This window comes from Krasilnikovia cinnamomea, from assembly GCF_004217545.1.
Lineage (GTDB): Bacteria > Actinomycetota > Actinomycetes > Mycobacteriales > Micromonosporaceae > Actinoplanes > Actinoplanes cinnamomeus.
This window is the reverse complement of sequence record NZ_SHKY01000001.1, coordinates 4,880,415-5,109,578: the sequence shown is the minus strand read 5'-3', so window position 1 is coordinate 5,109,578 and position 229,164 is coordinate 4,880,415. Positions and strand designations below refer to the sequence as shown.

Genomic DNA, 229,164 nt, shown 5'->3' with positions numbered 1-229,164 from the left:
TGCCGGGCCGGCCGTGGCAGGGCCCGGCCGCCGTCGCCGCCGCGAGCCTGGCCGCGCTGCTGCTGGTTCGCCACGCGGTACGCCGCTTCGGCGGGGTGACCGGCGACGTCATCGGCGCGGCGGTGGAGACCGCGGCGAGTGTCGCCCTGATCGGCCTAGTGCTGGCCTGACTCGTACTCCTTGACCAGCCGCTTCGGTGCGGTACGCCGCCACGCCTCCACGACGACCTGGTGCAGTTCCTCGGGATCGGCGCTGGCCAGGTCGACCCGTACCCAGCCGTAGCGCCCGACGTAGTCGGCGACCGCGTACGTCTGCGGCGCGCCCGCGATCAGCTCGGCCTGCTCCTCCCGCGTCGCCTTGACCGACATCGTGGGTGAGTCCGGCGCGCCCCCGGCGATCATCTTGTCGCCGACCCGCAGGGTCGGGTGCCCCCACTGCTCGACCATGACCTCGCGGGTGCCCGGCAGCGCCAGCACCCACTCGCGCACCTGCGCGTAGGTGACCGCCATCAGCGCACCGACGTCTGCACGAACGGTGGTTTCACGACCCGGGCCTGCGTCCGGCGGCCCCGGATGTCCACCTCGACGACGTCGCCGTCGCTCAGCCCGGCGGCCGTGTCGAGCAGGGCCAGCGCGACGCCGACCTTCTTCGTGGGCGAGAACGTGCCGCTGGTGGTCTCGCCGATCAGCTGGTCACCGGCGTACACCTGCATGTGGCCGCGGGGGATGCCGCGGCCGACCAGTTCCAGGCCGCGCAGGCTCCGGCGCGGCCCACCGGACTTCTCCGCCAGCAGCGCGTCGCGGCCCCAGAAGGCGGGCTTGGACCAGCCGACCGCCCATCCGGCGCGGGCCTGCACCGGGCTGATCTCCAGGGACAGGTCCTGGCCGTGCAGCGGGTAGCCCATCTCGGTACGCAGTGTGTCGCGCGCGCCCAGCCCGCAGGGCTGCACCCCCGCGTCGATCAGCGCGTCCCAGGTCGCGCCCGCCTTGTCCCACGGGATGACCAGCTCATAGCCGTGTTCGCCGGTGTAGCCGGTGCGGCACACCACGATCTCCGGCGACGCCTGGAACGACATGTACTCCAGGTCGGTGGGCAGGCCGAGCTTGGTCAGCACGTCGACCGATCCCGGTCCCTGGACGGCGAGGATCGCGTACTTGCGGTGCTCGTCGGTGACCGTGATCCCGGCCGGGGCCGCCGCCGCGAGGCGGCGCACCACCTCGGCGGTGTTGGCGGCATTCGGCACCAGGAAGACGTCGTCCGGGCCGTACAGGTAAGCGATCAGGTCGTCGACCACGCCGCCGTTGTCGTCGCAGCACATCGTGTACTGCGCCTTGCCCGCGGCGATGCGGTCGAGGTCGTTGGTGAGGCAGGAGTTGACGAAGTCCGCTGCGCCCGGGCCCAGCACCGCGGCCTTGCCCAGGTGTGAGACGTCGAAGACGCCGACCCCGGTACGCACCGCGGTGTGCTCCTTGATCACCCCACCGCCCGCGTACTCCAACGGCATTTCCCAGCCGCCGAAGGCGGCGAACTTGGCGCCGAGCGCGACGTGGCGCTCGTGCAGGGGCGAACGCGACAGCGTGCCAGCGACCTCGGTGGACATAGGGGTCAACTTACCGCGCGCCGCGCCGCCCCGATCGACGTGATCCCGCCCGTTCGCACGACGGGGCCGCCAGTGTCGTTAGAGTCGGCGAGACACCACCGCCGAGCGGCGCGACCCGCGCCGGTCGGGCCATGCCGCCGGAGGCACCCAGGAGGTGCGCTCCGGCCCCGGACCTCCGCGGAGATCTCGAGTGACGCAGTCCGCCCCCTCTCTCAGCCTGGTCGATACCGACCCCGCCGAGCTGGCCGTCGATGCGATCGTCATCGGCCTGCACAGTCAGCCCGACGAGGGCGGTGCCGTGCTGCCCGCCGCCGGCGCCGAGAGCATCGCCGCGGCGTTCGACGGCAAGCTGACCGCCACCCTGGCGCTGCTCGGCGCGACCGGTGCGCCGGGTGAGGTCACCAAGCTGGCCACCCTGGGCACGGTGTCCGCGCCGCTGCTGGTGGCGGTCGGCCTCGGCGACGAGCCGTCCGGCGCGGCGCCCGACCCCGAGACGCTGCGCCGGGGCACCGGCGCCGCGGTGCGCGCCCTCGCGGGCAGCGCCACGGTCGCGCTGGCGCTGCCCCTGCCGGACAACGCCGAGGCGCCGGGCGTGCTGCGGGCCATCCTGGAGGGTGCGCTGCTGGGCGGGTACCGGTTCGCGGGCTACAAGACCAAGCCGCAGCCGGGCCGCCGCGAGCCGGTGGCGGCCCTGCAGGTGTACGTGCCGGACGCCGCCGACGCGGCCGCCCAGGCCGAGGTGGAGCGCGCCGCGATCGTGGCCCGCGCGGTGCGCCAGACCCGCGACTGGGTGAACCAGGCCCCGAACGAGCTGCGCCCGCCGCAGTTCGCCGACGCCGTCGCGGCGGCCGCGCAGGGCACCGGCCTGTCGGTGGAGGTGCTGGACTTCGAGGCGCTCAAGGCCGGCGGCTACGGCGGCATCGTGGCGGTCGGCCAGGGTTCGGAGGCGCCGCCGCGGCTGGTGAAGCTGAGCTACACCCCCGAGGGCGTGACCGACCCGAAGCGGGTGGCGCTGGTCGGCAAGGGCATCACGTTCGACACGGGCGGCATCAGCATCAAGCCCGCCGCGGGCATGTGGGAGATGAAGTCCGACATGGCGGGCGCCGCCGCGGTCGGCGCGGTCCTGCTGGCGGTGGCCGCGCTCAAGCCGAACGTCGCGGTCACCGGCTACCTGGCCATCGCGGAGAACATGCCTTCGGGTACGGCGTACCGGCCCGGTGACGTCATCACGATGTTCAACGGCAAGCGGGTGGAGGTGCTCAACACCGACGCCGAGGGCCGGATGGTGCTGGCCGACGCGATCGCCCGGGCCTGCGCCGACGGCACCGACTACCTGTTCGAGACGTCCACCCTCACCGGCGGCCAGGTGGTGTCGCTGGGCAAGAAGATCTCGGGCGTGATGGGCGACGCGGACACCTGCGAACGGGTCAGGGCCGCCGGTACTGCGGTCGGCGAGCCGGCGTGGCCGATGCCGCTGCCGGACGACGTCCGCAAGGGCATGGAGTCGGACGTGGCAGACATCTGCCAGACGAACGCGAGCATGGACCGCGCCGGGCACATGCTGCAGGGCGGGGTGTTCCTGCGGGAGTTCGTGGCCGACGGGGTGGCGTGGGCGCACCTCGACATCGCGGGCCCGTCGTTCCACACGGGCGAGGCCACCGGCTACTGGACGAAGGGCGGCACCGGCGTCCCGGTCCGCACCCTGCTGGCCCTCGTCGACGACATCGCCGCCAACGGCTGAGCTGGCTGGCTCCGCTTCGCTCCGCGGGCGATCGCCTGATACACCGCTGACTCGGGGGTTCTGCCGACTGCACACACCGCAGTCGGCAGAACCCCCGAGTCACCGGCGGCGATCGCCGGTCTGGCTCAGCTCAGGCGGGGCGGCGCTTTTGGCGCGCGTTGTAGTCGCGCATTCGCTGGGGGTACCCCAACAGCCTCACGTCGTAGATCGGCAGGGAGAGCTGGTGCGCGAAGCGGCGGGCGACCTCGGGTGAGTCGATGCGCCGCCGGGTCCATTCGCCGTCGTGTGCCACGAGCAACACCGTGGTCTCGGTCACCGTGGTGCGGGGCTCGATGAACGCCTCGACGCCCCGACGGGATCGGACAAACTCCGCGAGATGCTCCAGATCGGCACGATCCACCGGTCGACCGAAGCGTCGCTGCGGCTCTCTGCGCCGCCGAAACCAGGCCACCGGGCACTCCTCACGGTCGATTGCGGAAAGGGTACGTCGCCACCGGGTGTCGTTGGGCACCTGACTGCATCGATCGGCGTAGCAAGTGACAAGATGACCTGGACGACTTGTGACCGTTTCCATAGTGAGATCCACGTGGTGACGACGCGACCTTGGAGTTGACGTGAGCCAGCCGAACACCTTCGACATCGTGATTCTCGGCGCCGGCAGCGGTGGCTATGCGTGCGCGCTGCGCGCCGCCCAGCTCGGCCTGACGGTCGCCCTCATCGAGAAGGCCGAGGTCGGCGGCACCTGCCTGCACCGCGGCTGCATCCCGACGAAGGCGCTGCTGCACGCGGGCGAGGTCGCGGACCAGACCCGCGAGAGCGAGCAGTTCGGGGTCAAGGCCGACCTGGTCGGCATCGACATGGCCGGGGTGAACGCGTACAAGGACGGCGTCGTCTCCCGGCTGTACAAGGGCCTGCAGGGCCTGCTCAAGCAGCCGAGCATCACGCACGTGGCGGGCGCCGGCAAGCTGGTCGCCACGGACACCGTCGAGGTCGACGGGAAGCGCTACACCGGCCGCAACATCGTGCTCGCCACGGGGTCGTACTCGCGCAGCCTGCCCGGCCTGGAGATCGACGGCCGCCGGGTGATCGCCAGCGAGCACGCGCTGCGCCTCGACCACGTGCCCGCCTCGGCGATCGTGCTGGGCGGCGGCGTCATCGGCTGCGAGTTCGCCAGCGCCTGGAAGTCCTTCGGCGTGGACGTGACCATTGTGGAGGCCCTGCCCCGCCTGGTCGCCGCCGAGGACGAGGAGATCTCCAAGGCGGTCGAGCGCGCGTTCCGCAAGCGCGGCATCGCCTTCAAGACCGGCAAGCCGTTCGAGAAGGTCGAGCACACCGAGAACGGCGTGCGCGCCACGATCGCGGGCGGCGAGACCATCGAGGCCGAGCTGCTGCTGGTCGCGGTCGGCCGTGGCCCGACGACCCAGGACCTCGGGTACGAGCAGCAGGGCATCACGCTGGACCGCGGCTTCGTCATCACCAACGAGCGGCTGCACACCGGCGTCGGCAACATCTACGCGGTCGGCGACATCGTCCCCGGCCTGCAGCTGGCACACCGCGGCTTCCAGCAGGGCATCTTCGTCGCCGAGGAGATCGCGGGCAAGAACCCGGCGGTCATCGACGAGAACGGCATCCCCCGCGTCACGTACTCCGACCCGGAGGTCGCGTCGGTCGGCATCACCGAGGCCAAGGCCAAGGAGCAGTACGGCGCGGACAAGGTGTCGACGTACAACTACAACCTCGGCGGCAACGGCAAGAGCCAGATCCTCAAGACCGCGGGCTTCATCAAGCTGGTCCGGGTCAACGACGGCCCCGTCGTGGGCGTCCACATGGTCGGTGCACGGGTCGGCGAACTCATCGGCGAGGCGCAGCTGATCTTCAACTGGGAGGCGTACCCGGACGAGGTGGCCCAGCTCGTGCACGCCCACCCCACGCAGAACGAGGCGCTCGGCGAGGCGCACCTCGCGCTGGCGGGCAAGCCGCTGCACGCGCACGCCTGAGCCCCGCCCATCCACTACCGCAGGCCCTAAGGAGTTCGAAGAGATGCCGGTATCGGTCACCATGCCGCGGCTGGGTGAGAGTGTCACCGAGGGCACCGTCACCCGCTGGCTCAAGCAGGAGGGTGAGCGGGTCGAGGCGGACGAGCCGCTGCTGGAGGTCTCCACCGACAAGGTCGACACCGAGATCCCGTCGCCCGCCGCGGGGGTCCTGTCGCGCATCGTCGTCGGCGAGGACGAGACCGCCGAGGTGGGCAGCGAGCTCGCGGTGATCGCGGGCGACGGCGAGACCCCCGCCCAGCAGGCCCCCGCCCAGCAGGCCCCCGCCCAGCAGGCCCCGGCCCAGCAGGCGCCCGCCCAGCCGGCTCCGCAGGCCGAGCCCGAGCCCGCCGCGCCGACCACCCCGTCCACCGAGACGCCGGTGGGTCAGGAGGCCCCGGCGCCGCAGACCGCGGCGCCGACCAGCGGCGACGGCACGGCCGTGAAGATGCCCGCCCTGGGCGAGAGCGTCACCGAGGGTACGGTCACCCGCTGGCTCAAGCAGGTCGGCGACGCCGTCGAGGTCGACGAGCCGCTGCTGGAGGTCTCCACGGACAAGGTGGACACCGAGATCCCGTCGCCGGTCGCCGGCACCCTGCTGGAGATCAAGGTGCCCGAGGACGAGACCGCCGACGTCGGCGCGGTGCTGGCCGTGGTGGGCACCCCGGGCAGCGCCCCGGCGGCCCCACCCGCACCCGACCCGGCCCCGTCCGCTCCGGCGCCCCAGGCCGCCGCCCCGGCCCCGGCCCGCCCGGCGGCTCCGGCGCAGCCCGAGCCGCCGTTGGTCGAGTCCGCCCCGGCGCCGGCCGCCCGGCCCGCCGAGCAGGCGGCCCCGGCGGCCGCAGCCCCGGCCCCCGCAGCCGCCCCGGCCCCCGCAGCCCCGGCCACCGAGACGGTCAAGGCGAACGGCGCCGGCGACGCCGGTTACGTGACCCCGCTGGTCCGCAAGCTGGCCGCCGACAAGGGTGTCGACCTCGCCACCCTCACCGGCACCGGGGTCGGCGGCCGCATCCGCAAGCAGGACGTCCTGGAGGCGGCCGAGAAGAAGGCGGTCCCCGCCCCGGCCCAGCCGTCGCGTCCGGCGGCCGCTGCCACGCCGAAGCCGGCCCCGAGCCCGCTGCGCGGCCGTACCGAGAAGCTGACCCGCATCCGCGCCACCATCGCCCGGCGCATGGTGGAGTCCCTGCAGGTCTCGGCGCAGCTCACCACGGTCGTCGAGGTCGACGTCACGAAGATCGCCCAGCTGCGCTCCCGCGCCAAGAACGACTTCTTCGCCAAGCACGGGGTGAAGCTGTCGTTCATGCCGTTCTTCGCCTTGGCGGCGGTCGAGGCGCTGCGCGCCCACCCGGTCGTCAACGCGTCGATCGACCAGGAGGCCGGGACGGTCACCTACCACGACGGCGAGCACCTGGCCATCGCGGTGGACACGGAGAAGGGCCTGGTCGTGCCGGTCATCCGCGACGCGGGCGACCTCAACCTCGCCGGGCTCGCCAAGCGGATCGCCGACGTGGCCGAGCGCACCCGGGCCAACCGGATCAGCCCCGACGAGCTGTCCGGCGGGACCTTCACGCTGACCAACACCGGCAGCCGGGGCGCCCTGTTCGACACCCCGATCATCAACCAGCCGCAGGTCGGCATCCTGGGCACGGGCGCGGTCGTCAAGCGGGCCGTGGTCCTCGACGACCCGGACCTCGGCGAGGTGATCGTGCCCCGGTCGATGGTGTACCTGGCCCTGTCGTACGACCACCGGCTCGTCGACGGCGCCGACGCCGCCCGGTTCCTGGTCACCCTCAAGGACCGGCTGGAGGCCGGGCAGTTCGAGGGCGATCTCGGGCTGAGCTGACCCGTACGCCTCGTGGGCGCGCCGGCACCCGCCGGCGCGCCCACGTGCGTTCACCGGTCGCCCACGGGGGGACACCTGTGCACCCGAACGGCACAGCGGGCAATGATGGGGCCATGCGGATCCTCATGGCCGGCGCGTCCGGCTTTCTCGGCACCGCCCTTGCCGAACGGCTACGCGCCGCCGGCCACGACATCACCCGACTGGTCCGCCGCGAGCCCCAGCGGCCCGGCGAGGCGTTCTGGCAGCCGTCCACGGGGCAGCTCGATCCGGTCCGCGTCGCCGGCACCGACGCGGTGATCAACCTGGCCGGGGCCGGTGTCGCCGACAAACGCTGGACCGCGGCCTACCGGAACCTGATCCGGTCCAGCCGGGTGGACAGCGCCGGCACCCTGGCCCGGGTGATCAGCCAGCTGCCCGCCGCCGACCGCCCCCGCGTCCTGCTGCAGGGTTCCGCGGTCGGCTGGTACGGCGACACCGGCGACCAGGAGGTCACCGAGGAGGCACCCGCGGGCACCGGGTTCCTCGCCGACGTGTGCCGGGTATGGGAGGCCGCCGCCCGCCCGGCCGAGGACGCCGGCACCCGGGTGGTGCTGCTGCGCACCGGCATGCCGCTGGACGCCAGTGGCGGCCTGCTCAAGCCGCAGCTGTTGCCGTTCCGGCTGGGCATCGGCGGCCGGCTCGGCGGCGGCCGGCAGTGGGTGCCGTGGATGTCCCTGGCCGACTGGCTGGACGCGATCGAGGTGCTGCTGGAGCGCAGCGACCTCGCCGGTCCGGTCAACGTCGTCGGCCCCGAGCCGGTGACCAACGCCGCCTTCACCGCCGCGTTCGGCCGGGTGCTGCACCGGCCGACGATCATGCAGGTCCCCGGCGTGGCGCTGCGGGTGGCGCTCGGTGGGCTCGCCGACGAGGCGCTGCGCAGCCAGCGGGTCCTGCCCGGGGTGCTGCGCCGGGCCGGCTTCACCTGGCAGCACCCGACCGTCGACTCCGCCCTGCAGGCCGCGCTGACCCCGGCCCCGGCCACGGCCCGCTGACGGGCCGCGACCGAGACCGCCGAGGGGCGCCGAGGGGCACCGATCCAGGCCGGCTGGCGGCCGCGAGCCACAGGGGCTGCCAGCCGCGACCCAGGGGCTGCCAGCCGCGACCCAGGCCGGCGGCCGGCCCCGATGCGGGCCGGCGGCCGGCCGCGATTCGCGCTGGCTGCGGGCTCTGACGGCTTCCGCTTGCTACCGTGCGGCTCGTGACCGTCGCCACCGCCCCCGCCGACCCGCCGGTCGCGCGGGCCGACGCGTCCCGGGGCCGCCGGGCCTGGGCCGCTCACCTGCTGGTGGCCTCGACCGCCCTGCTGCTCGCCCTCTGGGTGACCGGGGGCCTGTGGGCCTCCCCCACCACCCGGACCATCGCCGCGAACCCCGGCGACCAGGCCTTCTTCGAAGGACTTCTCGGGTACGGGGTGCACCTGCTGCGGCACGGCGGCGACCCGTTCTTCACCGACCTGCTGAACGCCCCGCTCGGGGTGAACCTCGCGGCGAACACCTCCATCACCGCGTACATCCTGCTGTTCGCGCCGCTCACGATGCTGGCCGGGCCGCAGGTCAGCTACGTGACCATCCTGACCCTCAACCTCGCGTGCTCCGCCTTCGCGTGGTACCTGTTCCTGCACCGCCACCTCGTGCGGCACCGGGCCGCCGCCGCCCTGGGCGGGCTGTTCTGCGGCTTCGCGCCGGGCTTGGTCTCGCACGCCAACGGCCATCTGAACTGGACCGCCGGGTGGATCGCCCCGCTGCTGCTGTGGCGGGTGCTCACGCTGCGCGAGCCGGGCCGGTGGCTGCGCAACGGCGCCATCCTCGGCGCGGTGGTCGCGCTCTGCTTCTCGATCGCCGCGGAGGGACTGTTCTTCACCGCCCTCGCCAGCGGGGTGTTCATCGGAGCCTGGGCCGCCGCGCCGGCCACCCGGGCGCAGGCGCGGGCCGCCGCCCCCACCGTGCTGGCCGCCCTCGGCGTAACCGCCGCGGTGGCGGGCGCCCTGCTGGCTTACCCGCTGTACATGCACTTCGCCGGACCGCAGACGTTCTCCGGTACGGGCTTCGACCAGCGCGAGTTCTCCGAGGACGCCGCCGCGTACCTGGCCTACCCCAGCCGGTCGGTGGCGGGCTGGGCCGGGCTGGACCGCGCGGATCTGGCGTCGAATCCGACCGAGCAGGCGTCGTTCTTCGGGCTGCCGCTGATCGTGCTGGCCGGTTTCGCGACCGTCACCCTGTGGCGGCACGCGGACGCCGGCCGCCGGGCCACCCTGCGTGCCCTGCTGATCGTGGGCGCGGTGTTCACGGTGTTGTCGTGGGGGCCCCGGCTGCGGGTGCTCGACGACGAGACGCACCTCCCGCTGCCGTACGCGACGCTGGCCCGCCTGCCGCTGTTCGACTCGGCACTGCCCACCCGGTACGCGCTGGTCGTCGCGGGGGTCCTGGGCATCCTGCTGGCCCTGGCCGCGGAGTGGGTGCTCAGCACGGCCGGGCCGCGCAGCCGCGCCGCCTGGGCCGCCGCGTTCACCTTCGCGCTGCTGCCCCTGCTGCCCCTGCCGGTGCTCACCGCCGAACGGGCGCCGGAGCCCCGGTTCATCGCCGACGGCACCTGGCGGGAGTACGTGCCCGACGGCGGGGTGCTCAGCGCGCTGCCGTTCGCCACGAACCCGGGCCCGGACGCGCAGCGCTGGCAGGCGTACACGCTGGCGCGCGGCGGGCCGGTGTTCCGGATCCCGGGCGGCTACTTCCTGGGGCCCGGCGGCCCGGACGGCAAGGGCCAGATCGGCACCCCGCTGCTGCCCACGGACGTGCTGCTGCAGCAGGCCGCCCACTACGGCTACCTGCCGCCGATCACCGACGCGGAACGCGAGCAGGCCCGGCGCGACTTCGCGTACTGGAACCTCCAGGCGGTGTTCCTCGCCGACCGGGTCATCGGCTCTCAGGGGCTGCTGTTCCACACGACGCTGGAGCAGACCACGACCGCCCTGCTGGGGCCGCCGGAACGAGTCGACGACGTGCTGGTGTGGCGCATCCGTCCCGGGGTGGATCCGGTCACGCCCGGCGGCTGACGCGGCCCCCGAGCGCGCCGGACTACGCTGCAACGGTGACGACTTCTACGCTCGCGGTGCTGCGCCCCGGCCTGGTCGACTACCAGGTGGCGTGGGACGAGCAGCGCCGCCTGCACGACGACGTGGTGGCCGGTGCCCGCCCGGACACCATCCTGCTGCTGGAACACCCGAGCGTGTTCACGGCCGGCAAGCGCACGGAGCCGCAGGACCGGCCGCTGGACGGCACCCCGGTGGTGGACGTCGACCGGGGCGGCCGGATCACCTGGCACGGCCCGGGCCAGCTGGTCGGCTACCCGATCGTCAAGCTGCCCGACCCGGTCGACGTGGTGGCGTACGTGCGGCGCACCGAGCAGCTGCTCATCGACGTGTGCGCCGACTTCGGCGTCGTCGTGGAGCGGATCGAGGGGCGCAGCGGCGCGTGGGTGCGCGCCGACGAGCGTGGCCCGGACCGCAAGGTCGCGGCGATCGGCATCCGGGTCTCGCGCGGCGTCACCCAGCACGGTTTCGCCCTCAACTGCGACTGCGACCTGTCGAACTTCGACCGTTTCGTGCCGTGCGGCATCCGCGACGCCGGGGTCACGTCGCTCAGCGTCGAACTCGGCCGTCCGGTGCCGGTCGCCGAAGTTCTCCCGGTCGTCGAACGCCACCTCCCGACGCTGCTGGCCTGAGCGCGCACCGCCCGCTGGTGTGCCGCCCGAGCGAATCCGGCGGCACACCAAACGACGCGTCATGGCGCCAGGCCGCCACGCGGTCTGGCGGGCGCGCGATCAGGGCGGGCGCGCGATCAGGGCGGGCGCGCGATCAGGGCGGGCGCGCGATCAGGGCGGGCGCGCGATCAAGGCGTGAGGCGGTGCAGGTCTCGCGGGAACGCTGTGACCTCGCGGACGTTCGCGGCGCCGAGCAGCCGGGCGACGAAGCGTTCCAGCCCGATCGCGAAGCCCCCGTGCGCGGGCATCCCGTACCGGAAGCCGTCCAGATATCCCTCGTAGGCCGTGACCGCCTCGCCCCGCGCCGCCAAAGCCGCCGTGTAGTCGTCGTACCGGTGCAGCCGCTGCCCGCCGGTGACCAGCTCGACCCCGCGAAACAGCAGGTCGAAGCTGTTCGACCAGGTCGGGTCCGACGGCTGCGGATGGGTGTAGAACGGCCGCTTGCGCATCGGGTAGCCGGTGACGAAGACGAAGTCGCTGCCGTGCTCGCGGGCCGCCCACTCCCCCAGCGCCCGCTCGTGGGCCGGGGCCAGGTCGGGCTCGTCGGCGGGCGCCCCGGCGATCCGCAGCGCCTCGCTGAAGTGCACCGCCGGGATCTGTTCCGGCACGCCCGGCCCGGGGGTGCCCGTCCGGTCCGCCACCGTGTCGACCATGGTTGCCACGACGTCGCGCAGCACCGCCATCACGTCGCGGTGGTCGGTAATGAAGCCCAGCTCGGCGTCGAGCGAGGTGTACTGGGCCAGGTGCCGGGCGGTGTCGTGCGGCTCGGCCCGGAACACCGGACCGACCTCGTACACCCGCTCGAAGACACCGACCATGAGCTGCTTGTAGAACTGCGGCGACTGGGCCAGGTAGCCGGGGCGGCCGAAGTAGTCGAGCCGGAACACGTTCGCCCCGGACTCGGTCGCCGACGCGACGATCTTCGGCGTGTGGATCTCGACGAACCGGCGGGCCTCCAGCGCCGCCCGGAACCCCGCGGTGGCCGCGGCGGCCACCCGCAGCGCGGCGGCCCGGGCCGGGTGCCGCAGGGCCAGCGCGGCATGGTCGAGCTGGGTGGGCAGGGTCCCGGTCGGGGCGGGCCGGTGCAGTTCGACCGGCAACGGTACGGCGACCGCGCTGAGCACCCGTACCGTCGGCGCGGTGAGCTCGACCCCGGCGGGCGCCGCGGCGTTCGCGGTGACCGTGCCGGTGACCTCGACGACGCTCTCCTCGGTCAGCGCCTCGAGCACCGCGCGGTCCTCGGCCGAGGTCGCGACGATCTGGGCGAGCCCGGCGGCGTCGCGCAGGATCAGGAAGGCCACCGACTTGAGCAGCCGGCGGCGGTGCACCCAGCCGGCGACCGTGACGGTCCGGCCCGCGTGGGCGGCCAGTTCGGTGGAGAGGATGCGTTGCATGGCGGGTACCTCCTCTGGTGTCTGCAACGCGGCCCCAGGGAGGTGTGGGCGAGCGGGATCCTCGCGGTGCCACCACACCTTCACGCCGCACAGCGGCGCCTCTTGTCGTGCCCGGCTCGGGAGTGTCTTCACGCCCCGGCGCCGGGCCACCTTCACAGCTGCCGGTGGCTCTCTGAGCCGGCGGGGTCGGGGCGTTACTCGGTTCCGTCGTCGCCGTGGCCGGACGCTAACAGCGCGGTGACGCGAAGTGAAAGCGTTTTCCCGGTACGGCGTGAGGGCGGTCACAGAACCGGGGACGTGAGCCTCGTCGCCCACCGCCCGCATGATCTTGTCTCGGGCGTAACCTCGTCGTCGTGACAGTTGCTCCCGAGGGCCGCCGCATGCTGCGCATCGAGGCGCGCAACGCCGAGACTCCCATCGAGCGCAAGCCGCCGTGGATCAAGGTCAAGGCGAAGATGGGCCCCGAGTACACGCAACTGCGCGGGCTGGTGCAGAAGGAAGGCCTGCACACGGTCTGCCAGGAGGCCGGCTGCCCCAACATCTACGAATGTTGGGAGGACCGGGAGGCGACGTTCCTCATCGGCGGTGACCAGTGCACCCGCCGCTGCGACTTCTGTCAGATCGACACGGGCAAGCCCGCCGAGTTCGACGCCGACGAGCCGCGCCGCGTCGGCGAGTCCGTCGCCACAATGGGCCTGAAGTACGCGACCGTCACCGGTGTCGCCCGCGACGACCTGCCCGACGGCGGCGCCTGGCTGTACGCCGAGACGGTGCGCCAGATCCACAAGCTGCAGCCCAACTGCGGCGTCGAGCTGCTGATCCCCGACTTCAACGCCGAGCCCGAGCAACTCGCCGAGGTGTTCGGGGCGGCCCCCGAGGTGCTGGCCCACAACGTCGAGACCGTGCCCCGGATCTTCAAGCGGATCCGCCCCGCGTTCCGGTACGAGCGCTCGCTCGAGGTCATCACCCGCGCCCGCTCCGCCGGGTTGGTCACCAAGAGCAACCTGATCCTCGGCATGGGCGAGGAACGGGCCGAGGTGTCGCAGGCCCTGCGCGACCTGCACGGCGCGGGCTGCGAGCTGATCACCATCACGCAGTACCTGCGGCCCACCCCGCGGCACCACCCGGTCGAGCGCTGGGTGAAGCCGGAGGAGTTCGTGGAGCTTGGCCAGGAGGCCGAGCAGATCGGCTTCGCCGGGGTGATGAGCGGCCCGCTGGTGCGCTCCTCGTACCGCGCGGGCCGGCTCTACCAGCAGGCCCTCGCCGCCCGCGGCTGACACCAAGCCGGTCCGGGCTCTACCGCTCGTCCAGCAGGCCGAGGCGGTGGGCCACCGCCGCCGCTTCGACGCGGTTGGCGACGTCGAGCTTCGCGATGATCCGGGAGACGTGCACGCTGGCGGTCTTGGGTGAGATGTAGAGCCGCTCGGCGATGCGCCCGTTGCTGTGCCCCTCGGCTACCAGGCGCAGTACCTCACGTTCGCGCGAGGTGAGCACCTCGGTGCCGGCCGGGGTCGGCTGCCCGGGGGCCCGCAGCCCGATGCGGCGGGAAAGGGTGTCGGCGGCCTCGCACAGCGGCCGGGCGCCCAGGGCGGCGGCCACCGCGACGGCCTCCTCGACGGAGGCGGCCGCGACCGCCCGGTCACCCGCCCGCGCCGCGGCACCGGCCAGTCCGAGCAGTGCCACCGCCAGCGGGTGACGCCGGCCGTCCGCCCGCCACGCCTCGACGGCCGCCTCCCACCGCTGCGGGCCACCGTCGAGCAGCGCCGCGACCTGCGCCGCGTACGCCCGGTCGGCACCGTGCCGCTGCGGCGTGGCGGCGGCCAGCGCCCGGATCCGCTCCCGCAGATCGTCCACGCCCGCCCGCTCGATCACGTCCCCGGCGGCGGCCCGCTCGACGGCGGTTGCCGCGGAGGCCAGCAGCGGCCAGCTGTAGCGGGGGCGCTCCACGATCGCCGGCTCGGCCACCGCGGAGCCGGCGGCGGTCAGCGCCGCCGTGGTGTCGCCCGCGTGCAGGGCGTCCTCGATGCGCAGATCCAGCAGGGACAGCCGGTTGTCGGCGTGCAGGAACGGGCGGGTGAGGAAACCGACCGCGCGGGTCACCAGCGGCTCGGCGCCCTCGTGGCCCCGGGCCAGCCGCAGCCGGGCGCGCAGCAGCAGCCACGGCAGCGCGAGGGTGCCGGGCGGATCGAGGCGGGCCGCCTGCGCGAGGCGGGCGTCGGCCTCGTCCCACCGGCCCAGGGCCAGCAGCGCCTCCGCGTGGTTGGCCAGCAGGAACACCCCCATGGTGCGGCTCACGCCGACCCGGTCCGCGTACGGCATGCCCTCGTCGGCGGCCGCCGCCGACTCCTCGTAGCGGCCCAGCGCGAAGAGGGTGTCGGAGATGTTGACCAGGGCGCGGGCCAGGGTGGGCAGGTGCCCGGTGGCGCGGGCCTGCTTGGCGGCCGTCCGCATCGTGGCGAGGCCCTCCTCGGGCGACACGGAACCCGCGCACAGCTGCCCGAAGATGATCGTGGCGGACACCTCGGCCGTGAGGTCGTCCAGCTCACCGGCGGCGGCCATCGCCTCCCGCGCGATCCGGCCGCCCTCGTCGTGGTCGACCGGGGCCAGCGCGTACGCGACGTCGGCCAGCAGCATCGCCCGTTCCTCCGAATGCGGCGCCGCGGTCAGCAGCCGGTAGGCCTCCCGGGACTCGGCGGCGCCGTCGCTGGTGCCCGCGTTGTGCAGCAGCTTGCCGCGGCGCACCAGCAGCCGGGCGGCGCGCACCGGCTCGGCGGCGGCGTCGAGGTCACCGAGCGCGGCCCGGGTGAGCTTGAGCGCGCGCATGAGCTCACCCGCCTCGATGGCGACCAGGGCCGCCTCCTCCAGCAGGTCGAGGTGGCTCTCGCCGAGCAGGTGCGCGGGGTCGCCGACCTGCTCCCACAGCTCCAGCACCCGGTCCAGCAGGCGGGCCTGCTCCGCGTACGCGAAGCGGCGCCCGGCCTCGTCGGCGGCCTGCTTGGCGCTGACCAGGGCGCGCGGGTGGTCGTGCGCCGCGTGCCAGTGGTGGGCGATCTCGGCCGGGGCGCGGCCCATGCCGACCAGCTCCGGCTCCGCCTCGAGGGCCTGCGCGTAGCGGGCGTGCAGCCGGGCGTGCTCGCCGGGCAGGAGGTCGTCGTGCACCGCCTCGCGGACCAGCGCGTGCCGGAACTCGTAGCCGCCGGTGCCGTCCACGACGATGAGCTGGGCCACGACGACGGCCCGCAGCGCCGACTCCAGCTCGGCCTCGGAGCCGCCCACGACGCGGCTGAGCAGCTCGTGGCCGAACCGGGTGCCGCCCACGGCGGCGATCCGCAGCACCCGCTGGGCCGCCTCGGGGAGCTGGTCGACCCGGGCCAGCAGCAGGTCGCGCAGGGTGTCCGGGATGTCGCCGCAGCCCTGCGCGGCCGAGGCGGCCAGCTGCTCGACGAAGAACGGGTTGCCCTGGGCCCGGGCGTGGATGTTGTCCACCGTTCGCGGCTCGGGCTCCGCGCCGGCCAGCTCCGCCAGCAGGCGGGCGGTGCCGTCGCGGTCGAGCCGGTCCAGCTCCAGCCGGCGCACCCCGCGCACCCGCTCGAACTCGCCCAGGAACGGCCGCAGCGGATGCCCGCGGTGCAACTCGTCCGTCCGGTAGGTCGCGACGATCAGCACCCGGGGCAGCCGGGCCGAGCGGACCAGGAACGCGATCAGGTCGCGGGTCGAGCGGTCGGCCCAGTGCAGGTCCTCGATGATCAGCACCAGCGGGCGCGTCTCGGCCAGGCGCGCGAACAGCGTCCCCACCAGCTCGAACAGGTGCCCGCGCCGGTCGGCGCCGGGGACACCGAGCTCGGGCAGCAGGCGGGCGAAATCCGCTTCGCGGCCCTCGAACACCGTGGGCCCGTCGCGGTGCACGAGCTGGCGCAGCGCGGCCGCGAACGGGGCGTACGGCAGGCCCTCCTCGCCCAGCTCCAGGCACTGCCCGGTGAGCAGTTGCGCGCCGTCGGACTCGGCGGTGCGGCAGAACTCCTCGACGAGGCGGGTCTTGCCGATCCCGGCCTCGCCGCCGAGCAGGACGGCCGACGGCTCGCCGCTGCGGGCGGCCTTCAGCGCGTCGCGCAGCGCGGCCAGGTCGGCCTCCCGGCCGACCATGACCGCGCTGCTGCACGTACGGGGATGTGCCGCCACGAAATCGAGCATGCCATGGCGGTACGACAGGACCGCGTCGTGCGTGACCGTCACGACGCCACCGGCGCGCGTACGGTGCGCAGCGTGCGGCCGTGGCGCGGCCACCGCAACCACGACCGGCGGGGGGCTTCGGCCCGCGCCTGGGCGGCCAGCCGCTGTGCGTCGGCGGCCCGGTGCAGTTCCTCGGCGCGCCGGTGGTAGATGTCGAGTCGCAGGCCGGGGTCGGTGTACAGGAACATCGCTTCTCCTTCGCGATCGGTGCTGACGTCGACTCTTCGCGCGAAGGGGGTACCGGCACATGGGGACGCTGCCTCATCTCGGCCGCCTCAGGTGCCTTACCCGGCCCGGCCGGGGGCGCTGCGCGGGGTAAGGCACTCAGTCGATCCACCGCGCGGCGGCCCGGAGCGCCACCACTAGACTCCGGGGTATGGCAAAACCCCAGGAGAAGGTGTCGTTCGGCACGCGCCTGAAGCAGATCGGTCAGGTCGTCGGGTTCACGGCGAAGCAGGACAAGTGGTTCGTCCCGCTGGTCGCCGCCGCCGTGCTGATCCCGCTGGCGCTGACCGTGCTGGTCGTACTCCTGGATGGCGGCCTGGTGTGGATCCCGATCGGGATCATGATCGCCCTGCTGGGCGCGCTGATCGTGCTCAACCTGCGGTCCAACGCCGCGATGATGAACGCGGCCGAGGGTCAGCCCGGCGCGGCCGCCTCGATTCTGGAGAACATGCGCGGCGACTGGCGGGTGCGCCCCGCGGCCAGCTCGACCACCCAGTTCGACATGGTGCATGTGGTCATCGGCCGTCCCGGGGTGATCCTGCTGGGTGAGGGCCAGCCGCAGCGGGTGCGCAACCTGATGAGCCAGGAGAAGCGCCGCCTGGCCAAGGTGATCGGCAACGCCCCGCTGTACGACTACGTGATCGGCACGGAGGAGGGCCAGCTGTCGATCCGCAAGCTGCGCACCACCGTGATGAAGCTGCCGCGCAACCTCAGCGGCAAGGACGTCAACGCGCTGGACAAGCGGCTCGGCGCGCTGATGGCCCGGCCGCAGATGCCCAAGGGCGCCATCCCGAAGAACATGCGGCCCAGCAAGGGCGCCTTCCGCCAGCAGCGTCCCCGCTGATCCCGAGCTCGGGGCAGGTCAACGCGGCTTGCGGATCACGACCGATCCGACGGCGCGGTCGTGCAGGCCGCGCCGGTCGCCGTCCATGATGACCGCTGGGACGAGCAGGGCCAGCAGGACCGCCCGCGCCAGCCCAACGGTCACGCCGATCGCTCCGCCGTCACGGACGGCGACGCACCGCAGACCGGCGAGGGCCATGCCCGGCGTCTGTCCGAACAGGCCGATCCCGACGGCGTTCATCACGATCAGGACGAGTACGGGCGGCCACGCGACGATCCGAGGGTCGGCGTAGAACGCGGCCGCCATCAGGCAGATCGCCCAATCGATCATCAGCGCGCCGAGGCGGCGACCGAGGGGCGCGAGCTCGACCGTCGTCAGGTCGTAGGCGCCGGTGGGCGGGGTGTCGTTCGCGCGTGTGGCCACGATCGGTGAGCGTAACGGGTGTACCTGGGTGGGGTGATCCCGCGGCGATCCGAACCGCCACGCCGACCCGCCACGCTAACCTCCAGGGGTCGCGACCAGGCCCCACGCGTCCGTAACATGAAGGAAACAATAGGGACACGCGCGGGCAACTGTGTGCCCATAACGTCGCGACGAGTCTAGCGACGTGGCGGTGACGCCGCCCCGGTTTGAGATAAGACGTGCCAGGAGGACGTGTGTTCGCCAATCCCGAGGAACTCCTGCGATACCTCAAGGACGAGGACGTTAAGTTCGTCGACGTACGGTTCTGTGACCTGCCCGGTGTGATGCAGCACTTCAACATGCCGGTGGAATCGTTCGACGACAGTGTCGTCACCGACGGCCTCGCCTTCGACGGATCGTCGATCCGCGGGTTCCAGGCCATCCACGAGTCCGACATGATGCTGCTGCCGGACGTCACCACCGCCTTCATCGACCCGTTCCGGGCACAGAAGACGCTGGCGCTGAACTTCTTCATCCACGACCCGTTCACTCGCGAGGCCTACTCGCGTGACCCGCGCAACGTCGCCAAGAAGGCCGAGACCTACCTGGCCTCCAGCGGCATCGCCGACACCGCGTACTTCGGCGCCGAGGCGGAGTTCTACATCTTCGACTCGATCCGCCACGAGACCTCCGCGCACCAGGCGTTCTACTACATCGACTCGATCGAGGGCGCCTGGAACTCGGGCCGGGAAGAGGCGGGCGGCAACCGCGGCTACAAGACCGCGTACAAGGGCGGCTACTTCCCCGTCTCGCCGGTGGACCACTACTCCGACCTGCGCGACTCCATGGTGCGCCGGCTGATCGACGTGGGCTTCACGGTCGAGCGTTCGCACCACGAGGTGGGCACCGCCGGCCAGGGGGAGATCAACTACAAGTTCTCCACGCTGCTGCACGCCGGCGACCAGATGCAGCTGTTCAAGTACATCATCAAGAACACCGCCTGGGAGCACGGCAAGACCGTGACCTTCATGCCCAAGCCGCTGTTCGGTGACAACGGCTCCGGCATGCACACCCACCAGAGCCTCTGGCTCGGCGGTGAGCCGCTGTTCTACGACGAGACCGGCTACGCGGGCCTGTCCGACACCGCCCGCTGGTACATCGGCGGTCTGCTGCAGCACGCGCCGTCGCTGCTGGCCTTCACCAACCCGACCGTCAACTCGTACCGGCGGCTCGTGCCCGGCTACGAGGCCCCGGTCAACCTGGTGTACTCGCAGCGCAACCGCTCCGCCTGCACCCGGATCCCGGTGACCGGCAGCAACCCGAAGGCCAAGCGCGTCGAGTTCCGCGTGCCGGACCCGTCGGGCAACCCGTACCTGTCCTTCGCGGCCCAGATGATGGCCGGCCTGGACGGCATCAAGAACAAGATCGAGCCGCCGGCCCCGATCGACAAGGACCTGTACGACCTGCCGCCGGAGGAGTGGGGCAGCGTCAAGCAGGTGCCGGGTTCGCTGGACGCGGTGCTCGACTCGCTCGAGGGTGACCACGAGTTCCTGACCGCCGGTGGCGTGTTCACCGAGGACCTGATCTCGACCTGGATCGACTGGAAGCGGGCCAACGAGATTGACCCGGTGCGCCTGCGCCCGACCCCGCACGAGTTCGAGATGTACTACAACGTCTGACCGATTCTGAGCCGCTGACCAAGGCGTTGTACGACGACCCTGGTCGCGGGTGAAAGCCCGGTACAAGCGTCGAAGCGGCGGTCACGATCGGCTCCCCAGCCGGCGTGGCCGCCGTTTCTCGCGGCTGCGCACCCCGCCGCCTCCAGCCGTTACACCTTCCGCCCCGCAGCGGCCGCCGCAGAGATCAATGCCCTGGTCGTCCGAAATCACCGGGCAGGTGCGTGGCGCGATTCGATGGTCACGGACGTCTCCTCGCTCGACTCGCCGTAATCGAGAAGCGCTCGCGTTACGTCGCTCAGTTCTAGACAAAAAGTTGACACGATAGGGGTCGACTATGGAACGGCGATGTGAAGTCGCGCAAGAATCACCCAATGTTCGGGAGTAGCCTCAGGAACCGTCTCCTGGTTGGTCCTCTGCTGGCGCTCGGCATCGTGACCGGCGGTGCCGCTGCGCTGGAGGCGCTGGACGTATCCGGCTGGTGGGCGGTTGCCGTCGCCGTGCCCGTAGCCGTCCTCCCCGTGCTTGCGGAGAATCTGGTCCAGCCGTGGCTCGAGCGGCGCCGCATTCAAACCAAGCAGGAGCAAGAGGCAATAGAGGCATTACGGCCATCACTGAACCGCCAGGGGAAACTCCGGGTGGTGGACGATTTCAGCGCATTTGAGCTTGGCGTGCACGACTCTGTCCCAATCCCGTCGGCCGCGCAGCCTTCGGAAAGGGCCCCGGCACCGGCCGGGCGAGCAAGCCTCAGAAAAAAGAAGCGGGTGCCTAGCGAAGTACCTGACCCTCGCCTGCCTACCTGGGTCAGGAGACGCAAGGAGAAAGACATCGAGGAGTGGCTGCCAGGCGCCCAGGAGCAGGGCGGCTTCTTGCTCATAGTTGGCCGCTCATCGGTGGGCAAGACCCGGATGGCGTACGAGGTCGTCCGTACCCATTTCAGGAACTGGGCACTGCTGCAACCAGACTCCGCAGACGTTGTTGCCGGCGTTGCGAAATCGGCTCTCCGCTTGCCGAAACTGGTGATCTGGCTCGACGAAATTCAAGGATATCTGGAAGGGCCCAGCCTGAAGCCCGGTTCGACACCGCTTTCCGTCGCGAATATCAAACAGCTGCTGCAGAGACCCACGCCGGTCGTGATTATCGGCACCATCTGGCCGGATCGGGCAAGAGAGCTACGGGCGGTTGAGAAGGACTCCAACGGGGTCAACGAGCGACAGAAATACCCCGGAGCCAAAGAGGTTCTGACCTACTTCAACCGACTTGAAGTCCTGTTGGGAGAGTTTGACGACGACGAGAAGGAGACCGCCAGAGAGATCGCCGTCCAGGACGCACGGATCGCGGATGCCTTGAAGGAGCCGAACTACAGTGTCACCCAGGTTCTTGCCGGCGCTCCGTGGTTGATTCGTCGATGGAAGGAGGCGAATCAGCGTGAAGAGTCGGTCATCAATTCCGCAATCGACGCCCGCCGCGTTGGGATTGTCAGCCCACTTGCCGAGCCGTTACTCACTCAGGCCGCACGGGCATACCTACCGGTGGTCGAGAGTGACGACCAGTGGTTCGGAGGCGCCCTCACATATGCTACGGAAGAGCGGCAAGATCAGGGCAGCATCAGCCTTCTGATTCCGGTTCGAGACGAGGAAAACCGCACGGTCCTTGGTTACGATGTTGCCGAGTACCTGCTCCAACAGGGATTCAGAGAGCGTCACAATGCCCGCGTCCCGGAGCTCGCCTGGCAGGCGTTCTTGAACAATGTCGTCCATTCAGAAGACCTCTTGTTCCTTGCGTTCAATGCCTTTGATCGTGGCCTGCTACGGCACGCGGACGCACTCTACCGTCGCGCGACCGAGGCGGGTCATCCCGATGCGCCGTTGCACTTCGCTCAAATGCTGGCGTGGCAAGGACGCAAGGCCCATGCCGAGGCGATCCTGCGTGAAGCAATCACTGCCGGAAACTTGAGAGCTTGGATAGCCCTGCTGGAGCATGTCCGTTCCGATGGCCGGATCGACGACTTCAGGCGGCTCCGGTTGGAGGCGAATGTCGTCGCGCGGATTGAGGAGAATACGTCAGAGGAGCTGCGCAATTACTTGGATAGCGAGGCGTGGGAGCGTGACCTGGCCTTTGAGAATACCCGGTCCGCTCGGCCAGCCGCCCTCGTCGCGACGCCGAAGTCGGACGGTGAGGTAGGAGTTTCCGGCGATGGCGGCCGAGGCCAGACCGCGGTGCAGGCGCCCGTAGACGAACCAGCGGCACCGGCGAGTCGAGACGGTAACCAAGCGGGCCACGTGGACCAGCGAAGCGCCGACGCGGGCAAGGCCGATGTGGGGATCCCGCTGCCGCGCCAGTTCACGGCGGTCGGTGAGCCGGGCAAGGACGGGTACGCGCCGGACCATGCCATCGGCAACGGCGAGGTGCATCTCAGTGAAGCGAAGCAGGCACTCCCGGAGGACGGCACCGCGGATCAGAACGCCACGGTCAGTTTGGCGGTCATGTTCGAGCAGCGCGGCGAGCCCGACAAGGCGGAACAGGTACTGCGCGAGGGCATGGCGGCGGGCGAGCCGAACGCCCGGGTCGGCCTGGCCGTCCTGTTCGAGCAGCGCGGCGAGCCCGACAAGGCGGAACAGGTGCTGCGGGAAGGCATCGCCGCAGGCGAACCAGATGCCCGAGCCGGTCTGGCCGGCTGGTTCGAGTACCGGCAGATGCCCGAGAAGGTGGAAGAGGTGTACCGCGAAGGCATCGCCGCGGGTGAGCCGGACGCCCGGGTCGGCCTGGCGTACTCGTTCGAGCAGCGCGGCGAGCTGGACAAGGCGGAACAGGTGCTGCGGGAGGGCATCGCGGCGGGCGAGCCGAACGCCAGGGTCAGTTTGGCGGACATGTTCGAGCAGCAGGGTGAGCTGGACAAGGCGGAGCAGGTACTGCGCGAGGCTATCGCCGCGGGCGAACCGGACGCCCGCGTCGGCCTGGCGGTCCTGTTCGAGCAGCAGGGCGAGCCGGACGAAGCGGAGCAGGTACTGCGCGAGGGCATCGCCGCAGGCGAACCAGAAGCCAGGGTTGGCATGGCGGGCCTGTTCGAGCAGCGCGGCGAGCCGGACAAGGCGGAACAGGTGCTGCGCGAGGGCATCGCGGCAGGTGAGCCCAACGCCAGGAGCCGGTTGGCGGGCTGGTTCGATCGCCAAGGTGAACCGGACAAGGCGGAACAGGTACTGCGCGAAGGCATCGCCGCGGGCGAACTGAACGCGCGGGCCGGTCTGGCGGTCCTGTTCGAACAGCGCGGCCAGCCCGACAGGGCGGAACAAGTGCACCGCGACGGCATCGCCGCAGGCGAACCAGACGCCCGAGCCGGCCTGGCCGGCTGGTTCGAATACCGCCAGATGCCCGAGAAGGTGGAAGAGGTGTACCGCGAAGGCATCGCCGCGGGCGAGCCGAACGCCTGGGCGAACCTGGCGGACCTGTTCGAACAGCGCGGCGAGCCGGACAAGGCGGAACAGGCACTGCGCGAAGGCATCGCCGCGGGCGAGTCGCACGCTTGGGTCAGTTTGGCGGACCTGTTCGAGCAGCGCGGCGACCCGGACGAAGCGGAGCGGGCACTGCGGGAAGGCATCGCCGCAGGTGAACCCGACGCCCGCGTCGGCCTGGCGGTCCTGTTCGAACAGCGGGGTGAGCCCGATCAGGCGGAGCAGGTGTACCAGGACGGCGTCGCCGCAGGCGAACCGAACGCCCGAAGCCGGTTGGCGGGCTGGTTCGACCACCGAGGTGAACCGGACAAGGCGGAGCAGGCACTGCGCGAAGGCATCGCGGCGGGCGAACCAGACGCCCGCATCGGCCTGGCCGTCCTGTTCGAACAGCGCGGCGAACCCGACAAGGCGGAACAGGTGTACCAGGACGGCGTCGCCGCAGGCGAACCGAACGCCCGAAGCCGGTTGGCAGGCTGGTACGACCACCAAGGTGAACCGGACAAGGCAGAGAAGGCACTGCGCGAAGGCATCGCCGCAGGCGAACCAGACGCCCGCATCGGTCTCGCGGTCCTGTTCGAACAGCGCGGCCAGCCGGACAAGGCGGAACAGGTGTACCAGGAGGGCATCGCCGCAGGGGAACCAGACGCCCGGGCCGGCCTGGCGGTCCTGTTCGAACAGCGCGGCCAGCTCGACAAGGCGGAACAGGTGCACCGCGACGGCATCGCCGCAGGCGAACCAGACGCCCGAGCCGGCCTGGCCGGCTGGTTCGAATACCGCCGGATGCCCGAGAAGGTGGAAGAGGTGTACCGCGAAGGCATCGCCGCGGGCGAGCCGAACGCCTGGGCGAATCTGGCGGACCTGTTCGAACAGCGCGGCGAGCCGGACAAGGCGGAACAGGCACTGCGCGAAGGCATCGCCGCGGGCGAGCCGAGCGCCTGGGTTGGCCTGGCAGACCTGTTCGAACAGCGCGGCGAGCCGGACAAGGCGGAACAGGCACTGCGCGAAGGCATCGCCGGAGGGGAACCGAACGCCCGCGTCGGCCTCGCGGTCCTGTTCGAACAGCGCGGCCGGCCGGACAAGGCAGAGCAGGTGTACCGGGAGGGGGTCGACGCAGGCGAGCCGAACGCCAGGAGCCGGTTGGCGGGCTGGTTCGATCGCCAAGGTGAACCGGACAAGGCGGAGCAGGTACTGCGCGAGGGCATCGCCGCGGGCGAACCGAACGCCCGGGCCGGCCTGGCCGTCCTGTTCGAACAGCGCGGCGAGCCCGACAAGGCGGAACAGGTGCACCGCGAAGGCATCGCCGCAGGCGAACCAGACGCCCGAACCGGCCTGGCCGGCTGGTTCGAATACCGCCGGATGCCCGAGAAGGTGGAAGAGGTGTACCGCGAAGGCATCGCCGCGGGCGAGCCGGACGCCTGGGCGAACCTGGCAAACCTGTTCGAGAACCGCAACGAGCCGGAGAAGGCCGAGAAGGTCTTTCGCGGAGCCATCGCGGCGGGTGAATCGGGCGCCCGGGCCGACCTGGCGGTCCTGTTCGAGCAGCGGGGCGAGCCGGACAGGGCCGAGCAGGTACTGCGGGAGGGCATCAACGCAGGCGAACCAGAAGCCAGAGTCTCCTTGGCAGCTCTGCTCGATGGCCGGGGACAGCGCGACCGAGCCGAACAGATACTGCGGGAAGGCATCGTCGCCGGCGAATTGGGCGCTCGAGCCAGCTTGGCGTACGTACTTGAGCGTTGGGGGCAAGCGGATCGCGCCGAGCAGGTGTTCCGGGACGGGATCGCGGCGGGCGGAGCGAATGCCTGGGCCGGATTGGCCGACCTGTACGAGTTTCGGGGACAGCAGGATAACGCCGAGCAGGTGTACAGAGAGGGTATCGCCGCCGGTGATCCCGGCGCTCGTGCCGGTCTCGCGGAATTGCTCCGCAAGCGGGGGCAGGAGGACAAAGCCGAGGAGGTCTACCGCCAAGGCATCGGCGCCGGGGACTTCTACTGCCTAGCCAGCCTGGTCTCGTTGCTGGAGGACCAGAAGCGTCCGGAGGCGCGCCACATGCGGCGCTTCGGGCTCACCGTGGACGGATCGTTGGCATCACCTTGGTGGCAGGAGTCCGGCGACGAAGTGTGACGCGCCGACCGGCTAGGGCCGGTAGAGGCTCAACGCACCGGACTGCCTGAGGTAGAGGCGTCCGTTGACGATCACGGGATGATCCACCGCGCCGCGGTAGGCGGTGCCCTTGACCGCGGGCGCACCGGAGGCGGCCTGCAGGATGGCCAGCGAGGAGCCGGTGTCGGCGCTCACCACCGTGTAGACCAGGCCACCGGCGCGGATCGGCTGGCCCACCCCGCCGTTGAGGGTCCTGGTCCAGCTGACGGCTCCGGTATCGGCCCGGTAGGCGGTCAAGGTCAGGCCGACGGCGACGAACAGCCGACGCCCGTCGGTCGCCACCGTGTCGTTTCCGAAATGGATGTCCACCCCGGGACGGCTCCACAGGGTCGCGCCGGTGCCGGCGTTCACCGCGCGCAGGACGCGGTCGAAGTCGACGACGAAGAACCGGTCACCGGCGGGACTGGCGGCCAGCACCCCCTCGTAGGGCTGCGCGCGTTCCCAGAGCACCGCGCCGGTGCTGGTCGCGACGCACACCGTGCCGCCCGCGTACCGGGACAACAGCAGCCGGCCCTTGGCGGACACGTTGCTGCGGTTCGCGACGCCCTCCCGGGACCACACCTGAACACCGTCGGTGACCCGGTATGCCCGTACGATTCCTTCCGGGTGCTCGGACGCGCTGGTGTCCGAGACGACGACCAGACCCTGGTCGGTGACCAGGGAGCCCACCGGGAGAGACCTGCTCCACCGTACGGTTCCGGTGCCCACGTCGAAGGCGCTCAGGCTGCCGGTCGGGTCGCTGACACTTCCACAGTGGGCGACGCCGACCACGAGCGCGCCGCCCACCACCGCGAGGTGGACGCGACCCGGGGGCTCGGCGACCGGGCGGTTCCACCGCCACAGCAGGCGCCCGTCGCCGACCCGGAACGCGGCCACCCCGCCGTCGTCGACGAGAAACACCCGGCCACCCGCGACGACCGGCGCCTGGGCGGTGGGACAGTCCGACGGGAAGGCCGGCACCGTGATTCGCCAGCGGCGGGTGACCTTCCTGATCGTCGCCGCGTTGATGATCGACTCATTGGCGTTGTAGCTGGTGTTCGCCGCATTAAAGCCGTCCTGAGCCCACGCGGTCGCGTTCGCGAGCTGGTGGCCGGCACCGGGGCGCTGACCGGCACCCATCGCGGGCGGCGACGTGATCAGTGCGGCGACGGCCACCGCGACGACGGCGGCGCTCCAGCGGGGACGAGCTCCTGACCTCTTCACAAAGCGCCAGGGTAGGTACACGTCGTCCCCTTTCCGGGACGTATTGCTGTCGCGTCACGGTGAACGGGGTGTCGGACCCCCGTGCCATCCTCACTGTCATGACCGGATGGGATCCGAAGGCGGACCTTCGCCACTATCTCCAGGCCGCCCGCGACGCACTGCTGTGGAAACTGGACGACCTCTCTGAGTACGACGTACGCCGCCCCCTGGTGCCGACCGGCACCAACCTGCTCGGCCTGATCAAGCACCTGGCCGGCGTCGAAGCGGGGTACTTCGGTGAGACGTTCGGCCGCCCGTTCGGCCAGCCGCTGCCCTGGATGGACGCCGGCGCCGAGCCGAACGCCGACATGTGGGCCACCGCCGACGAGAGCCGGGCGGAGATCACCGACCTGTACCGCCGCGTCCGGGCGCACGCGGACGCCACGATCGACGCCCTCGCGCTGGACGCCGTCGGCCGCGTGCCGTGGTGGCCGCCCGAGCACAACGAGGTGACGCTGCACCGGATCCTGACCCATGTGATCGCCGAGACGCACCGGCATGCCGGTCACGCCGACATCGTCCGGGAGCTCATCGACGGAGCCGCCGGGATGCGCAAGGGCAACGACAACATGCCGCCCGGTGACCGGGCCTGGTGGCAGGAGCACCGCGAGCGCCTGGAGAGCGTCGCCCGCGACGCCGGTCGTCAGGCCCCGACGGCCGCCGCGCCTACCCGGTGAAGATCAGCGACAGGTGATCGTCGAGGGCGGACACCGCCGTCTGCGCGTCGTACTGACCGCCGAGGAGGTAGACCCCGAGTCCTTCCATGGCGGCCAGCAGGCCGGCCGCCGCGTGTTCGGGGTTCAGGGCGGCCGGGGCGCTCGCGGTCGCCTGCGCGGCGCGGATCTGGTCGGCGATGAAGGTGACCATCTGGTCGGTGTCCTCCCGCATCCGAGCCGCCGCGGCGGGGCGCACCGCGGTGTAGGCGAGGAACGCCAGCGCGACGCGGCCGTCGGCCCGCCGCTGCTCGTCGAGCGGCAGCAGCTCGACCAGGATCGTGCGGACCAGCGCGTGCGGGGTCAGCGGCTGGCTGAGCGCGCCGACCGCCCGGGTCACCCGGGCCTCGTTGCGTTCGCGGATCACCGCCAGGGCGAAGCTCATCATCTCGTCCTTGGTGGCGAAGTAGTGCTGCACCATGCCCGACGTGACACCCGCCTCGGCGGCCACATGGCGCAGGCTGACCGCCTCCAGCCCGCTGGCGGCGGCGACCCGCATGAGCGCGTCGGCGATCAAGGTCCGGCGCGCCTGGTGGTCGACCTTCTTCGGCATACGCCCATGCTTTCACATTGCAGTCGCATTGACTCCGGCCAGGGGCCCGTTTAAGATTGCGACTGCAACGCAAAGGGAGGACGCCTCATGTCGTACGCCGTACGGATGCTGCGCAGGCTGGTCGCGTACGAGCTGGCCATGTGGCACAGCCTCTACCGCTGGGTCTTCCGCCGCCCGCTGCGGCTCGAACCGGGCGCCCGGGAGTTCAGCTACATCGGCGTGGTCAAGCCCATCCTGTGGGCGTTCATCGTGCTGTCCGCCGTGGAGATCCCCATCTTCGACCTCATCCTGCGGCACGTGCTGCCCTGGGAGGGCCTGCGCCGTACCGTTCTCGTGCTCGGCGTCTACGGCCTGCTGTGGATGATCGGTCTGATGGCGATGCTGCGCATGCATCCCCACGTCGCCGAGAAGGCGGGACTGCGAGTCCGCAACGGCGCCACCCTCGAGTTCCAGGTGCCGTGGGACGCGGTCGAATCCGTCCGGGCACGGTACCGGTCACTGCCCTCCAGCCGCGCGGTCCACCTGGAGCAGGCGGACTCCGGCACGGTGCTCAGCATCGGCACCGGCCGCCAGACCAGCGTCGATCTCGTACTGCGGGAGCCGCTGGCCATCGACCTGCCCGCCGGGCGCACCGAGAACGTCAGCGAGATCCGGCTCTACGCCGACGAGCCGGACGCCCTGGCCGAGCTGACCCGCCGGCACGCCGGCACCCCGGACCCGGCCGGGCAACACTGAGCCGGTCGCCATCGCGGCGCGGGCGTCATCCGTGACGACCAGCGCCTCAGTGCAGGTCGGCGCGCTCCGGCGCGAGGTACGTGGCCTCCCCGGCGGCACGGCGCTGGGCACGACTGCGGCGGATCAGCCACACCGCCAGCGCGACCAGCGCCGCCGTCATCAGCCATGAGCCCTGCGTCTTGGTGGCCAGCGCCCAGTTGTACCCGTCGGGGATCGTCAGGGTCGCCGCGACCGCGCACGGCACCAGCACCCACCGGGTGAAGATCGCCTCGTTCCGCGTCCAGGTCGCGGCGAGCACCGCCAGCGGCCACAGCGCGTACCACGGGTGGAAGACCGGGGCCAGCACCACGGTCAGCGCCAGCGCCAGCCCCGCCCCGAGCAGCGCCTCGCCCCGCCGCGCCCACCACCACAGCGCCACCAGCGCCGGAACGAGCAGCACCGTGGCGATCAGCCGGGTGGCGGGCAGCGCGTCGACATGGACGCCGAAGACCGCCAGGAACCTGCCCACGGTCATCCCGACCGCGGTCGAGGGCGACGTCCACTCGATGGTGTCTCCGCTGCGGAGCAGGCCGTACGCCCAGCCCACGCCGCGGCCCGAGAGCAGCGACAGGACGGCCAGGGCTCCGACGGCACCGCCGCCGATCGCCACCCCCGGACGCCACAGCGCCCGCAGCGACGCGCCCTTCGGCACCGCCGCCAGCACCGCGAACGGCAACACCACGACCGCCGTCGCCTTGACCCCGACCGCGAGGCCGAGCAGCGCGCCGCCCAGCAGCAACGCCGCCGTCCGGGGCAGCAACGGCGCCGTCCGGGGCAGCGACGGCGCACCGGACTGCGGTGAGTCGGGGGCAGACCGCCGACCGGCCACCAGGGCCAGACCAGCCACCAGCAGGCCGATCATCACCGCGTCGTTGTGGCCGCCGGAGACCAGGTGGATCAGCACGAGCGGGCAGGCCAGCACGGTCCAGGTGGCCTTCGCGGGCGCCACCCCGGCCCGGCGGGCCAGCGCGGGCACCCCGGCCGCGATCATCGCCACCCCGACCACGGCGATCAGGCGGAACACGGCAACCGTCCCGATCAGGGTGCCCCCGGCATGCACCGCGGCCGCCGACAACAGCAGGAACAGCGGACCGTACGGGGCGGGGGAATCGCGCCAGGCCTCCGACACCGAGCCGAGCCAGGGACAACCGAACGCCTGCGCATTGGTCGCGTACGGGTCACCGCCGGCCAGTTGGACGTAGCCCTGGCAGGCGTACGAATACACGTCCTCGCTGCCCAGCGGCAGGAACGGCAGCAGCGGCAGCGCCCACAACCCGGCCGTCACCAGCGCCCACCGGGTGGACGGGACCACCCGGCGCCCGTGCCACCAGGCGGTGATCAGCAGCGCGGTGCCCGCCACCCAGGACACCGGGAGCAGCACACCGAGGTCGCCGCGCAGCAGGTCCACCACGTTGTAGGCGTTGCCCCGCAGAAGTTCCGCACCCCCCAGGTAGGCGCAGAGCGCGGTCAGCACGCTGCCGACCAGGCCGAGGTAGCGAACGGAGCGGGGGGTGAACATGGGCGTCAGGATACGAGACGGCCCACACCGCATGTCGCGGACAGTGATTAAGATCCGGTCCGCACCGGCACCCGCCGCCGCGCCCGCACCAGCGGTACCACCAGCATCACGACCAGTAGCGCGGTCACCGCGAACGCGCCCTGCACCCGGGTCGCCAGCGCGAGGTTGTAGCCGTCGGGCAGACACAACGCCGCGGCCACCGCGCAGGCAGCCGCCAGCCACCTGTGCCCACCCGCGGCCGTCGCCGCCAGCACCGCCAGCGGCCAGACCAGATACCAGGGGTGGAACACCGGGGCCAACCCGACCGTGGCCGCGAGGGCCAGCCCCGCGCCGAGCAGCGCCCCACCGCCCCGGGCCCGCCACCACAGCACGGCCAACACGGCGGCGAGCGCCGCGACGCCGAGCAGCCGGGCCACCGGCACCGCGTCGACATCGGCGCCGAACACCCTGGCGAGGGCGGAAACGCTGAGGCCGACCGCCGTGGGCGGGGACGTCCACTGTACGGAGACTCCACTGTCCGCGAGGTTGCGTACCCAGCCGAAGCCGAGGCCGGCGACCAGCGACACCGCGGCGAGCGCCCCCGCCGCACCGGCGGCCAGCACGGCGCCGGGGCGCAGCAGCGCCCGCAGCGCGGCGCGATCCGCCATGCCACCGCCCAGACCGGACTCGACCGCGTCGGAGCCCGCCCGGCGACCACCCAGACCGGAGTCGACCACGTCGCGGCCCGCCCGGCGACCACCCAGACCGGAGTCGACCGCGTCGCGGCCCGCCCGGCGACCACCCGGACGGGACTCGACCGCGGCCAGCACCGCGAACGGCAGCACCACGACCGCGGTGACCTTGACCCCGACCGCCAGCCCGAGCAGGACCCCCGCACTCGCCAGCAGCCCGATCCGCGCGGCCGGGCGGTCCAGCCGTGAACCCGGAAGCGTCGTACCCACGGCGGCGGCGACGGCCAGGCCCGCGACCAGCAGGCCCACCATCACGGCGTCGTTGTGCGCCCCCGCCACCAGGTGCACGGCGACCAGCGGGCAGGCCAGCACGAGCCACACCGCCCGCTCCGGCGGCACCCCGTGGCGCCGGGCCAGCACCGGCAGACACAAGCCAACGAGCACGACACCCAGCACGGCCAGCACGCGCAGCACCGCAACCGTCCCGGCCAGACCGCCGCCCACCTTCGCCGCCCCCGCCGCCAGCAGCAGAAACACCGGACCGTACGGGGCAGGCGCGGCGCGCCACGTCGGTGCGACCGCGTCCGCCCACGGACAGCCCAGCACACTGACCCCCGCCGCGTACGGGTCGTGCCCGGCTGCCAGCGCATACCCCTGGCATGCGTACGAGTAGACGTCGTAACTGCCCAGCGGCAGCACCGGCAGCAGTGGCGCGGCCCACAGCGCGGCGGTCACGTACGCCCAGCGCAGCGACGGCACCGACGTGCGGCCCAGCCACCACGCCCCGATCAGCAAGCCGGTGCCGAGCAGCCAGCTCAGCGGCAGGAGCACACCGTCGGTGCCGGCGAACACGGTGCGGGGCGTCATCGTGGGCTGCCACGGCCAGGTGGCCCCACCCAACTGGGCGGCCAGCGCCAGCAGCAAGCTGCCCGCCAGGCCCGTGTAGCGGACGAGGCGGGCGCGGGGCATGGCGGCCACCCTACCGTGACTCACCGCAACCGACGGTTTCCTGACGGCGCTCCATACAGCCCGCCGGGTATGGTCGGTGCCCGTGTGGGCCCGGTGGCGAACCGAAGTGGTCACCGCCGGGCTGGCGGCGGCCCTCGGTGTCGCGTACCTGCTGCTTCCGCGGCCGGGCTCGGATCTGTCCGCCCAGGTGGCCCGCGCCGACTTCTTCGCGGAGCACGGCTGGGCGGTCGTCGACCTGCGCTGGTACGCCGGGGTGAACCAGCTCGGCTACAGCCTGGTGTCACAGCCCGTGATGGCCTTGCTGGGCGTCCGGGTGACCGGGGTGCTGGCGCTGCTGGTGTCCGCGGTGACGTTCGCCGCGCTGCTGCGCCGTACCCGGGTGGCCCGGCCACTGCCGGGCGCCCTGGTCGGCGCGGTGTGCCTGGCCGGGAATCTGCTGTCCGGCCGGGTCACGTACGCGCTCGGCGTGGCGCTCGGGCTGGCGGCGCTGCTGGCTCTCACGTACCCGAGGCTGCGCCCGGCCGTCGTGGTCGCCGCGCTGCTGGCGTCCGCGACCAGCCCGGTGGCCGGGTTGTTCCTCGGGCTGGCCGGAGTCGCCCTGCTGGCGGCGCGCCGGTGGGGCGACGGGCTGCTGGTGGCCGTCCCGGCGGCGGTGCCGCTCGCGGTGAGCGCCGGGCTCTTCGGCGACGGCGGGTGGATGAACATCAGCCAGGCGGACGCGGTACGGGCTGTCGGGATGAGCCTGCTCGTGGCCGTCCTGGTGCCGCACCGCCCGGTCCGGTACGGGGCGCTGTTGTCCGCGGCCGGGGTGGTCGCGGCCACCCTCGTGCACACCCCGGTCGGTCTGAACGCGACGCGGCTGGCGGTCATGTTCGGGCTGCCCCTGCTGGCCGCCTGCGCCCGCCCGCCCGGGTGGCCACCCGCCCGGCTGAGCCGAATCCTGCCCGCCCGCCCGCCCGTGCGGCCACCGGCCCGGCTGAGCCCAATCCTGCCCGCAGGCCCACGCGGCCGGCCGCCCGCCCAGCCGGACAGCGCACCGCCCGCCCAGCCCAGCGAGCACCCCTCGAGGCCCGGCGTGGGGCGTCCCGCGCGGCTGTGGGCCGGGATTGCCGTCCGTTGGCGGCCGTGGGCACTGGTCGCGGTGCTGGTGGCGGTGTGCTGGTGGCAGCCGCCGGTTGTCGTCGCCGACCTGCGTGACATCGGCAACCCGACGGCCGATCCGGGATTCTTCGCGCCGCTGCGCGACCGGCTGGCGGGCGGGTCCCTGACCGGGCGGGTGGAGATCCCGCCGACCCGCGACTACTGGGAGGCGGCCTATATGGGCGACGTGCCGCTGGCCCGGGGCTGGCTGCGGCAGGCCGACATCGACCGTAACCCGCTGTTCTTCACCAGCGTGCCGGGGGCGGCCGGCACCGGTGTGCCCCTGACCGCCGAGAGCTACCGGGACTGGCTGTCCCGCGAGGCGGTGCAGTACGTGGCCGTTCCGAAAGCACCGCTGTCCTGGGTGGGACGGGCGGAGGCGCAGCTGATCGGGGGCGGGTTGCCCTACCTGACGCCGGTCTGGTCGGACGCGCGCTGGCAGTTGTACGCGGTGACCGACCCGACGCCGATCGTCGCGGCCCCGGGGCGGCAGGTGTCGCACACCGCCTCGACGGTCACGTTCGACGCGCCCGCCGCGGGGGACGTGCGGGTGCGCGTGCGGTACTCCCCGTGGCTGCGCGTGGACGGTGGCGCGACCGTTGCGGCGGACGGGGAGTGGACCGTGGTCCGGGTCCCCGCCGCAGGCCGGTACAACCTGCGCTCATAGGAGGCAGCTCCGCCCGGGTCAGCGGCGATAGTTGGGGACTTCCGGTCAGCACCGCGCCCAAACACACCAAGATCTACAAGACCACACTCGCAGGACACAGCTCCCATCCAGTGCAGCGGCAATCGTTGGGGACTTCGGGTCAGCACCGCACCGAAACACACCAAGATCCGTAAGACCGCCGGGAGTGCGGCAAGCCGAGACGCGCGGCGGGAGCGCGGCAAAGGCCGGGACGCGCGGCGGGAGCGCGGCGAAGGCCGGGACGCGCGGCGGGAGCGCGGCGAAGGCCGGGACGCGCGGCGGGAGCGCGGCGAAGGCCGGGACGCGAACCACGACATCGAGCGCCCAGCAGCCGCAGCCGGCCGGGATGTCCAGCACCCCCCTGCCAGCAGCACCCGGGGCGCACGACATCCCGGACGGCTCTACCTGCCACCCAGGCGCGTACCGGTCAGGACTCCAGGACACGCTCCATGGCGGCTCGGGAGTGGCGGGTCACGCGAAGGTACCGGTCCACGAACTCTCCCGGATCTCCCCCGCCGAGCACCTGCACCGCGCCCGCCAGCTCGACCCCGTGCTGCGGCAGCTGGTCGGTCGGGCGGCCCCGCACCAGCGTGAGCGCGTTGCGGACCCGCGCCGCCAGCGTCCACCCCGCCGCCATCGCGGCCGCGTCCGCCCCGTCGACGAGCCCGGCGTCGCGGGCGGCGGCCAGGGCCTCCAGGGTCCGGGTGAGCCGCAGCTCCGGCACGTCGTACGCGTGTCGCAGCTGCAGCAGCTGGACCGCCCACTCGACGTCGGCGAGCCCGCCACGGCCCAGTTTCGTGTGCATGTGGGGGTCGGCGTTGCGGGGCATTCGCTCACGTTCGACGCGGGCCTTGATCCGGCGGATCTCCACGACCTGTTCGCGGGTGAGCCCGCCGCCGGGATACCGCATGCCGTCGGCGAGCCGCTCGAATTCGCGGCCCAGTCCGGCGTCGCCGCAGACGAAGCGGGCACGCAGCAGCGCCTGCGACTCCCACACCCGCGACCAGCGGGCGTAGTACTGCGCGTACGCGGCGAGGCTGCGCACTAGCGGGCCCTGGCGTCCCTCGGGGCGCAGGTCGGCGTCGATGCCCAGCGGCGGGTCGGGGGCGGGCGCGGACAGCAGGCGGCGCAGTTCCTCGGCGATCGCGTGCGCGGCGGCGGACGCCTCGCTCTCCGGGGTGGCGGCCGGGGCGTCGTACACGAACAGCACGTCGGCGTCGGAGGGGTAGCTCATCTCGTACCCGCCGAGGCGACCCATCCCGATCACCGCGAAGCGCAGGCCGTCGGGGCCGGGGCGGGCCCGCCGGGCGGCGGCCAGCGCGGCGCCCAGGGTGGCGTCCGTGACGTCGGAGAGCGCGATGCCGATCGCGTCGACGTCGAGCGGATGCTCGGGGGCCAGGTCCCCGGCGCGGCTGAGGATGTCGGCGCAGGCGATGCGGAACAGCTCGCGGCGGCGCAGGGCGCGCACCGAGTCGATCGCCTTCTGCGGGTCGGCGTACCGTTCGGCGGCGGCGAGGAAGCCGTCGCGCAGCACGTCGGCCGGGCGGGGCTGCAGCTCGGCGTCGTCGGCCAGCAGCCGTAGCGCTTCGGGATCGCGGGTGAGCAGGTCCGTGGCGTACCGGGAGAGGCTGAGCACCCGGGCCAGGCGGCGGGCCACCGGGCCGCCGTCGCGCAGCAGCCGCAGATACCAGGGGGTGCTGCCCAGCTTGTCGGAGACGTGCCGGTAGTTGAGCAGGCCGCGGTCCGGCTCGGGCGCGTCCGCGAACTCCTGCAGCAGCATCGGCAGCAGTGTGCGCTGGATCGCCGACGTACGGGTGACCCCGCCGGTCAGCGCCTGCAGGTGCCGCAGTGCCGCGCCCGGGTCGGCGAAGCCCAGGATCTCCAGCCGGCGCCCGGCCGACTCGGGTGTCATCCGTAGCGCCTCGGCGGGTACCCGGGCCACGGCCTCCAGCAGCGGCCGGTACAGCAGTTTGACGTGCAGGCGCCGGACCTGCGCGGCGTGGCCCACCCAGTCGGCGCGGAACTCCTCGACCGCGTCGCGGCCGGGCACCGCGGTGTACCCGAGGGCGGCAGCCAGCCAGCGCAGCGCCGCGGGATCGTCGGGCACGGTGTGGGTGCGGCGCAGGTGTTGCAGTTGCAGGCGGTGTTCGACGGAACGCAGGAATCGGTAGCCGCGCAGCAGCGTCTCGCCGTCGTCGCGGCCCACGTAGCCGCCGGCGACCAGCGCGCGCAGCGCGGGCAGGGTGCCGGGCTCGTGCAGCGTCTCGTCGACGCGGCCGTGCACGAGCTGCAGCAGCTGCACCGCGAACTCGATGTCGCGCAGCCCGCCGGGCCCTCGCTTGATCTCGCGGGCCAGCTCCTTGGGCGGGACGTTCTCGATGATTTTGCGGCGCATGTCGCGGACGTCGGCGACCGCCTCGGGCCGTTCCGCGGCGTGCCACAACAGCGGCGCCAGGTTGTCGATCCACTCCTGCGCCAACGCCAGATCCCCCGCCGCGGGCCGGGCCTTGAGCAGCGCCTGGAACTCCCAGGTCCGCGCCCAGCGCCGGTAGTAGGCGTCGTGGCTGGCCAGGGTGCGCACCAGCGGGCCCCGGCTGCCCTCGGGCCGCAGCGCCGCGTCGACCGGCCAGGCCACCTGCCCGCAGATCTCGATCAGCCGCGCCGCCACGGTGGTTCCGGCGGCCAGGTCCTCGTCGCCGCGAGCGACGAAGATGACGTCCACGTCGGACACGTAGTTGAGCTCGTTGCCGCCGCATTTGCCCATCGCCACGACCGCCAGCCGGGGCGCGGTCGCGGTCAGCTCGCCCACGGCGATCGCGTACGCCGCGGCGAGCGTCTCGTCGGCCAGGCGGGACAGGGCGGCCATCGTCGGCTCCAGGCCGCGGCCCCCGGTCAGGTCGGCGGCCGCGATCCGCAACAGCGCGATCCGGTACGCCCGGCGCAGGGCGGGCACGGTCGGCGGGCCCTCCCCCGCCGATTCGCCGAACTCCAGACGCCCCTCGGCGTTGGGCGGCAGCCCGGTCTTGCCCGTGGCCAGCACCCGCCACTCGTCGGGGTTGGCGACGAGGTGGTCGCCCAGCGCGGCCGACGATCCGAGTACGGCCAGCAGTCGGCGGCGCAGCCCGGCATCGCCGCACAGGGCGGTCAGGACGGCTTCGGCGGCGGGGTTGTCGGCGATCGGGCCCCGGGACGCGGCGACCGAGCCGCCGTTGCCGCGGATCGCGGCCCGCCCCGCGGACTCGACCATGCGGTGCAGCTGGAGCAGCGCCAGGTTGGGGTCGGCGGTGCGGGACAGGGCGTGCAGCAGTTCACCGCCGGCGTCGTCCAGCGGTTCCTGCGCGGCGGGGTCCCACAGCCGCAGCCCGGACTCGCCGAGCAGCTCGGCGGCGCGGGCCGCGTCGTCGAAGCCGTAGCGGGCGAGCCGGCTGAGCCGGGTCATCGGCCCAGCAGCGGCAGGGTGGGGCCCGTTCCCGGGTTGGCGATGTCGGCGTCCGGCAGGGTGCCCTGGGCCAGCGCGGCGAACCGGGCCGCGAACGGCTGCCACACCTCCTCCACGTCGGGCAGCACCTCGGCGGTGGCCGCGACCACCACCTCGGGGTCGTAGCCCAGCTCCGCCAGCAGGGTCGAGTCGGTCGCCCAGTCGGCGATCATCGCGGCGTCGCACTCGATGTGGAACTGCACCCCCCAGGCCCGGTCGCCGAGCCGGAACGCCTGGTGCGGGTACCGCGTCGACGCGGCCAGCAGCACCGCACCCCTGGGCAGCTCGGTGATCTCGTCGGTGTGCCACTGGATCACGTCGGGCAGCAGCGGCACGTACCGGAAAAGGGGGTCGGTGTCCGCGGCGTCGCGGCGCCCGACCAGGGCGGGCCCGATCTCCGGCCCGGCCGTGCTGCGCTCCACCACGCCGCCGTGCGCGGCGGCCAGCAGCTGGCCGCCGAGGCAGACGCCCAGCGTCGGCACCCGGTGCCGCACGGCCTTGCGCAGCAGCGCCTCCACCGCCGGGAACCAGGGCGCGCCGGGCTGCCCCGCGGCGTTCGGGTACGCGTCCTGCTCGCCGCCCAGCACCACGAAGGCCACGTAGTCGTCGAGGCTTTCCGGCAGCGGCTCGCCCAGGTGCGGGCGGACCACGCTCACCGCCAGTCCCGCCTCGGCGAACCAGTCGCCGAGCCGGCGCAGATCGTCCGTCGGGTCGTTCTCGACCACCAGCGCAGTCCCCACCCCCCGAGGCTAACGAATGGCGCGCCGCCCGCCGTGGCCGGATCGCGGCGGGTCGCCGGGCGGGCGGCGGGCGGGTCCGGAATTGGCCTCAGCGGCGCGGCGCCCATGCCGCGCCGCCCCTGGTCCAGCTCGCCGAAAATCGGCGGCCATCACCCACGACAGCCCGGTACGGTCAGGCCACCTACGCGAGAACGGGATCTGACACCCCATGTCGATGCTGCGTGAACGGTTGCAGGCCGCCCTGGTCCCGGCGATGAAGGCGCGCGACACCGCCGCGGTGGCGGCGCTGCGGTCGGCGCTGGCCGCGATCGAGAACGCGGCCGCGGTCGCGCCGGCCGGGGACCAGGACGCGGCCGCACCGGGCATTGGCGAGGCCGCGAGCGCGCCACCGAGCGACGCGGCGGCTTCGGGCGGCGGCTCGTTCGCGAAGTCCGCTGCCGGGCTGGGAGTCAGCGAGGTGGCCCGGCGAGCGCAGGACGACGCCGAGGTGGAACGGATCGTCCGGGCGGAGATCACCGACCGCCTGGCGGCCGCCGACGAGTACGACCACCTGCAGCGGCCCGAGCAGGCGCAGCGGCTGCGCGCGGAGGCCCGGGCCCTCGCCTCCCACCTGGACGGGGCCTGAGCGTTCCGGCAGGCGCCGGTCAGGCGATGCAGGCGCAGACGATGAGGGCAGCGCCGAAGTGGGACGCGGCGCTGACCAGCGCGCCCGGGTGCCGGTCCGGCGTGCAGATCACCTCGCCCAGCTTGCCCGGGGTCAGCCAGTCCAGGACGAGGAAGGCGAAGCCCATGACGCCGATGCCGATCAGCCCGAAGATCAGCGTGGAGGCGAGCCCCTTGCCGAACTCGTCATAGCTGGTGAAGATCGCGGTGAAGACGATCAGCGCGATGCCGAGCTGGTTGGCGACCAGCAGGATGCCGGCGTTGGCGTTGCGCTCGACGAAGATGAGATCCTTCAGCTTGCCCGGGGTCAGCACGTCGACGAGCAGATAGCCGAGCGCCATCAGCCCGATGCCGACCAGTCCGAACACGACGCTGCGTCCGGCGCCCTCAAGCAAGTCTTGCAGCACGGTGTCTCCTCAGTACGTGACCTGACGCAGGCACCGTAGCGGACCGCGGCCCGACAGTGATCCACCGCCGGGCCTATTTTCGCGTGTCACAGCGCGAGGTACCGCTGCCGCTCGTACGGGGTGACCTCGCGGCGGTACTGCTCCCACTCGGTGCGCTTGTTGCGCAGGAAGAAGTCGAAGACGTGTTCGCCGAGCACCTCGGGCACGAGTTCCGACTTCTCCATGACGTCGATCGCCTCGGACAGGTTCTCCGGCAGGGCGTCGTACCCCATCGCCTTGCGCTCGGCCGCCGACAGCGACCAGACGTCGTCCTCGGCGCCCGGGGGCAGCTCGTACCCCTCCTCGATGCCCTTGAGCCCGGCGCCGAGCATGACCGCGAAGGCCAGGTAGGGGTTGGTGGCCGAGTCGATCGAACGGACCTCGACCCGCGCCGAGTTCGGCTTGCCGAACGCGGGCACCCGGACCAGCGCGGAGCGGTTGAGGTGACCCCAGCTCACGAACGCGGGCGACTCGGTGATCCGGTCCGGCAGCTGCATCGGGAACAGCCGCTTGTACGAGTTGACCCACTGGTTGGTGACCGCGGTGTACTCGCGGGCGTGCACGAGCAGCCCGGCGATGAACGCCCGCGCGGTCTTGGACAGCTTCTGCGGGTCGTCGCCGTCGAAGAACGCGTTGCGCTCGCCCTCGAACAGCGACAGGTGGGTGTGCATGCCGCTGCCGGGCTGGTCGGTGAACGGCTTGGGCATGAACGAGGCGCGCACCCCCTGGGTCAGCGCCACTTCCTTCACGACGTGCCGGAACGTCATGATGTTGTCGGCCGTGGTGAGCGCGTCGGCGTAGCGCAGGTCGATCTCCTGCTGGCCGGGCGCGACCTCGTGGTGGCTGAACTCCACCGAGATGCCGATGCGTTCCAGGGCGAGCACGGCCTGGCGGCGGAAGTCGCGGGCGACCACGTGGTTGGTGTGGTCGAAGTAGCCGCCGTTGTCGACCGGCACGGGCACCGAGCCGTCCAGCGGGTCGTCCTGGACGAGGAAGAACTCGATTTCCGGGTGGGTGTAGTAGGTGAAGCCCTTCTCCGCGGCCTTGGAGAGCATGCGGCGCAGCACGTGCCGCGGGTCGGCCCACGCGGCGCTGCCGTCGGGCAGCAGGATGTCGCAGAACATCCGGGCGCTCTCCCCGCTGGCGCCGCCCTCGAACGGGAAGACCTGGAACGTGGTCGGGTCCGGCATGGCGACCATGTCGGACTCGTAGACCCGGGCGAAGCCCTCGATCGCCGACCCGTCGATCCCGATGCCCTCTTCGAAGGCGCTCTCCAGCTCGGCGGGCGCGACGGACACGCTCTTCAGGGTGCCGAGCACATCGGTGAACCAGAGCCGGACAAAACGGATGTCGCGCTCTTCGAGCGTGCGAAGCACGAACTCCTGCTGTCGGTCCACGTCAACCCCTCGTACGCCAGCGGCTGGGACCGGCCCGCCCGCTCGGCGGTCAGTGTCCCCCGGCTCCGTTACGCAGAGATTACGCTGACCGTGCCGCACGCGGATGTCCCGGGTGAGGTCCCATGGTGATCAGCAAACGGTAGAGCAGGCGTCCCCGGACGGTGCGACGGGCCACACACCGGCGACGTCGCCGCGCTGGGGAACAATGAGGCCATGCCCTCGATGCGCATCGCTCTGGCCCAGGTGAACTCGACGGTCGGCGACATCGCCGGGAACGCGGCCGCGATCCGGCGCTGGTGCCGCGTGGCCGCCGACGCCGGAGCCCAGCTGGTCGCCTTCCCGGAGATGATGCTGACCGGCTACCCCATCGAGGACCTGGTGTTCCGGGACTCGTTCGTGCGGGCCTCGCAGTCGGCGCTGCGTACCCTCGCCGCCGATCTCGCCGCGGACGGACTGGGCGAGCTGGCCGTCGTGGTGGGCTACGTGGACGCCGACGGACCCGCCCCGACCAGCGCCGACGCGGCCCCCGGCAGCGGCCGCCGGGACGGCTCCGCCCTGCTGCACGGCGGCGCGGTCGCGGCCACGTACTTCAAGCACCACCTGCCCAACTACGGAGTGTTCGACGAGGACCGCTACTTCGAGCCCGGGTCCGCCCTGACCGTGGTGCGCTTCGGCGGGGTCGACGTCGCGCTCACGGTCTGCGAGGACGTGTGGCAGGCGGGCGGCCCGTTCGCGGCGGCGCGCCGCGCGGGCGTCGGCCTGGTCGTCAACATCAACGCCTCACCGTACGAGCTGAACAAGGACGACGTACGGCTCCCGCTGGTGCAGCGCCGCGCCGCCGAGGCGGGCGCCACCGTCGCGTACGTGAACATGGTCGGCGGCCAGGACGAGCTGGTCTTCGACGGCGACTCGATCATCGTCGGCGCGACCGGCGAGCTGCTGGCCCGCTCCCCGCAGTTCGTCGAGGACCTGCTCGTGCACGACCTGGAACTGCCCGCCGCCGACGAGACCCCCAACGTGGCGGGCTCCGGCCCGGAGCTGACCCGCCGCTCGGGCGAGTCGCTGCACGGCGAGCAGGCCCGCGACGACGACATGGCGATCGAGCGGGTCACGCTGACCGGCGCGCCGCGACCGGTCACCGGCGACCGGGTGGTCGGTGGCGTCGCCGAGCGCGTCAGCGACGAGGCGGAGATCTGGTCCGCGCTGGTCCTCGGGCTGCGCGACTACGTCGAGAAGAACGGGTTCCGCTCGGTGGTGCTGGGCCTGTCCGGCGGCATCGACTCGGCCGTGGTGGCCGCCATCGCGGTCGACGCGATCGGCCCCGACCGGGTGTTCGGTGTCTCGATGCCCAGCGCGTTCTCCTCGGACCACTCCCGCGACGACGCCGCCGACCTGGCCAAACGCACCGGGTTGGACTACCGGGTCGAGCCCATCCAGCCGATGGTCGACGCGTTCCTGGCGAACCTGTCGCTGTCCGGGCTGGCCGTGGAGAATCTGCAGGCCCGGGTACGCGGCGTGATCCTCATGGCGCTGTCGAACCAGGAGGGCCACCTGGTGCTCACCACGGGCAACAAGAGCGAGCTGGCGGTCGGCTACTCGACCCTGTACGGCGACTCCGTCGGCGGCTTCAACCCGCTCAAGGACGTACCCAAGACGATGGTGTGGCGGCTGGCGAACTGGCGCAACGCGGAGGCCGCCGCCTGCGGCGACCAGCCGCCCATCCCGGAGAACTCGATCACCAAGCCGCCCAGCGCCGAGCTGCGCCCCGGCCAGGTCGACGCGGACTCGCTGCCCGACTACGACCTGCTGGACGCGGTGCTCACCGGCTACATCGACAACGACGCGGGCCGCGACGACCTCATCGCGGCCGGGTACGACGCGGCGCTGGTGGACCGGGTGCTGCGCCTGGTCGACGGCGCCGAGTACAAGCGCCGCCAGTCCGCGCCCGGCACGAAGATCTCGATCAAGGCGTTCGGCCGGGACCGGCGGCTGCCCATCACGAACAGATTCCGCGAGGGCGTGTGACGACCTGCACTCAACCCTGACCGGGAACGGCCCGGTGGTGCGACGATCGAGGGCACAACCCGGGGACCGCACCACGCGGCCTCGAGGAAAGGAGACGACGATGTCCGACATCGAGGTGCCCACCCTCTACGGCGGCCCACCCACCCGCCGGGTCCGCACCCGCGACCTGCTCGCCGCCAAGCAGCGCGGCGACCGCTGGGCCATGCTCACGTCCTACGACCAGTACACCGCCGGGATCTTCGACGCCGCCGGCATCCCGGTGCTGCTGGTCGGGGACTCCGCGGCCAACAACGTCTTCGGCTACGAGACGACCGTCCCGGTCACCGCCGACGAGCTGCTTCCCCTGGTACGCGCGGTGGTGCGCGCCACGAAGACCGCGCTGATCGTGGGCGACCTGCCGTTCGGCTCGTACGAGGAGGGGCCCACCCAGGCCCTGCGTACGGCGGTGCGGTTCATGAAGGAGGGCGGCTGCCACGCCGTCAAGCTGGAGGGCGGCCGCCGGGTGTCCGGGCAGATCTCGGCGCTGACCGGCGCCGGGATCCCGGTGATGGCGCACATCGGCTTCACCCCGCAGAGCGAGCACGCGTTCGGCGGGTACCGGGTGCAGGGCCGCGGCGACCGGGCCGCCGAGGAGCTGGTCGCGGACGCCCGCGCGGTCGCCGAGGCGGGCGCGTTCGCGGTGGTGCTGGAGATGGTGCCCGGCGAGGTGGCCACCCAGATCACCAAGGAGCTGAGCATCCCGACGGTCGGCATCGGGGCCGGCCCCGACACCGACGCGCAGGTGATGGTCTGGCAGGACATGGCCGGGCTGCGTACGGGCAAGGCACCGCGCTTCGTGAAGCACTACGCCGACCTGGCTACCGTGCTCGGCGAGGCGACCCGGCGGTTCGCCGACGAGGTGCGCGGCGGCGAGTTCCCGGCCGCGGAGCACACCTTCAGCTAGGCGCGGCGGCGCGGCTGCCCGGGCGGGCCGACGGCAGACTCCGTGATCGGAGGTGCCACGTGTCCGTACCCGCCCGGGTCAGCCTCGCCACCCTCGGCGTCGGCGACGGCAGCTGCTGGCGATCAACGTGGGAGGTCACCCACGATCCCGGCTGGCCGCTCGACGAGACCCGGGTCCCGCGCCTGCCCTGACCGGTCACTCGCGGGCGAACAGCACCGTACGGGTCTGCGGATCGGCCGTAGTCAGACGTACCCGGACCCGCTCACCCAGCGGCAGCTCGCCGGTGCACCGGGCGCGGACCGCCGGGGTGTCGATCGCGATCGTGCCACCGGGCGGCCGCCGGTTCGCGGCACCGTTGCGCGGCTCGTCCACGTCCAGCACCCCGGCGTCGAACGTCGCACCCACCCGGTCCGCCAGCAGCACCGCCTCGGCCAGGTCGATCGCGCCCCGGTTGGCGGCCGAGGCGACCCGGTCGCTGGCGGACATGCTGGCGGGCAGGCGCACCAGCGCCTCCCGGACCCAGTCCGGCACCGGCCGGCCCTCGTGCAGGGCCAGGCAGGCCTCGGTCGCGTACCGGTCGGCCAGGCGGCGCAGCGGGGCCGTGACATGCGCGTACGGTGCGCCGACGCCGCCGTGCCCGGTCTGCGCGGGCGCCTGACCGGCGAACGCCGTGTACGCCGCGCCGCGCAGCAGCTCGGCGGCCTGATCGACGAACGCCGCCCCGCGCGGGCTGCCCGCGTCCACCCCGGCCACGACGTCGCCCACCGGCGCGCCCTCCGGCCAGGCCACGCCCAGCGACCCGGCTGCGGCGCGCAACCGCGCGACCGCGTCCGGCTGCGGCGCCGGCATCGTCCGCAGCAGTCCCACCCCACCGGCCAGCATGAGCGACGCCGCGGCCATGCCGGTGAGCAGCGAGATCTGCGCGTTGTGCTCCTCGACGGGCAGTGGCGCGCGCAGCACCAGCCGCCAGCCGTCGTCCCCGCTGGGCTCGATCTCCTGTTCCGGGATCGGCAGGTTGATGGCGCCGCGCTGGGCCGCCCGGCGCGCCAGCAGCGCGCCGATCTCGGGCAGCAGCGCCACCGGCTCCGGCGCCCGGCCCGCGTCCACGGCCGCCTGCACTCCCGCGTAGTCCAGCTTCGCCCGGCTGCGCACCCGGGCCCGCTCCAGGCCCACCGCGGCGATGTCGCCCTCGGCGTCGAGGTCGATCGTCCACAGCACGGCGGCCCGGTCGGCGTCCGGGAGCAGGCTGGCGGCGTCCTCGCTGAGGATCGGCGGATGCAGCGGCACCTTGCCGTCGGGCAGGTAGACGGTCTGGCCGCGGGCCCACGTCTCGTCCTCCAGCGGGCCGCCGGGGCGCACGTACGAGGCGACGTCCGCGATCGCGTAGTGCACCCGGTAGCCGCCGCCGGCGCGGCGGGTCAGGCACAACGCCTGGTCGAGGTCGCGCGAGGTCGCCGGGTCGACCGTGACGAGCGGGATGTCCGTACGGTCGGCCCCGGTGGGCGTACGCGCCGCCGCCTCCGTCGCCTCGCGCAGGGCGGCGACGGGAAACTCGGCGGGCAGTTGGAGCTCGCGGCGCAGCGCGGAGAAGTCGATGCGGGGCGCCCGCACCACCCGGTTGATCGGCACGCCTCATTACTACCAGCAGGTACGCGACCCCGCCCGTCCCACGATCGAGGTGCGGCCGTCCCCGCCGTCCGGATCGCACCACGGGCCGCCGCGATGCCGAGCGCGACGGCCGCGCCGCGTGTCTGGGCGCGGCGCCCGGCGCCGCGCCGTGTCTCCGGGCCGCGCCCGGTGTGCCGTCAGGCCCGGACGGTCGCCTTCCGGGTGCCGGACGCCGTCCGGGTCGTCGCCGCGTTGCGGGTCGTCGCCGCGTTGCGGGTCGTCGCCGCGTTGCGGGTCGTCGCCGCGTTGCGGGTGGCCGACGCCTTGCGGGCGGTGCCTGCCGTGGCGGTGCGGCGGCTGTTGGCGGCCGCGGCCTTGCGGGCTGCCGCCGGTGAGGCGGGGGCTCGGACGCGGCCCGCGTTGGTGGCCGATGTCTTGGTCGTGCGACCGGGCTTGGCCACGTTGGCCGCTTTGCCGGCGCCGGCCGGCCGGATCTTCGCCGCCCCGGCGTTGGCCGTGCTGCGGGTGACGCCCGCCTTCTTCACGGCGGACCTGGTCGCCGTCTTCGCGGCCGTCCTGGTGGCCGTGGACCTCGCGGTCGTCGCGGTCCGCTTCGCCGTACCGGTGGCCTTGGTCGCGGCCTTGCGCGCCGTGGTCTTGGTCGCGGCTTTCCGCGCCGTGGACTTGGTCGCCGCCTTGCGGGCCGTGGTCTTCGTTGCGGCCTTGCGGGCCGTGGTCTTCGTTGCGGCCTTGCGGGCCGTGGTCTTCGTTGCGGCCTTGCGGGCTGTGGACTTGGTCGCCGCCTTGCGGGCTGTGGACTTGGTCGCGGCCTTGCGGGCCGTACCGGTGGACTTGGTCGCGGCCGTGCCGGCGGCCTTCGCGGTCGTCTTCTTCACGGCCTTGGTGGCGCGGGCCGGTGCCTTCTTCGCGGCGGCTGACTTGGCCGCGGTGGGCCGGGCGGTGCGCGTCGCCTTCGCGGCGGTCTTCTTCGCCGTCGTGGTGGACTTCCGGGCGGCACCGGCCTTCGTCGCGGTCCGCTTCGCGGTACCGGCGGCCTTGGTGGCGGTCTTCTTCGCCGCACCGGCGGCCTTCTTCACGGCTCCGGTGGTCTTCGTACCGGCGGCCTTCTTGCCGATGGCCTTGGTACCGGCGGCCTTCGCCGTGGTCCGCTTCGCGGCGGGCCTCGTGGTCGCGGTGGACTTCTTGGCGGCGGGCCGCGCGGTCGTCCGCTTCGCGGTGGTCTTCTTCGCGGTGGTCTTCTTAGCGGTGGTCTTCTTAGCCACGGTCTTCTTCGCCACGGTCCGCTTCGCGGCCGGCTTCGCCGCGGCCTTCTTGGCGGTGGTCTTCTTGGCGGTGGGCCGCGTGGCGGCCTTCGTCGCGGTCCGCTTCGCGGTTGCGGACGTCGCGGCTTTCGTCGTTCTCTTCGCGGCCGTCGGCGACGCCCGGCCCGCGCCCGTGCGGGCGGCGGCCGTTCTCGCGGCCTTCTTGACTTCGGCCATGGGGATTGTTCCTCCTTGCGATGACTGCGGGCTCGTCTGGGCCTGGCGACTGCGAAGGTTCCGGCTTGGACACAGGACGTCGCGCCGGCCTAGCTCTGCTCCCCTGTCCAGCGGGCGTCCTCGGCATCCCACGCCGCATTGCGCTTCGCGACCGTCTCGAGTGCATGCGTGGCGTCTTCAGCGGAGGGGCACGGACCGAGCCGGTACTGGGCAGGACACTTGTCGTCCCCAGTCTCGACGCGGTTGTGGCGCAGGCACCAGAAATAGGCGCCGTCGCCCGGCCCACTGTCGTTCATGCCATCACTGTGCACCCAGAACCGGCCAAGCGCTACCGATTCCGGCAAAAAGCCCAGCCCTTCCATTGTGGATCGTAGATCTGTGGCCCTCCAGCAGACGGCGACGCCCGCCCCGCCGGGTGGCGGAACGGGCGTCGGAAAGGGACAGGCGGGCGGTTTCAGCCGAGTTCGGCGGCGACCAACTCGGCGATCTGGACGGCGTTGAGCGCGGCGCCCTTGCGCAGGTTGTCGTTGGAGATGAACAGTGCCAGGCCGTTGTCGACGGTCTCGTCGGCGCGGATCCGGCCGACGTACGACGGGTCGCGGCCGGCGGCCTGCAGCGGCGTCGGAATGTCGGACAGCTCCACACCGGGCGCCCCGGCCAGGAGTTCCCGGGCCCGGGCGGGGCTGATCGGCCGCGCGAAGCGGGCGTTGACCTGCAGCGAGTGGCCGGTGAACACGGGCACCCGGACACAGGTGCCGGACACCTTGAGGTCCGGGATACCGAGGATCTTGCGGCTCTCGTTGCGCAGCTTCTGTTCCTCGTCGGTCTCGTCGCTGCCGTCGTCGACGATCGACCCGGCCAGCGGCAGGACGTTGTACGCGATGGTCCGGGCGAACGACCGGGGTGCGGGGAACTCGACCGCGGCTCCGTCGTGGGTCAGCTCGGCGGCGCGGTCGGCGACCTTCTTCACCTGCTCGTCCAGCTCGGCCACCCCGGCCAGTCCGGCGCCGGACACCGCCTGGTACGTGGTGGCGACCAGTGCCACGAGGCCGGCCTCGTCGTGCAGCGGGCGCAGCACCGGCATCGCGGCCATCGTGGTGCAGTTGGGGTTGGCGATGATGCCGCGCGGCCGCTGCCGTGCCGCCTCGGGGTTCACCTCCGCGACGACGAGCGGGACCTGCGGGTCCATCCGCCAGGCGCTGGAGTTGTCGACGACCACGGCGCCGGCCTCGGCGACGCGGGGGCCGTACTCCTTGGAGCTGCCCTTGCCGGCGGAGAACAGGACGAGGTCGAGGCCGCGGTAGTCGGCCGTCGCGGCGTCCTCCACGGTCACTTCGGAGTCCTGCCAGGGCAGGGTGCGCCCGGCGGAGCGGGCGGAGGCGAAGAGCCGGAGCTGGTCAACGGGAAACTGGCGCTCGGCGAGGATGCGGCGCATGACTCCGCCGACCTGTCCCGTAGCGCCCATGATGCCGATCCTCATGGCAACAAAGTACGACCTGGCATCCACGCGCTGTAGGCGGTATCCCACCCGCTGAGCGCAGGACGATGCCGACCGCTCCTCGTCGTTCCATATTTCAGGATTTTCTTCCTGAATGGCGGGACACAGGAGTACTCCTGAGGGCATGGCTGCTGTCTACACCCACGGGCATCACGAGTCGGTGCTGCGTTCCCACCGCTGGCGCACCGCAGAGAATTCCGCCGCGTACCTGTTGCCGTGGCTTTCTTCCGGCCTGAGCGTGCTGGACGTCGGCTGCGGGCCGGGCACCATCACGGCCGATCTCGCGACGCGCGTCACACCCGGCCGGGTCACCGCCCTGGAGGTCAGCGATACGGCGCTGGAGCTGGCCCGCGCCGAGGTGCGCGGGCGCGGCATCACGACCGTGGACTTCGCGGTGGGGGACGCGCACGCGCTGGCCTTCCCGGACGGCACCTTCGACGTGGTGCACGCCCACCAGGTGCTGCAGCATCTGGGCGATCCGGTCGCCGCGCTGCGCGAGATGCGCCGGGTCACCCGGCCTGGTGGCGTGGTCGCGGTCCGCGACAGCGACTACGCCGCCTTCACCTGGTTTCCCCGGCTGCCGGAGCTGGACGAGTGGCTGGCGCTGTATCAGCGGGTCGCCCGGGGCAACGGTGGCGAGCCGGACGCGGGCCGCCGCCTGCTGTCGTGGGCGCACGCGGCCGGCTTCACCGACGTCACCGCGACCTCCAGCACCTGGTGCTTCGCGGATGAGACGGACCGTGCCTGGTGGGGCGGTCTGTGGGCCGACCGGATCCGGCAGTCGGACTTCGCCCGTACCGCCGTGGCCGGTGGCGCGGCCACGGCGGGGGATCTGGACCGGATCGCGGACGGGTGGCGGCGCTGGGCCGCCGACCCCGACGGCTGGCTGTCGCTGCTGCACGGCGAACTGATCTGCCGCGCCTGACCGGCCGCGGGAGGCGCGTCGGAGCGGGCGGACCGGACGTTGACGAGTTCAGGCTCGAAGCTGACCCGAACTCATCAGGGCGCGGCGTCAGACGCCGTTCGGCTTGTACGCCCAGTGCCACGTCTCGCGGGGCACGTTCTCGTCGAAGCCGTACTTGGCCGCGTGGGTCCGCATCCAGGCCAGCGCCTTGGCGTTGAGGTCCAGGTCGGCGGCCATGCCCCAGCCGTGCTCGCTGGTGCCCGGCTTGGCGGCCAGCCCGCCCTGCGAGTACAGGCCCTTGCGGCGGACCAGGTCCACCTGCTCGTCGTAGGACCGGTACGAGTCCGTGATCCCGATCTTGACGCCGTCCTTCTTCGCGTCGGCGATCATCTTGGTCAGCGACTCGGCGGCGGGCGCCCACAGCCGGTGCCGGGTGTCGCCCACCTGGCCCAGGGCGCTCGCCGGGATCTTGCCGTTGCCGTAAGCGGCGAGGTCCGTCGGGATGCCCTTGGCGTTGAGCGAGTACGACTTGGCGGGGCCCGTTGTCGACGACTGCGCCGACACCGCGTCGGCCAGGTAGTTCGCGAACGCGGCGCCGCCCGTGGCCGAGGTGGCGCGGGTGGCCTGGGTGGTGGCTGCGGTGGCCTGCGCGGTCTGCAGCGAGATGATCCGGCTCTGGATGTCGGCGATGCGCGAGTTCACTGAGTCGATTCCCACACCACCACGTTCGGCCGGGGCCAGGGAATCTGAGGAGAAAATTCGCGGTCAGACCGCCAGCGGCAGGGCGATCGTGTGGGCGGTGTGCGCCACCTTGGCCGCCAGGTACCGGACGTTCGCGGCGGAGGCGTGCACCCCGGTGGGCACCACGTCGCGCACCTCGACCCCGAGCGCGCGCAGCTGGGCGGGCTTGTCGGGGTTGTTGGTCAGCAGGTCGACCGCGCCCACGCCCAGGGCGGTGAGCATCTGGGCGGCGGCGGTGTAGTCGCGCTCGTCGTCGTCGCGCCCGAGCGCCCGGTTCGCCTCGTAGGTGTCCAGGCCGTCGTCCTGCAGGGCGTACGCGTCGAGCTTGGCGTACAGGCCGATGCCGCGGCCCTCCTGGCGCAGGTAGAGCAGGTAGCCGCCGACGGAGGCGATGCGCTCGACGGCCTCGCGCAGCTGCGGGCCGCAGTCGCAGCGCTGGGAGCCGAGGACGTCGCCGGTGAGGCACTCGGAGTGCGGCCGCACGAGCGGCACGTCGGCGTTCGCGACGTCACCGAGGGCCAGGGCGAGGTGCTCGCGCCCGTCGGCCAGGCCGGTGAACGTGACCACCTCGGCGGTCGTCGTGTACCCGTCGGCGAACTTCAGCGGCACCGTGACCCGGGTCCGAACCTCAGACATGACGGCCCCTCTCCTGCACTTGACGCTTCAAGTGCGCCTCGACGATACGCCCCCGCGACAGGCGAAGCCACGAGCCGAACGTCACATCGACCCCGCCCGCGCCCGCCTTAGGCCAGGTCGGCGGGGTTGGTGTTGGCGCCGCACAGCAGCGTCACGACCCGCTCCCCCGCCGCCGGCACGTACGCCCCGCTGGTCAGCGCGGCCTGCGCCGTCGCGGCGCCGTGCTCGACCACGATCCGGTGGTCCTCCCACAGACGGCGGCGCGCGTCGACGATCGCCTGGTCGTCGACGAGTACCGAGATCACGCCGGTACGCACCGCCACCTCGTACGGAAGCGTCCCGATCCGGCGGGCGCCCAGCGAGTCGGCCGCCACCCCGGAGACCGGCACGTCGACCGGCTCCCCCGCCGCCAGGGCGGCGGACAGCGACGGGCAGGTGCGCGGCTCGACGGCCACCACCCGGGCGTGCCCGTGCAGCGCGGCGGCCAGACCGGCGACCAGGCCGCCGCCGCCCACCGCCACCAGCACGGTGTCGAAGCCCCCGGGCAGCTCGTCGAGCAGCTCCAGCCCGGCCGAGCCGTTGCCCGCGATCATGTCGGGATCGTCGTAGGCGTGGCAGAACAGCGCGCCGGTGGCCCGGGCCTGCACGATCGCGGCGGCGTACGCCTCCGCGTACTCGTTGCCGGTCTGCACCACCCGGGCGCCCAGCTTGCCCAGCTTGGCGACCTTGACCGGCGGGGCCGTCACCGGCACGTACACCTCGGCGGGGACGCCGAGCTCGCGGGCCGCGTACGCGGCGGCCAGGCCCGCGTTGCCGCCGGAGGCCGCGACGATCCCGGCCGGGGGCAGCTCGCCGCGCTGCGCGGCGGCGAGGATCCGGTTGAGCATCCCCCGGGCCTTGAACGACCCGGTGTGCTGCAGGTATTCGAGCTTGAACAGCGCGGGCCCGTCCCGCAGAACCGGGGTACGGCGCACCCGCCCCGCGATCCGCTCGGCCGCCGCGCGGACATCGTCGCTGGTGGTCACCGGCCCAGTTCTACACGACACTCCAGGCGTGCCGGGCCAGCGGCAGGGCCGGGTGCTCGCCCCCGACCAACCTGGCCAGGTCGAGCAGGCGGTGTGAGAAGCCCCACTCGTTGTCGAACCAGCCCCGCACCTTGAGCCCGCCGTCCGCCGTGGCCTGCGTACCGGACGGGTCGAACAGGCACGAGGCCGGGTTGCCCTTGACGTCGATCGAGACGGTCGGGTCGGGGTCGTACGCCAGCACCCCCAGCAGCGACCCCGCCGCGGCCTCGGCCATCGCGCTGTTGATCTCCTCGACGGTGAGCGGGCGTTCCGCCTGCCCGGACAGCTCGGCCAGCGACCCGATCGGGGTGGGCACGCAGTAGTAGCTGTACCGGATCTCCCCGAGCCGGGGCAGCACCACCCGGACGAGGTCGCCGACCACGTGGTCGTGCGGGACGATGCTCTCGTTGGTGGCCCGGCCCAGCCGGGGATCGTCGCGGGAGGTGCCCGAGGTGGCGTCGTGCACCCGCTGCCAGCCCTGCGCCGAGAGGATCACCGACGTGCTGACCCCCCGCAGGCCGAACCGGTCGAGCAGCACCTTCGCCATCACGGTCAGGGCGTTGACGCCGCACGAGGCGGGCGAGACGACGTCGTGCCGCGCCGGGTCGTAGGTGTGGTGGTTGGCGCCGTAGACCAGGAACGCGTCCGGGTCGGTGGCGGACGCGCTGACCACGACCTTGCGGGCGCCGCCGTGGGTGATGTGCATCCGGGCCAGATCACCGCTGCGGAACTGGCCCGTGGCCTCGATGACGACGTCCGCGCCGACCGCCGACCAGGGGATCTGGCGCGGGCCGCTCTCGTTGAAGGCGCGGATGGGACGCCCGTTGACGACCAGGTAGTCCGGCCGGGCGGCGACCGTGCCGGGGAAGCCGCCGCGCAGGCTGTCGCGTCGTAAGGCGTACGCCAGCCGCTCGACCGGGGCGACGTCGTTGATCGCCGCCACGGTCAGCCCCGTCTCCGGGCCCGCGCCGACGATCCGCATGAGGCTGCGGCCGATCCGCCCGAACCCGTTGATGCCAATCGCGACAGTCACCAAGACTCCTCACGGCCGCAGGGTGCTCCACATGGCGCGACCGTATCGGTATCACTACCAGGTTCAACAGGACGTCACTTGTCAGACACTATGAGTACGCAAGTTACACGTCAACGCGCCCTCGCGTGTGGACGTGAAACCCCAGCTCAGACGCCGAACGATGCAACGTGGACGGTGGTCGCGCCCCGGTGTCACACCGCATCTGGCGATGCGACCCGCAGGAGATCATCCCTGAGGCCCGACGCGCTCGCCACGCCGGGGCGCAACTATGATCCTCAATGGACGGCCGGTGATCGAGCCAGGGAGCCGGTTCTCGGTCACCGCGCCGCTGTCCGTGGGTCAGTCCTCGGCAACCCGGGGGGAGATCAGCCGCACCTCGACCGGGGCGCCGGGCTCGCCGCCCGCCCGGCCCGCGTACTCGGGCACCCCCACGCAGGTGAACAGCAGCGACACCAGATCGTCGGGCTCGCCCAGCAGCCCCGGGACCGCGGAGTCGATGAAGGTCATGCCGGTGGCGCTCGCGCCGAGGGCGTACGCGGCGAGGTGCAGACGCCCCTCGGCCACCCCGGCCGCGAGCTGCGCCTCCCGGTACCCCCGGTCGTCCAGCGCCGCGCCGGGCGCGGCCGACATCGCCACGTACGCCGCCTCGGCGCCCAGCGTCTGCCCCACGCACAGCCACTCCAGCTCGGCCCGCAGGTCGCCCGCCTTCAGCGGGGCCGCCAGGTCCGGCCAGCGGTAGAGGCCCGGGGCCACGCCGTCCACGCCGTGCACCGCCACCCAGTGGGGAACGTCGATGCCGCGCAGCGCCGCCGCCATCGACCATTCGAGGACCGGCCGGGGCACCGTACGGGAGCGGTCCATCCGGCGCTGGGAGCCGCGCCGCAGCGTGACCGCGTCGAGCGAGGCGGACGGTGGCGCGTCCTCCAGCGGCGCCCCGCCGGGCCACGGCTGGCCGAGTTCGTCGCGCTCGCCCGCCCGCTGCGCCTCGGTGCACAGCGGGAACTCCACGGCGGGCAGCTCACCGACCGCCGCCGGGCCACCCGCGTCGATCGCCGGTGCGCCGTCGCCCAGCGACAGCAGGGCCAGCGGGTACTCGTGCACGCCGTCGGCGCCGACCAGCGTACGCACGGCGGCGTCCGGAAACAGCGTGCGCAGCCTCGGGTCCAGCCCCGCCGCGCCGGCCGCGGCGTGCAACTGCGCCAGCAGCGTCCCCCCGTCCCAGTACAGATGCCGGAAGCCGCGCTCGGCGTACCGCCAGCCGGTGCGCCACGGCACCCCGGTCACCACGAGCGTGGTCGCCGTGCCCGACGCGGGCGGGCCGACTCGTCGGAGCGCGTGCCGCACGGGGTCGTACCAGTGCACCCCGTCGGGCACGCCGGCGACGCCGCGGGTCGACGCGTACACCTCCAGCGGGAAGCGCGCCCCGGCGGAGCCGGCGGCGCGGAACAGGTGCCGGCGGCCGTGACGCTCGGCGGTGCGTACGACACCCGCGCCGAGGAACAGGATGCGGCCGAGCTGGGCGGCGTCCAACGGCTGCGCCGGGCAGGGGTGCCCGGCCAGCACCGCGGTCGCCGAGACCCCGGGGTCGGGCAGCTCACGCGGCAGGTCCAGGACGGGCAGGCCGTCCGGATACTCCTTGACCTGCGGCGGAATCGTGTCGGGATCGTTGGGGGTGAGGTCGTGACGCACCCGCGGGTCGTCCACGGGTGCGTCCCACTCCCGGTCGGGGGTATAGGAGGTCAGCCGGTGCAGCAGACCGGCGCCGGAGTCGAGATCCACACGGCCACTCTGCCAGCCGCCGCACAAGCGCGCCACGACATCGGCGAGCGCCCCTATCTCGCCACGGGCGCGGCCAGGAACTCGTGGGCGCCGCGCAGGCGGGTGCGCAGCAGCGCGGTCGCCTTTTCCGTACGCAGCCGCACGTCGGTGGGCAACCGCAGACCGCGGTCGCCGATCGTGCCCGCCGGGATGAGCGTGGGGTCGAGGCCGTCGCGCCGGGCGACCAGCACGCCCAGGTCGTAGCGGCTGATCGCGTCCGCGCCGGCCACGTTGAGGATGCCCGCGTGCCCGTTGGTCGCCAGTTCGAGCAGCGCGTCGGCGAGATCGTCCACATGCACGGGCTTACGGATCTGATCGGTGAACAGCGTCCCGTCGGCGCGGCCGGCGATCAGGTCGTGGGTCAGGACTTCGTGGACACCGGTCCCGTCGCCGAGGATCAGCGAGGTCCGGACCACGGCGGCGCCGGGATCGATCGCGCGCACGGCCGTCTCGGCCGCGGCCTTCGCCGCGCCGTAGCGGTACACCGGGTCGGGCTGCGCCGACTCGTCGTAGTGGACCTCCCGGCCGGAGAACAGCGCGTCGCTGGACAGGTGCACCAGCCGGGCTCGGACGGCCACGGCCGCCAGCGCCACGTGCGCGGCGCCGTCCGCGATCACGCGCCAGTCGTCGCGGCCCGCCGCGGCGTGCACCACCACGTCCGGACGTACTCGCCGCATCAGCTCACGGACCGCGACCGGATCGCGCACGTCGAGCCGCTCGGCGGCCCCCACGCCCGGGGCGGTGAGGTACGTGCCGACGACCGTCCAACCGGCATCCGCGGCGCGGGCCGCCGTGCGGCGCCCGAGGTGGCCGGTGGCACCGGTGATGAGGATCCGTTGAGTCACGGGTACGGACCGTATCGCGCGCGGACCACCCCGGTGGCCGGTGTCAGCGGCCCTTCTTGCGGCGCAGCGTGACGATTCCGGCGATGACGAGCAGGATGGGCAGGAAGAGGCCCCACATCAGCCAGCCGTTCATGGAAAGCCTCCCTGATCATGGCGGGAACGCGACCGGGCCCCGTTGGCGTCGGCCGTCCCAGCGTCGCCCGCCCGGCCGCCGGCGAGATCCCCCGCGCCGGATGAAGTCGCCGCACGGCGCGGACCGGACGGGTAGCCGTGCCGCGATCCGGGCCGCGCGGCGCCACGCAGGCGGTAGGGTCTGCTCGCACCGTCGACCACGTCCGCTGGGAGCTGCCGATGCAGCCGAACGCCTCCACCGGGACCGCCGTGCACGGCGGCACGGCACCCGCCCGGTCCGGCCGTGCCCTGCTCACGTACTGCGACGACGCGACCGGTGAACGCATCGAGCTGACCGCCGACGCCCTGGGGACCTGGGCCGCGCGGACCGCCGGGCTGCTGTACGACGGGTGCGGCCTCAGTGTCGGCGACCGCGCCGCGGTGCTGTTGCCGCCGCACTGGCAGACCGCCGCCGTGCTGCTCGGCGCGTGGTCGGTGGGGATCGCCGTGTCGTTCCGCCCGTGGGCGAGCGCGGGCCTGTCCCCGGCCGACACGGACGCCGACGAGCCGGTGGAGGCCGTGTTCGTGTCCCGCCAGCGCCTGGGTAGCTGGCTGGAGGTGGTGCCCGAGGCCCGGCACCGGTTCGTGCTGGGCCTGGACTCACGCGACACCCCGGCGGCCGAGGTCCCGGCCGGATACCGGGACTACCTCACCGAGGTCGCCCGCTACTCGGACTGCCCGCCGCCGTACGCCTCGATCCTGGGCACCGACGCGGCCAGCCCCGACGGCACGACCTTCCGCCAGTGGGAGACCGTGGCGCAGGGCATCGCCGCGTCGCTGGACCTGCGTCCCGGAGATCGGCTGCTGGTGGACGCGTCCGCGCACGAACAGCCGGTCGCCTGGCTGCTGGCCCCGCTGACCGCCGGTGCGTCGATCGTCATCTGCGCGAACCTGGACCGCGCCGCCCTCGACGCCCGGATCGCCGCGGAGGGCGCCACCCGCGTGCTCTGAGCGCCTGGCCTCATTGCTCCGGGAGCTGACGCATGGTGCGCAACGGGGAGAAGAGCACCCACAGGGCCCCGAGCAGCGCCCCGAGCGTGGCGATCCACAGCGTGGGGCGGATCCCGATCGTGGCGCCCAGCGCGCCGCCGAGCACCGCGCCGAGGGGCCGGATGCCGTAGTTGACGGTGCGGTCGAACCCGGCGACCACGGCCAGCATCGGCTGCGGCGTCGCCGCGGTCTGCACCGACCCGGCGGTGATGTCGAGCAGCATGACGCCCAGGGCCGAGACGAACTCCGCCGCGAACAGCAGGGTGAGCACCAGCGCCGGAGGTCCACCGGCGGCGGGTACGAGGATCAGCGGAGCCGGGAACGCCACAAGGCCAAGGATCAGCGCCGGGCCGATGCCGATGCGGCGGCTGACCGGGCCGGTGATCACCGCGCCGAGCAGTCCGCCCGCCGCACCGGCGCCGATGACCAGGCCGAGCGTGCCCGGGGCGACGTGCAGGTGCTTCGTCACGTACAGGATGAACAGCGCGGCGAAGAGGTAGTTGAACAGGTTGAGCGTGGTGGTGCCGAGCAGGACGGCCCGCAGGATCGGGGATCGGGCCACGTACCGCACGCCGGCGACCAGGCGCGGGCCGGGGCTGCGGTCCACGGGCTGCTCGGCGATGTCGGCGCGGGCGAGCAGCCGGGCCGAGGCCAGGTAGGTGAGCACGTCGGCGACCAGGGCGAACGGTGCGGTGAGCACCTGCACCAGCACACCACCGAGGCTCGGCCCGGCCAGATACGACAGGGCCCGGCTGCCGTTGAGCAGACTGTTGGCCGAGACGTAGTCCGCGCGGGGTACCAGCGAGGCGAACAGGCTGCTGTGGGCGACCTCGAAGACCACCGCGAGGGTGCCGGCCAGGAAGGCGACGACACAGAGGAGCGACAGGCTCAACGCGTCCGCCCACCACAGCAGCGGCACGGCCAGCAACAGCCCCGCCCGGCCCAGGTCGGCGACGATCATGAGTCGGCGCTTGCGCGGATACCGGTCCACCCAGGCGCCGGCCGGCAGGGAGAAGAACAGATTCGGCAGCAGCGCGGCGGCGGTCAGGTAGCCCATCTCGGCGGGCCCCGCGCCGAGGGTGAGCGCGGCCAGCAGGGGCAACGCGAGCACGGTGACCTGGTCGCCGATGAGGGAGACGGTCTGCGCCGAGAAGTACCGCCGGAACGCGGGCCGGTGCAGCGGGTCCGGCAGGCGCCGACGGCGCGGCGGCGCCGGTCGCGCCAGGGTGGTCGGCTCACCCACGGTCGCCCCCGTCGGGTACGGGGCCGCGCGGCAGCGCCATCTGGATGAGCTGTACGGGGCGCGACGACGGCGGCCGCTTCGCCGGGTCGGTGAGCCGTTCGTCGTACCGGGAAAACAGCTCCTCGATCTCCGCCGTCAGCTCGCGCAACTCCGCGGCGGTGACGTGCAGCAGCGCGTCGTTGAAGCCCGCCGCGGCGCGCCATTCGGCGGGCTCGTCAGCGCGCACGGCGAGATAGTCCTGGGCACGCTGCACGAACAGGCCCAGCAGCACGCCGTTGAGCTCGTCCGCCGCCGCCCGCATGGCCGGATCGTCGGTGTCGTCGTCCCAGGACGTCGACTGCGCGGTGGCCCGCCACGGCCGCTCCCGGCCGTCGGCTCCCGGCGCGCGTTCGGCGAGCCCGTACTTGGCGAGCTGCCGCAGATGGAACGAGCAGTTCGGCACGTTGTCGTCGAGCCGGCTCGCGGCCTGGGTGGCGGTCATGGGGCCCTCGCTGCGCAGGAGCCCGATCAGGCGCATCCGCAGCGGGTGGGCGTAGGCCCGCAGCATGCGCGGGTCAGTGATCTTGATCGAGTGGTCAGGTGTCCCGTCCGGCATACCCTAGAGGATGCTTTAGAAAGATATCTTTAGCAACCCCACGGAGATCAGCGTCAGGCCCGGCCGCGATACAGCCAGGCGTACCGGTGCAGCACGACGCGCTCGCGCGACTCCAGGTCAGCAATCAGCCGGGCGCGGAACTCCGCCCGGTGCCCCGCGCTGAGATCGTCGAAGAACTTGCGGGTGCCGTGCGTCTGCAACCACTGCCAGAACGTCTCGGCGTCCGGGACGGCCAACTCGATGCGCAGATCCGTCTCGTCGAGGTCGGTGAAACCCTCGGCGGCCAGCGCCGCCAACTCCTCGAAGGGTTCACCCATGCCGCCGCGCGGCGGCAGGTACTGGGCGAACTCCGCAAACAGGGCGTCGGACCCGTCGGCGAACTCGAATCCGTCCGGCACCCGCCCCGGGCCGGTGAACGCGAACAGCCCGCCCGGCTTCAGCACGCGCTTGACCTCCCGTACGGCGGCCCGCGGATCGTCGAGAAGGTGCATGACGAAACCGGCGGTCACGACGGCGAAGGTGTCGTCGTCGAAGTCCAGCCGGCCCGCGTCCATGACCCGGGCGTCCAGCTCGGGATGCTCCTGCCGCAGCCGCCCGACCATGCCGGCCGAGGCGTCCGTCGCGGTCACCGCGAACCCCCTGGCGTGGGCCGGCACGGCGATGGCGCCGCGCCCGGCGCCGACGTCCAGCAGGCGGTCACCGGGACCGGGCGGGGGCAGCCGGTCCACGCACAACCGCCCGAACGCCTCGAAGAACGGCAGCACCTCGTCATAGCGATCGGCGACCCGGTCGAACAGCTCCACAACCTCACTGGACATGGCCACGCATCCTTGGTTGACCTGCGCGAACGTGCAACCGGAATTCCTGCCGTCACCCCACACCGTGAACCCTTTGGCGGGCTGGCGCGGAGACATAGGTGTTCGTGTTACCAGGCGAGGGGAAAACGGGTGTCCGTTCACACCACCATGCTGGCCGACGACGTCGGCGCCAGACCCGACGACGCCGCTGTCATCAGGGCGTCGCTGGGCAACGGTGAATGCTTCTCACTGCTGTACGACCGCTACGCCGACCAGTTGTTCCGCTACGCGGCCCGACGGTTGGGCCCGGAAAACGCCGACGACGTGGTCTCGGAGACGTTCCTGGCCGCCTTCCGCCGGCGGCACCGGTACGACCTCAACTATCTCGACGCCCGGCCGTGGCTGTTCGGGATCCTCACCAAGCTGATCGCCGGGCGGCGCCGCGCTGAGCTGGCGCGCTACCGGGCGCTGTCCCGGGCCGACGCGACCGAACCGGTCGACGACGGGCTGGCGAGCCGCGTCGCCGAGCACGTCAGCGCGGCCGCGGCCCGGACCGGGCTGGTGCGGGCCCTGACCGGGCTGGCGCCGGGTGACCGCGACGTGCTGCTGCTGGTGGCGTGGAACGACTTCACCTACCAGGAGGTCGCCGACGCGCTCGGGATCAAGCTCGGCACGGTGCGGTCCCGGCTGCACCGGGCCCGCGAGCGGGTCCGCAAGGCCCTCGGCGACACCAATCCCATCGACTTCGACGAGGAGAAATGATGCGCGAGCTGACCGCAGTCAAGGAATTCGGCGCGACCCTGGACGGCGCCGACGGCCCGTCGCCGGAAGCCCGCCAGCGGACACTGGCACAGTTCCACGGTACGGCCCGCTCCCGCAGGGCAGGCTGGGGCCGCCTCGGGCACCCCGGGCGGCTGGTGCTGGCCGGCGGCCTCGCCGCGGTCGTCACCGGCGCCGTACTGGTCTCCCAGGTGGTCTCCATCGACCACCGCCCCCCGGCATCCCAGGCGGCCGCGGCGCAGATCCTGCGCGCGGCGGCCGCTCACGAGGCGGCCCAGCCCACCCCCAAGATCGACCCCGGACGATTCGTGTACGTCGAGTCCATCGGCTCCGACGTGGAGACTCGCGACCTGCCCGGCGGCAAGACGGAGTACAAGCTGAACGCCAAGCACCGCCGGATCTGGCTGTCCGTGGACGGGAGCAAGGCCGGTCTGCTCCTGCGGCGGGCCAAGGGCAGCACGGGCCCGTGGAACCGCATCGAACTGCCCGGGTGCAAGAACGGGAAGAAGGTCGGATTGGATGGACGGCCCGCCCGGGGCGTCGACGACGCCGCCACCTGCCAGCCGCATGCGGCGTTCCAGGCGGACCTGCCGACCGAGGCCGGGGCCATGCGCCGCTACCTCTACGAGCACAGCCAGGGCGACAATCCGCGTGACGTGCAGGCCTTCATCACCGCCGGTGACCTGATCCGTGAGCGGTACCTGACCCCGGCGCAACTGGGGGCCGTGTTCGGTGCGCTCGCCGACGTCCCCGGCACGAAGCTGGTCGGTGCCGTCACCGACGAGGCCGGCCGCTCCGGCGTGGCGATCGGGATGCCCGAGGACGCCCGGGGAACGCGCTCCGACCTGATCTTCGACGCGCACACCCACGCGTTCCTCGGGGAACGGAAGACCCTCACCCGCGCCTTCGCGGACTTCCAGGCGGGTGACGTGGCGAGCTCGTCGGCCAACCTGGTCACCGCCTTCGTCGACCGGCCGGGCCAGCTGCCCTGACCCGGCCGTACACTCCGGGCCGGCACCGGTGCGGTGCCGGCCCGGTCCCGTCCGGGGTCCTGATCATTGTTGGGTTTGACGGCGAGTCGTGCGGGAGTACGCATGCAGGGCGAGCTGGTTCGATGCATCCTCGCCGTGGCGGTGATGCTGCCCTGGGTCTCCGACCGCCGGCATGGGCAGGGAACAGGTCATCGACGCGTACGTGGACGCCCTTCAGCGGGGCGACCGGGACCGCCTCGTCGAGCTGACAACCCACGGCTGGACCAGGTTGGCGAGATCGACGAGAAGATCGCCGCCATTGGCGACCAGAAATGGATCGGCGTCCAGACCAGCTGGCTCGCGAACCCGGTAACCGGAGACCCGGATGCCGCCCGCCTCACCGCCACGGTTTCCGATCGCAACAGGATCACCGATCAGGTGACGGTCAGAAAGGTCGACGGTCCTGGTACGTCAACCTCGGCACCCGCACGCCACGACCCGACGACCCGCCGACCTCCTCAACGGAACGCCCTGCTGACGGAGGGTTTGGCCGGGTGGCGGTCGAGTACCTGATTGAGTGCTTCGATGGCGTTGCGGTGCAGAGGCGGCCTCACGTGGGCGTAGATGTCGGCGGTGACGCGCGGCCGGGCGGGACCCAGCCTGGGCAGCTGACGAGCGACCCTCCTCCTGGCACTCGGGATGGCCGGCTACACAAAGTCTGGTGTCATCGGGCGACCGTCGCTTTAGCACAGCCAAGAAGGCGCAGCTGTAATCGCCAGCCTGACGAGATCATTCGAACCGTTGCTCGAAGCACTCAGGACCGCCTGATGAGACTCAGTCATGGGCACGATGTGCCCTGCCCCCAGGCGCAGGTCACCAGGCGGGCCGCTGAGCTCACTGCCAGCCTCCTCATTCGACCCAGTCTCATAGCCATGGGGAGAAATATGCTGCCAAGCCCCCTCGCCAAGTCGGTCATATGCTCTCTGCGCAACGTAGAGTATTGGTTCTGAGCTTGGAACGTGGGAATGGGTGAAGCTTTGGAAGGAACGGGCACCGCTGAGAACATCTCTATAGGCAGCCTCGCCGGCGAGCAAACCTACAGTCGGTATCGCGTGCAGAGCGGTTGGGCGGCCGCTGGGCGCGGCTGATGGAAAATTCCCGAGACCCCGATGATCGCTGATCATGAGGCTCCCGCAGCTCACCTTCGATTGACCCTCGGTCCCTCAACCAGCTCGGGCGGGGCCGATCCAGCCAATGCCGAGCCTGTGCCGAGCCTGATGTGCCGAGCCTGTGTGATCCGAGCCTGATGTTGTGAGGAGTTTCTATGCGGGTTTAAAACGGCCCGCTTCGCGGGCCGGTCGCGCCGCCCAGCAGGGCCGGGCTGGCGCCGGGGTTGCAGCCCTGCGGCAGGCGTGAACGGACATGCAGAAGCCCCGGCTCCTCCTCAGTCAGGAGGACGGGCCGGGGCTTCCAGTGTCAGAGCCGTAGATCCGCCCGATGGCTACGCGGACGATCGGCAGCAGGTCGCGGGGGTGGCCGCTCAGCACGCCGGATTCGGCGATCGCGCGGTGGGCTGCGGCGTGGATCTCCGACGGGAGCCATCCTTCCGGCAGCAACTGGAACCACCGGTATCCCCTGGGTCGGCGGTCTGGCACCCCTCCGTCGCGGAGATACTCGTCGGCGGCGTTCTCGTTTTCGGCCAGCTCGTCGGCGAGGATGGGTAGTCGGTACTCCCGCGTTCCCGGCCCCATCTCCTCCGCGACCTGCCAGTGGTGGGTGCGGGTGTCCGGGAAACGTGCGATGCTCTCAGGCCCGGCCAGCCACGCGAGCATCAAGTCCCAGCCGGTGTGCCCGCATTCCCAGTAGCTGCCGGACGGTGTTTGGAATGGTTCGTCGGCGAGCAGGTCGTCTGGCGTCGTCCCATCCAGAACCGGTGCCGTCTCCCAAGCTGTTCGGGTGCCGGGGTTCTCCACGTCGGTCTCCCCTGCAGCGCCTTGCCGATGACCTCACGATCGGGGAAGCGCAGCGTACTGGTGGGCTGCCAGAACAACCAGTCCAACAGGCATCCTCGCCGGACGGGCAGGCTCCCAGGATGATCCAGACGGTTCGGTCCCGGCTCGTGGGTGGTGGGAGTCGGGGTGGAGTCATCCCGGCCGCCTGCCCAAGGGATGCCGGGCCCCCGCCCGGCATGGCGAAGCCCAGGCGACCGGGATGACTCCTCGGGAACGTTCGGCTGCTGCCGCCTCACACGGTCTCTCCCTCCGTTCGGGGGACTAGTCGGCTGCGTCGGCCGATGCGAAAGCGCTTGTCATCTGATTACCGTCTGCGCTTGCAAGGACGAGCGGGATGGCCAGTCAAGCGCCTCGTCCGAGTGTTGAGGCCGGCAGAAGTGGAATGGAACGGGTAACGGTGCGGTCTAGATGGTTCACCAGCAGGCGGTACGGCAGTCGGCATGACGTCGTCGGATTCGTCGGTGTATTCGGCCTGCTGTTCCTCCTGGTCGGGTACGCGATCTTCGATTCGAGCTACCTCATGTCGAACGCCTGCATCGGTACCGGCGGTCAAATGGTCTGCCCGACGAGCGGGCCGGATTGGGCACGCCCCCTGCCGGGGGCTGCGGCCCTGCTGGGCCTGCTCACTGGTCTCGTTGGCATCCTGGCTGGTCGCCCGGTTCGCACCCCTGCCCTGATCGCCGGCTTCCTGCTGGCCACCGTTGGCCTGGTCGGCAGTTGGTTGCTGTCGCCGACGTAACAGGCGCGACCCCAGGGGTCGATCGATGATCACCGGGTGATGGTCTGAGCAGCTCAGCGTGCCTAGGTACGGGTACTCACGACGCTGACCTGCTAAAACGCGCAGGATGCGAGCCGTGAAGATCGTTCCTTGGTTCGTCGGTAGCTGGCTCTCGCGGATCTACCTGGCCCTGGTCGCTGTCGTGACCGTGGAGGCCGTGGTGTCGATCTTGTCGCGGGACGAGTGGGACTACAGCAAGCACGAACTCGTGCCTGCCCTGTTGACCCTGCCCGGTTACCTGATGGCGAGTTCGGTGTACGACCTTCTGCTACTGCCGCTGTTCGGTGAGGGCCACTGGGCTTTGGTGTTCGGGAGCTGTGTAGTGGTGGGTGCGTTGGTCAACGCGGCGGCCCTCAACGGCGTGCTGACGTTGGTGAGACGGTTGAACGCGAGGGCCGGGGCGTCCGGCTCGGCTGCCGATGAGCGCGCCCTCAAGGGCGACCAGCTGCGGGCCCGGGACGGCAGCACCTCAGTTGGGTAGGCGCGATTCGGGCCAGCGTCAGCCGCGGTGATCCCCGGTGACCGGATGGCCACGACTAGGCCAAACGGCTCTAATCGTGCAGGCTGGCTACTGCGAAGCCTCGTTCGCATCGTGGCGGTCCTAACGCCGCAGACGCCCTAAGTAAGCGGGGCAAGCCGCCGATACAGATAGATGCGCATGCTGAAGTACTGCGCAGTTCTCTGAAGCCAACTGTCCCATTACGCCGGGGGGCGAAATGCTCCACCGCTTTCTGCGGCAGCACACATGACTGCGCGCCGATGGTGGCCTGCCGCGCTCATCAGCGCCTTACCGCATGTCCTTATTGCGATAGCGGTCGCCCACAGCGCGGCAACCAAGCCTCAGGATGAGCCCAACTACGCGGGGTACCTGTACTACCTCGAGCTGTACATCCTGCCCTGCGCCGTGATCGCGGGAATTGTCATGGCAGCCATCAGGCCAGTATGGCTTTGGGGCCTGGGTATCCTCGCGGGAACGATAGGCGGACTCTTGCTTATGTGCATGGCAGGTGCGGCTCGCTGGTAGCGGACTCGTGGACGTCTCGACCCAAAATCTTGTCGCCTGGTCCGAGTTGTGACCGTCTTGCTGTTCAGTCTGTGTCCCTGGGTTGAGTTCGTGTCTGGATCTTGGACTGGCGAATGGTACAGCCGCGAAGTACAGCAACCAACCGCGTCGCGAGCCGCAAGGTCGGACCGGTGGCGCCTCCGCGAACTCGTACTAAACCTTGAGCACTTGATTCGCCCGGAGTTACGGATCAGAAGGTCGAAGGCGCGAGATCAACCGGCCGACCATGGAGATCTCGGGGCGTCTGTGGGGCGTCGGGGCGTCTCCGGGGCGTCAGACGGCAACCAATGTTGGCCAACACCGACCATCAACGCCCACCTATAAGGGGAGGTCGGCACCGCCCTCAGGGTCGTGACCTCGAGGGCGGCGGACGAGTCGGCCTGTACGCCGGATTCTGTGTCCGGCGACCTTCCGGTCGCCGGCGGCGGTCATCCATCTCGGCCTGCCGTCGCCGACAGGCTCTTGCGGCCTACCCGCAGGCTCGGGCGAGCAGCCCTCGAACGCCTGCGCCGGCCACCGCCTCGCGGCCGTGGCCTTGCTTGGCCTTGCTCCGGGTGGGGTTTACCAAGCCACCCCGGTCACCCGGGGTGCTGGTGGGCTCTTACCCCACCGTTTCACCCTTACCGGCGCGTGCCGAGGCACGGCCGGCGGTCTGTTTTCTGTGGCACTGTCCCGCGGGTCACCCCGGGTTGCCGTTAACAACCACCCTGCTCTGCGGAGTCCGGACGTTCCTCGGCGGCGCCCGTGAAGGCGCCGACGCGACCGCCCAGCCGACTCGTCCGTCGCCCGGACATGGTAGCCGGGTCGGGGTCCGGGCGCGGGTGACGGCCCGTACATTCGGACGGGTCATGGATCTCGCACATGTTCTGCTGCTCGTCGTCGCCGGCCTGGCCGCGGGGACGGTGAACGCGATCGCCGGTGGCGGGTCGCTGATCACCTTCCCGAGCCTGCTGGCGGCGGGCCTGCAGCCGGTGGCCGCCAACGTGACGAACTCGGTCGCCGTCTGTCCCGGGTACGTCTCCAGCGTGGTGGGCAGCCGCGCCGACCTGGCGGGCCAGGCGCACCGGCTGCGGGTCATGGTGCCGACCTGCCTGCTCGGCGCGGCGGCCGGGTGTGCGCTGTTGTTGGCCACTCCGGCGCGGGCGTTCGAGCTGGTGGTGCCGTTCCTGGTGCTGGGCGCGGCGGCGGCGCTGGCGTTCCAGGCTCGGCTGCGGGCTCTGGTGGGGCATCCGCGGGCCCTGTCGCGGCGCCGCCGGGCGGTCACCTTGCAGGTGGTCGTCTTCGCCGGTTCGGTGTACGGCGGCTACTTCGGCGCGGCGCTGGGGGTGATGCTGGTGGCGGCGCTGGCCCTGGTGCTGGACGAGACGCTGAACCGGATCAACGCGCTCAAGAACGTGCTGTCGGCGTCGATCGGCCTGGTCACGATCGTGGTTTTCGCGATCTTCGGCCCGGTGCACTGGGGTGCGGTGCTCATCGTGGCGCCGGCCACGATCGTCGGCGGGTACGCGGGTGCCCGGCTCGCCCGCCGGCTCCCGGCCGCCGTGCTCCGGATCGTGATCGTCTCGTTCGGCACCGCGATCGGCCTGTACCTGCTGGTCCGCGCCTTCGTCAGCTAGACAGGATAGGGGCGAGCGCCGCGCCCCCGTGGTCGCGGCGCTCGCCAGGGAGCGGGTCAGGTCGAGGAGCCGACGGCCTCCGGTGTCACCCGGGCCTTCTCCAGGCGAGGGTCGCCCTCGTCGGCGAAGTAGTCGTCGGCGACGGTGCCGTCGACCCCGTCCGGGGTCTTGGCGGCCCGCAGGATCAGCGTGGTCACGACCGCGACGAGCAGGTTGACGAACACTGCCACGAGTCCGACGTAGATGGTCCGCTTGGTGTCGAAGCCGAACTCGGACAGCGGGAACGCGGAGCCGCCGAAGTGTTTGCGGCCGGCGGCGTTCGGGATCTGGTAGAGCATCCACATGCCCAGGCCCATGCCGGCGACCCAGCCGGCGATCAGGCCGCCCCGGTGCAGCCACCGGGTGTACAGGCCGAGCGCCACCGCGGGCCCGGTCTGCAGGATGATGACGCCGCCGATGAGCTGCAGGTCGATGGAGAACTGCGGGTCGAGGAAGATGATGAAGGCGACCGCGCCGACCTTCACCACCAGCGACGTGATCTTCGAGACGTGCGCCTCCTGCGCCGGGGTGGCGTCCTTGCGCAGATACTCCTTGTAGATGTTGCGGGTGAACAGGTTCGCGGCGGCGATGGACATAATCGCGGCGGGCACGAGTGCGCCGATGCCGATGGCCGCGAACGCGACCCCGGCGAACCACGCCGGGAACTGCTGGTCGAACAGCAGGGGTACCACCGTGTTGTTGTCCACCGTGCCGGGCCGGGAGCCGGGCAGCGGCTGCACCCCGCTGGCGATGGCCATGTAGCCGAGCAGCGCGATCAGCCCCAGCAGCAGGCTGTAGGCGGGCAGCGCGGACATGTTGCGCTTGATGACGGTACGGTTTCGGCTGGCCAGTACCCCGGTGACGCTGTGCGGGTAGAGGAACAGCGCGAGCGCCGAGCCCAGCGCCAGCGTCACGTACTGAAGCTGGTTGTTGGCGTTGAGCAGGATGCCGTCGTTCGGTGCCTGGGAGGCGGCGAACTTGGCGTCGGCCGCGTCGAAGATGTGGCCCCACCCGCCGAGCTTGTACGGCAGGTACAGCACCGCCACCAGGATCACCACGTAGATCAGGGTGTCCTTGACGAACGCGATCAGTGCGGGCGCCCGCAGTCCGGACTGGTACGTGTACGCGGCCAGGATCGCGAACGCCACGATGATCGGCGCGTGCCGGGCGAGCCAGCCCTCCCCGGTCACCCCCATGGCCTTGAGCACCGCCTCGATGCCGACGAGCTGCAGCGCGATGTACGGCATCGTGGCGACGATCCCGGTGATCGCCACGAGCAGGGCGAGGGTCGGCGAGCCGAACCGGGTACGGACGAAGTCGGCCGGGGTGACGAAACCGTGCCGGTGCGACACCGACCAGAGCCGGATCAGCACCAGGAAGACCATCGGATAGATGATCACGGTGTACGGCACGGCGAAGAACCCGGCGGCCCCCGCCCCGAAGATCAGCGCCGGCACCGCCACGAACGTGTACGCGGTGTACAGGTCGCCGCCGATGAGGAACCAGGTGATCCAGGCGCCGAAGCTGCGCCCGCCCAGTCCCCACTCGTCGAGGTGCAGCATGTCCTGCGGCGCCCGCCACCGCGCCGCCACGAAACCCATGCCGCTGACGAGCAGGAACAGAGCCGTGAAGATCACGATCTCGGTGATGTGGTCGCGCACCGCCGTCACCTCCGCTTCGTCATCTGGTAGACGACCGTGGTGGTCACGACGCCGACGACGATGAAGGACAACTGGATCCAGTAGAAGGCGGGGAAGCCCCACAGCCGGGGCGCGTCCCGGTTGTACAGCGGGGTGACCAGGGGCAGCACGATCGGGATGAGCAGCAGCCAGTTCCACGGGCTGTGATCGGTGCGCCGGGCGGGCCCCGCCTCGGCGGCGGGTGCGGGCTCAGCGGGCTCGGCCATGAGCCGTACCTCCTCATCGGAGTGCGGTGACCGCGGGTCACGGTCTCCATTCAGGAGGTTAACGAGCGACGGGGCGAGGCCCGATCATCGTGCGCCCAACGGCCGACGCGGTGCGCCGAGCGGCACCCCGCGCCGGCCGTGGATCGTCCGGTCAGGACCGCCGGGGCGCCCAGAGTCCGGCCGCGATGGTCCTGGTCAGGGACGCGTGGGCGTCGTCTCCGTCGAGCGACCACATCATCGCGCCGCCGAGTCCGGCACCCCGGATGTACGCGGTCTTCTGCAGGATCTGCGCGGGGTCGTCGTACGTCCAGAACGTGGTGCCGTCGAAGAGCCAGGAGTTGCCGGCCCGCCAGTCCCGGTACACCCGGTAGCCCTTGCCGGGCAGCGTCGCCAGGGTCTTGTAGTCCTCGGTCCCGGCCGCGAAGACGCCCGGCGCGGGCCCGCTGGCGGGCTGGAAGCGCCCGTTGCCGCCGCCGGTGACGCCGGTCCAGCCCTGGCCGTAGTACGGGATGCCGAGCACCAGTTCCCGGCGCGATGCCCCGGCGGCCACCCACGCGTCGATCGCGTTCTCGGCGGAGAAGTCCGGGTCGTCCGGGGCCCCGGCGGGCACCCGCAGCGCCGACTGCTGGTTGGTGCGGGTCTCCCACGAGCCGTGGAAGTCGTAGCCCTGCACCGTGCCGAAGTCCAGGTACCGGAAGATCTTCGTACCCTCGAAGCCCGCGGTGATCTTCGCGGGCGCCGCGGGCAGGAACGCGGTCAGGTCGTAGTGCCGGTGCGCGTCGCGGCCGAGCCGGTCGAGCTGGGCCCGGAACTCGGCGGCCAGCAGGGTGAAGTTCCGCTTGTCCTCGGGCCGGATCACGTTGCCGGTGTTGCCGGCGGAGCCGGGCCACTCCCAGTCGAGGTCGATGCCGTCGAAGATGTTCGCGGCCACGCCGGGGGCGAGGCCGGGCAGGTTTCCGCGCAGCCACAGGTCGACACAGGACGCGACGAACTTCTCCCGGCTGGGCTCGTCGAGCGCGGCGTCCGAGAAGTACGTCGAGCCGCTCCACCCGCCCAGCGAGATGAGCACCCGCAGCCCGGGGTGTTTCGCCTTCAGCTCGGCGAGCTGGTTGAGGTTGCCGGCCAGCGGCTGGCCGGGCACGTCGGCGACGCCGTCGACGCTGAGCTCGGCCGGGAACGACGTACCCCAGTCCGCCCACGGGTCGGCCGAGGCGCAGCGGCCGTCCGCGGTCACCGTGCCGAACGCGTAGTTGAGGTGGGTGAGGCGGGCCGCGGCGCCGGACGCCTCGACCTTGCTGAGCTGGAAGTTACGGCCGTAGATGCTCCACTGGGTGAAGTATCCGACCTTGTGGTATACCTGCCGGCCGTGCGCCTGCGCCGGGGCGGGTGCGGCCGCGCCGACGGTCAGGACGGCGGCGGCCACGGCGGCGAGGCGGCGGGAGAATCCGCGCATGGGCCCTCCAGGGGCGGGGATCAGGAACTGTGAACAAACTTTCCTGATCGATGAAGTTAACCCTCCCCCTAGGACTGGTCAAGACGCGTCAGCGCAGGTGAGCGGTCTCGTTGACCGACCGTACCGCGATGCCGCCGTCGGGCCAGGTATCCACGACCGAGACCCCCGCCGGGTCCAGGAACAGGCGGTGCAGGAACGCGTCACCCGCGGCCAGGGCGTCGCGCAGGATCAGCTTGATCGGCGAGACGTGCGAGACCACCACGACCGTCGCCGACGGGTACGTCTGCAGCAGCGTCGCCACCACCCCGCGCACCCGCTTGGCGACCGCCTGGAACGACTCCCCGCCGGGCGGGGCGACGCTGGTGGACTTCAGCCACGCCGCCAGCTCAACCGGCCAGCGCTGCTGCACCTCGGCGAAGGTCATCCCCTCCCACTGCCCGAAGTCACACTCGATCAGATCCGGCAGCACGCTGACCGTGGCCCCGCCCAGCTCGGCGGCGATCAGCTCCGCCGTCCGCACGCACCGGGCCAGCGGGGAGCAGACGACCGCCGTGACGTCGCGGCTGATGCCCGCCACCCGGGCACCGGCGGCCATGGCCTGCGCCTCGCCCTCGTCGGTCAGCGGCACGTCGCCCCGGCCGGAGTACCGGCCCTGGGCGGTCAGCGGGGTCTCGCCGTGGCGCACCAGGATCAGCCGGGTCGCGTCCTCCAGCGATGGCGGCGCCCACGACGCCGTGGGGGTGGACTCTTCCGGTTGCGGCTCCCGATCGGAGGCCGAACCGACATCGCGGACCGAGCCGATGTCGGGTACCGGCTTGCCCGCCGCCTCGTCCATCGCCCGGTTGGCCAGCGCGTCGGCGGCCCGGTTGCGCTCCCGTGGAATCCACTCGAAGCTCACCTCGGCGAACCGGCTCACCAGCCCGGCCGCCTCGGCGGCCAGGGGGCGCAGTCCCGGATTCTTGATCTGCCACCGGCCCGACATCTGCTCGACGACCAACTTCGAGTCCATCCGTACGGCGACGTGCGTGGCGCCCAGCTCGGCGGCGGCGCGCAGCCCGGCGATCAGGCCGGAGTACTCGGCCACGTTGTTGGTGGCGGTGCCCAGCGCACCGGAGCGCTCCAGCAGGATCTCGTCGGTCGCGGCCTCCCGCACCACGGCGCCGAACCCGGCGGGGCCGGGATTGCCCCGTGCGCCCCCGTCCGCCTCGACGACCACCCGAAGCTCCCGCGTCACGGTCACAGGCCGGATTCCGGGGTGCGGACCATGATGCGGCGGCACTCCTCGCACCGCACCACCTCGTCGGCGGGAGCGGCCTTCACCCGGGCCAGGTCGGCGCCGTACAGCTCGATGCGGCAGCCGCCGCACCGGCCGGAACGCACGAGCGCGGCGCCCAGGCCGGAGTCCTCGCGGATCTTGTCGTACAGCGACAGCAGGTCCGGTGGCAGGTCGGCGGCGAGCGGGCCGCGCGCCGAGGACTTGAACTCCTGCTCCTTGGCGATCTCCGCGTACGCCTCGTCGCGGCGCTGTTCCGCCGCGGCCCGGCGCGCTCCGGCCTCGGCCAGCCGCTGCAGCACCGCGTTGAGCGTCTGCTCGGCGGCCTCGCGCTGCTCCATCAGCTCCAGCTCGGCGTCCTCCAGCTCGGACTGGCGCCGGTTGAGGGTGGCCAGCTCGTGCTGCAGGCCCTCGATCTCGCGCAGCGCCCCGCCCGCCTCGAGCCGCTGCTGGTCGCGGTCCTTGCGGACGCGGACCTGTTCGATGTCCTTCTCGTACCGGGAGATGTCGCGGTCCAGGTCGTCGACCGCGACCTGGGCGCGGACCCGTTCGTCCTCCAGCGCGGACAGCTCCCGGGCCACCGCGTCGATCTCGGCCAGCTCCGGCAGCGTGCGTTTGCGGTGGGCGAGCTGGGCCAGGGAGGTGTCGATGGCTTGCAGGTCGAGCAGGCGGCGCTGGGCTTCCGGGGCGGCCTTCACGTGCGGGGCTCCTTCTGCGTTCGGCTGACCGCGTGGACGGTCCAGGGGTCGGTGTCGAGGTCGGACACGAGGGTGTCGACGCCGAGGTCGGCGCGCAGCCAGGCGGCCAGCTCGTCGAGCCACGGCCGCTCGCTCGCCCAGTGGGCGACGTCGAGCAGCGCGGGCCCGCCCGCGGCGAGGTGTTCGCTGGCGGGGTGATGCCTTAGGTCGGCACAGAGGTACGCGTCGACGCCCGCGGCCGTGGCGGCGCCCAGGAAGCCGTCGCCCGCCCCGCCGCACACCGCGACCGTACGGATCAGGCGTTCCGGGTCTCCGGCGGCCCGGACCCCGGCGGCGGTCGCGGGCAGGCGGCGGGCCGCGAGATCCGCGAAGCGGGCGAGGGTGACCGGCTCGGCCAGCTCGCCCACCCGGCCGATGCCCCGGCCCGCGCCCGCGGCGGCACCCTCGGCGGGCACCAGCGGGCGCAGGGCGCTCAGATCGAGCCGGGCGGCCAGGGCGTCCGAGACGCCCGGATTTGCCACATCGGCGTTGGTGTGTGCCACATACAGGGCCACATCGGCCTTGATCAGCCGGTGCACGGCACGGCCCTTGTACGTGTCCGGCGCGACCGACGACACCCCCCGCAGCAGCAGGGGGTGATGGGCCACGATCAGGTCGGCGCGCGCGTCGACGGCCTGCTCGACCGTCTCGGGTACGCAGTCGACGACGCACAGCACGCGGCGCACCGGGGCGTCGAACTCGCCCAGCACGAGCCCGACCCGGTCCCACTGTTCGGCCCAGGCGCGCGGGTACCGCCCGTCGAGGGCGGCCACCACCTCCCGGACGGTTGGCACAGGGTCGGTCGTCACGGGCGCTAACTCTATCTGGCTACGACAGCGCCCCCGGTTCGACTCGGCTGTCACTGGCGAACGGGTTGCTGACCGCCTGCAACGCGCGCCGCCACGGGAACTGGCCGCGGAACCGATCGGTCTGGCCGGGACCGCCCAGGCGCATCACGTCGTCGCCGTACAGCACGCGGACACCCCAGTCGCGCAGCTTGGCGAGGCTCTCGTGCAGCGACGGGTGCAGGGCCATGACCTTGTTCGTGTACGGCACCACCACGGTGGGCACGCCGAAGCCGTACCCCTCCACGAGCAGGCCCAGCACCAGGGTGTCGGTGATCCCGGCCGCCCACTTGTTGACCGTGTTGACGGTCGCCGGGGCGACGATCATGGCGTCCGCGGGCGGGAGCACGTCGTGATCGCCGGGGTTCTTGTAGTAGGTACGTACCGGATGTCCGGTCTGCGCCTGAAGTGCTCCCACGTCGACGAACTTGCGCCCGTCGGGCGTGGTGATGACACACACCTCCCAGCCGTCACGCTGGGCGAGGTCGACGAGAACGCCCACGTCGCGGGCGATGGGTGAGCCGCACACCAGCACGTACAGCACCCCGGACGAGGATTCCCCGATCACCGAGAGACCCACCTCATACGCCGACTCCCATCTGTTCTGCCAGCTCCGCGATGGATGCCGGCGGGGTGCCCCGGGTGCGCCGGAGCACGTCCGAAAGAACCTCGTGCGCCAGCGGACGGCACCGGATCTCGGACGGCGCCAGGCGGTCCCCTTCCAGCAACATCTCACTGGCCTTCTCGACGTCGCCGATCTGCGTGTACCCGCGGGCGATGTCGAGGTAGTGGTGCGCCCGGCGTTCGGGCAGCATCGCGGCGAAGGACTCCATGTCGAGCCGCTCGTGCGTCTCGACGGCCTTGCCGCCCTCGCCCAACTCCACCGCGGCGGCCGCCCGGTGCAACTCCACATTGGTCGGGCCGAAGCACGTCCAGTAGTAGTTGTAGTCGCCACCGAGCTTGGCCGCCGCCGCCTCCGCGCCGCTGACCAGGTCACGTACGGTGGCGTGATCACCGATCCGGGCGGCGGCCATCGCGCCGGTGAGCAGCAGCAACCCGTACACCGACAGGCGCTCGGGGGTCGAGGTCTCCGACGTGGGCGCCAGCCGGTTGGCGATGTTGACGTTCACCTCCAGCGCGGAACGCACCCGGCCCAGCGACAGCAGCGCCATGCCGACCCGGTGACTGGCCATGCCCGCCAGCAGTTGGTCGCCCGCGCGCTGCGAGACCGCGATCGAACGGTCCGCGGCCAGCCAGGACAACTCGTGCTCGCCGACCTTGCGCAGCGCGGACGAGGCGATCTGGTACACCTGCCCGAGCAGGTGCGCGGCGTCGCGGGCGTCCGGCCCCGTCGCGTACGCGCTGTCCGCGGCCTGCGCGTCGCGCAGCAACTGCGGCAGCTTGCGGGCCAGTACGCCGTACTTGGCGTGCTGGTAGGTCAGCCAGGCATGGCTGACCGCCTTGCGCATCTCCGACAACGGCGGCGAATGCGGCACCGCCTGGAAGAACGCGCTCATCTGGTCGTAGCGCTCCAGCGCCGCGCGGATCTGTTCGACCTCGACCTGGTCGATGCAGTTCTGTGTCTCGGGACGCCGCTCCACGTCCTTGCCCAGCAGCAGCTGAACGTCCACTTGGAGCACGTCGGCGATCTCATATACGACCGAGAACTTGTCGAGTCGGCGTACCCCCCGCTCCACCTTGTCGACCCAGCTCTTGGACTTACCCAACCGGTCCGCGAAGACCTGCTGGGACATCTTGCGTCGGCCGCGCCAATAGGCGACGCGGCGGCCGATCGGCAGCTCGTCCACGGTGCCTCCCCAACTCATCCGGCGACCCCTGCCGGTGAGCACCGGTGTGTCGTCTGCAGTCTGAATCCCAGGTCCCCGTGCTGGTCGCACAAGCTGTGTGATCGCCTGCCCACCGCTGCTCGTAGTTTCTCATGCAACTTGCAAAGGGTGAATCTGCTCGAACCAACGATGCGTGTCGCGCTTGGTGACGGCACCCCCGCCTGCTATAGCGGCGGCGAGTCGGAGAATCGGGGTTTTCGAACCATGCAGTGGAGAACGCGGCACCCAGTCGTCCCGGTACGCCTCGCCGAGCGGCTCGGCGTGGAACGTTTGCGGCTGCGGCGCGCCGCCCGGCGCTACGCCGCACACGGCTGGGCGGTGACGCCCGGTGCCTGCCTGACCGGCGACCGCTTCTCCTGCGGCCGGGCGGGCTGCCCGATCATGGGATGCCATCCCGCGCTGGAGTCCTGGGAGGACGATGCCAGCACGGACCGGGCACGGGTGAGCGACTGGTGGCGGCACCGGCCGTACACGGTGCTGCTGGCCACCGGCGTGAGCTTCGACGTGGTCGACGTGCCCGCGGCCCTCGGGCTGCGCGCCCTCGGCGCGGCCCGGCTGCACGCGGGCGTGCTCGGCCTCGAACACGCCGACGGGCGTGGCCCGGTCGCGGTCACCCCGGCGGGCCGGTGGATGTTCTTCGTCCGGCCGGGCACCCCGCTGCGCCCCGAGCTGGACGCATGCCTCGACATCGTGCGGCACGGCCGTGGTTCGTGGGTGCCCGCGGCGCCGAGCCGGATGCCGGAGGGCCCCGTCCACTGGGCGGTCGCTCCCGACGAGGTCCACTGGCGACTGCCCGCCGCGGGCGCCGTGCAGACCATGCTCTGCGACGCGCTGGCATCGCTGCGGCGCCGGGCCGACCCGGCACGCCCGCCGCACGGCACCGGGCAGATCCTGTGCGTGCCGCGGCAGTTGTCCACTTCGCGCCGCGCCGGGTAGAGCGGTCCGCACACCGCTGTCCACCCGATCGTCTGGGCGGACGGCGAAGGGTTCGCGGGCATGAGCGGGGGCACACATGACGAACTCAACGTAGCGACATCCCCGAGCAGGGTCGAGTCACTCGATGGAATGAAACAACTTCACCGAAATGGACAGTGGTGGACCGTCCTGCCGGGCGCCTCGCGGACGACCGGGAATCAGACCCAGGTGGCCAGTTCGCGGTACGCCTCGACCACCGCCGCCGTACGCTCGGCCAGCTCCGGCCCGGCCTCGGACGGCCCGGTCCCACCCACGGCGGCCAGCCGGCTGATCGCCAGCTCCGCGTCCCGGGCGGTCCGGCCGACCCGCTGCTCACGCAGCAGGGTCTCCCCCGTGTGTGCGGCGGCGGCGATGCTGCGCAGCATCCGGTTGGCGGTCAGGCCGGTCTCCCGCCACAGCTCCTCCACCCGCTCCCGCTGCGCGGCCAGCGCGTCGGCGGCCGGGCTGCCGTGCGGCAGTTCCGTACGGGCGGCCTCGATCAGCTCGTCGCGCAGGACGCGGATCTGCTGGCGGCGCGCCAGCAGCGCGGCCAGCTGTTCGAGCCCCCGGGCCAGGGTCCGGTCGGCGTCCACCGGGTCGATCAGTTCGCGCAGTTCGGGCCAGGTCCGCCGGATCCGGTGCGAGACGGCCACGGCCCGCTCGTACGCGATCCGCTCCTCGCGGGCCAGCAGCACGTGGGCGTGCTCGCCCCGGGGCGTCGCGAGCACGCCGGGGCGGGCGGCCCGGGCCTGCACCCAGGCGACCAGCACGAGCAGCCCGATCGAGCCGAGGGCGGGCGGCTGCCAGGCGATGCCGAACGCGTTCAGTACGACGCAGCCGACCAGCAGGCCGAGGCCGAGCTGCCACAGGACCGCGACCCGGCTCTCCCGGCTGCGTCCGCTGGGCGGGGCCGGCACGACCTCGATGACGGATCCATGCTGAGTACGGTGGGCCCGACCGGTACGCATCCGCAGCCGCTGCGGCGACACGACGACCTTCTCGGCGTCGATCCCGATGTGCAACCCGGCGGCAACCCGCGCACTCACGCCGAGCCGGCCAGGGGCGTTGCCTCCCGGCTCCTGCTTCGCGGCGGTGCGCTCGGTCACGGTCTGCCCCTCTTTGACCTTGGGCGGGCCCAGGGCGCCGAGGGGGTACGTCCGGGCCCGCCCGCCTGCGGTGTGATCCGCAGGCGCCATTCGAATCGGGTGTACGGGGGGCTACCTGAGCCCGGCCGGGGTGCATCCCGGGTGCGGGCCCCGGCGGGGCCCGGTCCGCATCGACTCCGGCCGCTAGGCTGCCCGCATGGACGGGGTGGATGTGGTGCTGCGCAAGTACGACGGCCGCCCGCACCGGCGGGTCAGCACGATCCACCTCGGCGAGGACCGGCACGGCACCTGGCTGGGCACCCCGATGGGCACGATCGTGCACTACAGCTACGGCGACAAGGCGCCGGCACCGACCCAGCAGAACGCCGTCCGGCTCGTGCCCCGCGACCAGTGGTGGTGTGCGGTGTTCTTCGCCGCGCCCAGCCACCGGGACGTGTACTGCGACATCACCGCCCCGGCGCGCTGGCACGGCCCGGCCGAGGTGACCCTCATCGATCTGGACCTGGATCTCGTCCGGTACCGCGACGGCCGGGTGGAGCTGGACGACGCGGACGAGTTCGTCGCGAACAGCGCCGCGTTCGGCTACCCCGCCGAGGTGGTGGCGCGGGCCCGGGCCGCGGCGGCCGGCCTGCACGCCGACCTCACCAACGGCGTGGAACCCTTCGGCACGGACTACCGCACCTGGCTGGAGAAGCTGTGACAAGGTCGAGGTGTCCTTGGCACTTCCGGATCTTGTTGACCTGCGGTGTGTGACTGACCCGAAGACTCCAACGTTCGGTGCGGCGCGGGCTGACTCAGAGGGTCGGCTCCGGCACGGGCTGGATGGAGCGGATGCCGCGGCTGACCGTGGCGGCGACCGCCGCCCCGGCGACGGTCAGCGAGAACACGATGACCGCGACGGCGCTGCCCCAGCCCGCGATCAGCACCCCCGCCAGCAGCGGCGCGGCCGCCGACGCGAAGCTGGTGGCGAAGAAGATCACGCTGACCACCCGGCCCTGCAGCCGGTCCGGGGTGATCGCGGCCTGGTGACCGAAGAGCGCCGCGTTGCAGGCGGGGCCGAGGAAGACCGCGAGCGCGACCGGCACCGCGGCGGCGACGCTGCCGGTCAGCAGCGCGCAGGTGGACATCAGGGCGGCCGCCAACCAGCAGATGCCACGGATCAGTACGGGCAGCCGCATGCGCCGCTGCAGGGCGGGCGCGGCGAACGCGCCGAGCAGGCCGCCGACCGCGACGACGGTCTGCACCGAGCCGATCAGCGCGGGCGCGACACCGTGCCGCTGCAACGTCACGATGATGGTGAAGATGATCGCGTCGATCGCCAGGTTGAGCGGGGCGGCGATGAGCAGGATGGAACGCAGGAACGGGTTGGCGTAGACGAACCGCAGCCCCTCCACCATCGCCGCCGCGTGCCCGCCCCGGGTCTCCTCGCGGGCCTCCTGCAGCGGCTTGCGCAGCAGCAGCACCCCGCCCAGCGAGGCGAGGTGGGCGAGCGCGTTGGTGAGGAACGGCAGGGCCCGGCCGAGGCCGAACAGCAGCCCGCCGAGCGGCGGCCCGGCCAGCGAGGTGGCGTACGTGCGGGCCTCGTTGCGGGCGACCGCGGCGGGCAGTTGCGTGCTCGGCACCAGGTTGCGCAGCGCGGACTGCTCGGCCGTACGGAAGATCGACGAACTCATCGTGCCGATCACCGCGACGATCACGACCAGCGCGAGCGGCGGCGCACCGCGCAGCACCGCGATCGCGAGGGTGAGGTAGGCCAGCACGCTGACCGCGTCGCAGGCCAGCATCGCCCGGCGGCGGTCGATCCGGTCGACCAGCACCCCGGCGGGCAGCCGGCAGACCAGCGCGGCGACCAGGCCGATCGTGCCGACCAGCCCGGCCTGCACCGGCGAGTTGGTCAGGGACAGGACCAGCAACGGTACGGCGAGGGCGGCGGTGGCGGAGCCCAGGTCCGATAACGACTGACTGACCCATAGAAGGGTGAATTCCCGGTTGCGCCACAGATTCTGCGGTGCGTCCGTCATGTCTCGACTCTCCCGGCGCCCCGCACACGGGGTCAAGCACGCATCGACGTTAAGTGATGGATCTCCGGTTGTCCATGCTCACCGCAGGGTCGCAAGATGCACGGCCGGCCCCGGCGCGGGTCGGGACCGGCGCGCGAATTCGGCGGGACGCCGCAGCGGCCCGGCGGCTAGAGTCGGCGCCATGCAGGAGGTCACCACGCACGACGAGATCCGGGAACTCCTGGGCGCCCCGATGCCGCGGGTGGCGCACAAGGAACGGCACCGGTTGCACGACTACGACCGGCAGTGGCTGGCCAACTCACCGTTCTGTCTGGTGGCCACATCGGACGCCCACGGACGCTGCGACGTCTCCCCCAAGGGCGACCCGCCCGGTTTCACGCTGGTCGTGGACGACACCACGATCGCCCTGCCGGAACGGCCCGGCAACCGCCGCGCGGACGGCTTCCACAACGTCATCGAGAACCCGCACGTCGGCCTGAACTTCTTCGTCCCCGGGCGCGGCGACACCCTGCGGATCAACGGGCGGGCCCGGCTGATCCGCGACGCCGACTTCTTCGACCGGATGGTGGTGAAGGGCCACCGGCCGATCCTCGCCCTGCTGGTGGAGATCGAGGAGGTCTTCTACCACTGCTCGAAGGCGTTCCTGCGCTCGGCGCTGTGGCGCCCGGAGACGTGGCGGCCCGAGCAGGTGCCGAGCCGCCCCCGGATCGCCCAGGCGGTCGAGCGGCCCGAGGACGAGCTGGCCGAGCTGGAGCGCTACTACGGCCCCTCGTACGCCGAGCGCCTCTACGGCTGACGACGACCAGCCGGGCGCCATGGCGCCACCCAGCATCACCGGCGTGCCGGGGTCGGGCATACTGGGGCCACCATGCAGCCCCCTCTCGGCCCGGTGCCCGTCACGCGATGACCACGCAGCCTGCCGATCTCACCGTGGGATCCCAGCCGGATCTGGCCCAGGGGTTGATCATGCTGTGCCCGGCGGGCCTGTGGACCGCGCGCAGCCAGACCGATCTCGCTCAGGCGCTGGATCACGCCTGCAACGAGCAGCCACGCGCGGTGATCATCGACCTGACCCGCCTGGAGATCGCCGGGGAGATCGACGGCGCCGCCCTCGGCGAGCTGCACTCGGGCGCGGGCCGCCGGCCGGGCGTCCTGCTGCTGTGGGCCAATCCCAGCCCGGCGCTGGCGCTGCGGCTGGGGTGGCTGGTGCAGTCGCGGTCGCTGTTCCGCGGCGTCGACGAGGCCGTCGGGTACGCGCTGCGCAACCCGGGCGGCATGCTCACCCCGCCGTGGGCGTGCGAGCGGTACCCGGCCGCCCCGGAGGCGACGGCGGCCAGCCGGCGGCTGGTGGCCCGCGCCTGCCACCAGTGGGACGCGCTCGACGCCATCGACGACGCGCAGCTGGTGGTCAGCGAGCTGACCGCGAACGCGGTCGAGCACGGCCGCGGCGACGTGATCGTCTCGGTCGACCTGCGCGACGGCACCCTGACGATCGCCGTACGCGACGAGAACCCGGCGCCGCCCGCCCCGCGCGCGGCCGACGCGGACCGGCACCCCCTGCGCGACCGCGGCCGCGGGCTGATGATCATCGAGCGGGTGTCGACCGGCTGGGGAACGCTGGCCCGCCACCCAGCCGGCAAGACCGTGTGGGCCACGCTGGCCACCCGGCGCGGCGCCTGAATCCCTGGCGCCCGGGACGCCGGGTGGGCAGCATGGAGGGGACGCGCGTACCGAGTCCCGCGGAGGTTCGCCATGACGGAGGTCCAGGCCGTCCCGCAGCCCGACTGCGATGAGTACGAGTACGACGAGGCGCACGACGCCGACGGCCGTACCGGGCGGCCACCCGCCGCGCCCCCACCCCTGCGGGTGCCCGCGGACATGCATGTCACGGACACCGGCGGCGACTACGGCTACGACTGCGCCCACGACCTGAGCTGAACCGGTTCCGCCACGCCCGGACAGATTCGTCAGATCCTTGCCGGTTCCTTGAAGCCCGATTGAGGCTGAGTTGACCCTGGTCGCCGACCTTGGATGTCGACAGCACCGGTTGGCACTCAGAGCTCCCGGTCGAGGGAAGGAACTTCTGATGCAGCGTGGCGGAATGAGCATGATCGCGGCGGCCGCGACGGTCGTCGGTGGCATCGCGCTCAGCACCGGCGTGATGTGGCAGGCGTCCAGCGCCGCTTTCACGGCGTCGACCAACAACGCCGCCAACTCCTGGAACGCCGGCACCGTCGCCCTCAACGACGACGACAGCAGCTCCGCGATGTTCACCGCCAGCGGCCTGCGGCCCGGCTCGACGGCCCAGAAGTGCATCAAGCTGACCTACAACGGCAGCCTCTCCGGCACCGTCAAGCTGTACAGCTCCGCCGTGTCCGGCGCCCTCGGCCCCTACCTGGACCTGCAGGTCGAAGAGGGCACCGGCGGCGACTTCAGCAGCTGCACCGGCTTCACCCCCGCAGGCGGGCCCACCTACACCGGCACGCTCGCGAACTTCGGCAGCACCAAGACCGACTTCACCTCGGGCGTGGGCACCTTCGCCCCCACCGGCGCCGGGCAGGTCCGCACCTACCGCATCACGTACACCCTGAACGCCACCACGCCCGACGCCCAGCAGGGCGCCACCGCGAGCGCGACGTTCAACTGGCAGGCGGCGAGCTGACCATGACCACCACGACCACGCAGCGCCACGCCACGGACTCGAAGCTCCCGGGCGGCCCCGGCACCGCAACCCAGGGCCGCCCGGCAACCGACGCCGTCGCGAAGGTGCCCACGGCGATCGAGGACCAGCAGGTTCCCGACTCGCGGCCCGGGCTGACGCTGCGCTGGTCCCTGCCGGTGGTACGGCTGGTGGCGATCGGCCTGCTGGCCGCCGCAGCGGCGGTCCTCGCCTGGACGCTGCTGCCGCTGACCTGGGGCTGGACCTCCGCGGTGATCGTGAGCGGGTCGATGAGCCCGCGGGTGCACCGCGGCGACGTGGTGATCAGCTCCCCGCCGGGGCCGGACTGGCAGCCCGCGGTGGGCCAGGTCGTGACCGTCCCCGACCAGGTGCACCCCGGCCAGACCCTCACACACCGGATCGTCGGGTTCGACGAGCAGGGCCGGCTGCTCACGCGCGGCGACGCGAACGGCAGCGACGACCCGTTCCGTACGAACCGGGACCAGGTGCGCGGCATCGGACGGCTGCTGGTGCCCCGGATCGGGCTGGCCACGCTGCTGCTGCGCGAGGGGCACCCGGCGATGTTCGTGACGCAGAGCCTGCTGGTGCTGGCCGCGCTGGGACTGGTGCTGCGGCTGCCCGCCACCCCGCGCCTCCGGGCCGCGGCGGAAGCGCCCACGCAGACCGCTCCCCAGGCGGAAGCGCCCACGCAGACCGCTCCCGAGACCGAAGCGCCCACACAGAGCGCACCCGAGACCGAAGCGTCGCCGCAGAGCCCCGGCAGGGCCGAGGTTTCCCTCCAGGCGAGGCCGAAGCGTCCCGTCGACACCCGGCCGAGGCAGAAGCATCCCCGCAATGCCCGGCCGAACGGCAAGCGCAAAACCCACGCCTGAACTGATCGAGAACTCTCATGTCCGGCGTATCCCGGCCGACGTAGACCCGGAGGGAGGACGGATGGCTGGCGGCGCATCGTGGGCTCGCCGGGGACGGCGCCCGGTGAGGCGGCCCGGCCGTACCCATCGCGGCCTGCGGGCCGGCCTCGCCCTGCTGGTGGTGCTGAGCCTGGCCGGACTCGGGCTGCTCCCCACCAGCCTGGCCGCCTTCTCGGCCACCACCTCGGGCCCCGCGTCGTCGTTCACGGCGCGCGCCACGTTCGGCCTGACCCAGACCGTGGGCTGTTTCAGCCACAACGGCTCGGGCGGCTGCGGCACGGCCACCGGCATCCAAGAGGGCGAGAGCGTGGTGGTCAGCCCGGACGGCGACCACGCGTACGTCGCCACGTCCGTGAGCAACAGCATCGCCGAGTTCTCCCGGAACGCTTCGACCGGGGCGCTCACGCAGCTGGCCAGCCCGAACCGGTGTGTCAGCAATGCCGCCATCACCAACTGCACCACCGTGTCCGGCTCGCTCGACGGCGTCTACGACATGGCGATCAGCCCGGACGGCAAGCACCTGTACGCCGTCGCCTCCCGCAGCTCGACGGTCACCGCGTTCAGCCGCAACACCAGCACCGGCGTGCTCACCGCGCTGGCCAGCCCGAACAAGTGCCTGTACGACAGCACCGTCAGCAACCCCGGCGGCTGCACGTCGGCGCGCAGCATCGCCGGCGCCGACGGCATCGCCATGAGCCCGGACGGCGACTTCGTCTACGTGGCGGGGTACTCCTCCAACTCGGTGACGGTCTTCAGCCGCAACTCCACCACGGGAGTGCTGACCCAGCTCGCGGGCACGGCCGGGTGCATCACCAACACCACAGTCAGCGGCTGCGCGCGGGGTTACGGGCTGGGACAGCCGTACTACCTGCGCATCGCACCCGACGGCACGAGCCTGTACGTGGCGTCGTACAACAGCGACGCCGTCGCGGTGTTCCAGGTCAACACCACCACCGGCGCACTCACCCAGCCCGCCGACCCGAACGCCTGCCTGTACGACAGCGGCTCCACCGCGATCGCGAACTGCACCTCCGCCAAGGGCCTCTCGGGCGCCTACAACGTGGCGATCGCCCCGAACGGCAAGACCGTGTACGTGATGGGCTACGACAGCAACAGCGTCGCCGCCTTCACCCGCAACACCAGCACCGGGGTGCTGACCCAGCTCGCCAGCCCGAACGCCTGCCTGTACGCCTCCGGCAGCACCGCGATCACCGGGTGCGGCAGCGCCCGGGCGATCACCGGGCCGACCTCGATGACGTTCAGCGACGACGGCCTGTTCGCGTTCGTGTCGGCGTTCGGGGCCAACGCGGTCGCGGCGTTCCGCCACGACAACACCACCGGCGAGCTCACCCAGATCACCGGTACGTCGGGCTGCATCTCGACCACGACCACCGGCTGCGTCACCGGCAGCGGGATGCGCTACGCCAACGCCCTCACGACCAGCCCGGACGGGCGCGACGTCTACGTCGCGGGCGGCTACTCCGGCGGCGGCGGTACCGGCTACGTCGCCGCGCTGAACCTCACCCACTGACTCACGGGGTGCCCTGGACCTCGTCGCGGCCCCAGCGGCCGGGGATGCCGCGCAGGGCCAGCGAACCGATCGGCGCGACCAGGTGCGGCTTGCTGAGCAGCCGTTCCGGGGTCGGGTCCAGGCCGAGCAGGACCCGCAGCAACAGCAGCGGGGTGCCGGTGGCCCAGGCCTGCGGCGAGCAGGCGGTCGGATACTCCACCGGCATCCGGGTGACGTGCCGGTCGTAGCCGACGAAGACCTCCGGCAGCCGGTCGTCGAAGTAGCGGGCCGCTTCCAGCGTCGCCACGGCCAGCCGGCTGGCCTGCTCGCGGTAGCCGTACCGGGCCAGGCCCGCGGCGACCAGGGCGGTGTCGTGCGGCCACACCGTCCCGTTGTGGTACTCGACCGGGTTGTAGGCGAGCTGCCCGCTGGCCAGCGTGCGGATGCCCCAGCCGGAGAAGAGCCGGTCGCCGGTGAGGTGGGCGACGACCCGTTCGGCGGCCGTGTCCGGGACGATCCCGCTCCACAGCAGGTGGCCGACGTTCGAGGTGAGGGTGGGTACGGGCGCCTTCGCGCCGTCGAGCGCGAACGCGTAGCAGCCGATGTCGTCGAGCCAGAAGTCGCGGTGGAACCGTTGCGCGAGGGCGTCCGCGTCCGCGTCGAGGTGCATCCCCCACGCCGGGTCCCGCCACACCTCGCGGGCCAGCCGGGCGGTGCGGCGGCGCGCGTCGTACGCGTACCCCTGGATCTCGCAGACCGCGGGCGGTCCGGCCGCGAGCGTGCCGTCGGGGTGGACGATCGAGTTCCAGGAGTCCTTCCAGCACTGGTTCACCAGGCCGGTACGCGGATTGCGAGTGCGGTACTCCAGGTATCCGTCGCCGTCGAGGTCGCCGTGCTCTTCGATCCAGGTCATCGCGGCCCGCGCGGCCGGTTCCAGCTCCCGCACCGTGGCCCGGTCGCCGGTCCAGCGCTCGTACTCGTCGAGGACGACCAGGAACAGCGGCGTGCTGTCCGCGGAGCCGTAGTACGGCGAGTGCGGGCGTTCGGCGAAGTGGGTCAGCTCGCCGTGCCGCAGCTCGTGCAGGATTTTGCCCGGTTCGGCGTCGCGGAAGTCGTCGAACTCGGCGGCCTGCTGCGCGGCGAGCGCGCGCAGCGTGGTGCGGCACAGTTCCGGGGCGAACGGCAGCGCCTGGTAGCTGGCCAGCAGGCTGTCGCGGCCGAACAGCGCCATGAACCAGGGCAGTCCGGCGGCGGGCAGCGACGAGTTCGGGACGGTCTCCGGGAAGAACCGCAGCGCGGCCAGGTCGACGAGGCTGCGCCGGTACACGCGGTGCAGGTCCTGCCAGTCCGTCTCCAGGCGGGGGGCGGCGGCCAGCCAGCCGTCCAGGGTGCCGGGGATGTTGGGCTGGTGGGACAGCTTCGGCACGGGGCGCAGATGCTCGGTCGCGACGGAGATCTCGATGTCCGTACGCCAGGTCTCGCCGGGTTGCAGTTCCACCCGGTACGCCAGCGACGACTCGGTGAAGAACGCGCCCGGGGCCTCGATCGTGGTCTCCCGGCGCAGGTCGGCCCGCTCGTACCCGAGGACCACCCGGTCCTGTTCGAGCCGGTGGTAGAAGCGGCCCACCTTCGCGAGGTGGTCCTTGATCTCGAAGATGTCCGCGAAGTCCGCGGCGAACAGCAGGCTGATCTCGGCCCGCAGCGGTCCCGTGCCGTGGTTGTCGAGCTGCAGGTGTTCCTGCATCCCGTCGCCGACGTGGCGGCGCCGGATCAACACCACCGACGAGTTCCGGTACGGCGAGCCGGTGGGTGAGACGAGGAAGAACAGCGCCTCGTCGTACTCGATGGCGTCGCCGGACAGCGCCTCCAGCTCGCGCCCGTTGAGCCGGACCTGCCAGCGGGACAGGTGGCGCATGTCCCGGTAGAACAGGCCCGCCGGTTCGTCGGGGCGGGCGTCGATGTCGCCGGCCGGGTCGCTGACGACGAAGGTGCTCCCCTCGAGGATGTGGACCTGTCGTGCGCGCACCGTTCCTCCTCAGGCCGCCGCCCACGGTGTATGCACACATTTTGATGAATCGGAGGCGTCCGGCGGAATCACCCGAAGGAGTCCTGGTTTGTGACTTGACGGACGATCCGCGCCCCTCGCCTGTGGAGTCAGCCCACGTGGACGTGGGGGCGCCGGTTGCGGTCCGGCTCGGCCTGGCGCAGCATCTCCCGGGTCACCGGGGCCACCTCACCCTGGCCGAAGATCAGGTAGCGAAGGAAGTTCACCGCCGGGTTGCCCTCGGTCCATTCGAAGTAGATGTGCGGGCGCCGGTTGGTGACGTCACGCACGTGCAGCAGCAGGGCCGCGAGCGCGCTCGGCACGGACGAGCTTTCCAGCGTGATCACCCGGTACCGGTGGTGCAGCACCTCACCGCGTACGTGTAGCTCGGTCTCGAAGTCGGAGGCGTCGACGACGGTGACCTCGACGAAGACGATGTCCCGGTCGTCGGCCATGTCGTTGTCCGCGAGGATCTGCGCGATCTTCGCGCTGTACTCGGCGGCGTCGCGACTGTCCGGCTCGTTGGCGACCAGCCGGATCTGGCGGCGGCCGCACTCGCGCAGGAAGCGGTCGGTGACCTCGTCGGTCTCGATGTGGGTGACCCGCAGCTCGAAGGCCCGGTAGATCCGGGAGATCAGCGACACCGCGAGGATGCCCGCGATGAAACACCCGGCGATCTTGACGCCGTCGGGCCGCTCGACCACGTTCGCGATCGTCGTGTACGTGAAGACGAGCGAGATGACCCCGAAGGCGACGGTCAGCTTCCGCTGGCCCCGGCGATGCGCGGACAGCGTCACCGCGGTGGCCGCGGAGGTGATCAGCACCAGCACGCCGGTGGCGTACGCGCCGCCCTGGGCGTCCACGTCCGCGTCGAAGATCCAGGTGATGAGGAACGCGGTGGCGGTGAACACCAGCACCAGCGGGCGCACTGCCCGCGCCCAGGACGGGGCCATGCCGTACCGGGGCAGGTAGCGCGGGACGAGGTTCAGCAGGCCCGCCATCGCGGACGCCCCCGCGAACCACAGGATCCCGATCGTCGACAGGTCGTAGATAGTGCCGAAGACGTTGCCGAGGTTCTCGTGCGCCAGGTACGCCAGCGCGCGGCCGTTCGCGGGCCCACCACTCTGGAATGCCTCCTGCGGGATCAGCACCGTGGTCACGATGCTGCTGGTGATGAGGAAGACGCTCATGATGCCGGCGGCCACGGTGAGCAGCTTCTTCGCGCCCCTGATCCGGCCCTGCGGGCGGGCCGGCACGTCGTCCGGGTCGCCCTTGATGTGCGGCATCACCGCGACCCCGGTCTCGAATCCGGACAGGCCCAGCGCCAGCTTCGGGAAGACCAGCAACGCGATGCCGACGATGAGCGCCGGATTGCCGTGCTGGGTGGTCATGGCGGACGTCCAGTCCTCCACGAGCGTGGGATGGGTCAGCACCCGCCACAGGCCGTCCGCCACGACCACCAGATTCAGCGCGAGATACACCCCGACAAGCGCGACCGCGACGCCGATGGCCTCCGTGAACCCCTTGAGGAAGACCGCCCCGAGCGCGGCCAGCAGCACCAGCGTCACGACGACCTCGTGGCCGCGCAGGCTGTCGGGCCAGAACGGGTTCTCGTCGACGTGCGCGGTCGCGTCCGCCGCGGACAGCGTGATCGTAATGATGAAGTCCGTCGCGGCGAAGCCCAGCAGCACGAGGACGAACAGCTTGCCCTTCCAGAACGAGAGCAGCTTCACCAGCATCGCGATGGAACCCTCGCCGTGCGGGCTGTCCGCGGCCACCCGGCGGTACACCGGCAGCGCCCCGAGCAGGGTGACCAGCACCAGCACCAGCGTGGCGACCGGCGACAGCACCCCGGCGGCGAGCGCCGCGATGCCCGGCTGGTAGCCCAGCGTGGAGAAGTAGTCCACGCCGGTCAGGCACATCACCTTCCACCAGGAGTGCGGCTGCTCGCCCGGCTGGGCGTGCGGGCCCTGATGCTGCTGGGAACGGTCGGCCAGCCCGGACATCAGCCACGTCCGCAACCGCGGGGCACCCGCCCCGGCCGCCTTCTCGGCAACAGCCATCGATCGGATCCTCCCCGTAACGGCGCCCGACTCATGGTGGCACCGGCGCGACCCGGGCGCCCGGCCCGGCGGCGTTAACAAAGCGTCAAGAAACCGCTGGTCCCCGGGTTACCGGCCCGGCTGGGGCAGGATTTGCGAGGGCAGGAAAGGGGGTGGCGCGATGGAGCCTGCCACCGCGTTGTCGCGGGAACGACGGCTGGCCGGGTTCGCCGCGGTCCTGCTCGGCCTGCCCGCGCTCACCCTGCTGCTGCACCTGGCCCCGCCGCTGTCGCTGACCACGGACATCCTGCTGTACCTCGCCGCGGTCGTCGCGGTCGCGATGGTCGGCGGCCGGTGGCCCGCGCTGCTGGCCGTGGCCGCCTCCTTCCTCCTGCTCAACTGGTTCTTCACCGCACCGGTCGGGCGGCTGACCATCGCCGAACCGGACAACCTGATCGCCCTCGCGGTCTTCGTCGTGATCACCCTCGCGGTGAGCTGGGTGGTGGACACCGCGGCCCGCCGCACGCGGCAGGCGGCACTGGCCTCGGCCGAGGCGCGGACCCTGGCCATGGTGGCGGGCAGCGTGCTGCGCGGGGCACGGCCGCTGATCGCGCTGCTGGAGCGGCTGCGCGAGACCTTCGAGCTGAGCTCGGTGACCCTGCTGGAGGACGGCGAGGTGGTGGCCGCCGTCGGCCAGCCGGACCCGCCCCCGCCGGCCGGGCCCGGCGCGAGAACCGAGGTGCGCGTGCGGGCCGACGAGCACCTGGTGATGGTGCTGCGCGGGCGGCCCCTGGAGGCCCCGGCGCGGCGCGTCGTAGCCGCGTTCGCCGCGCAGGCCGCGGTGGCGCTGCGCCAGGAGCGGCTGGCCGCCGAGGCGGCCGCCGCCAAGCAACTGGCCGAGGCGGACCGGATGCGCTCGGCGCTGCTGGCGGCGGTCAGCCACGATCTGCGTACGCCGCTGGCCTCCGCCAAGGCGGCCGTGGACAGCCTGCGCGGCTCGGAGGTCCTCTTCGACGCCGAGGACCGGGCGGAGTTGCTGGCGACCGCCGACGAGTCGCTGGAACGCCTGGACCGGCTCGTGGCGAACCTGCTCGACATGAGCCGCCTGCAGGCCGGGGCGCTGGGTTTCACCGCCATCGATGTGGGGGCGGAGGAGGTCGTACCGCGTGCCCTGGACGACCTCGGACCGCCCGGGCGCGAGATCGCGGTGCACATTCCCGACGATCTGCCCCCGGTGCACGCCGACCCGGGCCTGCTGGAACGGGTGCTGGCCAACCTGATCACCAACGCGCTGCGGTACAGCCCCGCCGACCGGCCGCCCACCGTCGTGGTCAGCGCGGCCGGCGACACCATCGAGCTGCGGATCGTCGACCACGGGCCGGGCATCCCGCAGGACCGCTGGGATGACGTGTTCCTGCCCTTCCAGCGCCTCGGGGACCGCGACAACGAGACCGGGGTGGGCCTCGGGCTGGCCCTGTCCCGCGGCCTCGCCGAGGCGATGGGCGGCACCCTGACTCCGGAGCGGACACCCGGCGGCGGCCTCACGATGATCCTCGCCCTGCCCGCCGGAGGACACGCATGACCCGGGTACTGGTGGTCGACGACGATCCGCAGCTCGTCCGGGCGCTGCGGATCAACCTGCGGGCCCGCCAGTACGACGTCGACACCGCGGCCGACGGCGGCTCGGCCCTGCGCACCGCCGCCCACCACCCGCCGGACCTGGTGATCCTCGACCTTGGTCTGCCCGACATGGACGGCGCGGAGGTGATCCACGGCCTGCGCGGCTGGACGGGCGTACCGATCATCGTGTTGTCCGGACGCGCCGACAGCACGGACAAGGTGGCCGCCCTGGACGCCGGCGCCGACGACTACGTCACCAAGCCGTTCGGGATCGACGAGCTGCTGGCCCGCATCCGGGCCGTCACCCGGCGGGCCCAGCCCACCGGCGAGGACACCCCCGTGGTGCTGCTGGGCCGGTACGCCGTGGATCTGACCGGCCGCGCCATCACCGGCGGCGACGGCGAGGTCCGGCTCACCCCCACCGAGTGGCAGTTGCTCGAACACCTGCTGCGTAATCCGGGAAAGCTGGTCAGCCAGCGGGCGCTGCTGCGGGACGTGTGGGGCCCGCAGTACCAGACGGAGACGAACTACCTGCGCCAGTACATGGCGCGGCTGCGGCGCAAGCTGGAGGACGACCCCGCCCGCCCCCGCCATCTGCTGACCGAACCCGGCATGGGCTACCGCTTCCGCCCGTAGCGGCGGTTACTGGAACAGCTTGAGCCCGACGACGCCGGCGACGACCAGCAGCAGGGACAGCAGTCGTAGCAGGCTCGCGGACTCGCCGAGTACGAGCATGCCCACCGTCGCGGTGCCCGCGACCCCGACGCCGACCCAGACCGCGTAGCCCGTGCTGATCGGGATGGTGCGCAGGGCGTACCCGAGTCCGGTCATGCTCAGCGCGAGAGCGACCAGGAAGATCAGTACGGGAACCGGGCGGGTGAACCCGGCCGAGCGGCCGAGCGCGACGGCCCACACGGATTCCAGCAGTCCCGACACGATGAGAATCAGCCAGGCCATGACGACCACGCCACCTTCGACACGGTCGTCTTCGCTGGCCGGGTACGACACGCGCTCGTCCGGGATGTCCGCATATGCGGCATCCTCTCCAGGATACCCACGGCACCCCGGGCCCGGACTCCCCCTGTTGCCGATCTCACCGCGCCGCAAACGTCGGACCGAGGTAGCTCCGACCATCGCTCAGGGTGCGGCGGGACACAACCGGTCAGGCATGCACGAGGGTGAGGATGGTGTCCATCGCCGCGAGCCGCTCCGCGCCCTTGCCGAGCCGCCAGTCCGGGACGATCAACTCGTCGAGGCCGATCGCCCGGTACTCGGCGATCGCCTCCGCCAGCCGTTGCGGCGATCCACCGATCACGGGCGCCGGCGAATTCTCGGGCAACGGCCCGTTCACCACGACCAGCGCCTGGGCGGTGCGTTCGATGTCGCGCGGGTCCCGTCCGAGATCGGAGCAGTAACGGTCGAGCACCGCCGACTTGTGCGCGATCAGGTCGGGCTTGCCCCAGGTGTTCCACATGTCGGCGTACTCCGCGACGATCCGCAGCATCCGCCGCTCACCCTTCGCGCCGATCAGGATCGGCATCGGGTCCTGCACCGGCTTGGGCTCGCAGACCGCGTCGGTGAGTTGGTAGTAGTCGCCCTTCACGGTGGTCTCGGGCTGCCGGAGCAGGCCGTGCAGGACCTGGAGCGCCTCGACGAAGCGGTCGATCCGCTGCTTCACCGGCGGCAGTTCGATGCCGTACTGCTCGTGCTCGTTGACCTGCCAGCCCGCACCGACGCCCAGGGTGAACCGGCCGCCGCTGATCTGATCGACGGTCGCGGCCATGTTGGCGAGCACCGCCGGGTGCCGGTACGTGTTGCCGTAGACGAGCGTGCCGATGCGCACGCGGGGCACCACCGCACCGAGGGCCGCGACCAGCGAGCCGCATTCGAGAACGGGATGCGCAGAGTCGGCGGAACCGGCGTTGGGCATGAAGTGATCGGCGATCCACACACCGTCCCATCCGGTGTCCGCCGCGTGCCGGGCCGCTTCGAGGATCTCGCCGTAGGGCTGCCCGGCATCGGGCCAGATCGAAATTCGCATGCGGTCACCCTGCCAGACCGGTCGGTCGGGCTCCCGGTCGGTGCACGAGCGGTCAGCCCGGCATGCCGGGAAAGCCCGCCGGGGTGACCCAGACGTAGCCGCCCACCAGTTCCCGACCGATCGAGAGAGCATTGCGCAGCGACGCCGCGTTGGACGGGTGGATCGTTCCCCACAGCACGTCTCCATCGCGGGCGCCGAGCTCATCCAGCAGCCTCTGCACAACCCCCGACGCAAGCCGTCGACCCCGATGGGACGCGTCCAGGCACAGCTCCTGGACGCAGAACCCGCGCATGGCGTGCGCGTCGTCGCGCAGCGCCGCGACGACCCCGGCGGGTGCCCCATCGGCGAGAACCTCGAAGAGAAGTCCCGCCCCGGCGCACTCGGTCAAGGAGTCGGCGGTCTCCGGGGTCGCCCACATCGCCAGCTGCGGCTCGCGCCGCGCCAGCTCCTCGTAGATGGCGGACACCCGCCCGGCCAACCGCCGCGGATCCCCGGCGCGCAGGCGCACCGTGGCGTACGAGTCCGCTCGAGGATGGGTACGGAGCCGCGTGACGAGCCCCGCGACGACGTGCATGTCGACGCCGCAGTGCGGGCCGAAGCGGCGGTCGGACCGCAGCCGCTCGACCAGCCCCGAAGCGTCCGGCACGGCCACCCGCAAGCACAGCGGAGCGAAGTCCCGATACGCCGACCCGACGGCCGCGGCGACGACCGACAGGCCGTCCGGCGTCGGGGCGACACTCGCGGCGACCACGTCGACGAAGGGCCGGTTGATGTCACGTCCGCGGAAGCGGATGCCGGTGATCGCCCATCCACCGCCGGGCAGATCGAGGCGGCGGTTGGCCCATTCGAGCGGTTCGGTGGGGCCGTCCTTTCCTACGCTGTCGCGGTATTCGCGACCGAAGTCCGCGTCGCCCAGACGGTCGGCCTCGACGGCCACCGCGTCCCGCAACTGCTGTCGAAGGTCGGACCCGGAATACCAGGACGCGATGATGGTCGAAGTCCACCCGAGGCGGGCTTCGACCATCTCGTCTGACAGGCTCTGCACCGGCTCACCCTCACAGACCCGGCACAACCCCGCAACGACATTCAAACCCGCCGCTGCGACGCGAGGTCAGCTTCCGGCGGCAGCCATCACGGCGGTTTCGGGTGTACGGCGCCGGGCCGCGCCGAGGGTCTCCACCGCGCCACCGACCGCCGCCGCAGCCACCGCCGCCACTACCGTCCCGGCCCGGGAGGCGTGCTGGGCGCGGCGTGGCCCGGCGGCGCGCAGCGCGCCGGACGCCTCGCGCAGCACCGCGCGCGGCAGGGTCCGGCTCAGGTACGACCGCTCGGCGCCGAGCGTGCGCGACCCGTGCAGCAGCCGGGCCATCTGCACCTTGCCGCGTCCCTCCGCGTAGCAGCGTCGCATGAGGAAGCGGAACGTCGACCGCTCCAGCGGCACGTGGTGCTCGACCACGGCGCCCGGCACGTACATCCAATGGCCGCCGGCCTCACTCATCCGCAGGCACAGGTCGGTGTCCTCGGGCCGGTTCCGGCTTCCGACCTTGCCGAAGCCGTCGCGGAACCCGCCGACCGAGGTGAAGACGTCCCGGCGTACGGCCATGCTGGCCGACCAGACGTTGCGGATCGGCGCGGTGGAGGTGGGCATGCCGGTGTACGACGCGCCCACCGCCCACAGCAGTTCGTCGGGCAGCCAGCTCGGCCGCGAGCGGTCCCAGGCGGCCGCGATAGCGCCGCCGGTACCGACCACCTCCGGGTCGGTGAAGGGGTCGGTGAGCTGGGTGAGCCAATCCGGGTCCGCCGCGATGTCGCTGTCCAGGAAGGCGATCAGCGGGGTGGTGGTGTGCCACGAGCCGGTGTTGCGGGTGCCCGAGGCGCCCTGTTCGAAGCGGTTCTCCAGCACGGTGACGCCGGTCAGCTCCCGTTGGGCGCGTTCGAAGAGCGCCGGGTTGTGATCCACCACCACGACCACCTCGGCGGGCGTGACCGGGCGCTGGCCGAGCGCCGACGCGACGGAGCCGACCAGGGTGTCCCAGTTGCGCTCGGTGTGGCACGGAATGACGATGCTCACCTGGGCGGTATCGGCCATCAGGCGGCCTGCCCGTTCTCCGCGGCCGCCTTCTCCGCGGTGAGCAGCGCGTCCACCTGCCCGTACCATTTGCCACCCGGGACGGCGAGCACCGGCACGGTCTTGCGCAGCGTCCGGAGCTTCGACGGTGCGGCGGCCTTCGCGGCGGCACGCCGCTGCACCGTCCGGCGGTGGAACTCGCTGAGAATGGTGCGCAGCACCCGCATCCCGTCGCGGAACGTGTTGAGGTTGCTGGTCCCGTGGATGCGCAGGTGCTCGATGCTGGAGACCTCCTTGACCCGCATGCCGCTGCTGGCCACCCGGATGTTGATCAGGGTCTCGATCTCGAAGCCGTCACCCCACAGCTTCTTGCCGTCGGGCCGGGCCGCCAGCTTGGTCGAGGGCAGGTCCATCACCGGCACCACCCGCCGCCAGAAGGCGTTGTAGCCGTAGCAGAGGTCGGTGAACCTGGTCTTGAACAGCGTGTTGACGACCATGTTCAGGCCTTCGTTGCCGACCCGGCGCAACGGCGTGATGTCCTTGCTGTGGCCGCCCTCGCCGAACCGCGAGCCCTTGGCGAACTCAGCACCACTGGTCAGCGCCTCGACGAACTTGGTGATCTCGGCCGGGTCGGTCGACCCGTCCGCGTCGATCATCACGATCGCGTCGCCGGTGCACGCTTCGAAGCCGCTGGCGAGCGCGTTGCCCTTTCCGGTACGGGTCTGCCGCACGACCACCACGTCGGGCCGCAGCCGGCGGGCGACCTCGATGGTGTCGTCCGTCGAGCCACCGTCGACCAGGACGACCTCGTGCAGCGCCTCCGGCAGCGCGCCGAACACGTGCGGCAGGTTCCGGGCCTCGTTCAGCGTCGGGATGACCACGCTGACCAGCGGAGCCCGGCGGGGCGCGCCCCGCGGCGTACTGCGGCGGTTGCGGGCTCCCGCAGTCTGCGGCGCCATGCGGCGCTCCCGGCGAGGCGCACCAGGCGGCGTGCTGCGGCGGTCTTCCATCAGCGAAGGAACCTTTCGTCGGCTCGGGCTCGAACCCATGTTGTCGGCAGGTCCCCCGGCGAACTGAGGAAAATTCGCGTGGCTTTTGCGTTGCATGCTCCAGGCCCGCCATGGCGCCGGAAAATCGCGCGACAGCGGTGATCCAGACCCGGAGAATCTCCGGGTGATTCTCGCCGCCGCCCTGCGTCAAGTGCGTCCCCCGTCGTCCCTGGCCGGGCGGCTCTCCGCCCAGTCGCTGCTGTTCGCCCTCGGTGAGGGCGCCTTCATGACCGGCTCGGCGGTCTTCTTCACCCAGATCGTCGGGCTGTCCGCCGCCCAGGTCGGCCTCGGCCTGACCTGCGCGGGGATCGCCGCGTTTCTGGCGGCGTTGCCGATGGGCAAGCTGGTCGACCGCTTCGGGCCGAAGAAGATGTGGGCCCTGAGCGCGGCCGGGCAGGCGGCGATGTTCGCGGTCTGGCCCTTCATCACCGACTTCCAGGGTTACGTCGCCATGGCCGTCGCCATGGAAGTCATCGGCGCTCTCGGTGGCACCGCGCACGCCGCGTACACGATCGACGTCCTGCCGCCCGATGAGCGGGTGAAGTCACGGGCCTACATGTACTCCGCGCTCAACCTCGGCTTCACCCTCGGCTCTCTGGTCGGCGGAGTCGCGTTGGCTTTCCACTCCAACGCCGTCCTGCATGCGCTGCCCTGGTTCACCGCCGTGGCCTTCCTGGTCAACGCCGCGGCCGTCAGCCGGCTGCCGCGAGCGCCGCACGACAACCGCACCGCCGAGGACCGCAAGGCGAAGATCCCCGGGCCGGGACCGCTACGCAACCCCGGCTGGCTGCTCACGAACTTCTTCATCGGGATGTTCTGGACCAACCAGGTGCTGCTCAACGTGGTGATCCCGTTGTGGCTGGTGGAGGAGACCGACGCCCCCCGCGTGCTGCTGGCTTTCCTGTTCGGCACCAACACGGTGATGTGCATCTTCCTGCCGATGGCGGCGGCACGCGGAGTCAACGGCGTATCCACCGCGCTGCGGGCGGTCCGGGTGTCGTCGACCTTCTTCGTGATCTCCTGCCTGATCACGCTGGCGACCCACGACACCATCGGCTGGGTCACCATCGCCCTGGTCTGGCTGGGGCATGTCACGGTGACCGTGGCCGAGCTCTACCTCTCGGCCGCCACCTGGACGTTCGAGGCCGAACTGATGGACCCCCGCCAGCGGGGCGCCTACCAGGGGGCGGCCAGCCTGAGCGGAACTCTCGGCAAGGTGTGGGCGCCGGCGGTGTTCACCTTCCTCGCGATGAACTGGGGTGCCGCCGGCTGGTTGGTGATCGCCGGCATCATCGTGGTGGCCACCATCGGCGTGCACCCGGCGACGCGGCTCGCGCGACGGTTCCTGGAGGTGCATGTGCCTGCCGACGTGTTGACCGACGCCCGCGCCTCCAGCGCCGAGGCGGAAGACGGCGGACAGGTGGGTCAGCCCTCGCTGGACCGCGCTTGACGCCCTTCGAGATCATCGTCGATGGACGCCACGCACCCACGTTTGGCGGCCCCCGTCACCGGCTCGCCAGGAGCTGGCCGGCCTTGGAGGAACGCCACGTGACCGTGCCCCTTTCCATCCTCGACCTCGCACCGCTGGTCTCCGGCGGCGACACCCGCGACGCCCTGCGGCGCACACTCGACCTCGCCCGGCATGCCGAACGATTCGGCTACCACCGTTACTGGGTGGCCGAACACCACCTGACTCCGGGCGTGGCCAGTTCGCAGCCCGCGCTGCTGCTCGGCCAGCTCGCCACGGTCACCGAACGGATCCGGCTCGGCTCCGGGGCGGTGCTGGCCGGCCTGCAGACACCGCTGGCGATCGTGGAACAGTTCGGCATGCTCGACGCCCTGTACCCGGGCCGGTTCGACCTGGGCCTGGGCCGATGGGCGCAACGCCGTGGCGCGGCGTACACCGAAGCGCCGGACGAGAGCCCGGGCGAGCCACGCACGGTCGACGGGCTGCTGATCCCTCGACATTTCCCGCTCGCGTCGGTGTTCTCGCCGCAGCGCCTGGAACTGATGCGCCACCTGCTGAAACAACCCGGCGCCAACGCGGCCGACCTGGACACCATGCTGGGCGACATCGAAACCCTACTGACCGGACCGTACGCGGACGAGCACGGCAACGAGGCCCGGGCGGTCCCCGGCGAGGGCGCCGACCTGCAGGTCTGGGTCCTCGGGAGTAGTGGCGGCGAGAGCGCGCAGGTGGCCGGCGAGCGCGGGCTGCCGTTCGCCGCCAACTACCACGCCTTCCCGGCCAAGGTGCTCGAGGCGGCGACCGCCTACCGCGCGACGTTCCGCCCGTCCAGGACGCTTGCCGAGCCGTGGCTGATGGTCTCCGCCGACGTGGTCGTGGCCGAGGACGACGCCACCGCGCGCCGGCTCGCGGCGCCGTACGGGGTGTGGGTGCGCAGCATCCGGGCCGGTGGCGGCGCCATCCCGTACCCGAGCCCCGAGGAGGCGCTCGCGTACCCGTGGACCGACGCTGACCGCGACCTGGTCGCCGACCGGGTCGACACCCAGTTCGTCGGCACCCCGGCAGCCGTCGCCGAGCGGCTGGCCACCCTGCAGCGGGTCACCGGCGCCGACGAACTGCTGGTCACCACGATCACGCACGATCACGCCGACCGCGTACGGTCCTTCCAGTTGCTCGCCGAGCACTGGCCTGACCACGTGAGCTGAACGCCTGGCCAGAACCGCCACCGGCGATGCGGTCGGCTGGCAGGGCACGGCAAGGACCGTTCACTATGGTCGGTCACGGCGTCCCGCCGGCGACCTCGCCCAGCGGACCCTCCGGGCCCGGGCGGGAGTAGATCGGGATAAATGGCCTTCGTCACAAGATCGAACCGAGCCGAGCGGAGCTCCATTAGATTCCTGCGCTGTTGCCTGGCCGGCAACAATCCACTGTCAGGGCGGGTGTTCCTGCCGCCCTGCCGATGTTCACGGGGAACTTATGTCCTTTTTGCTCCCAGATGGTCGTAGCAGAAGCACGAGGAGGTCGCCCGGTTCAGGCTCCCGAGCCGCGGCATTGGCATCCGTGGCCGTGCTCGCTGCTGGACTGTTCGCCGACCCTGCCGCCGCGGAGACCGTCCCGGACGTACCGCTCGCCGAGGACCGCGCCGGCGTCGTCCAGCTGATGATCAGCGGAGGGCCCACCACCTCGCTGGAAGCGCGGATGGCTCTGCTCGGGTCCGACGCGGACCTCCAGCGCTTCGTCGCCAACGGGCAGCAAGAGGCGCAGCTTCGCGACGACCGAGTGGTGCTGGCCCAGCTCATGGCCCTCAGCGGCCCCGCCATGACCCAGGCCGCGCAGCCGATCCTGCGCAGCGACGCGGCGACGGTGCGGGCGTTTCTCCAGACCGGCTACCTGACCCCCCTGCAGAAGGACCAGCGGGCCCGAGTGGCCGACATCATGGCCGTGGGTGGTGCCGCCACCAACCAGGCCGCGCAGGACGCGCTGAAGAGCGGCGACGCGGCCGTCACGGAGTTCCTTTCATCGGGTCAGTACACCGCGCAGATCCGGGACAACCGGGACGAGGTCGCCCGGATCATGTCTGTGGGCGGTCCCGAGGTGCAGCGCACCGCACAGGTCGCCCTCCGCGGCACGCCCTCCGACGTACGTGAATACCTCGACAGCGGGCAGCACATCGCCCGGGCCCGCGATCAGGAGGTGCTGACCGTCTCCCAGCTGGCCGAACTGGCCCGCAAGGCTCAGCAGGCCGCGGCGAAGGAGACCCAGGCGGCGAAGGACGCGGCGGCGGCGGCGGTCCGTTCGGCGGCGTTGGCCAAGGAGGCCGCGCAGACCGCTGCCGCGGAGACGGCGGCCGCGAGGAACTCGGCCGAGAAGGCCGCCGCCGCTGCCGGGCGTGCCGCCGATGCCGCTCAGGGCGCAGCCGACGCCGCGCGGGATGCCATCAGCGCCGCCAACGCGGCCAACGCGGCGGCGCGTGTCGCGGCGAACGCGGCGGCGCGCGCCGCGTCGGCCGCCTCGGCAGCGGCAACCGCCGCCTCTGGGGCCTACCGGGCGGCGGGCGCCGCAGCGGTCGACGCGCGTAACGCCCATGACGCTCGCGTGGCCGCACAGCGCGCCCGGGACATGGGGACGGCCGCGCGTGACTCAGCGGCGGCCGCGCTGCAATCGCAGCAGGCCGCCACGGCCGCCGGCGACGCGGCCAAGGCGGCTCGCGGCGCGGTGGCCAACTCGTACGCCGCCGCGGCGGCCGCGGAGCAGGCCGGCGCACAGGCGAACGTGTCCGAGCGGGAAGCACGACGCGCGCGTGCCGCGGCGGCACGGGCACGTAACCTCGCCGGGGTAGCGGATCGGGCGGCCGACCGGGCCGAGTCCCTGGCCCGGAAATCGGCCCAGGCGGCGGGGGAAGCTCACCGCCACGCGATTGCGGCCGCCGAGCACGCCGAGGCCGCGGCGAAGGCCGCGGACGACGCCGCCGACCACGCCGGCGACGCCGCCACCGCTGCGAAGAAGTCCACGCAACACGCCAACTCCGCGCAGGCCGCGGCGGACATCGCCGTCAACGCGGCCACCGAGGCCGCCAGAATCGAGGAAGCGAACCGTGCGGCGGACGCCGAACGGTTGAAGCTCGAGACCGAACAGAAGATCCAGGATGCGCGCGATGCCCGGCAGGAACAGTCGGCGCAGCCGGTCCTGCCCACGGAGGACACTCCAGAGCTGCAGCGGGTGGATGCCGAAACGACGCGCCTGCTGAACGAGGCCACGGCGGCCGGAGCCTCGGCCGACGTGGTGCGCAACAGTGGCCGTCAGGCAGCCATGCGCCTGGTCGAATCCGGCAGCCCGTGGACCAGAACGGCCGCAGAGGACGCACTGGCCGGAGGCGACGCGGACCTCAAGAAGTTCCTCACCGCGGGACGGGCCCTCGCTGCCGAGCAGGATGACCGCGACCGCGTGGTGAACATGGCCACGACGACCGACAAGGCGGCGTTCAAGACGGCGGCACAGGCCGCGCTGGCCGGCGACCATGCCAAGGTGGTGCAGTTCCTGCGCCTGCCGATGTACGAGGGCAGGGTCCGCGACGACCGGGCCGCCATCGCGGAGATCATGGCAAAGGGCGGCCCGGCGACCGACGCCGCGGCGCAGAAGGCGCTGGACGGCACACCGGCCGACGCGTACGAGTTTCTGCGGACCGGCCAGTACACGGCGGCGGAACGGGACGACCGGGTGGCCATCGCGGACATCATGGAGAAGGGCGGGCCGGAGGTCAAAGCCTCCGCCCAGGTGGCGCTCAACGGCCCCCGCGACTTCCTGCGACTCTTCCTGACCGAGGTGCAGTACCGGGCCACACAGCGGGACCAGGACACCGCGATGCACGTGGCGACCGTACGTCAGTACGTCGCGGAGGCCGCGCAGTCCGGCGCTCTCGCCCAGGCAGACGCCGCCAGGGCGGCGGATGTGGCCGCACGGGCGCGCAAGGCGAGCGACGAGGCCGCCGCCCACGCCGACCGCGCGAAGAAGCTTGCCGCGGAGGCGAACAAGTACAAGGAGCAGGCAGCACAGTCGGCTGCCCAGGCGAAGGCGTCAGCCGACCAGGCCGCGGCGTCCGCCAAGTCCGCCCGCGACGCCGCCAACTCCGCTCGGCAGTCGGCCAACGCCGCGACCGCCTCGGCCGCGCAGGCCACCTCCTCCGCCCGCGCCGCACGCAGCTCCGCGAACTGGGCCTACAGTTCCGCCCGGCGGGCACGCCAGTCCGCACTGGACGCCGGAAAGGACGCCACCCTGGCTGCCGAGGCGTCGCTCGACGCCCTCGAAACCTACCTCGCCAAGCAACGCGCCGAGGCGTCCACCGCTGTGGACGGAAGCGTGCGGGAATGGTTCTTCGGTCGCGAGATCGAAGGCGAGGTACGTGGCCGGGTCAGCAGCAACGCGAAGGCGCCGGGTAACGGCATCGTCGTCCTGCGGTTGTTCATCAGCGACCGGTACTTCTACTGCCCGTTCGCCCAGCCGATATGCGGAAAGGGCGACGGTCGCTCCTTCTCCAACAGGTTCGACGCGGGTTACCGTGTCATCGTGGCGTGGGACACCGAGACGGGTCAGATCACGATGACCGCGGCGCCGAGCTGTTTCCGATTCGGCTACTGTTCCCCACCGCTTAAGTTCGGCGAGGGCAACGACATCGAGGTGCTGGTCGGCCAGAACGGCAAGCTGGAGGTCAAGGTACGGGCACAGTCGTCCGTCAAGGGAGTTCCCGCGATCAACCAACGGATCGGCGTCGAAATCGCCGGCGGCAAAACCAAGGTTTCCATCGACGGCGACCCGTACCCGGACTTCGAGGCCCTGCGTTTCCGCGGCAACTCGCAGACCGGCGACGTACTCGCACAGTCGACGCACGCGAATCCTGGTGGTCCAATTGTGCAGCTCTGGGACGGGACGTCGAACCGCAAGACCAGCTGGACAGACGGGTCGAACGACCAGGCGCGGGCCGCCGTGGCGGAGCTGGGACGGTTGGAGTATGAGTACTGCCGGATCGCCCCACAGATGCCGTCATGCCGCTGACCGGTTCGATGTCGCGGGTTTCATTGGGCGAGAGGAGAACGGCGATCAGCGGGAAGAATGGCATGCAACGCTTTCGTAGCAGGCTGTCGGCCCCGTTGTGGGTGCTTACCTACACCGGCGCCTATGTCTGTCTCCTGGGCGTGGTCTCGACGATTGACTTCTTTCGTCACTCGAGTGATCCGTCGTGGGGTAATGCCGTGATGGACTTCCTGGTGTCGGCGTTCTTCCTGCTGCCGTTGTCGATCCTGCCGGTTGCTGGGGCGCTGTGTGTCCTTTGGGTTCTGCGCCATCTACGTTGGTGGCAGTTCCGATTGGCCGCCGTGCCGATTTGTTGCCTGCCTTCGGTGTTGACGCTGGATGACTGGAAGGTCACCCTGCCGGTTCAGATCATTCTCGGGCTCATCGTCATGCAGCCGTACAGCACGGCGGACGAGGATCCGGGCTTCTAACAACATGCCGCTCACCCCCGCCCCGGGAGATGGAACTCCGGGGCGGGGGTCGTGGTAATCCCACCGGCCGCTGGCGTTCACCACCTTGCCTGGCACACCGATCGAACGCCGCGGCAGCAGAAATCGCCACGCCACCGACGGTGCCAGGATCAGCAGTACGAGCAGCAGCAGGTAAGCAACGGCCCAGGCCGGTTCACGGCGGTCGCCCGGCCATGGGTGGATCGCCCACACGGCCGCGATGAACGAGCCGGCGGCACCGATCCAGCACAGGACAGTCACCAGGACTGCGCCGAGGATCCGGAGGACCAGGCCGAGCAACCGCCAGCCGTGGCCGCTGGGGTCCTCGTCGTGCACGCTGCGATGGTAGACCTGGACGGGATCAAGCAGCGTCCGTTTGGAAGAAGCTCGTTGGTCGCTGCGCGGTCGGCGACCTGGCCACCGGCAAGCCTCACCGACGCCTGACCAGACCGCCACGCCGCGCGTCATTCCAGCGGTAACACCTCGTCCACAGCGGATGCACCGGCAATCTCATGCACCGCCGCCACGGCCGTTCTCGGCAGCGACCCGTACACATGCGGAAACACGTCGCCCCTGGTGGGTGCCTCCTCCCACCGCACAGCCCCGCCGAGCACCTCGGCATCCACCGCCACCACCACGAGCTTCGGCTCCTGCCCGAACACCCGCGCGGCGGTGTCCGCAACCTGCTCACGGGTGGAGCAGTGAATGAACCCACTGCTGCGATCGTCCGGTGAACCATCGAAGTGTCCTGCGGCCTCAAGCTCGGCCCACTCGGAGGGCAGCAGGATCTTATAGATCAGCACCCGATCACCCTCGCAGACGAGCCGCCGTATCGACGACGCGACCCGCGCGAGATCAGGTAGCGCCAGGACTCACCCGACGAACGGGAGGGGCAGGGCGACAACAGCGGGGTCAGCTACCACCGCCACCGGCAGATGGCCCTGCCGAGCGATGCCGACCTCTTGCAGGAACTGCGCCAACGAGTACAGGGCGTCACCGAACTTGTACAGGGCTCCCCACTCGCCGGTGAAGGTGTCGGTGGCGTATCCGAAGACCTTTCACGAGATGCGCTGGAAGGCGTCGCGTACGCCAGCGCGCCAGAACGGTGACCGGCAGGACCGCTCGCCGTTGGTAGTAACAGACCCAGAATGCTGGAGCGCCGCAGGTCGTATGGGCGGCCCGCCGTCGCCTGGTCGTCCGACGGCTGACGAACTCAGCTCAACTCCGCCCCGTACGGTCCACACATGGCATGGAGTTACGGCGATACCGTCTTGTACCGGTACGGACGGCAGGGACGCGCAGGATTCGTACGCGTTGGAAGGGTCATTGCCGACAACCCGGACGGGCTCGCGTTGTGGATTGCTCCTGGAAGTCCGCAAGTCGAGTCCGTTCTGGCCGACGGACGAGGTCTGCGGGATCTGCCAATCGCCGAGCGCCTACACCTGCCACGAGTCCGCAAGATTGCAACCTGGCGAGGTCCGGGAATCGTGAAGTACGCCCCAGCCGACGGTGACTGGTCATTGTGGTGGTTCTTCAATGTCAACGGCCAGTTCGAGGGCTGGTATGTGAACCTCGAATCCCCGCGTGTCCGCTGGGAGTGTGACAGTCTGCGTGTGATCGACACGGCGGATCGGGCCCTCGATGTATGGATCACACCAGACCGTGTCGGGCGGTGGAAGGACGAAGACGAGTTCGCAGCGCTGACGGGCCAGCCCGGCCGGTGGACCGCTGAGCAAGCTCCTGAAATCCGAGCGACGGGTGAGCGCCTTATGTCGCTTGCGGCGCAGGGCGCGTTCCCGTTTGACGGGCGCTGGACCGACTATCAGCCGGACTCGGCCTGGTCGACGGCATCCTTGCCGCCTGACTGGGATCGACCTCACCTGGCTGCGCCGTGACCGAGTCCGCTGTCGATAGGGCAGCGTCCGTCACGGTGCGGATCGGAGAGTGTCTGCCCGGTAGCAGATTCACGCGGGCGCCGAGCCTTCCTTTAGGTACACCGCCCGTGCGCTCTTGTGGGCGCGCAACGCCTCGCGGATCCGTCTGCTTCAGCCGGGGGATCGTGGGGTCCTGAAGTCTGGCCATGTCGACGAATGACCATTCCCTAGCCTCACAGTCAACGAAGCGGATGGCGTCGAGTTGTTCCGGCGACAGGCCGCCACCGTCAAAGATCAAGAGCACCTTGTCGCCCTCGTCGGGATGCGGTGCCCAGTCCACGGCCAGCAGCCCGCTGACTCGGATGTCCAACCCAATCTCCTCGCTCATGGAGCGGGGCGTCCAGCCGCACGTGGTCCAAGCGATCGCTCGGCACGCCGACGTGAAGATCACCTCGAAGATCTACGCGCACACGAACCCGGAGGCGATGCGTCAGCGCTGGGAAAGCTGGACGGGCGGCTGTCGTGAACCTCGTTGCTGTCAACAGCCGCCCGATGGATCTTGCGGATTGCTCCGCTGCTGGTCGGAACGGTGGGCACGGTTGGTTTCGAACCAACGACCCCTCGCTTGTAAGGCGAGTGCTCTCCCACTGAGCTACGCGCCCGGGTCGCGCGGCGAACCGGAGCCGTCATCGTACCCTGATGTCCACCTCAAGGTCCGCGACGGCCTCCCGCCAGGCGCGCTGGTCGCGGGCCCGCCCCGGCTGGCCCACCTCGGCGAAGCGCACCACCCCGGCGGCGTCGATCAGGAAGGTGGCGCGTTCGGCGTGGCCGCGCTCGGCGTCGAGGACCCCGTACGCGCTGGCCACCGCCCCGTGCGGCCAGAAGTCGGCCAGCAGCGGGAAGTCCCAGCCCTCCCGCTCGGCCCACACCTTGTGGCTGTACGGCGAGTCGACGCTGACGGTGAGCACCTGGACGGCCGGGTTGGCGTACTCGGGCAGGTGTGCCTGGATCTCGGCCAGTTCCCCCTGGCAGGTGCCGGTGAACGCGAGCGGGTAGAAGACCAGGAGAACGGCCTTGCGGCCCCGGAAATCGGCGAGCCTGATCTCCTGGTTGTTCTGGTCCCTGAGGGCGAAGTCCGGCGCCTGGGCGCCGGTGTCGAGGGGCATCGCGACTACTTCTTCTTCGCGCCCCGGGGCGAGACGAGCCGGTGTGCGGTCCAGTCCTTGCCCGCGTTGACGGTGGAGGTCTGCTGCAGGCCCGCGGTGGGCGCGGACTCGCTGATCTCGCTGGGCTCGACGTGGCCGTCACGCCCGGCCTTGGGGGTCAGCAGCCATACCACGCCGTTGTCGGCGAGGGGGCCCAGGGCGTCGGTGAGCAGCTCGAACAGGTCACCGTCGCCGTCGCGGTACCACAGCAGCACCGCGTCGACCACCTCGTCGGTGTCCTCGTCGACCAGGTCTCCCACGCGTTCGGTCAGGGCCTCACGGAGATCCTCGTCGACGTCGTCGTCGTAGCCCATCTCCATGACCACCATGCTCGGCTCCAGGCCGAACCGGTCCGCCAGGCTACGTACGCCGTCGGCGGCCTGACCAGCGGTCGCGCTCACAGTCGAATGCCTCCTCACCTCTTGCGCTGCGGCCGGCCAAGGTGCCGACCTTATTTGGGGGTAGTCCACACACTTGCTGGCCCGGGCGCAAGTGGCGCACCGAGTGTGAGGCAATTTACCGTGCCAGCAGGGCGTGGGCACCCTGTGTGATGGCATCCTCCCCGATCACGACGTGTTGCGCCGCCGGACCGAGCGGAATGAACGAATCGGCTGCGGCGATCCTGCGGGCGGCGCCCACGAAACCGCCGTCCACCAGCGCCGCGAGGACGCCTTCACCCACGCCGCCGGAGCGGCGGGTCTCGTCGACGATCAGCACCCGGCCGGTGGCCTTGGCCTCCCGGACCAGGTCGGCGGTGGGCAGCGGGTTGAGCCAGCGCAGATCGACCACACGGGCTCCGTAGCCTTCCTCGGCCAGGCGGGCGGCAACCCGCAGGGACATGTGTACGCCGTTGCCGAACGTGAGGATGGTCAGATCCTCCCCGGAGCCGGCGGGGTACGCCCGGGCGCGGCCGATCGGCACGTGCCCGGCGGCCCACTCCCGGGGCGGCGCGTACGGCGACAACCACTCGTTGTCGCCCGGCTGGCGCAGGTCGCGGGTGTGGTAGAGCGCGATGGGTTCCAGGTACACGCAGACAGAGCCGTCGACCGCGGCCGCGGCCAGGCAGGAGCGCAGCATGGGCGCGGCGTCCGCCGGGCGGGCGGGTACGGCCACGACGAGCCCGGGTACGTCGCGCAGCGCGGCGACGGAGTGGTCGTCGGTGGCGTGCTCGGGGCCCGGCTGCCCGTGGGCGAGCCCGGCGACCCGGATCACCAGCGGGTTGCGCAGCCCTCCGGCGCTGGCGAACGGCAGCGTGGCGGCCTCGCCGCGCAGTTGTCCGGCGGCCTGGTGCAGGTGTGCCAGGTGCCGGATCTGCGGGATGGGCAGCAGCCCGGCCAGCCCGGCGCCGAGGGCGAGGCCGAGCACGGAGGTCTCGTCGCCGGGGGTGTCGAAGACCCGCGCCGGTCCGAACCGTTCGCGCAGCTGCCCGGTGATCCCGTAGCCGCCGCGCGCCGTCACGGCGTCGCCGAACACCACGGCGCCGGGGGCGGCCAGCAGCGCGTCGGTGAGCGTGGCGCTGATGGTCTGCGCCAGCGTCAGCGGTCCGGCGTCTTCGGGGGCCCGGCCGCCGAACGCGGCGGCCCGGGCGGCGGCACCGGCACCGGCGGCGCGGGTGGCGACGTCGGCGACGGTACGGGCGACCCGGACGGGGCGCCGGGGCGCCAGCGGAGCGACGACCTCGGCCGCCGTGGTGAGCTTCGGTTCGCCCAGTACCTCCTCGGCGACCTTGCGGACCTGCCAGCCCACCTCGTCGTAGCGGGCGATGAGCTCGTCCGGATCGGCCAGGCCCGCTTCGACGAGCAGCCGGGCGGTGCCGACGAGGGGGTCGCGGGCGAGGTCCTCGGCGAGCCGGTCGGCGGGCGTGCGGGCGGCGGGGATGCCGTTCGCGGCGCCCCCGGGTTCCGCGGCGGCGGGCCGCAGCAGCGGGACCATGGACAGGTGCAGCACGGCGGGGCGCCGGTGCTCGCGTACCCATCCGGCGGCCTCGGCGGCGGCCGCGTACGTGGCGACCAGGTCGCATCCGTCGGCGGCCGTGTACCGCAGGCCGGGCCGGGAGCGCAGCATGTCGGCGACCCAGCCGGTGGGCCGGCCCGCCGCGCGGCCGGGTCCGTCGTCCTCGCAGACGACGAGCAGCGGCAGACGCTGCCCGGCGTGGTCGTGCCGCCCGGCGGTGTTGAGCGCGGTCACGGCGTCGGCGTGGTCGATGGCCGTGGCGCGGACCGAGGCGATCACGATGGCGTCGGCGGGCCACGGGCGGGCGACGCCGTCAAGTTCATCCGCACGGGTGAGGCCGAAGGCGAGGCCGACCGCGCGCGGCAGGTGCCCGGCCGCCGCCGAGGTGGTCGGCACGATGTGCAGGTCGGTGTGGCCGAGGGCCCGGTGGCGGCCCCCGGACATGGCCTCGCTGGCCGAGGCGACCACGCTGCGCAGCACGTCGCGGGCGGCCTCGATGAACGGGTCACCGGGCTCGTGGTCGGGCTCGCCGGTGCTGGCCGGGCCCCCGGCGGGCGTGGGCGCGACGCTGGTCGGCACGGCTGACGCGCTGGTCAGGGCGGCGGCCGCGGCGCGGGCACAGTAGAACCCGGCGGAGCGGTCGTGCAGCAGGGCCGGGTCGTCGCCCCGCAGCGCGGCGGCCACGGCGGCGCTGCCCTCGTGGCCGGCGGCGCCGACGGGGTGGAAACCCTCGTTGAAGCTGCGCAGCCAGCGGGCGGCGAGGTCGAGGTGGCGGCTGGTGAGCTGGGCGTCGAACAGCTGGCGGGCCCGCGCGCCGGTGAGGTCGGCGCCGTCGCGGACCGGCTCGTCGGGCGTACGGCGCGAGGACGGGCGCGACAGCGCCGACACCGCGTCGCGGAACCGCTCGTCGAGGTTCTGCGGGGTGGTCACGCGACCCAGCATTGCCGACCCGCGCGAGCACTGCCATGTCGGAAGTCCGCCTTGACAGCGCGCGCGATCCACTCGGGCACGGTCGCCCGTGTGTCGCGTCGATTCCGGCGAAGTGCTGCGGCGGACCGGCCGCCGGTGCTGTACTCGGTACATGATCTTGCGGTCGCTCGTCGTGCGGCTGGCGCTGGGGGCGGTCTGGTTCGCGGCCGTCGCACTCACCTTCCTGGTCCTCGACCTGTACACGTGAGACGACGGGCGGCGATGCGCTATGTGGGACAGGCCGAGGTCCGGGCGGATCGCTCTCGCGGCCACGGCCGCGCTGGCGCTGGCCGCGCCCGTCGGGTGCTCGGAGGGTTCGGGGCCGGCCACCGCGCCGGCTGACCGGACGGCGAGCCCGCCCACAGCCGGCGCGGACGCGACGACCCGGACCGGGCCGACCCCGCCCGGCCCGACGTCGCCTGGCCCGATGCCGCCCGGCCCGGGCCCGGCGGGCAGCGGGCAGGCGGGCGCCGCGCAGGCGGAGGCGGAGGCGGGCGCCACGGCGGCGGTCCCCGTGCTGGTCGGCGCCGGGGACATCGCCACCTGCGAGAGCACCGCCGACAACCGGACGGCCGCGCTGGTGGCGGCGCAGCCGGGCACGGTGTTCACGCTGGGCGACAACGCGTACCCCGACGGCACCGCGGCCGACTTCCGGCGCTGCTACGGGCCGGGATGGGGCCGTTTCCGCGCGCGCACCCGCCCGGCCGTGGGCAATCACGAGTACCACGTCGCGGGAGCGCGGCCGTACTTCGACTACTTCGGCGCGGCGGCCGGGCCGCGGGGGCGCGGCTACTACTCCTTCAACGTGGGCAGCTGGCATGTCGTGGTGCTCAACACGAACTGCGGCGAGGTCTCCTGCCGGTCCGGCTCGGCGCAGCAGCGCTGGCTGCGTACGGACCTGGCCGCCTCGGGGGCGCGGTGCACCGTGGCGTTGGCGCACCACCCGCTGTTCACCTCCGTCGCCCGGCACCCGCCGGCCACCGCGACCCGGCCGCTGGTGCGCACCCTGCGGGCGGCCGGGGTGGAGGTGCTGCTGGCCGGGCACAACCACACGTACGAGCGGTTCGCGCCGCAGGACGCCGACGGGCGCTCCGACCCGGTGCGCGGCATCCGGGCGTTCGTGGTGGGCACCGGGGGCGCCCCGCTGCACACGTTCGGGCGGCGGGCGGCGAACAGCCAGGTCCGCAATGACCGGACGTACGGGGTGCTGCGGCTGACCCTGGCCCCCGGCGCATACCGGTGGCAGTTCCTGGGGGTGCCGGGATCGCGCTTCACCGATTCCGGCTCGGGCGCGTGCCATTGAGCGCGGGGCGGGCGAAACACGCGCGGTGCCACCGGGCGTGGCAGACTCGGGCGCGTGCGCACCGAGGTGATCACCGTCCGGACCGGCAGCCGTCCGACCGTCGTCGACATCACCCGGGAGGCGGAAGCGTTCGTCACGGGCCGCGGTGACGGCCTGCTGCACGTGTTCGTGCCGCACGCGACGGCCGGGGTGGCGATCATCGAGACCGGCGCCGGTTCGGACGACGACCTGCTGACCGCGATCGGCGAGCTGCTGCCCGCCGACGACCGGTGGCGGCACCGGCACGGTTCGGCCGGACACGGCCGTGACCACGTGCTGCCCGCGTGGATCGCACCGTACGCGACACTGCCCGTGATCAGCGGCAGGATCGCGCTCGGCACCTGGCAGTCGATCTGCCTCGTCGACCCGAACGGCGACAACCCGAGCCGGCAGGTCCGCCTCTCCTTCCTCGAAGGATGAAAAGTTACTGGTCAGTACCTGTGTCGAGCGTCGCGTACGGGGCAGGTAGGCGTGACGCCAGCCACCGTCAGGGGGCAGGATGGAGACATTCCCGCGCGCCCTGACACTGGGGGCCCGCGGTCCGACACGAACCCAGAGGAATGCCTGTGGCCACGGAGCGCAAGCGCCCGGTGATCAGCGATGGCCTGCCGAGCCAGCTTCCGGACATCGACCCTGAGGAAACCTCGGAGTGGGTCGAGTCGCTCGACGGCGTCATCGACGACCGCGGTGCCAAACGAGCCCGGTACGTCATGCTGCGCCTGCTGGAGCGCGCCCGGGAGCGACACATCGGCGTCCCGCCGCTGACCGCCACCGACTACATCAACACGATCCCGCCGGAGGCGGAGCCGTGGTTCCCCGGTGACGAGAGCCTGGAGCGCCGGATCCGCCGGCTGACCCGGTGGAACGCCGCGATGCTGGTGCACCGCGCGCAGCGCCCGGAGATCGGCGTGGGCGGCCACATCTCGACGTACGCGTCGAGCGCCAGCCTCTACGAGGTCGGCATGAACCACTTCTTCCGCGGCAAGGACCACCCGGGTGGTGGGGACCAGGTCTTCTTCCAGGGCCACGCGTCGCCGGGCATGTACGCCCGCGCGTTCCTGGAGGGACGGCTGAGCGCGGACCAGCTCGACGGGTTCCGTCAGGAGCTGTCGCATCCGGGTGGCGGCCTGCCGTCATATCCACACCCGCGGCTGATGCCGAACTTCTGGGAGTTCCCGACCGTCAGCATGGGCCTCGGCCCGCTGAACGCGATCTACCAGGCCCGGTTCAACCGGTACCTGCACAACCGCGGGATCAAGGACACCAGCGACCAGCGCGTGTGGGCGTACCTGGGCGACGGCGAGATGGACGAGGTGGAGTCGCTCGGCGCGATCGGCGTGGCCGCCCGCGAGGAGCTGGACAACCTCACCTTCGTCATCAACTGCAACCTGCAGCGCCTCGACGGCCCGGTACGCGGCAACGGCAAGGTCATCCAGGAGCTGGAGTCGTTCTTCCGCGGTGCCGGGTGGAACGTCATCAAGGTCATCTGGGGCCGGGAGTGGGACCCGCTGCTGGCCGCGGACGGCGACGGCGCCCTGGTCAACCTCATGAACGTGACGCCGGACGGCGACTACCAGACCTACAAGGGCGAGTCCGGCGCGTACGTCCGTGAGCACTTCTTCGGCCGTGACCCGCGCACCCGCAAGATGGTCGAGGCCATGTCCGACGACGAGATCTGGGGTCTCAAGCGCGGCGGCCACGACTACCGCAAGCTGTACGCGGCGTACCAGGCGGCGGTGAACCACACCGGACAACCGACCGTGATCCTGGCCAAGACGATCAAGGGCTGGACGCTGGGCTCGCACTTCGAGGCGCGCAACGCGACGCACCAGATGAAGAAGCTGACCCTGGACGACCTGAAGAGCTTCCGGGACCGGCTCTACCTCGACGTCAGCGACAAGCAGCTGGAGGAGAACCCGTACCTACCGCCGTACATCCACCCGGGCGAGAAGTCCGAGGAGGTGCAGTACCTGCAGGAGCGTCGGCGGGAGCTGGGCGGCTACCTGCCGTCGCGGCGGACCACGACGATCCCGCTGGCGATCCCGGCTTCGGAGAAGTTCGGCGACGTCAAGCGAGGCTCGGGCAAGCAGAAGGTCGCCACCACGATGGCGTTCGTCCGGCTGCTCAAGGACATCATGAAGGACAAGGAGTTCGGGGCCCGCTGGGTGCCGATCATCCCGGACGAGGCCCGCACGTTCGGCATGGACTCGTTGTTCCCGACCCGGAAGATCTACTCGCCGCACGGTCAGACGTACACCTCGGTGGACCGGGAGCTGTTCCTGTCCTACAAGGAGGCCACCAACGGCCAGATCCTGCACGAGGGGATCAACGAGGCCGGTTCGTGCGCCAGCTTCACCGCGGCGGGCACGTCGTACGCCACGCACGGCGAGCCGATGATCCCGCTGTACATCTTCTACTCGATGTTCGGGTTCCAGCGCACCGCGGACGAGCTGTGGGCGGCGGCCGACCAGATGGCCCGCGGCTTCCTGCTCGGCGCGACCGCGGGGCGCACGACGCTCAACGGCGAGGGCCTGCAGCACGAGGACGGGCATTCGCTGCTCATCGCGGCGACCAACCCGGCCGTGGTGGCGTACGACCCGGCGTTCGCGTACGAGATCGCGCACATCATGGAGAACGGCCTGCACCGCATGTACGGCGAGCGGCAGGAGAACGTCTTCTACTACCTGACGGTCTACAACGAGCCGATCCTGCAGCCCGCCGAGCCGGAGGGTGTGGACGTCGAGGGCCTGCTCAAGGGCATCTACCGGTACGCGGCGGCGCCGCAGACCGGCGGCCCGGCCGCGCAGCTGCTGGCCTCCGGTACCGGCATGCAGTGGGCGTTGAAGGCGCAGGCGCTGCTGGCCCAGGACTGGGGGGTCGCGGCGGACGTGTGGTCGGTGACGTCGTGGACGGAACTGCGCCGCGACGCGGTCGAGACCGAGGAGCACAACCTGCTGCACCCGGGCGACGAGCCGCGTAAGCCGTACATCGCGCGCAAGCTGGAGGGCTCGCGCGGCCCGGCGGTGGCGGTCAGCGACTGGATGCGGGCCGTGCCGGACCTGGTCTCCCGGTGGGTGCCGAACGACTGGACGTCGCTGGGCACGGACGGCTTCGGCATGAGCGACACCCGGCACGCGCTGCGCCGCCACTTCCACGTGGACGCGGAGTCGATCACGGTGGCGACGCTGCGCCAGCTCGCCCTGCGCGGCGAGGTGCCGCCGCACGTACCGGCGGAGGCCGCCAAGAAGTACGCGATCGACGACGTCAACGCGGCCCCGGTCGGGGAGACCGGCGGGGACAGCTGATCCGGTAGTCGATGTCGGGGCCCGTCGCGTCGCGGCGGGCCCCACGTCGTGGGGCCCCATGTCGTGGGGCCCCATGTCGTGGGGCCCCATGTCGTGGGGCCCCATGTCGTGGGGCCCCATGTCGTGGGGCCCCATGTCGTGGGGCCCCGTCGTCGTGCGGGCCCCGTTGTCGTGCGGGCCCCGCGTCACGTCATGGGCGCGTCTCGCAGGGGCCCGTTGATGAATTCCGGTCAGCTGCGAACCCGACGTCTTCAAGATCGCCTACGACGGGGCGCCGCAGGTGCTCGGGCCCGCGCTGGCGGCCCCGCTGGTCACCCACCTCGGGGGTTATCCCACCCTGTACGCGGTGACCGCCGGGGTGACGCAACGCGGGTCGGTCATGGTGGTGAAAATTCGTTCGGTCGCCTAGGTAGGCTGGGCGCGTGACAGTACGCGTACGTTTCGCCCCGTCGCCGACCGGAATGTTCCACGTCGGCGGCGCCCGCTCCGCCCTGCAGAACTGGATCGTCGCCCAGCAGACGCAGGGCGTGTTCGTCCTGCGGATCGAGGACACCGACGCCGCCCGCAACCGTCCCGAGTGGACCGAGGGCATCCTCTCCGCGCTGGACTGGATCGGCATCAAGCGCGGCACGTACGAGGGCCCGCACTACCAGTCGTCGTACGCGGCCGACCACACCGCCGCCGCCACCCGCCTGTACGCCGAGGGCCGGGCCTACTACTGCGACTGCACCCGCGAGGACGCCGTCGCGCGGACGGGCAACAAGCACACCGGCTACGACGGCTTCTGCCGCGACCGCGGGCTCGGGCCGGGTGAGGGCCGGGCGCTGCGTTTCCGTACGCCGGACGAGGGCGAGACCGTGGTGGTCGACCTGGTCCGTGGCGAGCCGACGTTCGAGAACCGGCTGATCGAGGACTTCGTCATCGCCCGCAGCGACGGCTCGGCGGTGTTCCTTCTGGCCAACGTGGTGGACGACATGTCGATGGGCATCACCCACGTGATCCGCGCCGAGGAGCACCTGCCCAACACGCCGAAGCAGCAGCTGCTGTGGGAGGCGCTGGGGGTCAAGCCGCCGGTGTGGGCGCACGTGCCGGTCATCGTCAACGAGAAGCGGCAGAAGCTGTCCAAGCGCCGGGACAAGGTGGCGCTGGAGGCGTACCGGGACGAGGGCTACCTCGCCGACGCGATGCGCAACTACCTGATGCTGCTGGGCTGGGCGCCCTCGGGCGACCGGGAGATCGTGCCGTGGTCCGTGGTCGAGAGTGAGTTCCGGCTCGAGGACGTGAACCACTCCCCCGCGTTCTTCGACGTCAAGAAGCTGCGCGCGTTCAACGGCGAGTACATCCGGGCGCTGTCCGAGCAGGACTTCGTCGCGGCGTGCGCGCCGTGGCTGCACGGCACGCAGACGATCCCGGCACCGCCGTGGCGCCCGGAGGCGTTCGACGCGGCCCTGTTCGCGGCGGTGGCCCCGCTGGCGCAGACCCGGATCGCGGTGCTCGGCGAGATCGTCGAGTACGTCGACTTCCTCTTCCTCGACGAGCCACCGGCCGACGACGCGTCCTGGGCAAAGGCCATGAAGGAGGGCGCAGCGGACATCCTGGACGCCGCCGCCGAGGAGTTCGGCGCGCTCGCCACCTGGACCGCGGAACCGCTCAAGGCCGCACTGGAACGGGTCGGCGAGCAGCGCGGGCTGAAGCTGGGCAAGACGCAGGCGCCGATCCGGGTCGCGGTGACCGGGCGCACGGTGGGCCTGCCCCTCTTCGAGTCCCTCGAGGTGCTCGGCCGGGAGCGTGTGCTGGCCCGGCTCGCGGCGGCCCGCGCGCGTCTCGCGGGGTGATCTCAGACACCGGTTGAACCCACCGGCGCCGCCCGCCGACCGCCTTTGCCGCGCTCGGCGGGCCCGATTACCGCCAATGGCCCGGTTTCCATGGCGGACAGTCGCGCCGACGTGACGGTCGGCTGAATTCACCCGTCATCTGCACGGGTGACCATGCCCCCACCATCTTGCCGCCGGTGGGTACTATTCGGCCGCTGATCAACGGCTGTCGTCGCCGCTCAGCCAATCCCAGTCAGCCGCAGTTCAGCCTATCGGCAGATGCGCGCCGACCACCGTCCGGGAAAGGCTGGCAGTACCGCGCCGTGCCGGCGCCGGACCTCACCTGTCCGCCGTGGCGCGACCAGCTCTACACAAAGCCATGTCCACGGGGCGGGGAGGCCGGACGATGGTACGAAGGGCTTTTGCACGATTCTTGGCGGCGACCGGAGCGACCGTGGCCGCGGTCGCCCTCGCGTTCGGACTCATGCCCTCGGCCCATGCCGCGTCGCGACCGCCCGCGAGCATCCGGACACTCGTCGCCACCGATGCCGCGGCCGGGCCGTTGGCCGGGCCCAAGGCACCCCCGGGCCCGACCTCCCTGGAGATCACCGGCAAGGAGTTCGAGGGCAAGCTCGTCCTCGAGGCGGCCGTGCAACGGCAGCTCTTCGACCGGATGCTCAGCGAGGTGAGCTGGCTGTCCGGCGCGCGGTCCCAGACGGTCGCGCCGCCGGCGAACCGGCTCGGCCCCAAGTACACGGTCACCGTGCTGGTCAAGGGCGAGCCGTTCCGGGTGTTCGAGCTGTTCCCCCTGGCCAAGGGCGGCCCGCGCGCGCACCGCCCCGGCCGCCAGCCGGAGGGCAAGAGCTCGGACGCCTGGTTCTACGGGCGGCTGAGCATGCGCGAGTCGCTGCGGGCCAGCGGGGTGCCGCTGGAGCCGAAGCCGGACGTCCTCAGCGGCGGCATCGGCGGCGGCATCGGTCAGCAGGTCGAGGTCGAGGAGCTGGACGCGGCGGCCGGGGTCGACGCCCTGCTGACCGAGATGCGCGAGCTGCTGATGCTCAATGGCGCGGTCGTCGTGCTCATCATGATCGGCCTCGGCAGCATCGCGTTCCTGATCCGCCGCAAGGTCTGACGCCGGGGCCAACGCTCGGATCATCGCTGCTCGGCGGCCACCTCGACGAGCCGGACCAGGTCCTCCAGGTCCGCGTCGAACTCCGCGGCCGCGTCCACCTGCGCCACGTCGTCGCCCGGTGGCAGCCCGCCGGTGACCTCCCCGGTCGTGTAGCCGAGCAGGAACGCGCAGATCATCCGGGTCAGCCGGGGCACGGCTGGGGCCGACACGCCCGCGTCGTGCAGGGTGCCGCGCAGCGCGGCGGTCAGCCAGGACGCGGAGGCTCCGGCCGCGGGCCGGTTCAACAACAACGGGTACGCGGCCGGATGCTTGCGGGCGAGCGCCCGTACGGCCCGGCCCAGGGCACGCAGCCGGTCACGCCAGTCGATGTCGGACAGTTCCGACCCGTACTCGGTGCCGAGTTCGCTGTGCAACAGGTCGACGAGCCCGTCGAGCAGAGCGTCCTTGCCCCCGACGTACGGATAGAGAGCCATCGAGGTCAGCCCGACGCGCTCCGCGACGGCCCGCATCGACATCGCACCGAGCCCCTGCTCGTCGACGAGGGCAAGCGCCTGGTCGAGGATGAGCCGCCGTTTGTCGTCCACCACGTCACGGTGTCCGGGCGAGTGCCCCCGCGCCGCCGGACGCGCCCGTTGCCGCCCCACCAACCACCCGAGCGGGTGAGCCGGGCGGGTGAGCCGGGCGGGCTAGCAGCACCAGCCGGGCTGGCTGGCGGCACCAGCCGGGCGGGCTAGCACCACCGGCCGGGCGGGCGGCCTCGGCCGGTCGCGCGGCGGCGCGGGCGGACCGCGCCGTGCAGGTGGGCGCCGGCCCAGCCGTGCAGGGATGTCCGGCAGCCGCCGCGGTGCGGCACGTCGCCGACCGGCTCCTCGGCGGAGACCGGGACGGTCGCGGCGGGCTGCGGATCGTCGGCGGGGATCGGATCGTCGTCGGCTGCCACCTGGCTGCCCGGTTGCTCCGTCATCTCGCCTCCCCTCGCCGTGCCGTCCGTCCGCGTGCCACGTCGTTTCATCGGCACCACACGGCCCGGGTTAACCCTCCGGCCGTGCCGTGGCCGGCAATGCTAGGCGAAACCATGCCAGGTCACCGACCGAAGTCGCACCCGGGGCGCACCGCGATTTCGGACACCCGAGCCCAAGCCGGGGCACATGGCCGGAAAAATTTCTCGCGGATCGGCCCGGGACGGAAAATCCGGCGCCCGCGCGGAGCGGTGGGCCCGGACGTGACAGGCTGGATCACGTGGCACAGAAGGTGACGCCGGGTGCGGGGGCGGACAAGCCGCCGCTGGCCGCCACACTGCGCCGCATCGAGCAGCGGGCCGGTGCCCTGGCCACCGCCAGCGTCAGCCGGATGGACGAGACCCTGCCGTGGTTCCGGGCGCTGCCCGCGGACCAGCGCTCGTGGGTCATGCTCGTGGCCCAGGCGGGCGTGCGCTCGCTGGTGGAGTGGCTGCGCTCGGGCGGCGCCGCGGCCAGCAGCCCGCAGGAGATCTCCGACGAGGTGTTCGCCGCGGCACCCCGGGCCCTCGCCCGGTCGATCACGCTGACCCAGACGGTCCAGCTGATCAAGGTCACCATCGACGTGGCCGAGTCCCAGGTGCGCGTGCTGGCAGCGGCCGGCGAGGAGGAGGCGCTCACCACGGCCATCCTCAAGTTCTCCCGGGAGATCGCGTTCTCGGCCGCCCGCGTGTACGCCCGCGCCGCCGAGTCGCGGGGCGCCTGGGACGCCCGGCTGCAGGCCCTGCTGGTGGACGCGCTGCTGCGCGGCGACTCCCCGGACGTACTGGCCAGCCGGGCCGCCGCGCTGGGCTGGGCGGACGCCCCGCCGGTGGCGGTGGTGGTCGGCCGCTCCCCGGGCGGCGACATCACCGCGGTGCTGCACACGGTCTACCGGGCGGCCCGCCGCGCCCGGATCGAGGTGATCAGCGGGGTGCACGGCGACCGGCTCGTGGTGGTGATGGGTGGGGCGCTGGACCCGCTGGCCACCGCCGGGCACCTGGCCGGGAGCTTCGGCGAGGGCCCGATCGTGGTCGGGCCGGCGGTGCCGTCGCTGGACCAGGCCACGGAGTCGGCGCGGGCCGCCCTCGCGGGTTTCCGGGCGGCCCCGGCCTGGCCGGGTGCGCCGGTCCCCGTCGCGGCGGACGCCCTGCTGCCCGAGCGGGCCCTGGCCGGGGACCTGGAGGCGCGGCGGGCGCTGCGGCACGATGCGTACGGTGCGGTGCTGCGGGCCGGTGGCGGCCTGCTGGAGACGCTGGACGCCTTCTTCTCCGCCGGTGCCGTCCTGGAGAGCGCGGCCCGCGAGCTGTACGTGCACCCGAACACGGTGCGCTACCGGCTCAAGCGGGTCGCCGAGGTGACCGGGCTGTCGCCGCTGGACGGCCGGGACGCGTTCGCGCTGCGGATGGCGCTGGCGATCGGCCGCCTTGACCCAGCAGGCTGACAAACCCGTACAAATCTCAGGTATCGGTCTTGCTTTTGTAGGAATACCACAACGCTGGTAGTACGGTTTCGTGCCTGGCGGCTACCGCGCCGCGGCCGGACATCCGGAAGAGTCAAGGCGTGCTCGCCGTACTCTCGCCCGGACAGGGCGCCCAGAAGCCCGGATTCCTCGCCACCTGGCTGGAACTGCCCGGTGCCGAGGCCCGGCTGCGGTGGTGGTCCGCCCTCTCCGGCGTCGACCTGATCCACCTCGGCACCGAGGCCGGCGCCGACGAGATCAAGGACACCGCGCGCACCCAGCCGCTGCTGGTGGCGGCCGCCCTGCTGGCCGCCGAGCACCTGCCCCTGTACGACGTCGGCCTGGTCGCCGGGCACAGCGTCGGCGAGCTGAGCGCCGCCGCCCTCGCCGGGGTGCTGCCCGCCGAGGCGGCCGTCACCCTCGCCGGGGTCCGCGGCCGCGAGATGGCCGCCGCGTGCGCCCTCGAACCGACCGGCATGTCCGCCGTGCTGGGCGGCGACGAGGCCGAGGTGCTGGCCGCGATCGAGGCGGCCGGTCTGCACCCGGCCAACCGCAACGGCGCCGGACAGATCGTGGCCGCCGGGGCGACCGAGGCGCTCGGCAAGTTCGCCGCCGAGCCGCCGGCGAAGACCCGGATCATCTCCCTGCCGGTCGCGGGCGCGTTCCACAGCCCGTACATGGCGCCGGCCGAGCGGGCACTCGCCGCGCTGGCCGGCGGGGTGACCGTGAGCGATCCGGCCCGCATCCTGCTGTCCAACCTCGACGGCGCCGCGGTCGTGCACGGCCGCGAGGTGCTGCAGCGCCTGGTCCGCCAGGTGACCGCGCCGGTGCGCTGGGACCTGTGCATGCGTACGCTGCGCGACCTCGGGGTGACCGGGGTCATCGAGCTGCCGCCCGCCGGCACCCTGGCCGGACTGATCAAGCGCGAGCTCAAGCCGTACGGCGTTCCCGAGATCGTCACCCTCAACTCCCCGGATGACCTGCCGGCCGCGCGCGACCTGATCGCCCGGCACGGCGTGGCGCCCAGCCTTGAGCCGACCCCGCTGTTCCGCGTGGTGGTCGCCGCGAGCGCGGGCACGTTCCAGCCTGCCGAGGGCCTCGACGAGGGCCACGACGTGCGTACCGGCCAGATCGTCGGACAGATCGTCACCCGGCAGGGCAACGTGGAGGTGGCGGCACACGCCGCCGGGGTACTCACCGAGTGGCTCGCCCACCACGACGACCCGGTGGCGCCTGGCCAGCCGGTCGCCCGCATCGGCGGACACCAGTGACCCGAGGGATCGCGACAGAAGGAGCAGGAGCATGACGGCGGGTTCCCGCATCGTCGCGATGGGCCACTACCAGCCCGCGCGCGTCGTCACCAACGACGACCTGGCCAAGATCATCGAAACCAACGACGAGTGGATCCGCGACCGGGTCGGCATCGCCGAGCGGCGCGTGGCCGACTCCGAGACGGTGGCGGACATGGCCACGGCCGCCGCGGAGAAGGCCCTGGCCAACTCCGGGCTGACCGCCGGCGACATCGACCTCGTCACGGTGGCCACCTGCTCCTCGATCGACCGGTGCCCGAACGTCGCCACCCGGGTCGCGGCCCGGCTGGGCATCACCGCCCCGGCCGCGTACGACCTGAACACCGCGTGCTCCGGCTTCTCGTACGCGCTGGGCACCGCCGACCACGCCATCCGCGCCGGCGCGGCCCGCAACGCGCTGGTTATCGGCGCGGAGAAGCTGTCCGACGTCACCGACTGGACCGACCGCACCACCGCCGTGCTGTTCGGCGACGGCGCGGGCGCGGCCGTGGTCACCGCGGTGCCCGACGGTGAGCAGCCCGGCGTCGGGCCGGTGCTGTGGGGCTCCGTGCCCGACAAGGGCGACGTGCTGCGCATCGAGGGCTGGCGGCCGTACATCCAGCAGGAGGGCCAGATCGTCTTCCGCTGGGCGACCACGGCGCTGCCGCCGTTCGCGCGGCAGACCTGCGAGAAGGCCGGGGTGACGCCGGAGGAGCTGGCCGCGTTCGTTCCGCACCAGGCCAACACCCGCATCATCGACGGCATCGTCAAACGGCTCGGCCTCGGCCCCAACGTCGTCGTGGCCAAGGACATCGTCGAGTCCGGCAACACCTCCGCGGCAAGCATGCCGCTGGCCCTGTCCAAGCTGATCGAGCGCCGCGAGGTGCCCTCGGGCGCCCCGGTCCTGCTGTTCGGCTTCGGCGGCGGCCTCACCTACGCCGGCCAGGTCGTTCGCTGTCCCTGAGCAGCCCGTCCGGCCGCAAGGCAAGTCCCACCACCGAGAGGAAACCAACCGACAATGGCAACCCGCGCTGAGATCACGTCCGGCCTCGCCGAGATCCTGGAGGAGGTCGCCGGGGTGAACCCGGACGACGTCGCCGAGGAGAAGTCCTTCACCGACGACCTGGACGTCGACTCGCTGTCCATGGTCGAGGTCGTGGTGGCCGCCGAGGAGAAGTTCGGCGTCAAGATCCCCGACAACGAGGTGCAGAACCTCAAGACCGTCGGCGACGCCGTCTCCTACATCGAGGCGAACCACTGACATGAGCAGCACCGACGTCGTCGTCACCGGGCTCGGCGCGACCACCCCGTTGGGCGGGGACGTCGCGTCCACCTGGGACGCCATGCTGGCCGGCCGCTCCGGGGTGAGTCCGCTCACCCAGGAGTGGGCCGGCCAACTCTCCGTACGCATCGCCGCGCAGCTCGCGGTCGAGCCCTCCGAAGTGATCGACCGGGTGCAACTGCGCCGGCTCGACCGGTCCGAGGCGATCGCGTTGATCGCCTCGCGGCAGGCCTGGGCCGACTCGGGCCTGGCCGACGCCGGCCTCGACCCCGAGCGGCTCGCCGTCAGCTTCGGCAGCGGCATCGGCGGTGCGCAGACGCTGCTGGCCCAGGACGACATCCTGGAGCAGTCCGGACCGCGCCGGGTCAGCCCGCACACCGTGCCCATGCTCATGCCGAACGGCCCCGCGGCCTGGATCGGCCTGGAACTGGGCGCGCAGGCCGGCGTGCACTCGATGGCCAGCGCGTGCGCCACCGGCGCCGAGGCGCTGGCCTGGGGCCTCGACATCATCCGCTCCGGCCGGGCCGACGTGGTCATGGCCGGCGGCACCGAGGCCGTCATCCACCCGCTGCCCATCGCGGGCTTCGCCGCCATGCGCGCCATGTCCACCCGCAACGACGAACCGCAGAAGGCGTCCCGGCCGTGGGACAAGGCCCGCGACGGGTTCGTCCTCGGCGAGGGCGCCGCCGCGATCGTGCTGGAGCGGGCCGACCACGCGGCCGCCCGCGGCGCCACCGTGTACGCGCGGCTGGCCGGGGCCGGCATGACCTCCGACGGCTACGACATCGTCCAGCCGCACCCGCAGGCACAGGGCGGCATCCGGGCGATGAAGCGGGCCGTGCAGGACGCCGGCCTCACCCCGGCCGACGTGATGCACGTCAACGCCCACGCCACCGCCACCCCGGTCGGTGACATGGCGGAGATCCACGGCGTGCGTACGGCCATCGGCGAGCACCCGGTGCTCACCTCCACCAAGTCGATGTCGGGACACCTGCTCGGTGCCGCCGGGGCGCTGGAGTCCATCGCCACGATCCTGGCCATCCGGGACGGCGTGGTACCCCCCACGATCAACCTCGACGACCCCGACGACGCGCTCACCCTCGACGTCGCCGCGCACAAGGCCCGGCACATGGAGATCCCGGCGGCGCTGAACAACTCGTTCGGCTTCGGTGGCCACAACGTGGCGTTGATCTTCACCCGCGCCTGACCCCCCCTCGCCCCCCGACTTGGAGACCGCACCGTGACCGCTACGCTTCCCGTCACCGATCCGTCCACAGTCGACCAACGCGACCCCGAACTGCGGCTGAAGTCGCTGTTCGACGCCGGCACCCTGCGCCTGCTCGCTCCCCGCGACGACTCGGGGGTGCTGTGGGCGCGCGGCGAGGTGGACGGCACCCCGGCCATCGCGTTCGCCACCGACGGCACCCGCATGGGCGGGGCCATGGGCCTCGAGGGCTGCCAGCACATCGTCGACGCGATCGACACCGCGATCCGGGAGCGGGTTCCGGTGCTGGGGCTCTGGCACTCCGGCGGGGCCCGCCTCGCCGAGGGTGTGGTCGCCCTCGACGCGGTCGGCCAGGTGTTCGCGGCCATGGTGCGGGCCTCCGGCCGGGTGCCGCAGATCTCGGTGGTGTTCGGCCCGGCGGCCGGCGGCGCAGCGTACGGGCCCGCGCTCACCGACATCGTCATCATGAGCAAGGGCGGCCGGATCTTCGTGACCGGCCCCGAGGTGGTCCGCAGCGTCACCGGCGAGCAGGTCGACATGGAACGCCTGGGCGGCCCCGAGCCGCACGGGCGGCGGTCCGGCGTCGTGCACGTGACCACCAAGGACGACGAGACCGCGATCGGTGAGGCCCGCAGGCTCACCGTGCTGCTGGGCCGTCAGGGCCGGCTGAGCCCGCCCGACGTGGCCGAGTCCACGGCCGGGCACGACCTCGGTGCGGCCATGCCGACCGAGGCCAACCGGGCGTACGACGTCAAGCCGGTGGTCAAGGCACTGCTCGACGAGCCGGGCGTGGAGCTGCACGCCAAGTGGGCCCCGAACGTCGTGACCACCCTGGGCCGCTTCGCCGGCCGTACGGTCGGGGTGATCGCGAACAACCCGCTGCGGCTCGGCGGCTGCCTCGACGCGTCCAGCGCCGAGAAGGCCGCCCGGTTCGTGCGGATGTGCGACTCGCTCGGGGTGCCGCTGATCGTGCTCGTGGACGTGCCCGGCTACCTGCCCGGCCTCGGCCAGGAGTGGGACGGCGTGGTACGCCGCGGCGCGAAACTGCTGCACGCGTTCGCCGAGGCGGTGGTGCCCCGGGTGACCCTGGTGACCCGCAAGGCGTACGGCGGCGCGTACATCGCCATGAACTCCCGTTCGCTGGGCGCCACCGCGGTGTTCGCCTGGCCGTCGGCGGAGGTCGCGGTGATGGGCGCGAGCGCGGCGGTCAACATCCTGCACCGCAAGAAGCTCGCGGCGGCCCCGCACGAGCAGCGCGAGGCGCTGCGCACGGAGCTGATCGAGGAGCAGACCAAGGTCGCGGGCGGGGTGAACCGGGCGCTGGAGATCGGCGTGGTGGACGCCGTGATCGAGCCGCAGGAGACGCGTCGGCGGATCGCCGAGGCGCTCGCCAACGCCCCGGCGGCGCGCGGCGCACACGGCAACATCCCGCTCTGACCACATCGCACTGAACGCTGAAGCGCCCGGCCGGATGATCCGGCCGGGCGCGTCGTCGTGCGCCGCCGTCCAAGGCCGGCGTCCGGGCCGCCGTCAAGGCCGGCCTCCAGGCCGGCCCCCAGGCCGGATTGACGCTGAGCTCAAGCTTGTCGACGCTTGGGGTTGCCCCGGCTGTGGGCCGACGTCATCCACTCCAGATCTTGAAGACTCACGGTCAGCTCCGCGCCACAACTCCACAACTTCAGCGCAGGGCAGGCCTTCCGCGAGCGGCGGCCATCGGCGAGCGGCAGGGGCTTCGGCGAGCGGCGGCCTCCGCGAGCGGCAAGGGCTTCGGCGCGCGGCGGCCTCCGCGAGCGGCAAGGGCTTCGGCGAGCGGCGGCCTCCGCGAGCGGCGGCCGTTCGACGAGCGCGGCGGGCGTCAGTCCGCGCAAGCGCTGCGGGGCAGCCCCGCGACGGCGACCGGGGAACGGCCCGGCGCCTTCGCCTTGCCCGCGATCACGGCGGCCAGCGCGGTCAGCGACAGCTTGCTGGACGAGTACGTCGCCACGACCGTGGGCGAGCCCGCCGCCGGCAGCAGGTACGGCGCGTCCATCCCGACCGTGAGGGCGGCGTCGGCGCTCAGGTCGGTCTTGCGGTCCCCGAACCCGGCGAGATGGATGACCGTGCCGCCCGACGGCTGCACCCGCACGCCCGCGTCCCGCAGCGCCGTCTCCAGGGTGCCGCGGGCGAGCTCGCGCCCACCGGACGCGGTGACCGTGACGGGGCCGGAGACCAGCGGGCCGGAGCAGCGACCCCGCAGGACGGTGATCGAGGCGGCGTCGGCGGCCAGCACGGCCCGCTGATGCTCGGCCGAGCCGAGCACGGACAGCTCCGGCTGCGACTTGCCCGCGGCGCGGAACTTGAGGGTCAGGATCCGGGTGACCGCCTCGACCAGGCGCGGGCGCGGCAGGCTGGCGTCCTTGAGACCGGCCAGGATGCCGTCCCGGGCGGCGGCGATGTCCGGCGGCATGAGCAGCACGTCGTTGCCGGCGTTGAGGGCGCGCACGGCCGCCTCCCCGGCGGGCCACTTCTTCGCCGGTGCCATGTTCATCGCGTCGGTGACCGCGACGCCGGTGAACTTCAGCTGGCCGCGCAGCACGTCCGTCATGATCTTGCGGGAGAAGGTGGCGGGCACCCCCGGGTCGATCGCGGTGAGGTCGAGGTGGCCGGACATCACCACGCCCGCCCCGGCGTCGATGCCCGCGGCGAACGGCGGCCAGTCCTGCCGCTGCAGCGCGGACCGGCTCTGCGCCACCACGGGCAGCTCGTCGTGGCTGTCGCCGGTGGTGTGCCCGTGGCCGGGGAAGTGTTTGAGCGCGGCGGCCACCCCGGCGTCCTGCAGGCCGCGCACGGCCGCGGCGACCTGGGCGCCGTTGGCCTTCGGGTCGTCACCGTACGAGCGGGAGCCGATCACCGAGCTGCCCCGCGACCCGAGGGTGTCGGCGACCGGCGCGAAGTCCACCGTGATGCCCATGGCGGCCAGTTCGGTACCGGCGGCGCGCCACGCGGCCTCGGTGAGCCGGGGCTGCCGGGCGGCCCCGAATCCCATCGCCGAGGGGAGCATGGTGACGCCGTCCGTGACGCGGGTGACCACGCCGTACTCCTGGTCGGTGCCGATGAGCAGCGGGACCTGCGCGGGCGTCCGCGCGGCGGCGCTCTGCAGCCCGGCGGTGAGCGCCCGGACCTGTCGCGGGTTCTCGACGTTCGTGGCGGGGTTGGTGTCGGCGGTGGGGTCACCCGCCGTGAAGCCGACCAGGATCAGCCCGCCGAGGCGGAACTTCGTCACCATCTCGGCCGGCGTGTTCACGCCCCCGATCCGCTGGTTGCCCGCGGCGGAGACCTTGTCGACCTCGGTCGCCGAGTTTCCGTACGCGTACGGCATGAGCACCTGCCCGGCCAGGTCCTCGTCGGTGAGCTTGGCGGCGACGGCGGCCGCCCGCGCGGCCGGGTCACCGGCCGGGGCCTGCGCCGACGGCGCGGCGGCGGTGGACGGCGTGGCGCTGGGTGCGCTGGCCGGTGGGGCGGGATCGTCGCCACACGCCGCGGCCAGCAGAACCAGAGGTAAGGCCGACGCGATCCGGAACACCTTTCTCACGGGCGTCATTGGAACAGGTCCTCGCAACCTCGGCACAATCCGGTGTACGGGTGATCCCGTCATCCGACCCGGGTCAGCAGCGTGACGGGTGCGCCGTCGCCCGCGTAGCGGTACGGCTCCAGTTCGGCGTCCCACGCGGTGCCGAGGGCCTTCTCCAGGGCGTGGGGCAGCGCCTCCGGGGCCCGGACCGAGGCCATGATCGAACGCAGCCGGTCCTCGCCGATCTGGATGTCGCCCGAGGCGCCCGTGGTGCCGCGGAACAGTCCGCGCCCGGGCACGTGCATGAAGCGCTCCCCGTCGCAGCCGGGGCTGGGTTCCTCGGTCACCTCGAAACGGACCATGGGCCACTGCCGGAGGGCAGCAGCCAGCTCCGCGCCGGTCCCGGGGCGCCCGGTCCAACTGCACTCCGAGCGGCGAGCGCCGGGGTCGACCGGCTGGGCCGTCCAGTGCAGGTTGACCGGCGCAGTCAGGACGCGCGCGATCGCCCACTCGACGTGCTGGCACACGGCGAGCGGGGTCGAGTGGACGTATACGACGCCACACGTTGGCACGGTGACCTCCCGGGGACCGAGGTGCGTCTTCCCCTACGACCTCGACCGCGGTTGATCGTGTCCCATGATGCCGGGTGGTACGGATGGTGCGCCAGAGAAACCGCAATATCGACAATGAGACTGGCCGTAGTGGCACACCCTGCTCAACGTTCGGACCCGGTCCGGCGGCACGGCATTCGCCGGAGCGTGTAGGATTGCCGCGGCGTTTTCTGCGACCACCCTGTCTTTTCCCGCTTCGCAACCCAGCTTCTCAAGGAGTACCGCCGTGGCGAGCAACACCTCCAAGACCGCCCGCGCATCAGTCCGCGCCGGCCAGGCTGGTCAGAGCGGCGCCCTCAGCGTGCTCGGTGAGTTCAAGTACCTCATCCCGCTGGCCAACGGCCGCTTCGCGTACGTGCGCAACCTGACCAACGGCAAGACCAACCACCTCAAGACCGACTCCGAGGCGTTCGTCGAGGAGATCCGGGTCCTGTCCGCCGCCGGGCACGGCGCCAAGATCCGGGCCGAGCTGGGCGCGCTCAGCGAGGCGCACCCGAACGACGGCTGGGCCGACACCGAGAAGCGTCTCGTGGACGCCGGCGTCTTCGAGGGCTGAGTCCGGCACGCCGCACCGCATACGCCAAACGCCCTCCCGGCCCGCGCCGGGAGGGCGTTTCGCGCTGTCCGGGCGGGTCAGGAAAGCTGCTCGACCCAGCCGGTGTCGAGGTCGTAGACCGCGCCGACCACGTCGACCCGGCCCGCCGCGACGGCCTGCGCCACTCCGGGCATGTCCCGCAGCCGCCGCACCGTACGGGTCACGTGCGCGCGCATCGCCTTCTCCGCCGCGTCCGGGTCGTCCGGGCCGACCGCCAGCACGGCGGGCGTGATCTCGTCGACCAGGTAGCCCACGTCGCCGTCGGGGCGCTGTCCCGTCCGTACCGCCTCCACGGTGGCGGCCACCGCGCCGCAGCGGGCATGCCCGAGCACCATGATCAGCGGGACGCCGAGGGCGCTGACCGCGAAGCCGATCGAGCCGAGCACGGCGCGGTCCACGACCTCCCCGCCGGAACGGACCACGCAGATCGATCCGAAGCTCTGGTCGAAGATCGCTTCCAGGGGAACCCGCGAGTCGATGCAGCCGAGGACCACGGCGTGCGGCTGCTGACCGCCGGAGGTGGCGGCCGCGGCGGCGACCTCGTGGCCGTGCTCGGGCCGTCCGGTGACGAAGCGCCGGTTGCCGGCCATGAGGGCGGCCAGCGCGTCACCCGGGCGGGTGATCGGCACGGCGGGCGCGATGCCGGAAGCGGCGGCGGAATCGGGCTGGGCGGCGGGCGAGGTGGCCGTCATAAGCCCTGATTGTCGCCGAGCCACCGGTCCAGGACAGCTACTGCGAGCGAGATCACGTCACGCACCGTGGAGGTGGCTGGCACGCCCCCGCAACGGGTATCGGGCACCAGGCCAGACATCGGACAGATCGCCGATGAAGATCGGACTCGGCTGTGGCAATTCTCGCTCCGCCGCGTGATGCTTATTACCCGTGGGTACTACGGGGCCGTGCGACATGCGGAGGTGCCCATGCCAGACCACGCCGAGCTGACGCTCGCCGACGGCGTCCGGCTGCACGTACAGATCAGCGGCCCGGCCGACGCGCCCGTGACCGTCGTGCTGCTGCACGGCTGGTGCCTGGACCGTCGCACCTGGCATCACCAGATCCGCGCGCTGCTGGCGCGGGACAACGTCCGGGTGGTCGCCTACGACGCCCGCGGGCACGGGCGTTCGACCGCCACCCGCCGGCTCTCCGCCACGCTCGGGCAGCTCGGCGACGACCTGGCCGAGGTGCTGGGCACGTACGCGCCGCGCGGCCCGGTCGTGCTGGCCGGTCACTCCATGGGCGGCATGACCATCATGGAGTACGCCGACCGCCACCCCGAGGACTTCGCCTCCCGGGTCGGGGGCCTGCTCTTCGCCTCCACCACCGCCGAGGGCACGACGCACACCCGGTACGGGCTCTCCCCGCAACTGGCGATGCTGTTGCGGGCCGCCGAGACGACCGGCGCCGGGGTGCTGGCGCGCTGCGGGGCGTGGCGGCCGCACCGGGCCGTGCTGCCCGCGCTGCGCCCCGGGATCCGCTGGCTGCTCTTCGGCGACGGCCACGGCGAGGAGGCGGTCGAGGTGACGATGCGGGCGGTGGCCCGGGCATCGCTGCGCTCGATCGGCGGCTTCCGCGCGTCCATCGGCGCCCAGCAGCGGCTGCACACGCTGGCGGAACTGGGCGACGTACCGGCCGCGGTGCTGGTGGGCGAGCGGGACCGGCTCACCCCGCCGCCGTGCGCGGCGTCGATCGCCGACGCCCTGCCCGGCACCGAGCTGACCGTCTGCCCGGGCGCGGGGCACATGCTGATCGTGGAGCGGCCGGACGAGGTGACCGCGGCGCTGATCGCGGTCACCGACCGCGCGGCCACCAGCACTGCGGGCGAGCGGGCGCGCCGCCGGGCCCGGGCACGCCGGCGCAGCGGCTACGACCGCGCGGCGTAGGCGACCCGATCGTCCCGCTGATCCGGCGGCGCCGACGAGCTCGAGCTGCCAAGATCTAACGGAACGTACGTTAAGGGCGACACCGTGTTGTCACCCGGGCGTGCCCCGATCGACGCGGGCACCCCGACAGGAGTAGGTTCGATTGCCCCCTGGCGCCCGTACAGGTGGCACCCGTGTCGCCGACCGCGTTCTTCCAGGAGCCTGACCACCTTGACCGACGCCACCGTCCTGCAACAGGAGATCGCCGCCGAGCAGCAGCACGTCGACCGGGTGTACGCCCGGCTCGTCGAGTTGCGCCGCGACGCGTCCCGCGCCGAGAAGGAGGGATACCAGCTCGCCGGCGTGGGGACGTTCGGGGCGCTGGTCGAACGCGACGCGATGGTCTTCCACGCGGCCCGCCGCCGGCACGCCCTCGACACGGAGTACGAGGGCCTGGTCTTCGGCCGGCTCGACCTGGCCACCGGCGCGGTGCACCACGTCGGCCGGATGGGCATCCGCGACGAGCAGTCGCGCCCGCTGGTGGTGGACTGGCGTGCCCCGGCGGCGGCCGCGTTCTACCGGGCCACGGCCGCCGAGCCGCTCGGGGTGGTGCGGCGGCGGATGATCCAGTCCCGGCGCGAGCGGGTCACCGGCATCGAGGACGACCTGCTGGACCCCGAGGCCGCCCCGCCGGACATGCGGGTGGTCGGCGACGGCGCGCTGCTGGCCAGCCTGTCGCGGGCGACCGGGCGGGGGATGCGCGACATCGTCGCGACGATCCAGCGGGAACAGGACGAGGCGATCCGCTCCCCCGCCGCCGGGGTCACGGTGGTCACCGGCGGCCCGGGCACGGGCAAGACCGCGGTGGCGCTGCACCGCGCCGCGTACCTGTTGTATTCCGACCGCAACCGGTTCGCGGGCGGCGGCATCCTGGTGGTCGGCCCGTCCGGGGTGTTCGTGGACTACATCGCGACCGTGCTGCCGTCGCTGGGCGAGGACACCGCGACGCTGCGTTCGCTGGGCTCGATCATGGTGGGCTACGACGCGAGCCGGGTCGACCCGACGGGAGTGGCCGCCGTGAAGGGCTCGCTGAAGATGCGCCGGGTGCTGGAACGCGCGTCGCACGACGCCGTGCCGGGCGCCCCGACCGAGCTGCGGCTGCTGTACCGGGGCACGCTGCTGCGGCTGGACGCGGCCGAGCTGGACCGGATCCGGCGCCGGGCGCTGCCCAAGGGCGCGCGCCGCAACGAGGTCCGGGGCACCGGCTTCGACGGGGTGTTCGCCGCGCTCTGGACGCAGGCCCGCGCCCACCTGCGCAGCCTGCCGGAACGGGCGGACTTCGAGGCGGAGCTGGCGGACCGCCAGGACTTCCGCGAGTTCCTCAAGGCGTGGTGGCCCCGGTTCACCCCGATGCGGGTGCTGCGCTGGCTGGCCGACCCCGATCGGCTGCGGGCGTACGGCGAGGGTGTGCTGTCGCACGCGGAGATCCGGGTGCTGCAGGGCTCCTTCGACGCGCTGGCCGAGCAGGGCCCGACGATCGCGGACGTGGCGCTGCTGGACGAGCTGGACGAGCTGATGGGCCGCCCACGGCAGCCGCAGCGGCGCAGCAAGGACCCGTTCCACGTCCGGGACGGGGTGCGCGAGGTCAGCACGTACGCCGACCGGCAGGCCGCGGCGCGGGCCCAGCAGATCCGCCGCGACGACGACTACCGCGACTACGCCCACGTGGTGGTGGACGAGTCGCAGGACGTCTCGCCCATGCAGTGGCGGATGATCGGCCGCCGGGGCCAGTACGCGTCCTGGACGATCGTCGGCGACCCGGCTCAGACCGCGTGGGCCGGTGACCCCGCGGAGCTGGACCGGGCCCGGGACCGGGCGCTCGGTTCCCGGGCCCGCCGCACGTACGCGCTGACCACCAACTACCGCAACTCGTCCGAGATCTTCGCGGTGGCCGCGTCCGTGATCCGCGCGATCATGCCGGACACGCCGCTGCCGTCGGCGGTGCGCAGCACCGGGGTCGAGCCGGTCGACGTCGTGGTGGACGCGCCCGTGCTGCCCGCCGCGGTGCGCGAGGCCGCGGAGAAGCAGCTCGCCGAGGTGGCGGGCACGGTCGGGGTGATCACCCCGGTGCCGCGCCACGACGACGTCGCCGGCTGGGTGGCCGGGCTGCCGGAACGCGTCCAGGTGGTCACGGCGCTGGAGGCCAAGGGCATGGAGTACGACGCGGTCGTGCTCGTGGAGCCCGGCGAGATCGCGGTGGACCGCGCCGGCGTGCGCACCCTGTACGTCGCGTTGTCCCGGGCCACCCAGCGCCTGACCACGGTCGGGACTGACCGGGCCTGGCACCCGTGATCAGGGCCGTGGCACGCCCACCGCGGTGTACGGGGTGTCCGGCAGCTGCGGCGTGGTGAACCGGGCGTTGGGCAGGTAGAAGCGGTCGCCGAACTCGGCGATGGTGGTCGGCACGTCGAAGCGCGGGTCCGTGGTGCGCGACAGCACGGTTCCCCGGGTGGCCCGCCGATCCAGCTTGATCTTGGCGATCCGGTTGAGCCGGTTCTGTACGACGTAGAGGGTGCGCCCGCGCAGCCACAGGCCGTCACCGTTGGGCACGCTCTCGCGGCCGAGGTCGATGCGCCGGGTCACCCCGTCGTGGTTCACCCGGAAGAGCAGTCCCGTACCGGACTGCACGATGATCAGGCCGCGGCCGTCGGGGGTGGCCGTGATCCCGTTGGCGTTGAAGCTCGCCGGGTCCCACCGGATGTCCCCGCTCAGCGGCACGGCGGTCGCGGCCGAGGGCAGTTCGCCGTACCCGCCGAGCGGCAGCCGGAACAGCACCGGGTTGACGGAGTCGGTGAACCACGCGGAGCCGCCCGCGAGCGCGACGTCGTTGATGAACGCGGGGACGCGCTGCAGCCGGTAGGACCGCAGGACGCGGCCGGTGGCGGCGTCGAGCACGCGGGCGTCGCCGCCGTTGCCGCCGGCGACGAACAGGCGTCCCCGCGCGTCGAGTTTCATGCCGAGCGAACCGGTGCCGGGGCCCTGGCTGATGATCCGCCCGCGCCCGGTGCGCAGGTTCACCCGGTAGATGTCACCGTCGACGCGGGACCCGAAGTAGGCGTAGGCGGCGGCGCCGATGGCGATGCCTTCGGGGGCGAAGCCGTCCGGCAGCCGCAGCACGGCGGGCCCGGCGGAGGCCGGGCCGGAGACGACGGCTGGATCGAGGGCACCGGCGTGAGTGGCACCCGCCGCCGCGGGAATCACGGACCGGACGGGCACGGCGGCCCGGTCGGCGGCGGGTGCGGGATGGGCTGACGCGGGCGGGGCGAGGGCGGTGACGCCCGCTGCGGCCAGCGCGACAATCGCGAGAGTACGTCCGGACACGGAGCTTCCTTCCCGACAAAATGGAACATTCCTCTCGCTGATACCCCAGCCAGCCACCAAACCGCAACTTGCATACATAGCGATGTGAACATACATTGACCGCGGCGTACGGCCGCGCCGGAAGGGTGGACCAGATGGGAGCCGGGCACGACCACGGAGGTCAGGCACTGCGCGCCGGTGCGCGACACCGCACCCGGCTGTGGTGGGCCGCCATCCTGCTGGCCGCGTTCCTGGTCGTGGAGGCCGCGGTGGCCATCGGCACCGGCTCGCTGGCGCTGCTCTCCGACGCCGGACACATGTTCACCGACGTGCTCGGCATCGCCATGGCGCTGGCCGCGATCACCGCCGCGGCCCGGGCGCGCACCCATTCCCAGCAGACGTTCGGCCTGTACCGGCTGGAGGTGCTGGCCGCGCTGGCCAACGCGGTGCTGCTCACCGGCGTCGCGGTCTACGTACTGGTCGAAGGGGTCCGGCGGTTCACCGAGCCGCCGCCCGTGCCGGCCGCCCCGATGCTGGTGGTGGCCACCGCCGGGCTGGTGGTCAACCTGGTCGCGTTCGCGCTGCTGCGGGCCGGAGCCCGGGAGAGCATCAACGTACGCGGGGCCTACCTGGAGGTGGTCGGCGACCTGCTCGGCTCCGCCGGGGTGATCGTCGCCGCCGGGATCATCGCGCTCACCGGCTGGTCGTACGCGGATCCCATCGTCGCGGTCCTGGTGGCCCTGATGATCCTGCCGCGCACGTTCGGGCTGGCCCGCTCCGCGATCCGCATCCTCGTGCAGGCCGCCCCCAAGCACCTCGACGTGGCGGCGGTCCGGGAGCGGCTCGCGGCCGTGCCCGGTGTCTGCGGCGTGCACGACCTGCACTTATGGACCCTGACGTCGGGCATGGAGGTGGCCTCCGCCCACCTGCAACTGGAGCCGTCCGCCGAGCTCGGGGCCGTGCTGGCCACGGCCCGGCATGCCCTGCACGAGGACTTCGCGATCGAGCACGCGACGCTGCAGGTGGAGCCCGCTACCGGCGGCGGCACCTGCGCCCCCGCCGATTGGTGAACAGCTATGGCGATCATCACAGGTCACGGTGCACGATCGTCACAACCGTCACCGGCTTGGCCGACGGCCGGAATCGCCGACCGCGACCTCCCTACACTTCGTGGCTATGCAAGAGCGGAGGGAAACCATGGCCGAGACCGTGATCCATCAACCCCGCGTCGCATGGCAGGGCGCGCAGGCGTTCGTCCGCGCCGCGGGGGGTTCTGAGTACACCGCTTTCGCCGGCCGGGTGGTCAGCCGCCTCGGCACCGACCTCTACGGCGAGCTGGCGGACACCCGCGAACGTCTGCTCACCGCCGCGGCCGCCACCGGCGGCGACCGGCGGGCGGCGGACATCGAACTGGGCCGGTGGCGGGTCCGGCTGGAGGACCTGCTGCGTACGCATCCCGAACTGGCCGGCGCGGTCCAGGACCTCAGCGCCGAGCCGCACTGAGGGCAACTTCGCCGATCCGCCACGCTCAACCAGCACATCGGTGACACTTGGGGGCATGAATGCGCCCGTGCCCCTCCCCACCCAGGCGCCCGCATGACCAAACCCAGAATTCTGATCACCAACGACGACGGCATCGACGCACCCGGCCTGCGCTGGCTCGCCCGGGCGGTAGCCGGGGCCGGGCACGACGTGGTGGTCGCCGCCCCACTCACCGAGGCCAGCGGCAGCAGTGCCGCCGTGACCGCCGTCGAACAGGACGGCAAGATCGTGGTGCAGCCCCGTGAACTGCCCGGGACCACCAATGTGGCCGCGTTCGCGGTGGCCGCCTCACCCGCGTTCATCGTGCTGCTGGCGCTGCGCGAGGCGTTCGGGCCGGCACCGGCCATCGTGCTGTCCGGCATCAACCGCGGCGCCAACGCGGGCGCGGCGGTCGTGCACTCGGGCACGGTCGGGGCGACCCTGACCGCCTCGCACGCCGGGCTGCACGGGCTCGCGGTGTCCCTGGACGTGCTCACCCCCGCCGCCGCCACCACGCTGAGCGGGGGCGCGGCGATGGACCGCGGCGACGACGAGCGCCGGCACTGGAGCACCGCGGCCGACCTGGCCGTGCAGTTGCTGCCGACCCTCGTGCACACCCCGCCGGGCACCGTGCTCAACCTCAACGTGCCGGACCTGCATCCCGACGGCATCCGCGGGCTGCGCCGCGCCGGGCTGGCCCGGTTCGGCCAGGTTCAGATGAGCATCGCCGAGGCGGGCGAGGGCTATATCCGTACGGCGGTGCAGGCGGCCGACGAGCCCCTAGAGGACGGCACCGACCTGGCGGCCCTCGCCAACGCGTTCGCGGTGGTGACCCCGCTGCGCTCCCCCGGCGAGGCCCTGGACGTCCGCCTCCAACTGGAGGGCGTCCACTTCGCCGTGCCCGCGCACAGCTAGGACGGCCGCTCGCAGCGCCCGGGGCGCGAGGGTTCAGGCGCCGGACACCGCGGGCTGCTCCGCCGACTCGGGGCCCTCGTGCGGGTGCGGGGTGCCGAACAGCCCCAGCAGCCCGGCGACCCAGAGCTGGCGGTGCGCGAAGCGGCTCGGCTGGGTCACCACGAGCTGGGTGCCGCCGATCCGGGCGAGCTGGAAGGCCGCCACGAGGGCGCTGATCCCGGTGGAGTCGATGAACGTGACGCCCCGCATGTTGAGCTCGATGCGGGCGGGCTTGACCGCGTCGAGCTGGGCGGCCACGGCTTCCCGGATCTCGTAGGCGTTCTCGACGTCGATCTCGCCGATCGGCGAGATCTCCACCACGCCTGTGGCCAGCGTCGACGTCAGCATCGACAGCGTCACGGCACTACCTCCACCCGCCCGGGATGCCCCGGGCGTCTCCTCTGTGCGCGGACCGCGACGCAGCGTATTGCCACGCCCACTGCGACCCGTCGCCGGGGGGCGCACTTATCTCCCCCCGCTGGGCTCTGGTGAAACCGACCGAAAGGCTAGTCCGCGAACCTGACAGGCGGCTGTGCGCCCCATATGAAACAAGCCCAGCTTATCGAGCGACGTCCACCCAATTACCCAGAGTGATTTGCATCACAACCGAGGGTCACGCACTCGAACAGGTGACCGCCGGGGCGGACAGCGCGATCGCGCGGATCCGTTCACCTCTGCCCGCCTGGTGTCGAGACTTGCGCATTTCTTCCTTTACGCGGACCGTACCGCCTTCCCCTCTCCAGCGTTCACATTTCCCGGACTATTTCTGCTGCCAGCGCCGAATCCCGTGAACAAATGCATGAGCCACTGAGGTTACGGAGTCACGCGGCTGACACAACATTGAAAACGATCAATTAGATTTGTGAACCGCAGTCGTCTACGGAAAGGGGAATTCCGTATGAGATCAATCATCAGACCGGCGTCCGTCTCGGCGATCGCCCTGGCACTGACGCTGAGCGGGGGCGCGGTGGCCCAGGCTCAACCGTCCACCGCGGCGTCCGGCAACGTCAGCACGGTTGCCCGTACGGCGGACGGCCAAGCCGTCAACAGCCCGGCCGCCGTCGCGGCGGTGGAGGCGTACTGGACCCCGCAACGCATGGCGTCCGCCGTGGATCTGGACCTCAAGGCGCCGGACACCACCGGGCCGAGCGCAGCCGCGCCGCAGGGCAAGCCGGGCAGCATCGCCCCGATCCACCCGCCCAGAGGCATCGCCGCGCTGAACCAGTCCATCATCGTCGGCAAGGTGTACGTGACGGTGCCCGGTGGCACGGGGCAGTGCTCGGCGAGCGCGCTGAACAGCGGAAAGCGTCGCCTGGTCCTCACCGCGGGCCACTGCGTACACGCGGGCGCGGGCGGCGGCTGGTACTCCAACTTCATCTTCGTGCCGGGATTCCGGCAGGGCGCCGAGCCGGCGGGCCGGTTCGTGGCCGGCAACCTGACCGCCCGTACGGCGTGGGTCAGCAGCAGCAGCAGTGACGAGGACATGGCCATCGCGATCATGAACAACGGCGGCATCTACAACGCCAAGGTGGTCGACACCGTCGGCGGCATGGGCCTGCGGTGGAACTGGGGCTACTCGGTCGCGGTGACCATTCTCGGCTATCCGGCGGCCGGGGGCTTCCCGGGCGACGTCCAGTACTTCTGCCAGGGCACCACGTGGAACGGTCACAACCAGCAGGTCCGGGCCTGGTGCAACATGACGCAGGGTTCGAGCGGCGGGCCCTGGCTGCAGGAATACAACGATCAAACAGGTCTCGGATACTCCAACAGCGTCGTGAGCCACCGCCACGGCAACCCCGACCAAATGGACGGGCCGTACTTCGACAACGACATCAAGAGCCTCTACGACTACGCCGAGGGATTGTCACCGGCGTGATCAGCCTCCGATGAACGGCGGAGCCCGGCAATGGCGCCGGGCCTTCGTCGTGGTGACGACAAAAGCGAGATCATGGGAACGTACGGCACGGAAATCCCGTCCCAGCGGGTATGACGACCAGATGGCGGCGATTTCTCACGGCGGTGACGATCATGTCGATCGCGGGATGCGGCCAGGGCGCCGCCGACCAGCCCTCCCCGGCTGCGGCCCTCATCGGACGGACCTTCGTCTCCGCACCGGACCCGGCGGACGGCCAGACCAGGCAGCTCGTCGCGGGCTCCCGGGTGCGGCTCAGCTTCGAGCCGGGCACCCTGAGCGCCGAGGCCGGATGCAACCACCTCACCGCCACGGTCACCCCCGACGATCAGCGGCTGGTCGTGTCCGATGTCGGCGGCACGATGATGGCCTGCCCGGCCGCGCTGATGGATCAGGACGCCTGGCTGACCGGCTTCCTCCAGGAGGGTCCCCGCTGGCAGCTCACCGGCGACGTCCTGCTGCTGAGCACCGGCACCGCCCGGCTGCGGCTCGTCGACATCCGCTCCGCCGAGCCCGACCGGCCGCTGGCCGGTCCGCGGTGGTCGGTGCAGACCCTGGTCCAGGGCGACACGGCCGCCTCGGTCCCGGCCGGTACCCAGGCGCACCTGGTCTTCGGGGCCGGGCGGGTCACGGGCTCGGCTGGCTGCACCGGGCTCGACGGGGCTGTCACGGTCAGCGACACGACAGTTACCTTTGGTCAGATCACGGCCCGCGGACGGGACTGCAGCCCCGAATCGCGCGCGCTGGACCGCGCCGTGCTGGGAATGTTGCGCGGCACACTGTCCTACCGCATCACCGGCGCCCAACTCATGCTCACCCACCCGGACGGGCGGGCGCTGCAGCTCCGGACCACCTCCTGAGCGGGCGCGCCACGCCACACCGTCGGCTGCGGGACAGCGGGCCGTGGAGCAGGCTCGGTACAGTTGACCGCGATTTACTCCGGCCCAACGTCGGAGCCCTTGCCCGCCTCTATTAGATAAGGTCCGCAGGTGCTCAGTTCGGGACACCTTCTGGACAACCGCTATCGGTTGGACGAGCGCATCGCCACCGGTGGCATGGGCGATGTGTGGCGCGGCACGGACATCGTGCTCGGCCGTACCATCGCCGTGAAGGTGTTGCGGCAGAACATGATCTCCGATCCGGAGTTCGCCGCGCGCTTCTACGGTGAGGCCCGGATGATGGCGGCGTTCCGCCACCCCGGCGTCGTCGAGGTGTACGACTACGCCAGCGCCGGCGACCCCGCCGACGAGACGCAGTGCGCGTACCTGGTGATGGCGTACGTCGACGGGGAGCCGCTGTCCACCCGGCTCAAGGAGCAGGGCGCGCTCGAGGTCGCCGAGACCATGTCGATCGTCGCCCAGGCCGCGGACGCGCTGCATGCCGCCCACCTGAACGGCACGGTGCACCGCGACGTCAAGCCGGGCAACCTCATCGTCAAGCCGAACGGCACCGTGATCCTGGTCGACTTCGGGGTGGCCCGCTCGAACGCGGTCACCAGCGTCACCGGCCTCAACGCGATCGTCGGCACGGCCCTGTACATGGCCCCCGAGCAGGTGGCCAAGGGCAACGTCACCCCGGCCACGGACATCTATGCACTAGGCGCGGTGGCCTACCACTGCATCGCCGGACATCCGCCGTTCGACGGGGACAACGCGCTGCAGGTGGCGCTGCGCCACCTGGAGGAGGAGCCGGAACCGCTGCCCGGCGACGTGTCCCTGCCCGTGCGCCACCTGATCAGCCGCGCCATGGCGAAGTCGCCGGACGACCGCTTCGCCAGCGCGGCCGAGTTCGCGGACGCGGCGCTGGCCGCCGCCGGCCCGATGGACTGGCGCTCGCTCACCGGCACCGGCATGACCACGGCCCACCTGACCGGGACCAGCCTGGCCAGCCCGGCCGGCGCCCGGCTGACCGGTACGCAGCTCACCGCCCCGCCGCTGACCGTACCCGTCCCCCGCGCCCCGGTCGCCGCACCGCCCCAGCGCAGCCTCGGCCAGCGCAGCCGGTTCGCGGGCCTGCTGATCCTGCTCGGGCTGGCCGCGGTCATCATCGGATTCGGCATCGCCTTCGCGTCGATGGGCGGCGGCGGGGGCGAGAGCAACGGCGGCACGGTGAACCCGCCGTCAGTCGAGGCCAGCACGGACACCGGGGTATCGGACGAACCGGTGGAGCCGACCCGCACGTTCACTACGACGCGGGCGCCCAACAAGCCCGCCGGTACCCCCCAGCACCAGAGCTCCCCCGCGTCGGCTCCCCCGTCGGCCACGCCGTCCACGGCCCCGTCGACCACCGCCCCGACGACGGAGACGCCGACGACGACCCCGACGACGCAGACGACGACCACCACGCCCACGCAGTCCACCACGACGACGCCGACCACCGCCCCCACGGGCGGCGGCGGCGACGGCGAGGGCGTCGGCCCGGAGGCCGGTGGCGGCGGCTGACCCCGCCGCACCTCTGCACTGACCTGCGGCTCCGCGTGGCCGCGGCAAGGTCAACCCGGCACTGAGGTGATCCAGAGCGAGACTTGAACACGGCGGGATCAAGTCCGCCGGGGTCGCGCCGATGGGGCGGGAACTGGCGCGGTTGGTTGCAACCGGGCCGCTGCTCGAAAGGCCCCCCACATGACCACGCAGGCTTCGTACGGCCAGGACTTCGCCGGCTACCCGTCGCCGTCCGACCCGTACACATCGCAGCCCCTGCTGCCGCGGCCGCAGTACCCGACCGCGCCGCCGTGGGCGCAGCCACCGACGGCTCCGCCGAGCGAGTTCGACCTGGAGGCCCCCCACCTTCGTCACGGACAGGCACTGGTCCGTTACCCGGAGGAGTTGGAGCTGGCGACACGGCCGCGGCCGCCGGCGGCGTGGCCCGTGGCCGTGTGGACCCTGCTGTTCGGCGTTTTCGGCGCCATCCCCGCGCGCCGCCGCGCCGCGACAGCGCGGCGCATCCGGGCGGGGGTGGCGCCGTACTGGATCGTCTTCGGCGTGTCGCTGGTGCTCGGCGCCCTGGTCACCGTGGGTGTGGGCCAGGCGTTGATCCTGCCCGGGTATCTCGAGTTGCGGGAGGGCGCGGTGCTCAAGCAGCTCCAGGAGAACATCGTCACCGACGGCGAACTGCAGAAGGCCGCGAAGCTGACCGCGACCGAGGCGAAGTGCCAGGCGCTCGACGAGCGCGGCGACGACGGCCTGCGTGGCTACTCGTGCGTACTCACGCTCGCCAGCGGCAAGGACAAGGTGCTGCGGGTGACCGCGGACTCCAACGGGGACTGGACCGTCATGAAGCGGCGCTGAGGCCGCGGATGGGCGTGCCGCGCACGACACGCCCATCGGAGGAGTCAGAAGACGGGCACACCCCCGCGCACCAGCCGCCAGTTGGCGACGAAGAAGTCCGCGGGATCGATCTGGCCCTTGGCCTGCGCCCAGTCGATGAGCAGCTGACGGATCTCCTGCTGGGCGTTGTAGACCTGCGGTTTCACGATGCCGGGGAAGTTGCCGCCGCCGCTGCGGCGGTAGTTGTTCACCGCGACGACGAAGCGGGCGTCGGCCGCCACCTCGGCACCACCGAACGACAGCCGGGTGATCCGCTGCCCCACCGGCCGGCTGATGTCGATGTCGTAGTCCACCCCGGACAGGATGTCGTAGTTGTAGTCCGGGACCGCCGGGTCACTGATCGTCGCCGGATCCACCGGCGCCTGCGGGTCCAGCGTCACGAAGTACTTCGCGGAATACTCCAGGTACGCCCGAACCTCCGCGCCGGTGAGCACCACCGCCTCGAGCGTGTTGTCGTAGATGTACAGCCCGGCGACGTCCTTGATCTTCACCTCGCCCTTCGGGAACACCGCGGTCCGGCTGAACGGCGCCGCGATCGACAGCACCGGCAGCCCCGCGTGTTCCGTGCCGGCCAGCGCCGCGGCCACCGTGTCGGCCTGCACCTTGTTGATGAAGTCCAGGATCGGCGTGTCCCGGTAGCGCGATTCGGCCGCGGACAGTTCCTGCGTGGACGTGGCGACGACCCGGTTCACGTACGCGACGGTCTTGGCGTGCTGCGCCCGCACCGCCGCGAGCACGTCCGGATCCTCGGCCACGGTGTTGGTGTTGAGCGTGGCCGCCCTCTTCTCCGTGACGACCCAGCGCCCCCGGTCGCGGGTCAGCGTGAAGTCCATCCGGGTCAGCCGCTGGCCCCACTTCGACGGCTCCGACAGCAGCACCTGCGCTCCGGTGGCGTCGTTGGTGACGAACCGCTGCGGGACCTCCGCGTGGGCGTGCCCGAACAGGATCGCGTCGATGCCCGGCACCTGCTGCGCGATGAGCGCGCACGGGTTCTCGTTGGGCAGTTCCGGCCCGTAACTGGAGGTGCCGCTGTCGCCGCCGTGCGCGCTGACCAGGACCAGGTCGGCGCCGCGGGCGCGGATGATCGGCACCCAGTGCGCGGCCGTGGCCACCATGTCGCGGAACTCCAGCTTGCCCTCGACGTTGACCCGGTCCCAGATGGCGATGCCCGGGTTGGTCAGGCCGAGGATGCCCACGCGCAGCACGGGCGCGCCGGGACCCAGCGACACCTTCTTGATCACGTACGGGGTGAAGGCCGGGCGGCTCGTGCCCGCGTGCACCGCGTTGGCGGCCAGCGCCGGGAAACCGAGCTGGCGGATCCACAGGTTCAGCAGCGGCAGCCCGTAGTTGAACTCGTGGTTTCCGAGCGTCACCGCGTCGTAGCGCAGTACGTTCATGGCCCGCGACATCGGGTGCTTCTCGCCGGTCGAGGTGATCGGCTCCTGCTTGGCGTAGTACGTGGCCAGCGGCGTGCCCTGGATGGTGTCGCCCGCGTCGAGCACCAGGGTGGCTTTGCCGCAGCGCTGCGCCCGGATCTGGTTCACCAGGGCGGCCAGCTTGGCCACGCCGACGTCGTTGTGCGCCTTGTCGTCGAATTCGCGGTCGGAGTAGTAGTCCCAGTTGTAGACGTTGCCGTGGGTGTCGGAGGTGCCGAGCACGGTGAGGTCGTAGGTCTTCGTGGCGGGGTGGGACGGGGCGGCCTGGGACGGGGCGGCCTGGGCGCCGGCGGGCGCCGCGACCGGGGCGGCGACGGAGGCGGCCGCGACGGCCAGGATGCTGCGCCGGGACACCCGGGAGGGGAGGGTCATCGTGGGCCTTTCGGGGGATCGGTACGGCGCCTCGTGAGCGCCTCCCGCACCCTAACGGCCCAGACATCGACAATCGAGAGTGACCCGACTGCGGTCAACCCAGCTCGTGCAGCGCCTCGCGGAAGTCGTCGGCCGCCGATTCGTGGCGGGACGGCGGGCCCCGGCTCGATCGAGGACGCCGTGGCCGCCGTCAGCCGGGCAACCGGTTCGGCGCTGATTCTGATGGTGTGGACGATGGTCGACGACGCCGGATCAGCGCCTCCTTCGCGGTCCGACCAGCATGGCACCTGACCTGCGCGACTTGACCGTTAGCAACCGACGTACTGAACCATTCGCAGCCCTACGGACGTTCACAGACGGTCCGGGGTGGCGATGCCGAGCAGGTCCAGGCCCTGCCGCAGGGTCCGGGCGGTCAGGTCGCACAGCGCCAGCCGGCTGGCCCGCATCTGCGGCGGCGCGCTCAGCACCGGACACTTCTCGTAGAACGCGCTGAACGCGGTGGCCAGCCCGTACAGGTAGCCGGTGAGCCGGTGGAAGTCGAGGGACCGACCGGCCTCGGCCAGCACGGGCGCGAAGCCGATCAGCTCCAGCGCCAACGCCCGCTCGGCCGCCTCGGTGACGGCCACCGGTCCGGGTGCGGCGGCCGCACCGGCGCGCCGGAAGATCGAACTGATCCGGGCGTACGCGTACTGCAGGTAGGGGCCGGTGTTGCCGGTCAGGGCCAGCATCCGGTCCCAGTCGAACACGTAGTCCGAGCGCCGGTCGGTGGACAGGTCGGCGTACTTGATCGCGCCCGTGCCGACCTGCCGGCCGACCCGGGCCAGGGCGGCCGGTTCCAGGCCGGGTGTCTTCGCCGCGGCCAGCGCCGAGGCCCGCTGGACCGCCTCGTCCAGCAGCTCGGCCAGCTTCACCGTGCCGCCGGCCCGGGTCTTCAGCATCCGGCCGTCCGGGCCGAGGATCGAACCGAACTCGACATGCTCGGCGGACACCCCGCCGGGCAGCCAGCCCGCTTCCCGAGCCACCGCGAACACCATCTGGAAATGCGTCCGCTGCGGCGTGCCGACCAGGTACAGCATCCGGGACGCGCCGAGCGTCCGCACCCGGTGCCGCACGGCGGCGAGGTCGGTCGCCGCGTACCCGTAGCCGCCGTCGCCCTTCCGTACGATCAGCGGCAGCGGCTCGCCGTCGCGGCCGGTGAAGCCGGCCGGGAAGGCGCACAGCGCGCCGTCGCTGACCCGCAGCAGGCCCTTGCCGTCCAGTTCGGCCACGACGGAGTCGAGCTGGTCGTGATAGCTGCTCTCGCCCGCGAAGTCGGTCGCGGTCAGGCTCACGCCGAGCAGGTCGTAGACCGCGAGGAAGTACCGCTCCGACGCGGCGACCAGGCGCCGCCACAGCGCCAGGGTCTGCGGATCGCCGCTCTGCAGCGCCACCACCCGTTGCTGGGCCCGCCGCTTGAACTCGGGGTCGGCGTCGAACTTCACCCGCGCCGCCTGGTAGAACGCGGTCAGGTCGGCCAGCGACCCCTCGCCCGTGTCGCCGAGATCGACCAGGTGCTCGATGAGCATGCCGAACGGCGTCCCCCAGTCGCCGAGGTGGTTGGCCCGGATCACGGTGTGTCCCTGCCATTCGAGCAGCCGCGCGGCGGCGTCCCCGATGACCGTCGAGCGCAGATGGCCGACGTGCATCTCCTTTGCCACGTTGGGACTGGAGTAGTCGACCACGACCGTCTCCGGTTTCGCGGTGACGGGCACGCCCAGCCGCGGATCGGCCGCGACCGTGTTCGTCAGGTCCGCGATCAGCTCGTCGGCGACCGTGAGGTTGACGAAGCCGGGACCGGACACCTCCGCGACGGCGACTCCCGCCAGGTCGGCGCGGGCCACGGCCTCGGCCGCAATCTCCCTCGGCGCCCGGCCCAGGCGCCGGGCCAGCGGCAGCGCCGCCCCCGACTGGAAGTCGGCGTGCTGGGAACGCCGGACGGCCGGATCTACGTCGCCGCCGGCCACGGCGGCGAACGCGGCGGCGAGCCGGTCGGAGAGCAGAGCTTCGAGATTCATCGGCAGACCCCTTTGACGGTACGCAGGGAGGGCGGGCCGATCCGTGCCACAGACAGTGACGCCGGCGGGTCGACCCGCCGGCGGAAGACGTGCGTCAGCGCTGGCGGACGGGGCGGACCCGGCGTCGCGCGCGACGGACGCAGCTGCTGTGCATGGCGACCATGCTAGCGGCCCGCAGCCCGGATCGTGGACCCGCTTTCGGATCTTGGAGCCTGGTGGCCCCGGTGGGGCCACGACCTTCCAAGATCGGCCCGGGCCGACGGGCTGATCGGTGGGGGCAGGCAGGTGGGCGGGGCGGGGGACGATGGGGCGGGAATGCGTGCGCCAGGATGGGTGGATGTGGGAGGGGCGGGTTGTGGACGGCGGGTGGGAGCGGGGGGCTCCGGGCGTGCTGGAGCTGCCGTCCGGGCGGCTGATCCGGGGCCGGGGGCTGCGCCGTCCGCTGCCGCCGGGGGCTGCGCCGCAGTTCGGGGTCTATCTGCTCGGCAGCGAGCCGCCGGCGGTCGAGTGGGCCAGCCGCTGGGTGCCCTGGCCGGACTTCCGGCTGCCCCGCGACCGGGCGCTGGCCGCGCGCGTGCTGCGGGAGGTGTGGGACCGGGCGGTGGAGCAGCGGGTCGAGGTGGCCTGCGCGGGCGGGCGTGGGCGTACCGGCACGGCGCTGGCCTGCCTGGCGGTGCTCGACGGTGTCCCGGCCGGGGAGGCCGTCGCGTACGTGCGGGCGGGCTACGACGCGCGGGCGGTGGAGACGCCGTGGCAGCGCCGCTTCGTCGCCTGCTTCCCGTGGTCGGGGTAGCGAACCACCCAGTAGGCGAACCACCCAGTAGGCGAACCACCCAGTAGGCTGGAGAAAGTGACTTACACCCCGAAAGAGCTCTTTGAACGCTACGTCTGGGCCGGAATGACCCGCGACGTCGAGGCGCAGACGGCCCTGTTCACTCCCGACGGTGTCTTCGAGGCGCCACTGCTGCCGGTCGATTCCCCGGCGCCCCGGCGGATGCGGGGCCACGACGAGCTGCGCGCCGGGCTCGCCGTGTACCACCGGATCGCCCGGGCGGGGCGCCGGCCGGATCCGGAGCGCTCCGGATATGTCCTGCACACCACCGCCGACCCGGACGTCTTCATCGCCGAGATCGACACCGTGATGACCGGTGACGGCGCCGACCTTGCCATGTCCCTCGTCCAGATCTTCCGGGTACGCGAGGGCCGGATCGCGAGCCTGCGCGACTTCTTCGACCCCGGCCTGATCGCCGCCGAGCGGGCGGAGACGGACGCGACGGCGGCCGGGGCGTAGACGGCGACCGGGCGCAGCATGCGGGGGGACACGGACCACACGCTGCGCCGGTCGCCGGGCTCAGGGGTTACCCGGAAAGTGGGTGATGGTGACCTGGGACGCCCGCTCGTCGCGGGCGAGCTTGCCGGCCAGTTCCTCGTCGTCGACGGCGAGGCTGGCCGCGGGCGTACCCGCCGGGGCGTTCAGCTCCGACAGCAGTTCGTCCTCGGTGTCGGCCACGACGATCGTGTCGACCGGGCCGAACGGCCCGGCGGGCCGTTCGGTCCGACCGGAGCGGACAAGCAGCGCGGTCGGGGCCACGTACGCGCTGGTGTCCTGCCCGTCCAGGAAGCGGCCCGCGTCGGGGGAGCCGCGGTGCAGCGGAACGGCGCCGCCGCTGATCGCCTCGTCGACCTCGCGCCGCAGCTCGGTGGCCGTGTCCGCGCTGATCAGCGGGCCGTAGTCCAGCTCGGGCAGCGGATCGCCGTCGGTGGCCACGGCCAGCGGGTGGCCGAAGTGGACCGTCTTGAGCACCGGCAGGTACGCATCGAGGAACCGGTCGACCAGTTCGCGCTGCACGACGAAGCGCCGGTACGCGGCGCCGTGCTGCTTTCCGTACGCGAAGCCGGTGCGTAGGTGACCGACGAGCCGGTCCCACTGGGAGAACTCCCAGATCCCCCACGCGTTGCCGCTGTCCTGCTCGCCGGGGCGCGAGACAGCCCCGATCTCGCGGGAGCGTACGAGCACCGGGGACAGCTCGGTGCCGCAGCCGGACAGGAGGGTGACCGGCAGCCCGGCACGGGCCATGATGGCGTGCGCGACCGTGAGGCCGACCGCGCCACCCTGCGACGGGATCCTCGCGATGACCGCGTTGCCGGTCAGCAACTGGGCGAGTTCGGCTTGTACGAGCACGCTCATCGGGTGCTGCCAGGAGGGCAGGTGGCTGACCGGGCCGGGCAGCGGATCACGGTCCTTCAGCTGGTGCTCGGCCTGATCGACGGACCGGCCGGCCGCGTCCAGCGCCCGGTCCACGTCGGCGCACGCCTGCGACCAGGGCGCCCCGATCTCCCACACCTGGAGGAGGGCGAGCAGGTCGCGATGGGCGCTCAGCTCCTCCAGCGCCGCCTGCACCCGGGCGCGGCGTTCCGGCAGCCAGGTCGCGGCCCATTGGCGGTGCTGTTCCGCGGCGTCGCGCACGGCCAGCGCGGCGGTCCGCGCGTCGAGCCGGGATCGCGCGCCCAGCCGGGTGCCGTCGATCGGGCTGTGCAGGGGCGCGGGCTGCCCGGCGTCCTCCCAGGCGCCGACGAGGTGGTTGCGCAGCCGGTCGCCGGTGAAGGCCTCGGGGGTGGCGGCGGTGGCCCGGGACAGGGCGTCGGCCCAGGCGGTGCCGGGGGCCAGGCGCAGTGTCATGGCGGGTCTCCCGTTCGGCGAGGCGGAGCGTTGCCTTACTGTGCCGAGAAGAAACCCGCGATCGCTACGCCAATTCGGCGGCTACCGGTCCTCTTCTTGTCCTAGACGGAAGTTCCCAGGAAATTCTGTTTGGCGCGCCAGGCTCTCCGTGCCCGGGCGGCCCGGGGGGAAATGGTCTCCTATCGGCATGATTTCTGCCGGGCTGAGACGCCAAATCCTCAGACTTTCGGCCGTGCTGCCGATCACGGGGGGTGAGTCCCCCTGGAGGTTCCATGCAGTCGCTGTTCGACCGGCTGCCCGCAAAGGCGCGGGCCAGCCTCTCCATGCTCTTCCTCATCGGCGGAATGATCGGCCTGAGCTTCTACACCCGTTCGGTCGCCTCCTCGGTCGGTGCGAAACTGCCCGCCGACTCCGCCGCCCAGCAGCAACTGCAGGACCTCGCCGACGTCATGCTCTGGACTCCGGTGATCATCGCCCCGATCGGCCTGTTCTTCCTCGCCGCCACCTGGACCAAGGTCGTGCGAGTGCTGCGGCACGACGCGGAGATCATCAGAATCGCCGCCGAGGGTGACCTGAGCCCCCGGATGCGGGTCGTCGGCAAGGACGAGATGGGCCAGATGGCCGTCGCGTTCAACGCGATGATGGACCAGTTCCAGGCGACGGTGGACGGCATCCGCCGCGCCGTCGACGAGGTCACCAGCTCGGCCGGTTCGCTCGAGCAGACCAGCACCACGATGACCGAGGCCGCCGCGGCCACCGCCACCGAACTGGAGACCGTCGCCCGCTCCGCCCGCCGGACCAGCACCGAGGTCGAGGCGATCGCCGACGGCACCCAGCAGATGCGCCAGGCCATCGCGGAGATCAGCAGCAACGCGACCGAGGTTTCCCGTACGGCCGACGAGGCGGTCGCGGGGGCCGCCCGGGCCACCGGCAACGTCACCAAGCTGCACGAGTCCAGCCAGCAGATCAGCGACGTGCTGCGGACCATCAGCGCGATCGCCGCGCAGACCAACCTGCTCGCCCTGAACGCCACGATCGAGGCCGCCCGGGCCGGCGAGGCCGGGCGCGGCTTCGCCATCGTCGCGGGCGAGGTGAAGGAACTGGCGCAGGCCACCGCCGGCGCCACCGAGGAGATCGCCCGCCGGATCGAGGAGATCCAGCGCGACACCGGCGAGGCCGTCACCGCGGTCGGCGAGTTCACCGACGTCATCGGCTCCATCGCGCAGCACCAGGTCACCATCGCCGCGGCGGTGGAGGAGCAGACCGCCACGACGGGCTCGATGGTGGACGGCGCCGCCACGGTGAGCGCCGGGGCGGAGCAGATCAGCCACGCGATCAACCTGGTCAGCTCGGCGGCGACCGAGGTGCACGGCGCGGCGGACGAGACGCGACGGGCCGCGGAGAGCCTGACCGGAACGGCCGGGCGACTGCACGACCTCGCCTCGGTGTTCCGCTACTGACCCGCCGGTACCGGCCCGCCCGGCGTTGTGCCTGGCGGGCCGGACCGGACGTCAGCGCGCCCGGCGGACCGGACGTCAGCGTCCGGTGTGCATCAGGCCGCGCAGGTGTTGCGTCACCGCGTCGGTGCCGACCAGGGCGCGGGCGGCCGCGCGCTCCTGAGCGGCGGCGGGGACGGCCTTGACCACCCAGCCCGGGTGCCCGGGCATCGGTGGGGTCTTCGCCCCGTACAGCCAGGCGATCAGGAACGTGCTCAGGTCGCGGTGGGCGACCCGGGAAGCCAGTGCGATGAAGTCGTCGGTCGAGGCGGACCGGCCCTCGTACGTCCGCACCCACTCCCGCTCCAGCTGCCGGAACCGGTCCACGCCGATCTTGCGCTCCAGCGCGTACAGGGCCAGCGCGCCGCCGTAGTAGACGTTCGGGTTGAAGACGTCCCAGATCGACGCGGAGCTCGCGGGCCGGGCCACCGGACCCCAGCGGTCCCGCCACTGGTCGCCGAGCGCGTACACCGCCTTGAACAGGGCCTCGCGGTCGGCGTAGTCGGTGTACTCCTCGAAAACGCCGGTCTGCTCCGCGTACAGCAGCTCGTACCAGGTGGCGTGGCCCTCGTTCTGCCAGACGTCGCTCCAGGACCGCGGTGCGACGCTGTTGCCGAACCACTGGTGGGCCAGCTCGTGCGCCATCACCGGGTTCAGCACGAATGCGGGCGCGGCGAACAGCGACGTGTCGTACAGCGACAGCGTCTGGGTCTCCAGGGCGAAGCCGAGTTCGCCGTCGATGACCAGCGAGCCGTAGTTCTCGAACGGGTACGGGCCGACCTGGCGCTGCATCCAGGCGACCTGGTCGCGCTCGACCGCCGCCTTCGGCAGCAGCGTGTCGGCGAGCCGGCGCGGCACGACGTCGCGGATCCGCACGCCCTGCACGGCGGGCCGCTGGTGCACGAGGAAGTCACCGACCGCGATCTGCACCAGCTCGCTGGCCATCGGCCGCGACTCGCGGAAGGTGGAGACCGAGTAGCCGGTGTGCCGCCGGACGCCGAGCGGGGCGCCGCTGGCGGTGGCGGTCCAGCCGGTCGGCGCCGTGAGCCGGATCGTGTACGTGGCCTTGTCGCGCGGGTGGTCGTTGCTCGGGAACAGCAGGTGCGACGAGGCGGGCTGACCGGCCAGCACGGTGCCGTCCGGGGTGGTGACGAAGCCGACCGGGGCGTCCGCGTCGGGCACCACCGGGGTGGCGGTGAAGCCGGTGACCGTGACCCGGAACGGCTGCCGCTTCGGCAGCGGGGACTTCGGGGTGATGACCAGCTCGTCACCGGAGCGGGTGAAGGTGGCCCGGCGCCCGTTCACCGACACCCCCGCCACCGAGCCGCCGCCGAAGTCCAGATCGAACCGGGACAGGTGCTGGGTCGCGACCGCGGTGATGGTCACATCCCCGGTGATCGTCTGCCGTGGATCCTTCTTCGGATACCGCAGGCGCAGATCGTAGTCCCGCACGTTGTATCCGCCGTTTCCGAGCAGCGGATACAAGCGGTCGCCGAGTCCGGCCGCCCCGGGCCTCGGGGGTGGTCCCGCGGCGGACGCGGGGGTGGCGGTGACGCCGAGGACGGCGGCGGCGCCGAACGCCACCAGGATGGTCAGCCCGCTGGCCGACCGGCGGTTGCGCGACAAGGCTGTCATGGCAGCCGACGTTACCGAGGACGTCCGACAGGTATTTCGATTCGCCGGGCCGCACCCCGATCGTGGCCCGTCACGGGGCGGCGCGCCGCGCGTACCCAATCATCCGCCGCGGGTGAAGCCCGGCGGCCGCCGCCGCGTGATGATCGGCCGAATGATCCGGACCGGTCGTCGGAGGTGGCACGCATGGGATGCCTGTTCGCGCTGTTCGCGGGGATCTTCCCGAGGCTGGCCCTGTTCATCATCTGGATCGCCCGCCCGGTCCTGGTCAACACCGCCTTCGACACCTGGATCTTCCCGCTGCTCGGGATCGTCTTCCTGCCGTTCGCCACGCTGATCTACGTGGTGCTGTACACCCCCGGCGTCGGCCTCACGGGGTGGGGCTGGTTCTGGGTCGTCTTCGCGGGCTTGCTGGACCTCAGCCACTGGGCGGCCAGCGCCACGCAGCGCCGGCAGATCCCCGGCTACCGCGGGGTCTGACCGCGACATCGCCGCCGCACCACCCGGGTGGCAGGAATCGCCAATTCCTTGGCATTGCTGCCGATACGCCGGACGCGACAGGCTGGTGTCGTGACGCGACGACGGGTTGTGATTGTTACCTACGCGGGCTGCCAGGCGCTCGATGTCACCGGCCCGGTCGAGGTGCTGGACACCGCCAACCGGCTGCTCGGTGACCCGGAGTCCGGGTATCAGATCGAGTTCGTCTCCCCCGCCGCCCCGCTCGTGCGGACCTGCTCCGGTGTGGTCATCGCGGCGGAGCCGCTGGACGCCGGGCAGGGCCCGATCGACACCCTGCTCGTGCCCGGCGGGTGGAGTCTGCACGACACCCTCGAGGACCGGGACCTGGTGTCCTGGATCGGGCGGGCGGCCGGGCGCTCGCGACGGGTGACCTCGGTGTGCGGCGGCTCGTTCCTGCTGGCCGAGGCGGGCCTGCTCGGTGGACGCCGGGCGACCACGCACTGGGCGTACACCGAGGATCTGGCCCGGCGCTACCCCGACGTGACGGTCGAGTCCGACTCGATCTTCGTGTGGGACGGCCACTACGTCACGTCCGCCGGGGTGTCCACCGGCATCGACATGACGCTGGCCCTGGTGGAGGAGGATCACGGCGCGGCGTTCACGCTGGAGCTGGCCCGCTTCCTGGTGCTGTTCTTCCGCCGCCACGGCGGCGAGTCGCAGGTCAGCTCCATCCTGGACGCTCAGCTGGCCGACTCCAGCCCGATCCGCGGCGCACAGGAGTGGATCATCGACAACCTGGACCGCCCGGTCTCGGTGTCGCAGATCGCCGCGCACGCCAACATGAGCGCCCGCAACTTCGCCCGGGTGTTCCGGCGGGAGGTGGGGATGACCCCGGGCCAGTACGTCGAACGCATGCGCATCGCCCACGCCCGCAAGCTGCTGGAGACCACCGACCTGCCGATCCGGCAGGTGGCCCGCCGCTGCGGATTCCACGCCCCCGAGACATTCTTCCGCCGGTTCGGGCGGGCGCTGGAGATCACCCCGAGCGAGTACCGGCACCGCTTCCAGAGCATCTCCGGCAGCGGCCTGCTCCCCGAGCCCACCCCGGCCCGGTAGGCGGCCGTGCGGCAACGCCTGGTCGACCATCTCGTCCGCGAACTCGCCCGATCCGGTGTCGACCACGTCTTCGGCGTGGGCGGCGCGAACATCGAGGACCTCTACGACGCCGTGCACGCCGCCCGGCCCGCGATCCGGGCGGTGGTGGCCAAGCACGAGTTCTCCGCGGCGACCATGGCCGACGGGTACGCCCGGGCGACCGGCCGGCTCGGGGTGGTCGCGGCCACCTCGGGCGGCGGCGCCATGAACCTGCTGCCGGGCCTGGCCGAGGCGTACGCCTCCCGGGTGCCGGTGCTGGCGCTGGTCGGCCAGCCGCCGCGCGCGCAGCAGGGCCGGGGCGCGTTCCAGGACTCCAGCGGCCAGGCCGGCTCGCTGGACGCGCGGCGGCTGTTCGCGCCGGTCTCCCGGCTGTGTGCCCGCGTCGACGACCCCGGGCAGCTCTCCGAACTCCTGCCCCGGGCGATCGCGGCGGCGCTGTCCCCACCGCGCGGCCCGGCGGTGCTGCTGCTGCCCAAGGACGTGCAGCAGAGCCTGCTCCGGGCGGCACCGTCACCGGCGGCGGTGCCGCTGCCTGCCCCGGCGGCCGACCGGGCGGTCCGGGACCGGGCCGTACGCGCCCTGCGCGGCGCCCGGCGCGTCCTGGTGATCGCGGGCGAGGGGGTGGCCGCCGCGCACGCCCGGGCCGAACTGGCCGAGCTGGCCCGGCGGCTCGGCGCCTGGGTCGCGGTCACCCCGGACGCCAAGGACGTGTTCGACAACGCCGATCCCCGCTTCGCCGGGGTCGCCGGGGTGATGGGGCACCGCAACGTCGCGGACTGCCTGCGGGAGGCCGAAGTGTGCCTGCTGGTCGGCACGCGCTGGCCGGTGCTGGCGCGCGGCGGGCTCGACGCGGCGCTGGGCTGCGCGCTGGTGGTGTGCATCGACCCGGAGCCGCCGTACGTGTCGGGTCTGGCGCTGCGCGGCGACCCGCGTACCGTGCTGCGCGACGTCACCGCGCGGCTGCCGGCGGGCAGCCGGCCGTGCCCGCCGCACGACGGTCCCGTTCCCCTGCCGATCACGGCCGGCCGGGGGCCCGGGGCCATGTCGACGGTCGAGGCGGTGGCCGCGGTGGCCACCGCGCTGCCGGAGCACGGGCACGTCTTCGTGGACGCGGGCAACGCGGGCGCGGCGGCGATCCACCTGCTCCCGGCGCCGCGCCGGGGCCGCTTCGTGGTCGCCGTCGGCATGGGCGGCATGGGATACGCGTTCGGCGCCGGCATCGGCGCGGCGCTGGCCACCGGGCAACGGACGTACGTGCTGGCAGGTGACGGGGCGTTCTTCATGCACGGCATGGAGGTGCACACCGCGATCGAGTCCGGCGCACCCGTCACCTTCGTGATCTTCAACAACAACGCGCACGGCATGTGCGTGACGCGGGAGCGGCTGTTCTACGGCGACGCGTACAGCTTCAACCTGTTCCGGCCCACCGACATCGGCGCCGGGGTGGCCGCGGCGTTCCCGAGCCTGCCCGTGGCCCGGCCGGCCGACGCGGCGGGGCTGGGCGCCGCGCTGCGCCGCCGCAACGATCCCCGCCACGGGCCCGCGTTCGTGGCCCTGGACGTGGACCCGCACGAGATACCCCCGTTCCAGCCCTTCCTGACCCCTGACGGCCGGCACCCGGCCGACGCCGAGGAGAACACCGATGAGTACGAACGAGTCCACGCTGGCTGACATCCCGGACCTGATCCGGGTCGAGAACACCGGCCGCGACGAGGTGATCGCCCGGTGCGCGGCGCTGACCCGCCCGGCGTACCCGCACGAGCAGGTGTACGGGCGGTACTGCACCATCGAGCAGTACATCGACTGCCCGCCCGAGCAGGTCTTCTCGTACCTGCGGCAGGGCCACCACCTGGAGGAGTGGACGTACAGCCTGCGGGGTTTCACCCCGGCCGGGACGCCCGGTCTGTGGGTGGGTGACGACCGGCTGGCACCGGACACCCGCATCTACTGCCGGGTGGTGGCACACGAGCAGGCCATGACGGTCGACTACCACTGCGCCTGGGACCAGGGCGACAAGCTGTGGATGATCTACCTGATGCGGGTGGTGCCGGCCGAGCTGGTCCTGGACCGGCCGGGCTCGGTGGTGACCTGGACGAACTGCCGGCACCCGTACTACGACAGCAACCCGCACCCGGAGCTGGCGCCCGCGCCGGACCGGCCGTGGGTCGGCGACTTCTGGGATCTCTTCTACGCGGGTCACACCGTGGAGATGACGAACCTCAAGGCGATTCTGGAGCACCGGCACCGCGCCGGAGGCCCGGTCACGGTGGCACCGGCCGTGGTGGTGGCGGGGCGGTGACCGTCAGCCTCACGGACGTCGCCGGTTACCTGCCCGGCGCGCCGGTGCCCGCCGAGTTCTACACCGAGCATCCCGGCGCGGAGGACCGGCTGCGGGACTCCGCGATGTTCCGGGTCCCCCGGTGGCGGCATCACGCGGGCGCCCAGGAATCCAACGTGGACATGATCGAACGGGCGGTGCGGCCGCTGGTCGAGCGCCACGGCGCCGCCGAGATCCGCGCCGTGGACGTGCTGCTGGTGCACAGCCAGTTGCCGGACGTGCCGTTCGTGGGTGCGGGCACGGAGGTGGCGCACCGGCTCGGCCTGCGCCCGGAGTGGCTGGTCGACGTCGCCAACGCGGGCTGCGCGTCCTTCGTGTACATGCTGAAGCTGGCCCGCCAGATCCTCACCACCACGACCGCCCGCCGCGCGCTGATCTGCAACGCCCAGAACCTGGCCGGGCAGTGGTTCACCCAGCCGGGGGTGCGGCGGATGGCGCAGGCCGCCATCCCGGGCGACGGGTGCGGCGTGGGCTACCTGACCACCTCGGCGCGGCGGCCCGTGCTGGACGTGGCCACCCGGCACATCGGTGCGTACGCCGGGCAGATGCGCCACCACCTCGACGACGGCCGCAAGTACTGGCAGCCGGGCGGTTCCGAGATCCGCATCGGGTTCACGGAGGATGGCGTGACGCGGGTGCTGGAGCGGGGCAACCGCCTGGTCCCGGACGTGGTACGGCAGGTGTGCGCCGGGCTCGGCGCGGCACCGTCGGACGTGGACGTGCTGGTCACCAACCAGCCCAACCGGATGTTCCTGCGCCACTGGCGCGAGGATCTGGGGCTGCCCACCGAACGGCATCCCGACACCTTCGACGAGTGCGGGAACCTGTTCGGTGCGGCCATCCCGGTCACGCTGGACCGGGCGGTCCGGCACGGCCGGCTGCGCGACGGCGCGCTGGTGGTGCTCGGCGGTTTCGCCCACGCCGGGGACTTCGCGGGCGCGGCCGCGATCCGCTGGGCGGCGTGACCGGTCTGGTGGCGTGACCAGACTGGTGGCGTGACCGGTCTGGTGGCTTGCGGCCTCGGCGGGGGTCAGCCGTCGGCGGGGAGGCGGACGAGGAAGACCGAGCCGGTGTCGTCGCCGGGCGCGTACTCGATGTCGCCGCGGTTGGCCCGCGCGAGTTCCCGCACGATGTAGAGGCCGAGCCCGGTGCCCTTGACGCTGCCCGCGGTGGAGTCGGCGCGGGAGAACCGGTCGAACAGGTGGGGGCGGAACCGTTCCGGCACGCCGGGTCCACGATCCTCGACCCGGATCTCGACCTGGCCGCCGAGGCGCCGGGCGGTGATCCGGGTGGCGCCGCCGCCGTACTTGTCGGCGTTGGAGAGCAGGTTGGCCAGAATCTGGTCGAGATGGCCGGGCTGGACCGTCGCGCGGAGGCCGTCCGGGCAGTCGATGTCCGGCGGCTGGGCGCCGGGGACGTGCAGGATCGCCGCCCGCAGGTGCTCCCGGACGTCGACCCGCTGCGGGTGGGCGGTGAGACGCCCGGCCTCGACGGTCACGAGGGCGAGCACCTCCCGGACGATGGTGTCCAGCCGCCGGGCGTTGCGGTGGACGCTCTCGACAAGTCGGTGTTTGTGTTCGTCGGGGAGGTCGCTCCAACCGTCGGCGGCCACCTCGGCGCAGCCGAGAATCGAGGTCAGCGGCGTACCGATCTCGTGGCCGAGCATGCCGATGAGGTCGAGTTTCAGCCGGTTGGCCGCCTCGAGTTCGGTGTTGCGGCAGGCGAGTTCGGCGGCGGCGGCGTCGCGGGCGTGTTCCGCGGCCTTGCGGGCCGAGATGTCGACGAACACCCCGATCAGGTGCAGCGGGCGGCCGTCGGTGTCGCGGACCAGGGACACGGTGGCCTCGACGTCGACCCAGCCGCCGTCGGCGTGGCGGACCTGGCCCTCGTGGCTGTAGGCGTCGTGGTCGCCGCCGAACAGATCCGCGATCTTGTGGCGCATGTCGGCGGCGGTGTCGGGGTGCAGCAGCAGGTCGGTCGGACTGCCGATCAACTCGTCCGCGGTACGGCCGAGCATCGCGGCGAAGGCGGGATTGACGTCCAGCAGGGTGCCGTCGAGGGCCCGGACGATCTGCCCGACCGCGGAGTGGGTGAACTGGGCGCGGAACCGCTGTTCGCTCTGGTGCATGGCACGCTGCGCGGCGCGGGCCGCGGTGATGTCGGTGTTGATCTCCAGCACGGTGCTGGCGCCGTCCACGGCGTCCTGCACGACCTGACGGCTCAGGACCGTGATGGTACGGCCGTCCGCCGTGAGGTGCTCGAGTTCGCCGTCCCACATCCGGTCGCGGCGCAGGATGTCGGCCTGTTCCGCCACCGCGCCGCCGTCGGGGAACGCGGTGGCCAGCAGCCGGTGGGTGAGCTTGCCGGTGGCCGCGCTGGCGGGCCAGCCGTACGTGGCCTCGGCGCCGGCGTTCCACCACCGGATGGTGCCGTCCAGATCGCGGGCGATGACCGCGGCGGGGATCAGCTCGAGCAGGCGGGCCTGCCGGCGCAGCTGCGCCTGGGCGGCGCGGGCGGCGGTGATGTCCTCGATCTGGCTCACCAGGTAGCGCGGCCGGATCCGTTCGTCGTGGGCCACGGCGGTGCGGATGCGCACCCACAGATCGTGGCCGTCGGCGTGGCGGTAGCGGGCCTCCAGGTTCGCCGTCTCGATCTCCCCGGCGGCCAGGCGCGCCAGCACCGGCAGGCTGACTTCGAGGTCGTCGGGGTGCTGCAGGTCGGACACCCGCATCCCGGCGAGCTGCTCGACCGGATAGCCGGTGATCGCCGCCATCGCGGGATTGGCCTGCAGGAACGTACCCATGGTGTCGGGTTGCAGGCTGGTCAGCACCATGCCGAGCGGCGAGTTGTCGAAGGCGACCCGGAACCGCCGCTCGCTGGCCTCCAGCGCGCTCAGCGCGACGGTGCGCTCGCTGAGCAGGGTGGCGTTGCGGGCGTAGTCGTCGGCGTGGCGCAGCGCGGCGCTGAGGCTGCCGGCCAGCAGCTCAAGCTGGTAGACGTCGCCGTCGTCGAACGCGTCCACCTCGGCGCTGGAGATCTTCAGTACGCCGATCGGCCGGTCGCCGCTGAACAGCGGCGCGACGCACATCGAGCGCAGCCCCACCGCGCGGCAGGCCTCCCGGTTGACCCGCGGGTCGGTCTCGCTGTCGCGGCACAGCACCGTGGAGCGCTGCGACATGGCCACCCCGGACAGCGAGCCTTCGATGGGCAGCCGCAGGCCGAGGTGGACGACCAGCGTCCCGGCCGCCGCCACGTAGTCGAGACTGTCGCCGTGGACGAGCTCCACGACCGCGCCGTCGGCAACCGGGAACGCCTGTACCGCCTGCGCGGCGACGACCTCGAGCACCTCGGCCCGGTCGTGGGCGGCCGCGGTGACGGCGCGCTGCACGTTGATCGTGGCCAGCAGGATCTCGGTGTGCCGGGTGGCGCGGGCCGCGTCCTGGTGCCGGCCGGTGAGATCCTCCACCTGCGCCAGCTGGTGCCGCCGCCCCTGCGGCCCCTCGAGCGGGACCAGGGTGACCTTGCACGCCACGCCCGCGCCGTCCGGGCGCAGGAGCCGCTGCTCGTAGCAGACCGCGGCGGCGGGATCGTCGGCGGTCGCGTGCGCGTCTTCCCGTACGCCGAGATCGTCAGGGTGGGTGAGGGTCCAGCACCCGTGGCCCAGCAGGTCCGCCGGGTCCCGTCCCAGGAGCCGGCAGAAGGCCGGGTTGACCTCGGTGAGCCGGTCGTCCTCGTCGAGGATCGCCATGGCGACCGGGCTGGCCCGGAAGGCGGCCCGCTCGGCGTCGTACCCGCCGCCGGCCGGCGTCTCGCCCGCGCCGTCCGAGGGAGCGCTCGTTCGCCGGGCGTGATCACCGACCGCGCCGGCCTGTGCCTGCTGCCGCACGACTGCCACCCGTTCGTCCAAGATCCTTCCACCACGGTCTGAGCGCACTGCTCGTCACTCGAAGTCGTCGGCCGGTGCCTCGAGGAGCTGAGCACGTTCGGCGGCCGGCGGGCCCACCTGCGTCGGTGGTGGCGGTTTCACCGCCAGCGGATCCACGGGCAGGCGCACACACATGGCGGTACCCGTGTCGGTCGGCAGCAGCGTGATCTCGCCGTGGTGGCGCTGCGCGATGAGCTGGGCCACGGGCAGGCCCAGGCCCGCCCCGGCGATGGCGCGCTCGGTGGTGATCTGGCCGCGGTAGAAGCGCTGGAAGATGTGCGGCCGCTCCTCCTCGGGGATGCCGGCGCCGGTGTCGGCGATGATCAGGTCGGCCCAGTCCTCGCCCCGGGTGAGCCGTACCTCGATCCGCCCACCCGCCGGGGTGAAGGTGATCGCGTTGTCCAGCAGCTCGGCCACCATCTGGCTGAGCCGCTCGCGGTCGCCGGTGATCTGCAGGTCGGCGGGCAGGTAGGTGGTGATCGTCACGTCCGCGGCCTCGGCGGCCGGCCGCGCCTTGTCGACGGCGGCGGCGACCACATCCGCGAAGTCGATCGGGGCGCGCCGGACCTCGGCCCGGCCGGAGTCCAGTGAGGACAGATCCAGCAGGGCTTCGACGAGACGGCGCAACCGGTCGCTGCCGCGCTGGATCGCTGCGGTCATCGGCGCGACCTCGGCCAGGGTGCTCGCCGGGTCGGCCTCCTCGATCAACTCGATGTAGGAGGCGATCACCGTCAACGGCGTACGCAGCTCGTGCCCGACCAGGTGCAGGTATTCGTCCTTGCTGGCGGTCAGGGCGTGCTGGAGCTCCTCGGCGCGGCGGCGCTCGATGAACTGGCCGATCTGCGTGGCGACGCCGGACAGCGTGTCGACCAGATCGTCCTGCGGGTCCTCGACCTCGTCGGCGAACAACGTCATCACCGCCAGCGTCCGGCCGCCGGAGGAGATCGGCAACGCCAGCGCGGTGCGCAGCCCGGCATGGTCGGCGGCCTCGACGGTGACCGGCCCGCCGGTTTCCCCGACGCTGGTCTGCCAGACCGGCTGGGCGCGCTGCCACGCCGTACCGGCCAGGCCCTGACCGGGCATCAGGCGCGCCGGTGGGGTGAGATCACTGGACAGCCGGGGCGATCGGTACCGGTCGACGTGGCGCAGCACCTCGCCGCCGGGGGTGGGTTCGACCAGCCACAATTCGGCGTACGGCCAGCCGAGCGTTTCGGCGATCGCCGCCAGCACCCGCGGGGCGGCCTCCTCGACGGTCTGTGCCTCGTTCAACGCGAGCGTCACCGCGAGCTCGCACCCGCGGAACCGTTCGGCGCGGCGCCGCAGGGTGATGTCGTGGAAGACCGACACCGCGCCGAGGCGTTCGCCGTCGGCGCGGGTGATCGGGTGGGCGTTGACCGAGTACAGCCGCCGCCCGCCCTCCGGGGTGGCGATGGCGTGCTCGACGCCGTGGACGTGCCGCCCCTCGAGGGCCTGCAGCACGGGCACCTCGTCGGCGGTGAACGGCCGCCCGTCCGGGTGGGTCACCGGCAGCGCGCGCAGCCACTGCTCGGGCGGCTGGTAGTCCGCCGCGATCCCCAGCAGCAGGCGCAACGACCGGTTCACCATCACCAGACGGCCGTCCGGGTCGCAGGCCAGTACGCCGGTGTCCAGGCTGTTGAGCAGCGTGTCCAGGAAGCTGCGCTGGATCTCGACCTGCTGGCGCGCGTAGCGCTGCCCGACCAGGGCGGTGCAGGTCTGGGCGGCCTCGTCGACCGCGGCGAGTTCCTCGGCCAGCCAGTGCCGTGGATGCATGTCCATCACGGCGCACACCCCGACGATCACCCCGTCCGGGTCGCGGACCGGGAACCCGGCGTAGGAGCGGACCCCCATGGCGCGCACCGGCGCCTCGGCGGGCACCCGGGCGTCGAGGCGCACGTCCTCGATCACCAGCGGGAAGCCGTACTGGATCACCAACCCGAACAGGGTGTGTGAGGCGGGTATCGCCGCCGTCCGGGGGTAGCCCGGGGGCACCCCCCAGCCCCCCATCAGGCGTATCGAGCGGCCCTCGGCGACGTGGATCATCGCCGTGGGTGCGGCGGCCGCCCGCGCGACGAGCGCTGCCAGCCGGTTGGCGGTGGTCTGCACGGGCCCGCCGGGTTCCATCTGCAGACCGGCCAGCGCCGCACCCCGCACCGCAGGTGTCACCGATGCGTCGACCGAGGAAGGCTTCCGGCTCGGCTGCGCCACAGCGGTAAGCGTACCCTTCCGGCTTTCACGGCAAACGGGATGGAAGCACATGCACCCGCGTAAATAGCAGCAGCCGGCGATAGCCGATCCGAGCCCGGCCAACCCCCGAATCGGGATCACCAGGCCGCCGGAGGGTGGAAACCCTGCCGATCAATGAAGGAAATTACGGTCTCATTGCCGGGCAATGCCGGGGTGGCACGACCACCCGGGTTCGTGGTTTCATAGACAGCGGAACGGCCGGACATCTTCCCCCGTGGATGCCCGGCCTTTCCTATGTCCGAAGCCCCCTTCACGACCGGGGCACAGTGGATCCGTTTCTGTCGCGGATGGACCGGCGACCCCTCCCGGCCTCAGCCGGCGGGCGCGGCCGGGATCACGATCTTGCCCTCGCTGAGCTGCTGCTTCAGGCCCTCGAGCTGTGACTTGATGTCGTCGACCTTGCCGCCCGAGGTGGCGTACTCGACGCCCTTGGTCTGCAGGCCGAACGTCACCGTACCCGGGGTGAACCTGCCCTCACCGACCGACCTGATGAACTCGAACACCGCCGTGTCCACCCGCTTGATCATCGACGTGAGGATCACGTCCCGCAGCTCCGGCGCCACCAGCTGGTACTGGTCGGAGTCCACACCCACGGCCCACTTGCCGCTGGCCTTCGCGGCCTTGAAGACACCGAGACCGGAACCCCCGGCGGCGTGGTAGACGACGTCGGCGCCGCCCGCGTACATCCGCGCCGCGGCGGCCTGGCCGGCGTTCGGGTTGATGAAACCGGAGCACGCCTGCGCCGGCGTCGACAGGTACCGCACGTCCACGGCGGTGTCGGCGCGGACGGCCTTCGCCCCCGCCCGGTACCCGACCTCGAAGCGCTTGATGAGCGGCAGGTCACAACCGCCCACGAAGCCCACCCGGCCGGACTTGCTCTTGAGCGCGGCGGCCGCACCCATCAGGAACGAGCCCTGGTCGTCGGCGAAGACCAGGTTGGTGAGGTTGGGGGCGTGGACCGTGTCGACGTCGACGGCCGCGAACTTCGTGTTCGGACAGTCCCGGGATGCGCGCGCCAGCGGGCCCTGCGCCGGGTCGGAACCGGCGTAGACGAAACCGACCGCGATGACGGCCTGGTAGCCGGCGTCACAGAGCAGCTTCAGCCGGCCGTACCGGGCCTCGTCGTTCTCTTCCTGCAGTGCCTCAAGCTCCTTGATCTGGACGTCGAGGCTGGTTTTCGCCCGCTCCAGTCCCGCGGCCGCGGCGTCGTTGAACGACTTGTCGCCCCGCCCGCCGAGGTCGTAGGCGAGGCCGACGGTGACGGCCTGGTGGGCGGCCTGGGTCGACTGACCGTCGGCGCCCTGCCCGCATCCCGCCGCTGCCAAGGTCATCAGTGCGGCCGTCGCGAAAAGGACCGATCTTCTTGCCAATGTGCCGGGCACCGCTGCGCATCCCTTCCGCTGATGACATCCGAATCAAGTCGGATGCCCTCATATCGGACAAGGTCTGACCGATATGAGGCTCAGGAGTCAGCAGACTTCGGGAGCGCGTGAAGAGGTAATCGGTCCGTGGGTGCAGTCAGACGTTCCACCGTCGTGATGCTGACGGCTGCGCTCATCTTCCTGATCGCCGCGCTCGGCAGCGCCGCCTCGGGCCGGGCGAACACGCTCAAGACCGAGCAGTCCGAACTCGCCCAGCGTTCGGCCGTCGGCTCGCACAAAATGAGCGAGTTCTTCGAACGCGCCAGCACCATCGTCGAACTCGGTGGCCGCAATTACTCATTCGTCGACTACTACGGTGGCGACGCCTATGGTGACCGCGGCCACCTGCCGCTGAAAGCCAAACCCACCGACCAGATCGTCGAGCGGGTGAATCAGGATCTGGCCCACATGGGCCGGATGTACGCCGACCGGATCGGTGCCGCCGCCTTCATCGACGTCTCCGGGGTCACCAACGCCGCGGTCATCCACGGTAAGCCGGTCGTCGCGGACAAGCTGCCGCAGAACAGCCGCACCGCGCCCTACTTCCAGCCCGTCTTCGGCGTGTCCCCGGGCGTGGTACGCCAGTCCCGGCCGTACCGCTCCCCCACCGTCGGCGACTGGGTGATCTCCAGCGGCACCCAGGTGCTCATGCCCGACCACGTCAAGCACGCGATGGTGCACTTCGAGATCACCGTCGAGGGCTTCCGCCGTGAACTGGACGGCGGGTACGGACACCTGCTCGTCGTCGACGCCGCCACCGGTGCCGTGGTGATCGACAGCGCCAGCCCGCAGCAGAACGGCCAGCCGCTCGGCGACCCGGGAAACCACCGGTTCACCCCGCTGGTGGGCCAGTGGCAGGACGCGGGCCTGATGAAGGTCGACGGTCGCCAGGCCGCGTACCACCGGGTGCCCTCGGAGGTCGGCAACGACAACCACTGGTACGTGGTCACCGTCGCCCCCGCCGCGCCGGGCCCGTTCACCGGGGTCGGCGTGCTGCCCGGCATCGTCGTACTCACCGCCGCACTGATCATCGTGTACGCGGTGATCATGCTCCGCAAGAGCCAGTCCGCACTGGTCCGCGCGGCCAACACCGACCCGCTCACCGGCCTGCGCAACCGGCGCCGCCTCGAGGCGGACCTCGCCGTACTGCTGCCCAAGTGCACCGAGGACGACCCGCTGTACCTCACGCTCAGCGACCTCAACGGCTTCAAGGCCTACAACGACACACTGGGCCACCCGGTCGGGGACACGCTGCTGGCCCGCCTCGGGCAGCGGCTGTCGGACGCGGTCCAGGGCCGTGGCGGCGCCTACCGGATCGGCGGCGACGAGTTCTGCGTGGTCGCCCGCGCCTCGGACGTCGACAGCCCCGACGCGCTGATCGCGCTCGTGAGCCAGGCGCTGCGCGAGGACCACGACCGGGTTCCGGTCACGGCGTCGCACGGTCTGGTCGTCCTGCCGCAGGAGACCAGCGACCTGATCGCCGCGATGAGCCTCGTCGACCGCCGGATGTACCAGCAGAAGCACGCCGAACGGGTGCGGGCCGAACGCTGAGGCGCAGCTTCACCCGCTGCGGCGCGTCGTGACCAACGCCGGGTCGGTGAGCCCGGGCGGCTCGACCACCGCACCGCAACGATCAGCCGCCCTGCACCACCAGCGCACGGCCCCCGGGGTCTCCTCAGGTTCACCGTGCGTCGGTGGCCAAAGTAGGACGCGGGGACACCCCTGCCGGTTGTCACACCCTGAATGCTTCAACCCGCGATGGCCGGGGCCGATGATGCGGAAAAGGGCTGGGGGGTGAGCGGGTGGACGGCGTTGACATCGACGTTGCACAGCTGTCGGCTGCCCTGCAGGCGCTCGAGGAACAGGTCAGCGTGAAGGCGGAGGTGGGATACACCACCGCGTTGGAACTCGAGCGGCAGGCCGCCGCCGTCGGCGACGAGATGCTGATCGCCCGGGCCCGCCTCGTCCACGCCAACATGCTCAGGCGGACCGGGGACGTGGCGACCGCCGCGCGACAGGTCCACGACATCCACGAGTGGGCTCTCGTACACGGCGACCGCCGCCTCCAGGCCCGGACGCATCTGTCCTGGGCGTACCTCAACCGGCTGACCGGCGACACGGCTCAACGCCTGGAACACGCGTTGAGCGCGGTCGAGTTGCTCGACGAGACGGCCACGCCGTACATGCAGGTCTGGTACCGCTGCACGCTGGCCGACGCGCTGGCCGACAACGGCGACATGGACGCGGCGCGGCCGCGCTTCCGGCAGGCCGAGGCCCTGGCCCGGGAGTTGCACCAGTGGGAGCAGCTCACGATGTTGCTGAACAACTGGGCGGTTTCCGAGTACGAGAACGACGACTTCCCCCGGGCCCGAGAGGTCGCCGCCCGGATGCTGGAACACGCCGCGGCGCACGGCTTCGACCTCGAACCCGCGCAGCTGGACACGATCGGCGCCATCCAGATCGAGAACGGCGAGTACGCCGAGGCCGAGCAGACGATGCTGGTCTGCATCGCCCGGCGCGACGCCGGGGAGAGCGACAACGCCGATGATCTCGCCGAGTACCTGCTGAATCTGGCCCGCGCCCAGCGCGGTTCCGGAGCCACCGACCGGGCCCAGGCGAGCCTGGACGCCGCCCGCGAGCTGTGCGTCGACCGTGAGCTGCACGGGCTGCTGGTCCGGGTGCATCAGGAGCAGGCCGAACTCCACGCCGCCCGCGGCGAGTTCGCCGAGGCGTTCGCCGCCCAGAAGGTCTTCGTGGCCGCCAAGGAGAATCTGCGCGCCCGGCAGGAGCAGGCGAAGGCGCTGACCCGCCAGACGTTGTTCGAGACCGCCGAAGCGCGTGAGGAAGCCCAGCAGTTCCGGGAGCAGGCCCGCCGCGATCCGCTGACCGGTCTGCGCAACCGCCGCTTCGTCGACGAGGAGCTCACCGCACTCATCGCCGGGGATCCCGACCTCACGGTGGCGATCGCCGACATCGACCACTTCAAGCAGATCAACGACCAGCTCTCCCACGACACCGGGGATCAGGTGCTGGTGCAGGTCGCCAAGGTCCTGGAAACCGAACTGGCCGCTGTCGCCCCGGAGGGGTTCGTCGCGCGGCTCGGCGGGGAGGAGTTCCTGCTGGTGCTGCCCGCCACCCCGGTCATCCTGGCGACCCGGCATCTCGACGGGATCCGGCGCGCGATCAGCGAGTTCGACTGGCACGACACCACGAACGGCCTGCCCGTCACGGTCAGCATCGGCGTGGCCGGGGTGAACGAGACCTCGCCGCGCAGCCAGTCCGCCGCGCTGGCCACGGCGGATCGCAACCTCTACGCGGCAAAGCACGCCGGGCGCAACCGCGTCGTGGCCGGAACGGAACCCGAGCCGCGCCGCCGCGCCTACCGCGACCGCACCGCGCCCTGAGCCCCATCATCAATCGGGCGCGTCGGCCGGACCGCTGACCCTGAGCCGGCACAATTGATGACCCTGAGCCGCAACCAGAGCACCGTCGAGGACCGCGCCGACCGATGAACGCCAGCCCGATGCCGCCCGCCGACGTGGACGTCAGCCTGGACCTGGTCCACCGGCTCGTCGCCGACCAGATGCCGGATCTGGCCGACCGTCGCCTCCGGATGCTGGCGCACGGGTGGGACAACGTCATGGTGCGGATCGGGGACGAGCTCATCGCGCCTCGTACCCCGCCCGCCGACCACGGCGAGGCGGCCCGCGCCCTGGCCGCGTTTCTGGCAGCGCTGCACGTCCCCGCGCCGGACCACGCGCCACGAAACCCGGTTCGAGGCATTCCCCTGGCCGGCCGTGCCGCACGGCTCGCCGACAACCTGGACCGGCTCGGCACTCGCGTCGACGGCCACACCGTGACCCGCGTGTTCCGGGCCGCGGCCGAGGCACCCGCGTGGGACGGTGCTCCCGTCTGGTTGCACGGCGACCTGCATCCCGCGAACATCCTCGTCCACGGCGGCCGGGTCAGCGCCGTCATCGACTTCGGCGACATCACCGCCGGTGACCCGGCCACCGACCTGGCGGTCGCCTGGATGCTCCTGCCGGCCGACGAGCATCGTGCGTTCTGGGGAACCTACGCCGCGGCCAGCCAGCACCCGGCCGATGGCGCCCTGCGTATCCGCGCACATGGCTGGGCCCTTGCGCTGTCGGTCGCCTTCCTCGCGCATTCCGCCGACAACCCCCTGATGGCGGGCATCGGGCGACGCACCCTCAACGCGGTCATGGCCGACGTCGCCTGACGTGGCGTACCCGACACGGCGTTGACCTCAACACCCGCGACCCCGCTCGCGCGATCGTTGCGGCCAGTGTGGACGTGGTCGCCGCCGACCTGGCCGACCCGGACACGGTGCGCCCGCACCTGCACGGTGTCGAGGCCGTGTTCCTGATCTGGCCGTTCGCCGATCCCGCTGCGACGGCTCAGCTCGCTCCGCGCGTCGTCGACGTGCTCGCTGCGGTGGGATCGCTGTGGGTCGCCGAGTCGGCCCCGCAGATCAAGCGGACGTCGGCCTGAGCCGCACGAGATCGAGGACCTCGTGGCGGAGCCGGCCGAAGGCGGGCTGCTCCTTGGTGGCGGTCTGCGACCGCGGCAGCGGCAGGTCCACGTCGATCACACGGAGCACGGTAGCCGGCGCGGACGACAGCACGACGATCCGGTCGGAGAGGTACACGGCCTCGTCGATGTCGTGGGTGACCAGCAGGATCGTCACGCCGTACTCATCGCGCAGCGGCCGGATCAGATCTTCCAGGTCCATCCGGGTCTGCGCGTCGACGCTCGCGAACGGCTCGTCCATGAGCAGCAGCTTCGGCTGGTAGGCGAGGGCGCGGGCGATCGCCACCCGCTGCTGCATGCCGCCGGAGAGCTGGCGCGGGCGCTTGCGGGACACGCCGGCGAGGCCGACCGCGGCCAGCGCTTCCAACCCGGCCGAACGAGCGTCGCCCCGGGATCTGCCCTTGGCGCGCAGCGGCAGCGTGACGTTACCGAGCGCGGTGAGCCAGGGCAGCAGCGAACGGCTGTAGTCCTGGAAGACCACGGCGACATCCGCCGGTGGACCGGCCACCGGCTCGCCGTCGATGGTCACCGTGCCCCCGGTGGCCTCCAGCAGTCCCGCCGCGACCCGCAGCACGGTGGTCTTCCCGGCCCCCGAGGGGCCGACGATCGAAACCACTTCACCGGTACGCACGTCGAAGGCGACCCCGCCGACGGCCAGGTGGTCGCCGTACCTCATGACGAGGCCGTCGACCCGCAGGAGCGTGTCGCTCATGATCGGCCCTTCGCTCCGGTGGCGAGGATGCCCAAGCGGCCGAGGGTGGCGCGCTCGGCCAGCGCGAAGGCGGCGTTGAGGAGGTAGCCGAGCAGTGCGAGCAGCACCATCCCGGCCCACATCCGGGCGTACTGAAACTCCTGCTGCGCCAGGATCGTCACGGCGCCGATGCCGTGCGGCGCGCCCACCATCTCGCTGACCACCATGACCAGCACCGCGACCGAGAGCGCGGTGCGCGCGGCCGACACGATCTGCGGCGCGGCCGCCGGGAGCAGCAGCAGGAAGAGCCGCCGGACCGGACCGATCCGGTACGAGCGCCCGATGTCGATCACGGTCGCGTCCACCGCCCGCAGGCCCGCCGTGGTGTTCACCAGCACCAGGAAGAACGCGCTGAACGTGATCACGCCGACCTGCATGCCCGAGCCGATGCCGAACGCCACGATGAAGATCGGCAGCAGCGCCACCGCCGGCAGCGTGAGCTGAAAACTGACCAGCGGCGCGAGCAGTCCGCGAAGCACCGGCACCCGGCCCAGCAGCACGCCCCCGGCGATGCCCCCGAACACGCCCAGCAGATAGCCGCGGCACAGGTTCCACAGGCTCGGCACCACGTGTTCGGAGAAGCCGGAACCGATCCATGTCGCCCGGAACTCGGTGCCGATCGCGCCGAGCGTCGGAAAGTACGGGTTCTGCGCCTGCCGCGCCCACATCTGGTACGCGACGAGCAGACCGACCGGGAGGATCAACTCCCACAGGAAGCCTCTGAGGCGACTCACCGGCCCGCCACCACCAGCCGGTGCAGGGCGCCGAAGGCCGTCGCGACGAGCAGACCGAACACGCCCGCGGCGAGGGTCAGCGCGTACACCTGGGGCAGGTCGTCGCCGCTGGAGGCGACCACCAGAAGCTGGCCCAGGCCGGGTGCGCCGCCCACCAGCTCGGTGGCCAGCGAGATGGCGAACGCGGTGGCCGCGGCGATCTGGAGCGCGATCACCACCATCGGTAGCGCGGCCGGCAGCCGGACGAAGACGATCCGCCGCCACCAGTCGAGCCGGTAGCTGCGGGCGGTGTCCAGGACGACGGCGTCGGTGTGGCGTACGCCGTAGCTGGTCTGGATCAGCAACGGCCAGAGCGCACCCTGCGCGATCAGAAAGACCTTGAACTCGATGCCGCCGGCGAGGACCAGCAGCGCGAGCGGGAGGATCACGACGGGCGGGATCGGGCGCAGCGCCTCCACCGGGACCCGGATGAACCGCCAGGCCCGGTCGCTCGCCCCGACCGCGAGCCCGAGCGGGATCGCGATCGCGGCGCTGACCAGCAGACCCAGCGCCCAGGAGCGGAGGGTGTCACCGGTCGCGGTCCAGAACATCGCGCTGCCGAGCAGACCGCCGAACGCGGTGAGCGTACTGCTCAGCGTCGGCACGTCGGTTTCGGCGACGATGCCGGTGCGGGTGGTCGCCTCCCAGAGTGCGGCCGCCCCGGCGAGACCCAGTGCCGACAGGGCGGTGGGGCGAAACATCACGCGCCTACGAACGCGGCCAGGTCGATGTCGTTCTTCACCCAGCCGAACTGCTTCATCAGCGCGACCAGCGGTGCGAGTTGGGCTGCGGTGACCTCGCTGCGGTAGGTGACGTCCGGCAGGGCGGCGGCCTCCTCGGCGCTGAGGCCGGCGAGCGGCGCGCCAGCCGCCTTGACCTCGGCCTGGTGGTCGTCCGCGTACGCGAGCGCCTTCTTGATCGCCGTCTGGAACCGCTCCATCGCGGTCTTACGGTCGCCGCTGAGGTCCTTCTTGCCGAAGACCAGCCCGGTCGGTGAGCCGGGCGGCAGCACCTCGGCCAACGTGTCACCGAGGTCCGCGAGCTCCGGGAACTGCTTGAGTGCCTGCGACTGGTATGGCGGCGCGGTCACGCCCGCGTCCACCTGCCTTTCCGCGACCGCCTTGGCGATCTGGCCTAGAGGAAGCGCGACGAATTCCGTCGTGCTGGGGTCCCCGCCGGCCTTGGCCACAGCCGCCTGGGTAGTAAGAGTCACTAACGAGCGCTGGGCGTTGGTGGCGACCTTCTTGCCAGCCAGAGCAGCGAACGAGGTGATGCCCGAGTCCTTGCGGACAAGCAGGCCACTGTTTGTGCCCTTCGCGCCCAACAGGGAGACGTTCGCCACCTTCTTCAGGCCGGAGTTGCCGGCCGCGACGGCGAGCAGCACCGGGGCGTACGCGGTCCAGCCAACGTCGTACTGGCCGGCCACCACACCGGTGACTACGTTGGGGCCACTGTCCACGTTGGTGATGTCGACCCGGACGCCCTGCTCGGCGAAGAAGCCACGGGCCTGGGCCAGCTTGATCACGCCGTACTGAATGGTGGGCACTGCGCCGATCTTGACGGTGAGGGTCGCACCGGACGCCGACGGATCCGCGTGGCCGCTCGCGTCGCAGGCCGTCGTGACGAGCAGTGCGGCGGTCGCGGCGAAGGCAGCAGAAGTACCTTTTATGGTCATATCGGCGCCTTTCTGGGTGATCTGCGGGCGCGACATTATCGTAGAATTCACTCATAAGGCTTGGACCCGAGAATCCCTCGATCGCTTCCCGCCGCAGCGCTACGAGTTCGTAGTGAAGCGATGGGCCACGCTCAGGCGGGCTTCTGGCCGGCGGCGGCTCGAAAGAATGCATTCATCGCGCGAGTCCCCAGGCTTTCGCAAGCTGCGACGAGGCGTCCGCCGATGGCCGGGCGCCGGAATGACCGGCGAGGGGACCGGTCGAGAGGATTTCGATGTACGTGGCCGCGGCAGGGCGTGGGCTGCTTCTTCATGCGGAGGGTGGAGCATCGGGCCAGGCAGGCGAGCCCGGAGGCATTGCGGCTGGTCGTGGTAAAACGGCCCTTGGCGTTCGACCCGGCTTCAGTCCTGGCTGCCAGCGGTGGAACCAAACAACCAGCCGTACGTTGTCGCGTTATCCGGCCCGGCGATATCACGTGCCTTCTCCACAGTGGGCGCGAGTCGGCACCTGGCACGTCACCGCGGTTGCGCCGCTCCCCCGCCAGGTCCCATCGCCGGTACGCCACGCCAGCAGCGGGATGTCGTGGGCGGGCAGCCCGGCCCGCACCGCCCGCGACAGCGCCCGCGCGGGCACGGCGGACGCCCACAGGGATGGTTTTGCAGGCGTCCGCGCGGGGGCGCGTCAGGGAAAGGTGACCTCGACGAGAGGGCTGCTTGCCACCCAGACCTCGACCTCCTGGCCCGGCTTGCTGGTGAAGTCGCCGAGCGGGGCGAGCAGCCCGGCGAGGACCTTCTCTCGCTCGGCCTGGTCAGTGACGGGACGGGCAGTCGCCTGCAGATCGGCCGTCGCGGACTCTTTGAGGTGGAAGGTGAATCGCGGGTGAGTGACCAGGTTGGCGTACCAGTCGCGCGGACGGCCGGGTGTACCGGTGATGTAGTACCGACCCTCCAGCCGGTGGAACCAGATCTCGATCCGGCGCGGTTCACCGGTCTTGCGGCCGATGGTGGTGATGTCGATGACCCGGTCCTGCGCCAGCGCCGTGGCGGTCTCGTTGCTCATGCTCGCCGCTTTCCTCGTCGTGGTCTGGGTGTACCTGAACGGGAACCTCCGGCGCGGGGGTAGGTATTTCCACGGTGGACAACTGGCTGCCGTACACATGGGCCGGAGGCGAGTCAGGCGGAGCTGTCGGCGCGCCGATGCTGAAGCACTCCGTTGATGTTGGAAGACTGCTCGGGTGAGCGTGCCGGACTATCAAAGCCTCATGTTGCCCGTTCTGGTCGCGGTGAGTGACGGCCTGCCGTACCGAGTCGCAGATGTCCGTCGGACTGTCGCGTCGACGCTTGGGCTTACACCTGATGATCTCGCCGAGCGGATCCCCAGCGGACAACCGGTGTTCGACAGCCGAGTCAATTGGGCCGCGACGTACATGGCACAGGCTGGGCTACTTCGGCGGCCCCGTCGTGGGATCTTGGAGCTGACGGACCGCGGCCGCAGCGTGCTTGCGGAGAACCCCACTCGGGTGGACAACGTGACGCTGTCTCGCTATCCCGAGTTTCTTGAGTTCAAGATGCGGGCGACGGGGAGCCAAGACGAACCACCTGCAGCAAGTGCCACGCCTGGCGGTTCCGGTACGGACGCCCGTGCCGGTGCCATCAATGCCCCGACCGCCGAGACAACGCCACTGGAGCAACTCGAGCGTGCGGTAAAGGAGGCGAATTCGGCGGTTTCGACGGAGTTGTTGCAGAGAATTCGAGAGCGGGACCCCGATTTCCTGGAGCGTCTGGTGCTGCGCCTGCTCACCGCAATGGGGTACGGAGGGAAAGCCGGAGCGGCACAGCACTTGGGTCGCAGTGGCGATCAAGGACTTGACGGAGTCATCCGACAGGACGCCCTGGGACTCGAGCGGGTCTACGTGCAAGCCAAGCGCTATGGGCCGGAGCAGTCGATCGGCCGGCCGGACATCCAGGCCTTCGTGGGGGCCCTCCACGGAGCACAGGCGGACCGCGGAGTCTTCATCGCAACCACTCGCTTCACTTCGGAGGCACGGGATTACGCCGAACGCGTTGCAGCTCGCGTTGTACTGATCGACGGCATACAGCTAGCTGAACTCATGATTCTCCATAATGTCGGAGTTCAGGATGAAAGGACATTCACGCTTAGGCGGGTCGACGAAGACTTCTTCGACACCTTGTAGCCCCTGGCCACCGACGACCTCGACAATGCGGTCACCCGCAAGCTGCTGCGCCTTGGCCACGGCTGCCTCGACACCGTCGATGAAGTGAAACGGCGCCTCGGAGTCCCAGCCCTCGGGCGCCGGCCAGCCGAGGGTTCGAACGTCCGTACTGACCTCGCCTGAAGCGCAGCCTGCGGTCCCAGCCCGGCTGAGGTCTCCGGACCGAACGGCCTTCAGTCGGGATAGCGCGACATCCCGAGCAGGTCAGGGCAATGTGACGACCTGAGCCGCGTACGAAAGGCCGGCGCCGAAGCCCACGAGCAATGCGGGACCCGTCGTATCGGGCAGGGCTGCCATTGCCTGGGGAATGGAGGCCGCGCCGGTGTTGCCGTTGGTGGTGATGTCCGTGGCCACCCGGACGTGCGGGCCGAGCCCCAGGGCCTTGGCCGCGACCGAGGTGATGCGCAGGTTGGCCTGGTGGGGGATGAAGGCCGCCAGGTCGGTCGCGGAGATGCCCGCCGCGTCCAGCGCGCGGCCGGCCACGTCGGGAATGAGGGAGGTCGCCCAGCGGAAGACCTCAGGGCCCGCCATCCGCAGAATGCCCGCGTCGTCGTACCGCAACAGCTCGCTCCGGGAGCCGTCGGAGCCCCACACCACCGGGCCGATGCCGCAGGTCTGCGCCGGACCGACGACCACCGCGCCCGCGCCGTCGCCGAAGAGGAACGCCGTGCCCCGGTCGCGCTCATCGATGATGTCGGTCATGCGCTCGGCGCCGACCAGGACCACGTAGCCGGCCGCGCCACTGCGGACGAGCGCGTCGGCGGTCGCAAGTGCGTACGGGAATCCGGCGCACGCCGCTCCCAGATCCATCGCGGCAGCCGCGGTGGCGCCCAGCGCATCGGCCACCAGGGGTGCTGTGGTGGTCGCGCGGCCGCGATGGGACATCGTCGCCACCAGGACGGCCGAGACGTCGTGCGGATCGACGCCGGCGCCGGCAAGGGCCTTGTTCGCGGCCGCCGCAGCCATCGTGACCAGGTCCTCGTCGGGTGCGGCGTGCCGGCGCGACTCGATGCCACAGCGGCGGCGGATCCACTCGTCGCTCGAGTCGATCAGGGCGGCGATCGTCTCGTTGCCCACCTCGGTCCGGGGGCGGTACGTGGCGACGCTCAGGATGCGCGACCCGGGGTGACCGGCGCGGCGCTGCAAAGGGTTGGCCATGACCAACAATCCAAGCATGCCTGACTGGATGCACTCCGAATGCTTCATTCCTCGCCAGTAACCAAGCGTTCGAGCGGGCGCAGTGGAAGGTTACATTACGCTACGTAGCGAGCGCCTCGCGGCGGAAGGGTGCTCCCCAATTTGAGCCACGGGAAGATGCCGAGGCGTCAAGGACGCGCCATGGACCGTCAAGATTGTCGATGCAATGACCCTGGTCGCGCTGGATGATGAAGCGCGTAACCGTGGTTTCAACCAACAACACGGACCCGGTTGGCCGACCGCCAACGCCGACATTGTCTGCGCACCACTATCTGTATCCGTTCATGATTCACAATGTGAGTCATCGGCCCGAGTTCTCGCCGCAGACGCATGGTGACCTATTCCCGCGTTCAGGGGCGACCCGACGCGGCAGGTGCGAATATCTAACGCCCACCGCAGAACAGGCTGTCCTGCCTCTCAGTGCATCTCCGCCGCAGCCATCTCCGCCCGTGCTGTCGCGAGTCCCTCGAGCGTGAACGCTCCATGCTCGGCCTGCCAATCGGCCACGACCTTCCGGCCGACTCGTCGCCGAAGCTCGCTCTCGGCCGCGCTCGCCACCAGCCGCGACAACGGAACGCCGTCCTCGCGCGCCGCCGAGCCGAGAGGCTCGACCAACTCCTCCGGGAGCGTGACCGTCACCTTCTTCACCGCCATATATCCACCACACTCCCGTATGGCGTAGGGCGGCCCCTGGCTTTGCTGCGGCGAGACGGCGATGCCGCAGATGCATGGTCAGCACAAGCCGCCGCCACGAAAAGGGCGGCCTCATCCGCGTATGTGACCGCCCGCACACCATGTCCGGGGGCGGTCGGGCGCTGACGGTATCGTGGCCGCATGCCGGAACCGCGGACCTCGTTCGGACTGGACGATTTCGGGGTCGACGATCGCCTTCGGCTGTTCAGCTACGTCAATGCGGACAACCGGCTCGCGTACCTGTGGCTCCTGCGCGCCTTCGACGCCGCCCGTTCCAGCTACCACGTCGTCCTGCACACCTCGGACGTGCAGGCGGCCCTGGCCGGGCTGGCCGGCATCCACCACGACTGCCCCGATCCGGCCGGGCTCGACCTGCCCCGGCTGCTGGACGCGCTCGTCGACTGGGGCATGCTGGACCGCGGCCAGGACGGCACCCGGGCCGCCACGCTCGCCGAGTACCGCAACCGGCATTCGGTCTACCAGTTCACCGAGGCCGGATACCGCGCCCACCGCGCCGTCGAGTCGGTCCTGGCCGCCGGCCTGGATGACAGCACACTGTCCCGGCTGGTCTTCGCCGACCTGCTCGCCGACCTCAAGGCCCTCGCCGCGGCGAACTCCGAAGGTGACGCCGAGGAGGTCTACCGCAAGCTCAACCGCCTCGACCGGGCCCTGGCCGACGTCGCGGAGCGCGCCGCCCGCTTCTATCACATGCTCGGCGATCTGAGCCGGACCCATGACGTCCGTCCGGAGGTCTTCCTCACCCACAAGGATGCTCTCCTCGCGCACCTGCGGGACTTCCACGACGAGTTGCAGCGGTACACGCCGCGTCTGCGGGAGGCCGTGCACGAGGTGGAGGCGACCGGTCTGGTGCGAATGATCGAGGCGGCGGCCGAGGCTGACGAACGGCTCTTCGCGACACCGGTCGAGCGGATCGAGGACTGGCGCCGCCGCTGGCAGGGTCTGCGGTCGTGGCTGGCGCCGGAGAACGACCGGCCCAGTGAAGCGGACCGACTCTCCGGCGCGACGATGGCGGCGATCGGGGACGTGCTCGCTCTGCTGCGGCGTGTCACCGAGGCCCGCCGGGGCGGGGTGAGCCGGGAGTCGCAGTTGCGGCATCTGGCGGCCTGGTTCACCGGCGCCGGCTCCGACGAGGCCGCGCATGCCGTCTTCGACGTGGTGTTCGGGCTGGGTGCGCCACGGCACGTCGGGGTGGCGTACCCCGATCCGGAGGCGATCCCGGGACGGCTGTCCTGGTGGGAGGCGCCGGCGGTGGAGTTGTCCCGGACGCTCGTGCAGAGCGGCCGCATGCCGGGGCAGGGCAACGGCCGGATCGCCCGGATCGAACGCTCGGAGTCCTCCCGCCAGGCGCTGCGAGAACGTCAGATCGCCGACGAGCGCCGCCAGGCGGAAGCCGCCACCAGCCTCATTGGCGCGGAAACGCTCACCGACGCGCAGGCCGGTGCGCTGCGCCGGCTTCTCGACATCGCGTTGGCGACCCGGCAAGCGGGCCGGCGGGAGGCTCCTCTCGCGGCCGCCGCTTTCGGGGTACGCCTGACGCTCACCCCCTGTCCCGGCCGGTTCACCACAGTGCCCACCGAGTCAGGCCGGTTGCACATCGACGGCTTCGAGCTGTCGGTCACGGCGGCCTCGCACACCGCCGCTCGCCGCGTGGAGCCGATGGCCGCATGAGGTTCGCCGCTGACGTCTCCGATCTTGAGCTCGCCGACTACCAGCGCGCGGTCCGGCTCCTGCTGCGGCATCCGCTGATCACCGCGACGTGGCCGGACGAGAAGGCGCTGCCCCGGGTCCGCCGGTTCGCCGCCGAGCTGCGCGGTGATCTGTCCGAGGCGTTCGGTTACCGGCTCGAGTTGCACGGTGCCACCGCCCGGCTGGTCCGTACCGCCGACCGGCTGCAGACGGACCGGCCGGCGGTCTCGCGGACCGGACGCCCGTTCGACCGGCAGCGCTACGCCTATCTGTCGTTGTGCCTGTCGACGCTGGGCCGTGCCGGTATTCAGATCACGCTCAGCGAACTGGCCGAGGCGGTGGCCACCGATGCCGGCCGGATCACGGGCCTCGGGCTGGACCCCGACCACGGCGCGGACCGGCGAGCGTTCGTCGACGCGGTCGCCTGGCTGGAGGAGCGGGGTGTGCTGCGGCTGGCCGACGGCTCCAGCTCGGCGTGGGCGAGCGATCCGAGTGCCGGCGAGGCGTTGTACGACGTCGCCCGCGACGCCGTACTGGCACTGTTCCGCCCGCCCCGGGTGCTACAGCACATCGACTCGGTGACCGCTCTGCTGGACCGTTCGGTGAGCAGCAGCGGCAACGCGGAACGCCGGGCCGCCGCGCAGACCGCCCGCCGTGCGGTGCTGGAACGGCCGGTCGTCTACTACGACGACGTCTCCACCGAGGTCGGCAACCATCTGCGCGGGCAGGCGCTGCCCGCCGACCTGTACCGGCTCACCGGGTTGCGCCTGGAGCGGCGGGCCGAGGGTGTGCTGCTGGTCGACACGGCCGGCTGGTCGGCGGAGCGGTTCCCGGGGACCGGCTCGGTGGCGCAGGCAGCGGTGCTGCTGGCGGTGGCCATCGCAGAACGGGTGTCCGATCCGGACGGCCGCAGGACCCGCCGCATTCCCCTGCCGGATCCGGTGGAGGCCCAGGAGAAGCTGATCGCGCAGATCGACGCCGGGTTGCCCGCGGGCGTCCCGCTGGCCCTGGACGCCGAGGAGACGACCGCGGATGTGCCGGCGGAGGCAGAGGACGCGGAGCGACGGCTGCCGCTGATCACCGACAGCTTCCTGCGCGAGGCGACGGCGGAGATCCTGCAACGGTACGGGTCGGCTTTCGGCGCCGCCTGGCACGCCGATCCCGACCGGCTGCGCACGGAGGCGGTCGAGCTGCTCGACCGGTTCGGTGCGGTGCTCCCGGTGCCGGGCGGTGTGCTGGCCCGCCCGTTGATCGGCCGCTACCGCAGCACCGTGGCCCAGGTCAAACAACGCACCCTCTTCTAGATCGAGGACCTGTCTTGGCTCGTTTCGCCCCCACTCGCGCCGGCATCATCAACCTCTGGGACTACCGCGACGAGGAGTTCCTGTTCGTCGACGGATGGCTCGTACTGCGCGGCCCGAACGGCTCGGGCAAGACCAAGGCCCTGGAGGTGCTGTTCCCGTTCGTGCTGGACGGACGGATCGAGCCGCGCCGGCTGAACCCGTTCGCCGGCGAGGACCGGACGATGAAGTCGAATTTGCTCTATCGGGGGCAGGAGACGGCTTACGCGTACGTCTGGATGGAATTCGGGAACGGCGAGCGGTTCGTGACCATCGGAATCGGGTTGCGCGCCCACCGGCACAACGACCGGGTGACCCGCTGGCACTTCGTCGCCGACGGCCGGGTCGGGGTGGACCTGTCGCTGCTGGACGCCGACGACCGGCCGGTGTCCCGGCGGGACCTGATCGACCGGCTCGGCGTGGAGGCGGTACGCGACTCGGCCGAGGAGTACCGGCATTTGGTGGACACGAAGCTGTTCGGTCTGGGCCCGGCCCGTTACGAGCAACTGCTCGACCTGGTGCTGACGCTGCGAAAGCCGCAATTGGCGAAGGATCTCAACCCGCTGGAACTGTCCCGCACCCTGCAACGCGGCCTGCGCCCGGTGGAGGACCACCTGCTGGTCGAGGCAGCGCGCTCGTTCGACGACATGGAGGCGGTCGCCCGTACCCTCGAAGGGCTGGTCGCGGCCGACGCCGCGACCACCTCCTTCCTCGCCGTGTACGCCACCTACCTGCGGACCCACGCGAGGGCCGCGGCCGACGCGCTCACCGCGCGCCGGGACAACGCGGGCGTACGCCGCAGGGCGCTGGCCGCCGCACGTGACGAGGCTGAGGCGGCAGGTGAGCAGACGGCGGAGGCGGAGCAGCGGCTGCGTACGGTCGAGGGTGAGCCCGGCCGGCTGCGGGCGCACCTGGACCGGTTGAAGAGCTCGGCCGCCTACCGCTCGCACGAACAACTGGCCGACCTGGAACGGCATGTGCACGATCTGGCGGACGCCGCCCGCCGCGCCGACCGGCAGGTCGAGGCGGAGCGTGACGTCGCCGCCAAACGGCGGGCGGAGTCCGAGCGGGCCGCCGCGGCGCTGCACGACGCGCGTGCCAAGGTCGGCCGGGTGGCGGCCGAACTCGCGTCGGAGGCGGAAACCGGCGGCGTCGAATGGCGGACCGGCGATGCGGACGCTAACGGGTTGGCGACACGCCTTGCCTCCCGGTCAGCGGCGCGCCGTGCGGACGTGCGGGCGATCCGGGAACTCGCGGACCGGCTGGCGGAGGCGGAACGCGAACATGTGCGGACGGCGGAAGCCGACCGTGCCGCCCGTGCCGCGGCGGAGGACGCCACCCTGGCGGAGGAACAGGCCGGCGACGCCCTCGAGGAGGCCTGCGAGCAGACGGCCGAGGCGGTGAGAACCTGGGGAACCGAGCACGCCGAACTGTTCACCACCCTGGACGTCTCCGATCTACCGGACACTCTCGCCGAGGCGGTCACCAGCCCTTCGCTGCGGGACCTCTACCACGACCGGATGACCGCTCCGGTCGGCGCGATCCGGGACGAGGTTGCCGCGCTCGGTTCGAGATCCGACCGGCTGGCCACCGAACGCCGAACGGCGGTGGACGAGCGGACGCTCATCGCTGCCGAGCATGACGACTCACCGCCGCCGTCCCCGACCCGCCCGGCGTCACGGGAGAACCGGGCCGGCGCGCCGTTGTGGCGTCTCGTTCGATTCGCCGACGGGACACCGGAGCGGGAGGCGGCCGGCATCGAGGCCGCCCTGCACGCGGCCGGCCTGCTCGACGCCTGGGTGCACCCGTCCGGGGACGGCGAAGAGCAAGACGCCTACCTGCGTTCCGGCGAGCAGACCGGCGAGACGCTGGCCGCCGTGCTCGTGCCCGAGGACCAGGATCTCGTGTCGGCCGACCGGATCACGACAGTGCTCCGCGGTATCTCGCTCGGCAACATCACCGGTCCTTCCGGAGTGACCGGCGACGGACGATGGGCCCAGGGATCCGGCGTCGGCTGGTTCACCAAGGACCGTTGTGAATACATCGGGGCGACCGCCCGCGCAGCGCGCCGGGCCGCACGGATCGCCGACTGCGACCGCCGGATCGCCGCCCTCGAACGGGACATCAACGACATCGAAGCCGCCCGCGAGTCCCGGCGGGAGATGCTGTCCGCAGTGGACCGGGCGGGCGCGGCACTACCGGCGCGGACGGCGATCACCCACGCCGAACGCGCACTGGACCGGGCCGCGACCCTGCTACGGGTACGCCGTGAGGCGGCCGTCGACGCCGCAGGCCGGCTCGACGCGGCCGTGGCCGGCCAGGCCGCCGCCGGCACGGGGCTGCGCCGGGCCAGCGCAGACCGATCGTTGCCGGTGGAACGACTCGACTCGACCGCTGCGGCGCTGGACCGGTTCGACCGGCTCGGAGTGGAACTGCGGCACGCCCACGACAGCGCGGACACCACCGACGTGCTCGCCGGGGAGGCCGCCGAACGGCATGCCGAGTCGGAGGAACGTTCCGAAGCGGCCGGTCAGGCCGCGCGAGCGGCGCACGCCCGGCACACCGAGAAGGACGAGGAACTGCGCACCCTGTCCGCGGCCATCGGAGCCGAGGCGACCCGGGTGCTGGCCGAGGTGGCCGAGACCGAGGAGGCAGTCACCGGCGCGGAGCAGGCCCTGGAAGAGGCCAGGGCAGCCCACAGCGCGGCGTTGCAGAGCCGGGCCGGCGCGGTCGCACGGGTCGAGGTCGGCGAGCGGTCCGTGGCCGAGGCGATCGTCGAGGCCCAGCGGGAGGCGGTGCGGCTCCGCCCGTACGCTCAAAGTGATCTTCTGGGTCTGATCCGTTGCCCGCCGCATCTGCGGTGGCCGGCCACCGACACCACGGAGGACGATCTCGATCCGGCGGTCGTGGCGCTGCACGAGGCGATCCTCAACGCCACCCGCGAGCTGAGCCCGACCGAGACCTCACTGAAGCAGAGCGCGACCCGGCTGACCGGAGCCCTCACCGACCTGCAGGCGCAACTGCCGGCCGCCGGGCTCGACCACCGGCCGGAATGGGACACCGACGAGGGTGTCATCGTCGTGCGGGTCGCCGACGAGCAGGGCCTGACACCGGTCGCGCAATTCGCAGAACGGATTGCCGGAGAACGCCGAGACCAGGAACAACTGCTTACCGACGCCGAGCAGCGGGTCTTCGAGGACGCGCTGCTGGGCCAGCTGGCCGGGCAGATCCACCGCCGTACGATCGAGGCCCGCGACCTGGTCGACGCGATGGACCAGCAGATGCGTGCCCGGCGGATGTCGTCCGGTTTGACCGTCGGCGTGGGTTGGCGGCTCTCCGACGACCTCGACCCAGAGCAGCGTGAGGTGTGCAAACTGCTGGAACGGGACCCGGCACGACTCGGGCCGGGCCAGCTGACCACCCTGCGCCGACACTTCGCGGCCCGGATCAAGTCGGCCCGCGCTCAGGCCCCGGAGAAGCCCTACCGGGAACTGCTGGCTGAGGTGCTGGACTACCGGCAGTGGCGGGTCTTCGCGTTCACCCTGCATCGGCCCGGCGGTGTCACTGAGCCGCTCACCCGTGCCCGGCACAGCCAGCTCTCCGGTGGTGAGCAGTCGGTGTCGCTGCACCTGCCGCTGTTCGCGGCGGCCAACGCGCTGTTCGGATCGGCCCGCCCGGACGCGCCCCGGCTGCTCGGACTCGACGAGGCGTTCGCCGGCGTCGACGACAACGGGCGCGGCGAGCTGATGTCGCTGGCCAAACAGTTCGACCTGGATCTGTTCATGACCGGGTACGACCTGTGGGCCACCCATCCGGCGGTGACCGGATGCGCCCACTACGACCTGTCGCATTCCACGGTCGAACACGCCGTGTCGACGGTCCTGCTCGTCTGGGACGGCGCCGTGAACGTGGCTGACTTCGACGGGACGCTTGCTGCGGCGCTGGGCTCGCCGTCGACCCGTACCGTCTCGTCGCATGCCTGAGCTCACTACCGATCCGGGCTGGCGGCGGCTGCTGGCCGCCGCCCGGCGCAGCCTGGAGCGCACTGGCGGCAGCCTCGCCGGGACGGTCTCGCTGACCGCGCCGGATGAAGCGGAACGGCACGTCGTCATCGGGGTGACCGGCGTGCATCGACCCGCTGGCGTCAGCCGGGTCACCATCCGCCTGTCCGAGATCGATACCTTCCTGCGGAACGCCCACAACATCGATCTGCCGTCAGCGGTGGGCCCCTTCCGGGACCGCCCCGCCGAGCGCGCCACCCTCGCCGAGGCGCGGGAGGCGATGCTCGCCCTGGCCGCCGGAAGCCGCCACGCCGGCCGGCCCTGGTTCGAGGAGTGGATCGGCAGCCTGCGCCGTGACGGGACACTCACCCGGATGACCCGAAGCGGACCACTGTTCTCTCGAGTGCTGACAGCACTCGACGGGTTGCCGGTCAGCGCCGAACCAATGCCGGTCTTCGCCGAACGGGTCCTCGGCGACACCAAGGCCTTTGCGGAGGGGCCGGTGCGCGGACTGGTGCTCCGGGCGCTGGCCGCCTGGCACCAGGTCAAGCCACCGACCGGAGCGGAACAGGAACGGGCACTCTGGGAGATGGCCGGGTTGGTCCCCGACGACCTCGCCAGCCAGGCCCTGGTTCTCAACGTTCCCGCCACCGGCGGCCTTCTCGGCGACTGGCTGTCCTCCGCCGCGAAGGCTCATGTGCCGTTTCGCGTGACCCTGCACCAGATGCGACTCGCGCCGTTGTCCCTGTCGGTTCCGGAAATCTACGTGTGCGAGAACCCGGCTGTACTGCGAGCCGCGGCGGGACACGCTACGGCCCCGCTGATCTGTACCGAAGGAGTGCCGTCCGTCGCGGTCCACACGCTACTGGCGAGCCGGGCGGCGGGCACTGTGATCCGATGGCGCAACGACTTCGACTGGGCCGGTATCCGGCTGACCGCCGCCGCGCTCGCCCGCTACCCGGACGCCGTGCCGTGGCGAATGTCCGGTGCCGATTACCTCGATGTCGACGCGATCGGTCTGCCGTTGACCGGCGCTCCGGCGGCCAGCCCCTGGGATCACTCCTTGGCGGAGGCGATGGTTGCTACCGGCCGATCGGTAATGGAGGAGCGGCTCATCGGCACACTGCTGGACGACCTCCTTCGGGGCACCCCAACGCCGCCGGCTCCCACCGGCGGGAGCGGACTCTGACCTGTGGTTTGCGCAATGTCACATCCGGCCGACATGAACACGCGGGCCAGGCGTGGAGCGGAGCGGACGTTGCACCATGCGAACCACGGGACGACTGCCTGTACTGGCAAACCCACGGCCGCAAGACCCTCAAACGCATCAACACCGTCTTGGTCCGATGGACCGGTGGACCCAGAGTTTCATCAGCCCACCGCTGGACAACGTTCCGTCCGGCGGTGGGTACCGTGCAGGTAGCCGCCGATCGCGGGGGCGTCATCACTGGCCCGTCCGACCTGTTTCGCGTACCCGTCGAGACTCTCCGAATCACCCTGAGGGTCAACGACTGCCTCCCTGTTGTCAACGGTCAGGACGAAGTCCTGTCCTGCGGTCTTGTGACCTCCGTGTGGGCGGACAGCGGAATTCCGTGCTGGTGGCCAGGTGATCTCCTGCTGGGTTTAGGTGGTCAAGGGCTGCACCCCCTTGCCGGCGAGGGCCTGGGCCAGGCGGTGGCTGTCGCCCTTGGTGGTGATCAGGTGGGCATGGTGCAGCAGCCGGTCCACGGTCGCCGTGGCCAGGGTCTTCGGCATGATGGTGTCGAAGCCGGACGGGTGGATGTTGCTGGTGACCGCCACCGACCGGCGTTCGTAGGCGGCGTCGACGACGCGGTAGAACGCCTCGGCGGCGTCCTGCCCGGCGGGCAGCATGCCGATGTCGTCGACCACGATCAGGTCGGCCCGGCAGATCCGGGCGACGGTGCGGGCCACGGACCCGTCGGCCTTGGCTCGGCCGACCGCGGTGGTCAGTGTTTCGAGGGTGAACCAGGCCACCCGCAGGTCGTTGTCGATCGCGGTGTGGGCGAGGGCTTCGACGAAGTGGCTCTTGCCGGTGCCGGACGGGCCGGCGATGGCGAGGTTTTCCGCTCGGCCGATCCATTCCAGGGTGGACAGCGCCTGTTGAGTGGCCGCCGGGATCGACGATTCGTCCGGTCGCCAGGTGGCGAAGGTCTTGCCGGCGGGGAAGTTCGCGCTCTTGCGGCGCATCCGCCGGGTCGCGGCGTCACGGCCGATGACCTCCTCGGTGAGCAGCACGCGGAGGACTTCGGCGGGGTCCCAGCGTTGGGCCTTGGCGGTGGCGATGACCTCGGGGGCGGCGGCGCGCAGGTAGGGCAGTCGCATCCGGCGCAGCAGCGCCTCCAGCTCGGCCGGCAACGCCGGCGCCGCCGGAGCCGTGGTGGTGCGCCGGCCGCGGGGCCGCGGCGCCGGGGTGGTCACGTCCATCGTGAGGTCCGTGGTGGTGTCGGTGGTCATGCGCCGAATCCTGTCCAGGGGCCGGTGCCGGGCTGGGCCGAGTGGGCTTCGTCGGCGACCACTACGTCGGCCGGGTCGCCGGCGCAGGACAGGTGGTCCAGGATCGCGGCCAGGTCGTGCTCGGCGAACCGGCCGGCCGCGGCGGCCAGGCCCAACGCGTGGTCGACCCGGTCGGCGCCGACGATCGCGGCCAACTCCACGGCCCGGGCCATCTTGGCCCGCACCCTGGTCGCGCCGCTGGCAGCGGCCTCCACGAGCCAGTCGTGGGCACCCGCGCCGAGGGCCAGGAACGCCGCCTCCTGCCGGGTTCGGGCCCGTGGCCGCGGCGGGCGTGGCCCGTTGCCGCCGGGATGTCCCGGGTAGTGTTCGTCGGCGATCCGCGGGTGGCCCGGAGTCGACAGCCGGTGCCGGGCGATCTCGGCCACGCCGGTGCCGGTCATCGCGGCGATGGCCAACTCGTCGCCCACGACACGGCACCACACCCGCGACCCGACGTGCCCCGGCGGGGTGGAGTACCGCACCGACCCGAACCGCACCGTCTGGTCGTCGTTGACCAGCCGCTCTTCGCCCAACGCGGCGGCGTGCGGGTCGGCCGGCAGCACATGCAGCAGCTCCCGCTCGACGGCCAGCCGCTCGACCGGCGCCACCCCGGTCTCCCGATGCGGCCGGGCGTTGACGTGATCACACCACTCGTCCGCGGCAACTACCAGCTCCGTGAAGCTGGTGTACTGGCCGCGCAGATTCGCCGACGTGGGCACCAGATCCTGCTTGGCGATCTTCACGGTGGCCTCCACGCCGCCCTTGGTCTCCGGGTCGAACGGCTCACACGACTCCACCTTGCAGCCGTAGTGCCGGCCCGCCGCCACGATCACCGGGTGCCGCACCGGCACCCCGGCCACGTGCTCCACCGTCACGGTCTTCGCGTTGTCGCCGAGCAGATACGTTGGCGCGCCGCCGATGCGCCGCAGCGCGGCGTCCACACACGACACCAGGGTGCCCAACGTCTGATCCCAGGTCGGGATGACCACCCGGAACCGGGACCAGGCCAGCCACGCGCAGAACAGACTCGTGCGCCGCCCGTCGATGCGCGGCCCGTCGCCCCAGTCGAACTGCAGCCACAGCCCCGGCTCGGGCACCCACGGCCGATACGTGCGCCGCCGCCCGGCCCGCCACGCGTCCTTGGCCGCCCGCACCGCCCGCCGCGTGGTCCGCTCGGTGCCGGTGAACCCCATCGCCACCAGCCGCTCATGCACCCGATCCGCCCGAATCTTTCCCTGCGACCGGTCCACCAACTCCTCGACCTTCGGCAGGAACGCATCGATCAACTTCGGCCGCCCTACCCGCACGAACGGGTCCCCGCCGGCGTCGCGCACCGCCACATACCGCTGCACCGTCTTCGGATCACAGCCGGCCAACTGCCCCGCTGAGTACGCGCAGCGGGTCAGGTCGTACGCCTCCAAGATTTCCATGATCTCCCTGTCAGACTTGGTCACGGTCTCTCCGGTCGGTCGGGTTGCAAGGTCAGCAACCGGCACCCAACCCGACCGGAGAGATCCACTTCACGTGGCCATGACGGAGATCACCTGACCGCCCACCAGGAATTCCGGTGTCCGCGAGCCGGGACTCAACTGTCCGTCAGCAAGGATTTTCGCCTGTCCGCTCGCACCTGTTGCCTTGCAACGATGTCCTGTTCAGGACGTGAAACTCGCCACCGCGATGACTTCCAGGACGCCCAGACCAGTGCAGCCCCACGCCCATCGGAGACGCCGTTCCCGCGGCGTAGAACCGCGTGCGCGCGACGTCCTCGCTCTCCGATTCCGCCGCGAACTGCCGCCGAGGCTCCTCCCGAAATGACATTGCGCGAGGGTACCGGCATGAGGTCTGTATCGCTGCCCAAGATCAGCGCTAGAGCGCGACGTTCCGTTCTCGGCGGGGAACCCCTGCCTGAGCCGCATCCTGGGCACCTCCTTCACGTCGGGGATTGAGGGGTTCTCAGCGGCCCGATTCGGATGGGCCGTCAGGGGTGGTTGTCGCCGGGCGTGTGGTTTGTGGGGTGGCGGTGGTGCCGGCACATCCGTCACAGAGTGGGTCGATACGCCCAACCCGTCACTCGCGGCGGGCGCGACATGCCCGGGTGGCGCGCTAGCATTGCTATCAGCTTCTGCCATCGAGGGAGGATCCATGGCGGCTCTCAGCATCAGAGATCTCGACGATGCGGTGAAGGAGAAGCTACGTCTTCGCGCCGCCCGCAACGGCCGTTCCATGGAGGCCGAGATACGCGCCATCCTGACCACTGCCGTCACCGATGACGCACCACGAACCGATCTGTTCAGCGCTCTCACGGACCGGTTCGCCCAGCTCGGCGGCGCCGACTTCGACCTGCCGCCGCGTACCACCCCGCCCCGGGCTGCGAGTCTGCCGGAGTGACGATCGTCCTCGACACCAACGTGGTCTCCGAACTCATGCGGTCCGAGCCAGCTCCGGCGGTGTTGGCCTGGCTGCAGCGGAGTTCCGGTTACGGGCTGTACACAACCGCGGTAACCATCGCCGAGATCCGATACGGCATCGCGCGCCTGCCGGAGGGCCGCCGGCGAAAATCGCTGCATCAGGCGGCCGACGAGATCTTCGCGGCCTTCCCTCGCCAGGTCCTGCCCTTCGACCTCGCCTCCGCCAGTGCCTACGCCGACATCGTCGCTGAACGGGAGAAGCAGGGTAACCCGATCAGCGGGTTCGATGCTCAGATCGCCGCCATCTGCCGCTCGCAAGCGGCGTCTCTGGCCACCCGGAACACCAGAGACTTCGTCGATACCGGCATCAGCCTTCTTGATCCGTGGCAGCCGCCCAACTGATCGGTACACGAATACCTGAAGAGGACCTGGCTGCCGCAGCGGCATCAGCACCGGCCTTGCGGCAGGTGGTCGCCCTGACTCGCTGGATCGGTCCCGGCCGCAAACCGCCCCAGACCGGTCAGTTGACCATGGCCGACGCCCGGCACCTGGTCGGTCTTCTGGAACCTGCGACGAGATTTGACCCGGTGATCGGCACCCGGATGTTCCGCACCCGTAGCAGCGCCGAACTTCCCCGGTTGGCGATCGTGGTGGCCTGGGCCAAGGCAGTCGGGCTTCTCCGAGTCGTGCACGACCGGTTGGTGCCGGTGAAGAAGAATCAGCGCCTGCTGGACCAGCCCGCGGATCTGTGGATCGTCATGTTCACCGCCTTCGACCAACTCGGCCGAGCACTCTGCCCGCCCGGCTGGTTCGCCCTCGTTGCTCGGCGAGGACTTCAGCGACGGGATCGCCGTACTGTTCGCCAGCATCGTTGGAGGCGGTGACGCCGTGCGCATCGAGGAGGCCCAGGAACAGATCTGGTCCACCCTCTCCATCCGCTACAACTTGGACGGAGCCATCACGGAGCAACTGGGGCACATCCGCACAGCCACCGACCGCGACCTGCGCCGCGCTGCCGGCGAGTTGGTCGCGTTCGGCGCGCTGACCGAGGACGGCGAAACATCGCACCTGTCCCCTGCCGCCGAGAAGATCCTGCGCGCCAGGTTCGCTGCCGTGCAGCCAGGTGATCAGATCGCTCAGATCAAGGTCACTCTGCTGGACATTGACCCGCCGGTGTGGCGACGCCTGGCCGTGCCCACGACATTGCGCCTGGACCGGCTCGACCATGTCATCCAGACCGACACAGACCTCTTGCAGCCCTGGTACGACTTCCATGACACCCGGGCCGCCCGCCGGGCCGTCGAGTGGCTACTTGACGAGTCGCTGATCGACGACCCAGGTCCCGGGCTGACCCGCGCGACGTCGGATCAATTTCCCGAGCGGGGCCGAAGTGGCATCGGTGCGGTCACGCGGTCAATCCCAGCCGGGTCTCGATGGCACGCTGGGCGGCGTCGGCCACGGCCATCACATCGCCGCAGGGTTCCACGAGCACACCGGCCTCATCCGGTTGCAGTGGCTCGAGTGCGGCGAACTGCGAGGCGACCAGAGCCGCCGGCATGAAGTGCCCCGTCCGGGCGGCGACGCGGGCGGACGCGGTCTGCTCGTCGACGAGCAGGTGCACGAACACGGTCCGAGCGTCGGCTTGCCGCAGCAGGTCTCGGTAGCTGCGCCGCAGCGCCGAACACGATACGACCAAGTCGCCGCGGAGCTCGACGATCCGCCGGCCGATCGCCCGCAGCCAGGGCAGCCGATCGACGTCGTCGAGCGGCAAACCCCGCGCCATCTTGGTGATGTTTCGGGCCGGGTGGAAGTCGTCGGCTTCGCTGTAGGGCCGGCCTAGGCGATCGGCCAGCAGACTGCCCACGGTGCTCTTTCCGCAGCCGGCAACCCCCATCACGACGATCGGTACACTCACTGGTCCCATCCCGTCCTGCGGCGCTGCCGTTCCCTGGCCTCTTGCAGGCACGTGTCGAACACGTCACGAGCCTCCTGGCGCTCGGCGGCCGTCAGCTCGATGCTGTCGAAGCCGGCGACGATCGCCGCGCGCAGCTCCGCGTCCAGCAGCAGCCCGTCGTCGATCTCAGCCAGCTGACCGCGGCTGAACGCGTACGCAGCCTCCGGCTGGCCGTGCACGACGGCCCGGGCCAGGCAGCGGTGTAACCACAGGGCGATCGGCTCGGGACTGTTCGGAAAATCGGGCACGTCTCCGCTCGGAAGCTGCGCAGGGCGGGCCCGGTGTTGGTCTCCGGCCCACTGCCGGTCGATCCGGTAATTCATCACCCCCACGACGACATGGGCCAGGCTGCGGAACGCCTCGTTGCCGGAGGCGGCCAGCAGCGCAGTGTGAAACCGCCCGTCGACGTCGCGAAACTGTTTCCGGTCCGCCTCGGTGAACGGTTTCCGATGCCCGATCTCGAACAGGTCCTCGGCGAGCCAGTACAGCTCTTGACACACGTCCGCGGTGGCGCGCTGTGCGGCGAAGCGGGCGGCGGCCGGCTCGAGCACGTCGCGCAGCTCGGCCAGAGCACGGCGGACGAGGCGTGACGAGCGCAGCTGGAGCCGCCAGTCGATCACGGACGGATCGAGCATGTTCCACTCCTCCGGCTTCTGCACGGTGGCGCCGACGCGCGGAGTGATCTGCACCAGCCGCATCTGGCTCAACGCCTGAATCACGTCACGGCCGGTGGCCTTGCTGACGCCGGTGCGTCTGGCGACAGCTTCGGCGCTGATCACATCTCCGTCCCGGAATCCCGGCTTCTGTTCGACGATCAACAAGCCGATCGCATCCAGGGCCTGTTCGGGTGCGGATTTCAGCTGCGATTCGGGACCGGTGTCGCTGCTGGCGTCTTCGGGATTGTCGACCATGGCCTGACCGTACCAGGTTCGACCGAATTGGACATCCACTGACCCGGGATCTGGTGGAGCCACAAAGTCTTCCGTAACCTGTCTACAGACTCCACGTTGAACTACCACGTTTGCGCCTCCGGATTCGGCCGGCGGCGCCTGGCTAGGCGAGAGAAGAGAGCCCATCATGATCCAGAATGAGGACGGTGACAGCGAAGCTGACCGTATTCCCGCGCTGCAACCGGCCACGCCCTCCGGGCCACGGGTGCCTGCCCAGCCGGCAGGGCACCCGAAGTTGCAGACCTCGGTTCAATTCGTCATCTCCGCGCTGGTCGCCACGGTGTTCGCCATGCTCGGCGGATGGCTGATGTACGTTCAGACGCACCAGGTGGTAGTGGGGCTGTTGTTCGGCGCGGCCACATTCGCCGGTGTGCTCGACCGTACGTGGACGATCTTGCGGCGGTTCGTCGATCAGCGCGAGTAGACGCCCACCTCCAGTGAATCATCCCGGCGGAAGAATGAGCCCGGCCCGACCCGTCGTCCCAAGAGGAGTTGGGCCGCTGTGGCAGTCAGTGCAGGCGCAGCGCGAATAGCGTGATTCGCCGTGAGGCTTCACGGAAGTCTCCCCCATCGATCAACGGCCCCGTGTACACGTCGTGGGTGTGGTGGGGCACTCCCTCCCCGCACCATCCTCCATACAGGGTGGCACCGGTGAGGGAGATGCCGCCCAGTGTGAGCGAAGCCCTGGAACGTCCGGGCGGGCCGTTACAGCAGCGTCGCGGCGTCCTCGAATGATGGGCGGTCGCGGTGGACAGGGGCAGCGGCCGCCTCCGGTGGCGTTGGTGCACCGTTGGCCGTTCTTCTTCACCGCCTCACACCGCACAGCGGGGTCATGCACGTGACACAGGCCGGACGGCCGCGCATTGATCGGGCACGGGTTGCCCTTCCGTGTCGTGGCGCGGCAGGCCTGCGCCTCGGCCGGCGGGCCAGCGGCCTTCACGGGCCTGCGGCGCGGCCGGCTCGTCAGGCCGAGCGGGCACGGGCGGCGGGCACTCCACCGCGGTGCGCGAATACAGCCGTTGACCCGCCGATGTCCGTCGCACGGTGGTCGGCACGCGGACCAGGCGCAGCTCCAGGCCGAGCGCGTCCAGTCGTTCCTGCCAGCGATGCTTGTGCTCGGCCGGCACCGCGGCCGTTTCGGCGTCGACGAACGTCCCCCAGTCCGGGTCGCGCCACGCCTCGGTGACGATCCGGGCCGCCTCATCGACACTCGGCGGCTGCGGATCCGGATGCGGCAATGCCGGCTTGTCTGCCTGCTCCGCCGGGTTAATGGCGATCCACTTCCACCGCACGGCCCGGTCGAGCGCCCCATTGAGGATCCAGTGGATCTGGCGGATCGTGGACGCGGACAAGCCCACACAGGCATGCCGCCGGCAGCGGTCGTCGCACTCGTGTGGTTGCGACGTCCGGTGCTGGACATACCGGCGGCCGTCGCAGTGATCTCGGCACTTGCGCAGCCGGGCGTAGAAGGTCTCCAGCAGCTCGGCGTCCACCCTGGCCACCTGGACCTCGCCGAGCATCGGCCGGACATGTCCTCGATCTTCAGCACGTAGCCGCGCCGCGTGGACGGTTCGACGTGGAGCACTTCAAGCCACCGGTCCAGCAGCTGGTTCACGGTCGCCCGGGTCCGCGGGTCGCGCCGCTCGTCCACCTGGTTCAGCAGCCGGTCCGCTTCTTCTCGGCCTCGCGGGCCGCGTTCGGTCCAGGTGGGATCACTTCGGTGAGGTCGTGCCGCCGCTTCGTCAGCGGATCCACCCCGGCATAAGCGCGGACGCGGAGCGCGCCGCTGGGAAGTGCGTCGATGGTGCCGCGCTGTCGCTGGCGGGGAGCCGCCTGTCGCGTCATGAGCCCGACGCTAGCACCGCTCATGTCACGGACCGCGTCATGCGACGCTCGATCAGGCGGGTTCCCGCCATGTTTGCGCAGGTGGACCGGACGTTGCACCATGCGAACCGGGCTATGGTGGTTCCAGGAATCCCGATGCCAGGACGTTTGTCCAGGTCGCACACACCTCGCGGGGTGCGTTGAGTGCCGCGGTAGCCGCGGTTCGCCGCGGCTCAGGCGGCCTCGAAACCCACCCTGAGTCGTACGTCCAACGCCGTCGCCAGCCGTTCCAGCACCGCCAAGGTAGGAACAGTTCCGCCGGCCTCGAACCGGGCGACCGCGGACTGCGTCATTCCCGATGCCTTTGCCAGCTGTGTTTGGCTCCACCCTCGGCGCTCTCGAAGTTCTCGGACAGAACGACCGAGTTCAAAGGCCAGGCGCGCCGCATCGTAGGCCTCTGCAGCACCGGGCTCCGCCATTCGCCGCTCCCGCATCGCGGCCCAACCGCTACTTTCACTCATGACCCAGCCTCCTCGTGCGCCTCGTCGATACACCGCGCCAACGCCAGGCGCGCCCGGTCGATCTCCCGCTCATCCCGCATGCGCGTCTTGTGGAAAACCGTCAACAGGATGATCCTCCGGTCGGCCGCGATCCAGTAGGTGATCCGGACCCGACCGCCGCTCCAGGTGGAACCGCAGCTCGCGCAGCTTCCGATCAAGTTGCTTCGTGTGAGGCTCATCCAGCAGCGGCCCGTGCTCAGCGAGCAGGTCGACGTAGAACGCCGCATGGGCGAACTGAGGGGTCGGGAGACTCTCCAGCCACTTCTCCACCTCTGGCTCAAGTTCGACAGCACCCCAGGCCATAGCAGCGATGCTATACCAGGTCGGGTCACAGCGTTGGTTCGCGCAATGCCAAAGTTCGGTCGAACCAACTGCAGGTCAAAGCCACTCGTGGGGCGGGTGGGACTCGAACCCGCGACGAGGGATTATGAGATCAAGAAGCCGGGACCGACGACCTGGGTGCAGCGACGGTGAGCAGCCGGGATCCCCCTCGGCGCCTGACATCACTCGACGGCGCTTGCCGGTGTGCTGCGGACCAGATGCGGACCGCTGGCGGCGAACCGCGGGTAAAGCCTGTGGATGCCGACCTCTACGCTGAGGTGGTGATCAAGTGGTTGAACGTCGCCTACCTGCTGGTGTTCTTCGGCCTCATCGTGGCCGGCCTCTTGCTCGACCCGACCTGGTGGGCGGGCGTCCTCGTCGGGACCGCAGCGGTGGCACCCATCATAATTGCGGACGTCGTGCTTACCCGGCGCCGGGCGCGCTCCGCGGCCAACAACCGCGCGTAGGTCCGCCTGAAAATCGGAAGGTCGGCGGTTCGACCCCGCCCCTGGCCACCAGCGCCCAAACGGGCTTCCGAAGCGCCGACCAGCGGAAACGCAGGTCGGCGCTTCGTCGTTGCGGCATCGGTCTCGGTTGCGTCTTTGACCCTTGCTCACCGCTGAACACCCATGATCACCACAACTAATCGCACGCAGATCGCACGCCGCTGCCCGCCCTTCGGCCATCCCGCTCACCGTCGACCCACCCTCCGGGGAGCGGGCCGCCACCGGGGCCGCCACGACGAGACCACCGCAAGACAGGTACGGACGCTGGCGGCCCCGGCGGTGGTCTGCTCGGCTTGCCTGGGTCGATGGTGGGCGGGATGGCTCTCCCCCATCCCGTGATCCCGAGCGCCCCCGCCGGAGGCATGTCCCCGGGCCGGGATGATTCGCGCGAAACGCGAGTCCTCACCCCTGGAAGTTGCGAACATTACGAAGAGTCGGCTCGTGCTGAACGGGGGACGCCGATGCCGATCGAGGTGCTGATGGACCGCCAGGTGAGGGTCGAGTACTCGCAGCTCTACGTCGTCAGCGACCCGGACGACGACCGCCCGGACCTGCAGGAGACGTACCGCGGACAGACGAACGGGCTGTGCGGCGCAGCGGACCTGGGAAACATGACCCTCACGACGGGCATCGAGATGGGGCCGGTGAGCCTGCGCGCGGAACTGCACGGAAGCGAGCCGCCGGTAGAGGACTCCTGGGAGGACGTCGTAGAGGTCTCCTTCACCGCCACCACGGACCAGGTGATGGTTCAGGAATGGGACGGCGACACCTATCCCCTGAACCTGCCATCGGGCCAGTATCGGGTCCGGTACTGCGTGCGTGGCATGGATCAGGCCCACCGCGTGGGCATCAGCGATGAGCCGGTCGACTTCTACCTGTTGCAGTTCTGGCCCGGGCCACCGGCTGCCGACCGGATCATCCGGCAGACCAGCAAGGAAGCCGCCCACGCACACGATGTCGTGCAGCGGCGCAACGCGTCGGCATCGGGCTCCCGCAGCCGTCGCAGCGCCACCCGGAAGGTCAACGAGGTACGCCGAATGCCTGGCACGCCGTAACCGTCAAGGCCACCGCGTCAGGTGCGGCGCGCCGCGACGCGCGATGCCGGCCGAAGGCCGCCAGCAGCGGGCCGCGGCGCGCACGGTGCGCCGCGCTTGCGCGGCGCCTTGATCCTGAAAAAGGTGAATTCGGCAGTACCCCGGCTCGTCCTCGATGTCCTCCGTCGGGTGATGCGCGACAGTCATCCGCCACGGGACTGCGACAGGTACGAGTGCGGATGGCGGCCGAACCCCGCTTCGCCAATGAGACGATCATGGCGTGGACGCGAGACCGCTCACGCAGCGAGAGCGAGAAGTTCTTGAGGCACTGCTGACCGTTGACTTCCAGGACGTCGAACGCCTGCGGCGCCAGGCGGCGGACGTGGCGGTCGTCGGCATGTGCGGCTGCGGGTGTCCCTCCATCGACTTCGAGCGTGGTCGCGGCCTCGGGATGGCGATACGCGTCAACGCCAGCGTTCGTGGCTCCAATGACGGCCTGTTCCTCTTCACGATCGAGGACCCGCAGCGTGGAGAGGTACTTGGCGGCATCGAGTGGGTCGGCGTCGAGGACGAAGACCCGGGCGAACTTCCATCGTCCGACGTGCTCGACATCTCCCCGGCTTGATTCGCCAACCCGCCCCAAATGCTCGCACATCAGCCAGATCCCTGCATGTGCCGCCTGAGGTCGTCGCCAGGGTTCTAGGCCTGCCGCGCATCACCTGGCGAAGATGTGTCGCGTATCTGTTGTCGGATCACAGACCGTCCACGCGGCACCGATACGCGAGCCTGCACCGCACCCAGATCCTGCCGGTGTGGGAGCGGGTTCCGCTCTCAGCAGTCACGCACGCCGACGTCGGGGAGTGGGTCCGCATGGCTCAGGCCGGACTGTCTCCGTCCACGATTCGGCAAGCGCACCGCGTGTTCTCGCTAGCGCTCGCGCTCGCCGTCCACGATGGTCGGTTGCCTCGCAATGCGGCAACCGGCGTACGACTGCCGCGCGTCGGCCGCGCGGAGAAGGCGTTCCTCACCCACGCCCAGGTCGCCGCGCTCGCCGCCGCCGCAGAGCCGCACGGGTTGATCGTCCGCTTGCTGGCGTACACCGGGCTCCGCTGGGGCGAGCTGGCCGCCCTCCGAGTGCGCCGGGTTGATCTGGTGCGGCGCAGCCTGGTGGTCGCGGAGTCGGTCACGGAGATCAACGGGCGAGCAGTGTTCGGCACCCCGAAGACGCGCCAGCGTCGATCAGTGCCGCTCCCCCGATTCCTGGTGGCGCCGTTGCCGGCGCACATGGGTGGCCGAGGACCGGACGATCTGGTGTTCACGTCGCCGGGCGGTGAGGTGCTGCGCACCAACAACTTCCGTCGCCGGGCGTTCGATCGGGCCGCCGAGTCGGCCTGACTGGCGGGCCTGACTCCGCACGAGCTGCGGCACACCGCCGCGAGCCTGGCCGTCGCCGAGGGCGCGAACGTCAAGGCCGTCCAGCGGATGCTCGGACACGCCTCGGCAGCGATGACGCTCGACGTGTACGCGGACCTGTTCGAGGACGACCTGGACCAGGTCGCGGACCAGTTGGACCGGGCGGCGGCCCGCATTGCTGCGGACTCAGTGCGGACTGAGGGGGCCGGTCCGGTGTTCGAGGCGGTCAAGCCGAGTCGTCGTCATCATGGCTGAGCTACGGGTTTGCATGGCGGGCCGGACGTTGCACCACGCGAACCACGCCACCACCGTCCCCGGCGGCCCGCTACCGGGACGTTTGACCAGTTCACCTAGCAGGTAGTCATACTCGGGGTCGCCGTCGGCGGTCCCGAGCGGGTGTCAGGAGCGGCGCACCGCCACCACTAGAGTGGTACCATATCCGGTACGACCTTGGGAGGCATCGTGACTTCAGCGATCAGTGCCAGCGAGGCACGCAAGTCCCTCTTTCCGCTCATCGAGCGCGTCAACGAGGACCACACCCCGATCGAGATCGTCTCCAAGCGTGGTAACGCCGTCCTGGTGAGTAAGGAGGACTGGGACTCGATCATGGAGACCAATTACCTGCTTCGATCGCCCGCCAACGCCAAACGCCTCGTCGAGAGCGTCGAGCAGTGGCGAGCCGGCCGGGCTACCGAGCGCGAGTTCGGTCCTGAGGAGTGAAGCTCAGCTGGACCGACAATGCCTGGGACGACTACCTGTACTGGCAGACCCAGGACCGTAAGACCCTCAAACGCATCAACGCACTGATCGCCGACATCAAACGTGACCCTGACGGCCCCGGCATCGGCAAGCCGGAGATTCTCCGGAACAACCTCGCAGGGCTCCGGTCCCGGCGCATCGACGACGAACACCGCATGGTGTACGCCGTCGAGGCCAACGAGATCACCATCATCTCCTGCCGGTACCACTACGAGTAGCGCCGGCCCTATCGTTGCTGCTCAGCGGCGTTTGGCGAACTCTGCCAAGCGCTCGCTGAGCGGGCTCACCCGCGGGCGCGGTGGCCGATCGAAATAGCCTGGCTTGACCTCGCGCAGCAGCGCCTCACCGTCCCGGCTCCAGGCGAACCGTGGTCGTTTCAGCAGCCGCCGGAACACGACACTCGCCTTCTCCGGATCTCGAGCAGCCAGCCGGCGCAGGACCATCGGTTCCACGCTGTCGTCCTCGATGTAGGACAGTGCTTGCTCGCGCCATCGGCGGCGTCGCAGCAGGTCGGGGTTCGCGAACGCTTCCTCCACGAGGCCGAACTCCGCGTAGAAGCCGAGTCCGTCCATCTCGTCGTAGATCAGCGCCACCGTCTCCGCATCGGTCAGGTCCGGCGGCAACGACATCGACACCGCAGGAGGGACGTCCTTCGGGTCCGGCCCGAGAACCGCGTCCCGGCAGTACGTGTAGTAGTCGTCGAGTCGCTCCTGTGTCTGTTCTCCCGGGACCACCAGCAGGTCGGTGCCGAAGAACTCGACGAACCGTGCCCGGTCAGCACGCTGGTGTTCCCATGCCAGTGCCATCTTGTCCGGGTTTCGGAACACCGCTTCCGGCGTACGCAAGGACATGTCCAGCGCGAGCTGATAGGCGATGTCCCGATCGCTGGCGCGCAGGATCTGTACCGGCCCGCTCAGCATCCACTCGTCACCGACCGCAACCAGCCGGGCGATGATGAACGAGCGGCTCGGCATCTGCTTGAACACGGCCGGGCCCATGTTCGACCGGACCCGATAGGTCAAGTCGTCGACCAGACTCTCCACCACGAGCGCTGACCCGTCCTTGCGCTGCACCTCGAACGGGCCCTGCACCACATCGCGCCAGCCGAGCACCATCTCCCGCTCGACCTCCGGCAGGTCCGGCCGGGCCTCCACGAACTGCTCCACCACCGTCCGGCCGTTAGCCAGCCGGTGCTCCAGCACGAAACAATCCCAGAGCAGCATCCACCGCTGCTCATCGGCGTCTTCCAGGCCGTTGCCGTACTCGGCCAGAAAACTCGACGCCGCCCGGGCGTAGCGGGGCTGTTGAGAAAACGCCACCAGCTCGCCCTTGAGGTCACCAGCCCGTCGTAGCAGCGCGCCATCAGACATCGACATGCCACCAACCTATGAGCTGCCGAAGTCAGACCGTCACAGGGTGCCTCGTTCGGGTGATCATTCGGTGAGGTATCGAGCGAGGCGTTCGGCGTTGAGTCCCCGCATCGCGTCCTCGACGGCTTCCGAGTCGGAGAGATCGATACCACGCGCCGTCAACTCCGCGGCGATCTGCTTGGCCGGCCCCCACGCCGCCGTGTCGTCGAACGCCTCCTCGAACGCAGGAAGGAAAGCATCGACGGCCTCCACCACCGGACTGATCCATACCGGGTCGACTTCACGGCGTTCCAGGCTGTATCGGATCCAGCGCCGCAGCACGTCCGGCAACGCGGCACGCTGCCCGGCGTCCAGCGCCGCCTTGCGCGGCAGCCAGTCGGCCAGGAACAAGCCGACCTGTTCCGGGCTCCAGCACAATGGACCGCTGGTCATGTAACCGTCACCGTAATCCAGGAACAGCTCGGCCAGTGACCTGGCGACCGTGTCGTCGACCGGCGCGAAGCCATCAAGCAGTCGTTCCCGTTCCTTATCGCCCATCGGCTGCCAGTCACGGAACTCCGGCAGATACGACCGGCATCGCGACCAGGCCATCGCCCGCAAGTCGACGAAGTCGTCGTCATCGTGGCGCGGCCAGGTCATGTCCGTGGTCCGCAACGCGTCCGCCAGCTCCGCCAGCGCAACCTCGACCGGGCACTCGACAGCCAGCATCGGCACCTCATCGGGCTCACGCAGCCGATCCCAGGCTTCCGCAGCCCCGGGCTGCAACACCGCCAGCTTGTCCACCAGCACACCACCGGCGAGGGAGATCTGGGCCATCAACGTGTGCGGTGTCTGCCCGGCGAACTCGACGAACAACACATGCTCGCTGTCCCAGACATCCACTGCCCGCCACGCCCGGACCGGCTCAAAGACAGGCACCTCCAACCACTCCGGCACCGGCTGGCTCTCCGACAAGATCTCCAGCGTGTCGTCCAGCATCGACCACTCACCAGGAGCGGCGACACGGCGCAACGCCGCCACCGCGGCCAGCCCGTGCGGCGACGGCCGGGTCGACGCCCGGCCCACCACCTCCAGATGGAACATCTCCTCCGGATCACGCTCGCCCAGCCCCGCCATCGACCACGCCGCACCGAGCCACCCACTGGCCCACCGCTCGACCTCAAGCACACTGTCCTCAGACACGATCGTCACCGCGTAACGCATCAACCGATCCGACAACCGCAACTCACGCACCGGGCGCTGCGGGCGTCTCGGCTTACCGCGTCCCGCAGGACGACCACGGCTTTTGGGCATGTACCCGTCTACCACACCCAGCCCGGGACGACGCCCGAGCGATCCGCGGGTTTGCGCAATGCCACGTCCGGCCGGCATGAACATGCAGGCCAGGAACGAAGTGGGGCGGGCGGGACTCGAACCCGCGACCGAGGGATTATGAGTACCGAAACTCATAGCGCTATGCGAGTGCGCCTGACAAGTGGCAGGGGCCCGTCCGCAAGCGGCGCAATCCCTTGCTTTATCAGGGTGCGCGCGTCCTCTTTGGATGGTCGCGCGCATGGAAACGAGTGGGACGCCCGGCTCGCCATCGTGCGGCCCGCTTGCGTACGCGAACGGGCCACCCTGGCGACGACAGTCAGGGTGGCCCGCTCCATTCATCACGCAGGGCACGTCATCGGCGGAGGTACGGCGCCTCAGTGCCCTTCCGTTCCGCGCCCCGGCCTGAACGAGTCGACAAACAAGAGCCGGGGGCGGATTCGGTTGACGTGACGTCGTGCGGCTACGGGGTCTCGGTCAAGTCGAGCTTCACGATGCCACTGGGGCGGAGCACGGCCAGATTGAGCCGGGCCTCGACGCGCATCGCTACCTGGTTCGCCTCGAACAACGTGCCGCCGTTCCCGGCACCGAAACGCGCCGGATCATAAAGCGCGTCCGACCAGTCGATGCGCGCATCCTCGCGAACGAAGAGCTTCGTCGACCCGGCAAAGTCTCCAAAGTAGGCGGTACCCACCGGGCACGCGACGCTCACGCAAACCGGTTTGGACCACAATCGCCGCGAGGCGCTTTCGATGGGCACGTTGGCACCGGACTCCGTCAGGAGCAGGTTCCCGGTCGACGATGCGCTCATCTCGATATTTGCCCAGTCGGTCGGCGACAGAATCCAAGCCGATCCCGGTAGCCCCTGCAGCTCAAGGGCTGTGACGGCGGCACGCGTCGTTGCGATCAGGCTTGTCGCGTACGCAACGGTGAGCACGCCGGACGTGTTGGCCAGGCCGGTGAAGTTCTCGCCGATCCCGTCGCCGTTGATAATCTGGTCCTCAATGGACTGCTCCAGGCCGGCTCGCATCTCAAGCTCAAGGAACTGGCTCAGCGCGGGGGCATCGGCCAGATCCATGCGAGATATCGATTCCGACAAATGTGCGACGACCCTAGCCCTGTCCTCCATGAGCGCCGTCGTATAGATCGACGTCGGTTTCTTGGCACCGGGGGCAACCGGCCGAGCATTGGTCGTCCTGACTGTTTGCTTGAGGAAACTGTACGACCCGCCCGTAGGCTCGGCCGGAATGATCGCCCGAACGCCGGTCACCGGTGTGCCCATCGCCGTGACAGCGGGTGCGGGCAGAGCAGTAATCACGCTGCCACTCGGCACGAGGGCTTTGTAGCGGCCAAGGTGATCGCTGTTCGCCTTGATCATCGCCTCTGTCCACGCGGAACCGAGCTGCGCCTTCGCGGCCGGCGAGCCGTACGCGGCACTGCCAGACGGCATGTACGGGCTGCCGACAGGGCCGAGCAGGTCTGCCATCGCCTGCCGGATGCCTTCCGCTTCCTTCGCGCGGACGGCGGCGGACGCGGAGTCGCGTGCTTCCTTGACGAGACTCCACGCGTGCGCGGACTCGTCCTCAGTGAGCGAACGTCGGTCGGCCTTCGCCTCGGCCAAGAGCGCGTCGACAGCCTTGATCTTGGCTTGCGCTTCGCCACGGAGGCGCTCGAAGCGCGTCGGGATGTCTGTCATGTTGGGAACCCTCCCGCTGATCGAATGTCGGGCTCCGAGTGCGCGGGGCACCCCGGCGCGGCTCGCGCAGCGGCCAGCGTCAACGTGTGAATGAGAGCGTGCCTCGGAGCGAGGTGACCTCGACGGGTGCGGGGCGTTCGGCAGTTGGCCTCATGCCTGGCCCACGGACGCCGCGAGCCCTCGGAAAGGGCTTCTGGCGCGCTGCCGGTGGCGCATGACCTCAGAAGGTTTTCTGCGCGTTCCCGGCGCTCCGGTGATCGCCTACAGCCTCAGCGTATCGCGTCACTGACCGTCCGCTAGGGATTCTGCGACGAAATAGCGGGCCACCTCGCGGCCCTCGACCCACGTGGTGACCTCGGCCCCCTGGCGCAGCTCCAACAGCCGCGACGCACCGCCATCGTCGTCGAGCGACCACAGGGCGGCCCGGCCGTCCGCCTGCTCGGCGACCACACCGAACGAGGAAACGAGGCTCACGCGCCCAAGCGTGCCGCCGATCGGCAGGTTAAGCGTGAGGGCGACGACGAGGTCGGTCCCGACGTCCTCGTCTACATCGACATATTGCGGCATGATGATCAATCCTCGTTTTCGTTGGGTAGATCGTCGCCGTGGCGTCCAATGACGGCCATCCAGGCGACGTTTTGTATCACGCTATGTACCAAGGTCCTGAAAACCCGCGCGCGGGTATGCGCGGCTAGCGAGGTCTCTTGGCGCGCCCGACGCTGAACTTTTGGACACCCCTTCCCCGCTCGCGCGGCCTCCGAGCTGCCTCGTACGCGCCCGCGTCAGGCCGCCCGTCCTGCGGCGCGTCGTCGGCCTGTTCGTCGTTCTCACGCGCTCACAGGAGCCCACGCCGACGCCACACGTCGGCCGACTCGTGCGACCTTGGGTCGAGCAAGGCGGCATTGAGGAAAGCGACCATCTCGCGTCCTATCTGCACCGCGTCCTCTGGCGGCGATGGCTCGCCGGGCCGAGCGTCGCGGTCGCCGTGAGGCTCAGGCGTCGAGCGGGTGTCCGGCTCGCTGCCCGCGTCGACCGGCAGCGACCAGAGCACGCCTTGGCCGCCCCGGGTGCGCTTGCCCTGCACGCAGACGCCGAGAACATGCACCGCGCGCCGCACCGACCGTTCGGCATGTCCGGCCTGCCGCCCCGCAGCGATAACCTCGCTCGCCTGCATCGGCCCGTCCCGTCCGGTGAGGTACGGCCGCAGCCACCGGGAGGCGGCGGCCACGGCGGGACTGGTCGCCGTGCTCATCGGCGTTCCCTCTCGCCCTTGCGCGGCTTTACGTCCGCGTTGGCGGCGGCCCGTGCACGCTCCGCGAGCGCGGCATATTCCTCGCCCGTCAAACCGAGAACATCCGCGCCGCACGCGACGGCGATCCGCTTGCCGAGCGCGACGACCGGGAACGCCGGGTCGGTCTCCCGCCCGACCAGCCCGGCGACCCATCGCGCGACGGCGTCGTCTCGTCTCGACGCCTCTGGCATCACGGCATCGGGTGCCACGAGTCCACCGCCCATTGGCTAGCCGCCTCCGCCGACTCGACGACGACGTACGCGCGGGCACGCCCGTACAGGTCGCGCTCTGTCGGCACCATCACGCCGCGCACGGGTGTCGGCTCGCCATCGCGGTCGAGCCGATGTTCGTCGCCGTCGGACGCGGGCGCGGCGCTGCCCGTGCTAGCTCTCTTGCTGGACATCTCGGCGCTCCTGTCTGGTCGGTGTGGCCTGGTCGATCGGGTCGAGCGGGTCTTCCGTCAGGCGGCGGCCCCGGGCGTACCGCCCGACGCGGCGAAGCCACGCGCTGAGCATCGGCCGGAGGCGGTCGTTGCCGACGTTGCAGTCGGACTCGTGCGCCATCTGCCCGGTACTCAGGGTCAAGGCCGCCCCGCAGGCGTCGCACCGCCCCGTGATGTCGGCGCGTCGGCGAGCGCGCAGCGCGCGCAACAGGTCCGGCGGCATCGTGGACCACAGTCCGGGGATGAGGTAGATAGACCCGCCGGGCACTGGGCCACGGTGGTACAGGTCGTCGTTGCCGTCGCGGGCGAGCAGGACCAGCGGGCCGTCGTCGTCGAGGCAGCGGGCCACTGTGGCGATGGTGTCTGCCCGGTTGTGGCCGGGCGCGGAAGTCAGCATGTTCTCTCTCTTGTCTGTCCGTCACGGACACTTTCTGGTGAGGCGGCCGGTGACTGGTTCCCACTGGTTCCCACTGGTTCCCGGGAACCGGTCGAGTGACTGGTTCCCACCGGTTCCCACCCCTATAGGGGGGAACCAGTCACGGGAACCAGTCGCGACCCGGTCACGGAGCCTCGTCACCGGAACCGGTCAGAACGAAAACGTGAGCGCCTCGCGGGCCGCTCGCTCTGCTGAGGTGACCGTCCATGACCAGCCGATCCAAAGCGTCACCGACTGCGTTGACGCGCAACGGCACTGCCTCCCGAACCCGGCGCCCGGTTACCGGCCCATCCGCGTGGAGAGCCTTCACCGCGTTCAGAACGGTCTCGTCGATCTCGGCCTCGCGGGCAGTGTCGCGCCCGTCGGACTCGGCGGGCTCGCGAGCCTGCCAGAGATCCACGGTCAGCCATGGCCGGTCCGGTGGCCGGGTGTCGTCCACGACGAACTCGCCGAGGTAGAACTTGCCCGGCTCGGACCGTGTCCGCTGACCGTGGCGGCGGAGGTGGCCGGGCCGGTCTTTGAGCACGTACAGCCGCGAGCGCCCCCGCCCGCCGCGTCCGAACGCCTCGACGGATTCCAGCGAGAACAGTGCGCCCGAGAGTCCGTTGACCTTGTGGATCGAACCGATGGCGGTACGGCCCCGCCGCTCGGCGTCCTTCACGACGTGGTCGGCGGCGAGCGTGGCCGCACCGACGGCCGTGAACGGCTTGACCAGATACCGGCGGAACGCCGCCGCGCCGTCCTCCTCGCGAATGCCCCAGCCGTGCAACGCCATCGCCTCATTGGTGCCGTCGAGCACGACCAGCGTCGGGTGCAGCTCGACCAGGGCGGCGATGGCGTCCGCCGTGCGGGGTTGCTCGGGGCCGACGAAATGGAACCGCTCCCGAATGGCGGCCTCGGGGACGTCCATCGCCACCAGCCGCTCTATCGTGCCGGTCGGGTCAGACTCCTCGAAGTGGATGTACACGACGTGATTCCCCGCGAGTAGTTCGGCCTTGACGCACGCCAGGGAAACCCAGCTCTTGCCGACCTCCATTTCGCCGATGACGGCATGTTCCTTGCCGGGGTACAGCAGACGTAGACCGTCGCTGCGGGCGAGCCCCACGACCGGCTCAGCGGGCTTTACCCGCCCGTCGAGGTACGGCCCAAGGTCGACGGGGGTCCACGAGCCGAACATCGGCGCCGGGTCGACCTCCCTGACGAGCACGAACTCGTCAAGGCCGTAGCCCGCAGCAATGTGGTCGGCCGCATCCTTGCCGACTTTTGCCTCGACGATGCACACCTTGGTTGCCACCGCGGCCAGGCCGGCCGCCACCTGCTCAGCGTGCCTGCGGCCGGGCGCGTCGCGATCGGACACGACGACGACGTGCGCGCCACGGAAGTGCTCGGCATACTCTGGCCGCCATTTCTCGGCGCCCATCGCGTTGCACGTCGCCACGCCGCCGAGCGTCTCGACCGCGTGCACGTCCTTTTCACCCTCGACAATGTGAACGGGTACGCCCGCCGCCACCGCCGCGAGCGCCTCAGGCAACCGGTACAGCGCGGGCGCGTTGCGGTCCGCGATGTCCTGCCGGAACGTCTTGCTTCTCTCCTGTTCGATGCGCCGGACCGTCCGTGCAGGCTTCCCCTCGGCCGTCACGTACCCGTAGCTGGCGGCGAAGTCCTCGCGGCCGGGTCGGCGCGGCTCGTCGTACAGGTCACGCCGTGTCAGGCCGAGCGCGCTCAGCACGTCGTCGATGCTGCACCCGGCTTGGCAGTAGACGAGCGCGCAGCCCTCGGCGATGGCAATGCCGAGGCTGGGCGTGTGATCGTCGTGGGCGGGACAGCGCGCCTTCCACTGCACGCCGGTCCCGTTCGGCATGTACCCCGTCACGGCTACGAGCTGGTCGACGAGCCGATCGAACGCGCTCACAGAGGTCGCCACGCTGGTCATCTCGACCACCTCGGCGTTGCCGAGAGTCCTGCCGCCTGCCGCTGCTCTGGCAGAGCACGATCGAGCCACGTCGCGTGGTAGTCGATGGCCTCGGCCCCGGCGTTCGTGCCGATCTCAAGCAGGCGGTCGAGCGCCCGGCTGATCCGGCCTCGGCGACGTGCCACGGCGAGGGCGTGGCGACGGCGTACGCGCTCGGCGCCCGCCCCCGTGGCCGCTCGTCGGGGTCGCGGGATCGCACGATCGGGCGCACCGCCCGCAATCGCGACGAGGCTGTCGCCGCTGCACGTAGGCTTGACGGCGCGAGTGTTGTCGGTGGCGTTGGCCGGGTGCCCAGCCCGGCCTTCGTCGTCTCTCACTCCGACCGCCCACCTTCACGGCGCAGCCCCTTGCGCCCCGAGCTGCGCGCACGGCTGCTCTTGAAGGCGAGTGCGGTGAAGTACCTCTTGCGGGCGTGCTCGGCGCGACGCTCGCGCTCGGCGGGCGGCAGCACGCCGTCGGGATCGACCTCGCGCGAAAAGCGGTCCATGAACGCCGCGCGGGCTTTCGGCAGGTGATGTTCCGGGTCCTCTCGCGCCCACCGGGCGTGTGCGGCGAGGCGGCCGCGCATCGAGCGCTGCTCTGGTGTCAATTCGGGCACGGCTGGCCCTCCCTCTTAGGGAATGGCCGGTGCCTCAACTCCGACAAGGCGAACTTGGTCGCCAGGCTGTGATAAGTGACTTAGAGCATAGCGGCCACCCTGCCGCCGGGTACCAAGAACGCGAATAAGTTCCTAACTAGACAGGGGGTTGAGCGTGTTGATGGCCATCACGCGTCGCCGCCCGCTCCTCAGGCCCTGCAAAATCTGATCCGCCGGAAGGCTGTGCGTGGCGCATTCGCACTCAGCCGTGAAGACGTCGCGTCGCCCGTGCTGCAGATGCGCATCCGGGACGAAGCGGGAGGCGAGTTCATGGACGAACTGGGCGCGCGGCTCGGTCCTATGACGAGCGCGGGCGCGGTCCTCCGACCATGTGAAGGGGTCGCCACTCGTTATCGAAACTTCGGTCACGACTGTCTCGGTCGTGCGAGCCGCGCCATACCCGACGACGACAGGCCCCGCTTCGGTCGCGTACACCGCTGCGATGCGGCCGTTGCAGCGCGGGCACGCGATCACCATCGGTAGGTAGCGGGAGCGCGCCGACGGCTTGCACCGACGCAGCGCCTTCAACGTCGCCGCAAGCTCCGGAATCTCCGATGGGTTGCGGTACATCGGCGCGTCAGTCACAGCCGATCCCCCGGGGACAGTCGGCGGTGGGCAGCGATGGCGCGCTCGGCTGCGGTGCTGGCCGCGTATCGTCCGACCATCTGCGCCGAGCGCCACCCAGCGAGGCTCATGAGGTCCTTCTCCTGTCCCCCCTCTGAGAGAAACAGGTGGGCGAACGTGTGCCGGAACTGGTGCGGGTGGATGTGCGGCAAGCCAGCGTCGGCCGTACGCCGGTCGAGAATCTGAGCGATTCCCGACACGGTCAACGCGCCTTTCTTGCCAAGCCAGAACGCCTCTGTCTTGGTCGCCATCGGGTGCCGCGTCCGCGCCCGCCTGTACCTGCTCAGGCTGTCACCTGTCTTCTGACCGAACGGCACCGCGCGACCACGGCGGCCCTTGCCGAGGACGTGAGCGCAGTCATGTGTGAAGTCGACGCCGTCGACGGTCATCGAGGTCAGCTCGCTGACACGGACCCCGGTATCGATCATGAAGCGAATGATCGCAAGGTCCCGCCGGTTCTCGAAGCTGCTGCCCTTGCAGGCGTCCAGCAGAGTCCGTAGGTCGTCGTCGCGGAGTACGGGCACAGGCTGCTCGGGCACGGTGGGCGGCTTCATCCGCTCCATTGGGGATCGGGTGATCTCGCCATCATCGAGCAGCCACTTCCATAGCTGCTGCAACGAGCGGTAATGCTTCGCCACCGTCGCGGCCGATACGCGCTCGGCAAGGTCGGCAAGGAAGGCTTCGACGTGCTCTCGATTGATCTTGCTGGCCGTGACCGGCATTCCGTGATCGACCAGATACCGAATGAAGTTGTCGGCGACGGTCCGGTACGAATTGATCGTCGTATGCGCCCGGTTCTGGGCACGGAGGTGTCGCTGCCAGTCGGGCAGCAGCTCCCGGAGGTCGTCTAGCGAGGTCCCACTATCGAGTGTAATGACGGGAATGTCCGGGTCGATTGGCGCAGCACTCATAGAGGCACTGTACCCGACAGTCCCTTGCTGTACGACCGCTATGCAGGACACAGTCCCAACGTTTTGCCTGGTGGTGGGGCGGATCGGACTCGAACCGATGACCGAGGGATTATGAGTCCCCTGCTCTAACCCACTGAGCTACCGCCCCCATACCGGCGGCGATCCTATCCCGCACCTCCGACTCCGAGCCACCGAGCCACGCGCCCCCCTCGGACGCATCCGGATGACGCACCCCGGCCCGCCCGCACAACCCCGCAGGTCACACCGCAGCCGACGCGGTGCCCAACATCGCCAGCACGGCCCCCGCCGCGCGCCAGCCGCCGGAAAGGGCGCCTTGGATGGAGGGGCTGTCGCGGTGGTCTCCCGCGACGAACAGCCCATCGCCCAGTTCCACCGGTTTGCGCAGGCGGCCTTGCGGCACCGGCGCGGCCGGCAGCGCCTCGGGCACCGAGGCGATGCTGATCAGATCCCACTCGTCGGTGGGGGCGCCGTACATCCGGGCCAGTTCGGTGCGTACGACGGCCTCGGAGGCTCCGGACGGTGCCGACACCCCGACGACGCTGGCGGCGATCAGGCTGCGACCGGCGGGGGCGTACTCGGGGGCGGCGTTGCTCACGACGACCGTGTTCGCGATGATCTCCCTCCGGTCGCCGTCGATGAGGAGGGTGGGTTCGCTGATGGGCGGCTCGCCCGTACCGAAGTAGTACGTGGTCAGGCCGTGCATCCGCGGTCGCGGCAGCGTGGGTAGCAGGGTGGCGGCGGTTGCCGGGTCGGTGGCGACGATGATCGCGCGTGCGTGGATCTCGCCGCCGTCGGTGACCACCTGGCCGGGGCTGACCGAGAGCGTACGGGCACCGATGAGCAGTTGCGGGTACGGCAGCGGCCCGGCGACCGCCGCGGGCAGGGCGGCCATTCCGGCGGCGGGCACACCGAGCCGTCCCCGGGCGAACGAGCGCAGCACCATGGCGAGGACGTGGCTGGAGGTGTCCAGCGCCCGGTCGGCGAGCACGCCGGACAGGAACGGGCGCAGCACCTCCTCGATGATCCGGTACGACAGGCCGGCGCGGCGCAGCGCTTCCTCGGTGGTGGTCTCGGGCGCGTCGAGCAGCTTGCGGGGGTCGGCGGTGGCGCACCGGGTGGCGAGCGCGGCGAATTTGAGCCGGTCGGCGAGGCTGCCGATGCCGGAGGCGAGGGTCTGCGGGGCGGCGAGCGGGTCGCGCAGCGGGTTCTCCAGGCGGTGCAGGGTGCCGCCGCGGCGCACCAGCACGCCGGGGGTGAAGTAGCGCAGGTCCAGGGCGTCGAGGTCGACCAGGGCGGGCAGCCGGGGGTACGCCGTGTTGATCACCTGGAAGCCCCGGTCGAGCCGCCAGCCTTCCACGACGTCGGTGGCGACCCGGCCGCCGAGCCGGTCGGCTGCTTCGACGAGCAGCCATTCGACACCGGCGCGGTCGAGGCGGCGGGCGGCGGCCAGCCCGGCCAGACCTCCGCCGATGATGGCGACGTCCACCTGCACGGGCTGCGACACTGGGCACCTCGCCAACGGACATTCGACGCGGAACCCAGCCTAACGTCGCGTGCCGCCGGGGGCAGGACAAACAAAAACCCGCCTCGTGGGCGGGCAGTGAAAGGAGCTCCCCCGATTGGACTCGAACCAATAACCTGCCGGTTAACAGCCGGCTGCTCTGCCAATTGAGCTACAGGGGATCGCGCCAGACGCGCTGTCGTGGCGACGGGATACACAGTACAGGATGCGGTCGGTGTTGTGCCGGGCGGGTGGTGGGACGCGCCGGATGGGCAAAACGCGGGATCCGGGTGTGACGGACCGGCAGGATGGGTACGTACCAGCGCAGACGCACGCGCGTCTACGAGTGGAAGGAGCCGCAATGCGCGGAAAGCTCATGTTCATCGGCGGTCTCGCGGCAGGCTTCGTCCTGGGCAGCCGGGCCGGCCGGGAGAAGTACGAGGAGATCCGGGCCAGCGCGAAGAAGCTGTGGGAGCACCCGACGGTGCAGGAGGCCGCTGGCGTTGCCCAGGCTCAGGCCAACAAGCTGTACTCCGAGGGCAAGGACAAGCTCAATTCGTCGAAGCTCGGCGAGATGATGCACCCGGCGGAGAGCTCGGCTTCGGCAGGCTCGAACACGCGCTCCGCGAAGGTGACGGCGGCCAGCGACTCGCTGTCTGGGTCGAACAGCGCCGGCAAGACGTACTGAGACCGCTTCGTGTGATCGGGGCCGCCCTGCTGGGCGGCCCCGATTGCGTGGGCGGGGCGGTTCAGGCGGCGCGGGCCGCCGTCGGCGGCGACAGGCCGCGGCCGGTGAGTTCCGCGTGGGCGTACGAGTACTCCGCCGCGATGGCGTCGGCCTGGGTGACCGGGTCGGCCGACCACCCGCGGGGCCGGCCGAGGTCCCCGGCCGGTCGGGGCTGCGGCCAGGTGCCGGCGGCCACGTCGATGAACTCGGTGGCGGGGGTGTCCCCGGCCATCAGGTGGCGCACCGCGGTGCGCCACACCTCCGTGGTCGCGGTCAGGGCGGAGCCGGGGGCGGTGTGCAGCGGTGCGGGACATCGGATCCGCCAGGGTCCGGGCGCGGCGGCGCCGAGCGCCTGCGGCAGGTCGTCGAAGTAGCCGCCGTCGGGGGTGGTGACGGGGTAGCGGAGGCCGTCGTCGAGGTAGGTCTGTAGCGCGTCGGCGGCCTGGTCGGGGTCGGCGGCCTCGACGGCGGCGGCGATCCGCGCCTGGACGATCGACAGCCCGGCTTCGGCGAGGCGGGCGAGCGCGTCGGCCGGGTCCTGCCAGCTGCAGGCGAGGTCGGCCAGGTCGAGGCAGATGCCGAGCCGGTCCTTGTCGACGTTCGCGAGCGCGGCGGCGGTCTGTTCGGCGGTGCCCAGTACCTGCCCGGGTGCGGGCTGGAAGCCGACTCGGACGGCGCGGCCGGTCTGCCAGGCGATCTCGGCGAGCCCGCTGGAGAGCCGGCCGAGCAGGCGGGCGCAGGATCGTTCCCGGTCGGTGTCCCAGTCGGCGCGGCGCCCCAGGCCCACGGTGCTGACGGTGCCGCGGACGGTGTCGCCCGGGAGCAGGTCGACGAGAATGCGGGCGAGGTCCAGGGTGTACTCCAGCCGGGCCGCGACGCTCCAGTCGGGCTGATTACTCTGGGTAACCAATTCGTCGTCGTACTGTACGCCGTTCAGGGTGACGACTTCGAGGGCGTGGGCGTCGAGCGCGGCACGGAGCCGGATGCGGGCGCGGCCGTTGGCGGCGAGCAGAGCGGCCAGGGCGGGCGGCAGCCGGAGGGCGACCGCGAGGGTGTCGAGCTCGAGCCGGGCACGCACGGCATTGGCGTACGTGTCCAGTTGGGCGATGAGTGCGGCGAGGTCACGGGCGGGCGGGAGGTTGAGGTCGCAGCCGAGGTGGACGATTCGGCCCGAACGGTGGCGCAACCGCATCAGTGTCCTCCCGGGACCAGGGCTGGGCCGATGCAGATGCACGTGCATCGGACCGTGCTCAGGAATCCAGTATGGACCGGTGGATCGTGGACTTCCGACGCGCGCGTGGCGGACCGCAGCGTTGCCATGACGCCTCCATCCGTGGGGTGCTCGTCCCGGGATACGCGGGTGGACGGCTCGCCGGATCACCGGCGCGGGCGAGGTGCGGTGCCACGACCGGCGGGAACAGGACCTTGGCGAAGGGGTATACATCGCCGCCCGTCTATCAGCTTGCCCGCGGTGACCTGCTCCGGAAAGGTGGGGGGACAAGTCGGCACACCACGGAGAGCGACCACCCTCGTGCATCAAATGCACGTTCGGACACGATCCCTCCATGGGGGGACGAGGCACCCGGCGCGCTCGCGCTACCGGGTGCCGGCGTCCGCCGTGTTGTGCGTGCTGAGGCCCTTCTCGCTGCCCTTCTTGAGCTTGCGGTCGTCGCGCAGTTGCAGGAACGGCTCGTCGTCGGGCGAGTGCCCGGCGGCGATGGCGCGGCCGCGCTCCAGTTCTGCGTCCAGTTCGGCGCCGAGCAGGATCGCGATGTTGGAGATCCACAGCCAGACCAGGAAGGCGATGACACCGCCCAGGGTGCCGTACGTCTTGTTGTAGTTGGCGAAGTTGGCCAGGTAGATCGCGAACGCCACCGAGGCGGTGATCCACAGCAGCACGGCGAAGACCCCGCCAGGGCTCACCCACCGGAAGCCGCCGGTCTTGGCGTTCGGCGAGGCCCAGTACAGGATCGCGAACATCAGGCTGACCAGGACGACCAGCACCGGCCATTTGACGATGTTCCAGGTGGTGACCGCGGCCGCGCCCAGCCCCAGCTTGTCGCCGACGACCTGGGCGAGATCGCCGGTGAAGACCACGATGACGGCGGAGAGCATGAGCATGATGCCGATGACGGCGGTGACGCCGACCCGGATCGGCAGGGTCATCCAGATCGGGCGGCCCTCGGGTACGTCGTAGATGGCGTTCGAGGCGCGCATGAACGCGGCGATGTACCCGGACGCCGACCAGAACGCGACCAGGAGACCGATGATCGCGGCCAGGCCCGCCGTGCCCGGGTCCTTCACCTGGCCCAGCACCGTGTCGACGAGACCCTGCAGCTGATCGTTGGGGGCGATCTGGCGGACCGTGTCCTGGACGGTCTGCTGCCCGTCCGTGCTGAGCATGCCCGCGACCGACACCAGCACCAGCGCCGCCGGGAAGATCGACAACACGCCGTAGTACGTCAGCGCGGCCGCCCAGTCCGAGATGTTGTCCTGCGAGAACTGCTGGAAGGTCCGCTTGAGGGCGGCCAGCTTGCTCTTGCCCGACAGCTTCGACGGACCGCTTGGGCCCTCGTCCGGGCCGGGAGGCCCGTCCGTGGCACCGGGACGCCCGTCGTCGGTCGCCGCATCCGGGCGGTCGGCGCCCGCGACGTTGCGGGCGGTGTCGCGTTTGCCGGCCTCGGCCGCCCGCGCGTCGTCAGTTCGCTCGTCGGACTTGTGAAAGAGCTTCATGGCGGGGCTTCCCTCCGGACCCGGGTACGGCACCTGCGTCTGCCCGGCCGCCGCCCGCACGATCCGGCGCGTACCGGGCGTACGACCTGCCCACCTGATTCCCGCCACCAGTCTCGTCTAATCCCGGCGGGGACCAGCGCGATACCCACCAACGGGTGGACGGGCGGCGCTCACCGGCACAACAGACGCTCCATCCGCCGCCCCGCCACGGCCAGCCCCACCCCCAGCAGCACCAGCAGGTACGCCACGTCGGCGAGCTGGCTCGGCTCGAACACCCCCGTGGTGATCCCCCGGATCAGGTGCACCGAGCGGTACAGCGGGGTCACCTCCACCAGCCAGCGCAGCACCGTGGGGTACGCCTGCGCCGGCACGAACGTTCCGGAGAACAGGAACAGGGCGAACTGCACCGTCACCATCAGGTCGAAGTCCTGCCAGCTGCGCATGAACGTGGCCAGCGCCATCCCGGCCGCGCCGAAGGCGAAACCCACCAGCGCGGCCGCCGCGAACGCGACCAGCGCCAGCCCGGCCGAGGTCAGGCCCATGACCACCATGACCACCAGGAAGGCCGCGGCGTACATGTTGCCACGGATCATCGCCCAGGCCAGCTCGCCGGAGGCCACCTCGATCGGCCGTACCGGGGTAGCCAGCATCCCGTCGTACAGCCGCATGTACTTCATCTTCCCGAAGAAGTTGAAGGTGGTCTCGGCCAGCGCTCCGCTCATCGCCGAGGACGCCAGCATCGCCGGGGCCACGAACGCCGCGTACCCGACCACCCGGCCGTCCGGCAGTGTCAGGTCGCCGACCAGGGCGCCCACGCCGACGCCGATCGAGAGCAGGTACAACACCGGCTCCAGGAATCCGGAGAGCAGCACCACCCAGTACGCGGTGCGCAGCGCGGCGACGTTGCGCTCCACCACCGAGGCCGAGCGGCGCCCGGCGCCCTCGAAGGACACCAGCCGCGGCAGCACCAGAGTCACCATCACGTCCCCTCACACCACGAGCCGACGGTGGAACCGCCGGTATGCCAGCCACCATCCGGCGCCCGCCCACACCGCCAGGTACGCCACATGCACGGCCACCGACCCGGTGGGGGCGACCCCGAGGGTGGCGGCCCGGCTCAGATCCACGGCGTGCCACAGCGGCAGCGCGTACGCGACCCAGCGCAGCACGTCGGGCAGCGCGTCGACCGGGAAGAAGACCCCGGAGAACAGCGACATCGGCAGCACCCCGAGCCGGAACAGGATCGCCAGGTAGCTGTCGCTGCGCACCGCGGCCGCGTACGCGAACGTGGGGGTGGCCACCGCGAGCCCGAGCAGGGCGCCCACCAGCACCGTGGCCGGGGCCCACCAGGAGTGCATCGTGCCGAACGCCGTGGCGATCAGCAGGAACGCACCGGCGGCGGTGACCGCGCGGAACACGACGAACGCCAGGTGCCCGGCGAGAATGTCCGCGACCCGTGGCGGGGCGGCGGCCTGCCCGAAGTACGTCCTGGTCCATTCGAAGTTGCCGAACACCGGCCACGCCGAGTCGCCGATCGCGACCTGCGCGGCGGTCGAGGCGATCAGCCCGGGCACCATCCAGTCCAGGTACGGCACCCCGTCGACTCCGCCGGTGACGTACGCGCCGACGCCCACCCCGAAGCCCAGCATGGTCATCAGGGGCAGCACGAACGACGAGAGCACGCTGGAGCGCCAGATACGGCGGTAGCTGGCCAGGTGATACTCCAGCACCGAGAGGGTCGCGGTCATCTCAGTCCACCAGCGTCCGGGAGGATGCCCTTTCCAACATGACGCGCAACCCCTCCACACGCGCCACTACGTACGATCATCTACGTCCGCCTCTCGTCCCACCGTGGCGACTCAGACCCGTCGACGTCGCCAGCACGCCAGGAGGAGTCCTGCCGTGCGTACTGTACGGCCAAAGGATGGGAGGTACTCGATGTCGTGCGAGACCTCCTTACCGTTCAACGTCTACACGGCCAGTCGAGAACCTCCGTCTGCATAGGTGACCAACAAATGACGTTTCAGGTTGCGGTTTGCGGCCCGCGCTATTGCACCGACGAGGACAAGGCCAACGCCCGAAAGGTCGGTGAATTGCTCGCAGACGCAGGCGCTGTTGTCATATGCGGTGGGGGCATCGGCGTGATGGAGGCCGTGGCGAGCGGCGTGAAGGCAAGGGGCGGCATCGTCATTGGAATTCGTCCGGGAAACTCCCGAGAAGGCGCATCCCCCGACCTGACAGCCACAATCGTCACCAACATGGGTGAGGCGAGGAATGCCATCATCGTTTGGAGCGCCGACGCCGTGATCTCGGTGGGCGGTTCTTGGGGAACGCTCAGTGAGATAGCCCTGGCCAAGCGGCGTGGCAATATCCCAGTGGTTTGCCTCGCAGGCTGGAGCCTAGTCGACAAGGACGGCGCATCAGTGCCCGGCCTGCACTCCGTCGACACACCTCAAGAAGCTGTCGATATGGTTCTGAGCAGCCAAACCGACTCAGTGCCGGGAGCCTGAGCGCCATCCCGGCCTGGCGTGACGCTCGGCCTCCTCGTTACCGTTGAGAACCCTCTGGGGTGACCCCCGCCGTTGCATCGGGGCTCGACCGAGCTTCGGAATCGCGTGGCAGGGCGAAGGAGGGGTCACGTGTGGTTTGTTAGTCCACCAGCGTCCGGCCGGTCAGGTGCAGGAAGACGTCCTCGAGGCTGCTGCGGCGTACCAGCACGCTCGCCGGGGTGAGGGCGCGCCGGTGCACGTCGGCCACCGCCTCGTCGCCGTCCGCCACGTACAGCAGCACCCGGTCGGGCAGCACCTCGACCCGCTCCCCCACGCCGTCCAGCTTGTCCGCGAAGACGTCCTGGGACTCCACGTTGAACCGCAGCTCCACGACCTCGCGCGTCGAGTGCCGCTCGATCAGGGCGCGGGGCGAGCCCTCGGCGACGATCCGGCCCCCGTCCATCACGACGAGGCGGTCGCAGAGCTGCTCGGCCTCGTCCATGTAGTGCGTGGTGAGCACGAGCGTGACGCCCCGCTGCTTGAGCCGGAACAGCCGCTCCCACACCAGGTGCCGGGCCTGCGGATCCAGGCCCGTGGTGGGCTCGTCGAGCAGGATCAGCTCGGGCTCGTTGACCAGGGCGCGGGCGATCGTGAGCCGCCGTTTCATCCCGCCGGACAGCGGCTCCACCTTGCTCGCCGCCCGCTCGCTGAGCTGCACGAACTCCAGCAACTCGGCGGCGCGGGCGCGGGCCACCCGGCGGGGGATGCCGAAGAAACGGGCGTAGGTCGTCAGATTCTCCCGGACCGTCAGCTCCGGGTCGAGGTTGTCCAGCTGGGGGCACACCCCGAGGCGCGCCCGGATCGCCGGGCCGTCGCGGCGCGGGTCCCGGCCGAGGATGCGCAGCACCCCGTCGGTCGGCGGGGACACGCAGCCGATCATGCGCATGGTGGAGCTCTTGCCGGCGCCGTTGGGACCGAGGAAGCCGAACGACTCCCCCGGCATCACGTCGACGTCGATGCCGTCGACCGCCGTGAAGTCACCGAACCGTTTGACCAGACCGCGGGCGTGGATTAGTGGTTGGTCGCTCACCCGGCTGACCCTAGTGAAGGGGTCCGACGTCGGGCGCCGCATCACGCCGGCGGGGCGGTCGCCTCCCGCGCGACGCCGACCAGCTCATCGGTCAGCTCGATCACCGGTTCCGCGTCCACGGGGGTGCCGGAGTCGTAGCGGACGGCCCAGCTCAGGCCGTCGACGCCGCTGACCCGCCGGCCCACCACCCGCACCCCGCCGGGCGACAACGCGTGGTGCGCGGTGTACGCCACCGACCGGGTCACCCGGGCGCGTACCTGATCGGGCAGCTCCCCCGGCTCCAGCAGCAGGCACGTCACGATCGGCCCGTCCACCAGCACCTTGTAGCCGTCGCGCTGCTCGGCGACGTCGGCCGGGGTGATCCGCAGCTCCCGCCCGGACCACGCCGCCTTGTGGATCTCGTGCCAGCCGAGCCGGGCCCGCTCGGGCAGCCACAGCCCCTGGTTCGTCGCCACCACCACCGGGCCGCCCGGCTCCGGGCCCACGTACGCCCAGGCGAGCACGCGCTCGTCGGGGTGCAGGGCGGGCCGGGAGGCCGCGGGCAGTTTGGGGCGTCGTCGTAGCAGCTTCACAGTCCACCTGCCGCCTGTTCGCGTAGTGCGCGTGCGTGTTGTTCCAGCGAGAAGAGTTCTCCGGCCAGCGCCAGGTACTCGTCCTTGTGTGCCACCGGGTTGACCCGCTGCACCTTGGACTTCAGATCCCGGATCCGGGTGGTCACCGCGCCGACCTGCAGCCGGGCCAGCGTGACCTGCACGTACCGGGGGTCGGGCTCGCCGTCGACGTGCAGCGGTTCCACCGCCAGCTCGCCGACCAGCGCCTTGCCGCCCAGGTCCGCGCAGGCGTCCCGGACCGCCTCGATCCAGACCGCGCCGCCGGTGGCCGCGGCCGTGCCGCCCGCTTCCGCGATGGCGATGCGCACGGCCTGGAACACCGGGTGGCCGTAGGTCTCCGGGCCCAGCGCGTCGAACATCGGCCCGGCCAGCACCGGCACCTGCAGGGCCAGCTTCAGCGCCTCCCGCTCCACCAGCCGTTGCGGGCTGTCGGCGGGCTGCGCCGGGATCCGCGGCGACGGGGCGGGCGACTCGCCGCCCGCCGCGGCGGCCACGGCCCGCTGCACCGGCTCGACGTCCATGCCGAGATCGCCGGCGAGCTTGCGCGCGTACTCGGGTCGCTTCTCCCGGTCTTTGATCTTCGCGACCAGCGGCGCGGCCTTCCGCATCGCCTCCACCCGGCCCTCGACGGTGTCCAGGTCGAAGCGGGACAGCACCTGCCGCAGCGCGAAGTCCACCAGCGGCTCGCGCCGCGCGACGAGGTCGCGCACGGCCAGGTCGCCCTTGGCCAGGCGCAGCTCGCACGGGTCCATGTTGTCCGGGCTGACCGCGATGAAGGTACGGCCGACGAAGCGCTGATCCTCCTCGAACGCCCGCAGCGCCGCCTTCTGCCCGGCCGCGTCCCCGTCGAAGGTGAAGATGATCTCGCCGGCGAAGCTGTCGCTGTCCATCAGCAGCCGGCGCAGCACGCCGATGTGGTCCGCGCCGAACGCGGTGCCGCAGGTCGCCACGGCGGTCGGCACCCCGGCCTCGTGGCAGGCCATCACGTCGGTGTAGCCCTCCACGATCACGGCGCGGCCCTGCCGGGCGATCTCGCGTTTCGCGTGGTCGATGCCGTAGAGCACATGGGACTTCTTGTACAGCGGCGTCTCGGGCGTGTTCAGGTATTTCGGGCCGTCGTCATCCTCGAACAGCTTGCGCGCCCCGAACCCGATGACGTCGCCGGTCAGGTCTCGGATGGGCCAGATCAGGCGGCGCCGGAAGCGGTCGATCAGCGAGCCGGAGCGGGCCGGCTTCGCCAGCCCCGCCGTGGTCAGCTCGTCGGCGGTGAAGCCCTGCTGGCGCAGGTGCCTGGTCAGGTTGTCCCAGCCCTCGGGGGCGAAACCGCAGCCGTAGTTCTGCGCGGCGTCGCGGCCGAAGCCGCGCTGGGCGAGGAATTCGCGGGCCACCCGGGCGGCCGGGGTGGTGAGCTGCTCGCGGTAGAAGTCGGCCGCGGCGGCATGCGCCGCGACCAGGCGCTGCTTCTGGCCCGCGGCCGGGCGGGGGCCGGTTTGGGTACGGCCGGTCTCCTCGTAGCGCAGCTGCAGGCCCGCCTTGCCGGCGAGGCGTTCCACCGACTCGATGAACGTCAGGTGCTCGGCGTCCATGAGGAACTTGATGGCGTCGCCGCCCGCACCGCAGCCATGGCAAAAGTAGACATTTCGGGCAGGCGAGACTGTGAACGACGGGGTCTTCTCGTCGTGGAACGGGCACAGGCCCTTGAGATTGCCGCCACCCGCCGAGCGCAGCGTGACCGTCTCGCTGATCACCTCGGCGATCGAGGTACGGTCGCGGACCAGCGCGATGTCCTCATCCCTGACCCTGGCCACCGGTACATCCTGCCCTGCGTCACCCCGCATCCGCCACGAGGGTCCGGTGCCACGCCACCGCGCCGTGATCGGTCAGTGACGCCACCTGATCGATCACCACCCGCAGGCGCGCGGCATCGTCGGCGGCCGCCTTCCACAGCGGGGCGAACATCGGGTCCAGATGCTCCGGAGCGCGCCGGGTCAGCACCTCCACCAGCTCCGTCAGGATCTGGCGCTGCCGCTCGTACCACCGCTCGGCGGCGCGGGCGCGCATCACGTACCGCAGGGCCATGCCCTTGAGCAGGGCGCACTGCTTACGCACCGTACGGGGGACAATCAGGTCGGCGGCGTAGCGGCGTACCGGAGCCGTGCCGTAGCGGCTGGTGGTCGCGCCCACCGCGGAGGCCACGAACCGGCCGGTGAGCACGCTGGTCATCCGCTTGAGCGCGATCTGCGCGGCCAACCCGCCGTCGTAGTCGGCGACCGCGCGGACCACCTCGTCGGCCAGCAGCTGATCGAGGGCACCCGCCAGCGCGTCCGTCGGCTCGTCGGAGTACGCGGCGGCGGCGTCGGCGCACAACGCGGCGCGTTCGTCCGGGTCGTCGAGCAGCGGGCGCAGCGCCACGTAGCCGCCGTGGATGCCGTCCTCCACGTCGTGCACGGAGTACGCGACGTCGTCCGCCCAGTCCATGACCTGCGCCTCCAGGCAGCGACGCTCGCCGGTCGGTGCGCCCGCGCGGACCCACGCGAAGACCTCGGCGTCGTCGGCGTACACCCCGAACTTGCGGGTGCCGGGCTTGCGGGGCCACGGGTACTTGCAGCTCGCGTCCAGCGAGGCCCGGGTGAGGTTGAGGCCCGCCCCGGCGACCTTGGCCTCCAGCCGGGCGAGCACCCGCAGCGTCTGGGCGTTGCCCTCGAAACCGCCGCAGGGCTGGGCGACCGCGTCCAGGGCCTGCTCGCCGTTGTGGCCGAACGGCGGGTGCCCGAGATCGTGGGCGAGCCCGGCGACGTCGACGACATCCGGGTCGCAGCCCAGCCGGGCGCCCATCTCGCGGGAGATCTGCGCGACCTCCAGCGAGTGGGTCAGCCGCGTACGCGGGAAGTCGTCGGAGCCGGCGGTGTGCACCTGGGTCTTCGTGGCCAGGCGGCGGAAGGCGGCGGAGTGCAGCACCCGGGCACGGTCACGCTCGAACGGGGTGCGCCCGTACCCGCTGTCCTTGGCGGGTTCGGGAACCCACCGGTCGGCGTCCGCGGTCACGTCGTCGAGACTAGGTCGTCCGGGCTCGCAGTATGCAGAACTCGTTGCCCTCCGGGTCGGCCAGCACCACCCAGCCGGTCTCGCCCTGGCCGATGTCGACCGGCCGGGCACCCATGTCGACGAGCCGCTCGACCTCGGCCTCCTGGTCGTCGGGGATCAGGTCTAGGTGGAGCCGGTTCTTGGTCGTCTTCGGTTCCGGAACGGTGAGGAAGAGCAGGCCGGGCACGGCGTCCGGGGTACGGCGGATCTCCACCTCGTCCGGTTCCTCGTGGACGATGTGGTAGCCGAGCGCCTCCGCCCACCAGCGCGCCAGCCGCGCCGGATCCTCGGAGTCCACGACGACCTGTTCCCACTGGCTGCCCATGCGGCTCCTCCCGTCTCGAAGGGTGGAGATCATGCTACGCGCCACGGCCCGGCGGCGCCCGCCGAGACGACGCGGCGGTGGCCGTCCGGGCGGTCACGGCCGGTGACGCACAGCGGGTGCGACTGGCGTCCGGCGGGTGGCCAGAGGATGGCCCGCGCAGGAGCACGGCCGAGGGCGGCAGCGACGCCCGGACGTCCCGCCAACGGCCGGCGCAGGGGAAAGGCGGGAGCTTTCACAGGGGCTAGCTCACTGGGCTGAGGAGAGATGTGCCCGGCGTCGACAACTGTCTGCGGGAGGCCATGGCGATTCCGGGCGCGATCGGTGCCGGCATCGTCGACTACACCACCGGGTTTCCGGTCGCCACCACCGGCGCGGCACCCAACTCCGATCATCACGCCACGGCGGCGGGCACGGCCGAGGTGCTGCAGGCGGCGAACAGCCGGTCGCTGTTCGTCTCCGCCGTACCCAACGACCTGCTGGAAGACCTGATCATCACCACCGCCGTGGGTTACCACCTGCTGTGCCCGGTGCAGACCGACTTCGACAGCCGCCTCGTGCTGTACGTGTGGCTGGACCGGCTGCACGGCAACCTCGCGGTGGCGCGGCGGCGGATGCAACGGCTCGCCTACGACCTGGTCGCCACCTGAGCGCGGCGGCCGCACTCGCGACGACTAGCCCGACGAGACCCCGGACAGGAGTGACCGTGATCGCCGACACCGCAGCGCCCGGACGGCTGCTGCGGACGGCCGCCGCCGAGCGGTGGACCGGCGCGCTGGTCGTGACGGGCCGTCCGGGGGGCACCCTCTACCTGACCGACGGCTTCGTCACGTACGCCGAGTCGCCGGCCGCGCCCGGGGTGGGCGAGCTGCTGACCGCCTCCGGGCGGCTCGCGGCGCGCACCTGGCAGGCCGCGCTGGACCTCGGCACCGCGCAGGGCCGGGTGGGACAACTGCTGCTCGACCAGGGTCATCTCACCCGGGGCGAGTTGGAGCTGTGCGTGCACGGGGCGACGTACGACGCGGCCTACTTCGCGCTGGGCCCGGTGGCGAACGGGGCGGACTTCGTGGCCGGGCAGGCGCATTGGCTGGGCGCGGTGCTCTGGATCGACGCGGGCGCGGTGGATCACGAATCCCAGCGCCGGCAACGGCTGCTCGACGAGATCTTCCCGCATCCGCAGCTGGACTCGGCCCCGGTGACCCTGGCGGCGCGCCTCCCGGTCGAGCGCGTCTGGCTGACCGCGACGCAGTGGGAGCTGATCGTGCACGCCGACGGCCAGCGCACCCCGGCGGACCTGGCCCAACTGCTCGGCCGGGCCGGCTACGCGACCGTCCAGGAGCTGCGCCGGCTCGGCGCCCTCGGCCTGCTGGAGGTGCCCCAGCCGCCCGAACGCCCGGCGGGGCGCCCGGAGTTCGTCCGGCTGCCCCCCGTGCGGGGCGCCGCCGTGAACGCCAGCCGCCCGATCGCCGCCGCCGGGGCCGACCACCCGAGCCTTCCCGCCCGGGCCGACCACCCGAGCGCCGCTGCCTTGGCTGACCACCCGAGCGCCCCTGCCTTGGCCGACCACCCGAGCACCGCCGTGCCGGACGGCCACCTGACCGGTGTCGTGCCGGACAACCAGCCGGCCGGTCCGGTGGCCGACGACCACCCGACCGTGACCATCCCGGCCGCCGCGGTACGCGGGATGCGCCCGCCCGGGGACGGCGCGCGGTTGCCGCCGCCGGAGCTGGCGCGCCGGGAGCCCGGCGCCCGGCTCCCCGCCGAGCTCGGCGGGCCCGCCGTGCTGGAGCCCACGGGCGCCGACGAAGTCCTGCTGAAACGGATCCGCAGCGCGCTGAGGGCCCTGCGATGACGCGCGCGCCCGGAGGGAGCCATAGCGGATGACAGTCCTTACGGAACTCGGCAGCCTGCGGGCCAGGATGCCGGAACTGCGCGCCAGCGTGCTGGCCACCGTCGACGGCCTGGTCGTGGCACACGACGCGCGAGGTATCGAGCCGGACGCCCTCGCCGCCCTGGCCGCCGCGCACCTCGCACTCGCCCGCCGCTTCGCGCAGGCGGTCGATCACGGTGCACTGCGCGAGTGCGTGGTGGAGTGCGACGGCGGCTACCTGACCTCGTACGCGGCCGGGCCGCAGGCCCTGCTCACGCTCGTCACCTCCGGCGACGCAAACCTCGCCAGGGTGCACCTGGAGGCCCGCCGCTGCGTGCGGCGCCTGGTGCGCCTGCTCGACCGGGAACCGCCGGCGCTCACCGGCCAGCAGGTCCCGGCACCCGTCCCCCGGATCCCGGCCCAGGCCGGACCGAACGACCGCCCCCCGGCCTGGCCCGACCACCACGCCCCGACCGGCACGGCCGACCGCTCCCCGGCCGGGCCGGACCACCGCGCCGCAAACGCGGAACCGGCCGGGCCAGAGTCCGTGGAGCCGGCCGCCGCGCCGGCGCCGCTGGCCCGGCGTACTCCGATGGCCGCGCTGCGGGGCATCCGCGGCCGCGGAGCCCGATGACACCCCGCGACGTTCCGTACCCACATCACCCGGCGCCGTCCGGCACAAGGACCGGCGGGCCGTTCCATCCCTGACGGAGGTAGACACCGTGGCTGACATGGACACCGCACTCAAAGAGATCATGGAGATCGACGGCACCATCGGCGTCGCCCTGGTGGATCACACCAGCGGCATGGCGCTGGGAACGCTCGGTGGCGGCAAGGACCTCGACCTGACGGTCGCCGCCGCGGGCAACACGGACGTGGTACGCGCCAAGCTGCGCGCGATGGAGATGCTCAACCTCTCCGAGAAGATCGAGGACATCCTGATCACGCTGGACACGCAGTACCACATGATCCGGCCGCTGACGGGTCGCGGCGGCAAGGGCCTGTTCCTGTACGTCGCCCTGCGCCGGGACCGCGCGAACCTGGCGATGTCGCGCCACCAGCTCCGGCGCATCGAGGCGGAGCTCGACGTGTGAGCCGACCGGCCGGGGCGGGCGGAACACCGATGGCGCCCGTCCCGCGCCGGGCGGACCCGAAAGCCTGTCACCGGCGGAATGCCGGTTGACGGGGCCGCCCGGGCGGTGCGATGGTCGCGACATGGCCGATGCCACGCGACACCCGAATTGACCTGAGGGCGGCCGCGCCGCCCCCCGCCTGACCCGGCGCCTGTACGCGGTCCGCGGATGCGAGGAGGGCATCCTCTTCTACCCGCTGTACGCGTTGCTGTTCGCCGACGCCGGGCTGTCCACGGCCCAGATCTCGTCGTTGTTCGTGATCTGGTCGGTGGTGTCTTTCGTCTGTGAGGTTCCGTCCGGCGCCTGGGCGGACGCCTGGTCGCGCCGCCGCCTGTACGCGCTCGGCTCCTTCCTGGTCGCCGCGGCGTACGCCACCTGGACGCTGTGGCCTACCTATCCCGGCTTCGCCCTGGGTTTCGTGTTGTGGGGCGTGGGCGGGGCGATGCAGTCCGGCACCCTGGAGGCGCTCGTCTACGACGAGCTGGCCGAGGTGGGCGCCGCCGACGCGTACGCCCGGGTCACAGGCCGCGGTGGCACGGTCGGGATCCTGGCCATGCTCGCGGCCACCACGCTGGCCGCCCCGGCGTACGCCGTCGGTGGCTACCCGCTGGTCGGGGCGCTGAGCGTCGCCGTGCCGGTGGTGGGCGGGTTCCTCGCCCTCGGGTTCCCGGAGACTCCGCGCCGGGAATCGTCGGACGAGTTCGGCGGCCTGCGCGGGTACGCCGCCACGCTGGCCACGGGCCTGCGGGAGGTACGCGGCAGCCGCTTCGTCGCCCGGGCGGTGGCCCTCGCGGCGCTGGTGCCGGGGTTCACCGCGCTCGACGAGTACCTGCCGCTGTTGTCCCGTACGGCCGGTGCCCCGACGGCCCTGGTGCCGCTGCTGTTCGCGCTACCCGCGCTGGGCATGGCGGTGGGCAGCGCGCTGGCCGGCCGGTGGGCGGCGATCGCGCCGCGCCGCCTGGCGGCGGTGCTGGCCGGGGCCGCCGGGTTGCTGGCGGCGGGTGCGCTCAGCCGTCACCTGGCGGGCATGGTGCCGATCGCGGTGGCGTTCGGTGCGCTGCAGTTCGCCATCGTGGTCACCGAGACGCGACTGCAGGAGGTCATCGGCAGCCGGACGCGGGCGACGGTGCTGTCGGTGAGCGGGGTCGCGGCCGAGGTGTGCGCCGTGCTGATCTACGCCGGGGTGGGTGCGGGCGGTGCGGTCGCACCGATGTCGGTCCTGGTCGCAGGCTGCGCGGCGCCGCTGCTGGCGACCGCGCTCATGGCCGCCCGATGGCTGCCGATCCACCGGCCGCAGTCGGAACAGTGGTCCCGAATGGACGGTGCGGGGCCGGTGGCTCCTGCCACCGGCCCCGCGACGAGCTGACAGGCTAGGCGACGAAGCGCCGCGCTGAACCAGGAGGTCACGGACCGAGAGGAGCAGTTGTCCGGCGCCGGCCGGGTCCGTCAGCCGCCGGAGTCGTCCAGTTCGGCACCGTCGGGCACGGTGTCGTCGTCGCGGCTGTCGAGCCAGCCGTACGGCAGGGACACCTTGCCGGGGGCGTTGATCCGGCCGCGCGGTTGGCCCAGCGACTCACGCGGGAACGGCACCGCCGGGTCCAGCTTGCCGAGCAGGTCCTCCAGCTCGGCCAGCGACGAGATCATGGCCAGGCTGCGACGCAGGTCCCCGCCGACCGGGAAACCCTTCAGGTACCACGCGATGTGCTTGCGGAAGTCGGCGCAGCCGTGCCGCTCGTCCTCCAGCGCCTGCACGAGCAGCCGGGCGTGCCGGGCCATGATCGCGGCGACCTCGCCGAGGGTCGGCAGGGCCTGCGAGGTGGTGCCCGCGAACGCGGCGGACAGGTCGGCGAACAGCCACGGGCGGCCCAGGCAGCCGCGGCCCACCACCACCCCGTCCGCCCCGGTGTGCGCCACCATCCGCATCGCGTCGGAGGCTTCCCAGATGTCCCCGTTGCCGAGCACGGGCACGTCGAGCGCCTGCTTGAGGGTGGCGATGGAATCCCAGTCGGCGTTTCCGGAGTAGCGCTGCTGCGCCGTACGCGCATGCAGGGCGACCGCGGCGACGCCCGCCTCCTGGGCGATCAGCCCGGCCTCGACGTACGTCAGATGGTCGTCGTCGATGCCCTTGCGCATCTTGACCGTGACCGGGATGCCGGCCGGCGCGGCCGCCGCGACGGCCTGCCGGACGATGCGGCCGAACAGGCGCCGCCGCCACGGCAGCGCGGAGCCGCCGCCACGGCGGGTGACCTTCGGGACCGGGCAGCCGAAGTTGAGGTCGATGTGATCGGCGAGGCCCTCCTCGGCGACCATCCGCACGGCGGCGGCGGTCACGTCCGGGTCGACGCCGTAGAGCTGGAGGCTGCGGAAGTCCTCGTCGGGGGCGAACGCGATCATCTTGAGCGTCTTGGGGATGCGCTCGACCAGCGCCCGCGTAGTGATCATCTCGCAGACGTAGACGCCGCCGCCCTGTTCGCGGCAGAGCGTGCGGAAGGCGACGTTGGTGATGCCGGCCATCGGCGCGAGCACGACGGGCGGCCAAACCTCGTGCCGCCCGAGGGCCAGCGGAGATGTCACGGCGAGAGTCACCCCGCCATTCTCCCCGACCGGCCCGGGTACCGACGATCATGGTCCCGCTTGACCCGGAGATACTAAGCGCGCATACTAATTGGCATGAAGACGATCGCCACCGCGACCATCACCACCGACGTCCCCGCCCAGGCCTTCTTCGAGCGGTGGGCCGACACCGCCACCTGGCCGCAGTGGAACACCGACACCGATTGGGTACGGCTGGACGGACCGTTGCGCACCGGCGCGACCGGGCGGCTGAAGCCGAAGGGCGGCCCGGCGACCCGGTTCGTCGTCACGTCGCTCGTCCCGGGGCGCGAACTCACCGACGTGTCCCTGCTGCTCGGCGCGCGGCTGACGTTCCAGCACCTCGTGAGCACCGACTCCAGCGGCCAAACCACCGTCTCGGTGCGGGTGACCATCACCGGCCCGCTCGCCTTCCTCTGGACCGCGGTGCTCGGCAAGGGCATCGCGAACGCGCTCAACGGCGATCTCATCCGGCTGGAAGCGGCCGCCCGCACGGCCGGAATGGCGGCATGAGCCTGGCCAGCCGGCATGACAGCGCCGACGACAGCCCCGGCCTGCTGCTGTGGCAGGTCACCAACCGGTGGCAGGCCGCTCAGCGGGCGGCGCTGAAACCATACGACCTCACCCACGTGCAGTTCGTGCTGCTGGCCACGCTCACCTTCCTGCAGGCATCCGGGCCGGTCACCCAGAAGGCCCTCGCCGCAATGGCCGCCACCGACCCGATGATGACCTCGCAGGTGCTGCGCACGCTGGAAAGCCGCACTCTGGTGCATCGGCCCGCACACCCCACCGACCGGCGGGCCCGGGCCGTGGCGGTCACCGAAGCCGGTCGCGACCTCGCCAACCGGGCGGTCGTCGCGGTGGAGGCGTGCGACGCCGCCTTCTTCGGCGACCTCGGCGACAAGCTGCCCGGGTTCGTCACCGCACTGCGCACCCTGCGCCGATCCTCCGCAGAGGCGTGAATGCGCACCGTTGACCGCCTGCCGCCACGGATGCACGATTGGCTACTTCATGATCGTCTGCTCGCCGCGAGAATGGCGGTGTGAGCGACTACCGGCTGAGCGAAGACCCGAACGATCTCGACCTTGACCGGGTCGTCCGGTGGATCAGCACCGATGCCTACTGGGCCAAGGGGCGCACGCGCGAGGTGGTCGAACGCTCCTTCGCCCACTCGGTCCCGGTGGGCCTCTACACCCCTGACGGGCAGCAGGTCGCGGTGGCACGCATCGTGTCCGACCTCGCCACGTTCGCCTGGCTGTGCGACGTGTACGTCGACCACGAGCACCGCGGCCGCGGCCTCGGCACGATGCTGGCGAACTGGACCGTCGAGTGGGCCGGGCGCCATGGCATCAAACGCCTGGTGCTCGCCACCGTCGACGCGCACGAGGTGTACGCGAAGGCCGGGTTCGTGAAGGTCGGTCACCCGGAACGCTGGATGGAGATCGACACGCGGCCACCGTTCGGATAGCCGCACCGGCCGGCCACCGCACCATGGACGGGGGCGGGAAAAGTCGATGACTTCCGGTCAGCGCCGCGCCCGAACTCACCAACATTCGTGGGACGGCGGTCAGGAACGAGGCCTTTCCCAGCGGTTCACGGCGAACGCCGACACGACGAAAGCCAACAGCGGTGTCACGGCGAGGAGCGCCCACTGCGCCGGTTCGAGCATCACCGGCGGGGAGAAGCGCGGGCTGGACGCCAGGAAGCCGGTGAATCCGTAGTTCACCACGGCCGCCACGCCCCACACCGGTGCGGCCACCGCGACGAGCCGACGACGTACCGGACCGCCCAGGCGCCACGCCCCCCACCCGGCGAGCCCGGCACCGAGCAGGTACAACGGCACTCCGAGATAGACGAACGGACCGCCGTCGCCCCCGACGACGACCCATCGGCCGGGATCCCGGTCCTGCCAGATGTCGCAGAACCCGGCGAGCGCCGCGACGGCGAGCGCCGCCCCGAACCACCGCAGCGAGCCCGGACGGGTGAGCCGGTCACCGCGCACGAGCCACAGCGAGGTGGCCGCGACCATTACCGCCACGGTCATCCACCAGCATGAGTTCAGGAAATGGACCGGCGACTGTGGATACCAGGCGGCCACCCGCACCACCTCCAGCGTCGCCGCCAGCACCGCCAGCCCGGCGGTCGTGCGGCGGTGCCGGGTCAGCACCGCCCAGAACACCAGCGCCCAGCTCAACGCCCGCACGATGTCGAACACGTCGACCAGTTCCAGGCCCTCGGCCCGGATCGCCGGGTTCAACGTGAGCGCCTCCACGTGCGGCGCCGCCGCCCGGTAGAGGCCGAGGGCGAGCAGGAACATCGCCGCGGCGACCTGGAACGTCCGTGCCGCCTGCCGCCAGGCGGCCCCATCCGTGAAGATCAGCCGCCGGGACCGCCGCGGCCGCCGCAGGGCAGGGTCATCCAGCAGCTCGTACGCCTGCCCGGCGGTCGGGCGATCGGCCGGGTCGGCGGTGAGCAGGCGCTGCAGGGCCGGTTCCAGCGCACCGGCGTTGCGGGCCGGACGCAGGTCGTGCCGGGCGTACGCGGCCAGCATCGGCAACAGGCCCGCGCGGTGGAACGGCCCGACACCCTCGATCGCGTGGTACAACGTGGCCCCGGCGCCGAACACGTCCGCCGGTGGCCCCGGGGTGCCCCCGTTCACCTGCTCCGGCGCGAGGTAGCCCGGCGTGCCGAGCACCGCGCCGGTCTCGGTGATGGTCTCCGCGTCCGGCATCGTGGCCAGACCGAAGTCGGTGAGCCGTACCACGCCACCATCGTCGACCAGCACGTTGGCCGGCTTCACGTCCCGGTGCGTGATGCCCGCGGCATGTGCGGCGTGCAGCGCCGACAGCAGTTGGCGGCCGAGGGCGGCCGCCTGCTCGGCCGGCATCGGACCGTCCTGGGCCACGATGTCCTTCAGCGACCGGCCGGACACGAACTCCATGACGATCCACGGCCGGTCGTCGTGCTCCAAGACGTCGTACACCCCGACGATGTTGGGGTGGTTCAGCGCGGCGGCCGCCCGCGCCTCGCGAAGGCCGCGCCGGTAGCCGTCGGCGTGGCCGCGGTCCGAGATGCCACCACGGTAGTGCAGCTCCTTGATCGCCACATCGCGGTGCAGCACCTCATCGCGAGCCAGCCAGACCACACCCATGCCGCCGCTGCCGATCCGGCGCAGCATGCGGTAACGGCCACCCAGGACCTGACTGCCCTCCGACTCCTGGTCGGATCCCGGCGAGCGGATCATCACGGCGGACACGGTAACGGGCCCGCCCAAACGTCGCCGCACCCGCCATGACCGGGTGTCCCAGCCAGCCGCGAGTCAGAACTGGAGGGAGGTGGCGTCACCCAGCCTCGGTGGTGGCCGGCAGGTCCGCGATGGCCCGCCCGATCAGGTCGCGTGCGGGCCGGCCGAACACCGCTGAAGCTTGCAACAACGCAAATGCCCGGCCGTAGATTGCGATTTCGCGCGGTTGGGTAACCTCAAGACCGGCGGACATAGTTTCGATCTGGACGAGGCGCTCATCGAAGATCCAGAAGCTGCCCTGGGACAAGCACTGCCGCCGACCGTTCGCGGGGATGATCCCGACACTCACCCTGGGTAGCGATATCACGGCCAGCAGGCGGTCGAGCTGTCCCAGCATCACCTCGGTATTGCCTACGCGCGTATGAAGGACCTGCTCTTCCAGGACGAACAGGAATCGCCGATCGCCCGTGTAGAGCACCTGTTGCCGCTCCATACGTGCGGCAACGGCGGCTTCGGCGTCGTTGGGCAGGGCGAGGAAGTCTGCCCACCAAGCGAAGATCGACGCTGCATATTCGGCCGTGTGGAACAATCCGGGAATGACAGTGTTCTCGTAGCCACGGAAGAGTTTGGTCTTCTCGTACAGCGGCACCGCGGACGATTGCGCGCGCTTCATCCCTGCCCGCATGTGGCGCTGCCATTCGATGTACATCGACTCGATCGCTCGCATCGTGGCAACAAGATCCGGGATTTCCGCGTCGGCGCCGCACGCCCGACACCACGCCCCGATGTCCGCCTCGCTGGGCGTCTGCGTACCGTGTTCGAGTTTGCTGATCTTGGTGAAATGCCAATTGCAGCGTTCGGCCAGCGCACGCCCCGTGAGACCTGCGTCCCTGCGGACCTCACGGAGACGTGCGCCGAGCGCTTCGCGCGCCTGTTTGACGGGTGCGGTCACGCTTGTGGTGGCTCGTATTCGTGGTGCGGAGTCGCCACGTCCCAGGCCGCCTCGAAGGCTGCCTCGCACTGCCGCACGATGGCCGGGTCGGTGGTGAGCTCGTGGTCGAGAACATGCCCGTCGCCGTCAAAGTGGGTGAAGGTCAGGATTTCGCTGTCAAACATCCAGAAGTCATTGCCCGGGAGGAGCAACCTGGAAGCTCGGCGGCGCGGGAGCCACCGCACGTCCTCGCCGGACTGCACGAGGTTGAAGGCGTCCAGCCATTCGAAGTAGATGTACTTGGTCACCGGCTCCGACACAACGCGTAGCCGCCGCAGGGTCTTGCCCGCAGCGCGGTTGACGGCCATCATTTCGAACCACGGCCGCCACCACTCGGCTTCGGCCGTGGGATCGAGCGCTTCGCCGCGTAACCAGGTCTGAAACCGGCTTCGCTCGATGTCAGTGGAGTAGATGTCGCGTGTTTCGAGATGCAACGCCTCTCGCCGGTAGGCGGTGAAGTAGCTGTCGCGCTGTTCTTCCGAGATCGGCTCCACCTACGCTCCAACAAGCAGCGCCCGCATGGCCGCCTTGGGCACCTCCACGCAGGTCTCGTCATCGGGACTCGTCATCTGGCCAAGCGCCTCGCGATCCTCAACGCGCTGACCTTGGATGATGAAGTTTCCGCTGTCCAGTACGTGAACGATCGGCGGGACGAGACGGGTCACCTCCCCGTCCAACCCGTCGAGTGCGAGGAAGCTGAGCAACCTGGCGGGGACCTCCACCACCGTCTCCGCGTCGCTCACCTGCAGCCGCGCCAGGATGCCGGGATCGGTGACGACCCAGCCCTGGACGACGTAACTGTCGTTGTCGCTGGCGTAGAGGGTAGGCGAATTGCTGGGCGTCGAATCCTTGCCGAGAAACCGTAGCCGCACGATCGTCTCCTGTCGTTGGATTGCCTCGTGTTGCATCGGCATCGTCCAGCGTGGAGTTAAGCGAGAAACAAGTCAAGGTTGATCGGTCACCTGCTCCGATCAACTGAGCGACGTGGCGCAGAACATGCGGCGGATTGCGCCGAAGCTGGCGCCCGTCCGGAGCCTGCGCAACACGAGGCAACTTCGTTCTCACCGCAGGATGCACCGCCATACCGTTTGGCGAATTGCCCGGGTGCGGACAGCGCATTGCCGAAACGCGAACTCTAGGAGGGTGACAGATGATCATCAGTCCACAGCCGCAAGCCATGGATCGGACGACTCCGTGATGTCCGTCGACATGACGGATGAGGAAGCCGCGCGGCTGCGCGAGGTACTCATCGAGCACGGCTCGGTGTTCGGCGCAGGCATGTGTCACCACTGCGGGGTGGCTCGGTGCGAGACCTGGGTGGTGGCGTACGACCGGCTGGCCGCTGCCGGGCGGTCGATGGTCGAGTCGTACCCGCTCGCTGACACCACCCCGGAGGGCAACCGATGACCATACCGATCAAGCCCGGGGACGTGCTGCGCCTCAACGATGCGACTACATGTACGGGCAGGGCACGCTTCATCTCCGCGTCACCCGGGTTCGGCAGTTACGACAGCTCAACGATGGGCCGTGGATCGAGCTGGAGGGCCTCAGCGTGCGCCCGGACGGCACTCAGCTGGACACCACCGCGCGTCACGCGCTCGTGCGATGCAGCGCCCTTCGGCCGGGAGTCGTCACGCCGCCCTGGACGTGAAGGTAACACCGGCCGCTCTCTCGGCGGACCGGGCCCCATCCCGCGTGGCCTGGCCGGAGCCGGGCCACGCGGGATGGACGGTCAGCAGCCGGGCAGGCGCTCGATCAGGTAGCGCTCGATCTGGTCGAGCGACACCCGCTCCTGCTTCATCGTGTCCCGGTCCCGGACGGTCACCGCGTTGTCCGTGAGGGTGTCGAAGTCGACCGTGACGCAGAACGGCGTACCGATCTCGTCCTGGCGGCGGTAGCGGCGGCCGATGGCCTGCGCGTCGTCGAACTCCACGACCCACCGCTTGCGCAGCGTGGCGGCCAGCTCGCGGGCCTTCGGGGACAGCTCCGGGTTACGCGACAGCGGCAGCACGGCCACCTTGATCGGCGACAGCCGGGGGTCGAAGCGCATCACCGTACGCTTGTCGACGCCGCCCTTGGTGTTGGGCGCCTCGTCCTCGTCGTACGCCTCCAGCAGGAAGGCCAGCACCGCGCGGGTCAGGCCCGCCGCGGGCTCGATCACGTACGGCACCCAGCGCTCGCCCTTCTCCTGGTCGAAGAAGGACAGGTCGACCCCGGAGTGCTTGGAGTGCGTGGACAGGTCGAAGTCGGTGCGGTTGGCGATGCCCTCCAGCTCGGCGAACTCGGTGCCGCCGAACATGAATTTGTACTCGATGTCGACGGTGCGCTTCGAGTAGTGCGAGAGCTTGTCCTTGGGGTGCTCGAAGAAGCGCATGTTGGCTTCGGACAGGCCGAGGTCGAGGTACCAGTTCCAGCGCTCCTGGAGCCAGTAGTCGTGCCACGTCTCGTCCGTGCCGGGCTCGACGAAGAACTCCATCTCCATCTGCTCGAACTCGCGCGTACGGAAGATGAAGTTGCCCGGGGTGATCTCGTTGCGGAAGCTCTTGCCGACCTGCGCGATGCCGAACGGCGGCTTCTTGCGGGCGGCCGTGGCCACGTTGTTGTAGTTGACGAAGATGCCCTGGGCGGTCTCCGGGCGCAGGTAGTGCAGGCCCTCGTCGCTCTCCACCGGGCCCAGGTAGGTCTTCATCAGGCCGTTGAACATCTTCGGCTCGGTGAAGGTGCCCTTGTTGCCGCAGTTGGGGCAGTTCAGCTCCTGCAGCGAGGCGGGGGCCTTGCCGTGCTTGGCCTCGTACGCCTCCTCCAGGTGGTCCGCGCGGAACCGCTTGTGGCAGGACTGGCACTCGGTCAGCGGGTCGACGAACGCGTCGAGGTGGCCGGAGGCGGCCCACACGTCGCGGGACAGGATGACGGCGGAGTCCAGGCCGACGATGTCGTCGCGCTGCTGGACCATGGTGCGCCACCACTGGCGGCGGACGTTCTCCTTGAGCT

Annotated in this window: 205 protein-coding genes, 3 tRNA genes, 1 other RNA gene, 4 pseudogenes and 1 riboswitch (2 of these 214 running past the window's edge); of the genes and pseudogenes, 102 read left to right on the top strand and 111 right to left on the bottom strand. The window is 71.4% G+C overall.

Annotated elements, in window-relative coordinates:
* Positions 1–170, top strand: the final stretch of a protein-coding gene (locus EV385_RS23435; RefSeq protein WP_130511405.1) for an adenosylcobinamide-GDP ribazoletransferase. 574 nt of this gene lie to the left of the window's left edge; 170 of the gene's 744 nt are visible here — the last part of the coding sequence; its start codon lies off the left edge, out of view; the stop codon is at positions 168–170.
* On the opposite strand, the gene EV385_RS23430 is transcribed toward EV385_RS23435, so the two are convergent.
* Complete coding sequence (locus tag EV385_RS23430; RefSeq protein WP_130511404.1) at positions 156–509, bottom strand: MmcQ/YjbR family DNA-binding protein; 354 nt, start codon at positions 507–509, stop codon at positions 156–158. The genes EV385_RS23435 and EV385_RS23430 overlap by 15 nt on opposite strands.
* Positions 509–1,600, bottom strand: coding sequence for a glycine cleavage system aminomethyltransferase GcvT (gene gcvT, locus EV385_RS23425; RefSeq protein WP_130511403.1), 1,092 nt, complete (start codon positions 1,598–1,600; stop codon positions 509–511). The genes EV385_RS23430 and gcvT overlap by 1 nt, the downstream gene beginning before the upstream one ends.
* Positions 1,601–1,790: 190 nt before the next feature.
* On the opposite strand from gcvT, the gene EV385_RS23420 reads away from it, so the two are divergent.
* Positions 1,791–3,341, top strand: coding sequence for a leucyl aminopeptidase (locus tag EV385_RS23420; protein WP_130511402.1), 1,551 nt, complete (start codon positions 1,791–1,793; stop codon positions 3,339–3,341).
* 130 nt (positions 3,342–3,471) lie between these two features.
* Here EV385_RS23420 and EV385_RS23415 read toward each other — a convergent pair whose 3' ends face one another.
* Positions 3,472–3,792 (bottom strand): hypothetical protein, encoded by a 321-nt coding sequence (locus EV385_RS23415; protein WP_130511401.1) that lies wholly within the window; start codon positions 3,790–3,792, stop codon positions 3,472–3,474.
* A gap of 163 nt (positions 3,793–3,955) precedes the next feature.
* Between EV385_RS23415 and lpdA the strand changes: the two genes are divergently transcribed.
* The 5 genes from lpdA to lipB all read left to right on the top strand — a co-directional run bounded on the left by lpdA (position 3,956) and on the right by lipB (position 10,973).
* Positions 3,956–5,338 (top strand): dihydrolipoyl dehydrogenase, encoded by a 1,383-nt coding sequence (gene lpdA, locus EV385_RS23410; RefSeq protein ID WP_130511400.1) that lies wholly within the window; start codon positions 3,956–3,958, stop codon positions 5,336–5,338.
* A gap of 43 nt (positions 5,339–5,381) precedes the next feature.
* Positions 5,382–7,217 carry a 2-oxoglutarate dehydrogenase, E2 component, dihydrolipoamide succinyltransferase gene (gene sucB, locus EV385_RS23405; RefSeq protein ID WP_130511399.1) on the top strand — a complete coding sequence of 612 codons (1,836 nt, stop codon included), beginning with the start codon at positions 5,382–5,384 and terminating at the stop codon, positions 7,215–7,217.
* A gap of 113 nt (positions 7,218–7,330) precedes the next feature.
* Positions 7,331–8,248, top strand: a complete 918-nt coding sequence (locus EV385_RS23400) for a TIGR01777 family oxidoreductase (protein WP_130511398.1) — start codon at positions 7,331–7,333, stop codon at positions 8,246–8,248.
* A 206-nt stretch (positions 8,249–8,454) separates the two neighbouring features.
* On the top strand, positions 8,455–10,305 hold the full coding sequence (locus EV385_RS23395) for a DUF6311 domain-containing protein (RefSeq protein WP_165449566.1): 1,851 nt from the start codon (positions 8,455–8,457) through the stop codon (positions 10,303–10,305).
* A 35-nt stretch (positions 10,306–10,340) separates the two neighbouring features.
* Entirely contained in the window at positions 10,341–10,973 is a 633-nt protein-coding gene (gene lipB, locus EV385_RS23390) for a lipoyl(octanoyl) transferase LipB (RefSeq protein WP_130511397.1), read from the top strand.
* Between the two features lie 167 nt (positions 10,974–11,140).
* Here the strand turns inward: lipB and aspS are convergent, their stop codons facing one another.
* Positions 11,141–12,406 (bottom strand): aspartate--tRNA(Asn) ligase, encoded by a 1,266-nt coding sequence (gene aspS, locus EV385_RS23385; protein WP_130511396.1) that lies wholly within the window; start codon positions 12,404–12,406, stop codon positions 11,141–11,143.
* A gap of 380 nt (positions 12,407–12,786) precedes the next feature.
* Between aspS and lipA the strand changes: the two genes are divergently transcribed.
* On the top strand, positions 12,787–13,683 hold the full coding sequence (gene lipA / locus EV385_RS23380) for a lipoyl synthase (protein ID WP_130513511.1): 897 nt from the start codon (positions 12,787–12,789) through the stop codon (positions 13,681–13,683).
* Between the two features lie 19 nt (positions 13,684–13,702).
* On the opposite strand, the gene EV385_RS23375 is transcribed toward lipA, so the two are convergent.
* Entirely contained in the window at positions 13,703–16,639 is a 2,937-nt protein-coding gene (locus EV385_RS23375; protein ID WP_242625035.1) for a helix-turn-helix transcriptional regulator, read from the bottom strand.
* Positions 16,636–16,824, bottom strand: a complete 189-nt coding sequence (locus EV385_RS23370) for a hypothetical protein (protein ID WP_130511395.1) — start codon at positions 16,822–16,824, stop codon at positions 16,636–16,638. The genes EV385_RS23375 and EV385_RS23370 overlap by 4 nt, the downstream gene beginning before the upstream one ends.
* A gap of 188 nt (positions 16,825–17,012) precedes the next feature.
* Here EV385_RS23370 and EV385_RS23365 point away from each other — a divergent pair, with 188 nt between their 5' ends.
* Positions 17,013–17,705: a DUF4191 domain-containing protein gene (locus EV385_RS23365; RefSeq protein WP_130511394.1), complete on the top strand. Its 693-nt coding sequence runs from the start codon at positions 17,013–17,015 to the stop codon at positions 17,703–17,705.
* 18 nt (positions 17,706–17,723) lie between these two features.
* Here EV385_RS23365 and EV385_RS23360 read toward each other — a convergent pair whose 3' ends face one another.
* Complete coding sequence (locus EV385_RS23360; RefSeq protein WP_242625340.1) at positions 17,724–18,083, bottom strand: RDD family protein; 360 nt, start codon at positions 18,081–18,083, stop codon at positions 17,724–17,726.
* A 278-nt stretch (positions 18,084–18,361) separates the two neighbouring features.
* Here EV385_RS23360 and glnA point away from each other — a divergent pair, with 278 nt between their 5' ends.
* The gene (gene glnA / locus EV385_RS23355) at positions 18,362–19,786 is read left to right on the top strand and encodes a type I glutamate--ammonia ligase (protein ID WP_130511392.1); all 1,425 of its coding nucleotides are present in this window, start codon (positions 18,362–18,364) and stop codon (positions 19,784–19,786) included.
* 347 nt (positions 19,787–20,133) lie between these two features.
* Positions 20,134–25,356 carry a tetratricopeptide repeat protein gene (locus tag EV385_RS23350; protein WP_165449565.1) on the top strand — a complete coding sequence of 1,741 codons (5,223 nt, stop codon included), beginning with the start codon at positions 20,134–20,136 and terminating at the stop codon, positions 25,354–25,356.
* 12 nt (positions 25,357–25,368) lie between these two features.
* On the opposite strand, the gene EV385_RS23345 is transcribed toward EV385_RS23350, so the two are convergent.
* The gene (locus EV385_RS23345; protein WP_130511390.1) at positions 25,369–26,598 is read right to left on the bottom strand and encodes an outer membrane protein assembly factor BamB family protein; all 1,230 of its coding nucleotides are present in this window, start codon (positions 26,596–26,598) and stop codon (positions 25,369–25,371) included.
* A gap of 98 nt (positions 26,599–26,696) precedes the next feature.
* Between EV385_RS23345 and EV385_RS23340 the strand changes: the two genes are divergently transcribed.
* On the top strand, positions 26,697–27,314 hold the full coding sequence (locus EV385_RS23340) for a DinB family protein (RefSeq protein WP_130511389.1): 618 nt from the start codon (positions 26,697–26,699) through the stop codon (positions 27,312–27,314).
* On the opposite strand, the gene EV385_RS23335 is transcribed toward EV385_RS23340, so the two are convergent.
* On the bottom strand, positions 27,304–27,903 hold the full coding sequence (locus tag EV385_RS23335) for a TetR/AcrR family transcriptional regulator (protein WP_130511388.1): 600 nt from the start codon (positions 27,901–27,903) through the stop codon (positions 27,304–27,306). The genes EV385_RS23340 and EV385_RS23335 overlap by 11 nt on opposite strands.
* Positions 27,904–27,990: 87 nt before the next feature.
* Here EV385_RS23335 and EV385_RS23330 point away from each other — a divergent pair, with 87 nt between their 5' ends.
* Positions 27,991–28,638, top strand: coding sequence for a hypothetical protein (locus tag EV385_RS23330; protein ID WP_130511387.1), 648 nt, complete (start codon positions 27,991–27,993; stop codon positions 28,636–28,638).
* Between the two features lie 46 nt (positions 28,639–28,684).
* Here EV385_RS23330 and mptB (EV385_RS23325) read toward each other — a convergent pair whose 3' ends face one another.
* Both mptB (EV385_RS23325) and mptB (EV385_RS23320) read right to left on the bottom strand, forming a co-directional pair.
* Positions 28,685–30,196 (bottom strand): polyprenol phosphomannose-dependent alpha 1,6 mannosyltransferase MptB, encoded by a 1,512-nt coding sequence (mptB, locus tag EV385_RS23325; RefSeq protein ID WP_242625034.1) that lies wholly within the window; start codon positions 30,194–30,196, stop codon positions 28,685–28,687.
* A gap of 47 nt (positions 30,197–30,243) precedes the next feature.
* Positions 30,244–31,950 (bottom strand): polyprenol phosphomannose-dependent alpha 1,6 mannosyltransferase MptB, encoded by a 1,707-nt coding sequence (mptB, locus tag EV385_RS23320; protein ID WP_207229908.1) that lies wholly within the window; start codon positions 31,948–31,950, stop codon positions 30,244–30,246.
* Between mptB (EV385_RS23320) and EV385_RS23315 the strand changes: the two genes are divergently transcribed.
* Positions 31,919–33,643 carry a hypothetical protein gene (locus EV385_RS23315; protein ID WP_130513509.1) on the top strand — a complete coding sequence of 575 codons (1,725 nt, stop codon included), beginning with the start codon at positions 31,919–31,921 and terminating at the stop codon, positions 33,641–33,643. The two genes, mptB (EV385_RS23320) and EV385_RS23315, sit on opposite strands and share 32 nt — an antisense overlap.
* A 445-nt stretch (positions 33,644–34,088) precedes the next feature.
* Here the strand turns inward: EV385_RS23315 and EV385_RS23310 are convergent, their stop codons facing one another.
* Together EV385_RS23310 and EV385_RS23305 are read right to left on the bottom strand one after the other, a co-directional pair.
* Positions 34,089–37,100, bottom strand: coding sequence for a bifunctional [glutamine synthetase] adenylyltransferase/[glutamine synthetase]-adenylyl-L-tyrosine phosphorylase (locus EV385_RS23310; RefSeq protein ID WP_130511384.1), 3,012 nt, complete (start codon positions 37,098–37,100; stop codon positions 34,089–34,091).
* Complete coding sequence (locus EV385_RS23305; protein ID WP_130511383.1) at positions 37,097–37,879, bottom strand: type 1 glutamine amidotransferase; 783 nt, start codon at positions 37,877–37,879, stop codon at positions 37,097–37,099. The genes EV385_RS23310 and EV385_RS23305 overlap by 4 nt, the downstream gene beginning before the upstream one ends.
* A 208-nt stretch (positions 37,880–38,087) precedes the next feature.
* On the opposite strand from EV385_RS23305, the gene EV385_RS23300 reads away from it, so the two are divergent.
* Positions 38,088–38,504 carry a hypothetical protein gene (locus EV385_RS23300; protein WP_130511382.1) on the top strand — a complete coding sequence of 139 codons (417 nt, stop codon included), beginning with the start codon at positions 38,088–38,090 and terminating at the stop codon, positions 38,502–38,504.
* Between the two features lie 19 nt (positions 38,505–38,523).
* On the opposite strand, the gene EV385_RS23295 is transcribed toward EV385_RS23300, so the two are convergent.
* Both EV385_RS23295 and EV385_RS23290 read right to left on the bottom strand, forming a co-directional pair.
* The gene (locus EV385_RS23295; RefSeq protein ID WP_130511381.1) at positions 38,524–38,949 is read right to left on the bottom strand and encodes a DUF350 domain-containing protein; all 426 of its coding nucleotides are present in this window, start codon (positions 38,947–38,949) and stop codon (positions 38,524–38,526) included.
* A gap of 86 nt (positions 38,950–39,035) precedes the next feature.
* A complete protein-coding gene (locus EV385_RS23290) occupies positions 39,036–40,385 on the bottom strand; it encodes a glutamine synthetase family protein (protein WP_130511380.1) in 1,350 nt (449 codons plus the stop codon).
* 213 nt (positions 40,386–40,598) lie between these two features.
* Here EV385_RS23290 and EV385_RS23285 point away from each other — a divergent pair, with 213 nt between their 5' ends.
* From EV385_RS23285 to EV385_RS35755, 3 genes are all read left to right on the top strand, one after another.
* Positions 40,599–42,410, top strand: a complete 1,812-nt coding sequence (locus EV385_RS23285; RefSeq protein WP_130511379.1) for an NAD+ synthase — start codon at positions 40,599–40,601, stop codon at positions 42,408–42,410.
* A 100-nt stretch (positions 42,411–42,510) separates the two neighbouring features.
* Positions 42,511–43,353, top strand: coding sequence for a 3-methyl-2-oxobutanoate hydroxymethyltransferase (gene panB / locus EV385_RS23280; RefSeq protein WP_130511378.1), 843 nt, complete (start codon positions 42,511–42,513; stop codon positions 43,351–43,353).
* A 59-nt stretch (positions 43,354–43,412) separates the two neighbouring features.
* Positions 43,413–43,544 carry a hypothetical protein gene (locus EV385_RS35755; RefSeq protein WP_278045003.1) on the top strand — a complete coding sequence of 44 codons (132 nt, stop codon included), beginning with the start codon at positions 43,413–43,415 and terminating at the stop codon, positions 43,542–43,544.
* A 4-nt stretch (positions 43,545–43,548) separates the two neighbouring features.
* Here EV385_RS35755 and EV385_RS23275 read toward each other — a convergent pair whose 3' ends face one another.
* The 4 genes from EV385_RS23275 to EV385_RS23260 form a co-directional block, all read right to left on the bottom strand.
* Positions 43,549–44,982 carry an RNB domain-containing ribonuclease gene (locus EV385_RS23275; RefSeq protein WP_130511377.1) on the bottom strand — a complete coding sequence of 478 codons (1,434 nt, stop codon included), beginning with the start codon at positions 44,980–44,982 and terminating at the stop codon, positions 43,549–43,551.
* Between the two features lie 176 nt (positions 44,983–45,158).
* Complete coding sequence (locus EV385_RS23270) at positions 45,159–46,460, bottom strand: hypothetical protein (protein WP_130511376.1); 1,302 nt, start codon at positions 46,458–46,460, stop codon at positions 45,159–45,161.
* A gap of 89 nt (positions 46,461–46,549) precedes the next feature.
* Positions 46,550–46,822, bottom strand: coding sequence for a hypothetical protein (locus tag EV385_RS23265; protein ID WP_242625033.1), 273 nt, complete (start codon positions 46,820–46,822; stop codon positions 46,550–46,552).
* A gap of 92 nt (positions 46,823–46,914) precedes the next feature.
* Positions 46,915–47,940 carry an aspartate-semialdehyde dehydrogenase gene (locus EV385_RS23260; protein WP_130511374.1) on the bottom strand — a complete coding sequence of 342 codons (1,026 nt, stop codon included), beginning with the start codon at positions 47,938–47,940 and terminating at the stop codon, positions 46,915–46,917.
* Between the two features lie 142 nt (positions 47,941–48,082).
* On the opposite strand from EV385_RS23260, the gene EV385_RS23255 reads away from it, so the two are divergent.
* A complete protein-coding gene (locus EV385_RS23255) occupies positions 48,083–48,883 on the top strand; it encodes a class I SAM-dependent methyltransferase (protein ID WP_130511373.1) in 801 nt (266 codons plus the stop codon).
* Positions 48,884–48,970: 87 nt separating this feature from the next.
* Here the strand turns inward: EV385_RS23255 and EV385_RS23250 are convergent, their stop codons facing one another.
* From EV385_RS23250 to EV385_RS23225, 6 genes are all read right to left on the bottom strand, one after another.
* Entirely contained in the window at positions 48,971–49,579 is a 609-nt protein-coding gene (locus EV385_RS23250) for a M15 family metallopeptidase (protein WP_130511372.1), read from the bottom strand.
* 48 nt (positions 49,580–49,627) lie between these two features.
* Positions 49,628–50,239 (bottom strand): GTP cyclohydrolase II, encoded by a 612-nt coding sequence (locus EV385_RS23245; RefSeq protein ID WP_130511371.1) that lies wholly within the window; start codon positions 50,237–50,239, stop codon positions 49,628–49,630.
* Between the two features lie 107 nt (positions 50,240–50,346).
* Entirely contained in the window at positions 50,347–51,264 is a 918-nt protein-coding gene (locus tag EV385_RS23240) for a serine/threonine dehydratase (protein ID WP_130511370.1), read from the bottom strand.
* A gap of 10 nt (positions 51,265–51,274) precedes the next feature.
* Positions 51,275–52,336, bottom strand: coding sequence for a type I glyceraldehyde-3-phosphate dehydrogenase (locus EV385_RS23235; protein ID WP_130511369.1), 1,062 nt, complete (start codon positions 52,334–52,336; stop codon positions 51,275–51,277).
* 339 nt (positions 52,337–52,675) lie between these two features.
* Positions 52,676–54,115, bottom strand: a complete 1,440-nt coding sequence (locus EV385_RS23230; protein ID WP_242625032.1) for a nitroreductase family protein — start codon at positions 54,113–54,115, stop codon at positions 52,676–52,678.
* Positions 54,116–54,168: 53 nt separating this feature from the next.
* Positions 54,169–54,999, bottom strand: a complete 831-nt coding sequence (locus EV385_RS23225; protein ID WP_130511368.1) for an SDR family oxidoreductase — start codon at positions 54,997–54,999, stop codon at positions 54,169–54,171.
* A gap of 351 nt (positions 55,000–55,350) precedes the next feature.
* Here EV385_RS23225 and EV385_RS23220 point away from each other — a divergent pair, with 351 nt between their 5' ends.
* A complete protein-coding gene (locus EV385_RS23220; RefSeq protein WP_242625031.1) occupies positions 55,351–56,121 on the top strand; it encodes a TIGR03089 family protein in 771 nt (256 codons plus the stop codon).
* Positions 56,122–56,131: 10 nt separating this feature from the next.
* Here the strand turns inward: EV385_RS23220 and EV385_RS23215 are convergent, their stop codons facing one another.
* From EV385_RS23215 to EV385_RS23205, 3 genes are read right to left on the bottom strand one after another with little or no spacing between them, the layout of a single operon-like run.
* Complete coding sequence (locus tag EV385_RS23215) at positions 56,132–57,403, bottom strand: MFS transporter (RefSeq protein ID WP_130511367.1); 1,272 nt, start codon at positions 57,401–57,403, stop codon at positions 56,132–56,134.
* Positions 57,396–57,998 (bottom strand): winged helix-turn-helix domain-containing protein, encoded by a 603-nt coding sequence (locus EV385_RS23210; protein WP_130511366.1) that lies wholly within the window; start codon positions 57,996–57,998, stop codon positions 57,396–57,398. The genes EV385_RS23215 and EV385_RS23210 overlap by 8 nt, the downstream gene beginning before the upstream one ends.
* 53 nt (positions 57,999–58,051) lie before the next feature.
* Positions 58,052–58,816 carry a class I SAM-dependent methyltransferase gene (locus tag EV385_RS23205; protein WP_165449564.1) on the bottom strand — a complete coding sequence of 255 codons (765 nt, stop codon included), beginning with the start codon at positions 58,814–58,816 and terminating at the stop codon, positions 58,052–58,054.
* Positions 58,817–58,945: 129 nt separating this feature from the next.
* Between EV385_RS23205 and EV385_RS23200 the strand changes: the two genes are divergently transcribed.
* From EV385_RS23200 to EV385_RS23190, 3 genes are all read left to right on the top strand, one after another.
* Positions 58,946–59,557, top strand: a complete 612-nt coding sequence (locus tag EV385_RS23200) for an RNA polymerase sigma factor (RefSeq protein WP_242625030.1) — start codon at positions 58,946–58,948, stop codon at positions 59,555–59,557.
* On the top strand, positions 59,557–60,567 hold the full coding sequence (locus EV385_RS23195) for a CU044_5270 family protein (protein WP_130511364.1): 1,011 nt from the start codon (positions 59,557–59,559) through the stop codon (positions 60,565–60,567). Before EV385_RS23200 ends, EV385_RS23195 begins: the two co-directional genes overlap by 1 nt.
* A 102-nt stretch (positions 60,568–60,669) precedes the next feature.
* Positions 60,670–61,119 carry a hypothetical protein gene (locus EV385_RS23190; protein ID WP_130511363.1) on the top strand — a complete coding sequence of 150 codons (450 nt, stop codon included), beginning with the start codon at positions 60,670–60,672 and terminating at the stop codon, positions 61,117–61,119.
* 875 nt (positions 61,120–61,994) lie between these two features.
* Here the strand turns inward: EV385_RS23190 and EV385_RS23185 are convergent.
* Positions 61,995–62,519, bottom strand: a complete 525-nt coding sequence (locus EV385_RS23185) for a DUF5956 family protein (RefSeq protein ID WP_130511362.1) — start codon at positions 62,517–62,519, stop codon at positions 61,995–61,997.
* 421 nt (positions 62,520–62,940) lie between these two features.
* On the opposite strand from EV385_RS23185, the gene EV385_RS23180 reads away from it, so the two are divergent.
* Both EV385_RS23180 and EV385_RS23175 read left to right on the top strand, forming a co-directional pair.
* A complete protein-coding gene (locus tag EV385_RS23180) occupies positions 62,941–63,297 on the top strand; it encodes a hypothetical protein (RefSeq protein ID WP_130511361.1) in 357 nt (118 codons plus the stop codon).
* Positions 63,298–63,412: 115 nt separating this feature from the next.
* Entirely contained in the window at positions 63,413–63,817 is a 405-nt protein-coding gene (locus EV385_RS23175; protein WP_130511360.1) for an SCO4225 family membrane protein, read from the top strand.
* Between the two features lie 949 nt (positions 63,818–64,766).
* Here EV385_RS23175 and rnpB read toward each other — a convergent pair.
* Positions 64,767–65,177: RNase P RNA component class A (gene rnpB, locus EV385_RS23170), an RNA gene on the bottom strand.
* A 70-nt stretch (positions 65,178–65,247) separates the two neighbouring features.
* Between rnpB and EV385_RS23165 the strand changes: the two genes are divergently transcribed.
* Positions 65,248–66,015 (top strand): sulfite exporter TauE/SafE family protein, encoded by a 768-nt coding sequence (locus EV385_RS23165; protein WP_130511359.1) that lies wholly within the window; start codon positions 65,248–65,250, stop codon positions 66,013–66,015.
* Positions 66,016–66,071: 56 nt separating this feature from the next.
* Here the strand turns inward: EV385_RS23165 and mctP are convergent, their stop codons facing one another.
* The 8 genes from mctP to EV385_RS23125 all read right to left on the bottom strand — a co-directional run bounded on the left by mctP (position 66,072) and on the right by EV385_RS23125 (position 74,076).
* Positions 66,072–67,715 (bottom strand): monocarboxylate uptake permease MctP, encoded by a 1,644-nt coding sequence (gene mctP, locus EV385_RS23160; RefSeq protein ID WP_130511358.1) that lies wholly within the window; start codon positions 67,713–67,715, stop codon positions 66,072–66,074.
* 5 nt (positions 67,716–67,720) lie between these two features.
* The gene (locus EV385_RS23155; RefSeq protein WP_130511357.1) at positions 67,721–67,960 is read right to left on the bottom strand and encodes a DUF3311 domain-containing protein; all 240 of its coding nucleotides are present in this window, start codon (positions 67,958–67,960) and stop codon (positions 67,721–67,723) included.
* Between the two features lie 151 nt (positions 67,961–68,111).
* On the bottom strand, positions 68,112–69,413 hold the full coding sequence (locus tag EV385_RS23150; protein ID WP_130511356.1) for a glycoside hydrolase family 18 protein: 1,302 nt from the start codon (positions 69,411–69,413) through the stop codon (positions 68,112–68,114).
* Between the two features lie 88 nt (positions 69,414–69,501).
* A complete protein-coding gene (locus EV385_RS23145; RefSeq protein ID WP_242625029.1) occupies positions 69,502–70,647 on the bottom strand; it encodes a bifunctional RNase H/acid phosphatase in 1,146 nt (381 codons plus the stop codon).
* Between the two features lie 2 nt (positions 70,648–70,649).
* The gene (locus EV385_RS23140) at positions 70,650–71,384 is read right to left on the bottom strand and encodes a zinc ribbon domain-containing protein (protein WP_130511355.1); all 735 of its coding nucleotides are present in this window, start codon (positions 71,382–71,384) and stop codon (positions 70,650–70,652) included.
* Positions 71,381–72,232, bottom strand: a complete 852-nt coding sequence (locus EV385_RS23135; RefSeq protein ID WP_130511354.1) for a Nif3-like dinuclear metal center hexameric protein — start codon at positions 72,230–72,232, stop codon at positions 71,381–71,383. The genes EV385_RS23140 and EV385_RS23135 overlap by 4 nt, the downstream gene beginning before the upstream one ends.
* A gap of 19 nt (positions 72,233–72,251) precedes the next feature.
* Complete coding sequence (locus EV385_RS23130; RefSeq protein WP_130511353.1) at positions 72,252–72,836, bottom strand: flavoprotein; 585 nt, start codon at positions 72,834–72,836, stop codon at positions 72,252–72,254.
* A gap of 13 nt (positions 72,837–72,849) precedes the next feature.
* On the bottom strand, positions 72,850–74,076 hold the full coding sequence (locus EV385_RS23125; protein WP_130511352.1) for a helix-turn-helix domain-containing protein: 1,227 nt from the start codon (positions 74,074–74,076) through the stop codon (positions 72,850–72,852).
* Between the two features lie 243 nt (positions 74,077–74,319).
* Between EV385_RS23125 and EV385_RS23120 the strand changes: the two genes are divergently transcribed.
* A complete protein-coding gene (locus tag EV385_RS23120) occupies positions 74,320–75,051 on the top strand; it encodes a bifunctional DNA primase/polymerase (protein ID WP_130511351.1) in 732 nt (243 codons plus the stop codon).
* Positions 75,052–75,248: 197 nt separating this feature from the next.
* Here the strand turns inward: EV385_RS23120 and EV385_RS23115 are convergent, their stop codons facing one another.
* Entirely contained in the window at positions 75,249–76,265 is a 1,017-nt protein-coding gene (locus tag EV385_RS23115) for a hypothetical protein (protein WP_242625388.1), read from the bottom strand.
* Between the two features lie 106 nt (positions 76,266–76,371).
* On the opposite strand from EV385_RS23115, the gene EV385_RS23110 reads away from it, so the two are divergent.
* Positions 76,372–76,875, top strand: a complete 504-nt coding sequence (locus tag EV385_RS23110; protein ID WP_207229907.1) for a ribonuclease FAU-1 family protein — start codon at positions 76,372–76,374, stop codon at positions 76,873–76,875.
* 94 nt (positions 76,876–76,969) lie between these two features.
* Here EV385_RS23110 and EV385_RS23105 read toward each other — a convergent pair whose 3' ends face one another.
* Positions 76,970–78,196, bottom strand: a complete 1,227-nt coding sequence (locus EV385_RS23105) for an MFS transporter (RefSeq protein WP_130511350.1) — start codon at positions 78,194–78,196, stop codon at positions 76,970–76,972.
* Between the two features lie 181 nt (positions 78,197–78,377).
* Between EV385_RS23105 and EV385_RS23100 the strand changes: the two genes are divergently transcribed.
* The 6 genes from EV385_RS23100 (at position 78,378) to EV385_RS34400 (ending at position 83,318) form a co-directional block, all read left to right on the top strand.
* The gene (locus EV385_RS23100; RefSeq protein WP_130511349.1) at positions 78,378–78,992 is read left to right on the top strand and encodes a pyridoxamine 5'-phosphate oxidase family protein; all 615 of its coding nucleotides are present in this window, start codon (positions 78,378–78,380) and stop codon (positions 78,990–78,992) included.
* 107 nt (positions 78,993–79,099) lie between these two features.
* Positions 79,100–79,876: an ATP-binding protein gene (locus tag EV385_RS23095; RefSeq protein ID WP_130511348.1), complete on the top strand. Its 777-nt coding sequence runs from the start codon at positions 79,100–79,102 to the stop codon at positions 79,874–79,876.
* 72 nt (positions 79,877–79,948) lie between these two features.
* Positions 79,949–80,134 (top strand): hypothetical protein, encoded by a 186-nt coding sequence (locus tag EV385_RS23090; RefSeq protein WP_130511347.1) that lies wholly within the window; start codon positions 79,949–79,951, stop codon positions 80,132–80,134.
* 163 nt (positions 80,135–80,297) lie between these two features.
* A complete protein-coding gene (locus EV385_RS23085; protein ID WP_130511346.1) occupies positions 80,298–80,858 on the top strand; it encodes a hypothetical protein in 561 nt (186 codons plus the stop codon).
* Between the two features lie 2 nt (positions 80,859–80,860).
* Positions 80,861–81,748, top strand: coding sequence for a S26 family signal peptidase (locus tag EV385_RS23080; protein ID WP_130511345.1), 888 nt, complete (start codon positions 80,861–80,863; stop codon positions 81,746–81,748).
* Positions 81,749–81,851: 103 nt separating this feature from the next.
* Positions 81,852–83,318: a lactonase family protein gene (locus tag EV385_RS34400; protein WP_207229906.1), complete on the top strand. Its 1,467-nt coding sequence runs from the start codon at positions 81,852–81,854 to the stop codon at positions 83,316–83,318.
* 1 nt (position 83,319) lies between these two features.
* On the opposite strand, the gene EV385_RS23065 is transcribed toward EV385_RS34400, so the two are convergent.
* Both EV385_RS23065 and EV385_RS23060 read right to left on the bottom strand, forming a co-directional pair.
* Entirely contained in the window at positions 83,320–85,323 is a 2,004-nt protein-coding gene (locus EV385_RS23065; protein WP_130511344.1) for an amylo-alpha-1,6-glucosidase, read from the bottom strand.
* 128 nt (positions 85,324–85,451) lie between these two features.
* Entirely contained in the window at positions 85,452–87,404 is a 1,953-nt protein-coding gene (locus EV385_RS23060) for an APC family permease (protein ID WP_130511343.1), read from the bottom strand.
* Positions 87,405–87,543: 139 nt separating this feature from the next.
* Between EV385_RS23060 and EV385_RS23055 the strand changes: the two are divergent.
* A pseudogene (locus EV385_RS23055) lies at positions 87,544–88,965 on the top strand (sensor histidine kinase); the annotation flags it as partial.
* Positions 88,962–89,639, top strand: a complete 678-nt coding sequence (locus tag EV385_RS23050) for a response regulator (RefSeq protein WP_130511341.1) — start codon at positions 88,962–88,964, stop codon at positions 89,637–89,639. The pseudogene EV385_RS23055 and the gene EV385_RS23050, both read left to right, overlap by 4 nt.
* A 6-nt stretch (positions 89,640–89,645) precedes the next feature.
* On the opposite strand, the gene EV385_RS23045 is transcribed toward EV385_RS23050, so the two are convergent.
* The 5 genes from EV385_RS23045 to EV385_RS23025 form a co-directional block, all read right to left on the bottom strand.
* Positions 89,646–89,960, bottom strand: a complete 315-nt coding sequence (locus EV385_RS23045; RefSeq protein WP_130511340.1) for a DMT family transporter — start codon at positions 89,958–89,960, stop codon at positions 89,646–89,648.
* A gap of 19 nt (positions 89,961–89,979) precedes the next feature.
* A riboswitch (guanidine-III (ykkC-III) riboswitch) is annotated at positions 89,980–90,046 on the bottom strand.
* Between the two features lie 119 nt (positions 90,047–90,165).
* Positions 90,166–91,044, bottom strand: coding sequence for a TIGR03560 family F420-dependent LLM class oxidoreductase (locus EV385_RS23040; RefSeq protein ID WP_130511339.1), 879 nt, complete (start codon positions 91,042–91,044; stop codon positions 90,166–90,168).
* Positions 91,045–91,096: 52 nt separating this feature from the next.
* Positions 91,097–92,089: a GNAT family N-acetyltransferase gene (locus EV385_RS23035; RefSeq protein WP_130511338.1), complete on the bottom strand. Its 993-nt coding sequence runs from the start codon at positions 92,087–92,089 to the stop codon at positions 91,097–91,099.
* Positions 92,090–92,155: 66 nt separating this feature from the next.
* Entirely contained in the window at positions 92,156–93,115 is a 960-nt protein-coding gene (locus EV385_RS23030) for a glycosyltransferase family 2 protein (protein WP_207229905.1), read from the bottom strand.
* A 17-nt stretch (positions 93,116–93,132) separates the two neighbouring features.
* Positions 93,133–94,071 (bottom strand): glycosyltransferase family 2 protein, encoded by a 939-nt coding sequence (locus EV385_RS23025; protein WP_207229904.1) that lies wholly within the window; start codon positions 94,069–94,071, stop codon positions 93,133–93,135.
* A 214-nt stretch (positions 94,072–94,285) separates the two neighbouring features.
* Here EV385_RS23025 and EV385_RS23020 point away from each other — a divergent pair, with 214 nt between their 5' ends.
* The 4 genes from EV385_RS23020 (at position 94,286) to EV385_RS23005 (ending at position 101,127) form a co-directional block, all read left to right on the top strand.
* Positions 94,286–95,611 (top strand): MFS transporter, encoded by a 1,326-nt coding sequence (locus EV385_RS23020; RefSeq protein ID WP_130511335.1) that lies wholly within the window; start codon positions 94,286–94,288, stop codon positions 95,609–95,611.
* 98 nt (positions 95,612–95,709) lie between these two features.
* The gene (locus tag EV385_RS23015; protein ID WP_130511334.1) at positions 95,710–96,834 is read left to right on the top strand and encodes an LLM class flavin-dependent oxidoreductase; all 1,125 of its coding nucleotides are present in this window, start codon (positions 95,710–95,712) and stop codon (positions 96,832–96,834) included.
* Positions 96,835–97,195: 361 nt separating this feature from the next.
* Complete coding sequence (locus EV385_RS23010; protein WP_165449561.1) at positions 97,196–100,678, top strand: ALF repeat-containing protein; 3,483 nt, start codon at positions 97,196–97,198, stop codon at positions 100,676–100,678.
* On the top strand, positions 100,669–101,127 hold the full coding sequence (locus EV385_RS23005) for a hypothetical protein (RefSeq protein WP_130511332.1): 459 nt from the start codon (positions 100,669–100,671) through the stop codon (positions 101,125–101,127). The genes EV385_RS23010 and EV385_RS23005 overlap by 10 nt, the downstream gene beginning before the upstream one ends.
* A 482-nt stretch (positions 101,128–101,609) precedes the next feature.
* Here the strand turns inward: EV385_RS23005 and EV385_RS23000 are convergent, their stop codons facing one another.
* The gene (locus tag EV385_RS23000; protein WP_130511331.1) at positions 101,610–101,948 is read right to left on the bottom strand and encodes a DUF952 domain-containing protein; all 339 of its coding nucleotides are present in this window, start codon (positions 101,946–101,948) and stop codon (positions 101,610–101,612) included.
* Between the two features lie 441 nt (positions 101,949–102,389).
* On the opposite strand from EV385_RS23000, the gene EV385_RS22995 reads away from it, so the two are divergent.
* Positions 102,390–103,040 (top strand): ribonuclease FAU-1 family protein, encoded by a 651-nt coding sequence (locus EV385_RS22995; RefSeq protein WP_130511330.1) that lies wholly within the window; start codon positions 102,390–102,392, stop codon positions 103,038–103,040.
* A 569-nt stretch (positions 103,041–103,609) separates the two neighbouring features.
* On the opposite strand, the gene EV385_RS22985 is transcribed toward EV385_RS22995, so the two are convergent.
* The 4 genes from EV385_RS22985 to EV385_RS22970 form a co-directional block, all read right to left on the bottom strand.
* Positions 103,610–103,681: transfer RNA gene (locus tag EV385_RS22985), tRNA-Val, on the bottom strand.
* A gap of 24 nt (positions 103,682–103,705) precedes the next feature.
* Positions 103,706–104,185 carry a peroxiredoxin gene (locus EV385_RS22980; RefSeq protein ID WP_130511329.1) on the bottom strand — a complete coding sequence of 160 codons (480 nt, stop codon included), beginning with the start codon at positions 104,183–104,185 and terminating at the stop codon, positions 103,706–103,708.
* A gap of 5 nt (positions 104,186–104,190) precedes the next feature.
* Positions 104,191–104,625, bottom strand: a complete 435-nt coding sequence (locus EV385_RS22975; protein WP_130511328.1) for a DUF3052 domain-containing protein — start codon at positions 104,623–104,625, stop codon at positions 104,191–104,193.
* A gap of 115 nt (positions 104,626–104,740) precedes the next feature.
* Entirely contained in the window at positions 104,741–107,119 is a 2,379-nt protein-coding gene (locus tag EV385_RS22970; protein ID WP_130511327.1) for a transketolase C-terminal domain-containing protein, read from the bottom strand.
* Positions 107,120–107,573: 454 nt separating this feature from the next.
* Between EV385_RS22970 and EV385_RS22965 the strand changes: the two genes are divergently transcribed.
* From EV385_RS22965 to EV385_RS22935, 6 genes are all read left to right on the top strand, one after another.
* The gene (locus EV385_RS22965) at positions 107,574–108,449 is read left to right on the top strand and encodes a metallophosphoesterase family protein (RefSeq protein ID WP_130511326.1); all 876 of its coding nucleotides are present in this window, start codon (positions 107,574–107,576) and stop codon (positions 108,447–108,449) included.
* A gap of 54 nt (positions 108,450–108,503) precedes the next feature.
* A complete protein-coding gene (locus EV385_RS22960; RefSeq protein ID WP_130511325.1) occupies positions 108,504–108,908 on the top strand; it encodes a YjbQ family protein in 405 nt (134 codons plus the stop codon).
* A gap of 146 nt (positions 108,909–109,054) precedes the next feature.
* Positions 109,055–111,793 (top strand): pyruvate dehydrogenase (acetyl-transferring), homodimeric type, encoded by a 2,739-nt coding sequence (aceE, locus tag EV385_RS22955; RefSeq protein ID WP_130511324.1) that lies wholly within the window; start codon positions 109,055–109,057, stop codon positions 111,791–111,793.
* Between the two features lie 280 nt (positions 111,794–112,073).
* Positions 112,074–112,202 (top strand): hypothetical protein, encoded by a 129-nt coding sequence (locus EV385_RS22945; RefSeq protein WP_278045002.1) that lies wholly within the window; start codon positions 112,074–112,076, stop codon positions 112,200–112,202.
* A gap of 13 nt (positions 112,203–112,215) precedes the next feature.
* Positions 112,216–113,628, top strand: a complete 1,413-nt coding sequence (gltX, locus tag EV385_RS22940) for a glutamate--tRNA ligase (RefSeq protein ID WP_130511323.1) — start codon at positions 112,216–112,218, stop codon at positions 113,626–113,628.
* A 433-nt stretch (positions 113,629–114,061) separates the two neighbouring features.
* Positions 114,062–114,739 (top strand): hypothetical protein, encoded by a 678-nt coding sequence (locus EV385_RS22935; protein WP_242625028.1) that lies wholly within the window; start codon positions 114,062–114,064, stop codon positions 114,737–114,739.
* Between the two features lie 20 nt (positions 114,740–114,759).
* On the opposite strand, the gene EV385_RS22930 is transcribed toward EV385_RS22935, so the two are convergent.
* Positions 114,760–115,323, bottom strand: coding sequence for a TetR/AcrR family transcriptional regulator (locus EV385_RS22930; protein ID WP_130511321.1), 564 nt, complete (start codon positions 115,321–115,323; stop codon positions 114,760–114,762).
* A 146-nt stretch (positions 115,324–115,469) separates the two neighbouring features.
* A complete protein-coding gene (locus EV385_RS22925) occupies positions 115,470–115,703 on the bottom strand; it encodes a hypothetical protein (RefSeq protein WP_242625027.1) in 234 nt (77 codons plus the stop codon).
* A gap of 275 nt (positions 115,704–115,978) precedes the next feature.
* On the opposite strand from EV385_RS22925, the gene EV385_RS22920 reads away from it, so the two are divergent.
* From EV385_RS22920 to EV385_RS22895, 6 genes are all read left to right on the top strand, one after another.
* A complete protein-coding gene (locus tag EV385_RS22920) occupies positions 115,979–117,178 on the top strand; it encodes a PucR family transcriptional regulator (protein ID WP_242625026.1) in 1,200 nt (399 codons plus the stop codon).
* A 119-nt stretch (positions 117,179–117,297) separates the two neighbouring features.
* Complete coding sequence (locus EV385_RS22915) at positions 117,298–118,467, top strand: acyltransferase domain-containing protein (protein ID WP_130511320.1); 1,170 nt, start codon at positions 117,298–117,300, stop codon at positions 118,465–118,467.
* A 31-nt stretch (positions 118,468–118,498) separates the two neighbouring features.
* On the top strand, positions 118,499–119,449 hold the full coding sequence (locus EV385_RS22910; RefSeq protein ID WP_130511319.1) for a beta-ketoacyl-ACP synthase III: 951 nt from the start codon (positions 118,499–118,501) through the stop codon (positions 119,447–119,449).
* Positions 119,450–119,503: 54 nt separating this feature from the next.
* A complete protein-coding gene (locus EV385_RS22905) occupies positions 119,504–119,746 on the top strand; it encodes an acyl carrier protein (protein ID WP_130511318.1) in 243 nt (80 codons plus the stop codon).
* Position 119,747: 1 nt separating this feature from the next.
* A complete protein-coding gene (gene fabF, locus EV385_RS22900) occupies positions 119,748–120,974 on the top strand; it encodes a beta-ketoacyl-ACP synthase II (RefSeq protein ID WP_130511317.1) in 1,227 nt (408 codons plus the stop codon).
* Between the two features lie 33 nt (positions 120,975–121,007).
* Complete coding sequence (locus tag EV385_RS22895) at positions 121,008–122,429, top strand: acyl-CoA carboxylase subunit beta (RefSeq protein WP_130511316.1); 1,422 nt, start codon at positions 121,008–121,010, stop codon at positions 122,427–122,429.
* Positions 122,430–122,847: 418 nt separating this feature from the next.
* Here the strand turns inward: EV385_RS22895 and EV385_RS22890 are convergent, their stop codons facing one another.
* Complete coding sequence (locus EV385_RS22890; RefSeq protein ID WP_130511315.1) at positions 122,848–124,572, bottom strand: glycoside hydrolase family 3 protein; 1,725 nt, start codon at positions 124,570–124,572, stop codon at positions 122,848–122,850.
* A 50-nt stretch (positions 124,573–124,622) separates the two neighbouring features.
* A complete protein-coding gene (locus EV385_RS22885; protein ID WP_130511314.1) occupies positions 124,623–125,114 on the bottom strand; it encodes a DUF3145 domain-containing protein in 492 nt (163 codons plus the stop codon).
* Between the two features lie 265 nt (positions 125,115–125,379).
* On the opposite strand from EV385_RS22885, the gene EV385_RS22880 reads away from it, so the two are divergent.
* A complete protein-coding gene (locus tag EV385_RS22880) occupies positions 125,380–125,709 on the top strand; it encodes a hypothetical protein (RefSeq protein ID WP_130511313.1) in 330 nt (109 codons plus the stop codon).
* A 77-nt stretch (positions 125,710–125,786) separates the two neighbouring features.
* On the opposite strand, the gene EV385_RS22875 is transcribed toward EV385_RS22880, so the two are convergent.
* A complete protein-coding gene (locus EV385_RS22875; protein ID WP_207229903.1) occupies positions 125,787–126,440 on the bottom strand; it encodes a carbonic anhydrase in 654 nt (217 codons plus the stop codon).
* A gap of 228 nt (positions 126,441–126,668) precedes the next feature.
* Here EV385_RS22875 and EV385_RS22870 point away from each other — a divergent pair, with 228 nt between their 5' ends.
* Positions 126,669–127,628, top strand: coding sequence for an alpha/beta fold hydrolase (locus EV385_RS22870; protein ID WP_130511312.1), 960 nt, complete (start codon positions 126,669–126,671; stop codon positions 127,626–127,628).
* 210 nt (positions 127,629–127,838) lie between these two features.
* Complete coding sequence (locus tag EV385_RS22865) at positions 127,839–129,959, top strand: HelD family protein (protein WP_130511311.1); 2,121 nt, start codon at positions 127,839–127,841, stop codon at positions 129,957–129,959.
* Here EV385_RS22865 and EV385_RS22860 read toward each other — a convergent pair whose 3' ends face one another.
* Positions 129,960–130,988 carry an SMP-30/gluconolactonase/LRE family protein gene (locus EV385_RS22860; RefSeq protein ID WP_242625025.1) on the bottom strand — a complete coding sequence of 343 codons (1,029 nt, stop codon included), beginning with the start codon at positions 130,986–130,988 and terminating at the stop codon, positions 129,960–129,962.
* Between the two features lie 134 nt (positions 130,989–131,122).
* Here EV385_RS22860 and EV385_RS22855 point away from each other — a divergent pair, with 134 nt between their 5' ends.
* The 3 genes from EV385_RS22855 to surE all read left to right on the top strand — a co-directional run bounded on the left by EV385_RS22855 (position 131,123) and on the right by surE (position 133,403).
* Positions 131,123–132,037 (top strand): cation diffusion facilitator family transporter, encoded by a 915-nt coding sequence (locus EV385_RS22855; RefSeq protein WP_130511310.1) that lies wholly within the window; start codon positions 131,123–131,125, stop codon positions 132,035–132,037.
* Between the two features lie 127 nt (positions 132,038–132,164).
* Positions 132,165–132,470: a hypothetical protein gene (locus EV385_RS22850; RefSeq protein WP_130511309.1), complete on the top strand. Its 306-nt coding sequence runs from the start codon at positions 132,165–132,167 to the stop codon at positions 132,468–132,470.
* A gap of 93 nt (positions 132,471–132,563) precedes the next feature.
* Positions 132,564–133,403 carry a 5'/3'-nucleotidase SurE gene (gene surE / locus EV385_RS22845; protein WP_130511308.1) on the top strand — a complete coding sequence of 280 codons (840 nt, stop codon included), beginning with the start codon at positions 132,564–132,566 and terminating at the stop codon, positions 133,401–133,403.
* A gap of 33 nt (positions 133,404–133,436) precedes the next feature.
* On the opposite strand, the gene EV385_RS22840 is transcribed toward surE, so the two are convergent.
* Complete coding sequence (locus EV385_RS22840) at positions 133,437–133,802, bottom strand: STAS domain-containing protein (RefSeq protein ID WP_130511307.1); 366 nt, start codon at positions 133,800–133,802, stop codon at positions 133,437–133,439.
* 538 nt (positions 133,803–134,340) lie between these two features.
* Between EV385_RS22840 and EV385_RS22835 the strand changes: the two genes are divergently transcribed.
* The 4 genes from EV385_RS22835 (at position 134,341) to EV385_RS22820 (ending at position 138,641) form a co-directional block, all read left to right on the top strand.
* Entirely contained in the window at positions 134,341–135,318 is a 978-nt protein-coding gene (locus tag EV385_RS22835) for a trypsin-like serine peptidase (RefSeq protein WP_130511306.1), read from the top strand.
* Positions 135,319–135,470: 152 nt separating this feature from the next.
* A complete protein-coding gene (locus EV385_RS22830) occupies positions 135,471–136,214 on the top strand; it encodes an META domain-containing protein (protein WP_165449560.1) in 744 nt (247 codons plus the stop codon).
* Positions 136,215–136,343: 129 nt separating this feature from the next.
* Positions 136,344–137,795: a serine/threonine-protein kinase gene (locus tag EV385_RS22825; RefSeq protein WP_130511304.1), complete on the top strand. Its 1,452-nt coding sequence runs from the start codon at positions 136,344–136,346 to the stop codon at positions 137,793–137,795.
* Between the two features lie 180 nt (positions 137,796–137,975).
* Positions 137,976–138,641 (top strand): hypothetical protein, encoded by a 666-nt coding sequence (locus tag EV385_RS22820; protein WP_130511303.1) that lies wholly within the window; start codon positions 137,976–137,978, stop codon positions 138,639–138,641.
* 44 nt (positions 138,642–138,685) lie between these two features.
* Here EV385_RS22820 and EV385_RS22815 read toward each other — a convergent pair whose 3' ends face one another.
* Together EV385_RS22815 and argS are read right to left on the bottom strand one after the other, a co-directional pair.
* Complete coding sequence (locus EV385_RS22815) at positions 138,686–140,488, bottom strand: bifunctional metallophosphatase/5'-nucleotidase (protein ID WP_130511302.1); 1,803 nt, start codon at positions 140,486–140,488, stop codon at positions 138,686–138,688.
* 350 nt (positions 140,489–140,838) lie between these two features.
* On the bottom strand, positions 140,839–142,542 hold the full coding sequence (gene argS, locus EV385_RS22810; protein ID WP_130511301.1) for an arginine--tRNA ligase: 1,704 nt from the start codon (positions 142,540–142,542) through the stop codon (positions 140,839–140,841).
* Positions 142,543–142,879: 337 nt separating this feature from the next.
* Here argS and EV385_RS22805 point away from each other — a divergent pair, with 337 nt between their 5' ends.
* Entirely contained in the window at positions 142,880–143,335 is a 456-nt protein-coding gene (locus tag EV385_RS22805; protein ID WP_130511300.1) for a protein-tyrosine phosphatase family protein, read from the top strand.
* A gap of 57 nt (positions 143,336–143,392) precedes the next feature.
* On the top strand, positions 143,393–143,833 hold the full coding sequence (locus tag EV385_RS22800) for a nuclear transport factor 2 family protein (RefSeq protein ID WP_130511299.1): 441 nt from the start codon (positions 143,393–143,395) through the stop codon (positions 143,831–143,833).
* Between the two features lie 84 nt (positions 143,834–143,917).
* Here EV385_RS22800 and EV385_RS22795 read toward each other — a convergent pair.
* A pseudogene (locus EV385_RS22795) lies at positions 143,918–145,222 on the bottom strand (aldehyde dehydrogenase family protein); the annotation flags it as partial.
* Between the two features lie 272 nt (positions 145,223–145,494).
* On the opposite strand from EV385_RS22795, the gene EV385_RS22790 reads away from it, so the two are divergent.
* Positions 145,495–146,682 carry a methyl-accepting chemotaxis protein gene (locus tag EV385_RS22790; protein WP_130511297.1) on the top strand — a complete coding sequence of 396 codons (1,188 nt, stop codon included), beginning with the start codon at positions 145,495–145,497 and terminating at the stop codon, positions 146,680–146,682.
* Positions 146,683–146,757: 75 nt separating this feature from the next.
* Here the strand turns inward: EV385_RS22790 and EV385_RS22785 are convergent, their stop codons facing one another.
* Positions 146,758–148,353 carry a M1 family metallopeptidase gene (locus tag EV385_RS22785; protein ID WP_130511296.1) on the bottom strand — a complete coding sequence of 532 codons (1,596 nt, stop codon included), beginning with the start codon at positions 148,351–148,353 and terminating at the stop codon, positions 146,758–146,760.
* A gap of 183 nt (positions 148,354–148,536) precedes the next feature.
* On the opposite strand from EV385_RS22785, the gene EV385_RS22780 reads away from it, so the two are divergent.
* The 5 genes from EV385_RS22780 (at position 148,537) to EV385_RS22760 (ending at position 153,267) form a co-directional block, all read left to right on the top strand.
* Positions 148,537–148,830: a hypothetical protein gene (locus EV385_RS22780; protein WP_165449559.1), complete on the top strand. Its 294-nt coding sequence runs from the start codon at positions 148,537–148,539 to the stop codon at positions 148,828–148,830.
* 108 nt (positions 148,831–148,938) lie between these two features.
* A complete protein-coding gene (locus tag EV385_RS22775) occupies positions 148,939–149,925 on the top strand; it encodes a GlxA family transcriptional regulator (protein ID WP_242625024.1) in 987 nt (328 codons plus the stop codon).
* Between the two features lie 6 nt (positions 149,926–149,931).
* The gene (locus EV385_RS22770; protein ID WP_130511294.1) at positions 149,932–151,635 is read left to right on the top strand and encodes a thiamine pyrophosphate-binding protein; all 1,704 of its coding nucleotides are present in this window, start codon (positions 149,932–149,934) and stop codon (positions 151,633–151,635) included.
* Entirely contained in the window at positions 151,607–152,263 is a 657-nt protein-coding gene (locus tag EV385_RS22765; RefSeq protein ID WP_130511293.1) for an SRPBCC family protein, read from the top strand. The genes EV385_RS22770 and EV385_RS22765 overlap by 29 nt, the downstream gene beginning before the upstream one ends.
* Positions 152,260–153,267 carry a 3-oxoacyl-ACP synthase III family protein gene (locus EV385_RS22760; protein ID WP_130511292.1) on the top strand — a complete coding sequence of 336 codons (1,008 nt, stop codon included), beginning with the start codon at positions 152,260–152,262 and terminating at the stop codon, positions 153,265–153,267. Before EV385_RS22765 ends, EV385_RS22760 begins: the two co-directional genes overlap by 4 nt.
* A 65-nt stretch (positions 153,268–153,332) precedes the next feature.
* On the opposite strand, the gene EV385_RS22755 is transcribed toward EV385_RS22760, so the two are convergent.
* From EV385_RS22755 to EV385_RS22745, 3 genes are all read right to left on the bottom strand, one after another.
* Entirely contained in the window at positions 153,333–156,188 is a 2,856-nt protein-coding gene (locus EV385_RS22755) for a PAS domain S-box protein (RefSeq protein ID WP_130511291.1), read from the bottom strand.
* Between the two features lie 54 nt (positions 156,189–156,242).
* Positions 156,243–158,453 (bottom strand): ATP-binding protein, encoded by a 2,211-nt coding sequence (locus EV385_RS22750; protein WP_165449558.1) that lies wholly within the window; start codon positions 158,451–158,453, stop codon positions 156,243–156,245.
* A 350-nt stretch (positions 158,454–158,803) separates the two neighbouring features.
* Positions 158,804–159,823, bottom strand: coding sequence for a BMP family lipoprotein (locus EV385_RS22745; RefSeq protein ID WP_130511289.1), 1,020 nt, complete (start codon positions 159,821–159,823; stop codon positions 158,804–158,806).
* Between the two features lie 207 nt (positions 159,824–160,030).
* Between EV385_RS22745 and EV385_RS22740 the strand changes: the two genes are divergently transcribed.
* From EV385_RS22740 to EV385_RS22725, 4 genes are all read left to right on the top strand, one after another.
* Positions 160,031–161,464 carry a GGDEF domain-containing protein gene (locus EV385_RS22740; protein ID WP_130511288.1) on the top strand — a complete coding sequence of 478 codons (1,434 nt, stop codon included), beginning with the start codon at positions 160,031–160,033 and terminating at the stop codon, positions 161,462–161,464.
* A gap of 251 nt (positions 161,465–161,715) precedes the next feature.
* Positions 161,716–163,317 (top strand): tetratricopeptide repeat-containing diguanylate cyclase, encoded by a 1,602-nt coding sequence (locus tag EV385_RS22735; protein ID WP_242625023.1) that lies wholly within the window; start codon positions 161,716–161,718, stop codon positions 163,315–163,317.
* Positions 163,318–163,421: 104 nt separating this feature from the next.
* Positions 163,422–164,153 carry a phosphotransferase gene (locus EV385_RS22730; RefSeq protein ID WP_130511287.1) on the top strand — a complete coding sequence of 244 codons (732 nt, stop codon included), beginning with the start codon at positions 163,422–163,424 and terminating at the stop codon, positions 164,151–164,153.
* A 68-nt stretch (positions 164,154–164,221) separates the two neighbouring features.
* Entirely contained in the window at positions 164,222–164,425 is a 204-nt protein-coding gene (locus EV385_RS22725; RefSeq protein ID WP_423203076.1) for an SDR family oxidoreductase, read from the top strand.
* Here EV385_RS22725 and EV385_RS22720 read toward each other — a convergent pair.
* The 5 genes from EV385_RS22720 to EV385_RS22700 all read right to left on the bottom strand — a co-directional run bounded on the left by EV385_RS22720 (position 164,406) and on the right by EV385_RS22700 (position 168,720).
* On the bottom strand, positions 164,406–165,176 hold the full coding sequence (locus tag EV385_RS22720; protein ID WP_130511286.1) for an ABC transporter ATP-binding protein: 771 nt from the start codon (positions 165,174–165,176) through the stop codon (positions 164,406–164,408). The genes EV385_RS22725 and EV385_RS22720 overlap by 20 nt on opposite strands.
* Positions 165,173–165,949 carry an ABC transporter permease gene (locus tag EV385_RS22715; RefSeq protein ID WP_130511285.1) on the bottom strand — a complete coding sequence of 259 codons (777 nt, stop codon included), beginning with the start codon at positions 165,947–165,949 and terminating at the stop codon, positions 165,173–165,175. Before EV385_RS22715 ends, EV385_RS22720 begins: the two co-directional genes overlap by 4 nt.
* Positions 165,946–166,689 (bottom strand): ABC transporter permease, encoded by a 744-nt coding sequence (locus EV385_RS22710; protein WP_130511284.1) that lies wholly within the window; start codon positions 166,687–166,689, stop codon positions 165,946–165,948. The genes EV385_RS22715 and EV385_RS22710 overlap by 4 nt, the downstream gene beginning before the upstream one ends.
* On the bottom strand, positions 166,689–167,699 hold the full coding sequence (locus EV385_RS22705; protein ID WP_130511283.1) for an ABC transporter substrate-binding protein: 1,011 nt from the start codon (positions 167,697–167,699) through the stop codon (positions 166,689–166,691). The genes EV385_RS22710 and EV385_RS22705 overlap by 1 nt, the downstream gene beginning before the upstream one ends.
* 643 nt (positions 167,700–168,342) lie before the next feature.
* Positions 168,343–168,720 (bottom strand): nitroreductase family deazaflavin-dependent oxidoreductase, encoded by a 378-nt coding sequence (locus EV385_RS22700; protein WP_130511282.1) that lies wholly within the window; start codon positions 168,718–168,720, stop codon positions 168,343–168,345.
* Between the two features lie 175 nt (positions 168,721–168,895).
* Between EV385_RS22700 and EV385_RS22695 the strand changes: the two genes are divergently transcribed.
* Positions 168,896–169,855 (top strand): restriction endonuclease, encoded by a 960-nt coding sequence (locus EV385_RS22695; RefSeq protein ID WP_207229901.1) that lies wholly within the window; start codon positions 168,896–168,898, stop codon positions 169,853–169,855.
* Between the two features lie 243 nt (positions 169,856–170,098).
* Here the strand turns inward: EV385_RS22695 and EV385_RS22685 are convergent, their stop codons facing one another.
* On the bottom strand, positions 170,099–171,052 hold the full coding sequence (locus tag EV385_RS22685) for a beta-ketoacyl-ACP synthase 3 (RefSeq protein WP_242625022.1): 954 nt from the start codon (positions 171,050–171,052) through the stop codon (positions 170,099–170,101).
* A 456-nt stretch (positions 171,053–171,508) separates the two neighbouring features.
* A complete protein-coding gene (locus tag EV385_RS22680) occupies positions 171,509–171,745 on the bottom strand; it encodes a ribbon-helix-helix domain-containing protein (RefSeq protein ID WP_130511280.1) in 237 nt (78 codons plus the stop codon).
* A 180-nt stretch (positions 171,746–171,925) separates the two neighbouring features.
* Here EV385_RS22680 and EV385_RS22675 point away from each other — a divergent pair, with 180 nt between their 5' ends.
* The 4 genes from EV385_RS22675 to EV385_RS22660 are packed head-to-tail and all read left to right on the top strand — an operon-like array spanning position 171,926 to position 180,021.
* Complete coding sequence (locus EV385_RS22675; RefSeq protein ID WP_130511279.1) at positions 171,926–173,473, top strand: TIGR02677 family protein; 1,548 nt, start codon at positions 171,926–171,928, stop codon at positions 173,471–173,473.
* Entirely contained in the window at positions 173,470–174,795 is a 1,326-nt protein-coding gene (locus tag EV385_RS22670) for a DUF2398 family protein (RefSeq protein ID WP_130511278.1), read from the top strand. The genes EV385_RS22675 and EV385_RS22670 overlap by 4 nt, the downstream gene beginning before the upstream one ends.
* A gap of 14 nt (positions 174,796–174,809) precedes the next feature.
* Positions 174,810–178,814, top strand: a complete 4,005-nt coding sequence (locus EV385_RS22665) for a TIGR02680 family protein (protein WP_130511277.1) — start codon at positions 174,810–174,812, stop codon at positions 178,812–178,814.
* The gene (locus EV385_RS22660) at positions 178,807–180,021 is read left to right on the top strand and encodes a TIGR02679 family protein (RefSeq protein WP_130511276.1); all 1,215 of its coding nucleotides are present in this window, start codon (positions 178,807–178,809) and stop codon (positions 180,019–180,021) included. Before EV385_RS22665 ends, EV385_RS22660 begins: the two co-directional genes overlap by 8 nt.
* Positions 180,022–180,455: 434 nt before the next feature.
* Here EV385_RS22660 and istB read toward each other — a convergent pair whose 3' ends face one another.
* Positions 180,456–181,307 (bottom strand): IS21-like element helper ATPase IstB, encoded by an 852-nt coding sequence (gene istB, locus EV385_RS22655; RefSeq protein ID WP_278044984.1) that lies wholly within the window; start codon positions 181,305–181,307, stop codon positions 180,456–180,458.
* Positions 181,304–182,776 (bottom strand): IS21 family transposase, encoded by a 1,473-nt coding sequence (istA, locus tag EV385_RS22650; RefSeq protein ID WP_130513341.1) that lies wholly within the window; start codon positions 182,774–182,776, stop codon positions 181,304–181,306. The genes istB and istA overlap by 4 nt, the downstream gene beginning before the upstream one ends.
* A gap of 712 nt (positions 182,777–183,488) precedes the next feature.
* On the opposite strand from istA, the gene EV385_RS22645 reads away from it, so the two are divergent.
* The 4 genes and pseudogenes from EV385_RS22645 to EV385_RS36150 all read left to right on the top strand — a co-directional run.
* Entirely contained in the window at positions 183,489–183,734 is a 246-nt protein-coding gene (locus EV385_RS22645; protein WP_130511275.1) for a FitA-like ribbon-helix-helix domain-containing protein, read from the top strand.
* A complete protein-coding gene (locus tag EV385_RS22640; RefSeq protein ID WP_130511274.1) occupies positions 183,731–184,156 on the top strand; it encodes a type II toxin-antitoxin system VapC family toxin in 426 nt (141 codons plus the stop codon). Before EV385_RS22645 ends, EV385_RS22640 begins: the two co-directional genes overlap by 4 nt.
* Positions 184,138–184,638 carry a hypothetical protein gene (locus EV385_RS34395; RefSeq protein ID WP_207229900.1) on the top strand — a complete coding sequence of 167 codons (501 nt, stop codon included), beginning with the start codon at positions 184,138–184,140 and terminating at the stop codon, positions 184,636–184,638. Before EV385_RS22640 ends, EV385_RS34395 begins: the two co-directional genes overlap by 19 nt.
* Positions 184,639–184,642: 4 nt before the next feature.
* Positions 184,643–184,981 (top strand): annotated as a pseudogene (locus EV385_RS36150) (IS1096 element passenger TnpR family protein); the annotation flags it as partial.
* 178 nt (positions 184,982–185,159) lie between these two features.
* Here the strand turns inward: EV385_RS36150 and EV385_RS22630 are convergent.
* Together EV385_RS22630 and EV385_RS22625 are read right to left on the bottom strand one after the other, a co-directional pair.
* Complete coding sequence (locus EV385_RS22630) at positions 185,160–185,669, bottom strand: gluconokinase (RefSeq protein WP_242625021.1); 510 nt, start codon at positions 185,667–185,669, stop codon at positions 185,160–185,162.
* Entirely contained in the window at positions 185,666–186,619 is a 954-nt protein-coding gene (locus EV385_RS22625) for a FadR/GntR family transcriptional regulator (protein WP_165449557.1), read from the bottom strand. Before EV385_RS22625 ends, EV385_RS22630 begins: the two co-directional genes overlap by 4 nt.
* Positions 186,620–186,785: 166 nt before the next feature.
* On the opposite strand from EV385_RS22625, the gene EV385_RS22620 reads away from it, so the two are divergent.
* Positions 186,786–187,082, top strand: a complete 297-nt coding sequence (locus tag EV385_RS22620) for a hypothetical protein (RefSeq protein WP_130511272.1) — start codon at positions 186,786–186,788, stop codon at positions 187,080–187,082.
* Between the two features lie 406 nt (positions 187,083–187,488).
* On the opposite strand, the gene EV385_RS22615 is transcribed toward EV385_RS22620, so the two are convergent.
* The 4 genes from EV385_RS22615 to EV385_RS22600 all read right to left on the bottom strand — a co-directional run bounded on the left by EV385_RS22615 (position 187,489) and on the right by EV385_RS22600 (position 189,345).
* On the bottom strand, positions 187,489–188,178 hold the full coding sequence (locus tag EV385_RS22615; protein ID WP_130511271.1) for a hypothetical protein: 690 nt from the start codon (positions 188,176–188,178) through the stop codon (positions 187,489–187,491).
* A 136-nt stretch (positions 188,179–188,314) separates the two neighbouring features.
* Positions 188,315–188,503, bottom strand: a complete 189-nt coding sequence (locus EV385_RS22610; protein ID WP_130511270.1) for a hypothetical protein — start codon at positions 188,501–188,503, stop codon at positions 188,315–188,317.
* 212 nt (positions 188,504–188,715) lie between these two features.
* The gene (locus EV385_RS22605; protein ID WP_242625335.1) at positions 188,716–188,961 is read right to left on the bottom strand and encodes a helix-turn-helix domain-containing protein; all 246 of its coding nucleotides are present in this window, start codon (positions 188,959–188,961) and stop codon (positions 188,716–188,718) included.
* Between the two features lie 111 nt (positions 188,962–189,072).
* Positions 189,073–189,345, bottom strand: coding sequence for a type II toxin-antitoxin system RelE/ParE family toxin (locus EV385_RS22600; RefSeq protein WP_207229899.1), 273 nt, complete (start codon positions 189,343–189,345; stop codon positions 189,073–189,075).
* Positions 189,346–189,644: 299 nt separating this feature from the next.
* Between EV385_RS22600 and EV385_RS22595 the strand changes: the two genes are divergently transcribed.
* The 6 genes and pseudogenes from EV385_RS22595 to EV385_RS22565 all read left to right on the top strand — a co-directional run bounded on the left by EV385_RS22595 (position 189,645) and on the right by EV385_RS22565 (position 193,293).
* On the top strand, positions 189,645–189,830 hold the full coding sequence (locus EV385_RS22595) for a hypothetical protein (RefSeq protein ID WP_130511268.1): 186 nt from the start codon (positions 189,645–189,647) through the stop codon (positions 189,828–189,830).
* A 500-nt stretch (positions 189,831–190,330) separates the two neighbouring features.
* Positions 190,331–190,924, top strand: coding sequence for a hypothetical protein (locus EV385_RS22585; protein ID WP_130511267.1), 594 nt, complete (start codon positions 190,331–190,333; stop codon positions 190,922–190,924).
* Positions 190,925–191,183: 259 nt separating this feature from the next.
* Complete coding sequence (locus EV385_RS22580; RefSeq protein WP_130511266.1) at positions 191,184–191,528, top strand: hypothetical protein; 345 nt, start codon at positions 191,184–191,186, stop codon at positions 191,526–191,528.
* A gap of 245 nt (positions 191,529–191,773) precedes the next feature.
* Positions 191,774–192,571, top strand: a pseudogene (locus EV385_RS36145) (tyrosine-type recombinase/integrase).
* A 207-nt stretch (positions 192,572–192,778) separates the two neighbouring features.
* On the top strand, positions 192,779–193,036 hold the full coding sequence (locus tag EV385_RS22570) for a type II toxin-antitoxin system Phd/YefM family antitoxin (RefSeq protein WP_130511265.1): 258 nt from the start codon (positions 192,779–192,781) through the stop codon (positions 193,034–193,036).
* Positions 193,033–193,293, top strand: coding sequence for a Txe/YoeB family addiction module toxin (locus tag EV385_RS22565; protein WP_130511264.1), 261 nt, complete (start codon positions 193,033–193,035; stop codon positions 193,291–193,293). The genes EV385_RS22570 and EV385_RS22565 overlap by 4 nt, the downstream gene beginning before the upstream one ends.
* Positions 193,294–193,314: 21 nt before the next feature.
* Here EV385_RS22565 and EV385_RS22560 read toward each other — a convergent pair whose 3' ends face one another.
* The 15 genes from EV385_RS22560 to EV385_RS22490 form a co-directional block, all read right to left on the bottom strand.
* On the bottom strand, positions 193,315–194,451 hold the full coding sequence (locus EV385_RS22560; RefSeq protein WP_130511263.1) for a hypothetical protein: 1,137 nt from the start codon (positions 194,449–194,451) through the stop codon (positions 193,315–193,317).
* A 57-nt stretch (positions 194,452–194,508) separates the two neighbouring features.
* Complete coding sequence (locus tag EV385_RS22555) at positions 194,509–195,648, bottom strand: hypothetical protein (protein ID WP_130511262.1); 1,140 nt, start codon at positions 195,646–195,648, stop codon at positions 194,509–194,511.
* 571 nt (positions 195,649–196,219) lie between these two features.
* Positions 196,220–197,452, bottom strand: a complete 1,233-nt coding sequence (locus EV385_RS22550; RefSeq protein WP_130511261.1) for a phage major capsid protein — start codon at positions 197,450–197,452, stop codon at positions 196,220–196,222.
* Between the two features lie 282 nt (positions 197,453–197,734).
* Complete coding sequence (locus EV385_RS22545; RefSeq protein WP_165449556.1) at positions 197,735–198,019, bottom strand: hypothetical protein; 285 nt, start codon at positions 198,017–198,019, stop codon at positions 197,735–197,737.
* 268 nt (positions 198,020–198,287) lie between these two features.
* On the bottom strand, positions 198,288–198,704 hold the full coding sequence (locus EV385_RS22540) for a hypothetical protein (protein WP_130511259.1): 417 nt from the start codon (positions 198,702–198,704) through the stop codon (positions 198,288–198,290).
* Positions 198,701–198,952 carry a hypothetical protein gene (locus EV385_RS22535; protein WP_130511258.1) on the bottom strand — a complete coding sequence of 84 codons (252 nt, stop codon included), beginning with the start codon at positions 198,950–198,952 and terminating at the stop codon, positions 198,701–198,703. The genes EV385_RS22540 and EV385_RS22535 overlap by 4 nt, the downstream gene beginning before the upstream one ends.
* Positions 198,934–199,146 carry a hypothetical protein gene (locus EV385_RS22530; RefSeq protein WP_130511257.1) on the bottom strand — a complete coding sequence of 71 codons (213 nt, stop codon included), beginning with the start codon at positions 199,144–199,146 and terminating at the stop codon, positions 198,934–198,936. Before EV385_RS22530 ends, EV385_RS22535 begins: the two co-directional genes overlap by 19 nt.
* Positions 199,127–199,582, bottom strand: coding sequence for a hypothetical protein (locus EV385_RS22525; RefSeq protein ID WP_130511256.1), 456 nt, complete (start codon positions 199,580–199,582; stop codon positions 199,127–199,129). Before EV385_RS22525 ends, EV385_RS22530 begins: the two co-directional genes overlap by 20 nt.
* A 163-nt stretch (positions 199,583–199,745) precedes the next feature.
* Positions 199,746–201,554, bottom strand: a complete 1,809-nt coding sequence (locus EV385_RS22520) for a toprim domain-containing protein (RefSeq protein ID WP_130511255.1) — start codon at positions 201,552–201,554, stop codon at positions 199,746–199,748.
* Positions 201,555–201,906: 352 nt separating this feature from the next.
* Positions 201,907–202,191: a hypothetical protein gene (locus EV385_RS22515; RefSeq protein ID WP_207229898.1), complete on the bottom strand. Its 285-nt coding sequence runs from the start codon at positions 202,189–202,191 to the stop codon at positions 201,907–201,909.
* A 132-nt stretch (positions 202,192–202,323) separates the two neighbouring features.
* Positions 202,324–202,815, bottom strand: a complete 492-nt coding sequence (locus EV385_RS22510) for a hypothetical protein (protein WP_130511254.1) — start codon at positions 202,813–202,815, stop codon at positions 202,324–202,326.
* Positions 202,812–203,765, bottom strand: a complete 954-nt coding sequence (locus EV385_RS22505; protein ID WP_130511253.1) for a tyrosine-type recombinase/integrase — start codon at positions 203,763–203,765, stop codon at positions 202,812–202,814. Before EV385_RS22505 ends, EV385_RS22510 begins: the two co-directional genes overlap by 4 nt.
* 71 nt (positions 203,766–203,836) lie before the next feature.
* Positions 203,837–203,913: transfer RNA gene (locus tag EV385_RS22500), tRNA-Ile, on the bottom strand.
* A gap of 111 nt (positions 203,914–204,024) precedes the next feature.
* Positions 204,025–205,290 carry an NAD(P)/FAD-dependent oxidoreductase gene (locus EV385_RS22495; protein WP_130511252.1) on the bottom strand — a complete coding sequence of 422 codons (1,266 nt, stop codon included), beginning with the start codon at positions 205,288–205,290 and terminating at the stop codon, positions 204,025–204,027.
* 106 nt (positions 205,291–205,396) lie between these two features.
* Positions 205,397–205,469, bottom strand: a tRNA-Asn gene (locus EV385_RS22490).
* A 179-nt stretch (positions 205,470–205,648) separates the two neighbouring features.
* Here EV385_RS22490 and EV385_RS22485 point away from each other — a divergent pair.
* The gene (locus EV385_RS22485) at positions 205,649–205,975 is read left to right on the top strand and encodes a hypothetical protein (RefSeq protein WP_130511251.1); all 327 of its coding nucleotides are present in this window, start codon (positions 205,649–205,651) and stop codon (positions 205,973–205,975) included.
* Between the two features lie 61 nt (positions 205,976–206,036).
* On the opposite strand, the gene EV385_RS22480 is transcribed toward EV385_RS22485, so the two are convergent.
* The 4 genes from EV385_RS22480 to EV385_RS22465 all read right to left on the bottom strand — a co-directional run bounded on the left by EV385_RS22480 (position 206,037) and on the right by EV385_RS22465 (position 210,495).
* Positions 206,037–207,206 carry a TIM barrel protein gene (locus tag EV385_RS22480; RefSeq protein ID WP_130511250.1) on the bottom strand — a complete coding sequence of 390 codons (1,170 nt, stop codon included), beginning with the start codon at positions 207,204–207,206 and terminating at the stop codon, positions 206,037–206,039.
* A 404-nt stretch (positions 207,207–207,610) separates the two neighbouring features.
* The gene (locus tag EV385_RS22475) at positions 207,611–208,747 is read right to left on the bottom strand and encodes a YihY/virulence factor BrkB family protein (protein ID WP_130511249.1); all 1,137 of its coding nucleotides are present in this window, start codon (positions 208,745–208,747) and stop codon (positions 207,611–207,613) included.
* 170 nt (positions 208,748–208,917) lie between these two features.
* Positions 208,918–209,727, bottom strand: a complete 810-nt coding sequence (locus EV385_RS22470; protein WP_130511248.1) for an ABC transporter permease — start codon at positions 209,725–209,727, stop codon at positions 208,918–208,920.
* A 9-nt stretch (positions 209,728–209,736) separates the two neighbouring features.
* The gene (locus EV385_RS22465; protein WP_130511247.1) at positions 209,737–210,495 is read right to left on the bottom strand and encodes an ABC transporter permease; all 759 of its coding nucleotides are present in this window, start codon (positions 210,493–210,495) and stop codon (positions 209,737–209,739) included.
* A gap of 267 nt (positions 210,496–210,762) precedes the next feature.
* Between EV385_RS22465 and EV385_RS22460 the strand changes: the two genes are divergently transcribed.
* Entirely contained in the window at positions 210,763–211,257 is a 495-nt protein-coding gene (locus EV385_RS22460) for a TIGR00725 family protein (RefSeq protein ID WP_130511246.1), read from the top strand.
* Positions 211,258–211,396: 139 nt separating this feature from the next.
* Here the strand turns inward: EV385_RS22460 and EV385_RS22455 are convergent, their stop codons facing one another.
* From EV385_RS22455 to EV385_RS22435, 5 genes are read right to left on the bottom strand one after another with little or no spacing between them, the layout of a single operon-like run.
* Positions 211,397–212,368 carry an ABC transporter ATP-binding protein gene (locus EV385_RS22455; RefSeq protein WP_130511245.1) on the bottom strand — a complete coding sequence of 324 codons (972 nt, stop codon included), beginning with the start codon at positions 212,366–212,368 and terminating at the stop codon, positions 211,397–211,399.
* Positions 212,368–212,898, bottom strand: coding sequence for a hypothetical protein (locus EV385_RS22450; RefSeq protein WP_130511244.1), 531 nt, complete (start codon positions 212,896–212,898; stop codon positions 212,368–212,370). The genes EV385_RS22455 and EV385_RS22450 overlap by 1 nt, the downstream gene beginning before the upstream one ends.
* On the bottom strand, positions 212,895–214,775 hold the full coding sequence (gene dnaG, locus EV385_RS22445) for a DNA primase (RefSeq protein ID WP_130511243.1): 1,881 nt from the start codon (positions 214,773–214,775) through the stop codon (positions 212,895–212,897). Before dnaG ends, EV385_RS22450 begins: the two co-directional genes overlap by 4 nt.
* Complete coding sequence (locus EV385_RS22440) at positions 214,765–215,982, bottom strand: deoxyguanosinetriphosphate triphosphohydrolase (protein WP_130511242.1); 1,218 nt, start codon at positions 215,980–215,982, stop codon at positions 214,765–214,767. The genes dnaG and EV385_RS22440 overlap by 11 nt, the downstream gene beginning before the upstream one ends.
* Positions 215,983–215,992: 10 nt before the next feature.
* Complete coding sequence (locus EV385_RS22435; protein ID WP_130511241.1) at positions 215,993–216,346, bottom strand: VOC family protein; 354 nt, start codon at positions 216,344–216,346, stop codon at positions 215,993–215,995.
* A 266-nt stretch (positions 216,347–216,612) separates the two neighbouring features.
* Here EV385_RS22435 and EV385_RS22430 point away from each other — a divergent pair, with 266 nt between their 5' ends.
* The 5 genes from EV385_RS22430 (at position 216,613) to EV385_RS22410 (ending at position 220,712) form a co-directional block, all read left to right on the top strand.
* Positions 216,613–216,993, top strand: a complete 381-nt coding sequence (locus tag EV385_RS22430; RefSeq protein WP_130511240.1) for a hypothetical protein — start codon at positions 216,613–216,615, stop codon at positions 216,991–216,993.
* Between the two features lie 56 nt (positions 216,994–217,049).
* On the top strand, positions 217,050–218,195 hold the full coding sequence (locus tag EV385_RS22425) for a DUF4388 domain-containing protein (protein ID WP_165449555.1): 1,146 nt from the start codon (positions 217,050–217,052) through the stop codon (positions 218,193–218,195).
* Between the two features lie 28 nt (positions 218,196–218,223).
* Complete coding sequence (locus tag EV385_RS35220) at positions 218,224–218,847, top strand: roadblock/LC7 domain-containing protein (protein WP_242625017.1); 624 nt, start codon at positions 218,224–218,226, stop codon at positions 218,845–218,847.
* An 88-nt stretch (positions 218,848–218,935) separates the two neighbouring features.
* Positions 218,936–219,307: a hypothetical protein gene (locus EV385_RS22415; RefSeq protein WP_130511238.1), complete on the top strand. Its 372-nt coding sequence runs from the start codon at positions 218,936–218,938 to the stop codon at positions 219,305–219,307.
* A 178-nt stretch (positions 219,308–219,485) separates the two neighbouring features.
* Positions 219,486–220,712: an MFS transporter gene (locus tag EV385_RS22410; RefSeq protein ID WP_341273997.1), complete on the top strand. Its 1,227-nt coding sequence runs from the start codon at positions 219,486–219,488 to the stop codon at positions 220,710–220,712.
* A gap of 80 nt (positions 220,713–220,792) precedes the next feature.
* Here the strand turns inward: EV385_RS22410 and dusB are convergent, their stop codons facing one another.
* Positions 220,793–221,932 (bottom strand): tRNA dihydrouridine synthase DusB, encoded by a 1,140-nt coding sequence (gene dusB, locus EV385_RS22405; protein ID WP_278045001.1) that lies wholly within the window; start codon positions 221,930–221,932, stop codon positions 220,793–220,795.
* Positions 221,933–222,016: 84 nt separating this feature from the next.
* Here dusB and EV385_RS22400 point away from each other — a divergent pair, with 84 nt between their 5' ends.
* The 3 genes from EV385_RS22400 to EV385_RS22390 all read left to right on the top strand — a co-directional run bounded on the left by EV385_RS22400 (position 222,017) and on the right by EV385_RS22390 (position 223,406).
* On the top strand, positions 222,017–222,451 hold the full coding sequence (locus EV385_RS22400; protein ID WP_130511235.1) for an SRPBCC family protein: 435 nt from the start codon (positions 222,017–222,019) through the stop codon (positions 222,449–222,451).
* Positions 222,448–222,900, top strand: a complete 453-nt coding sequence (locus EV385_RS22395; protein WP_130511234.1) for a MarR family winged helix-turn-helix transcriptional regulator — start codon at positions 222,448–222,450, stop codon at positions 222,898–222,900. The genes EV385_RS22400 and EV385_RS22395 overlap by 4 nt, the downstream gene beginning before the upstream one ends.
* Positions 222,901–222,980: 80 nt before the next feature.
* Positions 222,981–223,406 carry a GNAT family N-acetyltransferase gene (locus EV385_RS22390; RefSeq protein ID WP_130511233.1) on the top strand — a complete coding sequence of 142 codons (426 nt, stop codon included), beginning with the start codon at positions 222,981–222,983 and terminating at the stop codon, positions 223,404–223,406.
* Positions 223,407–223,505: 99 nt separating this feature from the next.
* Here the strand turns inward: EV385_RS22390 and EV385_RS22385 are convergent, their stop codons facing one another.
* From EV385_RS22385 to EV385_RS22370, 4 genes are all read right to left on the bottom strand, one after another.
* Positions 223,506–225,182, bottom strand: coding sequence for a serine/threonine-protein kinase (locus EV385_RS22385; RefSeq protein WP_242625333.1), 1,677 nt, complete (start codon positions 225,180–225,182; stop codon positions 223,506–223,508).
* A gap of 97 nt (positions 225,183–225,279) precedes the next feature.
* The gene (locus EV385_RS22380; protein WP_130511231.1) at positions 225,280–226,134 is read right to left on the bottom strand and encodes a helix-turn-helix domain-containing protein; all 855 of its coding nucleotides are present in this window, start codon (positions 226,132–226,134) and stop codon (positions 225,280–225,282) included.
* On the bottom strand, positions 226,131–226,667 hold the full coding sequence (locus EV385_RS22375) for a DUF6879 family protein (protein ID WP_207229897.1): 537 nt from the start codon (positions 226,665–226,667) through the stop codon (positions 226,131–226,133). The genes EV385_RS22380 and EV385_RS22375 overlap by 4 nt, the downstream gene beginning before the upstream one ends.
* Positions 226,668–227,045: a hypothetical protein gene (locus EV385_RS22370; protein WP_130511230.1), complete on the bottom strand. Its 378-nt coding sequence runs from the start codon at positions 227,043–227,045 to the stop codon at positions 226,668–226,670.
* A 337-nt stretch (positions 227,046–227,382) separates the two neighbouring features.
* On the opposite strand from EV385_RS22370, the gene EV385_RS22365 reads away from it, so the two are divergent.
* On the top strand, positions 227,383–227,580 hold the full coding sequence (locus EV385_RS22365; RefSeq protein ID WP_130511229.1) for a hypothetical protein: 198 nt from the start codon (positions 227,383–227,385) through the stop codon (positions 227,578–227,580).
* Positions 227,581–227,905: 325 nt separating this feature from the next.
* Here the strand turns inward: EV385_RS22365 and EV385_RS22360 are convergent, their stop codons facing one another.
* Positions 227,906–229,164, bottom strand: partial view of a glycine--tRNA ligase gene (locus tag EV385_RS22360; protein WP_130511228.1) — the 3' portion only. Its footprint extends 121 nt past the window's final position; only the last 1,259 of its 1,380 coding nucleotides appear in the window; its start codon lies off the right edge, out of view; the stop codon is at positions 227,906–227,908.

Excerpts from the sequence above, each read along its gene's own strand:
- EV385_RS23430 (WP_130511404.1), bottom strand. The coding sequence starts at position 509 with ATGGCGGTCACCTACGCGCAGGTGCGCGAGTGGGTGCTGGCGCTGCCG.
- gcvT (WP_130511403.1), bottom strand. The coding sequence starts at position 1,600 with ATGTCCACCGAGGTCGCTGGCACGCTGTCGCGTTCGCCCCTGCACGAG.
- sucB (WP_130511399.1), top strand. The coding sequence starts at position 5,382 with ATGCCGGTATCGGTCACCATGCCGCGGCTGGGTGAGAGTGTCACCGAG.
- EV385_RS23400 (WP_130511398.1), top strand. The coding sequence starts at position 7,331 with ATGCGGATCCTCATGGCCGGCGCGTCCGGCTTTCTCGGCACCGCCCTT.
- aspS (WP_130511396.1), bottom strand. The coding sequence starts at position 12,406 with ATGCAACGCATCCTCTCCACCGAACTGGCCGCCCACGCGGGCCGGACC.
- lipA (WP_130513511.1), top strand. The coding sequence starts at position 12,787 with ATGCTGCGCATCGAGGCGCGCAACGCCGAGACTCCCATCGAGCGCAAG.
- EV385_RS23370 (WP_130511395.1), bottom strand. The coding sequence starts at position 16,824 with ATGTTCCTGTACACCGACCCCGGCCTGCGACTCGACATCTACCACCGG.
- EV385_RS23365 (WP_130511394.1), top strand. The coding sequence starts at position 17,013 with ATGGCAAAACCCCAGGAGAAGGTGTCGTTCGGCACGCGCCTGAAGCAG.
- EV385_RS23340 (WP_130511389.1), top strand. The coding sequence starts at position 26,697 with ATGACCGGATGGGATCCGAAGGCGGACCTTCGCCACTATCTCCAGGCC.
- EV385_RS23335 (WP_130511388.1), bottom strand. The coding sequence starts at position 27,903 with ATGCCGAAGAAGGTCGACCACCAGGCGCGCCGGACCTTGATCGCCGAC.
- EV385_RS23330 (WP_130511387.1), top strand. The coding sequence starts at position 27,991 with ATGTCGTACGCCGTACGGATGCTGCGCAGGCTGGTCGCGTACGAGCTG.
- mptB (WP_242625034.1), bottom strand. The coding sequence starts at position 30,196 with ATGTTCACCCCCCGCTCCGTTCGCTACCTCGGCCTGGTCGGCAGCGTG.
- EV385_RS23310 (WP_130511384.1), bottom strand. The coding sequence starts at position 37,100 with ATGACCCGGCTCAGCCGGCTCGCCCGCTACGGCTTCGACGACGCGGCC.
- EV385_RS23300 (WP_130511382.1), top strand. The coding sequence starts at position 38,088 with ATGTCGATGCTGCGTGAACGGTTGCAGGCCGCCCTGGTCCCGGCGATG.
- EV385_RS23285 (WP_130511379.1), top strand. The coding sequence starts at position 40,599 with ATGCCCTCGATGCGCATCGCTCTGGCCCAGGTGAACTCGACGGTCGGC.
- panB (WP_130511378.1), top strand. The coding sequence starts at position 42,511 with ATGTCCGACATCGAGGTGCCCACCCTCTACGGCGGCCCACCCACCCGC.
- EV385_RS23270 (WP_130511376.1), bottom strand. The coding sequence starts at position 46,460 with ATGGCCGAAGTCAAGAAGGCCGCGAGAACGGCCGCCGCCCGCACGGGC.
- EV385_RS23265 (WP_242625033.1), bottom strand. The coding sequence starts at position 46,822 with ATGGAAGGGCTGGGCTTTTTGCCGGAATCGGTAGCGCTTGGCCGGTTC.
- EV385_RS23260 (WP_130511374.1), bottom strand. The coding sequence starts at position 47,940 with ATGAGGATCGGCATCATGGGCGCTACGGGACAGGTCGGCGGAGTCATG.
- EV385_RS23255 (WP_130511373.1), top strand. The coding sequence starts at position 48,083 with ATGGCTGCTGTCTACACCCACGGGCATCACGAGTCGGTGCTGCGTTCC.
- EV385_RS23245 (WP_130511371.1), bottom strand. The coding sequence starts at position 50,239 with ATGTCTGAGGTTCGGACCCGGGTCACGGTGCCGCTGAAGTTCGCCGAC.
- EV385_RS23220 (WP_242625031.1), top strand. The coding sequence starts at position 55,351 with ATGCAGCCGAACGCCTCCACCGGGACCGCCGTGCACGGCGGCACGGCA.
- EV385_RS23210 (WP_130511366.1), bottom strand. The coding sequence starts at position 57,998 with ATGCCGGACGGGACACCTGACCACTCGATCAAGATCACTGACCCGCGC.
- EV385_RS23205 (WP_165449564.1), bottom strand. The coding sequence starts at position 58,816 with ATGTCCAGTGAGGTTGTGGAGCTGTTCGACCGGGTCGCCGATCGCTAT.
- EV385_RS23195 (WP_130511364.1), top strand. The coding sequence starts at position 59,557 with ATGCGCGAGCTGACCGCAGTCAAGGAATTCGGCGCGACCCTGGACGGC.
- EV385_RS23190 (WP_130511363.1), top strand. The coding sequence starts at position 60,670 with ATGCAGGGCGAGCTGGTTCGATGCATCCTCGCCGTGGCGGTGATGCTG.
- EV385_RS23180 (WP_130511361.1), top strand. The coding sequence starts at position 62,941 with ATGGAACGGGTAACGGTGCGGTCTAGATGGTTCACCAGCAGGCGGTAC.
- EV385_RS23165 (WP_130511359.1), top strand. The coding sequence starts at position 65,248 with ATGGATCTCGCACATGTTCTGCTGCTCGTCGTCGCCGGCCTGGCCGCG.
- EV385_RS23155 (WP_130511357.1), bottom strand. The coding sequence starts at position 67,960 with ATGGCCGAGCCCGCTGAGCCCGCACCCGCCGCCGAGGCGGGGCCCGCC.
- EV385_RS23150 (WP_130511356.1), bottom strand. The coding sequence starts at position 69,413 with ATGCGCGGATTCTCCCGCCGCCTCGCCGCCGTGGCCGCCGCCGTCCTG.
- EV385_RS23120 (WP_130511351.1), top strand. The coding sequence starts at position 74,320 with ATGCAGTGGAGAACGCGGCACCCAGTCGTCCCGGTACGCCTCGCCGAG.
- EV385_RS23115 (WP_242625388.1), bottom strand. The coding sequence starts at position 76,265 with ATGGCGCCTGCGGATCACACCGCAGGCGGGCGGGCCCGGACGTACCCC.
- EV385_RS23110 (WP_207229907.1), top strand. The coding sequence starts at position 76,372 with ATGGACGGGGTGGATGTGGTGCTGCGCAAGTACGACGGCCGCCCGCAC.
- EV385_RS23105 (WP_130511350.1), bottom strand. The coding sequence starts at position 78,196 with ATGACGGACGCACCGCAGAATCTGTGGCGCAACCGGGAATTCACCCTT.
- EV385_RS23100 (WP_130511349.1), top strand. The coding sequence starts at position 78,378 with ATGCAGGAGGTCACCACGCACGACGAGATCCGGGAACTCCTGGGCGCC.
- EV385_RS23095 (WP_130511348.1), top strand. The coding sequence starts at position 79,100 with ATGACCACGCAGCCTGCCGATCTCACCGTGGGATCCCAGCCGGATCTG.
- EV385_RS23090 (WP_130511347.1), top strand. The coding sequence starts at position 79,949 with ATGACGGAGGTCCAGGCCGTCCCGCAGCCCGACTGCGATGAGTACGAG.
- EV385_RS23085 (WP_130511346.1), top strand. The coding sequence starts at position 80,298 with ATGAGCATGATCGCGGCGGCCGCGACGGTCGTCGGTGGCATCGCGCTC.
- EV385_RS23080 (WP_130511345.1), top strand. The coding sequence starts at position 80,861 with ATGACCACCACGACCACGCAGCGCCACGCCACGGACTCGAAGCTCCCG.
- EV385_RS23060 (WP_130511343.1), bottom strand. The coding sequence starts at position 87,404 with ATGGCTGTTGCCGAGAAGGCGGCCGGGGCGGGTGCCCCGCGGTTGCGG.
- EV385_RS23050 (WP_130511341.1), top strand. The coding sequence starts at position 88,962 with ATGACCCGGGTACTGGTGGTCGACGACGATCCGCAGCTCGTCCGGGCG.
- EV385_RS23045 (WP_130511340.1), bottom strand. The coding sequence starts at position 89,960 with ATGGCCTGGCTGATTCTCATCGTGTCGGGACTGCTGGAATCCGTGTGG.
- EV385_RS23040 (WP_130511339.1), bottom strand. The coding sequence starts at position 91,044 with ATGCGAATTTCGATCTGGCCCGATGCCGGGCAGCCCTACGGCGAGATC.
- EV385_RS23025 (WP_207229904.1), bottom strand. The coding sequence starts at position 94,071 with ATGGCGCCGCAGACTGCGGGAGCCCGCAACCGCCGCAGTACGCCGCGG.
- EV385_RS23005 (WP_130511332.1), top strand. The coding sequence starts at position 100,669 with ATGCCGCTGACCGGTTCGATGTCGCGGGTTTCATTGGGCGAGAGGAGA.
- EV385_RS22995 (WP_130511330.1), top strand. The coding sequence starts at position 102,390 with ATGGCATGGAGTTACGGCGATACCGTCTTGTACCGGTACGGACGGCAG.
- EV385_RS22980 (WP_130511329.1), bottom strand. The coding sequence starts at position 104,185 with ATGCCCCTCGACACCGGCGCCCAGGCGCCGGACTTCGCCCTCAGGGAC.
- EV385_RS22970 (WP_130511327.1), bottom strand. The coding sequence starts at position 107,119 with ATGCTGGGTCGCGTGACCACCCCGCAGAACCTCGACGAGCGGTTCCGC.
- EV385_RS22965 (WP_130511326.1), top strand. The coding sequence starts at position 107,574 with ATGCCGCCCGGCCCGGGCCCGGCGGGCAGCGGGCAGGCGGGCGCCGCG.
- EV385_RS22925 (WP_242625027.1), bottom strand. The coding sequence starts at position 115,703 with ATGACGGAGCAACCGGGCAGCCAGGTGGCAGCCGACGACGATCCGATC.
- EV385_RS22910 (WP_130511319.1), top strand. The coding sequence starts at position 118,499 with ATGACGGCGGGTTCCCGCATCGTCGCGATGGGCCACTACCAGCCCGCG.
- EV385_RS22905 (WP_130511318.1), top strand. The coding sequence starts at position 119,504 with ATGGCAACCCGCGCTGAGATCACGTCCGGCCTCGCCGAGATCCTGGAG.
- fabF (WP_130511317.1), top strand. The coding sequence starts at position 119,748 with ATGAGCAGCACCGACGTCGTCGTCACCGGGCTCGGCGCGACCACCCCG.
- EV385_RS22890 (WP_130511315.1), bottom strand. The coding sequence starts at position 124,572 with ATGACGCCCGTGAGAAAGGTGTTCCGGATCGCGTCGGCCTTACCTCTG.
- EV385_RS22875 (WP_207229903.1), bottom strand. The coding sequence starts at position 126,440 with ATGACGGCCACCTCGCCCGCCGCCCAGCCCGATTCCGCCGCCGCTTCC.
- EV385_RS22870 (WP_130511312.1), top strand. The coding sequence starts at position 126,669 with ATGCCAGACCACGCCGAGCTGACGCTCGCCGACGGCGTCCGGCTGCAC.
- EV385_RS22855 (WP_130511310.1), top strand. The coding sequence starts at position 131,123 with ATGGGAGCCGGGCACGACCACGGAGGTCAGGCACTGCGCGCCGGTGCG.
- EV385_RS22850 (WP_130511309.1), top strand. The coding sequence starts at position 132,165 with ATGGCCGAGACCGTGATCCATCAACCCCGCGTCGCATGGCAGGGCGCG.
- surE (WP_130511308.1), top strand. The coding sequence starts at position 132,564 with ATGACCAAACCCAGAATTCTGATCACCAACGACGACGGCATCGACGCA.
- EV385_RS22835 (WP_130511306.1), top strand. The coding sequence starts at position 134,341 with ATGAGATCAATCATCAGACCGGCGTCCGTCTCGGCGATCGCCCTGGCA.
- EV385_RS22830 (WP_165449560.1), top strand. The coding sequence starts at position 135,471 with ATGTCGATCGCGGGATGCGGCCAGGGCGCCGCCGACCAGCCCTCCCCG.
- EV385_RS22820 (WP_130511303.1), top strand. The coding sequence starts at position 137,976 with ATGACCACGCAGGCTTCGTACGGCCAGGACTTCGCCGGCTACCCGTCG.
- EV385_RS22815 (WP_130511302.1), bottom strand. The coding sequence starts at position 140,488 with ATGACCCTCCCCTCCCGGGTGTCCCGGCGCAGCATCCTGGCCGTCGCG.
- argS (WP_130511301.1), bottom strand. The coding sequence starts at position 142,542 with ATGAATCTCGAAGCTCTGCTCTCCGACCGGCTCGCCGCCGCGTTCGCC.
- EV385_RS22805 (WP_130511300.1), top strand. The coding sequence starts at position 142,880 with ATGTGGGAGGGGCGGGTTGTGGACGGCGGGTGGGAGCGGGGGGCTCCG.
- EV385_RS22790 (WP_130511297.1), top strand. The coding sequence starts at position 145,495 with ATGCAGTCGCTGTTCGACCGGCTGCCCGCAAAGGCGCGGGCCAGCCTC.
- EV385_RS22785 (WP_130511296.1), bottom strand. The coding sequence starts at position 148,353 with ATGACAGCCTTGTCGCGCAACCGCCGGTCGGCCAGCGGGCTGACCATC.
- EV385_RS22780 (WP_165449559.1), top strand. The coding sequence starts at position 148,537 with ATGGGATGCCTGTTCGCGCTGTTCGCGGGGATCTTCCCGAGGCTGGCC.
- EV385_RS22765 (WP_130511293.1), top strand. The coding sequence starts at position 151,607 with ATGAGTACGAACGAGTCCACGCTGGCTGACATCCCGGACCTGATCCGG.
- EV385_RS22745 (WP_130511289.1), bottom strand. The coding sequence starts at position 159,823 with ATGACCTTGGCAGCGGCGGGATGCGGGCAGGGCGCCGACGGTCAGTCG.
- EV385_RS22740 (WP_130511288.1), top strand. The coding sequence starts at position 160,031 with ATGCTGACGGCTGCGCTCATCTTCCTGATCGCCGCGCTCGGCAGCGCC.
- EV385_RS22730 (WP_130511287.1), top strand. The coding sequence starts at position 163,422 with ATGAACGCCAGCCCGATGCCGCCCGCCGACGTGGACGTCAGCCTGGAC.
- EV385_RS22720 (WP_130511286.1), bottom strand. The coding sequence starts at position 165,176 with ATGAGCGACACGCTCCTGCGGGTCGACGGCCTCGTCATGAGGTACGGC.
- EV385_RS22710 (WP_130511284.1), bottom strand. The coding sequence starts at position 166,689 with ATGTTTCGCCCCACCGCCCTGTCGGCACTGGGTCTCGCCGGGGCGGCC.
- EV385_RS22705 (WP_130511283.1), bottom strand. The coding sequence starts at position 167,699 with ATGTCGCGCCCGCAGATCACCCAGAAAGGCGCCGATATGACCATAAAA.
- EV385_RS22700 (WP_130511282.1), bottom strand. The coding sequence starts at position 168,720 with ATGAGCAACGAGACCGCCACGGCGCTGGCGCAGGACCGGGTCATCGAC.
- EV385_RS22685 (WP_242625022.1), bottom strand. The coding sequence starts at position 171,052 with ATGGCCAACCCTTTGCAGCGCCGCGCCGGTCACCCCGGGTCGCGCATC.
- EV385_RS22680 (WP_130511280.1), bottom strand. The coding sequence starts at position 171,745 with ATGGCGGTGAAGAAGGTGACGGTCACGCTCCCGGAGGAGTTGGTCGAG.
- EV385_RS22675 (WP_130511279.1), top strand. The coding sequence starts at position 171,926 with ATGCCGGAACCGCGGACCTCGTTCGGACTGGACGATTTCGGGGTCGAC.
- EV385_RS22670 (WP_130511278.1), top strand. The coding sequence starts at position 173,470 with ATGAGGTTCGCCGCTGACGTCTCCGATCTTGAGCTCGCCGACTACCAG.
- EV385_RS22660 (WP_130511276.1), top strand. The coding sequence starts at position 178,807 with ATGCCTGAGCTCACTACCGATCCGGGCTGGCGGCGGCTGCTGGCCGCC.
- istB (WP_278044984.1), bottom strand. The coding sequence starts at position 181,307 with ATGACCACCGACACCACCACGGACCTCACGATGGACGTGACCACCCCG.
- istA (WP_130513341.1), bottom strand. The coding sequence starts at position 182,776 with ATGGAAATCTTGGAGGCGTACGACCTGACCCGCTGCGCGTACTCAGCG.
- EV385_RS22645 (WP_130511275.1), top strand. The coding sequence starts at position 183,489 with ATGGCGGCTCTCAGCATCAGAGATCTCGACGATGCGGTGAAGGAGAAG.
- EV385_RS22625 (WP_165449557.1), bottom strand. The coding sequence starts at position 186,619 with ATGGTCGACAATCCCGAAGACGCCAGCAGCGACACCGGTCCCGAATCG.
- EV385_RS22620 (WP_130511272.1), top strand. The coding sequence starts at position 186,786 with ATGATCCAGAATGAGGACGGTGACAGCGAAGCTGACCGTATTCCCGCG.
- EV385_RS22615 (WP_130511271.1), bottom strand. The coding sequence starts at position 188,178 with ATGCTCGGCGAGGTCCAGGTGGCCAGGGTGGACGCCGAGCTGCTGGAG.
- EV385_RS22610 (WP_130511270.1), bottom strand. The coding sequence starts at position 188,503 with ATGACGCGACAGGCGGCTCCCCGCCAGCGACAGCGCGGCACCATCGAC.
- EV385_RS22605 (WP_242625335.1), bottom strand. The coding sequence starts at position 188,961 with ATGGCGGAGCCCGGTGCTGCAGAGGCCTACGATGCGGCGCGCCTGGCC.
- EV385_RS22600 (WP_207229899.1), bottom strand. The coding sequence starts at position 189,345 with ATGGCCTGGGGTGCTGTCGAACTTGAGCCAGAGGTGGAGAAGTGGCTG.
- EV385_RS22585 (WP_130511267.1), top strand. The coding sequence starts at position 190,331 with ATGCCGATCGAGGTGCTGATGGACCGCCAGGTGAGGGTCGAGTACTCG.
- EV385_RS22560 (WP_130511263.1), bottom strand. The coding sequence starts at position 194,451 with ATGTCGATGTCTGATGGCGCGCTGCTACGACGGGCTGGTGACCTCAAG.
- EV385_RS22555 (WP_130511262.1), bottom strand. The coding sequence starts at position 195,648 with ATGCGTTACGCGGTGACGATCGTGTCTGAGGACAGTGTGCTTGAGGTC.
- EV385_RS22550 (WP_130511261.1), bottom strand. The coding sequence starts at position 197,452 with ATGACAGACATCCCGACGCGCTTCGAGCGCCTCCGTGGCGAAGCGCAA.
- EV385_RS22545 (WP_165449556.1), bottom strand. The coding sequence starts at position 198,019 with ATGCCGCAATATGTCGATGTAGACGAGGACGTCGGGACCGACCTCGTC.
- EV385_RS22540 (WP_130511259.1), bottom strand. The coding sequence starts at position 198,704 with ATGAGCACGGCGACCAGTCCCGCCGTGGCCGCCGCCTCCCGGTGGCTG.
- EV385_RS22530 (WP_130511257.1), bottom strand. The coding sequence starts at position 199,146 with ATGTCCAGCAAGAGAGCTAGCACGGGCAGCGCCGCGCCCGCGTCCGAC.
- EV385_RS22525 (WP_130511256.1), bottom strand. The coding sequence starts at position 199,582 with ATGCTGACTTCCGCGCCCGGCCACAACCGGGCAGACACCATCGCCACA.
- EV385_RS22520 (WP_130511255.1), bottom strand. The coding sequence starts at position 201,554 with ATGACCAGCGTGGCGACCTCTGTGAGCGCGTTCGATCGGCTCGTCGAC.
- EV385_RS22505 (WP_130511253.1), bottom strand. The coding sequence starts at position 203,765 with ATGAGTGCTGCGCCAATCGACCCGGACATTCCCGTCATTACACTCGAT.
- EV385_RS22485 (WP_130511251.1), top strand. The coding sequence starts at position 205,649 with ATGCGCGGAAAGCTCATGTTCATCGGCGGTCTCGCGGCAGGCTTCGTC.
- EV385_RS22480 (WP_130511250.1), bottom strand. The coding sequence starts at position 207,206 with ATGCGGTTGCGCCACCGTTCGGGCCGAATCGTCCACCTCGGCTGCGAC.
- EV385_RS22475 (WP_130511249.1), bottom strand. The coding sequence starts at position 208,747 with ATGAAGCTCTTTCACAAGTCCGACGAGCGAACTGACGACGCGCGGGCG.
- EV385_RS22470 (WP_130511248.1), bottom strand. The coding sequence starts at position 209,727 with ATGGTGACTCTGGTGCTGCCGCGGCTGGTGTCCTTCGAGGGCGCCGGG.
- EV385_RS22465 (WP_130511247.1), bottom strand. The coding sequence starts at position 210,495 with ATGACCGCGACCCTCTCGGTGCTGGAGTATCACCTGGCCAGCTACCGC.
- EV385_RS22460 (WP_130511246.1), top strand. The coding sequence starts at position 210,763 with ATGACGTTTCAGGTTGCGGTTTGCGGCCCGCGCTATTGCACCGACGAG.
- EV385_RS22455 (WP_130511245.1), bottom strand. The coding sequence starts at position 212,368 with ATGCGGCGCCCGACGTCGGACCCCTTCACTAGGGTCAGCCGGGTGAGC.
- dnaG (WP_130511243.1), bottom strand. The coding sequence starts at position 214,775 with ATGCGGGGTGACGCAGGGCAGGATGTACCGGTGGCCAGGGTCAGGGAT.
- EV385_RS22435 (WP_130511241.1), bottom strand. The coding sequence starts at position 216,346 with ATGGGCAGCCAGTGGGAACAGGTCGTCGTGGACTCCGAGGATCCGGCG.
- EV385_RS35220 (WP_242625017.1), top strand. The coding sequence starts at position 218,224 with ATGACAGTCCTTACGGAACTCGGCAGCCTGCGGGCCAGGATGCCGGAA.
- EV385_RS22400 (WP_130511235.1), top strand. The coding sequence starts at position 222,017 with ATGAAGACGATCGCCACCGCGACCATCACCACCGACGTCCCCGCCCAG.
- EV385_RS22395 (WP_130511234.1), top strand. The coding sequence starts at position 222,448 with ATGAGCCTGGCCAGCCGGCATGACAGCGCCGACGACAGCCCCGGCCTG.
- EV385_RS22385 (WP_242625333.1), bottom strand. The coding sequence starts at position 225,182 with ATGATCCGCTCGCCGGGATCCGACCAGGAGTCGGAGGGCAGTCAGGTC.
- EV385_RS22365 (WP_130511229.1), top strand. The coding sequence starts at position 227,383 with ATGACGGATGAGGAAGCCGCGCGGCTGCGCGAGGTACTCATCGAGCAC.